The following is a 230686-nucleotide window of genomic DNA, read 5'->3' as shown; positions in this document are numbered from 1 at the left end:
GTCAATGAGAACGATGCCCTGGCCAGCAACGAGATCCGTTTCGGCGACAACGACCATCTTTCGGCCCTGATCGCCAACATTGTCAGCGCCGATGCCCTGGTCCTGCTCACTGATGTGGATGCCCTCTACACCGAACCTCCGTCCCAGCCAGGGGCCCGCAGAATCGGCTTCGTGCCGGACGTGGCGGCCATTATGGACCAGGTGGATGCCCAGGGGTCTGTTTCCGGGCTGGGAACCGGGGGCATGTCCACCAAGCTGGAGGCGGCGCGGATTGCTGCGGCCTCCGGCATGCCCGTGGTCTTGACCCGCGCCGATCTTGCAGGTCCTGCCCTGGCCGGCGACCGGGTGGGCACCCTCTTCGCCCCCATCCGTCCGCGGGGCTCCTCGCACCGGCTCTGGATCAAGTTTGCATCCCGTCCCAGGGGCGGTTATCTGGTGGATCAGGGGGCCGTCAAAGCTCTGCGCGGTGGTCGGGCCAGCCTGCTGGCAGCTGGTGCCAGATCGGTCCAGGGCGAGTTCTCGGCCGGGGATCCGGTCTGGATTCATGATGAGTCCGGTCACCAGGTGGCCAAGGGTCTGTCCGGCTACGATTCCGAGGAGGCTCAGGACATGCTGGGCCTAACCACCAAGGAGCTCCGCCGCCGACTGGGCGCTCACTATGCCCACCCGCTGGTGCATCGGGACTCTCTGGTCCTGGTCTGAGCGCAGCCCTGGGGGTGGCGGGCGGTAGCATGACAACATGACTATGGCGCAATGGCAGACCCTGAGCAGACGCATAGACGCGGTGGCCCCCAGTGCCACTCTGGCCGTGGATTCGAAAGCCAAGGCCATGAAGGCCCAGGGCATGAATGTGATCAGCTTCGGTGCCGGCGAACCCAACTTTCCCACGCCTGACCACATCGTGCAGGCAGCGGCCCGAGCCTGCCTGGATCCGAGCAACCATCGCTATACGCCCACGGCGGGCCTGCCCCAACTTAAACAGGCCATCGCCGACAAGACCCTGCGCGACTCGGGTTACCAGATCGACCCGGATCAGGTGGTGGTTACCAACGGTGGCAAGCAGGCCGTCTATGAGACTTTCCAGATCCTGTTGAATCCTGGCGATGAGGTCATCATCCCCGCACCCTACTGGACCAGTTATCCACAGATGGTTCTGCTGGCCGGCGGCCGGCCGGTCCCGGTGCTCAGCGGAGCCGACCAGGGCTATATCCCCAGCCTGGAGCAGCTGGAGGCGGCCCGGACCGAGCGCACGCGCGCCATCATTCTCAACGTGCCCGCCAACCCAACCGGGACGGTCTGGGACGACGACCTGGTGGCAGCCGTGGGCCGTTGGGCTGTGGAGCACCAGATCTGGGTGATCAGCGACGAGATCTACGAGCATTTGACCTACCAGGGAGCGCACACCCCTTATCCGGGCGCTCTGGTGCCCCAGGTGCGCGATCAGCTGATTGTGGTCAACGGTGTGGCCAAGACCTATGCCATGACCGGCTGGCGGGTGGGCTGGCTGATTGCCCCCCTGCCGGTGGCCAAGGCGGCCGCCAAGCTTCAGGGACATATGACCTCCAACGTGGCCAACGTCTCCCAGCAGGCGGCCCTGGCGGCCCTGACCGGCGGTTTGGAGGACGTGGAGGCCATGCGGTCGGCCTTCGCCCTGCGTCGGCGGGCCATCGTGGATGCTTTGAACGCCATGCAGGGTGTGACCTGCCCTGAACCCCTGGGTGCCTTCTACGCCTTTGCCGATGTGACTGGCCTGCTGAATCAGCCAGTGGGTCCACAAGGTACGGTCTGTGCCACCTCGGGTGAGCTGGCCGAGGTCATCCTGGAGCAGATCCAGGTGGCGGCCGTGCCAGGCGAGGCCTTCGGCGCGCCCGGCTGCCTACGCTTCTCCTATGCGCTGGCCGATGACGACCTGGCCGAGGGCATGCGGCGCCTTGGGGACTGGATCAGCGCCTGATCCGGCTCCTGAGCGAAATGCTATGGTGGCAACACGGTTGGACGCAATCCATCCTTTAGGCTAGACTTGCCATTTGGCGGTTTTTCCTCCCTGTCGAGTAGGCTGGTGGGAAGTTCCGATAGGGAAGTGGCGCAATTGGTAGCGCAACGGTCTCCAAAACCGTAGGTTGTGGGTTCGAGTCCCGCCTTCCCTGCCAAGGCTTGCAGCAGATGATGCAGAACAAACGAAGGATGGATGACCATGGCACAGAAGGATGGGGCTGAGGAAGCCAAGCTGAACTTCTTCATGCGTATCGGGCTCTTCATCAAGCAGGTCATCGATGAGATTCGCAAGGTCGTGACCCCCACGGGCAAGGAACTGGTGGGCTGGTCCGTGGCCGTCTTCATCTTTGTGCTGTTGCTGATGATTTTCGTGACTGCGATGGACTTCGGACTGGGCAAACTAGCCCTCCTGATATTCGGCTGAGCCGTGACAAGGTAGAAGGTGGAGTGATCCATGAGTGATGATCTGACCAGAGAGGGACTGGACCCCGATCAGGCAACTGAGTCGGTCCCGTCGGCATCCGTCGACGCCCCCGCGCAGGAGGATGCCCAGGTCCAGGATCAGCAGCTCGGAACCTCTTCGGAGCAGGTTGAGCAGGCCAAGGACACCCAGGTAGATTCTTCCGATTCCGACGACCAGACCGACCAGGAGGATCCGGGTCAGCGTGCCGTGGACGAGTTCTCCAAGAAGCTGCGCACTCTTGAGGGCAAGTGGTACGTTCTGCACACTTACTCCGGCTACGAGAAGCGCGTCAAGGCCAACGTGGAGTCCCGCGTGGCTTCCTTCGGCTTGGAGGACAAGGTCTTCCAGGTGGAGATTCCCATGGAGGAGGTCGAAAAGCACACCGACAAGGGCAAGAAGGTCGTCACCCGCGTGCGTGTGCCCGGCTATGTGCTGATTCGCATGTGGCCAGATGAGAACGCCCGCCGCATCATCCGCGACACCGAGGGCGTCACCGGGTTCGTCGGTCCCAGCAAGGAGCCGGCTCCGCTGACCCGCAAGGAGGTCGTCCAGATGATGGCCCCCATGATTGCTTCCGAGGCCCTGAAGGCCGCTGGAGACAAACCCGAGGCTGCCAAGAAGCGCACCGTGGAGGTCTCCTACGCCGTCGGCGATCAGGTCACCGTAACTGAAGGACCCTTCGCCACCATGGCCGCCGTGGTCTCTGATGTCGAGCCCACCACGCAGAAGTTGACCGTTCTGGTCTCCATCTTTGGCAGGGACACCCCTGTGGAGCTGGGCTTCGACCAGGTTGAAAAGATCGTCTGAGCGCTGTTGGCCGGTCCTCGGTCGATGAGATAATCGTCAAGCTTGTGCTCCCTTGTGGAGCGCATTTGGAAAGAACAGGTTGCGGGAGGGGACCTATGGTCTCCGACATCACCGCTTCGTAGAAAGAAGAACCAGCATATGGCTGCAAAGAAGAAAGTCACCGCGCTGATCAAGGTGCAGATAGAGGCCGGCAAGGCCAACCCCGCGCCCCCGCTGGGCCCCGCACTGGGTTCTCATGGCGTGAACATCATGGACTTCTGCAAGCAGTACAACGATGCCACCAAGGACAAGATGGGCCAGGTCATTCCCTGCATCATCACTGTCTACGAGGATCGTTCCTTCACATTCATCACCAAGACCCCGCCGGCAGCCGACTTGCTGCGCAAGGCGGCCGGCGTCTCCAAAGGTGCCGGCAACCCGCTGACCACCAAGGTGGGATCCGTCACCAAGGCCCAGGTCCGCGAGATCGCCCAGACCAAGATGGAGGATCTGTCGGCCCGTGACGTCGAGGCCGGGATGAAGATCATCGAAGGCACCGCCCGTTCCATGGGCATCACCGTCACCGACTGAAATTTTTGTTGTGAGCGGTAGGGCATACGCTTGCCCGCACCGCGACTGCTGATAGGAGAAGCAGATGACCAAGCGTTCCAAGAAGTATCGCGAGGCGGCCGAGAAGGTCGATCGCACCAACCTGTACACCCCCGAGGAGGGCATCGCCCTGCTCAAGAGCATGCCCAAGCGCGGGTTTGACGAGACCGTGGAGGCCGTCTACCGCCTGAACGTCGATCCCCGCAAGGCCGACCAGCTGGTCCGCGGCACCGTCAGCCTGCCCAACGGTACCGGCAAGACCGTGCGCGTCCTGGTCTTTGCCCGTGGCCCTCAGGCGACTGCAGCTGCCGAGGCCGGAGCCGACGAGGTGGGCGACGACGAGCTGGTGACCAAGGTCGCCGGCGGCTACCTGGACTTCGATGCCGTGGTGGCCACCCCCGATATGATGGGCAAGGTTGGCCGTCTGGGCCGCGTGCTGGGTCCCCGTGGCCTCATGCCCAACCCCAAGACCGGCACCGTGACCATGGATGTGGCCAAGGCGGTCACCGAGATCAAGGCTGGACGTATCGAGTTCCGTGTGGACAAGAACGGCAACCTGAGCTTCCCCGTGGGCAAGGTCTCCTTCGAACAGCAGGCTCTGGAGGAGAACTTCCACGCGGTTGACGAGGAGATCAAGCGTCTGAAGCCGGCCACGGTCAAGGGCCGCTACATCACCAAGGCCACCGTCACCACCACCATGGGCCCGGGCGTTCCTCTGGATATCGCGGTGCTCTGAATTTCTTCTTTATAATTAGTTGAGGGCGAGAAGCGCGATTGCTTCTCGCCTTTTCTATAATGGCGATAAAGTGAATTGACAGTAGGGGGAGTAGATAATCTCGTGGGCGCGGATTCAAAAATAAGCAGCACTGGAGTGCCTCTTCCGAGTGATTATCAATATAGTGAAAGCTCAAAGAAAGCAAGCTTTACTGTCGAGGAACGCAAGGAACAAATACTTGACGCTGCAACACACATCATAGGAAAGAATGGCTTCTGGGGCTTTACAGTGCGTCAAGTAGCCGAAGCCTGCAATCTGACTGAGCCTGCCATTCTTTATCACTTCAAAAACAAGGAAAAACTACTGGTAGCCGTACTATCGCGCAGGGACGATATTGACCTGCACAATATGGCATCGGAGTTACACATTGGGTTGGATCGGCTATGGGCCGATCCTACAGAATTCGGACTATGGGATCTCTGCTTGGCTGCTGTGCAGAAGAACTCGAAGCAGCCTGAGATAGTACGTCTGTACACCATCATGCAGGGGGAGTCGCTCAACTCGGAGCATCCAGCCTATGCCTACTTCCAGAATCGAGAACGATGGGCTACCAGTCTTTTTGCTAGGGCAGCAAAGCATGATGGGTACGATGACCCAGCTCGCATAGCCCAACTCGTTCTTTCTGAAATGGATGGGATGCAGATACGCTGGTTGAGGGATTTGGGACATTTCGATCTGGTGGAATCCTGGAAAGCGTTTAGAGAACGCTTCGCATGAGAACAAACTGATCATTGCTACAAGAAGTTAGAAGCCGCGAAGGCTTCGAAGCTGATATCACTTATATAATTAGTTGATTTGACAAACAACACTGACAATCATATATTGATAGCACTTATTGTTAACTACATAGTTAATGATAGGCAATCACAAAATTACGATTTCGAAGACGAGGTCATGATGCAGACGAAAGACGAAACTGCAAGGAAAACACCGTTCGAATTAGCGGTAGAGCGTATCAAGGATGGTGCTGATTCGGAACATGAGGCAAAGAAGCTTTATGCTCAGCTGACTGAGGAAGAGAGTCTTGATCTGCTGGATGGGGATACCCCATTCTGGCCAGGGATGCTCAGTTTTATCAAGGATGGGTATAACTACCGCCCTTACGTACACGGGCAAAATGACCGATTAGGCATTCCAGGCATCCGATTCATTGATGGTCCGCGCGGCTGTGTCCGTGGGGAGGGCACAGCCTTTCCAGTATCTATGGCACGTGGTGCCACTTGGGATGTGGCTCTTGAGGAACGGGTGGGGGTAGCGATCGGCGAGGAAGTTCGTGAAGAAGGCGGCAACTTTTACGGTGGAGTCTGTATCAACCTCCCAAGGCATCCGGCATGGGGTAGGGCGCAAGAGACCTATTCCGATCAACCAATCATTCTCGGCAGAATGGGGGCCGCTCTGGCCAAGGGCGTACAGCATAATGCTATGGCCTGCATGAAGCATTTTGCATGCAATTCAATGGAGAATGCGCGCTTCAGCGTTGATGTCAGTGTTGACGAAGCGACTTTCAACGAAGTGTATCTACCTCATTTCAAATATGTTGCCCAACATGGCATCTATGCGGTCATGAGCTCCTACAATTCCATAAATGGAGAATGGGGAGGCCAAAACCGCTACAACCTAATCCAAGTTCTTCGGGACGAGTGGAACTTTAAAGGACTGACTGTTTCGGATTTCATTTGGGGATTACGCGATCCGATTGCGTCAATCACCCATGGTCTTGATATAGAAGAACCTTTCTCCCAGCAGCGACATGAAAAAGTGCAACAGGCCTTGAGAGAGGGGAGGCTCTCTTGGGGCGATATCCGGCGTTCAGGGGTACGCATATTGGAAAATCAGCTCAGATTCTATGCTCAGCGCTGGAGTGATGAGCCTAAGAATACCCTTGCCTCCGATCCACACACACAGCTGGCTCGCGAGGTTGAAGACAGAGCTGTCGTTCTCTTGAAAAATGATCAGGTAGAAGGTGAAACGGTTCTGCCGCTCCTTCCGCAAAAGACGAGGAAGATCGCCGTCTTTGGCAGACTCGCAGATATCGCCAACACTGGAGACCATGGTTCTTCCGATGTGCATGCACCCTATGTGGTGACAGTCCTGCAGGGGCTGCAGGACGCCTATGGCAAGGAGAAAATTGATTACCTTTCTGGCGGTTCTGATGAGGATGTTGCTGCCTGTGCAGCAGGTGCAGATGCTGCAGTGGTTGTGGTGGGATACACTGCTGCCGATGAGGGGGAATTCGTGGATGGTTCTATAGCCGACCGCGATGATTTGTTGGCATTATATCCTGAGCCTCATGATGAGAATGAAGAAAAAATTCGTGATGAGGTTCTTAAAGCTATGGGTAGCGGAGCCAGTGTCGTTGGCACTGGAACCACTGGTGGTGATAGACGTGATCTGCATCTTCATAAGGATGATGTAAATCTTATAGCTCAGGTTTCAAGGTATAACCCGAGGACCGTTGTGGTCGTTGTCAGCGCTGGTGCTGTACTCATGGAGGACTGGGTGGATCAGATTCCTTGTCTGCTGCTTGGGTGGTATTCCGGTATGGAAGGCGGGCACGGAATTGCAGACATCATCACTGGTAAAGCGAATCCTTCAGGACACCTTCCCTATCCGATTCCGGCGTCTGAAGATGACTTGCCTGATTTGAATATTGATGCCACAGAGATTACCTATGACCGTTACTATGGGCAGCGTCTCATTCAGCATAAAGGGTCGAAAGCATTGTTCCCCTTGGGATATGGGCTCTCGTACACAACATGGCAGGTAGCAAGAATCACGAGCCGTTCGGCTGACACGGTTGCAGGGACGGGATGCGTCGAAGTTGAAGTGGAAAATACCGGCGACCGGGATGGCTGGTGTGTTGTCCAGATTTACGGTAGTCAGACCGAGGGTGACCGTGCAGATGAGCGTGAACTTTTGGGCTTCTCGACTGTGCAAGTACCTGCTCATGCGGGCAAGACGATCTTGGTTGATACTGACTATACTGCGTTGGGTCGTTGGAATGCGCATACACGCAAAGTTGATGCCCCTCATGGATTGATTCGCTTGGAAGCCTCTTTATACTGGGGCGATCCAGATAGCGCTAATGCTGAGGTAACTCTATGAGCACAGTTACTAAAAAAGCCTGGAGCGGTACTGTCACTGATGAGGAGCAGCCAAAACCTCCCTACCGTGTAGGAGTGGCTCTTGCCTTGGTTTCTTTCCTATGGATTGGACCCTATCTTGGTGTGCAGGCTGTGCTGCTGCCATCGAAAGTAGCAGTGATAGCTCCATCTTCCAAGGAAAGCGTCATTGCCATTCTTTCGACGAGTGCAATGATTGTGGCGGCTCTGGCCAATATTGTCTTCGGTGCTCTTTCAGACTTGACTCGGAGTCGATGGGGCAGGCGAACGCCTTGGATAGTTTTTGGCTCCATTGCTTGTGCTGTGATGCTGATAGTTGTCAATATGGCTAATACGGTTGTTTTACTTGTGCTTGCCTGGTGCATCTATCAGCTGTTCTTGAATGCCATCGTTGCACCTTCAATTGCCATTCTGTCTGATATGACAGCACCAAGGAATAGAGGCGTAATTACATCCATATATGCCCTTGGATACTCGATCGGGCTGTATGGCGGGCAGATCATTGGTGCACAGTTCCTTAATAAAGTAACTGCCGGCTTTATTGTTATGGCTTTGCTGACATTGATTGCCGGACCGGTTGGAGCCCTTGGGATGCGTGAGCAGTCTAGTCTAGATATGCCTAAATCCAGGTTCGACATGCATATGGTTATTGACCATTTTTCCTTTCCTGTGCACCATGCCAGGGATTACTACTTGGCCTTGTGCGGCAAATTCCTGATCGTCTCAGCGAATTTCGCCATATCAGGTTATCAGCTTTACATTCTGACTGATTATATGAAGCAGGATTCGAGCCAAACATCTCGGCTTGTGTCGATGATCTCTCTGTGTTTGATGGTGACTGCAATCGTCATGTCAGCCGTAGCCGGGCCTATCGCGGATCGGATTCAGCGACGTAAGTTGCCTGTTGTCATCGCTTCTCTTTTCATAGCCGTTGGCGCTTTTATCCCCTTCCTTGATAACCATCCATGGACGATGATTGCTTACGGTGTCATAGGTGGCATCGGAATGGGAACCTACAATGCAGTTGATCAAGCGCTCAACATTGAAGTGCTTCCCAATCCAGATTCTGCTGCGAAGGACTTAGGTATTCTGAATTTGGCTAATACAGGTGGTCAGGTTCTCGGACCAGTTCTCTCAGCGACATTAATTTCTGCTTTCGGATATCAGGCGATATTCCCTGCATCAACAGTATGTGCGCTAGGAGGTGCGGTTCTGGTGGGTCTGATTAAGTCGGTCAAGTAATATCAGGCCGTTATATAGCGAAGTCTGCAAAGTCAGCCAGGATTGATAATTTTGGTTTTCTTTGCAGGCTTTTCCTGTTTGGTATTCAAATTTATTGAGCTGCTATGCGTTGTTTGCTAATCACTAGGTATGTTTGATGTTTTGTCTGAAAGGTTACGAGTATTAGCGCAGCAATCATGTATTCAAAAGAGCAAAAGAAGCGCAGGAATGCTTGCTGCGCAGTAGATAAGTGACTTTCTTTTCGCTAGCAGAGTTCCGTGACGCGTGTTCAGCTCGATGTCTGCGTTAGCAAGATTTGGTCAGGGGCAATGATTGGACAGGTCATCTTTCCGGATGGATGTCCTGTGAAAGGAGCGAGTGCACATCGTCAAATCCACTGTTAACACTATGGGACAGAGCGTTCTCTCAGGCATCGCAATGCTCTGATTCTGTTAGCCTTACACTTCCAGGACGGTAGACTTTCGGCCCCTCGCCCTTTTGCATGTTTTCGCCCGAATTTGTCATCAGTCGGCGCCGGGGTGCGACCTGCGGATTCTGCCGATGATCAGGGCCGCCTGAAGGACGAAGGATTCTCGCGGGTCCATAGCATCCCAGCCAGTCACCTCCACACAGCGCCTCAGCCGGTAGCGCACGGTGTTGGGATGGATGCCTAGCTTCTTGGCGGTGACTTCCAGCGAGTTGCCCGAGCGCAGAAAGGTGAGCAGCGTGGTCGGCAGAGGCCCGTCCGGGTCCTGTCCGGCCAGGCTCACATAGACCTCTTGATAGAGCTGGTCGGCAGCGTCCGTGTCCCCGTTCAGAGCTCGTTCGGGCAGCAGGTCGTCGGCGTGCAGTGGTCTGGGTAGGGCGGCAGTGATGGGGTCAGCCACTGCTGGAGCCGCCGCATGCGTGCTCAGGGCAGCTCGGATGGAGTCTTCCGCACCGGAGATTCCATGGCGGAGAGGTCCCAGGCAGACAGCTGATTCGTCGGTGAAGAACCGCAGGATGGATGCGCAGAAGTCGGCTGGGGTGCCTGACCGGTCGGGATTGATCAGGACCACCATGAGCCCCTCGCTCTCGCCCACCAGAGCCCTGCCACTTTGACGGACTACCGTGGTGTGTATGGGCTGGCGGGCGTTCTCCATGCCCTGCCCGTCATCGTTGCCCCGGGCCTCGCCAACGACAGCGAAGCAGTCGAATTCGGTCGGCCAGCCTAAACGGGCCAGATCATCCACCGTCCGTGTGTCTGCCGTTTTCTCGATCAGATGCCGAATGATCCTCGACTCCGTTACTGCCTTGCGGCCGCTCCGCGTCTCTGCCAGGTCGGCGTAGAGCTCGGCTGCTGCGGTGGCGGCTTGGCGGGTGTAGACCAGTGTGGCTCGTTCCCCTTCGGCTCCCATGGTCCGGCCAGCCTCCTCAAGCATGTCCAGAATGACCTGGGTCAGCTCCATGGCTCTGTGCGGACCCAGGCTCCGGGAGAGCTCGGCTGGTACGGGTGAGGGGACTTCGCTGTCTTCTGTGCCCTGGGAATCAAGTCGGGACAGCAGGTCGTCCAGAGCCGTTTGAATGGCCCCCTCCAAGGTTCTGCGCCCATCAGCGGGCACGGACCTGGCCCAGGGCAACGCCTCCTGCAGATGATCCAGCGTCTTCAGGAGAATCTGCTCCATGGCGGCATCGGAGGCAGTAGGTGCCCGGTGAGCTTGCCGCGCCTCGGCAGGTTCATCGTCCTTCGGTCTGGACCGCTTCGACTTGCCGATCATGTCGGCTGGTCCATCAGGTTTTCGGCGCGGGCACGGCGGCTCTGCCGGACCATGTCCAGGATCAGGAAGGGCACTGCCATGTCCACCGGCAGCATGTGCCGTTCGAAGTTGTTGGCTGGGGCTGTGATCATGACCCCCATGATCAGCAGGAGGGGGAACCAGCACAGGGCCTCGCGCCAGTGGCCGGCTGCCAGGCGGGCGACGATCAGCAGCAGGGCGGCCACCACCCAGAAGTTGGCCCGTGCCACCAGGCCCAGCAGGGGGGTGTCTGCCCAGGTTCTGACGAATCCGGTCACCCCATTGCGCCAGTCATGGCACCAGGCCGCCAGCCAGGAGCCCGAGTTCTGCACGTAGCCGTTGTTGAGGTAGTAGGACATGGCCACGTAGGCAGGGTCGCCGGGGTCGAAGTACCCGTAGGATTCGGCCATGAATGCATCCAGGTAGATCATCGGGTTGCGTCGTCCCACCTGGAGCCAGGCCCGATTCAACCGGGACAGCTGCTCGGGCGTGACGGTTCTCCATCGATAGACGATCAGTTTGGGCTGGTTGCCCGAGGACTTGACCCGGTCTGCCTCCCAGGGGGTGTACTGGATGGCGGCATTGTCCAGGTCCATGATGGGCTCAAGGTCGGCCCTCGCCTGGGCCGGAATCCCCTGAGGGTTGCGCTGGGCCACCCGGGCGATTTGCTGCAGCTGGATGCTGCGGCTCTCCACGGGGTCACCCTTGATGACCGTCCCTGTGGCCGACAGGGCCCCGGTCACCCCTGTGAACAGGACCAGGGGCAGCAGGAGACCTATCAGGATGGTGGCCCACTGGCGACGGTGGATGATCAGGGCCAGGACCAGCTGGGCCAGGACGATGTAAAGGCCATACTTGGCGCTGATCAGCATGGTCAGGGTGCTCAAGGCGAGGGCAGGCCGCAGTCGGGCCGCCTGGTTGGCATACAGTGGCGAGTTCTTGTCCGCTGACTCCAGCTGGTGCCAGATGCCGAACCACCAGACGAAGGCGAAAGCGAAGAGTGGGGATTTGGTCAGGCTGAAGGTGCTGAAGACTACAAAGGGGGAGAAGAGGAAGAAGAGCATGACCAGGGTGCGGGCCAGGGCCCCGACATGTTCAGTTTCGCTGCCACGCAGGAAGCGGTCGGCAGTGACGGCGCAGCAGAAGGCCGCGAAGATCACCTGCAGCCCCGCTAGGAGCACAATGCCTGCGTCATAGGATCCGGTCAGATGGTTGGAGGCCATGATGGTCATCCCGTAAAGCAGGGTCAGCACTATGTTGTGCTGATCGGTCAGGAAGGCCGGGTGACCCGGCCACAGGTAATGACCGATGGGGTAGACGTCCATCTGGGTGAAGGCATTGCCGCCGTAGGGGGGCTGATCGCCCTGCAGCTGAGCCAGGAAGTTGGCGCATTCCTGGGCCTGTGCATACAGGTCGGCCCCGTAGGCGGCCAGCAGGGTAAGAAAGGCCCAGGCCCAGCCCGCCAGAAGCAGACGCATGATGGGTCGCCAGCTGCTGGTTTGTCTGGTGATGAAGGCCGCGTAGGCACGCATCCGTGGGCGCTGTGCCAGGGCCGTCAGCCGCTGCGGCATCCTGAGAGGTCTGCAACCCAGCAGAATCCGGCGGCAGACCAAAACCAGTGCCAGGCAGATGGACAGGGTTCCCAGCATGATCAGCACCTGGGGCAGACCCACCTGTGTCAGCGAACCCTGCTGCCGGTAGATGGGGCCCAGTCCAGTGCAGAAGGCAATCCAGAGGCAGGCCAGCAAGGCCAGGACCAGGCCGACGGTCCGGGATGCACGAGACCCAGGTCTCCCGGTCTGCAAGGCAGATATCTGCACAGGTTGTTCGCCCGCCTCTCCCGCTTGCACTCGTCCGCTGTCTGCGCTCAAAAGAACCCCTTTCGCGGGTCATGCCTGGTGTACGGTTTCCCTATTTTATCCAGTGCCCATCCGAGGATGCGCTCTGAGCTATCCAAGGGTCTCCTGTGAAAAGATACAAAAACCGGCCGCCACTTTTGTGGGTGGTTTGCTACCGGGGCTGACCCCTTGTGCCGTATAGTGGAACGCGTGCCTCATCAGAATATCAAGTGGCAGCCATCGGCATCGCTGGACAGTGGCGTACTCTCCTCGATCGTGGTGCTTGACACCGTCGATTCGACCAATACGCTCGTGGCTCATGCTCTGGAAGCCTCGACGTATTCGGATGCGCGCGACCGGGTCGAGCGGCTGTTTGGGGGCGGTGAATCGACAACGAGCACGGAGACCGTGAAGGGACTGGCCTCTGGCACAAGGGGAAAAGCCGAAGATACGCCTCGAAAAAACGCCCGTCAGGGTGTTTCTACGACTACACGGTACGAGGGAAGAGTCGCAAGTAAAGGTATTCGGCGATGGCCGGGCGCCGGGGGGAGCACCATGCCGCTGAGCGTAGCGGTTGCCGATGCGCAGTCCCGGTGCCGCGGTCGTCTTGCCCGAACCTGGGTCAATCAGGCCCGATGCTCCCTGCTGGCCACCTGGGCCCTGCCGCTGCCCACTGGACTGCTGGCTGGACCCTTTGGTGGATGGATGCCCATGGTGGCGGGGCTGGCTGCTCTGGAAGGCCTGCAGGACGTGCTTGGGTACCACGGTTGCCCGCTGGCTGACGGTGGCGACCCTGACAGGGTCCTGACTCTCAAATGGCCCAATGATCTGTTTTGCCGCGGGGCCAAGCTGGGGGGCATTCTCTGCGAGCTGGTCCGGGTGGATCAGGACTGGTCGGCCTTGGTTGTCGGCATCGGCATCAACCTGTTCCTGCCCCGGGAGGCGCTGCCTATTGCGGTGTCCACATCCCTGCAGCTCCATTACTGGGACCTGCCCGACTACCAGTCTCTTCGCAACGACCTGGTCGACGCCATCAGCTGGCACCTGAGTGGGGAGATGGCCCCCCTTGGCCTTGACGGGTCGTTGGACAGGTCCTTGAACGGGCCCCAGGGGCTGCGCTCGCGGATTGCCGCGCTCAGCTGGACGCTCGGCAAGCGGGTCAGGGTCGTCCCCGTGGCCGGTGAGCCCGTGGAGGGCCGTGCTCTGGAGATCAATCCAGATGCCTCCCTGCGGGTGCAGTTGTCGGATGGCGATCAGGTTGACGTGTCTACGGCAGACGTTGGCGTCCTGCCTGAAGTGGCCGCTGTGGGGGCCTAAAGTCCCACCCTGTTCATGCTTTCCGTCAGTCCAATCACCCTTGAGCAACCAGTGAGGAGAGGGGAATGAAAAAACTGCTGATCGCCAACCGCGGCGAGATAGCCCTGCGGGTTGTGCGCACAGCCCAGGAGATGGGGATCGCTACCGTGGCGGTCTATGCCGACCAGGATCGTGATGCCCCCTATGCCCAGATGGCGGACGAGGCCTACCTCTTGCCCGGGGACACCAACATGGAGACCTACCTGAACGAGGATCTGATCGTCTCCATCGCCCGCCGGGCCGGCGCTGATGCCCTTCACCCGGGATACGGCTTCCTGTCCGAGTTTTCCTCCTTCGCCCGCAAGGTGCTTGATGCGGGCATCACCTGGGTGGGGCCGGATCCAGAGGTCCTGGACGAGCTGGGCGACAAGATCACCGCCTGCAAGGTGGCCGAGCGGGCCAGGGTGCCTGTGGTGCCGGGCCTGAGCGAGCCCGTCACCGATATGCGCCCCCTGCTGGACTTCGCCGACGAGCACGGCTATCCGGTCATGATGAAGAAGGCTGACGGCGGCGGCGGCCGGGGGATCACCCTGATCAATGACAGCGACGAGCTGCGCACCTTCTACATGAACCATGATGCTCTTCAGGGCGGCGACCTGGGCGACTACTTCATCGAGAAGTTCGTGGACCGCGCCCGACATGTGGAGACCCAGTCCGGCAGGGACAGCCACGGCCAGTTCACCGTCTATTCCACCAGGGACTGTTCGGTTCAGCGCCGCAACCAGAAGCTGGTGGAGGAGGCCCCGGCTCCCTTCCTGTCCGACGATGTGATCGCCCAGCTGGAGGGGTTCTCCCGCCGCCTATTCGACACAGTGGGCTACGTGGGCCTGGGCACCTGCGAGTTTCTGGTCACCCCCAGGGATGACGTCTACTTCATGGAGGTCAACCCCCGGCTGCAGGTGGAGCATACGGTCAGCGAGCAGGTCTGCGGACTTGACCTGGTCCGCGAGCAGCTCCGGATCGCCGACGGCGGCTCCCTGAACGTGGCGCCCCCGCCTCGCGGCCACAGCTTCGAGCTGCGCATCACCAGCGAGGATCCTGCCACCAACCTGACCCCCAGCTCAGGGACCATCGAGTCGATTCAGTGGCCTTCCGGCCCCGGTATCCGCGTGGACTCGGGCGTCGAGGTGGGCGACACGGTCTCGCCCAGGGACGACTCCATGATGGGCAAGCTGATCGTGACCGCCCAGGACCGCCCGGCCGCTGTGGCCAGGGTTCGCCGGGCCCTGCGCGAGATGAGCATCAGTGGGGTCCCTACTCCGGCTGGCCTCTTCCAGAAGATCTTCACCAACCCCGAGTTCACTGCCGAGGACGGGCACTCCTTCGACGTGTCTACCAAATGGCTGGAACGGGTCTACCTGAATGTGGAGCCTGCCTCCAACGGCAGTGGCCAGCCCGCCTCGGTCTCCGGTGCCTCCGCCCAGGAACAGGACCGGGACAGCGATCCCATGGAGACCTACAACGTGGAGATCGACGACAAGCGGGTCAGGTTGGCTCTGCCCCAGTCACTGCTGGGCGGCATGGGCGGCGTCGGCGGCCATGGCGGCATTTCCCGGCCCCGGCAGCCCTTGCGTGGACGCGGGTTGCGGGATCAGGAGCCTGGCACCCCCCGGCAGGATGCGGCCCGGTCCGGCATCATCGTAGCCACCATGCAAGCGGTGGTCACCCGCATCAACGTGGCCCCCGACCAGGAGGTGGACAAGGGCGACCTGCTGGTGGTTCTGGAGTCCATGAAGATGGAGAACTACGTCTATGCCCCGGCCAAGGGGCGTGTGAAGACCATCGATGTGTCCGTGGCACAAGGGGTGGATCCGGGCCAGACCCTGGTCACCCTGGATCTGGGCGGGGAGGAGCAGGCATGAGCGTCAGCGAATCCACCTTGGGCTCCCAGCCGGTGCGCCAGGGCATCCACCGGGCTGCTGCCCTGGCCAAACAGGCCGAGGAGCACGCCCGCGACCGTCAGCATGCCAAGGGCAAGCAGACCGCCCGGGAGCGTCTGGATCTGCTCTTCGACAAGGACACCTTCGAGGAGGTGGGACGCTTCGCCGGCGGCGACATCGCCGGGGACCGGGCGGGCTCTGCGGTCATCACCGGCTTCGGTCTGGTCTACGGGCGCAAGGTCGGCGTCTACGCCCAGGACTTCTCCGTTAGGGGCGGCACCCTGGGCCGGGCCGAGGGCGAGAAGATCTGCCGGCTCATGGACATGGCCCTGCGGATCAAGGTCCCCATCGTGGCCATGATCGACTCGGGCGGCGCCCGTATCCAGGAGGGTGTGGCTGCCCTGACCCAGTACGGACGCATCTTCCGCAAGACCTGCCAGGCCAGCGGCTTTGTCCCGCAGATTTCCCTGATCCTGGGGCCCTGCGCAGGCGGTGCCGTCTACTGTCCGGCCCTGACAGACCTGATCATCATGACCAAGGAGAACTCCGACATGTTCGTCACTGGTCCTGATGTCGTCAAGGCGGCCACCGGCGAGACCATCAGCATGGACCAGCTGGGCGGCGGCTACGTGCACAACACCCGTTCCGGTGTGGCCCACTACCTGGGTGAGGACGAGGCCGACGCCATCGACTACGCCAGGACCGTGCTGGCCTACCTGCCTGCCAACAGCGGACAGGAGCCTCCCCGGTACGCCTTCATCTCCGGCCATGCCGAGCGCCAGGCCGCCAAACGCCTGGTCACGGTCATCCCCGAGAACGACCGGCAGCCCTACGACGTGCTGGACGTCATCCACGCCATCGTCGACTACGGCGAGCTGGTTCAGGTCCAGGAACTCTACGCACGGTCCATCGTGGTGGGCTTCGCCTGCCTGGAGGGCCGGCCGGTGGGGATCGTGGCCAACCAGCCCATGGTGGACGCGGGCAGCCTGGATGTGGAATCCTCCGAGAAACTGGCCCGCTTCGTTCGTCTTTGCGATGCCTTCAACCTGCCGGTCATCACCCTGGTGGACACCCCTGGCTATAAGCCTGGCTCGGACCAGGAGCACGCCGGCATCATCCGCCGGGGGGCTAAGGTCATATACGCCTATGCCAACGCCCAGGTGCCCATGGTCACCATTGTGCTGCGCAAGGCCTTCGGCGGCTCCTACATCGTCATGGGCTCCAAGGCCATCGGCGCGGACCTCAACTATGCCTGGCCCTCTTCGCAGATAGCCGTGCTGGGAGCCCAGGGTGCGGTCAACATCATCCACCGGCGCGACCTGCAGGAGGCCAAGGAGGCCGGCCGGGACGTGGATGAGCTGCGAAACAAACTGGCCCAGGAGTACGAAACCAGCACCGTCAACGCCAATCTCTCCCTGGAGATGGGCGAGCTGGACGCCATGATCGACCCCGAGCAGACCAGACCGGTCCTGGTCCAGGCCATGGACCTCCTGGCGGACAAGCAACGCGTCAGGGTCAACGACAAGCACCATGGCAACCAGCCTCTATGAATTTCCCCTCGTCATTATCAGCAATCCCCAACTCTCTATGAATAGGACATCATGACCAGTACATTCTTCATCAACCGTCTCGCTGAGCAGCCGCACGCGCTCATGTTCGCCGGCCAGTCCAACCCCTGGACCGTGGCCCTGGCCGATCTGCAGGGCGATCCTGACATCGACAAGGCCCTGAGGGAGCGGATGGCGGCGGCCACCGACCTGCTCAGGGCGGTCAAGCCCGACCTGCTGGCCACCAATGGCCGTCAGCTGGACCTGTTCGGCTACAGGCCTGACCCGGTCAGGCTGGGGCCGGCTGCAGACGCGGCGGTCAGCGTGCCCGGCATCGCCCTGGTGCAGCTGGGCGCCCTCATGGATATGGACCAGCTGGGCTACGACGCGGCCCAGGCCCGTCCGGTGGCCCTGCTGGGGCACTCTCAGGGCATCATCGGCGTTCACATGGTTCAGGAGATTCAGGCTGCAGGGTCCCTGAAGGCCGCCCAAGGCGCTATCGATCAGATTCTGGCCACCGCAATGCTGATCGGTGCGGCCGGCACACGCCAGGCTCGTCGTCTGGGCATCCATCGCCAGGGTGAGGCCACCCCTATGCTTTCGGTGCGCGGTGCCACCCGCCATCAGGTGGAGGTTCTGGTTGACCGGGTTCCTGGCGCTCGCGGCCCCATCAGTGTGGCCGTGACCAACTCGGATCGCAACCTGGTCCTGTCCGGCTATCCGGAGGATCTGGCCGCCTTTGCCATCGAAGCGAGCAAGGAGAGCGAGCACCAGCGCCAACTGCGCGAGGACAAGGTCCGTGGCGGAACCGCCTTCTCACCGGTTCTCGAGTACCTGGATGTGACCCTGCCCTTCCACTCGCCGCTCATGAAAGAGGCCGTGGATTTGAGCGTGGACTGGGCCTCCCGCTGCGGTCTGGACACCGGGCGTGCCAGGGTTCTGGCTCAGGAGGTCCTGCTCAACCATGCCGACTGGGCCGGCCGGATCGCCGAGGTCATGGACCAGCAGGATGCCGCCTCCCTCTGGCTGGTGGATCTGGGCCCGGGCGAGACCCTGGGCAAGCTGGTGGACAACCTGGTCCAGGGCACCGGCGTGGGCGTGGTCGAGGCCTCCAATCAGGCCCGGCGTGCGCAGCTGTCCACCATGGAAGAGGATCCGGGCAGGACCCAGGACTGGTCCAAGCTGGCTCCCCGTCTGCTTGAGACACCGGCCGGTCCCCGGGTGGAGACGGCCTTCAGCAGGTTGACCGGCAAGCCCCCGGTCATGCTGGCCGGCATGACCCCGACCACCGTGGAGCCCGAGATCGTGGCTGCGGCCGCCAACGCCGGCTACTGGGCCGAGCTGGCGGGTGGTGGCCAGGTGACCGCCGAAGTCTTCGACCGCCATGTGTCCCAGCTGGAGGACCAGCTGCAGGAGGGCCGCACGGTCGAGTTCAACGCCATGTTCATGGACCGCTACCTGTGGAACCTCCAGTTCGGCAGCCAGCACATCGTGCCCAAGAAGCGCGCCTCCGGCACCCCCATCGACGGTGTGGTCATTTCTGCCGGCATCCCCGAGCTGGACGAGGCCGTGACCCTGATCCGTCAGCTCAACGAGGAAGGCTTCCCCTACGTGGCCTTCAAGCCCGGTACGGTGGACCAGATCCGTCAGGTCGTGGCCATCGCCCGCAAGGTCGCACCCACCCACATTTTGATGGAGGTCGAGGGCGGGGCCGCAGGAGGCCACCACTCCTGGGAGTCCCTGGACGACCTGCTCTCGACCACCTATGCCGAGGTTCGTGCCTGCCCCAACATCGTGCTCGTGGCTGGCGGCGGCATCGGCACCCCTGAGCGGGCGGCCGACTACATCAGTGGTCAGTGGTCCCGTGCCTACCACCTGCCGGACATGCCCGTGGACGGTGTCATGATCGGCACGGCTGCCATGACTGCAAAGGAGGCCCACACCAATCCCGAGATCAAGCGGGCTCTGGTGGCCACCCCCGGCATCGACACCTCCACCCCCGATCCGGACCCCTTCGCCCCCATGGGCGAGAAGTGGGTGCCCAGCGGCAAGTCCGTGGGAGGCGTGGGCTCCGGCCTGAGCCATCTGCACGCCGACATCTACGAGATGGAGAACTCCTCCGCCGAGTGCGGCCGTCTGCTGGTCCGGGTCATGAAGCATCCGGAGGAGCTGGAGACCCGCCGCGGGGAGATCATCGAGGCCCTGAACAAGACTGCCAAGCCCTACTTCGGCGATCTGGAGACCATGACCTACCAGGACTGGGCCCAGCGCTTCGCTGACCTGGCCTACCCCTGGGCCGATGACACCTACATCGACCGCTTCCTGCACCTGCTACGGCGCATTGAGGCCCGTGTCTGCGAGCGTCAGAGCGGCGAGTTCGACTCCATTTTCGCCTCCAGGCAGGATGTGGCCGAGCCCGAGCAGGCGCTTCGACGGCTGCACGAGGCCTATCCCCAGGCAGCCGAGCTCAAGGTGGTGCCTACCGACGTGGCCTGGTTCCCCGTCCTGGTGCGCGAGTACCCCAAGCCCATGCCCTTCGTGCCGGTCATGGACAACGATCTGCTGCGCTGGTGGGGTCAGGATCAGCTCTGGCAGTCCGAGGATCCCCGCTACGGTGCCGACTCGGTCAGGGCCATCCCCGGACCCATCTCCGTGGCGGGCATCACCACGGTGGACGAGCCGGTGGCCTCCATTCTGGGACGGTTCGAACAGGCGGCCATAGACCGGGTGCGAGACCTGAGCAACGGGTCTGTCAAGGCATACAGCCAGCTGGCAGGCGCCGCTGACGCGCAGGAGTTCATCCGCCGCAGCCCCAACATCTCCTGGGTGGGCCACTTGATGGCCAATCCGGCATACGGGACGGCCATGGACGACCCAAACTACGCCATCACCGCCACCGGCCAGGACGACCAGGGCGAGCACTACGACCTGGACATCCATCTGGACACCTACTGGGACGACGACCCCGACGGCGGCCTGGACCGGCATGCGGTGCGCGACATCGTCGTGCCGCTGACCCTCAAGAGCGACCAGGTCGGCCTCTTCCCGGTGGTCGACCGCAGCCGACTGCCCAAGGACGTCTACGCCCTGCTGGCCGATACAGCCGGCATCGGCAACACCTCCGTCACCGGCGACAAGCTGGAGGCCATGCCTGTCATAGAGAAGGACGATCACGACCCTGAGCATCCCTTCGGCCTGGCCCACAGCGGCTACACCCTGGCAGCCAACCTGGGCTTCGACCATGAGGCGGCCACCGGAGGCGCCCTACCCGATTCGCTGATTCCCTCCGGCTTCGCCCCGGACGCCCTGGTGGGTCCGGCCTGGCCGGCCATCTACGCAGCCCTGGGATCCGTCTATGTGAATGGCTTCCCCATCATCGAGGGACTGCTCAATGCGGTCCATCTGGACCACCTGATCGAGCTGGAGGTCAGCGAGAAGCGCCTGCTGGAACACACCGGCCAGCGGATTGAGCTGACCAGCTGGGCCGAGCCCTATCAGGAATCTTCCTCCGGGCGGGTGGTGACCATCCATGTGGTTCACGCCGCCCAGGACGGGACCGTGCTGGCCCGCGAGGTCGAGCGTTTCGCCATCCGTGGCCGCGCCTACAGCGACCAGCTGCCCCAGGAGGCTCCCGAGTACGGCGGCATCCGCGCCGACACGGTGGACACACCCCGCAGGCTGCTGCGCCGCGTCACCGTCACCGCCCCCAAGGACATGACCGCCTTTGCACGCACCTCTGGGGACTTCAATCCCATCCACACCTCCAAGCGGGGTGCTGCAGTCTCCGGACTGTCTGCGCCGCTGGTGCACGGCATGTGGCTGTCGGCCACCGCCCAGTACGCGGCCCAGGCCACTGACGAGCAGGGCGTCCACTACGAGATCGCCGGATGGACCTACAACATGTACGGCATGGTCCAGCTGGGCGATAAGGTGGAGATCAGCCTAGAGCGTGTGGGCAAGGTCCGCCATGGCGGCCTGGTCCTGGAGGTCACCTGCAGGATCGACGGCCAGTTGGTCTCCCGCGGCACGGCGATTGCGCGCGCCCCACGGACCGCCTACGTCTACCCAGGCCAGGGAATCCAGCAGCAGGGCATGGTTCTGGACGAGCGGGCCAAGTCGCCCGCCGCCCGCGAGACTTGGGAACGGGCCGATGCCCTGACCCGCAGCAAGCTGGGGTTCTCTATCCTGGCCGTGGTGCGTGATAATCCGCACACCCTGACGGCCAAGGGGGTCACCTACCACCATCCGGAGGGTCTGCTCAACCTGACCCAGTTCACCCAGGTGGCCTTGGCCACCGTGGCCTTCGCCCAGACCGCCCGCCTGCGCGAGTCCGGCATGGACATCTGGCCCGCCTACTTCGCCGGCCACTCCCTGGGCGAGTACAACGCCCTGAGCTCCTTCGCCGGGGTCATGTCCCTGGAGACGGTTCTGGAGCTGGTCTTCCACCGCGGGTCCACCATGCATTCCCTGATCGAACGGGACGAGCAGGGGCGCAGCAACTACCGGATGGGCGCCCTGCGTCCCAACCAGTTCGGCGTGGGCGACTCCGGTGTCAAGCAGTATGTGGAGTCCGTATCCAAGGAGTGCGGCGAATTCCTGGAGATCGTCAACTACAACCTGGCCGGCCAGCAGTACGCCATAGCCGGGACCATCGCAGGCCTGGAGTATCTGCGTGCCGACGCCAACCGTCGGGCCAAGGAAGCGGGCGGCAAGCCGGCCTTCATGTACGTGCCCGGCATCGACGTGCCCTTCCACTCCACCCTGCTGCGCAAGGGGGTGCCCGAGTTCCGCGACACCCTGGACGCCCTGCTGCCCGAGCATATCGACTACTCCCGCCTGGAGGGTCGCTACATACCCAACCTGGTTGCACGGCCCTTCCAGATGACCAAGGAGTTCGCGGCCTCCATCCTGGAGGTGGTTCCCTCCGAGCGCATCAAGCAGGCTCTGGACGATCCCCAGGTCTGGGACCAGTATGCGGCCGACGACCAGAAGCTGGGCCGTCTGCTGCTGACCGAGCTGCTCTCCTGGCAGTTCGCCTCCCCGGTGCGTTGGATCGAGACCCAGGCGATCATGTTCGATGCCCCCGAGCAGGGCGGCCTGGGCGTGGAGCAGCTGATCGAGGTAGGGCTGGGCCATTCGCCCACCCTGGCCAATCTGGGCACCAAGACCCTGAAGCTGCCCGACTTCCGCGAGCGTCACGTAAGCGTCTACAACCTGGGCAGGGACGAGAGCCGGGTCTATCTGACCGACACCGATCCCATGGCCCCGGTGAAGGAGGAGCCCGCAGCCCCGGTCCAGGAATCCAGCACTGATTCTGCTCAGACTGCTGCTTCCGCACCTGAGGCTCCTGCTCCGGTCCCTGCCTCAGCCCCTGCAACAGCCGAGGATTCGGCTCCTGCTCCGGCCCCGACCGCCGGTGGCCCATCAGGTGCCGATGTGGCCGACCTGCCTTTCAAGGCCTCGGATGCCATCGCCGTTCTGCTGGCCTACTCCACCAAGATCCGCCCCGAACAGATTGGACAGACCGACACCACCGACACCCTGACCAACGGCGTCTCCTCCAGGCGCAACCAGCTGCTGATGGACATCAGCTCGGAGCTGGGTGTGGCCAGCGTGGACGGTGCCGCCGAGGCCAGCATGACCGACCTGAGCGCCCTGGTGAACAAGGTGGCCCCCAACTATCGGCCCTTCGGCCCGGTGCTCTCCGACATTGTGCGTGAGCGCATCCGCGACCTCTTCGGCCCCTCCGGCCTCAAGCTGCAACAGGTTGAACAGCGGGTCTCCGACGTCTGGCAGCTGGGTGTGGGCTGGGTTTCGGCCACCGTGGCCAGCCTGGTCCTGGACACCCGTGAGGGTACCTCCTCGCGTGGCGGCGACCTGGCGCTCCTGCCCACCGAAGCCGTCTCCACAGTGCCTGCGGCCAATGCGCTGATCGACCAGGCTGTTCAGCAGGTGGCCAAGCGTCACGGCGTCACGGTCTCCATGCCTTCTGCAGGCGGTGCTGCTGGCGGTGCCGTGGTCGACTCCGCCGCCCTGGATGCCTTCGCAGCCCAGGTGACCGGCTCTGAGGGTGTGCTGGCATCCACCGCCCGCTTCCTCTTGGACAAGCTGGGGCTTAAGCCTCCGACCGTCCAGCCTGGCGAGAATGAAGATGCAGCCGTTGTGGCTGCCGTCAATGCCGAGCTGGGCAGCGACTGGCCCGAGCAGGTGGCGCCACGGTTCGAGGCCTCACGCGCCGTCCTCTTCGACGACCGCTGGGCCAGCGCCCGAGAGGATCTGGCTCACATCTACCACGAGCATGATGATGACCGTAGCCGCCTGAGCTTCCTAGGAGCCGGACGCGAGGTGCACGATCAGGCCGTCTGGTATGCCAAGCAGGCGGGCAAACGCGGCGAGCAGGATCTGGCCCGGGTCTTCAGCGGCATCGCCGACCAGGCTATGACCCCTGCCGACTCAGACCAGACCGCAGCACGATTCGCCAAGGACGTGGCGGTGGTCACCGGCGTGGCCCCCAAGTCCATCGCGGGATCTCTGACTGCCGGCCTGCTGGAAGGCGGTGCGACGGTCATCGCCGTCTGCCACTCCCTGAAGCCGCAGACCGTCATCTGGGCCCGTGACCTCTACCGTCGCCATGCCGTGGGCGGCGCCCGTCTCTGGATCGTGCCCGCCAACCTGTCCAGCTACCGGGATGTGGATGCCCTGGTCGACTGGGTGGGCAATGAGCAGCGCAAGACCACGGGGGCCACGACCACCGTGCTCAAGCCCGCCTACGAGCCCACACTGCTGCTGCCCTTCGCAGCACCCGCCATGCACGGGACCATGGCCGACTCGGGCCGGCTCTTCGAGTCCCAGGCCCGACTCATGCTCTGGAGCCTGGAACGCCAGATCGCCGGGTTCGCCGGCATCGGGGCGGATACCGATGTCGACCATCGTCTGCATGTGGTCCTGCCTGGCTCGCCCAACCGCGGCATGTTCGGCGGCGACGGAGCCTACGGGGAGGTCAAGGCCGCCTTGGATGCCATCGTCAACCGGTCCCGCCCCGAGCAGGACTGGTCCGGCCGGGTCACCTTCGCCCATCCGCTGATCGGCTGGGTCCGGGGCACCGGACTCATGAGCGGCAACGATCCGCTGGTCAAGGTGGTGGAGCGCCATGGCATCCGCACCTACTCCACCGAGCAGATGGCTGATTCACTGCTGAAGCTGTGCACTGTTCAGGCTCGTCAGCAGGCTCTTCAAGCCCCGCTTAAGGCCGACCTGACCGGCGGTCTGGGCTCCAGCCCGCTGGACCTCAAGGCCCTGAAGGCCGAGGCTGCCCAGGACGGCGATTCGTCGACACCGGCACCAGCTGGAAAGTCCGGGGATGTGCCCGCAAATGCCGATAAGGATTCGGGCCGGGTCATCAAGGCCCTGCCCACACCCCGGGTGCCTGCCCAGGCCCCGGTGGATATGCAGGATTGGCAGGGCGTGACGGCCAGACCCGAGGATCAGATCGTCATCGTCTCCATCGGTGAGATGGGTCCCTGGGGCTCCGGTCGCACCCGCTTCGAGGCCGAGATGGGCATCCACTCGGATGGTCAGGTCGACCTGAGCGCCGCTGCCGTCCTCGAACTGGCCTGGAACATGGGTCTGGTCGAGTGGCAGGACAGCCCCAAGCCGGGCTGGTACGACACCGACGGCGAGCTGGTCCCCGAGCAGGACATCGCCGAGCGCTACCACGACCAGGTGGTGGCCCGCTCCGGCATCCGTCCCTTCGACGACGGCATGGGCTCCGACTACCGTCAGGGCACCAACGAGGAGGAGGTGGATGTCTTCCTGGATCACGACGTGGCCTTCTCGGTGCCCACCAAAGACATGGCCGAAGAGTACGTGGCCCAGGATTCGGACCACACCAGCATCGCCCGCGACGAGCAGTCCGGCGAGTGGACCGTCACCCGTCTGCCCGGCTCCCGCATCCGCGTGCCGCGTCGGGCCACCATGTCCAGGACCGTGGGCGGCCAGTTCCCCAAGGGCTTTGACCCGGTCAAGTGGGGCATTCCCGCCTCCATGGTCGGGGACGTGGATCAGATTGCCCTCTGGAACATCGTGACTACGGTGGACGCCTACCTGTCGGCAGGATTCACCCCGGTGGAGATTCTCCAGGCTGTCCATCCCTCCAAGGTGGCCTCCACCCAGGGGACCGGCTTCGGCGGCATGGCCTCCATGCGCAAGCTCTACCTGGACCGCTTCCTAGGCAAGGAGATCCCCACGGACATCCTCCAGGAGGCTCTGCCCAACGTGGTGGCTGCGCACGTCATGCAGTCCTACATCGGCGGATACGGCAACATGGTCCAACCGGTCTCGGCCTGCGCCACGGCTGCGGTCTCCCTTGAGGAGGGCGCCGACAAGATCGCCCTGGGCAAGGCGGACTTCGTGGTCACGGGCGCCATTGACGACATCGGCGTGGAGTCGGTCATCGGCTTCGGCAACATGAACGCCACCGCCGATTCCGCCGAGATGTACGCCAAGGGCATTCAGCCCAGGTTCTTCTCCCGGGCCAACGACCGTCGTCGCGGCGGCTTCCTGGAGTCCCAGGGCGGCGGGACCATACTGCTGACCCGCGGCGACATCGCCCTGCGCATGGGTCTGCCTGTGGCTGGCGTGGTCGGGTACATCCACTCCTTCGCGGACGGCGCCCACACCTCCATCCCTGCACCCGGGCTGGGGGCTCTGGCCGCCGGCATGGGTGGCAAGGACTCGGACCTGGTGCGCTCGCTGGCCAGGCTGGGTGTGGGTCCCGACGACATCGCCGTGGTCTCCAAGCATGACACCTCCACCAACGCCAACGACCCCAACGAGTCCGAGCTGCATAACACCCTGGCCCACGCCATCGGGCGGACGGACGGCAACCCGCTCTATGTCATCTCCCAGAAGAGCCTGACCGGCCATGCCAAGGGCGGCGCCTGCATCTTCCAGATCAACGGGCTCACCCAGCTCTTCCGGTCCGGGGTCATCCCGGCCAACGCCTCCCTGGATTGCGTGGATCCGGTCCTGAGGCGTGACGACCATCTGGTCTGGCTGGAGCAGCCTCTGAAGGTGGGCAGGGTCAAGGCCGGGCTAGTCACCTCCCTGGGCTTCGGCCATGTCTCCGGAATCGGGGTCATCGTCAGCCCTGGAGCCTTCGAAGCAGCCGTGCTCAAGACTTCCGGCCAGGAGGCCCTGGATGAGTGGCGCCGCTGGGCCAACGACCGTCTGGCCGCTGGCCAGCGTCGTCTGGAGGAGGGCCGCATGGGTCGGGCCCCACTCTACGAGCCCATCGACAACCGCCGCTTCCATGAGGACGGCCACGGGTATGTGGGCCATGAGATCGAGAAGGCCATGCTGCTGGATCCCCAGGCCCGCCTGGGTGCCGACGGCTACTACGACAGGGGCTGAGTGCAGTGTGAGTTGGTCGGTTTCCTATTCTCTGCAGTGGGAGATGGGAAATCAGTGAGAGCTCGATCACTGCACTGATCGGGGAGGTGGGCCAAACGGCTTACCTCCCTTTTTGCCATGGTGCTTTGTGCCTTATCCTCCTTTTGTTACGGGGTGGATGCTCATCAGCTGCCCGTATTCGGGCGATCGCTTCCTCTATGGGAGCGTAGATGAAATGTCCTGGGTAGGTCAGGCTTGGCTATGATCATCCCTTGTCTTGCTTGATGTCGTAAGTGTAGAAAGTCCCTCATGGGCACACGGGTTGCATCCGGCAAAGGAGCATTAAAAAGCGCGCACATCGGGTTGCTTCAATGCTGCTTGAGGGGCAGGCGGCCCTTGCAGCCTGACCGTGGTTGGATCCAGTTCATGAAAAGGTATAAAAAAGTAGATGGGTGGCCCAGGTTTTACTTGGGATTATTGCTGGGCCACCCGAATGGCCGGACTTGTCTTTGGGGAGTCGTCCGGCCGCTTACTCGTACGAAGTGTTAGTGGCCGCTGTCATGGAGTTCCTGCGGCTGCGGTTTGCTGCCATAATACTCATGGCAAGAAGCCCGATCACCATAGCCACGCCGATATTTTTCACCTTAGCTGTGGGCAGGACTCCTGCAGGCAGAAAGGGTGCTGGTTGTTAATGTCGTCGGATTGGGCGATCAAATCGAGCGGTTAGCAGATAGTAGCCTTTACAAGAACCGGCGTGTGCGGAGGGGGGGGATAATCAGCGTAGGTTTTCAGGCCGCCGAGGGGGTACTGCCCGGTAGTGTCTGCATAGGTTTGTTGTTGAGTTAAACCATGCGATGACCAATTTGCTGCATGTTCCGGCTGGCCCATGTGCTATGCTCTTTACCGAGCCAACGGCTTTGCGGGCGTAGCTCAATGGTAGAGCCTCAGTCTTCCAAACTGATTACGCGGGTTCGATTCCCGTCGCCCGCTCCATGATAACTGTCAATATTATCCCGTTTTGCTTTGGTATTCCAATTTTTTAAAGTGGTCAGAATTGGGCCCGACTGAGTGAGATTTTCTCCAGTATTCGACACCTTACGGACTAGATGGGTGCACGATAGGGTACACATCGGTGCCTGGATGACCACAGCGACAATGCATGCCAGATGTCGAGGTGCATCGCAGTCGTACAGGATTGGAAAGGCTGCTGACATTTCAGCCGCGAGCTACACTCTGCCCTGTGGCTTGACACCGGTCATGCCGGAGAAGTGGAATGTGATTGTACGGCGCGGCGACAAGCTCTTCGGGGTAGCTGACTGGCTCGACATCCCGCAAAGCTAGTTTCGTAGTTGCCGGTCCGGCAACTTGAGACTGATCTAGGCTAATGAGACTCTCACCTATTAAGGAGGAGACGTATTAAATGCCCGGTATTATCCTGATGATAATGATAAGTCCTGTTGGCTGACCGACTGCTTCTACCAGATCCTCAAATGGGTGCGTCCAGGTTTCCTGCCATTGCTGGGAACCTTCATCTACAACGTTGAACCCACCTGGTGCCTGCTTCACGCGAACTTGATAACCCTATGCGCTGGGAGTGCTCACCGCTGGTTGCATCGGCATCGGCCGGGTTAAGACTATCTGTGGCAGTTAACTTGGATTGTTTTATGCAATACACGATTTGTGTGTTATACTTTAATTACTCATCTACATGATTCTTCTGGTAGAAGGAGTCTTCGGGGTCGTGGCAATTTATTGTTTGCGGTCCTTGGGGGCTGCAAACAATAAATCGTTTGCAGCCTCATTTTTTATAATATTTTTTTACTAAAAACAGGATTGTTGTATTCCTGTTCCAGTTGTGCCCAACGAGAGGTATAGGTTACGCAATACGCTGTAATCAATAAGTAATAATCTTTTCGTTTTTCAAGGACAACCAGATATTTTTGGTCTGATAGGTAAAACTTGATACGGATGTGGCTGTTCCGCTTCGTTTCCCAAACCCATGGTTTACTGCACGAGCGGTAATTGCATGTAATGCAACTGGAATAGTTATCTATAATGGCTTTGGGCCATTTAATCCTTTCCGCTCTTCGTGGATCAGGCAATCTTCCGCCTTTGTCTTTTAAATCTTTGGTGATTAAATGCACAAAGGTATAGGGGTAGATGCCTTGACGCGGCATCCTTTTAATTTTGACTTTTTGTTTGAGATAGTAAGGAGGGCTCAGAACAAAATCACTCCGAAAAACCCTGTACAATCTACAAACATAATCTTTCCAAAGTTCACCTAGCGTCTGTTTCCAAGCGACAATCTGAGGCAGCCAGTGGGGTTTCATACCGCCCTCCAAATAAAGACGTTGAATTTCTTCTCTTCTGCGCTTGTGGTCTTAGTTAGGGGATTTCTGGATCGTTTGATGATGTAATCTATAAGTTCTCTCTTAGCTGGTGACATAGAAGATTTGTCCAAGTCGCGGTTCTGCCTGCATACCGCTCCAATAAGTATGTCTGTTAGCTGCATGAGTTGTGACTCGTCAGAACGTATGGGCTGAATTTTTTTGATATGATCTCTCGTGAAATCATGCATATTATTAGCGCATACTGACCCAAGTTGCTTTACTCGATAATCGGAGTGGGTATCCTTTATGTCTAGGTAGATATTGTACTTGTTGTTGGGCGTTAAAAGGACTTTTAACATTTCGAAGTACATCTTGTAGTACCACTCATTGTGTGTTTGGTTCCACTTTGCATGATTCAGAAGCGATTTATCAGGTACGACTAGAACTCTGAACTGGATATAACGTGATTCGAAGAAGTAGTCTATAAGATCCTTGTATAAAGGAAGCAGTTTATGGCGAGCTTTGACCCACTTGATTTCATTGTGAGCCCTGACTCCGTACTTTCCTTTAATTTCTATGATATCCCTACACGCTTGGATACGCTTGGATTTTGGAATCGACACGGCGCCGATTGCCATGGCATTTGAAACATCGTGCTCAAGGTGGCAGCTTTCATCACCATAGATGTTATACTCGTGTTGCATACCTGAATCAGACCTTTCACGTATATCTGCGCATATATCTTACTACGTTTGAAGCGATGCCTCTTCTTTCTTGCAACATAATTTTGCCATCTCGTCCTGTTCCCCTCAAATAGTGTGGACTTCAATTTATTTTATTTTTTATTGCAGTTTGCGTAGTTGGTGATGATGCAGATGCCATTTTAGTAGTCGTAGGAATGCTCTGTATCAGGATGTTCCTGCCTAACCGTGCCGCATTGGCGGTCGTTGGCGCGTATAGCAGCAACGTCTGTTTGCTCTGCTTCGGGCCACAGGGGAAGAGCACTAGGTGTTTTGAGCTCAGCGTTGCAAAGGAGGATGCCATCAGTTGCGCTCATGGACGACTCGTTTGAGAGAACCTGGTTGATCCATCAGTCAGTCGGGCATGAAAATCGTAAACAAGAAGGGGTTTGTTAGAATCCTGCTCTTCTTCCCGGCTCACCGTCGTAGTTCCTCTACGGTTTCCTGATCTCTTTTCTTGTTGTCTTCACAATGAATACTTCTCCCTCTATATATAGGCGCGACGCATAGGCTGTTGCGCTGCTTGTACATCATACTTACTAGTTGTGTTGTCGTTCAACATTTAAGTGGTCACTTACCGCCGGCTTGATCCCTATCTGCAACATTTCGGTTTGTGGGCAGGCTTCCGTTCTGTATTGGTAAGGAGAAACGGCTATAAGCAAATAACCAGTAGACAGTAGGGACAGCCTTGACTCCAGGGAATCTGGACGGTTGCAGTTTTGTGTTATGGGCTAGTCATTTTCTTTCTTGCAGAATCGTGCATTAAAGACTTGAACGAAATACGTTATTGTGATAAATGACAAGATGGTATTTGCTAGCGAGTTGTTTTCCAACAATACGCTGTGTTAAATGCTTTTCACTTGATAAAAGGCGACCTGAATAAACATTATGCCGATTGTGTTATATGACCAGGTCTGTAGAAACCAGCGTACATTGTTAAGATTAAGTAAATCAAACCCGGCATAAACTGCTGTAATCGATTCGAATAACACCATCGCTGTAAAAATAACATTATATGTAAAATTTTGAATATATAAGCTAAATAATTGCACAGAATATAGGCAATATAAAAATGATAAAACCATGCTAATACGATTTTTAGTGGGTTTGCTCCATAGGGATTACCCGAGCCTTTTGTTGGCTTCACATACGGGAAGGGAATACTGCACAACAAGAAAGTGTAAGCAAAGAGATCTACAGTAGCGATTGCGGATACTGTTGCATTGGGTTGCTCTTTAAAGTCGAATAGGTTCGCTGACTTAGAAGTCAGACGCAAGAAGTAAAGCCTATTGATGCGGCAGCGGAATATGCAAGCCTGTGAACTGCCCCTTTCTCATTGGGTGCTCCCTTTAATAATCCATCCTTACCTTTTTAAAAACTTATTATGGCTTTATATTCCATTGTCAATCCCTTTCCTTTGCTGTCACAACTCTAAGATTTATTTAAGGTATTGGCCGAGTGCGCTGGTGGCTTTGCCTTGGTCTGCGTGGTGGTGCATGTCGTATTAGTTGAGAAAAGTGTTATTTTAGAACGTTTAGGGTCCACTATTATGAGTTATTATTCACTTTGCAATAAGTATGGTGCTGTATGTAGTCAATCTTCCAAACTGATTACACGCGTTCGATTCTCTTCGTCCGCTCCACTTGGTCGTAGGATTTGATCAGTCGAAGCTGGCATTAGCGTGTACGCCGGAAGAAGTATGGAAAATATGCTGCGTCAGCGTGTCAGATTTTAGGTTAGCCTGTATCGCAGTTCCCTTAATAAGGTGCGTGTTCTGGATTGAATGCACTAACGAGTATGAAATTATGGCTGCTTCACAAGGAGATGCGTTGAAGAAGTATAAATCTGGTGATGGACTGGCTATAGAGATTGCCAGACTTGACTGGTGGTGTATTGGCCAAGTTCTACACCTTCGGCCTCCTTACTGTCCTAATGCCGGGCGTGCTTGTCGTTCTTCTTCCCCGCCATACAGCATCGGCTCGAAACCCTCTTTGGTATGGCGAGCATCCCAGTATAAGTGGCTTTTGACCACAGCATAAGATCCGGATAAGGAGAAACGGCATCTCGAAAGGCATAGGTCAATGTCTCATTTGATTTGGTTTTTGTGTACGGCTGCCCTCGCCCGCTGACCTCCAAGCAGGTTGTAGAGATCCAGTGCCCTGGGCATGCCCGGTTATGCAACAGGATATCGATATCAAATAGATAGCCGCTGACTAAGCCTCTCCTAGAGTCGTTGCTAACATGTTAAAATCAGAGAAGATCTGAGTGTGCTACCCAAGGATGAGTCCCATGACGGAACAATCATTAACCGTAGAACCTTCATGATGTTCTTGAGCGCAATGCTGCTGGGTTTCATAGTCTCCACAGCTGAAGTATCTGTGCAGCCTGCACTGGGAGACACTGTAGCGGACCAGCCAGTCCCAATGGATGCTCTGACATTTCTTCTCCACGATCGTCACCTCAAGGCATTGACGCGGTAGGATACTGGACGGCGGAAAGGATGCGCTCTACTCGTCCCGCGGAAGAACTGGTATCTGAGCCAAGACAAAGTGATTAGATTCGACCAGGCGAGCAATCTAGCAAGATGAGAGTTGGAGAAAGCTTCTCACATCCTGTCCGCCCCAAGCCATTACCAGGTTATCAGACCTGGAATGCAGTTGTTCCTGAGATGACTGGGACGGTGTTCTTCAATTGCGAGGAAGAAGGCGTTGGTACAAGTTCCTCCTTACGTAATGGATGGAAGGGCACCGTCTATACTCCATGAGATATGGCAGTCCCTCACTCTATCTATTCTCATTTATGCCTTCCATTCTTGCCAACTTCCTTGACCCTTGTAGTTTCCTTCCTAGGTCTATTTGTGCAAAATCGCAGTGATCATTAATTAGGGCCATAGATTGGTCTCCGAGTTCCGATCGGATGATTTGCTGCAGGGGCCGATGAGGGGCATACTCGGGCCTATGGAAGATCCCGTGTTTGGACAGGTGCTGGGGTTGGGACATGATTTGGTCGACCTGAAGGAGTTCGGCCGGCAGCTGGCTATGCCAGGCACGCGTATGACAAGCTTGTTCTCGGCACGGGAGCGGCGGCAGGCTGAGCAGCAGGCCCTGCTCAAGCATGACGACCCATCGACCCACTTGGCAGTGCGCTGGGCTGGCAAGGAGTCGGTGCTCAAGGCCTGGTCTCAGGCGCTGGGACCTGAGCCCTCGCCCTATGGTCTGGATGATTTTCCCTGGAGCGGGGTGGAGATTCTTGACGACGGTAGGGGGCGGCCGGGCATCCACCTAGAGTCCTCAGTAGAAGCCAGGCTCCATGACTCCCTGCCTTCGACCGGTAGCCAGGTCGACTGGGTTCAGTTGTGCTGGCATATTGCTCTAAGCCATGATGGGCCGGTTGCCTCGGCGGTTGTGCTTCTGTGCAGGTGTGCCTGAAGCTGGGCTAAGGCAAAGGGGCTTTTGATGAATTCCCAGCTAGCTCGTTAGTCTATCTAAAGCAGCAGTCCAAGGCAGTAGTTTTGGCAGATGGATGATGCTTTGATCTCGTTAAAGTTGTTTCGGATGTTCAAGGTTTCACACCTGGTCGGCGGCGTGTAGGGCATGCACGGCTCCAAGGATTGACCACGGCTACCGTGTAGACTACATACAGCCTCTCCTTAAGGCGTGTTCCCCGCATTGGTGGGGATGATCCCTTGTGTCATTAGGATTTTATGTGTTCCCTGAATAATCAGGGCAAATAGATTAACTTGTGATATTAAGATATAATAAAAATCGGTAATTTTTGTTTCTCTGTGTTATGTTGGTAATGCGATTACAACGGAGTTGCTCAATTGGCGAGATTGCTGGGCTGAAAAAGAGGGAACAATGAGCGGAGCGATACCAACAGACTTGGGTCTGAACGCTAAAGCCATGTCCTTGTGGGGTAAAACGAATCTGCGTGACGAGAATGATTGGCAGGGAGATTTCACGCATCTGAGTGATTCCGCTGCAGTGGCTGGGTATTTATGGCGCGACTGGGTGCCTAGGGGTACTCGAGAGATCATCATCCGCGATGTTGGCGACCCGGAGCTGGCTCGCAAAGTCTGCATGTTTATCACCGGTGTCCATGATATCGGCAAGGCAACCCCGGTTTTCCAAAGCAAGCCGCTGACACATGCACCAGGGATGCAGAACCTTTCCTTGCAATGGAAGCCCAAGCAGGCTGGTCTGCGGTTCCCTGATGTTCCAATTACGGATACGAATTACCCTACGCATCCTATAGCGGGCCAACGGATTCTGGAGTCTTACCTGACTCAGGTACAACATTGGAGCAAGCCAGTGGCCGAATCCTATGCTTGTATTGTTGGAGGGCATCATGGTCAGCCTCCTACCCGTCAGGCCCTGAGCAAGTCCGATATGGATGTGCGCATGGGTACCGCTCGGGGTTATGAGGACTGGACTAAAGCCCAGCGCGAATTAATTGAATTCGTGGCCCAACAGTGTGAACTCAATGACGATGACTTCGCTCGATTGAGTGGGAAGCGGCTGAACATATACGCCGAATCGGTGTTGGAGGGGCTGGTCATTATGGCCGACTGGATTGCCAGCAACAGCGACGACGATCTTTTTCCCTTGGTGCCGCTCAACCCCCCGATTTATGACGAGCAGACCTGGAACCGAATGAATTCAGTACGTACACGAGCAGGTCTTAGGGCTCGACAGGAGCGCGGATGGCGTAACCTCGGCCTGTCTCCGAAGTGGCAGCCGATTCATGAGCGGCTCAGCATAGGGGAGCGCTTCGCCTCCAGGTTCGATCTGCCGACGTGCGCGAAGCCCCGGCCAGTCCAGGAGCAGGCTGTACGTCTAGCAGAAACGACCCCGGACCCGGGCATTATGGTCATCGAAGCGCCCATGGGCGAAGGCAAGACCGAAGCAGCCCTGGCGTGTGCGGAAATCCTGGCGGAACGAAAAGGCAGGGGAGGAGTCTGCGTGGCCCTGCCAACAATGGCTACCACCGATGCCATGTTCTCGCGTTGCAAGAGCTGGATCGATAGATTACCTCAGCCGGAAGGACGCTCTGAGAAATCCACCTCACTCAGACATGGCAAAGCTGCCCTCAACAGGGAATTCATGTCAATGGTGGCTTCAGATAAGGGTTCGGCCACCTCATCAGTCTTCGATGAAGATGTCCCGCAGGGTTCTGGTATCCAAAAGGCTGCTTATCCCGAGGCAGTGGTGAATGACTGGCTGCGAGGTAGGAAGAAGGGGGTGTTGGCTAACTTCCTGATTTGCACTATCGATCAGGTGCTCATGGCCGCATTGCAGATGAAACACGTCAGTCTGCGACAGCTGGCACTAGCCAACAAAGTTGTCATCATCGATGAATGTCATGCTTACGACACCTACATGCGTGAATATCTCAAGCGGACCTTGGAATGGCTGGGAGGATTCCACAACCCAGTTATCCTCCTGTCGGCAACCCTGCCTGCATCGCTGCGACATGAGCTGGTGGACGCTTATATTAAAGGATATGCCTCGGTGCTTGGCGGAGCAGGCAGTCAGACGAAGCAGTCCTCTGAGGTTGCACCGCGTCGTTTTGCAAGCATGGAGGCATTTACTGATCGTTACTCCAAGCCACATATTGATAGCACTTCTGCGTCTTCACAGCCAGGTGACAAGCAGCTCTCTAATGAGGAGAAGAATTCTGACGATCTGCATGCCTATCCCCTGATTACTTACACGTCTGGAACGACCTGCCGGACTAGTTCGGTGCAGCCTTCAGGCCGTGCGGTGGACATCGATTGTCGTGTCATCGATGACGATCTGGGGTATCTTGCAGACTTACTGAAAGAGCGGCTGGCTGCAGGTGGGTGTGCCGCTGTGATCTGCGACACTGTAGACCGTGCCCAGAAAACTGCTGCGGCTTTGTCCGATGAATTCGGCCCGGATCAGGTCAGACTGACGCACTCACGCTTCATTGACCGGGATCGTATGGACAACGAACGAGAACTTCGAGCGTGTCTTGGTTCGGATGCAACCGCAGCCAATGGAGGACGTCCTCACCGGCTGATTGTCGTGGGCACGCAGGTTCTGGAGCAGTCCCTGGATATCGACTTCGACCTTATGGTCACCGATATAGCTCCGGTCGATTTGTTGTTGCAGCGCATGGGTCGTCTGCATCGACATCGCCGTGGCCAAGGTGAGAGCGACCGTCCGGCTGGTCTGCGAAAAGCCTTCTGCTATTTGCGGGGCATAGCCTCCTGGAACGCAGATGGTCCGGTATTTCCTGACTATGTAGACAGTGTCTATCCGCCGGCGTCCTTGCTTGAAGCCCTTGCTGTGCTTTGTCTGCAAGGAGACGGTGCCCACCGCTTGCTGCGGCTTCCTGATGACATCGCTCCGCTGGTCCGCACGGCTTATGATTCTGATGCAGTTGCACAGCTGATACCCAAAGCCTGGCAAGAACGGTATCGGCTGGATGCGCACAAGCGTGCCGAAAAGGATGCGGAAGAGATCGATAAGGCCCAAGTCTATTTGATGAAAGATTCGGCGCATCTTCTGCGCCAGTCTCACACCTTGGTGGACCTATTCACAAGCACTGTGGACGCCAGATCGGAAGCCAAAGCCAGACAGGCCGTCAGAGATACTCATGATTCGGTGGAGGTGGTGCTGTTGCGCCGGTGTGGTGATGAGTATGCGCTTCTGCCATGGATCGGAGGCGATACAGTACCTTGCGGGGCTCCTGTGCCCACAAAAACCGAACCTGAGAACCATCTGGCGCAAGTGGTGTTGCGTTGTGCGGTAAATCTGCCTGATCGCATCTGTCATGATATTGATGCTCTGATCAATGAACTCGAGATTCGAGCTGGTGATTGCGTTGATGCATGGCATCAATCTTCTTGGCTGGATGGCTGTTTGCCGCTGGTTTTGGATGAGGAGCAATCCGATTCGGATCGCCGCAGATTCGTCACCACTCTGCACGGCTTCCTTATCGGATACACCCGAGAGGATGGGCTGACTTGTGTGAAAGCCGACAAAGGCGGGGAGAGCTGAATGCGCAATGCTTCGCTAGTTGCAGGCATTTTCCACTTATGAATAACCAAACAAGTAGAAAGGACAATGATAATGAATGATATTGGAGCGACCGGCAGAGGTCGGCCGTCGTTCAATCTCTTAGACCAGCCTTGGATCAGGGTTACCTATCTGGAAGGACGTGTCGACCTGGTCTCCCTGCGCGACCTTTTGGTTGAGGCCCATCGAATCCGTGAAATTTCCAGTGACATGCCTCAACAGACCCTGCCCATACTGAGAATGACCGAAGCTGTGCTCTACAAGGCATACGCTCAGCGGTATCTACCCATGATCGGGGTTGATAATCCGACGGCCTTGCTGCAGCTGTGGTGGACGCTTTGGCAGACTGGGCAGTTCGACCCTCAAGTAATTGACGATTACCTTGAGCGCTATCACGATCGGTTCGATTTGTTCAACCCGGAGCATCCTTTTTACCAGACGCCGGGATTGACCTACTCGTCCGAGGATAAAGAGTATGACAGCATTGGCGAACTTCAGGCTGACGTGCCTAAGCCCAAGAAGTTTCTCTTTTCCATGCGCGCCAAGAACGACCTGGACTCGCTTACATTGCCTGAGGCCGCCCGATGGCTGGTCTTTCTCCAGGCCTATGACCCTGCAGGCATCAAATCGCCGGTGGACGGAGAGACCCATATTCTGCGCAACAGGGTTTATCCGCCCAAGTCCAAGGTGGGAACCGGCTGGCTGGGCGCCTTGGGCAATGTTTATTTGGAACAGGACAACTTGTTCGCCACTCTGATGCTCAACTGGTGCTTGATCAATCCCCGAGGCCGTGGGGATGATGATATCTGGTTCGGCAAGCCTGGTGATTTGGCGCCCTGGGAACGTAAGCCGGCCGGGCCTGACATGAATCCTGACTATCAACCCACAGGCATTGTGGACATGCTCACTCTGCAATCACGCAGGGTGAGGCTGGTGCCCGATGATTCAGGTTCCCATGTAGTCGGCATCATCGTCTGCTATGGCGATGTCATCAGCGCTGACAACATGGACGCTTATGAGCCTATGACGGCCTGGCGTTACGGCAGCGAGAACCTGCGGAAGAAACTGGGACTGCCAACGGCTCCTCGCATGCCAGTCACATTCACTTCCGACAAGGCCATTTGGCGGCAGCTGCAACCTTTGATCAGCGCGGGAAGCAACGGAGCAGGTCAGACTGATGACACCCGTCCCGGCGTTATTCGATGGGTTGAGACTCTGTTGAACTGGGATCGGGATGATGCCGGGTCAGGAAAAGTAATGCAGATGGCTCGCATCCATACCCAGAGCATGATCTATGGTCCGCAGAACAGCTTCTTCTCGGATGCCATTGATGATTCGCTGGATGCAAACCTTCAACTGCTTCATTTGGATACTGCTGCCGTGGATGTGGTGGTTCAGGTTGTTGAGCGTACTGAGGATTCCGTCAAGGCATTGGACTCCATGGTTGCCCAGTTGAATCAATCCGCAGGCGACAAAGCGCAGAAGGACCGCTTCTATGCCGCAGTGGCCCGCGTCAAGGAACGTGCATATGCTTCTCTGGATCAGCTGTTCAGACAGCGGATTGCGGAGTTCGGTCCTTCAGAAGACATCGAAGGCTACCGGAATGACTGGTTCCAGGCCATTCATCGGAATCTGATCGACATAGCTGGTGAGTACCGCGATCAGTCTCCGGCGCCGTCTTTCCTGCCCAAGGCCAATGGTGCCCGATCCTCTGAGCAGATCTTTGATAGATTCCTGAGCCAATTGAATAAATATCTAGGTCCTTTTCCCTCGCGTGAGGGCGAGACCGCAAATGAAAAGGAGGTTCAATGATGACTACAGCCACTATGACGAACGATCATGTCTTATCAGTCGACGACCGCAAACAGGCCGTCGGGCAGTATGCCAACTATCGGATCGGGAAATTGCAGTACGCCTACACGGTTCAGGCCAGCAGCGTGGCCAGGGCTCATCTGGCTCTGCTGCGCCGTGGCATTGACGATGGCAGGGTGCGGTGGATGAATGTCGGGTTTGATCTATATGAGGATTGGCCACAGGATACCCTGGGAAACCCTGCCCTCGACAACGACCGCAATATCGTCACTGAAACACGGGCTATCGCCACGACCTTGCAGATGTATGCGCTTCATCAGCAGTCGAAATCTCAGGGTATGGCCTGGATGCCTGATCATAAGCAGCAGGCGCGATCCGAGCGCTTCCGCTACAGTTTCGGCCACGCATGCCGCATGATTGACGCTGACCAGGACGGTTCCAAGGCCACCCCGGTTCTTCGAAGGCTACAAATAATGGAGGATGCTCCTGATTTCGACGGTATCCGGCATCAGCTGTATTCGCTGATAAGGATGATGAGGAATCAGGATGTGAAGCTGGACTATCAGGTTTTCGCCCAGGATCTTTATCTGCTGCAGCTGCCTGGTCGGAGGGCCACTGTCTTTCACCGTTGGGCTCGGCAGTATTACGCCGTGCACAAGGCCGCGGAAGCGAAAGAGGGCGAAAAGGCTAATAGAACAGCTGAGGTCTAGCAGAACGGTCAATGATGACAGGTCGTCTCGAACAATTCGTCATCGAGCAGATACACATACACAAGATCACCAATTTTCAAAATAAATATTAAGGAGAATATGCCATGTTTATGGATATTTACGCAGTACAGAACGTCCCTCCGAGCAACATCAATCGTGACGAGACGGGCAATCCCAAGACCGCTCAGTATGGCGGTGTCTTGCGCTCGCGTGTCTCCAGCCAGGCCTGGAAGCGTGCCATGCGTGAGACCTTCAAATCGTTGCTGGACAAGAAGCAGCTGGGGGTGCGGACGAAGAACGCAGTCGAGCTGATCGTGAAGGCCATGGTCGATCAACGGCCCGAATCAGCAGATCAGGCTGAAAGCTACGCCTCCTTGGTTTTGCAGGCTACTGGCGTCAAGGTTGTCGCTTCCACTCGTGCTGGGGCGGCCAGTGGCAAACCAGTCACTCAGTACCTGATCTTCATCGGCAACACCGAGATCGGGAAGCTGGCCAATATTGCTCTGGAATGGATGGATCAGGGAAAGGATCTGGCCAAGGCACCGGATTCGGCTATGAAGAAGGAAGTGTCGGGGGTCTTCCACGGTGAGCAGGCGATTGACATCGCCCTGTTCGGCCGTATGCTGGCTGATGCCCCTGACCTGAATACGGATGCCAGCGCTCAGGTGGCTCACGCTATCTCCGTGGATGCTATTAAGCCTGAGTACGACTATTTCACCGCCGCCGATGACTTCACGGAAGCAGACAATGCCGGTGCAGCCATGATCGACTCCGTAGGTTTCAACTCATCCACGCTCTATCGCTACGCGACCGTAAACTTGGATGCCTTGCAGGAGCAGATTGGCAATGCAGAGGCCACTGCGAGAGTGGCTTCGGTCTTCGTAGAGGCTTTCATCCGATCCATGCCGACCGGCAAGCAGAATTCCTACGCCAACAGGACTCTGCCCGAGACCTGCATTGTAGCCTTCCGTGACAGCCAGCCTATTAATGCCGTGGAAGCCTTTGAACGTCCGGTTGCGGCTGAGCATGATCAGCCTATCTCACAAGTCGCTGGACGCAGGCTGGTTGCGGAGCTGCGCAGGATTCAGGATGCCTATGATGAGCAGCCTGTGCGCGCTTGGGCGATCAGCACGGATTTGTCGACGCAGGACTTGGCTCCGGTGGCTGAGTCTGTCGGTCTCAAGGATCTGACTAGCCAGGTGGATGCTGAGACTATGCATGTGCTGGGTCAGCAGGAGTAGTCATGAGCATACTGCTGTTGCGATTGTCGGGTCCTTTGCAGTCCTGGGGAAGCTCCTCGCGTTTTACGATTCGCACTACGCAACGGGAGCCCACCAAGAGCGCGGTGATTGGTCTGCTTGCTTCGGCACAAGGGCGCCAACGCGGTGACGACATTGAGGACCTGCTGCATCTAAGCTTCGGAGTCCGCATCGACCAACCGGGCATCTTGGTCAATGACATGCAAACAGAGCATGGTGCCAATGTCAAAGCCATGCCATTGACCAATCGGTACTATTTATCCGATGCGAAATTCCTGGTGGCTTTAGGTGCTGATTCTGCGCTTCTGGAAGGTCTGGACCAGGCTCTGCGTCATCCTCGGTGGCCATTATATTTGGGTCGTCGAGCTTGCCCACCGGATTACCCGGTCTCGCTTGGATTGGTTCAGGAGGACCGTGTGGATCAGGCTCTGCGCACCCATCCCTGGATTGCTGCTTTCTGGTACAAGAGACGCCATCAGGGCTGCCGACTGGAGGTCGTCTGTGATGCGGACTGTGTCAAGGACGAAGACAACGGGGTTGTCTCTTCACAGGCAGATGCTCCGCTGAGTTTCGGTGCAGCTCGCAGATATGCGGTCAGAACTGTTAGCCGATACAGAATACCCAATCCGGATGGTCCCGGCCCTGACGAGCGGCGGACTAAAGCAGTTCCGGATCATGATCCAATGTCGTTTTTCTAGGAGGCAGGCATGTATATATCCAGAATGCCGTTGAACACTGCGCGGTATGCAGCCAAGCAACTGATCGCCTCGCCTTACCGGCTTCATGCCGCCGTTGAGAAGTCTTTCCCTCCGAGTGCTGTACGCAGTGGCGATGAGGGGCGCATTCTGTGGCGATTGGATTTCTCGCGTGATGGGGATTCGACCTGGCTGTATGTGGTGAGTCCCGAGCGTCCTGACTTCACCCATATTGTTGAGCAGGCTGGTTGGCCGACCCGCGCAGAGTGGGAAGTGAAGGACTACGAGCCCCTGATCAGCCATATAGCCAAGGGGCAGGAGTGGGCCTTCAGACTTCGGGCCAATCCTGCCAGACAGGTTCATATGGACAAGGGGCGACGGTCCGATCATGCAGTAGTCGGCAAGGTGATGGGGCATGTCACTGCGGATTATCAGCTGTCTTGGCTGGAGAAGCGCAGTGAACGCAACGGATTCGCCCTCTTGGGCAGCTCGGATGAGAGTCATGGGCCGTCCTGCCTTGTTTCCGAGCGCCGCAAAGAGCAGTTCGCTCACGGGAACAGCAAGGTCACCTTGGTCACAGCCCAATTCGATGGACAGCTCCGTGTAATTGATGCTCAAGCTTTTCAACGTTGCCTGCGGCAGGGCATCGGCAGGGCCAAGAGCTTCGGCTGCGGACTGCTGACGGTGGCTCCGATCCGATGACTAGGGACCAGTCCATGGGGTCTGCCGGGAGAACCGAGATTCCCGGCAGTCCCCCTCCTGAATTGGGTGATCTCGTGCGGGCCGAGGATAGGCTCTCGTTCGCTTATTTTGAGCACTGTGTTATCACTCGCGAGGACAATGCCATCGCGGTCACCAGGGATACCGGGACTATACGGCTGCCTGCCGCCAATCTGGGTGTGCTCATGCTGGGTCCTGGCACCACCGTCAGTCATCAGGCCATGGTGGTTATTGGTGACAACGGTGCCAGCGTGGTATGGGTGGGGGAGCGCGGTGTGAGGATGTACGCGTTCGGTCGTCCTCTGACGCATTCGGCAGCCCTTCTGCAAAGGCAGGCGGCGCTGGTCTCCAACACCCGCAAGCGGTTGGCTGTGGCGAGGGCTATGTACCAGATGCGCTTCCTCAACGAAGATGTCAGCTCTTGTACTATGCAGCAGCTGCGTGGGCGTGAAGGCGCTCGAATCCGACAGGTCTACCGTCACTGGTCGGAACTGACTGGTGTCCCGTGGGACAAGCGAACCTATGATCATGAGGATTTCGATGTCGGCAACGAGATCAACAAGGCCCTGTCGGCTGCTCATACCTGCTTGTACGGAATCGCTCACTCGGTGATTGTGGCCCTTGGGTGCTCGCCAGGCCTAGGGTTCGTTCATGTGGGCCATGAGCGCTCTTTTGTCTATGATGTGGCTGATCTGTACAAGGCCGAAATCTCGATTCCTGTAGCCTTCAAGACTGCTGCAAAACAGCCCGACGACATCGGATCGGCCACCCGTCATGCCATGCGTGATGCTGTCTATGACCTCTCGCTTATGCGACGGATGGCTCGTGACATTCCACGACTGCTTGGAGCGCCTGTCTCTTCGTCTTCTGATGAAGATGGCGAGACCTTGGAGCTTTGGGATGAGAAGGTTGGTGCGGTTCCAGCTGGGAGATCCTATGCAGATGAAGAGGAGGGGATGAACTGATGGTGGTCGTCGTTTTGACGGCATGCCCTGTGGGCCTGCGTGGGGATTTGACTCGATGGCTCCTAGAAATAGCATCTGGGGTTTTCGTGGGCCACGTCACCGCTAGGGTCCGGGATCGACTTTGGGAACGCATCACAGGGCAGATCCGAACAGGCAAGGCCATTATGGTCTATTCCGCCCGCAATGAGCAGCATTTGAGCTTCAAGGTGCATCGCTCGGATTGGAACCCAGTTGACTGTGAAGGATTGGCTCTTATGGAAAAGCCTGCTGATGGCGGCGACGGCAAATCTGCAGGTGGCGGAAACCGATACCGTCGGACCGGTTGGAGCAATGCCAGCAAGTACAGACGGGCGGCAAGGTTCCGGCGCTCGCGTTCCAGCTGAATACAACCGGACCCGCACTTTTCAGATGAGCTTTGCCGTTGAGGGCCAAGCACTGGTTGCTGGTAAGTGCATGGCCAAGGAGCACAGTGTTGATGGTCTGAATTGCGGTGGCCGAAAGGGGAAATAGAGGGGGTTCGAAATGCAAACTGATTAAAAATCAGAGATCTTGTCTATCATATTGTTGGGATAGCAAGGATCTTTAAGTGTGCTCCCCGCATCCGCGGGGATGATCCCGATGGAATCATGTGCCTGATCAGGGATGCCAAGTGCTCCCCGCATCCGCGGGGATGATCCTGTCCGCATAGGCTTTGATCCGGTCGGCAGTATGTGCTCCCCGCATCCGCGGGGATGATCCTCATAACATACAAACCATGAATGTCAAATACAGGTGCTCCCCGCATCCGCGGGGATGATCCACTCAAAGGGACCGTGGACTATGGCAAGCCGCGGTGCTCCCCGCATCCGCGGGGATGATCCTCAGTGCCTATGCAGTTCCACAACTGGCTGGTGGTGCTCCCCGCATCCGCGGGGATGATCCTCTCCGACTCCAGCTCACGCATGGGTATGTACTGTGCTCCCCGCATCCGCGGGGATGATCCTACTTTCAGCGTTTCCCCAAATCTGATATCTGGGTGCTCCCCGCATCCGCGGGGATGATCCTAGCCATAGCCATCGTTACAATAACTGTGGCTAGTGCTCCCCGCATCCGCGGGGATGATCCTTTGAAAGGGCCTTGTTTGCGGTCGTGGTCGCGGTGCTCCCCGCATCCGCGGGGATGATCCTGGTATCCGCTGGCAATCATCTTCTCAATGAAAGTGCTCCCCGCATCCGCGGGGATGATCCCGCATATCCGTTCACTTACAGGGCGATAATCTCGTGCTCCCCGCATCCGCGGGGATGATCCCTTTAGGAAAGAGATAGAAAGTGGCTTGCGAACGTGCTCCCCGCATCCGCGGGGATGATCCTGTTACCAACATTTCGGCGAACAATGCGGGCTAGTGCTCCCCGCATCCGCGGGGATGATCCCCCCGGGTCTTTGGGATTGTCGGGGTCTGCAAGGTGCTCCCCGCATCCGCGGGGATGATCCATGGATCAGCAGGAGATCCAAGCCCTGATAGACGTGCTCCCCGCATCCGCGGGGATGATCCGTCCATCATGACCTTGTTGAAGTCTTCAAGTCTGTGCTCCCCGCATCCGCGGGGATGATCCAAATGCCATATCATCTTGACCGTCTCACTTTTCGTGCTCCCCGCATCCGCGGGGATGATCCCCAATAACCAAATCAGGGGAGATAGCCATGTCTGTGCTCCCCGCATCCGCGGGGATGATCCGCGCGACAGCTGTAGCGGCATTGTATCGGCATTGTGCTCCCCGCATCCGCGGGGATGATCCCTACAAGGGGTTGCACAAGCCACCGGCAACCGAGTGCTCCCCGCATCCGCGGGGATGATCCTCCCGGGTAACAAATTCGCGCTTACACGTCAGGGTGCTCCCCGCATCCGCGGGGATGATCCTACCACAGCGACAGTGTATGGCTGCTTAAATGAGTGCTCCCCGCATCCGCGGGGATGATCCGCATGACAAAATGCTTTACACGGCCAGCCCCTCGTGCTCCCCGCATCCGCGGGGATGATCCTGGGCATTCAATGCCTTGTCTTTGGTCATGAAGTGCTCCCCGCATCCGCGGGGATGATCCCCCGTTCCAACAGAGCAACACAAACTTAGACCTGTGCTCCCCGCATCCGCGGGGATGATCCTGCCCGCTGCCTTGCTTGTCGAGATTAACAACAGTGCTCCCCGCATCCGCGGGGATGATCCCGGCGAGGACGAAACCGGCCAGGATAATGACAGGTGCTCCCCGCATCCGCGGGGATGATCCTCCCCGGGTAATGCTCCCCCACACGTCACCAAGGTGCTCCCCGCATCCGCGGGGATGATCCCGTTTTCCCATATGTTAACGCGATTTCACAGCGGTGCTCCCCGCATCCGCGGGGATGATCCCCCTGCCTGAACACGTACCTGCTGACCGACAAGGTGCTCCCCGCATCCGCGGGGATGATCCTATCGTTTTGTTTTGGGTCTCATCATAGGTGCGGTGCTCTCCGCATCCGCGGGGATGATCCTAGAGGACGTTAAAGAGTGGGTATAAATAGCCGGTGCTCCCCGCATCCGCGGGGATGATCCCCATGCCTAATCTCACACAGCAAGCCATCTCAAGTGCTCCCCGCATCCGCGGGGATGATCCTCGGTGTCTGTCAATCATGAGTTGGTACTCCCCGTGCTCCCCGCATCCGCGGGGATGATCCTTTGGACGCGATATCCCCGACTTTTCCGAGAGCGTGCTCCCCGCATCCGCGGGGATGATCCCCATACCCGAGCCCATCCAAGGCTGAGAGCAAGGTGCTCCCCGCATCCGCGGGGATGATCCTACGGCATGCGGATGGTCTGCCAGCAGGACAAGGTGCTCCCCGCATCCGCGGGGATGATCCTCGACATGTCCACCATGAAAGGCAAGGTGGCCGGTGCTCCCCGCATCCGCGGGGATGATCCCCGGTGGCCCTGGATGTCTACTGCCCGGACGGCTGTGCTCCCCGCATCCGCGGGGATGATCCCACTGTCGGGTCGCCTTGGGAGATATCAAATTCGTGCTCCCCGCATCCGCGGGGATGATCCCTCCAGCAACCCGGGTAGCCGGTCGGTGCCGAGGTGCTCCCCGCATCCGCGGGGATGATCCCCTCGTTGGTGTTGGTCGAGAGTTTGAAGTTTGTGTGCTCCCCGCATCCGCGGGGATGATCCCACCATCATCAAGCTGGACGACGCCGACTTCAAGTGCTCCCCGCATCCGCGGGGATGATCCCTACACAACTCGTAGCACGGTAAATGCTCCTATGTGCTCCCCGCATCCGCGGGGATGATCCTTACTTTTGGCCCCTCAACAGTGATACCGACTTGTGCTCCCCGCATCCGCGGGGATGATCCCGCGCAACAGGCTGAGAGAATTTTTATAGAAAAGTGCTCCCCGCATCCGCGGGGATGATCCCTGCTGACTTATCGCCAGCAATCTGGCATTGGTGTGCTCCCCGCATCCGCGGGGATGATCCCCATCGCTAGTGATGATATTTTTCCAAGTAACAGTGCTCCCCGCATCCGCGGGGATGATCCTTGCAGTCATAGGACACCCCATTGTGCCACTCTGTGCTCCCCGCATCCGCGGGGATGATCCCTTTGCGGCTTGGAACAAGGGTTTTCAAGGGAAGTGCTCCCCGCATCCGCGGGGATGATCCACGTCCACATGCCATATCTCCCGCATATGCTTGGTGCTCCCCGCATCCGCGGGGATGATCCCTTTCAGCGCGTCAAATGTCGCTGGCGTGAGATGTGCTCCCCGCATCCGCGGGGATGATCCTTACTTACTGTATGACTATGAGCATGACCAAGCGTGCTCCCCGCATCCGCGGGGATGATCCCTCATATCTCTGGGCACCTAATGATGACCAATCGTGCTCCCCGCATCCGCGGGGATGATCCGGAACGTAGTCAGTGGACTTCTGTCGATAAGTTGTGCTCCCCGCATCCGCGGGGATGATCCTTTCCAGAAGACTCATGCCGTCGCGCATGGTGAGTGCTCCCCGCATCCGCGGGGATGATCCCGGCGCCGTGCCATCTGGTGTACTTAATATCGTGTGCTCCCCGCATCCGCGGGGATGATCCATATCGTCGAGGGGCAGCCCTTTGTAGAAAATCGTGCTCCCCGCATCCGCGGGGATGATCCCTGATTGAGATATGTAGAGCATGTAGAGTCACGGTGCTCCCCGCATCCGCGGGGATGATCCCCAAGGGTGGGCAACTATCCAGTTTCGGGATCAGTGCTCCCCGCATCCGCGGGGATGATCCTAGCCGCTAGGGCAGGACTCTATGTCCTTGCCGGTGCTCCCCGCATCCGCGGGGATGATCCTGATTGTATCGATCATCAGGTCGTCGATTTCAAGTGCTCCCCGCATCCGCGGGGATGATCCCGTTCGGAAAGTCATGAAAGAGGCAACCGGTCGGTGCTCCCCGCATCCGCGGGGATGATCCATGGCAGCCAAGGCCGTCAAACTGTATCAGACGGTGCTCCCCGCATCCGCGGGGATGATCCTTCGTAAAGTTTGTGACAATGTTTTGGAACGCGGTGCTCCCCGCATCCGCGGGGATGATCCTGGTTGCGCTGCCAGTCGCCGTACTGGGGCACGGTGCTCCCCGCATCCGCGGGGATGATCCGGCAGAGTCAAACATAAGGGGTGGAGGCCTTGGGTGCTCCCCGCATCCGCGGGGATGATCCTTGATACGATCAATCCCACTAAGATCAGCGTGGGTGCTCCCCGCATCCGCGGGGATGATCCGCCCTTGCCCATAAGATTCGTGTTCAGATCATCGTGCTCCCCGCATCCGCGGGGATGATCCGGTGCGGCGCAGGCTGTGCGGGGTGATGAATTCGTGCTCCCCGCATCCGCGGGGATGATCCCGGCAGGGTGTACGGCTGGGCGGGCGGTGTGGAGTGCTCCCCGCATCCGCGGGGATGATCCAATGTTTGATTTGCGTTTATCTCTTATGTGAGGGTGCTCCCCGCATCCGCGGGGATGATCCGATTCCGCGAATCGTCATGCGGTATGGCTCCGGGTGCTCCCCGCATCCGCGGGGATGATCCAATGCACACTATGCATATCGAACATGCGCGGTTCGTGCTCCCCGCATCCGCGGGGATGATCCCCATGTTCCCGACCTTTCAGAGCTGGCTCCACTGTGCTCCCCGCATCCGCGGGGATGATCCTCGTTCTGACGGTCGGTGGTCAGGACGTGCCTCGTGCTCCCCGCATCCGCGGGGATGATCCCTGGCGTATCTGCTCACCCTACAAGGTCATCAAGTGCTCCCCGCATCCGCGGGGATGATCTGCCGCTCAAACACAACGTAGATGGAATGCTGAGGTGCTCCCCGCATCCGCGGGGATGATCCTTCTGATGTCGAAGGATATTCGGCAGTTTTTCCGTGCTCCCCGCATCCGCGGGGATGATCCTTTATTGCCAAACCATACTGCAAAGGGTGCAGTGTGCTCCCCGCATCCGCGGGGATGATCCGATCGATGATATCGCCGTCCAATTGATCGAACCGTGCTCCCCGCATCCGCGGGGATGATCCGCGATTCGGGGGTTGATATCCGACTGCCAGATTGTGCTCCCCGCATCCGCGGGGATGATCCTTTAGATACAGCATTCCATACGTTATTCCACACGTGCTCCCCGCATCCGCGGGGATGATCCCGCCGGTTGCGTCAGCATTGGACTCTATGTTTAGTGCTCCCCGCATCCGCGGGGATGATCCTTTTCTGTTCCATATTGTGGCTCCTTGAATTGAGGCTCGTGCTCCCCGCATCCGCGGGGATGATCCTTCGGTTTCCTCAAAGTCGAATGCGAATGCGAAGTGCTCCCCGCATCCGCGGGGATGATCCTCAACTCGCCGCCTTGAGTCCTGGCGAGTATGTGTGCTCCCCGCATTCGCGGGGATGATCCCGCAACATCACCATCCAGCCCACTGATAATCCTGTGCTCCCCGCATCCGCGGGGATGATCCTCCCTGGCAGCACTGTCACGATGGCGAGTTGGCGTGCTCCCCGCATCCGCGGGGATGATCCCTAGCTCTCCATTAACTTAGTTTACAAATGTAAGTGCTCCCCGCATCCGCGGGGATGATCCACGTTCCACTTCCGATATAGACCATTTGGACAGGTGCTCCCCGCATTCGCGGGGATGATCCTGAAGTGTATGACGCGAAAGTATCGGCAGAGAAGTGCTCCCCGCATCCGCGGGGATGATCCCAGATCCAAAGATCCATCAGTTTCCTCCGGCCAGTGCTCCCCGCATCCGCGGGGATGATCCCACCAACAAACCTACGATACTTACTATCAGCTCGTGCTCCCCGCATCCGCGGGGATGATCCTTTGCGTGACAGCCATTCCTTCTTGATGGTCTTGTGCTCCCCGCATCCGCGGGGATGATCCCAGACCCCCGCGTATCAGGCACGCATTCCGGCGGTGCTCCCCGCATCCGCGGGGATGATCCTCACACATCCAATGCGTCTAGCCCAATAGCATAGTGCTCCCCGCATCCGCGGGGATGATCCCAAGGTGGCGGGCGCTGTCGGCCTGGACCTGAAGTGCTCCCCGCATCCGCGGGGATGATCCCGCCACCGGTACGAATACGAGTTCTACGGACTTGTGCTCCCCGCATCCGCGGGGATGATCCGCTTTGGATCCCCAAGGAGTGGCGTGCGAGTTTGTGCTCCCCGCATCCGCGGGGATGATCCTGGACAGCTTATCACGCCAGGCGTGATACAGACGTGCTCCCCGCATCCGCGGGGATGATCCCACTTGGTGCAAGCAAATGGTATCCAGGATCAGGTGCTCTCCGTATCCGCGGGGATGATCCCATGTCGCCAGCCACATCGGAAAATTCCACTATGTGCTCCCCGCATCCGCGGGGATGATCCCTACACCCGTATCATGCTTTTCAAGCAGACTCACGTGCTCCCCGCATCCGCAAGGATGATCCGCAAGCCGAAGCTGACCCCTATCTGGCTGCCCTGTGCTCCCCGCATCCGCGGGGGTGATCCTAAGTCTGATGCATTTTCGGCCGCAGAGATGAAATGCTCCGTGCTTTCACGGTAATGAACTATATCGCTTGCAGAATGCCCTCCATTTATCCGCAATTGCCTAGATGCCGAGTGTTTTTCGTGTCCTTTCTCGTTCCTAGGCGCGGGTGCGCCGCCCGGTATAAGCTTGTAGACGGTGTGTCCACGGGTAGCGGACTTGGAGGTGTGGTCGCCGATGGAGCAATTCGACGATGCGGATAGTGCAGAATCCGGCAGAAGTGATGCAGCCGGTTCTGCATCCGTGCCATCGCACCCGGATGATGCGATAGCTGTGAACAAGGTTTCGGCCCACCCTGAAGCGACTATTCCGGATTCGGAATACTCGCTGGCTGAGATCGAGCAGCGACGTGCCCGCCCGGTCCGTTGGGTCGTCTTCGCGCTGGCGGTCCTCTTGGCCATCGTCATTCCCTATGGATACGGGCGCTCGCTGGCCATCAACCACACCCAGGGCGTACTCCACTATGTCTCGGTCCTGGACCCGCGTGGCATAGCCTTGATCGCCTGGACGGTGACCGTGCTGACCTTTATGGGTATCGGCATGTCCATCATCGAGTCGTCCTCCTGGTTCTGGCGGGTGGTCTTCGTGCTGGGCCTTGCTGCCGAACAGCTGATTGCCGGCCTCTGCCTGCTCAAGATGAACTTCTGGTACAGCACTTTCGTGGTTTACCAGCATCAGGCCATCCTTGCCAACGCGGCCAACCTGGGCATCATTGCCGCCGGCCTAGGCGTGGCGGTCTTTGCGATCGTCTTCGTGGCCATCTTGGTCTGTGTGCGCAAGGATTCCCCCTGGAACACGCTGACCCACAGTTGGTCCGCTCTCTCCTTATTCTTCATCATCGAGCTGGCGGCTATCGCCATTGTCCTCTTCGGAGGTCTGATTACCGCGGCATGAGCTGATTGCCGCGTCTGCCAAGGAGAGATCTTTTTCTGCAACTTTCGGCGGTGCTGTGCAAACACACAGCCATACGAGCAGGCAGTCACATCCAATAAGATTCGTGTTTCCTGCCATCCCGGGCATTGGTGCCATGTTTGTTACTTGTCGCTGGGCGGGATGAGCGGAGGTGGGGACATTTTGGTGAAAAGCGTGCAAGGTAGGTGAAGCGGATCTTAGGATTTTGTGGAAAAGATTCTCTGAGGCCGCTCCTTTGACTATTACCCCTACTCTCCCGGTCTTGATGCTGGGAGGGTCCTGCACTATCCTCTAAACTTCACACGAGGTTTTGTCTGGATGGGCACTGGTCATGATTTCCTCGTATGGCTTTCGGTCAATGACATCAAGGCCAGAAGCAGCCGCTCCTTCGGTTCAATTGTTTATTATGTGACTGGCTGCTTGTGGCTATTCCGGTATCCAGAAAACGTGGAATCAGCCCAATATTATGGTTTGTTGCTTGATTGAAGTCTCATTGATTGTCAACTCATTCGGGTGGTTCTGACGGATCAGATTCAGATGCCAAATGCACCCATGCGGCTGTTCTGAGAGCTGGCGACGAAATAACCGAACATGAGTGAGCGGGGTGAGAGCAATCCTGTCCAGAATCCGACGGGTTGCAGGCAAAAGACCGTGGTCGCCGGCATAAACGGCGTGAAGCAACCTGCCAGTTGCAACCCTGTACGTACCGAAACAGTCCCAGGAACGCCTGCCCCTGGCGAAAGAAAACGAACCAAAATTACACCCGTCGGTGCGGACGATCGGGAAGGAAAAGGTTCTGAACGTAGTGAGGTAAGTACTGGGAGAAGGATTCAGATTTCTCTATGGTCGGGACGATTTCCCTCGTGATAGCCCCGCTGTTCGTGCGAGTTTCGACCCGAAAGGTAGACCGATCTGTTCCATGAGAATTGATTAAAGGGTGCGGGTTAGCCTAACTCTTACCTTTTTAACCGTAGTATGAGGGCTTTCGCAGGTGTGGCGCAGGACAAGCAATTGTGAACGGCGGCGAAATCATCTATGAGTCAGTAAAGCTGCCAGGTGTTATAGAGCTACGCAGCTGAATATGCGCATGCTGCATTTTCGCATGCAAGCTGGTAGGCGCAAGTGGCTTCCCCGCCAATGAGCAACGGTCGGGGCAGCCACTTGATGAATGCAAGATCAGCGTTCAAACCTTATCAAAGGGAGTATTGACGTTGGTACTCGCCACCCTTAAGCCATTCCTGCCGGGTGTCAGGCAGGTCCAGACAAGCTGTAGTCCCATAAGGCACGTGCAGGGAAAGATGCATGCAATGCGAGTCTGAATCAATATCCCAGGCAATTGATATCAATCCGTAAGGTGTCAGATGCTTGGCGGAAGCGTGTGTGATCCCCCCACCCGGTCGCGGAGCGACTTTGATCGTTTTCCAACCGGGGCTCATAGGGGATATGCCCGCAATCGTTGAATAAGCCCAATTATTCACAGATCCCAGAGCATAGTGATTGAACGAGGTCATGCCCCCTGGGTTTAAGCTGCCATCGGGTTCCATGGAATCCCAGCGTTCCCAGGTTGTGGTTGCGCCCATCGACACCTGATAGAGCCAACTTGGGCATTTGGTCGACAAAAAAAGACCGTAAGCTTCATCCAAGTGTCCTGATTTGGCCAGGGCAGGGAGAATGTAAGCGGTGCCGGCGAATCCTGTACCAATCTTCCAATCAGACGAGCGGACCAATTCAGCCAGCCTGTTGCCAAAGCCCTCCATCAAAGTCTTGTCGGGAACCAGGTCGAACATGATGGACAAGGTATAGGCACACTGGGTGTCGGAGGTCATTCTTCCATTTGCTGCAACGAACCGTTTCCCATACCCTGCTCTTGAGACCTCGGCGAAATGGCTGAACCGTTTCCGATCATCGTCATTGCCAAGAACGACGGCCATTTGCGCAAGAAGATCGCAGCTGTGGATATAGAAGGCAGTAGCGACCAATTCCTTTGCGGTCATGGCTTGGTCGGGAGATTCCGGCGGGGCTGTGGGATCGAGCCAATCACCCAACTGCCCAAGAGCATATTCGGGTCGCCTGTCCCAAACGCCATCTGGCGACAAGTAGCCATGCACCTCGTTCACCCAGGTGACCGCGGCAGGATATTGCTCTTGCAGGGCATCCTTATCAGCAGTGGCCATATATAAGGCCCAAGGCACCAGTACTGCTGCGTCCCCCCAGATGGCAATGGCCTGCGGATCCGACCAGATCCCCATGGGGACATAGGGTATATAAAATGGAACTGTTCCATTCTTCTTCTGCTCGAATGCCAGGTCGCGCAGCCAGTTGCGAAGGAAACCAGCCGCGTTGTACAGGTAAAGGGCCGTTGGCGAAAAAACAGCGATATCGGCCGTCCAACCCACACGCTCATCCCGCTGGGGGCAATCCGTCGGAATCGACATGAAATTGGATCTCAGAGCCCAGACTGTGTTCTCACTGAGTTTATTGACCATTTCGTTGGACGTGTCAAACCATCCAATTCTTTCCATGGCTGTGTGGTAGACAGTGCACTTGATATCCTCATGTGTCAGTGTGTCCTGCCATCCCCTCACCAGTGCATAACGGAATCCGTGCATGTCGAATTCCGGTTCCCACCAGCCGTCTTTTCCGTTGGATATGTACGTATCCAACTGGTGGCCTCTTTTGAGGATGGTAGTAACGAGATTGCCTTCCTTGTCCAGTACCTCGGCATGTTGTACGGATATCTCTTGGCCTGCCTTCAACCCGTGCATGTGCAGCTTCAGACGTTGGGACGCATTCTGACCCGTATCAATCAACCAGGTTCCCGGTTCCACGCCAGCCGTCACATGTATGGTCCTGTCTTCTTGGATCTTATCCGGCTGGATTGAGCGCATGACGGGGAATTCGATTTTATGCTCGTCGAAAGGTATTTCCGCCACGGGTTGCCAAGAACTGTCGTCAAAGCCTGGCCTGTCCCAGCCAGGCATCTCTTTCCGCGCATCATAGGTTTCACCCTCGTAGATGTTTGATCTTACAATGGGTCCCAGTGTTGTCTTCCATTGTTCATCTGAAGAGTTCGAATATAGGGATTGACGCTCGCCATTGGCGTAGGTGACTTCCAATTGCGCAAAAGCGCCAATCTTGTCGCCCCATACATTAGCTTCACCGCCATCGAATCCGACTCTGCCCCTATACCAGCCATCCGCAAGTAGGAGCCCCAGTGCGTTGGCGCCTTCGTGAATCAGATCCAATACATCATAGGTCCAGCACTCCAAGCGATTGTCATAGCTTGTCCACCCTGGGTTCAGTTGGTCGACACCCACACGGTGACCGTTGATTCTGGCTGATACCAGTCCCAAGGCGGTCAGGTACAATCTGGCGAGAACAGGCTTCTCCCTGATTGTAAATTCTGTTCGCACCAGTGGCTGCGGGCGATGATCTGTTCCCGCTTCGGGCCAGGAAGGTCCAACGAAATCAGCTACGCGCTGATGTGGCATTAAGAGGCCGACGTCGAAGAATAAGGGACGCGACCATTCGCTGGTCTCTTTGTCGGTCTTCACTCGGACAAAGACATTGACCAGTTCTCGTGAATCCAAAGGCTCGAACTGCCAGGGCAGGAGAATGTTCTGGGAAGAATCCACGCTTATTGTGCTTTCGTTGGCGCCGTGACGCGGTTTGCGGCGTTCGACGCGGATTTCGGCTTTTGCGTTTTCCGGAACAGGACTGTTATATTCCCAGGATAAGCGGGGTGTTGGCGTACCAATTCCCAATACATCACCAGAGAACTGCTCAACACGCACGCGTACAGGTGCCTGAATCATATCGATGCCTTTCTTACGTAAATATGTCAATGACGTTGATGGTCAAGCTTCCACTAAGAGTTGTCTTGGTTCAGAACCGGATCCGGTATTCGATAGGCCTGAATGAATTTCAATGTGACCAGGGCCGTAATCAGGCTCAAAACAAGGAACAGCACTAGAAGCCATAGGAGCAGGGTCGGGGAAAAGGCCATGATGGTCGGAGTGACAAAGCCGAACAGGGCTGTGAAAAAGCGGACGATGGCGTAAGTGAAGCCGGTTGCAGTTGCTCGAGCATTCGATGGGAAAAACTGCTGACTCCAAATTTTATAAACTGATTCTCCATGCAGACAGTTTGTGGCGCTGAACACGAAGTAGCAAATGGTGAATACGAGCCATTGGCCGCCGACGAATGCCGAAACCACAAAAGCCGCGATCCCGCAGGTGACCCCGAAGAACAGGACAGTATACCGATACTTGGTATCAGCGAGTTTCATGAAAACACAATATGTGGCTATCAGCGTGAGTATATTGGCGATCAACCCGCACGCTGTTGCAAAGGCCTGCGACTTTCCGCCAATTTCGACCATATAGTATGTCTGGAATGATCCCCAGGTGTTCGCTGGCAGGTTCCACATGAGGTAATAGAACGTGAGCAAAAGCATGGGAATCAAGTACCTTGATTTATGCACTAACTCCGAAAGCGGGTAGGCGCCCGAAGCTGATTGGTCAGGTTGCTTGGCTTGAATCGCAGAGTTTTCATGATAGAGATCGTTCTCAACGCGTTTGAACGATTTGCTGGCCACTCTGACGAGCCAGGTAACAAGGGCAACTAGAGCGATGAAGCCAAAAAGGACAATGATACCGTCCGACCCCATGCCTGAAACACCTAGCCCTATGGCTTGCGAAACTATGATGCCACCTATCCAGAATAATTCCGTACTGGAAACAATCCTTCCTTGCACGTCCTTTGGAACACGCTCAGAAATGACAGCAAGAGATGTTGGCAGATCGGCGCCTGAAGCCAGCCCGCATATGATCAGTGCGCAAATGAGGACTGTTTGATTGGGGGCAAAAGCTGCCATCAGGGCACCGACAACCACAAAGAGGATATCCAGGTTGAACACCGAAACCCTGCCGAATATGTCAGACAGGCGTCCGCCGAAGAACGAGCCAACAGCCACGGCGAGTGTCAGCATTGTACTCACTGCACCGGTCCACCAGGTCGACAGGCCTATACTTTGCGTCCACAATGGCAAGGCGATGCCGGTGCTGACCAGGATTGCTGCATCAAGGTAGGAGGCCATTCCCGCATTGGCGCTCAATAGCCAATAACGGCGGTCGAGGCGAGAAGAGTTCTTCGCCATGTTCAGGCCTCGCCATGCTCATGGGTGGCGGCCATGTATTCCTCATCGGTGCCATATCGATGCTGGAAGGAAATCATGAGGCAGCCAGCTATGAATTCAATAACGATTACAAGAAGGAAGCACCACATGGTAGTGCGGATCGTGCCGGGAAGCACCAGCAGCGGAGTGACGAAGGCAAAAAGGGCACAGACCAGTCTGGAAGTTCCATTGATAAAGCCTTGGATGCTGGACCGGATTTCGATCGGGAAGGACTCCTGCGTCCAAACCTTGTACAAGGCTTCACCAGCAAGAGGTGTACCGATGTTCTGGATTGCGGTTGCTCCGACTATGACCCATAGGTTGGTGCCGCCCAAGGCCATGCAGAGCATGGCGATGAATGAAAAGATCATGCCGACGACAAAGGCTTTGTTCCGGTATTTACCTCCTGCAATAGAAGCAAAAATCATGCTGACGATCACGGTCATCACATTGAGGGCTACGCCTAGGCCTGTGGCAAGCGACTGAGAGGCGTTTGCCTTTACAAACATGAAGGTTTGAAACTGACCCCAGGTATTGGCTAGCAGGTTCCATCCCAAATAAAACACCATGATGGCGGCCAGATATCGCAGAAGGACCTGTCGGCGTGGACCGAAGAGCACCTTGATAACCGAGACCTTCTGAGCGGCTGCAGATTCTGTGCCAGCCTGCTCGGCATCGCGCTTTTCGGCGGCTTCGTGGAAGCTGCGGAAAGAGGGGGACAGAAGTCTCCAGAGCCAGGCGACCAAGGCTAAGACGGCCAATACGGCAAAGACCACTCGACCGCCCATGTCTCCTTGCATGCGGGATAGGCCAAAGGCGAAAAGGGAAGCGATAAGAATGCCCAGCTGCCAGAATATCTGTGTGGTGGAAACGAGCCGGGCCGCTATGGAATCGGTAGGGGCATCATGCGAAACCACTGTCATGGAAACTGGCAGATCGGCGCCTGAAGCCACTCCCACAACGGCAACGCCGAGCGTTAGAGCGACGAAATTCGGAGCTAGGGCACATGCGACTGCGCCGATGGCATAGACAAGATTAATCCAGTTGAAAACCCTTACGCGGCCAATCGTGTCGGCTAATCGTCCTCCAAAGAAAGAACCGAAGGCGATGGCAAAGGTTAGAATGCCCGACACTATGCCAACCTGTCCATTGTTCAGTCCCATTCCTGTCTGCCAAACAGTAATAGTCGACGAAAGCCCTACTATGACGCCGGAACCCAAGAGGGAGCCTATGCCTGCCGCCATGGCAAGTGGCATATAGACGCCCAATCCTTTTGTGGGCTCATTGCTTGAAGCACACATCGTTGTTCCTTTCAGTCCATCTCTCGACAGCGAGGATGCTGCTACTGCTGCATACCCTCGTCAACGGCCGATCTGCAGCCGTTGACGGTTCCATGGAGTGAACCTCCATACGGAGGAAGCTTACTGCTTTTGATTTTGAATTTCAAATTAGAAAACTGTATATTCTGAAATTCAATTTGCAGTTTATGATGTACGTGGTATGACAGGGCCTGTAGTTCTGGCAGCGAGATATGTGCCACATTCTCGTCGGCCTTCTAGGTCAGTTGCCAGTAGTATTCGTTGCAATATCGCCGCTCAGTGTCCGGACGGTTTAATAGAGTGACGATAATGAGCGATAACAACCACGACGAAAACAGGCCGGTTGCTCGAAAGGCCAAAGGCGACGCAGGGGAGAAGCACCGTATCGGCATAAGCGATGTTGCCAAGCTGTCGGGGGTGTCTATCGGTACGGTCTCCAATTATTTGAATTATCCTGATAGGGTATCGGATAAATTGAAATTCAAAATTCAAGAGGCTATTGAGTCCCTTGGATATGTCCGCATGCCCAGACAGCACTCCAACTTTGGCACTGTGCCCTACCCCATCATCGGTTTTGTGATTACTGATGTGGAGAATTCCGTCTTTATCTCTGCTCTCGAGGGGGTACAAGAGGTATGCGATGAAGAAGACATGCAGGTCATAGCTGTAAATGCCATGTCTGACAAGGAACGGCAAACGAGCTTGGTCAGGATGCTCTGTCAAATGAAGCTTCAGGGGATATTGCTCAGTTCGGTATTCGATTCACAGGATGACATAGCGTTCGCCAGGGCTGCGGGCATTCCCGTTGTCATGATCGATCATCTCAACCCTGCGATTGCCGATAACAGTTGCTCCATACTCAAGAACGATGAAGCAGCTTGCCAGCTGGCGGTCCATGAACTCATCGGCACAGGATGCAAAAGACTGGTTTTCGCCTACCATGCGGCTGATGTCTTCCAACCTATTCATAACCGGCTGCTCGGTTTCGAAGACGTTGCTTCCAAAGATGGAGAGATCAGCTTTCAAAGCGTAGATTCTGCAGGGAATTCCTTTGAGGATGGCCTCGAATTGGGCAACTCGATTGCTGCGATGCCGCCGGAACAGCGTCCTGACGGTATGATCGCCGCCACAGACACGCTTGCTGCCGGCTTGCTCAGTGCTCTTCAGCATAATGATCTGCGAATCCCCCAGGATGTCTCCGTCATCGGTCTCGAAGGAGACACGATGGACAGCATTTCACCTATGCCGATGACCGTCGTTGAATCTCCTGGAGTTGAAATGGGGAGGCAGGCCATGCAACAGTTGGTGGACGAGATCACGAATCCAAAGGGCCATATCCACACAACCCAGTTGCTTATGCCTAGGCTGGTCCGTCGTTCTTCCACACGTAAACCCGCCATATAAGATTCGTATCCGGCAATGATCACCGTATTTTCAGCGACATCGGCACATGAGGTCATGTCGTTTGTTTTCAGGCCGCTTTGCAGGAAGCATGACTATCTTCAACTTGGCAGTGTATGAAAACCTGAGGCGTGAATCACCCTCAGCCATTCGATAAGCACGGCCTTGGTCTTACGCCATCTTGATGGTGAGACCCGAGGTTATGGATAACTCTATATGGCCAGTGTGTGCATGGTTCAATCTGTGGCATGGCATTGTAATGGCGAGCTGGGTGTTCTGCGCATGCGGCCTATTCGCCTGGTATCACAGCTTGGCAAACATAATGGCAAGCGTGCTGATGCCTGCCCGGACGATATGGATAGTCGAATGGATATCAGATAATGCGGAACCCCACAAGACTCGGTTCCGTCCTTGGCCTATCCCTCAATTCCCGCCCTCGGTCCCATCGCTGTGTATAATGGATTTTTGGCGTGTTTCGCCCGCGGATCGAGAGCGCTTCAGCATAGGGCTGGTGCACCGCGTAACGGAAGAATGCAAGAGGAGGAGCCGTGGCTCTTACGAGTGAGCAGAAGCAGGCAATCGTCAAGGAATACGCGACCCACGAGGGCGACACCGGTTCCCCCGAGGTCCAGGTAGCTCTTCTGAGCAAGCGAATCTCCGACCTGACAGAGCACCTCAAGCAGCATCAGCACGACCATCATTCACGTCGCGGTCTGCTGCTCATGGTCGGTCATCGTCGCCGGTTGCTGGATTACCTCAAGAAGGTGGACATCAATCGCTACCGTTCCCTGGTGGAGCGTCTTGGACTGCGCCACTGATTATGCATGCTTTCGCCCGGGCCTAGCGCTCGGGCGCTTTTGCATGACTGAACCAGGTACCGTCGATCCCGGGATGGGGTTGCAGAAGATGGTGCCGAATTGAAATGCAAGGCTGGTCCGCAAGGAATGAAAATCGCCGGACATGGGGTTCGGCAGGACCAGACCGAAGTACAAGGATCTCCGGCGGTTAAGTGACGCCGAGCATCCTGACATCAGGTAGTAAACAAGCAGTAAATAAAAGGAGGAACCCTATGGAGGGTCCCGAAATCACGGCTGTAGAAGCCACGATCGATAACGGATCATATGGCAAGCGCACGTTGCGCTTCGAGACGGGTCGTCTCGCCCAGCAGGCGGATGGGGCAGTAGCCGCCTATCTTGATGACGATTCCATGGTGCTGTCCACCACCACCGCCGGGTCCAGCCCCAAGGAGAACTACGACTTCTTCCCGCTGACCGTCGATGTGGAAGAGAAGATGTATGCCGCGGGCAAGATTCCCGGCTCCTTCTTCCGTCGCGAGGGTCGGCCCTCAAACGAGGCCATCCTGGCCTGCCGGCTGATTGATCGCCCCCTGCGCCCTCTCTTCCCGCACACCCTGCGCAACGAGGTCCAGGTCGTGGAGACCATCCTGGCCGTCAACCCCGAGGATGCCTACGATGTGCTGGCCCTGAACGCGGCCTCCGCATCCACCTTGATCTCCGGTCTGCCCTTCGAGGGTCCGGTCTCGGGTCTGCGCCTGGCCCTGATCGATGGCCAGTGGGTGGCCTTCCCGCGCTGGAGCGAGCGCGAGCGCGCCGTTTTCGAGCTGGTCGTGGCCGGTCGTGTGGTCGAGGGCGGGGACGTCGCCATCGCCATGATCGAGGCCGGTGCCGGCAAGAACGCCTGGAGCCTGATTTATGACGAGGGCCAGATCAAGCCCGACGAAGAGGTTGTCGCCCAGGGTCTTGAGGCTGCCAAGCCCTTCATCAAGGTTCTGTGCGAGGCCCAGAGTGAGCTCAAGGCCAAGGCCGCCAAGCCCACCAAGGACTTCCAGCTCTTCCCCGAGTACACTGACGAGCTTTATGCTCGCATCGATCAGGTGGCTCATGCCGACCTGGACCAGGCCCTGTCCATCGCGGAGAAGCTGCCCCGCCAGGACCGAATCCACGAGATCAAGGAGAAGGTCCGCGAGGCTCTGGCCGACGAGTTCACCGACATGGACGAGGCCGAGAAGGACAAGGAGCTGGGCAACGCCTTCAAGGAGCTCCAGCGCCAGATTGTCCGCCGCCGCATCCTGACCCAGGACTACCGCATTGATGGCCGTGGCCTGCGCGACATCCGCACCCTGTCCGCTGAGGTGGACGTGGTGCCCCGTGTGCACGGTTCCGCCCTCTTCCAGCGCGGCGAGACCCAGGTGCTGGGCGTTACGACCCTGAACATGCTGAAGATGGAGCAGACCATCGACGCCCTGTCCGGCCCCACCACCAAGCGTTACATGCACAACTACGAGATGCCGCCCTATTCGACCGGCGAGACTGGCCGCGTGGGTTCGCCCAAGCGCCGCGAGGTGGGCCATGGCAACCTGGCCGAGCGCGCTCTGATCCCGGTTCTGCCCAGCCGCGAGGAGTTCCCCTACGCTATCCGTCAGGTCTCCGAGGCCATCGGCTCCAACGGGTCCACCTCCATGGGCTCCGTCTGCGCCTCCACCCTGTCCCTGCTGGCTGCCGGCGTGCCCCTGAAGGCCCCTGTAGCGGGCATCGCCATGGGCTTGGTCACGGGCGAGGTCGACGGTCGGCCCACCTACAAGACCCTGACTGACATTCTGGGTGCCGAGGATGCCTTCGGCGATATGGACTTCAAGGTGGCCGGCACCTCCGAGTTCATCACCTCCCTGCAGCTGGACACCAAGCTGGACGGCATTCCCGCCGACATCCTGGCCGCCGCCTTGCAGCAGGCCAAGGAAGCCCGGGCCACCATCCTGGATGTCATCAACGAGTGCATCGACGGACCCGCCGAGATGAGCCCCTATGCGCCGCGCATCATCACCACCCAGGTTCCTGTTGACAAGATCGGCGAGGTCATCGGCCCCAAGGGCAAGATGATCAACCAGATCCAGGAGGACACCGGCGCCGATGTCTCCATCGAGGATGACGGCACGGTCTACATCGCCTCCGAGGGCGGCGAGGCTGCAGCCAAGGCCAAGGAGGTCATCGACCAGATCGCCAACCCGCACGTGCCCGAGGCGGGGGAGACCTTCAACGGCAAGGTGGTCAAGATCACCAGCTTCGGGGCTTTCGTCAACCTGACACCGGGCACCGACGGACTTCTGCACATCTCGCAGATTCGCAACCTGGCCAACGGCGAGCGCATCGACTCCGTGGAGGACGTCCTCAAGGAGGGCGACACCGTCGAGGTCATCGTCCAGGGTGTGGATGACCGCGGCAAGATCTCTCTGGCCATCCCCGGCTTCGAGGATCAGGAGTCCGCAGGAGTCCGTGATCGCGGAGGCCGCACAGACCGTCGTGACCGTGGCGGTGATCGTCGCGATCGCAGTGGTCGTGGCGACCGTGATCATCGTGATCGCCGTAGCCGTTCCTCCGAGCGCGAGGATCGGTATGAGGCACCGCGCCGCTCTCGCTCAGATCATGATGATCGCTACTACGACGACGAGGACCAGGAGGATCGTCCCCGGCACCGTCGTCAGAGCCGCGACCGTGACTATGAGGATGACGGAGACTGGTTCGAGGACGAGGACCGTGGCTCCCGTCGGGATCGTCGTCGGGTCTCCCGCGACGATGACGAGGATCGTGGTGGCCGTGGCCGTGGCGAGCGTCGCGGCCGCAGTGATCGCGGCGGGCGTCATGAGCGTCGCTCTTCCGGGCGTGGGGGCTATCGTGGCCGCAGGGAGAACCCGCGCTATGCCGCCGACGAGCACTATGACGAGTACCGGGCCGACCGGGAGGAGCGCTCAGAGCGTCCCCGTCGCCGCGTGCGCAGGGACTTCGATCCCTTCGACAGTGAGGACTGATTCCCGCTGATGACAGGACCCCGTTCTAATGGGCGGGGTCCTGTTTTGTCTGCAGACCTTTCCGTGAGAGAATTGGAACATGTCCGTATCACTGATCGTGCTTATCGTCATTGTCCTGCTGGTCGTGTTGCTGGTCATCTGGGGCATCGGGGCTTACAACGGTTTGGTCAATCTGCGCAACCGAGTAGCCAATGGCTGGGCCCAGATTGACGTCCAGCTCAAGCAGCGTGCCGACCTGGTGCCCAATCTGGTCCAGACGGTCAAGGGCTACGCTTCACACGAGTCCTCCGTCCTGGAGGAGGTGACCAAGGCCCGCGCCGACGTGGCTCAGGCCCAGACGGCTGGCGGAGACCAGATGCAGGCCCGTGCCGATGCCGAACAGAGACTGGGCCAATCCCTGGTCACTCTGATGGCTCGGGCGGAGGCCTACCCTGAGCTCAAGGCCAACCAGAACTTCCTGGACTTGCAGCGTCAGCTCAAGGACCTGGAGGACAAGATCGCCTACGCCAGGCAGTTCTACAATGATGTGGTCCAGAAGTTCAACACCCGCATCGAGACGGTCCCCTCAAACATCATCGCATCCCTCTTCCACTTCCGTCAGGCCCAGTACTTCCAGGCCGACGAGGGCAGCCGCCAGGCGCCCGTTGTGGACTTCGGACAGTGAACGCCCCAGCGGCCTCCTCTGGGAAACCGGTCTCAGGCCATCCCTCCTGGAGCACTTCCCGCTTTTTCCGAGCCTTGGCACTGGCTTTGGTGGCAGCCTTGGTGACGTGCATAGTCGCTGCTCTGCTTATTTTCAACAAGAATTGGCCGGACTTGGTATACGATTCAGTGGATTATGATGTCCAGGTCCTGGATAATGGCGATTTACGCATTAGTCAGGACCTGACTGTAACCATGAACTCCCGTGAGGATGACAACGGCGATAAACGTCCCTGGAGGGAGCTCTACCAGCGTTATCAGATCAAGCCTGACCGGCTGACGGGCATCAGTGACATAAGCGTGCGCGACCTGACCAATGGCTCTACATATAGGCAAGCCGATCCGCCGACGGATCCTGATAACCTCGATCAGGTTCCCGATTGGGATAAGACCATGGCTGGCACTTGGTATATGGGCACAGTCTCGGACTCAGGATTGGAATCCTACAAGCCGAGCGACTTGAGCCAAGGATCCGCCTGCGGCGCCCAGGGGGACCGGTGTCAGGTGGAGCTGGGTTGGAACATTCCGCAGATTGCCGAGGATTCAGGTCGGCGCTTCCGCATCGACATGACCTTCCACGGGGTAACTACTGCCCATCCCGATGTGGCCGAATTCCAGTGGGAGCCCGTGGGCGACACCAACCAGATTTCCGTCGAGCATATGAGCGCCGATGTCAGGCTTCCCAAGCAGATAGGAACAGAGAAGGGCAAGGATGCCAAGGCCTGGCTTCATTTCGCTGGCAGGGGTTCCTACCAGGTGAGCGATGACAGCCGTATCCACTTTTCAGCTGACCAGATCGGGCCAGGTCAGCATCTGGATTTAGTGGTTCTCTTCGATGTGAAGAGGGTTTCCTCGGTGGTCAGGACCGACTCTCAACCGGCGCGTGACCGCATCGTCGAGCAGGAGCGCCAGCAGTATGAGCACTGGCACGCCGAGCAGACCAGATGGGCGCGGATCGGACTTTTGGCTGGTGTCTTGACCGTCTTAGCTGCTATCGCGCTGATTGTAGTGATGCTCTGGCAGGCCTTCCGCACCTATGGAGATTCCCAGTACCGAGGCGATATTATCTACTACCGTCAGCCTCCTGATCTGTCACCGGCCGTGGCCGCTGTTATCAACGATTTGATGCTGACCCGAGAATCCCCTATTGGCAGGCAATTGTCAGCCACCATTCTCTCCCTGGCCTCCAAGCGGGCCATCGCTCTGATTCCGGTCGAGTATGAGGACCGGGCGAATTCCGGCGGAGGTTCCGTGACCAAGGTGATGCGCTCGCTGCTCCACAAGGGCAAACGGCAGACCATGGAGGTGGTCATTAATCCGGTCTGCAGTCAGGATCGAGCCTCCCTGGCCCTGTCCTCAAGCGAGGAAGCCTGCCTGACCATGCTGGAAGGTGCTTCCGCTCTGATGGGCTCCAAGGATGAACGTTTCGACCTGTACGAGATGATTGCTCTCTTCTCCAGCACCGAAGCTAATCATGGCAAGGTCTATCTGGAGGCTTTCGACAAGGCCGTCAAGTATGAGACCAACAATGCTGACCTGCGTGCCTATCGTCATGGTATAGAGGTCTTGCCCTTCCTGGCCGTGCTCTTGGCCGCTTTCATCCTGCTGGCTGGATTCCTGCCGGGCACCGTGCTGGTACGTGCGCCCTTGGCCGTGCTTCTGGTGGCTGTTGCAGCATTCTCCATTCGTTATGGTAGTTCGCAAGTGCTCAGCAGGAATGGACAGCTCATGGCTGGTCAGGTGTCAGGGCTTCGGCGCTATCTGCTGGACTTCAGCGATTTTAGCCACCGGGGCGTGGAGGATCTGGTGCTCTGGGACCGCTACCTGGTTTACGCTGCGGCCTTCGGTATAAGTGATCGGGTTGTCGCTCAGCTGGCACAGGCCAGCCCTGAACTGACCGACTTCGACTGGCTGAATAATAATGCGCGCGGGAGCCTGCTCTACTGTACCTTCCTGCCTTACAGCCAGAATGTTCCGGTGGCTTCCTCCGTGAGTGGCCCTGAAGCATTGGCTGCAAATTCAATGCTTGGCCAAGGCGGGGTGGTTGATCTGGGTACTCAGTTGACCCAGGGACTCGAACAGATCGGCGGCCTGATCGGCCAGGCCAGCGGCAACAGTTCCGGCAGTGGTATTGGTGGGTTTGGCTCCGGTGGTGGTTCCTTCGGTGGCTCCGGTGGTGGCTCCGGTGGTGGTTCCTTCGGCGGTCGTTGATACTGGGCCACAAGCTAAGCTCGATAGAAAGCCGGCGGTATTGAAGCTGGCATCAATCTACAAGATGGGAGTACATGTATGACATCGTCGATGCGGGCCTTGGGGCCCTTTACTACGACAGCGGTCGGACTGGGTTGCATGGGATTGTCCATTGAGTGCAAGCCGGACCAGGCAACGGCCATCGACGTTATCCATCAGGCCCTGGATGCCGGTTGTCGGCATTTGGATACCGCCTGGTCCTACTACGAATCCGGAGGTCCCGAGCAGACCAACGAGCGACTGGTCCGCCAGGCTTTGGACTCCTGGCAGGGACCGCGTCAGGATGTGCTGGTGGCCACCAAGGTTGGGCACTACCGCAACTTCACCGATGGTCGGCCAACCTGGGCTGTGGACGGTCGGCCGGAGAGCCTGATCCGGCACGCCAAGGAGTCCGCTCAGGCCCTGGGCGTGGACACCATCGATCTGCTCTACATGCACCGGCCTGATCCGCAGGTGCCCTACCAGGAGTCCTTGGAGGCCATGGCCGAGCTAGTCAAACAGGGCGTGGCCCGGACCCTAGGCGTCTCCAACGTAGACATTGAGCGGATGGACCTGGCTCGTCAGATTCTGGGCGATGACCTCGTGGCCGTGCAGAACCAGTTCTCGCCCACCTTCACCAGCTCCCGCCAGGAGTTGGACCATGCGGCCGAGCTGGGTCTGGCCTTCGTCTGCTGGAGCCCCTTGGGAGGCTTCCGAGCGCCCAAGGACGAAACCCGTTATGACACCTTCCGTCAGGTGGCCCAGGAGCGCGGTGTCTCCCACCAGCGTGTGGTCCTGGCCTGGGAGCTGTCCCAGAACCGCAACGTCTTCGTGGTTCCCGGGGCCCACAGGGCGGCCACCATTCTGGATTCCCTGCAGGCGGCCGACATGGAGCTGAGCGAAGAGGAGATGGACCGCCTGAACCGGGCGGCGACTGCATGAGCCCCGAGCATCAACTAAACGAGCAGGATACACGGAGTGTACAGGGCGAAGCCTGGAATCGGGGACGGACCCTGCTGGACAGCAGCCCCCTGTCGTCGCTGGACGATCAGGGTCGGCCAATCCCGGTCACCATTCCCATAGTGCTGGCGCTAGGGATCAAGGTGGTCTACACCACCAGACTGGGCGGGGTCTCCTCGGGCGATTATGCCCAGCTGAATCTGGGCGGCAAGGGAGGCGATGACCCGCAGGCGGTTGCCGCCAACCGTCAGGCTCTGGGTCGCCAGCTGAACCGTTCCATGGTCCTAGTGGACCAGGTTCACTCAGCCCAGGTCTGGGATGCCGACCAAGGTCAGCCTCAGGGGCGTTGCGAGGCCGATGCTCAGGTGACCACCCGTCGCGACTTGGCCTTGGGCATCTTCGCCGCTGATTGCCTTCCCGTGCTTCTGGCCGACCCTCAGGCAGGCGTGATGGGGGCGGCCCACTGCGGCCGTCGGGGTCTGGTGGCTGGAGTCATTCCGTCAACAGTCCAGGCCATGGCCGACAAGGGTGCTGACCCGTCCAGGATCGTGGCAACCCTTGGGCCTCGCATCTGTGCGGACTGCTATCAGGTGGGTTCGGACCTGGCCGATGACTTCGAGAAGCGTTTCCCTGGCGCATCCGGACCATGCCGGTTCGGTGGAATCGCCATCGACATCGCCACTGCTGCCAGGATGGAACTGAAGACGGCAGGAGTGACCAATATCGTAGACTCCGCCCCCCGGGTTGGCGCTGCGACCAGCTATCTGCGTCAGGACCCGGACCTGGAAGAGCTGTGCAGCCAGGACGGCGAGGGTCCCTCCCTATCGAAGCGTCTTGAGGATCTGCACCGACCGCTGTGCACAATGGAGAACCCACTCTGGTATTCCCACCGTCGGGCCTCGCTGGCCAACAAGGCTGGGGAGGGGCGCATGCTGGCCCTTATTCTGGCCGACGACTGAAGCCGTGAGATTGATTGATCCTGTTTCTGGCAGCCGGAGCAGACCTCGGGTGCAGATGTTCGGTGCAGATAGCGCCGGGTCTGCACCCTTCAGCGTCCTCTCGTGAGTACCGTTGAGTCTATGAGTGAGAGCAGAGCATCAGCAGCCCCGTCCGAGGCCAGTCAGGATAGTGCAGAGCCGGAGGAGCAGATTCAGCCAGTTGTAGCGGTGATTCTGGCGGCCGGGCTGGGCGTTCGGTTTGACGAGAGCAATCCCAAGCAGCTGGTGCAGGTGGGCGGCAAACCCATCATCACCTGGTCAATTGACGCCTTCCAGTCCAATGCCCGGGTCACGGACATCCTGGTCGTGGTCAATGATCGGGTGCGGGAGGCTGTCGAGGCCATCGTGGGCGCTGACACCTACGACAAGGTCCGCACGGTTATCCAGGGCGGCATCGAGCGCATGGACAGTACCGAGGCAGCCCTGCAGACCCTGGCTGATGCGGAGATTCCCCAGGATGCCAAGTTGCTCATCCACGATGCGGTTCGCCCCTTCGTCAGCCAGGAGTCCATCGATGGCTGCATCAATGCCTTGGATACATTCAACGCCGCAACCGTGGCCGTGGCCTCAAGTGACACCATGCTGATTGCCGGCGACCTGGGTGAGCGCAAGGTGGTGCGTCAGGTGCCCGACCGCGACAACATGTTCCGGGCTCAGACCCCGCAGGCCTTCCGTTTCGGCACCCTCCGCAAGGCTTACGACCTGGCCGCTGCGGACCCCGACTTCCATCCCACTGATGACACCAGGGTAGTGGTGGACCGCCTGCCTGAGGAGTCGGTGGCCATTGTGGCCGGCAGCGTGACCAACATGAAGATCACCCTGCCATCGGACGTGCCCATGGCTGAATGGATAGCGCGTTCCCTGGCCGGGTGAAGTCCTGTGTACCATGGTGCACATGGAGCAGATCAGGGTCATCGTCGCCGGATACGATCATTACAAGGGTGTTGACATCAACCCCTCCAGCAGGGTTTCCCAGGCGCTGGCTGAGCATGGCATGGAGGGCATGCGCCCTGTTGGCCCCACTGAGGAGGATCCTTTGGAGGGCGTGGATCTGACTATTTCCTCGGTCACCATGCCTGTCAGCTTCGCCAAGGCCTGGCCTATACTGCATAAGGCCATAGAGCGGGTGCACCCCGATATCATCATCGCCACAGGGCTCAAGCGTCGGGCTCGTGGCATCGCCATGGAGCGTTGCGCCGTCAACCTCAAGGAGGACGATGCTGACGACCATGACAACTTAGGGGAGCGGGAGTCTCAGGATCCCGTCCGCCAGACCAGTCGCCAGCCCATTGACCCCCAAGGTCCGGCCGCCTACTGGACCCGACTGCCACTGCGGGCCATCCTGCACGACTTTGGCACCTGCAGTATTCCGGCCACACTCAGCTCGGACGCGGGTACCTATGTCTGCAACGCGCTTTTCTACAACCTGCTGGCATGGGCTGCAGGACACAAGGATGTCCTGGCCGGGTTCGTCAGTCTTCCCTTGGTCAACGAAAGCGACGGACAGGAGTGCGGTCTGCCTCTGGATCAGCAGATACAGGCTGTGCGCGAGGTGGTAAATGAGACCATTCGCTACTATCGGAGACCCTCCTCCAGCCCTATTCTTATTGCCTGAGCCCCGTATGTAAGGTCAATGTGTCGGCAGCTTGTCAGACGGCAAATTTCGGCCTGTCATGGGGTAGAGTCGAGGTAAATCCACCGGACCGAAGACATCTTTGTCACGGGCCGGCATGTCCTGGTGGCGAAGAGGAGTGTTTCCATGGCCGAAGATCAGTTTCCCGTTGTCCTTCGAGGCTATGACAAGGAGCGGGTCGACCAAGCCCTGGCGGCCTCGCGGAGCAATCTGGCCCGGTTGCGTCAGCAGATCAAGGCCGATGACGATCGCATTCTGAAGCTGGAGGCGGAACTCCAGGAGGCCAAGTCACGCAAGGTCGAACAGCCGCGCAACTCTTTCGCCTCCCTCGGAGCAAATGCCCAGCAGCTGCTGGCTTCGGCCGAGCAGACCAGCACCGAGCTGCTCAACCGCGCCAAGCAGGATGCGGCATCCACTAAGACCTCCGCCCAGGAGAAGGCGACGACCCTGGTCAACGAGGCCCAGCTTGAAGCTAAGCACATCGTGGACGAGGCCAACGCCAAGGCCAAGTCCATTGTCGAGGCCGCCAACGATGAAGCGAGGACTGTCACCACCACCGCCAAGCAGCAGAGCGAACAGAGCAAGTCCGCGGCCGACAAAGTGGTGGCCGAACGTCGCCAGGCCCTGGATCTGGAGCTGCAGAACTCCCGCGAAGAGCATGAGAAGCGGCTGGCCACCAACAAGGCCACCCAGGACAAGGAGCTGTCCGAGCAGAAGGCCAAGGCCGCCAAGGAGATCGCCGACAAGCGACGCAAGAGCGACGAGGAGATCGCCAAGCTCAAGAAGGATGCCAACGATCAGATTCAGAAGGCCCTGGCCGAGGCCAACAAGAAGCTTGCCGATGTGCGCGAGCAGGTCTCCAAGAGCCTGAATGACGCTCGCAGGCAGGCTTCGGAGATCACTGACAAGGCCAAGTCGGAAGCCCAGCAGATCGTGGACGATTCCAAGGTCACCAGCGCCGAGACCATGGCCAAGGTCAATGCCGAGGCCGAGCAGGTGCGCTCCGACATCGCCGCCCAGCAGGAGGAGGCCACCAAGAAGGTGGGCGAGCTGCTCAAGAGCCTGGAGGAGCGCCGGGTCAAGACTGAGAAGGAAACCCAGGAGCTGATTGAACAGGCCAAGGCCACCCGCAAGGATGCCGATTCGTTCGCCTCTTTCAAGCGTGAGGAGTCTGAGCGCAAGGCCAGCCAGTTGCTGGAGGAGGCCAAACAGCGCGCCCAGGCCGAGGTCGAGGCTCAACGCAAGGCCGCACAGGCTGAGCTGGACGGGCTGAAGGACCACATCACCAAGTTGCAGCATCGGGAAGCAACGATCACCTCTCGGGTCGATGAGTTGCGGAACATCTTCTCCAAGTCCTTCGGCAACTTCGACGGCTTCCACGACGAGACTGTGGTTAATGACCAGGACGAGGGGCAGGCGCCGAGCGTGCCCGTTGTCAACGCAGTGCCTGCCGCTGATCCGTTGCCGGCCCCAGCGCCGAAGGCTGAAAGCGAGGATGAGGGCGTAGGCCAGCCCCTTGCCGACTCCCAGGAAGAAGCCACCCAGACATCGGTCGATCCTGTCACAGTGAGCCAGCCAGCCGATGACTCGGCAACTGATGACTTGGCAGCTGATTCCACCAGCAATTCCGGGGATGAGGCCAACGCAGCTGTTACTATTCGGTCCTCAGCCAATATGCCGACTCAGGTCCTGCCCTCCCCGGCGCCGAGCGTCCTGCCCGATGCATCCGACCAGACCGGTGATACGCCGGCCCAGGCCAAGGGTGAACAGGTTGAGAAGGCGGTCACTGACCAGGAGACCACGGTCATTCCGCCCGTCAACGATGGCATGACCCCGACCGATCGGGACTGATCAACGAACTTCACTGTTCGTAAGGGCCGGATTGCAGGCATGATCTGCAACCCGGCTTTTTTCTTGCCTTGAAGTTGCCTGATCTCATGCCGAAACCGGCATGGGCGTCAATCTCGATCCGGACCCTTGCTCTGGCCTAGAGTCAGTGGTGAAGGGCGCAGGCCATGGGGTCACAGGGTTGGGAGAGCATCATGCAGCAACCAAATCACTCATTATCAGAGTCGCCCGCCACAGATTCGACCGAGGCGGATGCGGGCAGACAGGGCGGATCGAGCGCATCTCCAGGGCCCTCACGTTCGTGGAGCGCCCAGGTGCGCCGGGGGGTGGATCTGCAATCTCTCTACGCCCTGGTGTATCTGGTGGTGGCCAACCTATTCGCAGGGGTTCTGAATCTGCCCTCGGTGACTGCGGCCCTGGGCATTGCCCGTCAGCCGGGACTAGGTGATCTGCTGGGCGATCTGGTCATGCTGATCTTCCTCTTCGGCACCCGTGGCCAGGACCTGCTTGGCCGCGGTTCCAACCCGGTGCGCTACAAGGCTCATACCAATCCCGGTCCGGCCGTGCTTATCGGGGCCATCCTGCTAATTATGCTGGCCAGCAGCATCGAGACGGGCTTCACCTGGGTGGTCAACCAGGGATCCCAGGCCTTGGGGCTGGTCTACCATTCCACCACTTCCCAGATCGCTGCGGGCCAGCACGGGTTCCTGTCGCCCTTGGATACGGCTATCCTGGTCCCTGTTGTCGAGGAGTTTTTGCTGCGCGGCGTGGTCATGGGCAGGCTCAGACCCTACGGGCGAACCTTTGCCATCGTCACCTCCTCCTTTATCTTCGCTTGCCTGCACGGGGACATCACCCAGAGTCTGTTCACCTTCCTGTTGGGCCTGGTTCTGGGTTTCATCGCCATGGAATACTCCATCCTCTGGTCCATGGCTCTGCATATTTTCAACAACCTGGTCCTGGCTGACGCCATGATGTGGCTGACCCAGACGGTGCCTGCCCGCACCGGCATGATGCTCAACCAGGGTATGACCCTTCTGGGCCTGGTTGGGGGACTAATTGTCCTCTGGTTGATTCGGGGACAGCTGGCAGACTATCTGCGCGCCAATCGCTCACGCCCCGGAACCTATAAGGGCTGGATCTCCCTTGGGTTGGTCGTCCTGGTGGTCCTGGCCTTGGTCAATGCAGCCCAGCGCTTTTCTCTGGCTTGACAGTGCAGTTGTCCACATCCTCCACCAGGCGAACCCTTGATGACTGATTCCCGCTATGCTGGATGCAGGGATGCAGATACATCCGCATGAAAGGAAGCAAGGACAGACCGTATGACATCAGCACTGACACCACTGGATCAGACCCGTTTGGAGGGCCTGCGCACCGCCTTCGATGAGCGCGAGGCCAACCACGTCGCCATGAACGCCGTCACTCAGGTAGGCATTGACGAAGTGGCCCACAACTATAATCGCTCCCGCCTGCTCCAACACCGATTTTCGGTCAGCATCGACAATGGTACGGTCACCTCGCAGGCGCATTCCGGCCGTTGCTGGCTCTTCAGCTCGCTAAATGTGGCCCGATTCGTGGCCCGCAAAGCTCTGAACATTGATGGCGAAAGCACCGCCAACCCTATGGGCGACTTCGAGCTGTCCCAGAACTACGCCATGTATTATGACAAGCTTGAGCGCGTCAACTACTTCCTGCGCGACGTAGCGGCTCTGGTGCGTGCCCACGAACCCATCGACTCCCAGCTCATGCGTTTCTTGATGGGCGATGTGATGGGAGATGGCGGTCAGTGGATCATGGCCATGAACATCTATAAGAAGTACGGCGCAGTGCCCAAGCAGTTCTATCCCGAGACTGCCTCCTCCCAGAACACCAGCCAGATGAACGATCAGCTGCGTCGCCTGCTCCACCAGGCCACGGCTCACATGGTGGCCAATCCAGACGGGATTGACGAGATCATCGATAGAACCCTGGAGGCTGGCCACCGTATCCTGACCATTCATTTGGGTACCCCGCCCACCAGCTTCGACTGGGAGTGGACCGACAAGGACGGCGTCTTCCACCGGGATGGCCGGATTACCCCGCAGGAGTTCTGGAAGCGCTACGTGAATGCAGGACTTGAGGACTATGTCTGCCTGGTCGACGATCCGCGCCCAGAGCACCCCAAGGGCCGCAAGATCGGCATCGAGCACCTAGGCAACGTGGCTGGCGGCGATTCCACCGAGTATCTGAACGTTCCTGTAGAGGTCATGAAGGACTGCGCCCGTCGTCTGATGAGCGAGCAGGGCCTGCCAGTCTGGTTCGGTGCCGACTGCCACCCCATGATGGACCGCAAGGCCGGTCAGTGGGCCACAGACCTGTTCGAGTATGGTCGGGTCTACGGAGTGGACTTCGACATGGACAAGGAGCAGCGGGTACGCTTCGGCGACTCGGCCCAGAACCACGCCATGGCATTCGTGGGCGTGGACGTGGCCGATGACGGCCGGACCACCAACCGCTGGCGGGTGGAGAACTCCTGGGGCGCTGACATTGCCAACAAGGGTTACTTCACCATGAGCGACGACTGGTTCAGCGAGTATGTCTACGAGGTGGCTGTGCCCAAGTCCATGCTATCTGACGAGTATCGTCAGGCTTTTGATCAGGAGGCCATCATGCTGCCCGCCTGGGATCCCATGGGTGCCTTGGCCTGAGCAGCAGCACTAAATTCATCCACTTTTATCCATCAAATTGTTCGTTCCCGTGGTCTATATGGATCGCGGGAACGGACTGTCCACATTGGCCCGGATGCGGGCGGTCATGAGGAATTCGGGCAGGATCGTCGCAGTACGACAGAGAGGAGAGCGACCGTGGCATTCGTCAAGGAATCGGATATCATCCCGGAAGAGGAGCGGCAGTATTTTGCCGATACGGCCGTCTTTCCCGAAACAGTGGATGTCAACATTCGTCAGTTGGATCCAATCCCGGCCCCCAGGGTCTTTCTGCGCTCGCGGCCCCTGGATTCGAAGCGTATGGAGCTGGTCCGGGATTCCCGCCAGGTCATCCGGGACGTTCTGCATGGTCGGGACGACCGGCTGCTGGTCATCACCGGTCCCTGCTCCATCCACGACCCGGAAGCTGCTCTGGAGTACGCCCGTCGTCTGTCGGCAGTCAATGAGCGGTTGAAGAATCGGCTGCTGATTGTCATGCGGGTCTACTTCGAGAAGCCTCGGACTACGGTCGGCTGGAAGGGGCTGATCAACGACCCCGACCTGGATGGAACATTCAACATCCGCAAGGGGATTCGCCTGGCCCGCCAGGTGCTCTGGCAGGTTCTGGGTCAGGGGATTCCGGCGGCCACAGAGTGGCTGGACCCCATTACCCCGCAGTATCTTTCCGACGCGGTCAGCTGGGGGGCCGTCGGTGCTCGGAACACGGAGAGCCAGGTTCACAGGGAGCTGGCCAGCGGCATGTCCATGCCCATGGGCTTCAAGAACTCGACCGAGGGCAGTGTAGAGGCTGCGGTCGATTCCTGTCTGGCTGCGGCATCCGAACATCACTTCCTGTCCATCAATCTGGACGGCCATGTCATCGCTGCCGAGACCAGAGGCAACCCCGACTGCCACATAATTCTTCGTGGTTCCAGTCATGGCCCCAATTACGATGCGGAATCCGTCCAGTCCGCCCTGGAGGTCATGCATCAAGCACCGCTGGGCCCTGGTGCCTGCCGCGGTCTGATTGTGGACGCAGCTCATGGCAACTGCGGGAAGGACCCAGTACGTGAGGCCCAGGTGGTCGAGGAGCTGGCAGACCGTCTCGCCAAGGGCGAGCAGGGTCTGTCGGGCATCATGATGGAGAGTTTTCTTGAGGGCGGTCACCAGAAACCGGCTCCGCTAAATCAGCTGGTCTTCGGCCGGTCCGTCACCGATGCCTGCATCTCCTGGGACAGGACCGAGGAACTGTTGCAGATCTTGGCCGATGCCGTGCAAGCCCGTCGGGAAAGGATGAAGGCATGAGTGGGATGAAGGATGAGCCACAGGAGCCTCTGCCCCGACCCAGCAAGGCCTACGAGGTTGAACTGGTGCACAAGGCGCTGGCGGCCGGCGTCAACCCATTGCAGTCGGGGAACCTACCCAGGTGGGAGGACGAGGTAGGCATAGGTCGGATCGTCAACAGGCGAGTCTTTGAGCTTGACCGCCTGCCTTCGCCCGCGCAGATGCTGACCCGATACCCCTTGGATGGACCGGCCAAGGACCTGGTCATCCGCTCCCGGCAGGAGATTGTGGACTGTCTGCATGGTCGGGACGACCGGTTGCTGGTCATTGTGGGTCCTTGTTCCATCCACGATCCTGATGCCGCGTTGGACTATGCCCGTCGTCTGTCGGCCGTCAATGAGCGGTTGAAGGATCGGCTGCTGATCGTCATGCGGGTCTACTTCGAGAAGCCCCGGACCACGGTCGGCTGGAAGGGGCTGATCAACGACCCCGACCTGGATGGCAGCCACAACATTCAGAAGGGCCTGGTCCTGGCACGGCGCATCCTGCTGGGTGTGCTGGACACCGGGCTTCCGGCGGCCACGGAATTTCTTGAGCCCACATCGCCCCAGTACATTTCTGACGCGGTCAGCTGGGGGGCCATCGGTGCTCGGAACACGGAGAGCCAGGTCCATCGGCAGCTGGCCAGCGGCATGTCCATGCCCATTGGCTTCAAGAACGCCACGGACGGCAGCGTGGATGTGGCCATTGACTCCTGTTATGCGGCCTCTCAGCGCCACACCTTCTTTGGAATAGACCACGAGGGTCAGGCCGCAGCCGTAGCGACCATGGGCAACCCCGACTGCCATCTGGTTCTTCGCGGCTCCAAGTCCGGCCCCAACTACGATCAGGACTCGGTGCGGGCGGCCCTTGCCGTGCTGCGCCAGCGCATGCCCAAGGATAGCGCGGCTGCCCACGGGCTGCTCATCGATGCCTCCCATGGCAATTCTGGCAAGGATGAGCGGCGCCAGATCCAGGTTGTCCATGAGTTGGCCCAGCGGATAGGCGACGGCGAGGAGGGCTTTACCGGGCTGATGATGGAGAGTTTCATACGTGGAGGCAATCAGAAGCCGGCTCCGCTGGACCAACTGGTCTACGGGTGCTCGATCACTGACCGCTGCATCTCTTGGCCTGATACTCAAGATCTGCTGGAGGAGTTGGCGGGGGCAGTGGATCGTCGTCGCAGCACGGCTCGTTGACATACAGCCTGCAGTAGGCTGGTCGGGCCGCGGTCGCGGGTGAAATCATGGATAAGGAGTCAGGCATGAGCGAAACGGACGGTTCCCTGGAGGGCGAAGATCGACGGCCGGTTGCCGTCATAGGAGCCATGGACGAGGAGGTGGCCCTGATTGGCCGAGGCCTGGAGCAGGTCGATCAGGATCCCCATGCCGGTGATGCCGGTCTGAAGGTTATATGCGGCACCCTTGATGGGTCGCACGGCCCTGTTCGGTTGGCTGCCACCGTGGGTGGCATGGGCACTGTCAATATTGCCGCCACCACGCAATATCTGATCGATGCCCTCCATCCCAAGGTTGTCATCTTCTCCGGCATTGCCGGCAACCTGAACAAGGACCTGCACATCAATGACGTGGTCCTTGGAGGTACCCTGCGCTATCTGGATACCGACATGCGATTGGTGGCCCAATCGGCCCCCGGCACGGAGGAGTTCCACTCGGACCCTCACCTGTTGGATCTGGCTGATCGGGCCTTGGATGCCATGGGGATCAAGCACATCGTCGGCACCATTGCAACCGGCAACTACTTTGTGGACAGCCCGGAGAAGATCGCACAGGTCAAGGAGCAGACTGGGGCCGATGCGGTCGAGATGGAGGGTGCGGCCGTCTGTCACGTGGCGGCCCGCAACAAGGTTCCGGCTCTGGTCATCCGCGCTCTGAGCGACAACGCCGACACCGACTACGAGGTTTTCCGGGAGTTCGACATCTCCGAATATGCCGACACAGCTGCCAAATTGGTGCTGGGCATCGTACGCGAGCTCTGAGTGCAGATCAACAGGAGCGCTTGGCCGAGTGGCATGGTGGTGCCTATAGGCCCGCGTTCTGGTGGGCTGTACCCGTTAAGGTCCGGGTGCCGTGAATCTGCGCCCGTTATGCGGCCCGCAAAAATGGTAGAAGCCGAGCTTGTCGTGTATATGGACTTGACGGCTGCGGCCGACCTGTGTACTATTGCCGTTTGCATACCAAAGACCGTTGGTCGGGACCCTTGGGTCTCCTAAGTTCGGTTGATCGAGCCAGCACAGGTTGAGTTTCAAATTGGTCTTCGTGACCTGGTTTTTGCTCTGCCTGTCGGCAGGGCTTTCTTTTTGCCTGTCATGCTCAGTCGTCCGGCTCCCTCCAGAGGTCTGTCTAGGAAGGAACGCCATGAAAAGGCCCGAAAAGGAAGAGGCTGTCGCCAGGCTGACGGACAAGTTCCGTGACGCCGATGCTATCATCCTCACCGAGTACCGCGGGCTCAGTGTTCCGCAGGTCGCCGATCTGCGAAACAAGCTAGGCCGCGATACTTCCTACAACGTGGCGAAGAACACGCTAGCCCGGATTGCGGCCAAAGAGGCTGGAATCGAGGGTCTCGATGAGATGCTTGCCGGCCCCTGCGCCATCACCTTCGTCAAGGGTGATTACGTCAATGCCGCCAAGACGCTGCGCGATTTCGCCAAGGACAACCCGGCACTGATCGTCAAGGGCGGCTTTATTGATGGAGCTGTTGCTGACGCGGATGCCGTGAAGAAGATCGCGGATCTGGAATCCCGCGATGTTCTGCTCTCCCGGATGGCCGGCGCGCTCAAGGGCACCATGTCCAAGGCCGCCAACCTGTTCGTCGCTGTGCCTACCAAGGCCGTGCGCACGTTCGACGCCCTGCGCGAGAAGCAGGAAAAGGCCGCCTGAGTCCACGGCCATCGGCCCGGATTCATACGGCAAATACAAGAAAAGATGTTCGGTGATCGGCTTACCAGTCAATGCCGGTCGCCACAAATGAAAGGAAGCCATTATGGCCAAGCTCTCTGCTGACGAGCTCATCGACGCGTTCAAGGAAATGACTCTGGTCGAGCTGTCCGACTTTGTCAAGAAGTTCGAGGACGAGTTCGATGTTGAGGCCTCCGCCCCTGTGGCCGTAGCTGCTGCCGCCCCCGGTGCCGCTGCTCCGGCTGAGGAGGAGAAGACTGAGTTTGACGTCGTCCTCTCCGCCATCGGTGACAAGAAGATCCAGGTCATCAAGGCCGTCAAGGCTATCACCAACCTGGGCCTGGCCGATGCCAAGGCTCTGGTTGACGGTGCTCCCAAGGCCGTCCTGGAAGGTGCCAAGAAGGAAGACGCAGACAAGGCTAAGGCCCAGCTGGAAGAAGCTGGCGCCACCGTCGAGCTCAAGTAGTCATTGGCTCTTTCTGAGCTCTTGCATGCTGGAAAGCCCTGTGCTGTCATCGACAGCGCGGGGCTTTCCTCATATCCGGCCTGACCATAGGGGTGAGGTGTGGGGTGCGCCGCTTTGCTCGGGGACGATCCGCACCGATGTCCATGGGACGGTCCTTCCTGCGGTTGCGGATTTACCTACCCGGGCGCCCAAGTTCACGGACTGATCGACGGATCAGGATTGATCTGAAACAATTTGTTCATTGTCGTAATCAAGTTCGGTCAGGTTGCTCTGTCCACACTGACAGAGAGCTGTAGACCGCTGTCGGGTCAGCCTTTATATGTGCACCCGATGTACGAAAAAATCCACTCCGGGCCAAACGATTATGAGATGTTTGCTATCTATACGAAGGTGGCGCAATGTGTCTGAAATGCTTCATGGCCTGCAATGAGCTCCGGGGCGTATTCGCAATCAGGTCTGCAGATGCTCCTGATTCAGTCGGCTCCCAAGCACTGCTCAATGTCTGCGAGCCTTTCATGTGTCCTTTATCAGTTAATTCGGCACGCAATCAATCCTATCTCTGGGTTTCATGACAGAATAGGCGGTAGTACCGAGTGAAGGCGGCTGCAGATTTGGGAGGTCGAAAACGTGAGTGACGATCGGCGACCGGGGCAGGTGTGGATCATTAAGTTCAATGGTGTGGAAGAGACCCGGCTCAAGCCTGGCGAGACCGTCGAGATCGGTCGCAAGCCTCTGCGTCCGCTGGCCGATGACGGTCGGCGTCGTTTGGAGGTGCCCGATCAGACCAAATCCATGTCCAAGCGTCATGCCATTTTCGCCGTCGATCAGGGCGGTCTGGCCACCCTGCGCGACATGGGCTCCACCAATGGGTCCTATCTGATTCAGTCCGACGGATCGCTGGTCAGGCTGCCTGTGGATGCCGCTTACCCACTGTCCAGCAGCTCAGCTCGTTTCCAGTTCGGTGATGTTCCTGTCGATTTCGTGCGCATCAGCAATCCCGAAGAAGACCAGACCGATCCTTCGCTCCGGGTACCTGACCTCTTCTCGTACTCCACACAGCCCCGCGGCGCAGTGGAGCCTGATGCAGCTGAGATGTCCGTTGACGACATTCTGGATATGCGCGCCGGCGAGCCCACCGGCATCTTCAAGGCCGACGGGGTCCGTAACCGGGTCACTGCCCTTCATGATATGGCCCTGGGTGCCGCCAAGACAGCCGATTCTTCGCAAGAGACCGGCGGAATTTCACAAGATCGTCCCAAGTCTGCCTCAGTTGACCGCGACTCGGAGGATAGCGCGTCGCCGACTTTCTCCGGAAGATCAGCTTCTATGAATCCGCGTGACTCGCAAGCGCGGTATTATGACAATCCTGATTCAGCAGAGCATGGACAGACTGACAAGGGATCGGCCGATGCTGGATCGGCAGATGGCCAGGTATCGGACCGTCGCCGGGCCTATGCCGACCAGCCGGATGACAAAGAATTCGAAGACCGCGAGGGTGCCCGGCGTGAAGGGGACTTCCAGGCTCAGGACTCTCGTGGCGAAGGCCGCCGACCCCTGCCATGGCAGGAGAACGAATCCGATCGGGGTCTGCCGTTGGTCGGCACTCAGGAGGAGGACAGGCAGCCGGTCGACCGCGACCTTTTCGCTGATGCTCGTCGCTCGCGTTCCGCTGACTCCGCTCCCAATCAGGAACGCTATGACCAAGATGCTCGTGATGATCGTGGTCAACACGATGATAGCGCGTCTTTCGGCTACAAAGGCCATGCGGACGATCAGTCCGGACAAGGCCGGGGGGGCGAATCAGGCTCGGCCCAGGGGTTCACCCCGCTGGGAGCTGTAGAGCTGGCTCGCCTGTCCAAGGAGGAACCGGATCAGGCCCGGCGTCCTGAGTCAGCGGATAAGCCGGATGATGACCATCGATACCAGCCGGCCTTTGAGCCAGGATCCGTCTTCGAGCGGGTTTCCAAGGGTGACTATGACCGTGGCCGGGATGCCATCGAGGTGGACGGGATGAGTTCTGAAGATGCCAAGCGAACCGGGGACTTTGCTCTGCAGTTCGCCATGGCTAAGCATCGGCAACTGCTGCCTTTCCTGGCGATGAACCCGGCCCTTTATGATGATCTTTACGCCTGGTTGGAGGCTCAGGGCGACCGGGACATCGATGCGGCCCTGCAAAACAATGACGGGTATCACGAGTATCTGAACGCCGTGCGGAAGTGAGTAGACGGATGAGCGAGACGGTAATGAGCACCGGGGGATCGGAACAGGGCAAACGGGCTGAGGATGCGCAGGCATCAGCGGCCGGATCCTCCTCCGACCCTGCGGCAGAAGAGGTCAAAGCCCCGCTGACTCCTCTGGAGCGAATTCGAGGATGGCGCCAGGACTACCAGAACCAGGTGGGATTGACTCCTCTGGAGAATGTATCGCAGCTGGCCGCGCAGATGGACCTGACACATGCGCATCCTTCAGGCATTGCACAGCTTTTCGCCAGCGGTCAGGTTCATCTGGATGCGCTCTTCCGAGACCGCGGCATGCTGCGCGCGGCCCACCGGCGCATGGAGCGGGTCCTGGACGATCAGGCCGCCAAAGAGCGTGCCAGCGGTTTTGCCCAGCTCTCCATGGTGGTGGGAGTGGCTGCCTGGCAGGGGCGCGACATGCCTGTTCTGCTCTACCCCGTGCGTATTGATGAGGGCAAACAGGGAACCTCCAGAGCCTCCATCAGATTCACAGGCAAGGTGGATCTTAATCCTGCCTTGATCTCGGCCATGCGCGAGCGAGGCATCACCCTGGATCCTGACCGCCTGTTTTCCGCCTCCCATTATCAGGGCGGCACACCAGAAACTTCATCGCTGTTCAAGGATATGACGGCCCTGATCACGCCGCATATCAGCGACTTCACCATCGAACGGAAAATTGTCCTAGGGTGTTTCATCGAGCCATCGGCCCAGCTGCTTGGTGAAAGCCTCCGGATTCTGGACCGGATGACCGCCGGGTCCACTGGCAACGATCTGCTCGATGCTTTGGCAGGTGATCAGGAAGCCTCCGAGCGGCTCAAAGGCGGATCTGTGCCTGACTACAGCCCCTTCGATGCGGATCCTCACAGCGAATTCGAGTCCGGAGATGTGGACAACCGGGTCCGTTATGCAGCCCAGCTGGTGGCGACTGGTCATAGCGTGATTGTGGATGAACAGACCGGCCGCCACAGCGCCGACGACGCTTTGGCCATTGCCTCGCGTTGCGTCACCGCAGGCAGAACAGTGCTCTATGTACCTTGTGTGGTGGAGGAGAAGCGGCGCTTTCAACATCGTCTGGATGCTGCCGGGATGGCGGACATGGCTCTTGACCTGACCGACGATCAGCTGGGCCGGGTCCTGGACCAGCGGCTGATTGATGCGGTGGGATTCAAACCCGGCAAGGCCAGTGAACACTTCGATCAGGTGGCTGACGAGCTTGTGGGTGTCCGTTCCCGGCTGACCCGTTATCTGGGCGATCTGCATGGGGTGGATTCCAGCTGGGGGGTTTCGGCCTACCAGACTATTCAGAATCTGGCCAACATTGCCAACATGCCTACGCATCCTGCCACCCGTGTCCGTTTGGGTGCGGCCACTGCCCACAATCTGCAGCCCGAGTTGAATGCCTGGGCCGATAAGCTGGAGAGGGCTGCCGAGCTGGGCGAATTCGTCATCGGTCCACAAGATACTCCTTGGTTCGGCGCTACCTTGGTCAACGAGAACGAGGCCGTGGACGCTTACTCCCGTGTGGTTCGTCTTCTGCAACGACTTCTGCCGGACACCCGTGAGCAGGTCAAATCTACTGTAGAGACCTGCGGATTCCCTGTGCCGGCCACCGTCAAGGATTGGGGGCGGCAGGTGGTGGTCCTCAAGAACCTTCGTAGGGTCCTGGATGTCTTCCAGCCCTCCATCTTCGAGCGCGACATTCCTGCCATGATTGAGGCCACCAAGGCCAAGGCTGATCGCAAAGCTAGTGGCACCAATCTGGGATTCTGGGAACGTCGACGCCTGGTCAAGGAAGCCAAGAGCCTGCTCAGGCCCGGTGCCCAGGTCGAGGATCTGCATGAATCACTGGTGGTGGTCTCCAAGCAGGCCGAGCAGTGGCGGACCTTCGTCCCCCACGGCGGCTGGCCGGTCCTGCCACCCAAGCTGGACGTCATCATCGACACTCAGGAATCCCTGATCCGTGACATGACGGCTCTGGACACCGTCTTGGACTCGACTCCGGCTGGTGGCGATCTGGAGACCATGGACTTCAACAAGGTGGAGGAGCGGCTCAAGGCCCTCTTTGACGACCATACAGCCCTGGATACCTTGCCTGAACGCTGTGCTTTGGAGGGTGAATTTAACAAGGCGGGTCTGGAGGGCCTGGTCCAGGACCTGCGCAACCGCCAGGTTGAAGGTAAGGCGGTACGGGCCGAGTTGCAGTTGGCGTGGTGGACCACAGTCTTCGACGACATCATGCGTTCCTCGCAGATCATCTCCAACCAGGACGGTTCCGCCCTATCCAACGCAGCCGACCGCTTCAGCCAGGTAGATGCCGAGCATGTGGCCAGCGTAGGACCCATGGTTGCCCAGGAGAGTGAAAAGCGCCTATCAGAGCTGCTTTTCTCGCGCACACAGGAGGCCAATCAGCTGCACACCATGCTGGCCGGCAACCCCGGTGCCTCTCTTGCCGTCTTTCAACAGGCCCACCCCAGCATACTGTCGGCGGCCAAGCCCATCATCATCGCGACTCCGGCCACGCTGGCGACCAGGACCAATCCGACACAGCTTGCTGATACGGTCATCATCGATGCCGGGGCTCATATGCCTTCCATTCAGGTCCTGACCGTGCTGGCGCGTGCCCGGCAGGTGGCGGTCATCGCCCACCGCCCCACCATCACCTCGGATGGCCTCTTGCAGCTGGTCGATCATCTGGTTCCAGTCACCGTCAAATCACGGCCCTCACGTCGTTCCATTCGGCTGGATGCTTTCCTGAAAGATCACGGCTATGGGGATCTGTCGGTACCTGTGCCAGATTGCCGGGAGCCTGGCAGGGTGACCCTGACCCGGGTGGAGGGCGCTGGCGTCCCGGTCATGGCCACCGGGCTGGTCGAGTCCAGTCAACAGGAGGTTGCTACCGTTGTTGACATGCTCAAGCGCAAGGCCGGATCCTTCTCCCTAGTGCCGAACAGTTATCTGCTGACTGTGGTCACCCTGTCGGCAACCCACCGCTCCAGGCTCGGCGCTGAACTCAAGTCGGCAGCTGCCAAGGATAGGGTTTTCGCCAAATTCCTGCGGCACGTACGCATTGTCGGCATTGACGAGGTCTGCGGTGCCCGGGCCACGGACGTGATCCTCACTCTGGGCTTTGCCAAGACCACCCACGGCCGTCTTCTGCAGCAGTTTGGCGACCTGGAAGGCGAAGGAGGCAAGGGCATGTTGCTGGATACTCTGGTCCTGCCGGATCGGAATCTGGACATCGTTGCGGCGTTTTCCGCTGATGATCTTGAGAACGACCGCATTCACCAGCCCGGGCCGCGTCTGCTCAAGGATCTGTTGACTTGGGTTGAGCATCCCGATGCTGAACCTGCTAGGCCCGAGCAAGCCGAGCAGTCCACCAATGTGCTCTTCCGGGATCTGGCCCAACGGCTGCGGACCCGGGGGCTGGATGTAGCCCTGGATTATGGGTACGAACAGGCGCCCCGAATCCCGTTGGTGGTTGGGCTCAAGAACAAGCCCTATGCTCTGGCCGTGTTGACCGACGATGCCGAGTTTATGCACACCCAGTCCACCCGGGAACGTCACCGGTTCACCACCGAGGACTTGCAGTATCTTGGCTGGTCGGTCATGACGGTCTGGAGCGTTTCGGCCTTTGTCAACCCCGATAAAGAAGCCGATAGGATCGTCGCTCGCCTTGCTGATATCTACCAGCAGGCGCGTTGATGGCAGATGATCAGCTAGACCGGGGAAATCAGACTGGTGAGCCTGCAGTTTCACGCCGACGTCGGCATCGCCGGGTGGTTCGCCCAGGCACGGAACGGTTCGATGTTGACGGCATCGAGGAGGATCCTCAGGACCAGGTCTGTACGCAGGATCGTCTTGACGGGGATGACCGGCGGATCCTGGGTGAGCTGCCGCCGCATTGGGGACTCTTCCCCAACGAGCGTGGCGACTGACTGCTGGTTCTAGTTCTGTCCTGTGGGCATACCGGTTCCGGAATCTTGGCCGTCTGCGCCTGTTGACTGGTGGATGTCGGCGGCGATCTGGCGCAACAGCTGCAGGCTCTGGTCCTGGGGGCTGGGTGCGTTGGGCTGGTCCTTGATGCCCGAGGCCGCCCTGCTCAGTTGCCGCAGCTTGTTGATGGGCATAATGATGCAGAAGTAGACAGCGATGGCGATCAAGAGGAAGTTGAGCAGGGCCGTCAGAATGGCACCGAAAGAGATGGTAGCGTTCCGGTAGCTGATGGTAAGGAGTCCCGACAGGTCTGGTTTGCCGAAGATCATGGCGATCAGGGGGCTGATCAGATTGTTGACGATGGAGTTGACCACGCTGGTCACCGCTGAACCCATGACCACGCCCACGGCCATATCCACCATGGATCCGCGCGAGATGAACTGTTTGAATTCGCCCAGCACGCCCTTGTTGCTGATCTGCGAGATCTTGTGCACTGCTTCGGCGGTATCCTTGGCCGCCACCTGATTGATCGAGGCCATCCTGTATCCTTCCGTAGCTGATGTGAGGCATGGAGCGCCCATGCCTACTTCCTCCTCCATTATCGCGGGCCCAGGATGGTTTCGGTTTTCCGACATGATTGGAGGGTGTCGGTACAGAAGCTCTGTCGGGGCGGATGGCAATAACTGGGGTGGATGGATCCAGCGATAATAAGAGTAGAGCCTGACTGGCGGCCAAGGCGAAGACAGCCTGGGATCCTTGCTGGACTTGGTTGCCCTCTCGCTCTTCTGGGTCGGATCGATTTTTGGCGATGGTCTGCGCCGGTTGTAGCGCCAGTGCCTGCTCGGCTATTATGCAGTGTCCGCCGCCTGACGCCTGCTCGGGAGTCGGCGTCTGTACGTCGTTGACTTGCTGACCATGGGGAAGCCGTAGCATCCCATCAGAACCTGGTCGGTCTTGTGTAGAGGATGGTGGCAGAGAACTGTGTTGAGCAGAATGCGAACTGGCGGCGGCGGGGCAGTTCCCCGAGGCCAGCAAATTCACCTGATCGCCAGCCTGAAGGTCGCCAGGATCATCTGCAAGACGGACGGTTACCGGAGTGGTCCCGGGTGGCTGTGCCGGTCGGCTGCTGATCATGGCCGTAGTCAGCGGTTGCCCTGTGTGGAGGCTGATCATCAGCCGCCGCCCACGTACTTGCCCAAATGAGGAGATCAGGCCGGGCAGCCGCTCTCTGCCATGCAGGATCCGCGTTTCAACCATGTCAGGATCGATGGCTGAACCGCGTGGAATAGGCTGCGCGGCGACCAGTATAGATAGGCGGCCCTGCGCCTGAACCAGGATCTGTAGAGTGCAGAAGACTGCCAGCCCCAATGCCAGGGCGGCTCCCACACGCCGCAGCTTAAAAAGCCGCCGTCGGCGGGTCAGGGAACCGGCGACAGCTGAGGGCTTGTCCTTATTGGTGAAGATTGAAAAATCGACCATGCCTCAAGCCTGCCAGAAACTTGGCCGGCGTATTGGTCCGCATGGTCGATGTGGTCGAATGTGCCTCTGGTTCTACTTGCTGCTTGTGGAGCTTGAAGAGGAGGACGAGGCTCCGTCGGTCCGGTAGAAGCCATGGCCCTTGAACTCGATAGGCACTGCGGAGAAGACCTTGCGGACCTGCTGCTGCCCGCACTTGGGGCAGATGGTGATGGGTTCGTCGTTGAAAGACTGCTCCTTGGTAAAGTCGTATCCGCAGTTCTTGCAACGATAATGATAGGTGGGCACCGTTCTTTCCCTCCGCTGATGGTCGGTTCGCGCGACGATTGGTCCAACACCCAATATCCTAGTGGTGGCTTCGACCAGAAGAATCGGCACCTGGCCTCTCGTCAGTCTTGTTCATCACCATTATGGTCCGCTCCGGGCCTTCGTGATAGACCTGCGGCTGTGGGCGTGAAACCTTTGGGCGTCAGGACGGCATCCACAGGAAGATCATGGTCCAGATGGGGCAGAGGAGCTTCAACGAATTCGCCGGGCCAGCAGATGCCCACCACTGTGGTCTGTTCAGCGCGCAAGGCCAAAGCCCGGTCATACCAGCCGCCGCCCCGACCCAGACGAATGCCGGTATGGTCGATGGCCAGTGCCGGCACCAGGATCAGATCAGCCTGATGCAAAGCCTGCGCTGGCAGTGCCGGCATATCGGGTTCGTCCGGCCGCCAGCCGGGAATCCGCTTCATGCCATCCAGATCATGCTCTGATTGCAGGCATCCCCAGCCTACTTGGGTGCCCGTGCCCAGCATGGGAATGAGCACCTGGTATCCCCGGCCCAGCAGAAGGTCAAGACTGGGGTCCATGGCTATCTCCCCCCGAATGGAGGCAAAGGCGGCCACGGTCAGGCTCTGGTCGCTTCGGGAGCGTTCGACTCTGGGGAGCACATGGTCGGCCAGCAGATAGGCCAGCTTGCGGCCCGCATCCAGGCATTGGGCTTGATCGATGTGCCTTCGGTCTTCAAGCAACCGGCCACGCCGATCCTGCTTGTCCATGTCGATGCGTGCCTGCTCGTTCATGTTCTCAGTTCTACCAGTAGGGGCTCTCCCGGATGGACACCTGTCTGTCTCAGCTGCTGTTCGGTGAGAACATGGAATCATGTCGGTTCTGCATACCTTCCGTCAGGTCTGGCAGGGTTCCCGGGCCCGCTCGGGCCATGCCCTGAATCTGCCTGATCGTCTGACCCCGCCCCCAGGCCATGGGGACTTCCTGCTTAGACCCATCCGCGAGAGTGATCAGTCAGCATGGAACGCGGTTCGATGGAGGAATCGTGATTGGCTGGCCCCATGGGAATCGGGGGATCCCCGCCACGGACCTGGCATGACCTATGCCCAGTGGATGCAGGAACTGGAGCGTGCCCGGCAGGAGGGCACTTCGGCGGTATTCCTGATGGAGTTTCATCAGAGCATCGTAGGGCAGATCTCCCTAGGCGCTATCCGCTATGGGTCCATGTGCACGGCAGTAGCGGGCTACTGGGTTGACCAGGATTGGATCGGTCACGGATTCGCGCCCCTGGCCTTGGCCATGGTGGCGAATTGGATCTTCAAGGATAGGAACGGGCCTCATCTGCACCGTTTGGAGGTGGCGATTCTGCCTGAAAACCAGCGGTCCCTGCGTGTAGTACAAAAGCTGGGCATGGAGCCGGAGGGGCTGCGTCGCAGCTACATGTATGTAAACGGACAGTGGCGGGACCACCTGACCTTTGCCTGGATCAGCGACCAATTCGATCCAGATCTGCTGGCCCGTTTATGAACCCCTGGGGCAGACATGGTCGACACGCTGGGTTTGACTTGCCGCTTGGGGCATACCGTCAACTAACGTAGTACCTATGGTTTATGAATCACTCAGCAGCATCATGGTTTTGGTGATTGCAGTGATTCTGGTGCTGGGTTGGCTGCCGTTTCGCACCGTCAAGGGCATGAAGCGGGCCTCGGAGCATCGCCAGGACAGGCTTTCCACCTCCCTGCACATGGTGGGTCGGGAAGACGGCATGAGGTTCTGCGACAGGCAGTCGAGGACGGTGAAAGGGTTGGTCATGCAGCAAGGGCAGCAGGATGGCAACCGGCTGAGTCAGGCCCAGCGCATCAAGCAGATCAGACAGTTGCGCCGCGCGGCCATACGCCGTCGTCGCATCCTGGTCGTTACCCTGTTGGTCATCACTATGCTGGTGGCTGGGCTCTCTTACCCTGTAGGTTACAGCCCATGGTTCACTTTGATTCCTCTGGCCTTGGTGATAGTGGTGTTGGCAGCCGGCGCACATGCTTCGGCCCAGGCTAGGACTTGGGAGCGCAATTTGGCCCAGCGACGTGCTAGGCAGCGTCGTCAGCAGGCGGCCAGCCTGACTAAGAGCAAGACCTCCGGCAGGCCTGTGCAGGCCAAGAATGAGGGCCGCACGGAAACTGCCACAGATGTGCTTGACCAGGGTGAGATTCGTCAAACGCTGGCTCAGGCCAAGGCTGATCAGCAGGCAGCACTCAAGGCCAGGCAGCACAATTCCACCAAGCCAGCAAAGCCGTCAGCCGGCACCAGCAAGGCTAAGGGTTCGGCCGGGTCCGTAAAGCCGAACGAGAAGACTGCTGCTCAGACCGGACATACCTCGAACAGGCAGCCCGTCACCAAGAAGACCTCTGAACAGACCCCAGCCAAACAAGCGGCTTCTCAACCGGCGGCTTCCAAACCAGCAGCTGCCAAATCTTCAAAGGCCCAAAAGGCTGCCTCCAAATCTGCTACGCCCAAGTCGCCAATGGACAAATCCGCTGCCTCGAAGTCTGCAGTCCGGCCGACTTCTTCACACTCGATGCCTGCCCAATCCGCCGCTGCCCATTCAGGCAAGTCCGGATCGGTTTCTGCGTCTATCGGCAAAGAGCACCAGGCCTCGTCGGATCAGGCCTCCAAATCCGCGGCATCGTCGTCCTCGGCAAAGGCCCAGGAGGATGCCACCAACGAACTCGAACGCATCAATCCCTCTCCGGCCTTGGATGCTTTCGACATGGCGGCAGGCCAAGATCTGATTTCCTTCTCCCTGGGATCGGCCCGCGGCGAGGAAGCGGACAAGGACGGCAAGAACAACGAAGATGAGGGTCCCCACAGCCTGGAGATCAAGTCAACCCGACAGGTCTCCGTGGCCCGTCCCCCCGAAAAGAAGCAGCCCGATCAAAAGAAGGCTCAGAAGAAGGCCGATGGGCGGCCCGACGACTTCCATGAGAGGGAGATGCAGGCCCAGGTCGAAGCGCCTGACCGTAGCGAGAACTCCCTGTCCATCGGCGTGGAGGCCATATTGGCCCGGCGTCGTCCGTCAGCCAAGTCCTGAGGGGCCAATCGACAATCCATCTTTCACCACCAGCGTTAGCACTCAAGTTGGCAGAGTGCTAATTTCGCGCTACTATGACTTGTAGCGCAAAGGAATGCGTGGTGAGTGTTCGTCAGCCTCTCATCGACGTTCCGGCGTGGGTTCATTGGCTGTTCTCACAAGATGTAGGAGGTCCACAGTGTCGATTTCACTCACACCGTTGGAAGACAAGATCGTCATCAAGCAGGCTGAGGCGGAGACCAAGACCGCTTCCGGGCTGGTCATTCCTGATACCGCCAAGGAGAAGCCCCAGCAGGGCGAGGTGCTGGCGGCAGGCCCTGGCCGTCGTGACGACAAGGGCGAGCGCATCCCCATGGATGTCAAGGTTGGCGACAAGGTTCTGTACTCCAAGTACGGCGGCACCGAGGTCAACTACGGCGGCGAGGACTATCTGATCGTGTCCGCGCGCGACGTTCTGGCCATCCTCAAGTAAAGAGGCGGTGGATTGGTGGCCCCTGGTCCTGCGGAAGGACCGGGGGCCATTTGCGTCTCGTCAGGACCGTGCAGCGGACCAGATGCCGCAGGGACATGTGCTGGCAGCTAGCATGGTGCCCATGTACTATCGTCATCGCGCCAGCATTGATTCCCTTCCCGGATACCGGCAGGGCAGCCCGGCACCAGCCGTTCCCGGGTTGACCAGTTACAAGATCTCAAGCAATGAGAACCCCTATCCGCCCTTGCCCGGTGTGCTTCAGACCGTCTTCGAGCAAGCCCTGGGCCATTTGAACCGCTATCCGGACATGCATGGCACCCGTCTGGTAGAGCGGCTGGCCAAGCTGCACGGGGTCGATCCAGCATGCATTCAGCTGGGATGCGGATCCACTGAGGTCATCACCCAGCTGGTTGACCTGGTGGCTGGTCACGGCGATCAGGTGGTCTATCCTTGGCGCAGCTTCGAGGCCTATCCCATCATCATCACCATGGCCGGCGCCACCGGGGTGCCTGTGCCCCTGGATAAGCAGGGGCGTCATGACATCGAGGCCATGATCGCCGCGGTCAATGACCACACCAGACTGGTCATTATCAACAATCCCAACAACCCGACTGCGACCAACGTCGATCGCGATCAGGCCGAACGGCTCCTGCAAGCCCTGCCCGCAGACCTTCCGGTGCTCTTTGATGAGGCGTATATACAGTTCAACGACGACCCTGATCGAGCCGATGGGTTGACACTTATGCGCGAGCATCCCAATGTGATAGTGGCCCGGACCTTCTCCAAGGCCTATGGACTGGCTGGTCTGCGGATCGGATACGCCGTGGCAGCGGAGCCGATCATTGCCGGCATGAACAAGGTGGCCCTGCCCTTCGGTGTCACCGATGTGGCCCAAACAGCGGCAATGGCCAGCCTGGACGCACAGGATCGCCTGGCCGAACGGGTCCAGGCACTCAAGCAGGAACGGGCCAGGATCCTGGCTGGTTTGCAGGAGCAGGGGTGGAAGATTCCTGAGCCTCGGGCCAACTACTACTGGCTGCCTCTGGGCCAGGCCGCCGCACAGGCTGATCAGCTCTTCCGCGACGCAGGCTTGTCGGTCAGGACCTTCCCCGGCGAGGGCATCCGCATCACTGTGGGGGAGCGGGAAGCCAACGACCGGGTCCTGGAAGTTTGCGCTGATCTGCGTCGGCAGGGTTTACCGCAGGATCCGATTGCTGACTGAAGGCCGCATACTGCCGCGAGCGTAAATGCAAATAATTGCCGTCTCCGTCCTTGTCTGGAATGTCACAGCAAAGGCTGTTTTGCTCCTGTGAGCTTGTGTCGTCTTGGATAAACCTATATATTGTGGTTGGCTGGCCAAGCTTATCCAATATATAGTGTTTATCAAGGAGCAACAGTCACTATGTCCTCAGCAGATGTGGATCGGCGCGATCCTCCCGATGGTGCCTCCAAGCTGGTGTACTTCTCCAGCGTCTCCAACAACACCCACCGCTTTGTGCAGCGGCTGGGCGTGGAGGGGCCCATCCGCATCCCCCTGTATGAGCGGCGCCAGCCCATGCCCATTATGGATGCGCCTTACCTTCTGCTGGTGCCCACCTATGGCGGCGGGTCAGCCAAGGGGGCCGTGCCCAAGCAGGTCATCCACTTCCTGAACAATCCGGTCAACCGCGGACTGATCCGCGGAGTCGTCACCTCGGGCAACCGGAACTTTGGCAGCGCCTATTGCGCAGCCGGCCCGTTGATAGCCCGCCGGTGCGGCGTCCCTGAGCTCTATCGCTTCGAGCTGCTGGGCACTTCGGAGGATGTTCAAGCGGTCAGGGCCATCCTGGCCGGAATGGGAGTGCAGCTCCAGCAGCAGTCGACTGATTCACGAAAGGCGGTTTTGTCATGAGCCAGCAGGAAAGCACCAAAGAGAGCGCCAAGTCAGAGGCCGGCGTCTATGCCGACGACGAGATGATGCGCCAATCCATCACCCCGCCCCAGTACCGGGTCACCCCTGAGGCCAGGATTCGCCCGGTCAACTGGAACAAGATCACCGACGAGAAGGATCTGGAAGTTTGGAACCGCCTGGTCTCCAACTTCTGGCTGCCCGAGAAGGTGCCCCTGTCCAACGACATACCCTCCTGGAACACCCTGACCGATCACGAGCGCCAGACCACGGTCCGCGTCTTCACCGGACTGACCATGCTGGACACCACCCAAGCCACCATCGGCGAGCTGGTACAGATCGATCACGCCCGCACCGAGCAGGAGCAGGCCATCTATACCAATATCGCCTTCATGCAGTCGGTCCACGCCCGCTCCTACTCCTCGGTCTTCTCCACCCTCTGCTCCAGCGAGGAGATCGACAAGGCCTACCGCTGGGCCGTGGCCAACGACGTCCTCCAGGAGCGCGTCCACACGGTCCTGCACGAGTATGTCAGCGAGGATCCCCTGAAGCGCAAGGTGGCCTCCACCATGCTCTCCTCGCTCATGCTCTATGCGGGCTTCTATCTGCCCCTTTATTTCTCCAGCCATGCCAAGCTGATGAATACGGCCGACATGATCCGTCTGATCCTGCGTGACAAGGCCATCCATGGCTATTACTCGGGCTACAAGTATCAGCGTGGTCTGGAGGAGAGGACCCAGGCCGACCAGGCCATGCTGGAGAAGTTCACCAATGATTTGCTGGACAAGCTCTACGATCTGGAGATGGTCTACTCCGGGCAGATCTATGAGGGCTTCCCCTTTGTCGAGGACGTCTTCGCCTTCGTTCGCTACAATGCCAACAAGGCGCTGATGAACCTGGGCTACCCGGCCCGGTTCGCAGCCGACCAGACCGATGTCAGCTCGGAGATCCTGGCGGCTCTGTCGCCCTCGGCCAACGAGAACCATGATTTCTTCTCAGGCTCGGGCTCCTCCTACGTCATGGGGCACTCCGAGTCCACGGACGACGACGACTGGGACTTCTAGGCCAGTTGGAACCGGTGTGATATTGGGCACAGAAAACCCTATATATGCTCACCGTTTTCTATATCGATAGCACATATAGTAGTTCAGGCTCGCGCTGGGCGGGTTCTGATCGGTCCGTCTTCAGGGCGGGCATCACCGTCAAGACAGGCTCTGGATGGCCTGATCAGGAGGAAGCATGGAGCAACAGCAGACCGCCGGAGCTGATTCGGAGCTCAGCGCTCCCGAGTTCGCCGCCCAGGGTCAGCGTCTGGGGGCCGTGGTCTACTTCTCGTCGGCCTCGCGCAACACCGCCCGGTTCATCGCCAACTGCCATTTGGATGACGAGGGGATCGATGTCTTCCGCATCCCTCTGAGGCCCAAGGACCCGCCGCTCAACATTCGTCAGCCCTACATCCTGATCGTCCCCACCTATGGGGGCGGATCAGCCAAGAAGGCGGTCATGCCGCAGATAAAGCGCTTCCTGAACGACCCGGCCAACCGGGCCGGCATCCGCGGGGTCATCGCCTCGGGCAACACCAACTTCGGGGAGGCCTTCTGCATGGCGGGGGACATCATCTCCCGCAAGTGCAATGTGCCTTTCCTCTATTATTTCGAGCTCATGGGCACCAAGGAGGACCAGGAGAAGGTCCGCAGCGGGGTTGTGGATTTCTTCCGCAACCACCCCGAGTCCTGAGCCTATTTCATTACACGCACTATCACTGCAATACTCATGAAAGGACACCCGATGGGAGCAAACGAGGACACGTCCCTGGCCCTGGATAGGACCGCATCCGAGGATGAGGAGACCTTCGATCCGGCTCACGACTACCATGCCCTGAACGCCATGCTGAACCTGTACGACAAGGACGGAAGGATTCAGTTCGACAAGGACCGCGAGGCCGAGCGCCAGTACATGGACCGGCACGTACGGCCCAACACCATGACTTTCCCCTCCACGGGCGAGAGGATTGCCTACCTCCTGGATCACGAGTACTACGATCGGAAGGTCTTCGAGAGCTACACCCCTGAGTTCCTGGACAGGATCTACAAGCATGCGGCCGAGAGCGGCTTTGAGTTCGAGACCTTCCTGGGCGCCTTCAAGTTCTATACCTCCTATGCGTTGAAAACCTTCGATGGCAAGCGCTACCTGGAGGACTTCCCCCAGCGCTGTGTGGCCGTGGCCCTGGAGCTGGCCGACGGGGATGAGCAGGCAGCTATGAAGTACACGGATGAGATCATCTCCGGCCGCTTCCAGCCCGCCACCCCGACCTTCCTGAACCTGGGCAAGGCCCAGCGCGGCGAGCCGGTCTCCTGCTTCCTGGTGCGCATCGAGGACAACATGGAGTCCATCTCCCGCGGCGTCAACGCCGCCCTGCAGCTGTCCAAGAGGGGCGGCGGCGTGGCCCTGCTGCTCAGCAACCTGCGCGAGATGGGCGCACCCATCAAGCACATCGAGAACCAGTCCAGCGGCGTGGTCCCGGTCATGAAGCTCCTGGAGGATTCCTTCTCCTACGCCAACCAGCTGGGTGCCCGCCAGGGTGCCGGCGCCGTCTACCTGTCGGCCCACCATCCTGACATCATGCGTTTCCTGGACACCAAGCGGGAGAACGCGGACGAGAAGATCCGCATCAAATCCCTGGCCCTGGGCGTGGTCATTCCCGACATCACCTTCGAGCTGGCCAAGCGCAAGGAGCCCATGGCTCTCTTCTCGCCCTACGACGTGGAGCGGGTCTATGGCAAGCCCTTCGCCGACATCTCCATCACCGAGCACTATGAGGAGATGGTCAAGGACAAGCGGATCCACAAGAAGTACATCGACGCCCGCGACTTCTTCATGACCCTGGCCGAGATCCAGTTCGAGTCCGGCTACCCTTACATCCTCTTCGAGGACACGGTCAACAAGGCCAACCCCATCGACGGCCGGATCACCATGTCCAACCTCTGCTCGGAGATCCTGCAGGTCCAGGAGCCCAGCACCTATTCCGAGAACCTGAACTATGAGCATATCGGTCGGGACATCTCATGCAACCTGGGATCCCTCAACATCGCCAAGGCCATGGACGGCGGCCTGGCCGACACGGTCGAAACCTCGGTCCGTGCCCTGACCTCCGTCTCTGACCACACCAACATCGAGGCCGTCCCCTCCATCAAGCGGGGCAACGACGAGGGCCATGCCATCGGCCTGGGTCAGATGAACCTCCATGGATTCCTGGCCCGCGAGGGCATTCACTACGGATCCGAGGAGGGGCTGGACTTCACCGACATGTACTTCATGACCGTGGCCTACCACGCCTACAGGGCCTCCCATGCCCTGGCCGTGGAGCGGGGGAAGGCCTTCGCCTCCTTCGCCAAGTCCGACTATGCCAAGCCGGCCGGCCAGGGGAACTACTTCGACAAGTACACTGAGGGCAGCCGTTCCCTGGAGCCCAGGACCCAGCGGATCAAGGACCTCTTCGACCAGTACAAGGTCCACATTCCCACGGTTGAGGACTGGAAGGAACTCCAGGCGGCCATCCTCAAGGACGGCATCTACAACCAGAACCTCCAGGCCGTCCCCCCGACCGGGTCCATCTCCTACATCAACCACTCCACCAGCTCCATCCACCCGATCGCCTCCAAGATCGAGATCCGCAAGGAGGGCAAGATCGGGCGCGTCTACTACCCGGCTCCCTACATGACCAACGAGAACCTGGACTACTTCGAGGACGCCTACGAGATCGGCTGGAAGAAGATCGTGGACACCTATGCCGAGGCCACTCAGCATGTGGATCAGGGACTCTCTTTGACCCTCTTCTTCCCCGACACAGCCACCACCCGCGATCTGAACAAGGCTCAGATCTACGCTTGGCGTAAGGGGATCAAGACCCTCTACTACATCAGGATCCGCCAGCAGGCGCTGGAAGGCACCGAGGTCGAAGGCTGCGTCAGCTGCATGCTTTAAGGCACGTGTCCTAAGGCATATGTAATCCAAGGTCGGTGCCGTCTTTGAGGGCGGCGCCGACCCTTTGGCATCCACGTCCACAGGTCGGGTCCGTCCATGCGGTAGACTGACGGTCCTGTCATGATCCGCTTTGCACTGTCGAAAACCTATCCAACAAGGAGCAATCAACCATGGTCCCACCCATTTCCATTCCCCGGCAGCCGCTGAAGCTGATCGACCGGGTCTCCGCCATCAACTGGAACCGTCTGGAGGACGAGAAGGACCTGGAGGTCTGGGACCGTCTGACCGGCAACTTCTGGCTGCCCGAGAAGGTTCCCGTCAGCAATGATCTGCCCTCCTGGCAGGCCATGAGCGAGGAGGAGCACACCCTGACCATGCGGGTCTTCACCGGTCTGACCCTTCTGGACACCATCCAGGGGACCGTGGGCGCCGTCAGCCTGATCCCGGATGCGCTGACCCCCCATGAGGAGGCGGTCTACACCAACATCGCCTTTATGGAGTCGGTCCATGCCAAGTCCTACTCCTCCATCTTCTCCACCCTGGCCTCCACGCCACAGATTGACGCCGCCTTCGAGTGGAGCGAGCACAACGAGTTCCTCCAGCGCAAGGCCCAGATCGTCCTGGACTACTACGAGGGCGACAATCCCCTGAAACGCAAGGTGGCCTCCACCCTGCTGGAGTCCTTCCTCTTCTACTCGGGCTTCTACCTGCCCATGTACTTCTCCAGCCATGCCAAGCTGACCAACACGGCTGATCTGATTCGCCTGATCATCCGTGATGAGGCCGTGCACGGCTACTACATCGGCTACAAGTACCAGAAGGGGCTGGCCAAGGTCTCCGACTCCGAGCGTCAGGCCATGAGCGACTACACCTACGAGCTCCTGGGCGACCTGTACGACAACGAGGTGGAATACACCGAGAGCCTGTACTCCGGGGTGGGCCTGGTGGAGGACGTCACCAAGTTCCTGCGCTACAACGGCAACAAGGCGCTGATGAACCTGGGCTATCCGGCACTCTTCCCCTCGGACAGCACCGACGTGAATCCGGCCATCATCGCCTCGCTGAGCCCCAACGCCGACGAGAACCACGACTTCTTCTCCGGCTCGGGTTCCTCCTATGTCATGGGCAAGGCCGTGGAGACGGACGACGACGACTGGGATTTCTGACCTGTCTGTCCCGCTCTGACACGGAAGACACGATGTCGGAGCGGGACTTGCGGAAAACGAAAAAACATGTCATTATAGGCAAGTTGCCGTACGGAGCTCCGGTTCTAGTGCGACATGGCGGATTTCCCAAGCGGTCAAAGGGAGCTGACTGTAAATCAGCCGCGTAATGCTTCAGAGGTTCGAATCCTCTATCCGCCACGCCTCGGTAGCTCAGTGGCAGAGCACTTCCTTGGTAAGGAAGAGGTCGTGAGTCCGATTCTCACCCGAGGCTCTCTGGCGGGGTAGCTCAGCTGGCTAGAGCGTACGACTCATAATCGTAAGGTCAAGAGTTCGAGTCTCTTCCTCGCTACTGTGGCCGACATACGTCGGTCGTGCAACGACTATAGAGGTGAACCATGGCAAAAGCCGCAGATATCCGTCCTGGCATTACGCTGGCGTGCACCGTGTGCAAGGAGCGTAATTACATTACGACCAAGAACCGTCGTAACACTCCTGACCGTCTGGAGCTCAAGAAGTTCTGCCCCCGTTGCGGCAAGCATACCCTGCACCGGGAGACTCGCTGAGTTCTTCCCATCTTTTGGCTTCATCAGGACCCGACCATTTGGTCGGGTTCTTCTTTATGCAACTCTGCATATATGTCTGCTCCGTATTATCTGGGGATATGTTGGGAGCAGAATGAGTTTTGCGATGTAGAGGACGCCGCTTTTAGAGCGTGTTCGGGTAGGCGGCTGCAAAGGCCTGATCCAGGTCGGCGACCAGGTCATTCGGGTTCTCCAGACCTACGGAGATCCGAATCAGGTCGTCGCCCACACCAGCACTGAGACGGTAGGGGCCCGGAACCTCCCTGTGGGTGATCCTGGCCGGGTCCACAATCAGGGTGCGACAGTCGCCGATGTTGGGCATGTAGCTCATGAGATGCACCGAGTCCACGATGCGCTTCACCTGCTCATAGCCCCCTTTGACCTTGAAGGAGAGGATCGTGCCGACGCCCTTGGGCAGCAGGGTTGATGCCAGGCGGTTCTGCTGGTCCGCATCGCCTTGGTGCCGACCTTCGGGAATGCCCGAGTAGTTGACCTGTTCCACCTGGGGAATGGTCAGCAGGTGGCGGGCCAGGATTGCTGCCGTCTTTACCTCGGCGGCGACCCGCTGGGCCAGGGTCTCAAGGCCGGTCAGTTGCAGGTAGGCGGTGAAAGGACTCATGACCGCCCCGAAGGTGTGCAGGTATTTGGTATGAACCCTGTGGAGGAAAGCCATCTTGCCGAAGGCATCAAGAAAGCTGAACATGGACCCGTGCCGCTCGTCGCTGATGATCAGTTCGGGCTGGCTCATTTGCGGGAATCGGCCGTTGCCCCAGTCGAACCGTCCTGCATCCACGATGACCCCGCCCAGGGCGTTGCCGTGGCCGCTGATTCCCTTGGTGGTCGAATGGACGACGATGTCGGCACCGAAGTCGATCGGGTTGAGCAGGTACGGCGTGGGCACTGTATTGTCGATGATCAGAGCCAGCCCATGCCGATGGGCCAGGTCGGCCAGGCCGGGAATGTTGGCTATGGCTGTGGACGGATTGGCCACGGACTCAGCGAAGATGGCCCTGGTGTTGTCCTGGATCAGGGATTCCACCTCGTCAAGGTCGTTGATGTCGTCCACAAAATCCGTTTCGATGCCGAAGTTGGGAAAGAAGGTCTTCATGGCATCCACCGAGGTCCCATAAAGATCGACCGGGGAAATTAGTCTCCCGCCGCCTTCGGCTGCGCACATGAGGGCTGACGACACGGCTGCCATCCCTGAGGCCATGGCCACAGCCCCCTTGCCCCCCTCCAGGCTGGCCAGGCGATCCTCCAGGACCTTGACTGTGGGGTTGGCCAGGCGTGAGTAAGAGAACCCTTGAATTTCGCCGGCGGCCAGTGCGTCTCCCCGGTCGGCAGTGATCATGTCAAAGGCGGCCGACTGGTAGATAGGGACGCTGGCCGCGCCTCCGCCCAGGCTTTGACAGTCATAGCCGTCATGGACGGCTTTTGTTGCGAATCCTTTGCTCATGCGGGTGTCTTCCTATGCTTGTGTCCGGTTGTGAATCTTTCGCTAGCCCACCATCGAATCGTTTTTTATGGTCCCGGGCAAGGCTCCGCTCATAGGTGTTCCTTATCGCCCGCTATCGGGAGGTTGCCTTGCCCAGGTATGCCTGGCGGACACGTTCATCATTCAAGAGCTTTCGGGCAGGCCCCTCCAGACGGATCAGGCCGTTCTGCAGCACGTACCCGTAGTCGGCGATGGACAGGGCCAGCTCGGCCTGCTGTTCGACCAGAAGAATGGAGATGCCCAGCTGGTCGCGAAGGGAGACGATCTGTTCCAGTACCTGGTCGACCAGTTTGGGCGAGAGGCCCATGGTTGGTTCGTCCATGCATATCAGCCGAGGATGGCTCATCAGGGCCCTGCCGAAGGCCAGCATCTGCTGCTCGCCTCCTGAGAGGGTGCCGGCTTGCTGCCTGCGGCGTTCAGCCAGGCGTGGGAACCGCTCATATATAGCATCCAGATCCTGTTCAATCTGATTGCGTTCCCTTTGGGTGAAGGCGCCCATGCGCAGGTTCTCCTCCACGCTCATGGCCGCAAAGACCCTTCTCGCCTCAGGGACCGAGGCGATTCCGGAACGGACCCGGTCCTTGGTGGGGGTGTGGGTGATTTCCCGTCCATCCAAATGGATGGTCCCCTTCTTTGGAGCGAGCAGGCCCAGAATGGTCTTCATGGTTGTGGACTTGCCCGAAGCATTGCCGCCCAGAAGGGAGATGATGCCGCCTTGGGGAATGCGCAGACTGACATGATCCAGGGCCTTGACCGGGCCATAGCTCACATCGATGGCATCCAGGGAGAGCAATGTTCGATCCTCTTCGGTGGTTGGCTCCCCCTCACTGTCATTATGCGCCTTGGTTTTGGCTTTTAGCCCGGTTCCTGCACTACCGTGATCCTGCCCATCGACCTGTTCTGCAGCGGTGACCGGGGCCAGGGCGTTCTGCCGGGCCAGGACATTCGCCTGCCCGTTCATGGGGGTCTCGTTGCGGGGTCTGCGGTCGCCTAGATATGCGGTGATGACGCGAGGATCGGCACTGACCTGCCTGGGAGGTCCGGAGGCGATGATCTTTCCGCCGTCCATGGCGATGACCTGGTCGCAAAGCGCTTCGATCAGATCGATCTTATGCTCGACCAGGAGCATGGTCTGCCCGTGGGCCTTGAGCTCCAGAAGCTGTTGCAGCACCTCGGCCGTCTCCGACTGGTTCATTCCTGCCGTGGGCTCGTCCAAAACCAGAATGTCGGGGGAGCTGACGTGTGCTCTGGCTATCTCTGTGCGTCGCCGGTTGGCGTAGGAGAGTGTGTAGGCGGCCTGGGTTCGGTGTTCTTCCAGGCGCTCGCTGAATCTGTCGATCTCGGACTGGACGGCCTTGCGCTCCACGACCGCCTCCCTGCGGCAGGCGGGACCGGGCACCAGCGTCAGCCAGGTCTGCGTCAGCAGGGGAATCCATCGCAGGATGGGCCACTTCTCCAGACGGCGAAAGGGCCTGCGGGCCTCCAGGCGCCTATGGAATCCTACGGCCACGTTCTCTTCAACGCTCATGGTCGGAAAGACCCTGCCGTTCTGGAAGGTGCGGGACACCCCCTGCTCGGCTATGTCCGTGGCGGGCAGGCCGGTCACGGTGCGTCCCCTCAGACTGATCTGGCCCGAGTCGGGCTTGAGAAAGCCGCAGACCAGGTTGATGGTTGTGGACTTTCCTGATCCGTTGGGGCCGATAATGCCTATCACCTGGCCGGGTGCCAGGTCCATGTTCACGTCGGCCACTGCCTGCAGTCCCTGGAAGCTCTTGCTCAGATTTCGTACGCTGAGTAGGGGCTGATCGGGACTGTCGCGTACAGGTTCGGTATTGTGTCGGCTGCCCGTCATCATGCCCTCCTTTTGATTGAGAACAGACCCTGTGGTCTGCAGATGATAAAGATGATCAGGACGAGTCCGTAGGCCATGATTCTCACCTCGGGCAGGATACGCAGCAGTTCAGGGGCCCCTACCAGGATCAGGGAGCCGATCACAGCTCCGGTCGGGGACTTCATGCCACCCAGGACGATGATGGTCAGAATCAGGGTCGACATGGTCGGGTTGAAGAGGGTCGGGTCGATATAGGTGTACTGGTGCGCCAGCAGGGCCCCAGAGATACCTGCAGAACCGCATGCCAGGGCGTAGGCCAGCGCTTTGTAGGCCCCGGTCCTGATCCCCAGGGACCAGGCCGCTTGCCCGTCTTCGCCGATGGCCTCGAAGACGTGGCCCAGATGTGAGGACCTGATCCGGGAGGTCACTGCAAGAACCAGAAGAAGGATGACCAGATCCAGCAAATACTGCATCTGCTGGGTGTCGAGCGGCTTGCCCAGGAAGGTCGGCAGGGGAATGCCCTGCAAACCTAGGGAACCTCTGGTCAGAGGCTCACAGATGCGGATGATGGCGACCATGACTGCTCCCACCCCTATGGTGGCGATAGCCACATAGTGGCCACTGAGCTTCCATACAGGGAATGTCAGCAGGGATGCAGCAAGCGCGGCAATGATGGCCGCTGCTAGGAGGGAGAGGGTGAAGGGCCAGTGCATGCGCATGGTCAGCAGGGCCGAGGCATAAGCTCCCACGGCCACAGGTCCTGCCAGTCCTAGGATGGTCTGACCGGCCGAGCCCGAGATCAGCGTCAGACCCACTGCAGCAATGGCATAAATAGTCACCTGGGTCCCGATGCCGGCCATGTGGTCGGAGAAAATGAAGGGAGTGGCCAGAGCGGCTGCTGCAAGGCCGAGGTTGGCCCAAAGCGGCAGTCGGATGGGTCTGGCGGCTTCCGGGAGGGTTCCGGTCATGGGCTCCTTGCCCATGTCCGCCTTGCGCCCCAGGAATCCTGAGGGCTTGAGGATCAGAACCAGCAGAAGGGTGCCGAAGGTGATCAGGTCGTGCACGCCATCGCCGAAGAGTCCTACTCCGATGGCTTCAGCCAAACCCAGCACCAGGCCCCCGATGATGGCTCCGGGGATGGAGCCCAGTCCGCCGATGGCAGCGGCCACGAATGCTGTCATGCCGATGGTGCTGCCGTCCATGGGGTTGATGTTCGTCTTGAACAGGCCGATGAAAATTCCTGCGATGCCCGCCAGAATCGACCCGATGACGAAAGCTATGGTGCGAATGGAGGTGACCGGCACTCCCATTTGCAATGCAGCCTGGGAATCCTGGGATGTGGCCCTGATGGCCTGGCCGGTCCTGCCGTATGTCAAGAAGGCCCAGAGTGCAACCATGCTGGTCAGGGCGACAAGACCCATGACCAGGTCGGAGGTGCCGAAGCTGATGCCCAGCGCATGCAGGTTGTGGGTAGGCAGCAGCTGGGGAAAGGGCCTGGTCTGGGAGCCGAAGATCAGCTGCATCCCGTTATCCAGAACCTGCCCTACGCCCACAGTTCCCAAGAGAGCAGCGATTGGTTGTCTACCTTCCAGCGGAGTGATGACCAGGAGGTTGGTGACCAGGCCGACAAGGCCTGTGACCAGAACGACGGCCAGAATGGTGGGGATGAGTCCCCAACCCAGGGAGGAGCCCACCCACCAGGCCGTCATCATGCCAACCGCCACCAGTGACCCTTGTGCGAAGTTGGCCACATTGGTCACTCCGAAGACCAGGGACATGCCCACGGCGGCCAGGGCGTATACGCCGCCGTGGATGAATCCGGAAAAGAGCGTCTCGACCATGATCGTTGCTTACTTCTCGATCTGTTTGAATTTGCCCTGATCCACCTGAAGGAGGATGGGCTGGATCACATCCGCCCGCCGGTTTTTGGCATTGAACTTGAAGGTGCCGCCCTGGCCTTGATAGAGCGGGAAGTCTTTGACCTTGGTCAAGGCCTCCTGAATGCCCTGCCTGGTGGGGCTGGTCTTTTCACCCGCGTGGGCCAGGTCCATGATGGCCTGGTAGGCCGTGACTTCGAAGTTGCCGGGGACGATGTGGTACCGGTCCTCGAAGCTCTTGACGAAGGCCTTGGCCTTGGGATCCTTGGTGCCGGTTGCCGAGAAAGTCCCGGTGATGATGGTTCCTTGGGAGTTTGCCCCCGTCAAGGAGAGGAACTCCTTGGTCTCCTGGCCGCCGAAGAAGGGTCCCTTGTAGTCCAGCTTGTCGCGGAGGGTATTGAGAACCAATGCCCCGTCTGGTCCGTAGCCGATGTCCACCACAGCATCAGGGCCAGCGTTCTTGGCCGGAATCAGTATTGGCGTCAGATCAGTGGAATCAGGCAGGTAGGAGGACTGGTAAATGATCTGCACCCCTTGTTTGTCAGCGGCGTCTTTGAAGTGTTGGAATGATTCCTTCCCCCAGTCGTTTTCCAGATAGACGACGGAGACCTTCTTCGCTCGTTTGGATATCGCCTCGGCGTTGACTTCCTGGTAGGTCTTATCTGATATCTGGGGCGTCCAGACATGATCGCCGGATTTGGTGAACACCGGGGAGGAGTTATTGAAGCCGTAATGGACCAGTCCGGCCTGCTGGAAGATGGGCGATGCAGCAGATGATGCTGGCGAAGAGTAGTCGCCCACAACGGCGATGACCGACTTGTCGGCAGCGATCTTGGGGGCGACAGCGGCATCCTGCTTGGCATCTGATTGAGTGTCGTAGTAATCGATGTCCAGGCGTTTGCCCTGTATTCCGCCCTTCTTGTTGATCTGGTCCTTGGCCAGGTCGAAGCCCTGCTGGAACATCTTTCCGTACTCGGCGTAGAGACCGGTCTTAGGGTAAATGGCAGCAATGGTCACATGGTCAGACGATCCTGCGGAGGAGCCCTTGTCGCCCCCCAATCCGCAGGCCGACAGCGCCCCGGCCATGGCCATGGTGATCATGAGGGCAACCATTGCCCTGATGGTGCTGTGATGCTGATGGTGCTGCTTTGAGGTGATGGCCATGATGTCTCCCTTGGGGTTTGGCGGTGGATGTCGGTGGGATTGTTTGTGGTTTCAGAGTTCCTAGGAGGCCCGGGTTCCGCTCAGAACGCGCAGGGCCTCCTCGTCGGCAGGCGTCGGGATGGTGCATGAAGGTGCCAGGAGGAAGGGACGGCCTTGGCGGGCCTGGATGGTCTGGTCCAGTTCCTCGCGGATCTGGTTCACGTCGCCGCCTGGGTTGAAGAGTTCGAAGTCGGCTCCGCCTACGGGTACGGCAGGAAAGTCGGTGCTGATTTCAGGATTGCCAGGGCGGAACTGATCCCAGTGGAGAAAATTAGGATTCAGGTCGGTGAATTCTTCAGGGTGTGCATCCTCCCGGCAGGTATGCACCAGGACCAGGGCTTCCGGATTGGCCTGTCTGACTGCCCGGATCACGATCCGGTCATAGGGCTTGGCCCATTCCTCCAGTTGCGTCTGGTTGAAGTAGCCATGGCTGGCCAGGCCCGTTTCGGCGAAGAAGATGCCGTCCAGGCCTGCCCCGCCTTGCTCCTTGGGGCTGACCAGCAGGGTTGCGTAGTCGGCAAGGGTCCGGGCGATGTTGTCCAGCGCTGACTTGGCCGCCTCGGGCTGGTCGAAGATCAGAGTCTGTCTGTTCACATCCCTGTCGTCCTCTTGCACAGAGCCCTGCCCATCGGGATAGAGGGGAAGATCAGCCAGCAGAAGGAGGACCGAGAGCGGGGAGAAGACCGTGTCGATGACTGCTCGGTCCTCCAGGCCGTCTCGGATGGCCCTGGCGGCCTGGATCTGTTCTTGGAGGACCTTATTGGTTTCGGGGTCGCGGTAGTCGATGCGGGCGATGTCCCCTGCCTCCTGGATGGCTGTACGGACGGTGTGCGGGACCAGCCAATCATAGTGGTCCTTGTCGTAGACTGCGTCCCAGACCTCGGCATAATATATGGCCCGCGGATTGATCTTGACCCAGTCCCAATCCCACTTGCGGACGAAGTCCAAGGTGGCTGCGGCAAAATTCTCGGCACCGTATTCGTGTCCGATGTGGTGCTGCCAGGCGGAGGTCAGCCAGGCTCGGTTCCCCTGGCCATGGGCTATCTGGTGGAACTGGGTTCTTCTGTCTTCTGTCATTGCATTCTCATTTCCTGGTGCGTGTCCTATGGACGCCCGATCAGGTGTCCACGTGTTCCCGGTACCCTTCGTCCGGAAACCGGGCTTTGGAGATTCCTCTTTCCAAAGCTCTTGTCACATAAAACCCTCCAGGTAGCAGGCCGGTCAACGACCTGGCATATAGGTAATATCTATTGCCGCTAATCGTCCCCTGGCCTTGCACGGGTCTTGCAAAAGCTATAGGAAAACCTGATAAGGATGGGTCAGACCGGACTTTACAGCTGTATGGATGCGGTCTTGCTTCACTCTCTGATTATGGCTGATCGCTTATTGCCAAGGATGGTAGGCAGCCACGGCATTGCTCCTGCCCGGAAGAGGCCCTCATAAGGGGACGATGATACAGTGAATTGCATGTCTGACGTATCCTCCAGAGACACTATTCCGACCTTTGCTGATATCACCACAGTGGGTGTAGGCGGGAGCATGGCCGCTTTCGTCCAGCCCCGGAACCGCGTGGGCATGATCGAGGCTGTGGAGGGCGCGGATTCCAAGGGGCTGCCCCTATGCCTGATCGGCGGAGGATCCAATCTGCTTGCCTCTGACCAGGATTTTCCTGGCGTGGTTGTACGTGACACCCGTCAGGACATCAGCGTTCCTGACGAGGTGGCTCCGCCTGAGGGCGGCGTCCCCGTTGTCCATATCAACGCCACGGCTGGGACCAACTGGGATGATCTGGTCTCCTACTGCGTGCGCATGCACCTGATCGGGGTAGAGGGTCTATCCGGCATCCCCGGGACTGTCGGGGCCTCGGTGGTCCAGAACATCGGCGCCTACGGCCAGGAGGTCGGGCGCCTAGTCGACTCGGTAGAGGTCTGGGACCGCCAGGACAAAATAACTGCCTATCTGCGGGCCTCGGATCTGGATTTCGGATACAGGACCTCCCTGCTCAAGCAGACCATGTACCAGGCGCCGGCTGTGCCCGATGCACGGTTCTTTCCGACGCCGCGCTACGTGGTTCTTTCGGTCACCCTGGTCCTGCGACACGGGTCGGCAGCTCAGGTGGGTTCCGCCCAGCTGGCTAAGGTCCTGGGCGTGGAGCCCGGAGCAACGCTTCCTCTGGAACGGATCCGCCAGGCGGTTCTGACTGTCAGAGCAGGCAAGGGGATGCTGGAAGATCCCTACCGGTACCTGACTGATTGGATGGGATCATGCCGCCGTACTTCCGACCTTGAAGAGGCTCTGGAGGCAGTCCAGGATGACCTTCACGGCCCCAGGGGCGAACGGGTGCTGCTTGACCGCCATGGTTGCGGAAGTTTCTTCACCAATCCGATCATCAGTCGCCAGGCCGCGGATGCCCTGCCGGCGGATGCCCCGCGCTATCCTGTCGAAGACTCGGCGTTGGTCAAGACCTCAGCAGCCTGGCTGATCGATCATTCAGGTTTCCACAAGGGCTTCGCTTTGGAGCAGGGGTCGGCTGCCGCACTGTCTGACGTGCACACGCTGGCCTTGACCAATCGCGGAGGTGCCGGCTCAGACGACATAGTGGCCCTGGCCCGTGCTATCCAGAAAGGCGTTGATTCCGCCTTTGGCATCCATCTGATTCCCGAGCCCGTTACTCCGGGTATTGACCTGGCCTGGTAGCCTTTACATTCACGTAATGAGCGTATACCGGTTTTCTACGGCATCATATCCTATGATTACTCGCCGGAGCGGGACTCGTGAGTCTGGAGCAAGATGGAATTATTCAGGAAGAAATCGGTTGAACAGACCCTGGCGGAGACCGGGGAGGAGGGCAGGTCGCTCAAGCGGACGCTGACCACCTGGGACCTGGCCATCATGGCAGTCGCAGTGGCCGTGGGTGCCGGCATCTTCTCGGTGGGGGCCCAGGCGGCGGCCTTTCATGCAGGGCCGGCCGTCATCATCTCCTTCGTCATCGCAGGCATTGTCTGCGCGGCAGCCGTTATGTGTTACGCGGAGTTCGCATCCATGATCCCGGTTTCAGGCTCGGCCTACACCTTCACCTACAACACCATGGGCGAACTGGTGGCTTGGATCATCGGCTGGGACCTGATTCTGGAGATGCTCATGGCCGCCTCGGTCATCTCCAAGTACTGGGGCGTCTACCTGAACGACTTCATCCATCTGATGGGGGGCACCTCGTTCAGCTCCAGCTTCCATGTGGGAGGCATGGATGTTGACCTGGCCCCACTGGTGGTCGTCACCCTCTTCACGGTTCTTCTGGTCCTGGGCACCAAACTTTCTGCCCGGTTCGACGGGGCCTTGACCGTCCTCAAGATCGGCATCGTGGTCTTCGTTATCGTGGTGGGCTTCTTCTACGTCAAGATGGACAACTACCGGCCCTTCATCCCGCCTTCCGAACCAGCTTCGGCCGTTCCGGGGGCCAGCGTGCCAGGAATCATGGGCCAGCCTCTCTGGCAGTGGGTTTCCGGCATGCAGCCCACCATCTACGGTGTCCCCGGCATCCTCTCAGGCGCCGCCTTGGTCTTCTTCGCTTTCGTGGGCTTCGACATCGTCGCCACCACCTCCGAGGAGGCCAAGGAGCCCCACAAGACCATTCCCCGCGGAATTGGTCTGGGCATGCTGATCGTCATCACCCTGTACATCCTGGTAGCCATCGTCACCACCGGCATGGTCTCTTACAAGGATCTGGCCAAGGCCAAGAACCCCTCCCTGGCAACCGGTTTTGAGATGGTAGGTGCTCCCTGGGCTGCCAAGATTATTTCCTTCGGCATCGTGGTGGGGCTGACCACTGTGGTTATGGTGCTCCTGCTGGGGCTGACGCGAATCGTCTTTGCCATGAGCCGCGACGGGCTTCTTCCCCGTGCCCTGTCCCGCACTGGCCGGCATGGCACGCCTGCCCGCATTCAGATCCTGGGCGGCATCGTGGTGGCCGTGGTAGCCTCCTGCTTCCCCATAGATGTCTTGTCCGACATGGTCAATATCGGCACGCTCTCGGCCTTCCTGTTGGTGGCCATCTCCCTGCCCATCATGCGCAAGCGCAGGCCCGACCTGCCTCGGTCATTCAAGATGCCTGGCAACCCCTGGGTCCCCATTCTGATCGCTCTGGCCTGCCTCTGGCTTATGCTCAACCTGACCGTGCTGACCTGGATCCGGTTCGTGGTCTGGTTGGCTGCGGGTCTGGCCATCTACTTCGGCTACTCCTACCGGCACTCCCTGCTCGGCCGTCATCAGCTTAGCGGGAAGATATCCAAGGCCACCCAGGCCGGTCTGGACTGACCTGGAGCGTCGGCGCTGGAGTGTAGAGTAAATACTCGCATACTCAGGAGGTAACCCATGACCTACGTCATCGCTCAGCCCTGCGTGGACGTCAAGGACAAGGCCTGCGTGGACGAATGCCCGGTGGACTGCATCTACGAGGGCGTCCGTTCGCTCTACATCAACCCCAACGAGTGCGTGGACTGCGGCGCCTGCGAGCCGGTCTGCCCGGTGGAGGCCATCTTCTACGAGGACGACCTGCCCGAGGAGTGGACTTGGTATAAGGACGCGGCGACTGATTTCTTCGCCCAGGTGGGGGATGCCGGCGGCGCTGCTGCGGTCGGCCCCTACGATCACGATCCGGAGGGTGTAGCAGCTCTGCCACCCAACAAGTAGTCGATTAAGGCTGACGAGCCGCGGATGGGAGCCACCCCACCGCGGCTTGTTTATAAGAGAAAGGCAGGCGATGGGTTTTCACTCTTTCGAATCCCCCTATGACTGGTCAAGGATTGACACTTACCGGCGGCGTGCTGAGCAATGCCCCGGCGGTCTGATTGACCTCTCGGTGGGTTCGCCGGTGGATCCTGTACCCGGATCGGTCAGGGATGCCCTGGCGGCGGCTGCAGATGATGGCCAGGCGCGAGGATATCCAAAAACTGCCGGTGATGATTCCCTGAGGCAGGCCGTGGCCGACTGGTTCCGTCGTCGTCGCGGCGTCGATCTGGATGCCTTGGGCGCGGACCTGGTGCCTACGGTCGGGTCCAAGGAGGCGGTGGCACTCATGGCCTCCCTCCTGCATCTGGGCCCGGGGGATCGGGTGGTACAGCCGACGGTATCCTATCCCACCTATGCCATCGGAACCCAGCTGGCCGGGGCTCAGGTGACAACCGTGGATGATCCGGCTGATACAGATTCATGGGTGGATCTGTCTGGCGTGCGAGCAGTTTGGATCAATTCGCCAGGCAACCCCAGTGGGCAGGTCATAGACCGAGCCGGGTTGTCCAAGATTGTAAGGGCGGCTCGCTCGATTGGTGCCACGGTCCTGAGCGACGAGTGCTATGCCATGCTGGATTGGTCAGGAACTACCCAAGTCGGGCAGAATGCGCCGATCCCGGCCTCACCCTGCATCCTGGAACCTGAAGTCTGTGGCGGCGATGCCAGCGGCATACTCTGTCTGTATTCGATGAGCAAGCAGTCCAACATGGCCGGGTACAGGGCGGCCCTCGTGGCCGGCGATGCTCGTTTGGTGAAGGCCATGACCGCCTACCGCAAGCAGGTGGGACTGATTGTGCCAGGTCCGGTACAGCGGGCCATGCGAGCCGCTCTGGAGGACGGAGAAGCTGTTATGGCCCAACGCGAGATTTACTCTCGTCGTCTTCGGGCCTTGGCTCAAGCTCTGACGGCTTACGGATACGATGCCGTCATGCCACAGGGTGGACTTTATATCTGGGCGCAAGCCCGTTCGGGCGATTGCTGGGCAGATATGGCCGACCTGGCCCGTATGGGGATTCTGGCCAGTCCTGGGGAGTTCTACGGGGATAGTCGCCGTTTGCGATTCTCATCCACCATATCTGATGATCAATTGGAGCTGGCCCTGGATTGTTTGCATACAGGCGCTTAGAGACCCATGCTGACTGAACCCTTGCCGTAGCGGTTCCTGATGGAGTCCATGGTGGCCTCTGCCTGATCCAGGCGCTGGGACTCGCTGCCGGTGTGACGTTTGCTCTCGCGCATGATGTCGTCCAAGGATGGCTGGATGGGGGTATCTTCCACACGGCTCAGACCGGATGCGCTGACACCGGCTAGGCGGATCAGCCTGGGCAGGGAGGTGTCCATGGGAACACCCTCAGGCAGCCCCAGCATGGCCTTAAGCAGTCCGACCGCCTGCGGATAGATGCGATTGGCTGAGTTGACCGGTGTCTCCAAGGTATGGGCCTTGGTCATATAACGCAGGTCATCAAAGCGCAGTTTGACAGTGATGGTCCGGGCGATCAGGTCATGCGCTCGCAGTCCGGTGGCCACCTCGTCGCTGCAGGCGCGCAGGAGGTCGCAGACCTGCTTCATGCTGGTGGTGTCGTGCAGGAAGGTGCGTTCCGCGCCCAGGGATTTCTCAGGTGCTCGTGGCTTGACCGGATCGTCGTCCAGGCCGTGGGAGGCCTGTGCCAGCATCCGTGCTGTGACGGTCGAACCTGTGGCCCGAGCCAGATCCCGCTCACTCATGGTGGCCAAGTCGGCTACATCCTTGATGGCCCAGGCGTTGAGCCGCTTTTCCAGGGCCGGTCCGATGCCGGGGATGCCGCGCAGGGGCATCAGCTGGACGAACTCGGCCTGCCGGGCCTTGGGGATCAGCAGCATGCCGTCAGGCTTGGCATTGGTGGAGGCCATCTTGGCTACCAGCTTGTTGGTGGCGATGCCCACCGAGCAGGTCACGTGGAATTGGCGGGCCACGCTGGCTCGAATCCACCGGGCTATGGCTGTGGGCATGCCCCAGCGCATGAGCGCCCCGGACACATCCATGTAGCACTCGTCTACGGAGACCTGCTCGATCTGATCGGTGATTTGTGAGAAAACCGTATCAAATATCCGTCGTGAAATGCCCCGGTAATAGGTCATATCGACCGGGAGGAAGACCCCTTGAGGGCATAGTCGCTTGGCACGTGCCAGAGGCATGGCCGAGTTGATGCCGAAGGCTCTGGCCTCATAGCTGGCCGCGGAGACCACCGAACGCTGTCCGGTGCCGATAATGACCGGCCTTCCCTGCAATTGCGGGTGTCGAGCGACTTCACAAGAGGCGTAGAAAGCATCCATGTCAATATGCAGCACCGTGCAGCCGGTCTCGTCATGTCCCCAGTCCTTCTTGGCGGCTGCAAGCCTTGGTGCGGTACTCATGGCTCCATGATAGAAGGGGGCCCCGGAGGAACATACGATAAATTATTCTCGAATGTAAATTCTTAGAAAAGATTCACTTTTCTGGTTTTTATCCATGAAAAATGGACGAACCTGTCCCTATTCCATCCGATTCTGCTGCTCCGGCGAGTCAGGTCAGTCAATCATGGTATTCTATTGTTTTGTTCTCGAAAATTGAGGGACTAAGGTCCCGGATCGGGAGCCAGCATGGAGACGTGCCTGAGTGGCCGAAAGGGGCACCCTGCTAAGGTGTTGACTGCGCAAGCGGTCCAGGAGTTCGAATCTCCTCGTCTCCGCCTGATGGCCGGTGATTGTTGATTTTGCACGATCGCCGGTCTTATTTATTGCCATTGGTATCTGTTTCCCTGTCTCTTGCAGGGCTGCAGTCTGGGAGGATTCAAGTCTGTGAGGTGGCGGACCGATGGTGCATGGCATAAGTCTGTCTGGCAGTGCAGATCACCGCTGGGCAATGGCTGCATGCCACCTCCCTCCGATCATGTGGTGGATGGAGCTTGGCTTCCAGACAGGGGAATCAGCATGTGGCCTTCGCCCAGTGCACTGGGCTGGACACTGCCCTGCAGAAGATCGTCCAGCCGACCATTGAAGGCTGGCACTGCCGCGGGCTTCAGGTCGTAGGTCAGTCGCACCCGGTCAGTGAAGTCCTCGCTTTCCATGTGTCCCCCAGAGGTGCGGATCAGACGGCGAAGGGAGTCGTACTCCGGGTAGTCCACGGTGATCGTGAAGCGCTCCGTCGGGAGCACGCGTGCCGATCTTGCTGCCTTGAGTGCCAGGGAGGCTGCTGAGGAATAGGCTCGGATCAACCCCCCTGATCCCAAAAGGATTCCCCCGAAGTATCGGGTCACGGTCAGGACGCAATCGGTCAGTCCATGTCGACGCATGACCTCAAGTATGGGCTTGCCGGCCGTTCCTGAGGGTTCTCCGTCATCGCTCATGCGCTCGCTGGTGCGGCCCTCGGGTCCCCAGATCGCGCAGTGGCAGACGTGCCGGGCTTTGGGGTGCTGTAAGCGGACCTTTTGGACGAAGGCCATGGCCGCATCTTGGTCCTCCACATGGCAGGCCTGGCCGATGAACTCGGACTTCCGCTCGGTCAGAGAGCTTGTGGCCGGTTTCTGCGGCGTATCCAATATGGTGAGCAAATCGGCTTGCCTCCTATGCCTACCGTCTCCTCGGTTCCTGCGCTATCTCCATGTTAGAGGGGATTCCGGGCCGAGTCTGATATCAAGGAGGCGACCTAAGCTGGCCGCATGACCAATCCTCAGGACCAACCGGAAACCGAACCTCCACCAGCCGGCAAGCCCCACGAGGCCCTGACCGTCTTCTATGAAAGGTTCAGGCACTCCACGGATACGGCTGAGCTGCACGAATTCGCCCGCAGCCCACTGCCCGACAGGTCAGATCAGGCTGCTTTCTCCCGCTTCACGGCATTGCTGGAGGCGGTGGCTGGCAATGAACACACGCCGGTGGAGGACAGGGTCTACCTGGCGCAGACCATGCCCTTTCCCAACATTCTGGTCAAGCTCTCCCAGGATTCCAGCTCCGAGGTCCGCCGGGCGGTGGCCGCCAACAAGGACGACAAGAACTGGCTGGCAGGTCTGCTCACCAAGGATGACGACGCCGGAGTCAGGGCTGCCGCGCTGACCAACCCTATGACCTCTTGGAAGATGCGTCTGGAAGGCGCCCAGGATGAACGAACCGATGCCGAGACACTAGACTTCCTGGGAGCTTTGGGCACCCGCGCGGAGCAGGATGCCCCCCATGTGCTGGCCGCCATGGTGCGCCGGGCCGTGGCCCTGAATCCCAACACGGGACAGGCGACCCTTGAGGCCCTGAGCAAGGACCCGGACGGTCAGGTGGCACGGGCGGCTGCCTCCCGTTGAAACAGGAGCGGACGCGAATTTTGACGAACGGCATACAGGCGTTACAATAATGGATTGTTGTGTTTCCCTAAGGGGTCCTCAAAGCGCTTTTCCCACTCGCCGTCTAGGACTTTAAGGGAGCCCACGGAATACATGGCTTTCGGCCGGCATGGCAGCATGCGGCGCGGAGAGCCTGAAACACAATGCAAGGAAAAGGTTGAATCGTGAAGACTTTCACCCCGAAACCAGCCGATCTGACACATGACTGGTATATCGTCGACGCCTCCGGTGTGGTGCTGGGGCGTCTGGCAGCTCAGGTGGCCGATCTGCTGCGCGGCAAGAACAAGCCCACCTATGCGCCCTACGCCGACTCCGGCAACAACGTCATCGTCATCAACGCATCCAAGATGGTGCTGACGGGCAACAAGAACGACAAGGTGCTCTATACCCACTCCGGTCGTCCCGGCGGCCTGCGTCGCGACTCTTACGGGCAGCTGATGGAGCACAACCCCGAGCGCATCATCATGACGGCGGTCAAAGGCATGCTGCCCAAGAATAAGCTGGCCAAGGTCCAGCTGACCAGGCTGCGGGTCTTCGCAGGCGAGGAGCATCCTCACACTTCACAGCAGCCCATTGAGTACAAGATCCATCAGGTTGCCCAGCAGGCCAAGTAGGACCAGAGGAGATAATCACCATGGCTGAAAACAACAACAGCTCCGCGGTTCTTGAGGCCGAGGAGACCAGTGCTTCCTACACTTCCGAGACCAACGCCGGTGCAGGCACCGGCACCTCCGCCATCGAGCCGGGCTACGGCACTGGCCGTCGCAAGGAGGCAGTCGCCCGCGTTCGTCTGATCCCGGGCTCCGGCAAGTGGAGCATCAACGGGCACACCCTGGAGGAGTACTTCCCCAGCAAGCTGCACCAGCGCGAGGTCAACTCGCCTATTGTGCTTCTCAAGCTCGAGAACAAGTTCGACGTGGTTGTACGCGTCGAAGGCGGCGGCGTGACCGGCCAGGCCGGCGCAGTCCGGCTGGGCGTCGCACGCGCCTTGAACGCCATCGATAGGGACGCCAACCGTCCTGCCCTGAAGAAGGCCGGATTCCTGACCCGTGACGCCCGCGTGGTGGAGCGCAAGAAGGCTGGTCTGCACAAGGCCCGTCGCGCCCCGCAGTTCTCCAAGCGCTGACGTTCGCAGTTTCTTTTATCCCCGAGGTTCTCATGGACCTTGGGGATTTTTTCATGCCTGGATTCATGCCTGGCTGGTCCAGTCTGAAGCGAACGGTAAAGCGCACGTTCAGGTGCGGAAAATGACCAGAAAAACCACGAATTCCCACACGACACGCTTCAAGCGAACGTTCACTCATCCTGGGGCTCAATGGTGCCCCCTCGGGTCTATATTGTGACTTTCGTCACGTTATGACGGAAGCCTTTCATGGATCTGCACGGTCTGGAGACTGTCTGCTGGTCCTGATCGGAATCCGTGGAACATGAGGAGGGCCAATATCTTGGCTGAAACGCAGAAGCAGAAGCATGAGCATCAAGTGAAGGAGCCGCCAGTCGGCAGGGAAGGCAGCCCGGCCGACAGCAGTGAGCAGGCCCGCTTGGAGGTGGATGCATTGGTTGTCCGCGCACAGGCGGCTCTACGCGCCTTTGAGAAGCTCGACCAGGAACAGGTGGACCGGATCGTGGCCAAGGCATCCATTGCGGCCCTGAACAAGCACCTGCATTTGGCGCAGATGGCCGTGGACGAGACTGGACGCGGCCTGGTGGAGGACAAGGCCACCAAGAACATCTTCGCCTGCGAGCATGTGACCAACTATCTGGCCAGGCAGCGCACCGTGGGCATCATCAGGGAAGACGACGTGGACGGCATCATCGAGGTGGCCGAGCCGGTGGGAGTCGTGGCCGGGGTGACCCCGGTGACCAACCCTACCTCGACTGCCATCTTCAAGTCGCTGCTGGCCTTGAAAACCCGCTGTCCCATCGTTTTCGGTTTCCACCCCTACGCCCAGCGCTGCTCGGTGGAAGCGGCCCGGATCGTTCGAGATGCCGCCATCGATGCAGGCGCTCCGCAGGATTGCATTCAGTGGATCGAGCACCCCTCAGTCGAGGCCACCGGCGCCTTGATGCAGCATCCCGGTGTGGCTACCATTCTGGCCACCGGAGGCACCGGTATGGTCAAGGCCGCCTACTCCTCGGGCAAGCCGGCATTGGGTGTAGGAGCCGGCAATGCCCCGGCATACGTGGACCGCAGGGTCAACGTGCCCCGGGCCGTCAACGACCTGATCCTGTCCAAGCATTTCGACTACGGCATGATCTGCGCTACAGAGCAGGCCATCATCGCTCATCAGGATGTGTATGACCGGGTGATCGAGGAGATGAAGCGGCGCAAGGCTTACTTCGTCAGCCCTGAGGAGAAGGTCAAGCTGGAGGAGTACATGTTCGGCGTGCGTGCTCATGCCGGTGCCGATGCGCCCGCTCCCAGGCTCAACTCTGAGGTTCCGGGCAAGTCCCCCCAGTTCATCGCTCGTCAGGCCGGCTTCGAGATACCCGAGGATGCGACTATTCTGGCTGCCCAATGCGACCAAGTCGGGCCCATGGAACCGCTGACCCTGGAGAAGCTGGCTCCGGTTCAGGCTGTGCTCAAGGCGAGCAACAAGGAAGAGGGCTTCACTTTCTGCGAGCAGATGCTGCGCTACGGTGCCGGGCACACGGCCGCGATCCACACCGATGACGAAAGGCTGGTGCGCGAGTATGGCCAGCGCATGCACGCCTGCCGGATTGTATGGAATCAGCCGAGCTCCCTGGGCGGCATCGGCGACATCTACAATGCCATTGCCCCCTCCCTGACCCTGGGCTGCGGCTCCTACGGGGGCAATTCGGTCTCGGGCAACGTTCAGGCGGTCAATCTGATCAACGTCAAGCGGATCGCGCGGAGGAACAACAACATGCAGTGGTTCAAGGTGCCGGCCAAAACCTACTTCGAGCCCAACTCCGTTCGCTACCTGCGTGACATGTTCGGCATCCGCCGGGCCGTCATCGTATGCGATAAGGTTATGGAGCAGCTGGGGATCGTCGACAAGATCATCGATCAGCTGCGCGCCCGGTCCGAGCCGGTCACCTTCCGCATCATTGACTACGTAGAGCCGGAGCCTAGCGTCGAGACGGTGGAGCGCGGCGCGGCCATGATGCGCGATGAGTTCGGCCCCGACACCATCATCGCCGTGGGCGGCGGCAGCCCCATGGACGCAGCCAAGATCATGTGGCTGCTCTATGAGCACCCGGAGATCTCCTTTGCCGATGTTCGGGAGAAGTTCTTCGACATCCGCAAGCGGGCCTTCAAGATTCCGCCCCTGGGCACCAAGGCCAGGCTGGTCTGCATTCCCACCTCCTCGGGCACGGGTTCGGAGGTCACCCCATTCGCGGTCATCACCGACCATGAGACCGGATACAAGTACCCCATCACCGACTACGCCCTGACCCCCAGCGTGGCCATCGTGGATCCGGTTCTGGCCCGCACCCAGCCCAGGCAGCTGGCCTGCGACTCGGGCTTCGATGCTCTGACCCACTGCATGGAGGCCTTCGTCTCGGTCTATGCCAATGACTACACCGACGCCATGGCCCTGCACGCCGCCAAGCTGATCTGGGACAACCTGGAGCCTGCCGTGGGCACTGCCGGCGGCGAGGCCAAGACACGCGCACAGGAGAAGATGCACAATGCGGCGACCATGGCAGGCATGGCCTTCGGTTCGGCCTTCCTAGGCATGTGCCACGGTATGGCGCACACTATCGGAGCCCTCTGCCATGTGGCCCATGGACGCGCGAACTCCATCCTCCTGCCCTACGTGATCCGCTACAACGGACGGGTCCCGGACGAGCCGACCAGCTGGCCCAAGTACAGCCAGTACGTGGCCCCGGAGCGCTACAGGCAGATGGCCCATGTGCTAGGCATCGAATCATCTACCTCCGAGGAGGGTGTGGAGCTCTTGGCCTGTGCCGTTGAATCCTACAGGGACGAGCGCTTGGGCATGGATGCGTCCTTCCAGGCAGCCGGAGTGGACGAGGACCTCTACTGGCAGTCCCTGGATCAGATCGGCATGCGCGCCTATGAGGACCAGTGCACGCCCGCCAACCCCCGCATTCCGTTGATTGAGGACATGAAGGACATCGCCGTGGCCGCATACTATGGGGTCAATCAGGAGGAGGGCCACCGGATGAGGGTCGCCCGTCAAGGTGATGGAGCGGCTCAGGAGGCTTCCCAGCGGGTCTGACAGGGTCGTAATTGAGCCGTGGGTTCCCTTGGAAGAAGCGCGACACACCCGGATTCTTCTAGGGGAACCCTCGTGCTTTAATAAGAAAGTTGCCTGTTTTGGGCTCGCATTTTGTCAATCACAATAGCGGGTGCAGCGAGGAGTCCCATCCCCACGGGATTCTCCACGGCTGCGCATGGATCCGGCTGAGGCCTGTCGGGAGGAATGTCTCCTTGCGGCCGTCGTTCCGTGCCCTCGAAACAGACTGGGTAATCAGTTCATAGATCGCTAGAAAGGGCGGACGGCAATGGCGGGACAGAAAATCCGCATCAGGCTAAAGTCCTATGACCATGAGGTCATCGACCAATCGGCGAAGAAGATCGTCGAGACGGTGACGAACGCGGGCGCAACTGTGGTTGGCCCCGTTCCGCTGCCGACTGAGAAGAACGTGTATGTCGTCATCCGTTCTCCTCATAAGTACAAGGACTCCCGCGAGCACTTCGAGATGCGCACCCACAAGCGCCTGATCGACATCGTGGATCCCACGCCCAAGGCTGTGGATTCGCTGATGCACATCGATCTGCCGGCGGACGTCAACATTGAGATCAAGCTGTAGGGGAGGAGGAAACCGCATGGCTGAAGAGCAGAGGAACCGCAAGGCTCTCCTGGGCCGCAAGCTGGGCATGTCCCAGGTCTGGGACGAGAACGGCTTCTTCGTCCCGGTGACCCTGGTGGACGTGTCCACCAACGTGGTGACCGCGGTCAAGAACCAGGAGAAGGACGGCTACCAGGCCATCCAGATCGGCTACGGGCAGATCGACCCCACCAAGGTGACCAAGCCGCTGGCTGGTCACTTCGCCAAGGCCGGAGTGACTCCGCGCCGCCACCTGGTCGAGGTACGCACCGCCGATGCCGACAGCTACCAGCCCGGCCAGGAGCTGGGCCTGGACCTGCTGCCCGAGGGCAGCGAGGTCGACGTGACCGGCACCACCAAGGGCAAGGGCTTTGCCGGCACCATCAAGCGCTGGGGCTTCAAGTCCTACCGCCGCACCCACGGCTCGCACAAGAACGAGCGCCGTCCCGGCTCAGTGGGTGCCTGCGCTACACCCAGCCGCATCCTCAAGGGCAAGCGGATGGCCGGCCGCATGGGTCACGACACCTCGACCGTCCAGAATCTGACCATCGTCTCCGCAGATGCCGAGAAGGGCGTCATCGCCATCAAGGGTGCCCTGCCAGGGCCCCGCGGCGCCATCGTCCTGGTTCGTTCGGCAGTGAAGGGAGCCTGAAACCATGGCTAAGTTGACTCTGAACATCACCGACGCCCAGGGTAAGAACACAGGGACCGTGGATGCACCCGAGCAGATCTTCGGCATTGCCGAGGAGGATGTGCGCTCACATGTGCCGCTGATCCACCAGGTGGTCGTCGCCCAGCTGGCTGCGGCCCGCCAGGGCACGCATTCGGTCAAGACCCGGTCCACCGTCTCCGGCGGCGGCCGTAAGCCTTGGAAGCAGAAGGGCACCGGACGTGCTCGTCAGGGCTCCATCCGCGCTCCCCAGTGGACCGGTGGCGCCATTGTCCACGGCCCGCAGCCGCGCGATTACTCCCAGCGCACCCCCAAGAAGATGAAGGCCGCAGCCCTGCGCTACGTCCTGTCCGACCGGGTCAACGCCGGACGCGTGCACGTGGTCGACTTCGGCATTGGCGAGACCCCGTCCACCAAGGCAGCCAAGGCAGCCCTGCTGCCCCTTGTCGACAACAGATTCACCACCGTCGTGCTGTCCCGTGAGAACATCAACGAGTGGCTCTCCGTGAGGAACCTGCCCACCGTCCATGTCCTCTTCGCCGATCAGCTCAACACCTACGATGTGGTCACGGCCGAGGATGTCGTCTTCAGCAAGGATGGCTTCGATGCCTTCCTGGCTGCCAAGAGCGGCGTCAAGTCCGAGACCGTCAAGGAGGCCTGATTTTCATGGCAGCTATTCACAAGCCAGCACACGACATCATTCTGCGCCCGGTCGTCTCCGAGAAGAGCTACGCCAACTCGGACCGCGGCCAGTACACATTCGTGGTGGACCCTGATGCCAACAAGGTCGCCATCAAGCAGGCCATCGAGCAGATCTTCAATGTGAAGGTCACATCGGTCAACACCCTCAATAGGCAGGGCAAGCGGACCCGGACCCGTACGGGCTGGGGTCGTCGCGCCGCCGAAAAGCGCGCCATCGTCAAGGTGGCCGAGGGCCAGTCGATCGATGTCTTCGGTACCAACAACTGAAGGCTAGCCGAGAAAAGTTAAGGAAGAACTAGATTATGGCTATCCGTACATACAAGCCGACGACCGCGGGCCGTCGCAACGCCTCGGTTTCGGACTTCGCCGAAATCACGCGCTCCAAGCCCGAGAAGTCGCTGGTTCGCAAGCTGAGCAAGACCGGCGGACGCAACTCCTATGGTCGCGTCACCAGCCGCCACCGCGGCGGCGGACACAAGCGCCAGTACCGCCTCATCGACTTCCGTCGCTGGGACAAGGACGGCGTGCCCGCCAAGGTGGCTGAGATCGAATACGATCCCAACCGCTCGGCCCGCATCGCCCTTCTGCACTTTGCAGACGGCGAGAAGCGCTACATCATCGCCCCGCAGGGCATCAAGCAGGGTGACGTCATCGAGACCGGTCCCCAGGCCGACATCAAGCCCGGCAACAACCTGCCTCTGCGCAACATCCCCACCGGCACCATCGTCCACGCCATTGAGCTGCGGCCTCTGGGCGGCGCCAAGATCGCCCGCTCGGCCGGTGCCGCCGTTCAGTTGGTGGCCAAGGACGGGGCATACGCCCAGCTGCGTATGCCCTCCGGTGAAATCCGGAATGTCGATTCCCGTTGCCGCGCAACGGTGGGCGAGGTCGGCAACAATGACCACGCCAACGTCCAGCTCGGCAAGGCGGGACGTGCACGCTGGATGGGACGCAGGCCCATCACCCGTGGTGAATCCATGAACCCGGTCGACCACCCGCATGGCGGACGCACCCGTGGCGGTAAGCCGCCAGTGTCTCCCTGGGGCAAGGGCGAGGTCCGCACCCGCAGGCCCAAGAAGGCCTCCAACAAGATGATCGTGCGTCGTCGTCCAAATGGTAAGAACCGCAAGTAAGGGAGTGTCGGAAAGATGACTCGTAGCATCAAGAAGGGCCCATTCGTCGACGCCCACTTGCAGAAGAAAGTCGACGAGCAGAACGAAAAGGGCACCAAGAACGTCATCAAGACCTGGTCCCGTCGTTCCATGATCACCCCGGACTTCATCGGGCACACTTTCGCTGTGCACGATGGCCGCAAGCATGTCCCGGTCTTCGTCACCGAGGCCATGGTCGGCCACAAGCTCGGCGAATTCGCCCCCACACGGACCTTTAGGGGTCACGTGAAGGACGACAAGAAAGCACGCCGCTGAGGCGAGGGAGAGTAGAGACACATGGAAGCTAAGGCAATTGCACGTCACGTTCGCGTGACGCCTCGCAAGGCTCGCCGCGTCGTCGACCTCATCCGAGGCAAGCAGGCGACCGAGGCCGTGACCATTCTGAAGTTCGCCCCCCAGGACGCGGCCGTTCCGGTCCGCAAGTGCCTGGAGAGCGCCATCGCCAACGCGCGTGTCAAGGCGGACAAGGCCAACCAGCCCTTCCGCGAGAACGAGCTGATGGTCCGGGAGACCTACGTGGATGAGGGAACCACCCTGAAGCGGTTCCGTGCCCGCGCCCAGGGTCGTGCGGCCCGCATCAACAAGCGGACCAGCCACATCACCGTCGTGGTGGCCGACAAGGAAGGAGCCCGATAATGGGGCAGAAGATCAACCCGTTTGGGTACCGACTCGGCATCACCGAGGAGCACCGCAGCAAGTGGTACTCCGACTCCAACAAGGCGGGGGAGCGTTACAGCGACTTCGTCCTTGAGGACGACAAGATCCGCAAGGAGATGAACAAGGATCTGGAGCGCGCAGGCGTCTCCAAGATCGTCATCGAGCGGACCCGTGACCGTGTGCGCGTCGACATCCACACCGCCCGGCCGGGCATCGTCATTGGTCGTCGCGGAGCCGAGGCCGAGCGCGTGCGCGCCAAGCTGGAGAAGATTACCGGCAAGCAGGTCCAGCTGAACATCTTCGAGGTCAAGAACGCCTCCATCGATGCCCAGCTGGTGGCTCAGGGCATCGCCGAGCAGCTGACCAACCGCGTCACCTTCCGCCGGGCCATGCGCAAGGCTCAGCAGGATGCCATGCGGGCCGGTGCCAAGGGCATCAGGATCAAGCTGTCCGGTCGTCTGGGTGGAGCTGAGATGAGCCGCTCGGAGTTCTACCGTGAGGGCCGTGTGCCCCTGCAGACTCTGCGCGCCCTTATCGACTACGGCTTCTTCGAGGCCAGGACCACCTACGGCCGCATCGGCGTCAAGGTCTGGATCTACAAGGGCGACATGACCGAGCGACAGTTCGAGGAGCAGCAGGCTCAGCAGAACAACCGGCCCGGTCGGCGCGGCGATCGTCGTCCCCGTCGTGGCGTCCGTCCCTCCGAGGGACGCACCCGCCGCGAACAGGATGCAGCCAAGCAGAACAGCGGTGTGGCCGCGCCGCCGGCGGCGGCTCAGGAGCAGACCGCTTCGGCCCCCGTCGCAACCGAAGCAAAGGAGTGAGCCGTGCTTATCCCAAAGAGGACTAAATACCGCAAGCAGCATCGTCCGGGTCGTTCGGGCATGTCCAAGGGCGGCAACGAGATCGCTTTCGGCGATTACGGCATCCAGGCCCTGGCTCCGGCCTACCTGACCAACCGGCAGATCGAGGCGGCCCGTATCGCCATGACCCGGTACATCAAGCGTGGCGGCCGCGTCTGGATCACGGTCTTCCCGGATCGCCCCCTGACCAAGCATGCCCTGGGATCCCGAATGGGTTCCGGCAAGGGTGCACCCGAGTTTTGGGTGGCCAACGTCCGTCCCGGCCGGGTGCTCTTCGAGATCGGCGGCGTGAGCGAGGATGTGGCCCGCGAGGCCCTTCGCCGCGCTACTGACAAGCTTCCCATGAAGTGCCGGATTATTGCACGTGAAGGCGGTGACATCTGATGTCAGTCGGAACAGCCGAGTATTCCATCAAGAATCTGAATGAAAAGACCAATGCGGAGATCGAGGATTTCCTGAAGAAGTCCAAGGAAGAGCTGTTCAACCTGCGCTTCCAGTCGGCCACCGGTCAGCTGGAGAACACCTCCCGCCTCAAGGCCGTCAAGCACGACATCGCCAGGATGTACACCGTCCTGCGTGAGCGCGAGCTGGGCATCAGCCAGGAGCCCGCCGAAGCAAAGGCCGAGAGCAAAGCTGAGGAGAAGTAAGCATGGCTGACAAGCAGGAGCGCAACTTCCGCAAGGTTCGCAGCGGCTACGTCGTGTCCGACAAGATGGACAAGACCATCACCGTTGAGCTGGAGCAGCGTTCGACCCACCCCCTGTACGGCAAGGTCGTCCGCAGCAACCGCAAGGTCAAGGCCCATGATGAGAAGAACGAGGCCCATGTGGGCGACTTCGTGAGTATCATGGAGACCCGTCCTCTGAGCAAGACCAAGCGCTGGCGTCTCGACTCCATCGTCGAACGCGCCAAGTAACAAGTTCGGCCAGGCTCCGCATTTCATCCCGCCCTTGCGCGGGGTGTTTGCGGAGAACCAGCGCGGCTAAGGAGAATCAATGATTCAGCAGGAATCGCGGCTTCAGGTCGCCGACAACACGGGTGCCAAGGAGATCCTGGCCATCCGCGTGCTCGGCGGGTCGAAGCGACGCTATGCCGGCATTGGCGATGTGATCGTCGCCACCGTCAAGGATGCCATTCCCGGCGGGTCGGTCAAGAAGGGCGAGGTCGTCAAGGCGGTTGTCGTCCGCACAGTAAAGGAGCACCGTCGCCATGACGGCTCCTACATCAAGTTCGACGAGAACGCGGCGGTCATCCTCGGCACCGGTCGTGAGCCCCGCGGCACTCGTATTTTCGGACCGGTCGGCCGTGAGCTGCGCGACAAGCGCTTCATGAAGATCGTGTCCCTGGCACCGGAGGTGATCTGAAGTGGTAGCCAAAATCAAGACAGGCGACCAGGTCAAGGTCATCCGCGGCAAGGATCGCGGCAAGGAGGGCAAGGTTCTGCGGATTCTGCCCAATGACCGCCTGATCGTCGAGGGTATTCAGATCGTCAAGAAGCATGTGCGGGCCACCCAGCAGGGTCAGGAGTCGGGCATTGTCCCGACCGAGGCGCCCATCCATCGCTCCAACGTGATGGTCATCGACCCGGAGACCAAGAAGCCGACTCGCATCGGCGTGAACATCAAGGAGGAGGCGCGTGACGGCAAGGTCAAGGTCGTGCGCACCCGCTTCGCCAAGAAGTCAGGCAAGGAGCTGTCATGAGCGATACCACCGTTGAAGCACCGGCAGTCCCTCGTTTGCTGCAGCAGTACCGCGAGAGCATCGTGCCCGAGCTGGAGAAGGAGTTCAAGTTCTCCAACCCCATGCAGGTGCCCAGGATCGAGAAGGTCGTGGTCTCCATGGGCGTAGGGGCCGCGGCACGCGACTCCAAGCTGATCGAGGGTGCGGTCAAGGACCTGACGGCCATCACTGGCCAGAAGCCCAAGATCACCAAGGCCAAGAAGTCCGTGGCGCAGTTCCACCTGCGTGAGGGACAGGCCATAGGCGCCTTCGCCACCCTGCGCGGCGTGCGTATGTGGGAGTTCCTGGATCGTCTGTTGACCCTGGCTCTGCCCCGCATCCGCGACTTCCGCGGCATCAGCGACCGTCAGTTCGACGGCCAGGGCAACTACAACTTCGGTCTCACGGAGCAGTCCATGTTCCACGAGATCGATCCTGATCAGATCGATCACCAGCGTGGTATGGATATCACCGTGGTGACCTCCACCAAGAACGATCAGGAGGCCCGGGCGCTGCTCAAGCAGCTGGGCTTCCCCTTCAAGGAGAACTGATATGGCAAAAACCGCTCTGAGAAACAAGGCGGCACGCAAGCCGAAGTTCAAGGTGCGTGGCTACACGCGCTGCCAGGTCTGCGGTCGTCCTCATTCCGTCTATCGCAAGTTCGGCCTGTGCCGCATCTGCCTTCGCGAGAAGGCTCACCGCGGCGAGCTGCCGGGTGTGACGAAGTCCAGTTGGTAAAGATCGACGCTGAAGGTCCGCGGTCGAGGCAGATTGCTGCCCGGCGGCGGAAACCACGGCGAGGAAGGGCATAAGCCCACATGACAATGACAGATCCCATCGCAGACATGCTGACACGTCTGCGTAATGCGAGTGCGGCCAAGCATGAAACAGTCGACATGCCGTACTCCAAATTCAAGGCGAATATCGCGCAGATTCTCAAGCGCGAAGGTTTCATCGCCGATTACCGCGCCAAGGAAGCGCGCGTAGGCCAGGATCTGGAGATCACGCTCAAGTACGGTCCCGATGGACGCCAGTCCATTCAGGGAATCAAGCGCGTCTCCAAGCCCGGTCTGCGCCGCTACGCCAAGTCGGATTCCCTGCCCATGCCCCTGGGCGGGCTGGGAATCGCCATCATCTCGACCAGCTCGGGACTGATGACCCAGAAGGAATGCCTCGACAGAGGCATCGGCGGCGAAATCGTCGCCTACGTATGGTGAGAAAGGAGAGCTGAACATGGCATCGCATATTGGTAAGCTCCCCATCGCCGTTCCGGCAGGTGTGGAGGTGGCCTTCAAGGGCCAGGAATTCACCGCCAAGGGTCCCAAGGGCTCCGACGGGTACACGCTGCCCGAGGGCATCACCGGCAAAGTCGAGGGCAATGAGATCATCATGACCCCCGCCGACGAGGACCGCACCACCAAGGCCAAGCATGGACTGAGCCGCTCCATCGTGGCTTCCATGGTCGAAGGCGTCTCCAAGGGCTACAGCAAGCACCTGCAGATCGTCGGCACCGGCTACCGCGTGGTCGCCAAGGGCAAGTCCCTGGAGTTCTCGCTGGGCTACTCGCACACCATCACTGTCGACCCCCCGGAGGGCATCACCTTCGAGACGCCGAACGCCAATGAAGTGGTCGTCACCGGCATCGACAAGCAGGCCGTCGGCCAGGCTGCGGCCAACATCCGCGCCCTGCGTGCTCCCGAGCCCTACAAGGGCAAGGGCATCAAGTACGCCGACGAGCACATCCTGCGCAAGGCTGGAAAGGCTGGTAAGTGATATGACGGTCTCGATACTAGGCAAAGGCAAGAAGATCGCCCGTCTGCGCCGCCATGCCCGCCTGCGCAAGCACGTCTCCGGCACGGCAGAGCGTCCCCGTCTGGTGGTCACTCGGACCAACCGCAACATGATCGCCCAGATCGTCGACGACACCAGGGGCGTCACCCTGGTCAGCGAGTCGACCATGGCTTCGGATTACGGCTCTTTCAAGGGCACCAAGACCGAGGCCGCCCGCAAGGTGGGCGAGCAGATCGCGGCCAAGGCCAAGAAGGCTGGCATCACCACCGTGGTCTTCGACCGTGGTGGCAACAAGTACCACGGAAGGGTCGCAGCGGTTGCGGAAGGCGCCCGTGAGGGAGGTTTGGCACTGTGAGCGACAACGAAACGACAAAGGAAACAACCCAGGTGACTGAAGATTCCACAAACGCTCAGTCCAGCCAGGGTGGCAGAAGGGACCGGAACGACCGGAACGATGATCGCCGCGGCGGTCGTCGTGGTGGTTCCCGTGACGGTCGCAGGGATGGCCGTCGTGGCCGGCGTGACCGCGACGAGCGCGACGACATGCTCGACAGGGTCGTGACCATCAACCGTGTGTCCAAGGTTCACAAGGGCGGCCGAACCTTCAGCTTCGCGGCCCTGGTGGTCGTGGGCGACGGCAAAGGCACCGTGGGTGTTGGCTACGGTAAGTCCCGCGAGGTTCCTGCAGCCATCTCAAAGGGTCAGCTGGACGCCAAGAAGCACATGTTCACGGTTCCCCGCATCCGTGGCACCGTCACCCACCCGGTGATTGGCCACGATGCGGCTGGTACTGTTCTCCTGCGTCCTGCAGCACCAGGAACCGGCGTTATCGCCGGTGGTCCTGTCCGCGCCGTCCTGGAGTGCGCCGGTATCACCGACATTCTGAGCAAGTCCATGGGTTCGGCCACGGCCGTCAACATGGTGCGGGCCACTGTAGCTGCCCTGAAGCAGCTGGAGGAGCCTGAGGAGATCGCGGCACGCCGCGGTCTGCCCCTGGAGGAGGTCGCCCCTGACTCCCTCCTGCGCGCACGTGCCGCCGGCATCGCCGACGAGCGCAAGGAGCGCGAAGAGGCCAAGGCCAAGGCTGACGAGCAGTCGAAGGCAGGTGAGTGATGACCAAGCAGATCAAGATCACCCTGGTCAAGGGCGTGGCTCATGCCACCGATCGCCAGAAGGAGAACGTCAGGTCTCTGGGCCTTCACAAGATCGGCCAGACAGTCCTGCGTGAGGACACCCCCGTCTACCGGGGGATGGCCGACAAGGTCCGCCACCTGGTGAACGTAGAGGAGGCAGACTGATTATGGCCAGCGAGAAGCAAGAGCCCACCATCCTGCAGATGCATGACCTGCGTCCTGCTCCGGGTGCCAAGCGCGACCGCATCCGTGTGGGTCGTGGCGAGGGGTCCAAGGGCAAGACCTCCGGTCGTGGCACCAAGGGCACCAAGGCACGCTACCAGGTCCGTCCGGGATTCGAAGGCGGCCAGCTGCCCCTATACATGCGCCTGCCAAAACTGCGCGGGTTCAGGAGCCCCTTCAAGAAGGAGTACCAGGTGGTCAACCTGGGTGCTCTGGAAGGGCTCTTCCCCAACGGCGGCGAGGTCACTGTCGAGGATCTGGTCAACAAGGGAGCGGTCCGCAAGGGCCACCCCGTCAAGGTCTTGGGTGATGGCGATGTCAAGGCTGCTTTCACCCTCAAGGGCGTAAAGGCCTCGGCCTCGGCCAAAAGCAAGATAGAAGCCGCAGGCGGGTCCGTCTCTGAGGGCTGACACTCATAGGGGACAGACCGCAAGGCAGATGATTCCGGCCCTCCCCGCTCCAAGCGGGCGAGGGCCGGAATTCGTTTCCGGCCAGGTTGCCGTCGGGATTTGACGGAGCCATCGGTTAAGCTGGTCGGAGCAATAAGGTGCGATGCACCGGGACCAACGCGTGGGCGCGTAGGGAGGGAACTTAGGTGAGGACGTTAATCCAGGCCTTCAAGACCAAGGAGTTGAGGAAGAAAATCCTCTTTGTTCTTGGCATCATCATCATCTATCGCATCGGGTCGTTCATACCTACCCCAGGTGTGGATTATCCTGCCGTGCAGAAGTGCATCACCACAGCCGGCAATGAGGACTTCATCGGCCTGGTCAACCTGTTCTCGGGCGGGGCTCTGTTACAGCTGTCCATCTTCGCACTAGGCATCATGCCCTACATCACCGCATCCATCGTGGTGCAGTTGCTGCGTGTGGTCATTCCACGCTTTGAAGCTCTGCACAAGGAAGGTCAGTCCGGCGAGGCCAAGCTGACTGAGTACACCAGGTACCTGACCATCGGCCTGGCGGTGCTGCAGTCCACGACTATTCTGGTCACTGCCCGCAACGGCGCGCTCTTCAACGGGGCATGCCAGCAGCAGGTCATCCCTGACAGTTCGGTCTGGAACCTGGTAGTCATGGTCCTGATCATGACCGGCGGCACAGGCCTGATCATGTGGATGGCCGAGCTGATTACTGACAAGGGCATTGGCAACGGCATGTCCGTCCTGATCTTCATCTCCATCTGCTCTGGCTTCCTGCCTCAGCTCTGGAACATCGGCTGGGGTACCAACGGCAAGAACGGCGACTGGGTCAAGTTCGGCATCGTTGTGACTGTCTTGGTGGTCATTCTGATACTGGTGGACTATGTTGAGCTGGCTCAGCGCCGCATACCCGTCCAGTACACCCGCCGGATGATCGGCCGCAAGATGTACGGCGGATCCTCAACCTATCTGCCACTCAAGATCAATATGTCGGGCGTGATTCCCCCCATCTTCGCCTCATCCATTCTGGCTATTCCCACCCTCATCGCCCAGTTTGGCAAGCCCGAACAGAGCTGGGTCAAGTGGATCGATGCCAACATGGCCAACACCACCTCGGTGTGGTACATCGTGCTCTACTCGGTCATGATCGTCTTCTTCTGCTTCTTCTACACCTCCATCACCTTCAACCCCGATGAGACGGCCGACAACATGAAGGAGTACGGCGGTTTCATCCCCGGCATCAGGGCCGGACGCGCCACAAGCCGGTACCTGTCATACGTGATGAATCGGCTGAATACAGTCGGCGCCATCTATCTGCTGTTCGTGGCGCTGATACCCACGGTGCTGATCATGTTGCTGAAGATCAACTCCAAGTTGCCCTTCGGCGGCACAACCATCCTAATTATCGCCGGCGTCGGTTTGGACACCCTGCGTCAGGCCAGGGCTCAGACCGAGCAGTTCCAGTACACAGGCTTCCTACTGGAGGGCGAACACAAGGAGGGCTGACCCTAACCAAACACCAGCAGGTGGTGTCAGACTCAAGCAAATGAAGGTCCGACCTTGGCCCTTGGTGGCATAGGGCCGGACCCTGCTATATCGGGAAGGGCGTTTGCATGGGTTCAGTGAGTCGAACCTGTGTTGGGTCAGGTAGCCGCTAGCATACATAATTGTGGATTCTCCGGGGCTAAGACAGCTAGAACCGTCTGGGACCGGAGAGCCAAGAACATAGAAATCGAGCATCGAGCGAAGGATCGGGAATGGCACAGCGACTGTTGATCATGGGACCTCAAGGTGTTGGCAAGGGCACGCAAGCGGCCTTGCTCAGCAAGCATTACGGGATTCCGGCCATCTCCACCGGCGACATTTTCCGATACAACCTGAAGAACGGAACTGAGCTGGGCAAGCAGGCCAAGGCCTACACCGACAAGGGTGAGCTGGTTCCAGACGAGCTGACCAATAAGATCGTCAAGGACCGTCTTGGCATGGACGACGCCGCCCAGGGCTGGATTCTGGACGGCTACCCCCGTTCAGCTTCCCAGGTCGAGGCACTGGACAAGATGCTCAAAGAGCTTGACACTCCGCTGACGGCTGTGGTGGCCTTGGACGCTGACCATGACGTGCTCATGCAACGCATCGCCAAGCGGGCCAAGGAAGAGGGGCGAGCAGACGATACCCCCGAGGCCATCGCCAAGCGTCTGGATATCTATGCCAAGGAGACCGCACCCCTGCTGAACACCTATAAGTCCCGTGGCCTTCTGGTCGCAGTGGACGGTCAGGGAGCGGTCGAGCAGATATCCAGGGAGATTATCGCGCAGCTGGACAAGCGCTAATTCAAAGCCTGTCAGGCGAAAGGGTTGTCGCCAGCTGAATCAACCGTAAGAAGGCCTTGTTCAGAACATACTGGCACAGCTCGCTGCTAAGACTAACCCAAGCATAGAAGCTGCATGACCCCAGGGGGCTTGACAGCTTCTTTTTGTGGAGGGCGGAAATCCCCGCGCGTCCGCCCAACTCTGGCGGAGAGGATGGTAGCCTAGGTGCATTCAGACCCTCTTCCGGGGGGTATTGCATGTCGGTGATTGGCCGTAAAAGATAGAGAAATCAATAGAAACAGAAGAGGTCCACTTGAAGGGGTCTACGGCATCCGTGGTCAGATCGGATAAACAGGAACCAGCGCGTCCGAAGCACACCATCCGAACCATTCTGCGCTCACTGCGCGAATACCGAAAGGCCAGTTTTCTAGCTCCAGCCTTTGTCTTTCTGGAGAGCGTCCTTGAAATTGTGATTCCGACCATCATGGCCTCCCTGATCGACCAAGGAGTCTCGGGGAGGTCAATGCCGGCCATCTTCAAATTCGGGTTGATATTGCTGGCCTGCTCGGCCGTCTCACTGTTCTCCGGGTTCATGTCCGGGCGGTATGCGGCCATCGCCTCTTCCGGCCTGGCCAAGAATGTCCGCAGCGATCTCTTCGCCAAGGTGCAGTCCTTCAGCTTCACCAACATCGACCGCTTCTCCACCGGTTCCATCATCACAAGATTGACCACTGATGTGACCAATTTGCAGAACGCCTATCAGATGGTCATCAGGGTCGGGGTCAGGGCGCCGATCATGGTCATCGTCGCCTGGCTCTTTTCTTATAAGATCTCCAGGCCCATATCCCTGGTCTTCCTGATCGCCATCCCCATCCTGGGCTTCGGGCTGATCGGTCTGTCCCTGCTGGTGCACCCCATCTTCGAGCGGGTCTTCCACACCTACGACCACCTCAACAACGTGGTGGACGAGAACCTTCAGGGCATCAGAGTGGTCAAGTCCTACAACCGGGAGGACTACGAGGAGCGCAAATTCAACGGCATTTCTTTGGCCATCTACCGGGCTTTCTGCAAGGCCGAGAGAATCATGAGCCTGAACCCGGCGCTGTTGAACTTCTGTATCTACGCCTCTCTGCTGGTCATATCCTGGATGGGCGCCTCCCAGATCGTGGCATCCGGAAACAATGCAGCCCTGGGGCTGACCACGGGCGATCTGACTGCCTTGGTCACCTATGCCATCCAGATCATGATGGCCATGAACATGGTCTCCATGATCGTGGTCATGGTCGTCATCTCCCAGGCCTCGGCGGAGCGCATTTGCCAGGTGCTGGACGAGGTCAGCACCGTGCACGATCCCGCCAAGCCGGTTATGAAAGTTGCCGATGGTTCCATCAGCATCCAGGATGTGACCTTCCGCTACTCGGATCGGTCCGAACGTCCCGTTCTGAGCCATATCAATCTGGACGTTCCCTCGGGCTCGACCCTGGGCATCGTGGGCGGGACCGGCTCCTCCAAGTCCAGTCTGGTCCAGCTCATACCCCGTCTCTACGACGTGACCGAGGGGTCCCTCCAGGTGGGCGGGGTGGATGTGCGCCAGTATGACCTGACCGTCCTGCGCGACCAGGTGGCCATGGTGCTTCAGAAGAATGTCCTATTCACCGGGACCATCGCCGAGAACCTGCGCTGGGGCAATCCTGATGCTTCGGACGAAGAGCTGGTGCGCGCCTGCACTTTGGCCCAGGCTGACGGTTTTGTGCGGGAGTTTCCCGATGGCTATCAGACCTACCTGGACGAGGGCGGCACCAACCTCTCTGGCGGCCAGCGACAGCGTCTGTGCATAGCACGGGCCCTTCTGAAGAAACCTGACATCCTGATTCTGGATGATTCAACCAGCGCCGTGGACACCAAGACCGACCAGCTGATCCGCCGGGCCTTCAGCCAGGAGATTCCCGACACCACCAAGATCATCATCTCCCAGCGTCTGGCCTCTGTGGAGGACGCCGACATAATTGTGGTCCTGGAGGAGGGCAAAATCCTCGACAAGGGCACCCACCAGGAGCTCCTGCGAACATGTCAGGAGTATCGATCCATCTACGAATCACAGACCAGGAACCAGAGCGAGGAGGACAAGGACCATGAGTGACGGATCATTCAAGGACCGCAAGCCTCGCTTGGACAAGGCCGCGCCGGGGACGACCCGTCGTATCCTGAGCTACTTATTGGCCTATCGCTGGCAGCTGGCGGTGATTGTGGTCTGCATCATCATCAGCGCCGGGGCCCAAGCCGCATCGGCCTTCTTCCTTCAGCCACTGATCGACCACTACATCCTGCCGCTGGTCGGGGCCGCCAACCCTGACTGGGGACCGCTGATGCGGACTCTGATCCTGATGGGCTGCCTCTATGCAGTGGGGACCTTCTGCTCCTGGTTCTGGAACTGGCTGATTGTCAAGGTGGAACAGGGCACATTGAAGACCATTCGCGACCAGATGTTCGCCCACCAGCAGGAGCTGCCCATCGGCTTCTTCGACACCCATGAGCACGGCGACACCATGAGCCGCTACACCAACGACACGGATACCCTCCGCCAGGCCATCTCCCAGTCCTTCCCGCAGATGGTCTCCTCGGTGCTGTCCGCCCTGGCAGCCCTGATCTCCATGCTCTGGCTCTCGATTCCATTCACCGTCCTGACCCTGGTCTTCGCAGCGGTTCTGATTGTGGTGGTCCGGGTTCTGGTCACCCGAAGCGGCCGTTACTTCGTTCATCAGCAGCGCTATCTGGGCCAGGTGAACGCCTTCGTTGAAGAGGCCGTCAACGGGCAGAAGGTCATCAAGGTCTTCAACCACGAGGATGCCACCGCCAAGGTCTTCGAGGCACGGAATGAGGATCTCTTCCAGGCCTCGGCCCAGGCCAACACCTACGGCAACGTCACCATGCCGGTCGTGGGCAACATGGGCTACCTGCTCTATGTCATCCTGGCCATCGTCGGCGGGCTGGCCGGCATTGCGGGCATGGGCAACGTAGGACTGACCGGGGCAGGGCCGCTGACCCTGGGAACCATCGTCTCCCTCCTGACCCTCTCCCGCTCTTTCATCAACCCCATCGGCCAAGTCTCCATGCAGTTCAACATGGTCATGATGGCCCTGGCGGGCGCTTCCCGAATCTTCGACCTGATGGACCAGCCTGTTGAATCAGACCAGGGTACGGTCAGATTGGTCAGCGTCGAACTGGCCTCGGACGGCCAGACCATGACCCCCGTCGACCACGAAACAGGGCACTGGGCTTGGAAGCGTGAGGCCGATGACGATGGCAGGCGCTCGCTGGAGGCCGCCATGAAGCTTCCCGGCGATGCCCGAGATGTGGCCCTGAAGGCCAAGGATCAGGCAATCACCTCTCCTGATGGGCGATACACCCTCCTCCAAGGGGATGTGCGATTCACCGACGTCAGTTTCGGCTATGACCCGAGCAAGCCTGTCCTGCACGACATCACCTGGTTCGCCAAGCCCGGGCAGAAGGTGGCGCTGGTCGGTGCCACTGGTGCCGGCAAGACCACGATCACCAACCTGATCAACCGCTTCTACGACATCCAGCAGGGGCAGATCCTCTATGACGGGATCGATGTGAGGAACATCCGCAAGCCTGACCTCCGCCGCTCCCTGGGTATCGTCCTTCAGGACGTCAACCTCTTCACCGGCACCGTCCTGGACAACATCCGCTATGGGCGCCTGGACGCCACGGACCAGGAGTGCATCGAAGCTGCCAGGATGACCAACGCCGACAGCTTCATCCGCATGCTTCCCCAGGGTTACCAGACCGTTCTTGAAGGTGATGGAAGCGGATTGTCCCAGGGTCAGCGCCAGCTGATTTCCATTGCCAGGGCGGCGGTGGCGGATCCTCCGGCCATGATTCTGGACGAAGCCACTTCCTCAATCGACACCCGAACCGAGGAGGTGGTCCAGCAGGGCATGGACGCACTGATGCGCGGCAGGACGGTCTTCGTCATCGCCCATAGGCTCTCCACGGTTCGCAACTCCGATGTGATCATGGTCCTGGACCACGGGCGAATCATCGAGCGCGGCAATCACGATGAGCTGATAGCCAAACATGGCGAGTACTACCAGCTCTACACCGGAGCCCTGGAACTGGAGTAGGGTTTTCCGGGATTGCCGAAGGTCAAAGGAAGGCGCCGAAAGGTATGACCCGGCGCTAAGCGAATGCCAGCCTAGGGGGTCGGTCCTTGATGGGCCGACCCCCTTTCATGTGTATGCCTCCGTCCATTCTTAGCTGTCGCCCCGAGCTGAACAAGTGCCTGTCAGTCATAGGACTCAGTAGCAATTTTTTAATATTTTCAAACAATTTATGCAGTTCTGAGGGCCGATTCCGACTATAGACTGAGAGCAAATATATACAGTTTTGCTGAGCAGACAAGGGGCTGATGACCATGGGCGTCACAGTGAAAGTCACAGAGCTGACGATTCCAACCTACGGAATCGGAAAACCGGACAAGAATCCGCAATTTATTGAAAATCGAGTCTACCAGGGTTCTTCGGGTCGGGTCTATCCCTACCCGGTCATCGAGACCATCTCGGATGAATGCAAGGATCAGGACTACAAGGCGGTCATTCTGGAGAACGAATACCTGGAGGTGACCGTCCTGCCTGAGCTGGGCGGACGCATCCAGTATGCCCGGGACAAGACCAACGACTATGACTTCGTCTACCGCAACCGGGTCATCAAACCTGCCCTAGTGGGCCTGACCGGCCCTTGGATTTCCGGCGGCATCGAGTTCAACTGGCCGCAGCACCACCGGCCCAGCACCTTCCTTCCAGTGGACTGCACGCTCAAGGACCTACCGGACGGTGGCAAGGCGGTGGTCTGCCATGATACCGACCGCATATACGGCACCCAGGTCACCACCACCATCGCCTTGCATCCCGGGGTCAGCGTCATCGAAATCTCGGCCCGGCTCTACAACGGCACGCCTTTGCCACAGTCCTTCCTCTGGTGGGCCAACCCGGCCGTGGCGGTCAACGAGCACACCAGGACCGTCATGCCACCAGATGTCACTGCGGTCATGGACCACGGCAAGCGCGACGTCTCCCGTTATCCCATCGCCACGGGAACCTACTACAAGCACGACTATTCCCAGGGAGTGGATATCAGCCGCTACAAGAACGTGCCGGTGCCCACTTCCTATATGGCTGCCCATTCGGACTATGACTTCGTCGGCGGCTACGATTTCTCCCGGCAAGCGGGCATTCTGCATGTGGCTGACCATCACATCTCCCCGGGCAAGAAGCAGTGGACCTGGGGCTGCGGGGACTTCGGCCACGCTTGGGATCGCAATCTGACCGATGCCGACGGCCCCTACGTGGAGCTGATGACCGGGGTCTTCACCGACAACCAACCGGACTTCACCTGGCTCAAGCCCTACGAGGGCAAGACCTTCACCCAGTACTTCATGCCCTACAAGCAGGTAGGGCTGGTCAAGAACGCCAGCGTGGATGCGGCCCTGAACCTGGAGGTCGGCCCCGAGCAGACCTTCGGAGCTGCCGGAGAGCATGAGGGAATCGAGGCCCAGGGGCTGAAGGCCGGGCAGGGGCGAGTCACCGTCTACGCCACACGGGTTCAAAAGGATGCGCGCGTCCAGGTCGCTGCAGATGACGGATCCATCCTCTACCAGTGGCAGGGCACCCTCGGCCCCGACAATCAGGTCAGGGCCGAATTCGAGACAGGCGATCGTCCGACCACTGCACTGACAGCCCGAGTGGAGGACGCTCAAGGACGGCTCCTGGTCAGCTATCGTCCACAGCCGCCCGCCGGCGGAAAGATTCCCGAGCCGGCACAGGCCGCCGATCGGCCGGAGCGTATCGCCACCAACGAGGAACTGCTGCTGACCGGTCTGCACCTGGAACAGTACCGCCACGCCACCTACCGGCCTGATCCCTACTACCTGGAGGGGCTCAAGCGCGACCCGGGCGATGCCCGCATCAACAACGCCTACGGCCGACTCCTGCTTCGACGCGGCGACTTCGCTGGAGCCGAGCGGCACTTCCGCACGGCCATCAGGCGATTGACCTGGCGTAACAGCCAGCCCTATGATTCCGAGGCCCATTACAATTTGGGCCTCGCCTTGAGCTATCAGGGACGAATGGACCAGGCCTACGACGCCTTCTACAAGGCCACCTGGGATGATGCCCAAAAGGAACGGGCCTTCTTCTGCCTGGCCTGCATCACGGCATGTCGCGGCCAGCTGGAGCAGGCTCTGGACTTCGTCCAGCGTGCCCTGACCCGCAACACCGACAACATAAGGGCTCGTGGGCTCAAGGCCTATCTGCTGCGTCGGCTGGGCAGGCAGGATCAGGCGGACCAAGTGGTCCGCAAGAATCTTGCCCTGGATCGGTTCGACTTCGTATCCGGCTACGAGCGGGTCTTGGCAGGCGGTGATCCGGATGAGCTGTCCAGCCTGATGCGCGGGGATTACCTCAACCTGCTGCGGACGGCACGAGACTATGCGGCATTCGGCGCCTATGAGGAGGCGCTGCAGCTGCTGGGCCAGGCCGATCGGCAGCAGCCCATGGTCCGGTATTATCAAGGCTGGTATCTGCACTTGCTGGGTCGGAAGGACCAGGCCCTTCAGGCCTTCCAAGCCGCTGAGGCCGCGCCTTCGGACTACTGCTTCCCCAATTCCCTGGATGATATCGCCCCCCTGCGCACGGCCATGACCCTGGTCGACGGTCCCAAGGCAGCCTATTATCTGGGCTGCCTCTACTACGACAAGTCTCTGACTGACCGGGCCATCAAGCTCTGGGAGCACTCCCGGCAACTGGACCCCGACTTCGCCACCGTCCACCGCAACCTGGCCATCGCCTATGGTAACAAGAGACACGATTGGCAGGCCGCCGATCAGGAAATCGAAACCGCCTGCCGGTTGGATCCCGAAGATGCCCGGGTCTTTCTGGAGCGGGATCAGCTCCACAGGCTGATGGGCTGGAGCTTTGCCCGGCGACTGAAAGAATTCGAGCAGCATCCGGAGGTTGTGGCCCGCAGGGACGATCTGTACATCGAATACCTGAGTCTGCTCAATCAGACTGGCGGCTACGAACGGGCCTATCGGCTGATGAGCGGCCGGCACTTCCATCCCTGGGAGGGCGGCGAAGGCAAGATCACCGCCCAATACAGAATCTCCCTGAAACTGATGGCCAAGGACGCCATGGCGGCCAAGGACTGGGATCGCGCTGCTGATCTGCTGGAGCGAGCCATGACGTATCCGGAGAACTTGGGCGAAGGCAAACTGGAAGGCCAGAAGGACAACGATCTTCACTACTACCTGGGGCTGGTCAGACGAGCCGCAGGTGGCGAGGAAGCTGCGGATCAGGAGTTCCGTCTGGCCTGCCTGGGCTCCGGGCAGGTGGGGGAGTCGCTCTACTACAACGACCAGCCTGCTGAGATGGTCCTCTTTCAGGGACTGGCCCACCAGGCTCTTGGTGAGCAGGGTCCGGCCAACGCCTGCTACTACCGGCTGCTGGACTTTGGCGAGCAGCATTTGGACGACCATGTGGAGAAGGACTACTTCGCGGTCTCTCTGCCTGACTTCCTGACCTTTGATGCGGACTATACCCGTATGAACCGGGTCCACTGTCTCTACCTGATGGCCCTGGCACGCATCGGCATAGGGCAGATCGACCAGGCTCGGGAGTGCCTGAAACAGGTGCTGGAACTGGATGCCGGCCATATTAAGGCCGGGCTGTTTACTGATGAATTGGACCACAGGGCAATTCTTACCGGGAGAATGGCATGATCAAGGTTGCATTGGCTGGAGCCTGGCAGGTTCAGTCCCCATCTGAGCTGCAGGGAACCGTCCTGTTGCCAGGCACGTTGGACACTAACGGACTCGGCCATGGTGATCAGGAGCTGTCTGCTGACTATGGCAGCGGCAAGACTGGCCCCATCGGCTCTCGGCTGACCAGGCGGCACACCTTCGAGGGGACGGTCAGGCTGTCCCGACAGATTCGATGGTCCCCACAGCCGGGGCAGAGGGTCTTCTTCGAGGTGGAGCGCGCTCGCCGCCTGGAGGTCAGGGTCGGCGAACGCCTGGCTGAGCCCTATCGTCCTCAGACCTTGAACACGCCGCATGTCTTCGAGCTGACTGGACTGCTAACGGGCGATGACCTGCTGCAAGTGGATTCCGATAACGCCTACCAGGGTATGCCTCATGACGCCATCGTGGATTCCTCGACCGCCACTGACCATACCCAGACCAACTGGAACGGGCTTCTGGGAAACATTAGCCTGCGTGTGGAGGAGGACACCTTTGTAGATAGCGTTCGTGCCTATCCCCATGGCGATGCGCTGACGGTAGAAGCTGATGTGGATTCGGGACAAGGATTCCATGGTCGCTTGCGGGTCTCTTCCGATGCGCTGGCCCAGCCTCTGGAGGTCGCTGTAGACCTGGAATCTGGGCGGCGAACACTGACCTGGCCCGATCTGCCGCTTGATGTCCATGCGGATCGTTGGGATGAATACCAGGGCTGTCTGCATGGCATGGCAATCGAGCTCCTGCCGCCGGACGGATCCAGGGTGCTCTCGCGGGTAAGTACGGACTTCGGCATCCGCGACTTCGCAGCTGATGAGCAGGGGAGACTGGCTCTGAACGGCAGGGCCTTCTTCCTGCGGGGCGAGGCCAATTGCGCTGAATTTCCGCAGACCGGCTTCCCGCCCATGGACGTGGGCTCCTGGATCCATATTCTGGAGGCCTACCGGTCATACGGAGTAAATGTGGTCCGCTTCCATTCACACTGCCCGCCCGAAGCAGCCTTCATCGCGGCGGACCGGATGGGGATGATGATGCAGCCCGAGCTCTCCCACTGGGACCACCAACACGCCTTCCAGGAGGATGAAAGTTACCGCTACTATCGCACCGAACTGGAGCAGACGCTGCTCTTCCTGGCCAACCACCCCTCCTTTGTCATGCTCACCCTGGGCAATGAGCTGTCTGCGGATGTGACCGGCCACCAGCGCATGGCTCAGCTGGTCGAGGATGCCCGGAGCATTGACGACACCCGGCTCTATGCCAATTCCTCCAACCCCCACTATGGTCAGCTGGGCAGTGACAACTGCAATGAGGTCTACACCTCAGAGTCCTACAAGGGCCATGACCTGCGCTGCTGCTTCGCCGACATGCGTGGGTCCACCAATGCGGTGCATCCAGGCACTGCCCACAATTTCGAGGATTCCATGCAGGCAGTACGCAAAGAGTGCAAGGTGCCGGTCTACGGCTTCGAGGTCGGCCAGTATGAGGTGCTGCCGGACTTCCGGGAGATCGAGGAGTTCACCGGGGTCACCCGTCCCGACAACTATGCAATGATTCGTGACAGGGTCCGTGAATCTGGCCTGGACCGGCACACCTGGCTGGATTGGGTGGCTGCTACAGGCGAACTGTCGCGGATCTGCTACCGGGAGGAGGTGGAGTCCGTCCTGCGAACGCCCTCCATGTCTGGGCTTTCGCTGCTGGGTCTTCAGGACTTCCCCGGACAGGGCACGGCTCTGGTGGGCATGATGGACGCCCATCTGCACCCCAAGCGCTTTCCCTTCGCCCGCCCTGAACGCTTCCGGTCCTTCTTCACCGACCAGTTGCCGCTGGCGGTCATGGACCGCTACGCCTATACCAGCCGGGAGAAGCTCTCAGGGGCGGTCAAGGTGGCCAACTACGGCCGACGTACGCTGCAGGGTGATCTGCGGCTGCGGTTGCAGGGCCGGGGGGTTGATCAGGAGCGTGTCTTCCGTCAGGTCACATGTCCGGTGGGCAAGCTGACCGAACTGGGGGCCTTCGAACTGCCTCTGGACGGAGTTGGAGGCAACCAACGCTGCCGTCTGAGTCTGGAGCTCGACGGTGTGACCAACGTCTATCCGGTCTGGGTCTACCAGGACAGCCAGCCTGACCGGCAGGACGGTCTGTACGAGGCCAGGAGGTTCGACCGGCAGGCGCGTCGGGTTCTGGATCAGGGGGGCACAGTCTATCTGAGTCCTGACTCCACGGCCCAGTCCCTGCCCAGATCCGTTCAGGCCCATTTCTCCACGGACTTCTGGTCAGTGGGGACATTCAAGGACCAGAGCGGCACCATGGGGCAGTTCATTCAGGCCGACCACCCTATTTTTGCCGATTTTCCGACCGGCTGGCATACTGACTGGCAGTGGTGGCCCATGGCCACCCAGCGGGCCATCATCCTGCCTGATCGCTACCAATCCATCATCACTGAGATGGACAGCTATGCTTACCTGCGACCCATGACACAGCTGCTGGAATGCCGCTGCGGTAAGGGCCGGCTTCTGCTCTCCTCCATGGGCCTGCAGAATCTGACTGAATATCCGGAGGCTCGGGCCCTTCAGACCAGCATCTATCGGTATCTGAGCTCCAAGGACTTCAACCCGCGTCAGAGGATTGATCCCGAGGTCATCGACCAGCTGGTCGCCTAAGTCCTGCTGTCCGCTAAAGCACAATAAGAGGGGTCCGACCTGCAATTTCAGCGGGTCGAACCCCTTATTGCGCTATCTAGAGCCTATCTCAGAGGATGCCCTGGGCCACCATGGCATCGGCCACCTTGGTGAAGCCGGCCACATTGGCGCCCAGCATCAGGTCGCCCTCATGACCATATTCCTTGGAAGCCTGGTAGGACTTTTGGAAGATTCCAGTCATAATGTCCTTGAGCCGCTGATCCACCTCGTCGAAGGTCCACTGCAGGCGCAGCGAGTTCTGGCTCATCTCCAGACCGGAGACTGCCACGCCGCCGGCATTGGCGGCCTTGGCAGGCCCGTAGAGCACCTTGTTATCCTGATAGACCTGGATGGCTTCCGGGGTGGATGGCATGTTGGCGCCCTCGCAGACCACGGTGCATCCGTTGGCCATCAGGGTCTTTGCGGATTCCCCGTCGATTTCGTTCTGCGTGGCGCAGGGCAGGGCGATGTCGCAGGGCACAGTCCAAACGCCCTTGCAGCCCTCGTGGTACTCAGCGGAGTCCACGCGGTCCGCATACTCGCGAATTCGGCCGCGGTGACCCAGCTTGATGTCCTTGACGACGTCGAGGTCAATCCCGTTGAGATCGTAGACGTATCCGTTGGAGTCGGATGCCGTCACCACCTTGGCGCCCAACTGCTGGGCCTTTTCGGTGGCGAAGATGGCCACGTTGCCCGAACCGGAGATGACGACGGTCTTGCCCTGGAAGGAATCCTTGCGCAGCGTCTGCAGGGCTTCCTGGGTGTAGTAGCACAGGCCGTATCCCGTAGCCTCGGTCCTGGCCAGGGAGCCGCCGAAGGTCAGGTCCTTGCCGGTCAGCACGCCCGAGTACTCGTCGCGCATTCTCTTGTACTGACCGAACAGGTAGCCGATCTCGCGGGATCCCACGTTGATGTCGCCGGCGGGCACGTCGGTGAACTGCCCGATGTGGCGCTGTAACTCAGTCATGAAAGCCTGGCAGAAGCGCATGACCTCGGCATCCGAGCGGCCCTTGGGGTCGAAGTCGGATCCGCCCTTGGCACCGCCCATGGGCAGTCCGGTCAGCGAATTCTTCAGGATCTGCTCGAAGCCCAGGAACTTGATGACCGACTCGGTCACGGTCGGGTGGAAGCGCAGGCCGCCCTTGTAGGGGCCGATTGCCGAATTGAATTGGATCCGGTAACCGCGGTTGACCTGAACATGGCCCTGATCGTCGGTCCAGGCCACACGGAACTTGACTGCACGCTCAGGCTCGACCAGGCGCTCCAGCACGCCGTTGGCCTCATACTCGGGATGCCGCTCCACCACGGGCTCCAGGCTGGAGAAGACTTCACGCACAGCCTGCAGGAATTCCGGCTGGTCGCCGTCGCGCTTCTCAACCTGCTGGTAGACGCGCTTGATGTATTCGTTGGTGAGCATCTGAGCTCCTTTGACTAGGAATGGCCGGTCCGTCCGGTCCACATACGATTGGGTCCGCCCTCAAGAGCCTACGGGGGCTGGCGGAATCTTATCCCATGGTAAATGCCTCAAAGTTACGTCACAAGAATTTTGGCCCGTAATGTCTGACATGTGGTCGTTCAAGGCCCGAAGAATGAGAGAACAAGGATGAGCAATCAAGGCTGCTAGCGAAAGTTGAGTCTCTATGACTCAACTTTTTATTCCTTGAGTGAACATCGGGCATGGAACCCCCAGCCCGCGGTTTGGACAAAGTGAAGGGCAGGGAGCCCGGGAGGACAGGTCAGGATGTCCGCCTGGGGTTCCGGTCTGCGAAAACTATTGACTTACAGAATCAGGAGATGCGATTATGGCTATGTTTCCCGCATTGATGAACAATTCGATCTTCGGCGACTTCTTCGATGATCCCTTCTTCAACAACTGGCGTGACGGGCGTCGGCAGGGTCAGGGCGCCAAGAACGCGCTGAACAGCCCCTTGATGAACACGGATGTGCGTGAGAAGGACGGGCAGTACCAGCTCTCCATCGACATGCCTGGCTTCGACAAGAAGGACATCGGCCTGCGTCTTGAGGACGGCTACCTGATTGTATCCGCGCAGAAGAACAGCGACCAGGGCGACAAGGACGATCAGGGCCGTTGGATTCGGCGCGAGCGTTACACAGGGTCCTGCTCCCGCAGCTTCTATGTGGGCGACAAGGTACGCCAGGAGGACATCCATGCTCACTACGCCAATGGCACCCTCGAGGTGACCCTGCCCAAGACCAGCATCGAGCCGGCTGACAACACGCAGAACATCGCCATTGAGGACTGAGGGATTCGGGCCCTTATCGGACCGTCTGAACGACTGCTATACTGATTGAACGACAGCCGTTAAGACGGCCCTTTTGTCGTGTCAACACGCTATTGCCCAATTTTGGGTCCATCAATGCTATACTTGCCATTTGGCGTGTCTTTCGGCGCGCTGTGTAACCGGCCGAGGATCGGATAGAAGGCTTATGGCAAAAGATGGTGTGATCGAGGTGGAAGGGCGTGTGGTCGAGGCCCTCCCGAATGCGATGTTCCGCGTCGAGCTCGAGAACAAGCACCTGGTGCTGGCCACCATTTCCGGCAAGATGCGCAAGAACTACATCCGCATTCTGCCCCAGGATCGGGTGGTGCTCGAAATGAGTCCCTACGATCTGAATCGCGGACGGATTACGTACCGGTACAAGTAACAAGGTACACAAGCAAAGGAAAACCATGAAGGTCAGCCCTAGTGTGAAGAGAATCTGCGAGAACTGCCGCGTGATTCGTCGTCACGGCCGCGTCATGGTGATCTGCAAAAACCCACGCCACAAGCAGCGCCAGGGCTGAGCGGATTCCCAGCGGCAACGAACACCAAAGGCGCTGAGTCACAGCCGATAGGCTGAACCCCGGGTGCGCAGGCCCGGGCCGGGAGACCGGAAGACTCGGTGCACGACCTGCGTAGAGCAAAAAAGGAATCGCAATGGCACGTCTTGCCGGAGTCGACATCCCCAACGAGAAGCGCATAGAGATAGCCCTCACCTACATCTTTGGTGTGGGGCGTACTCGCGCCAAGGAAACACTTGCCGCGACCGGAGTGAATCCGGACACCCGCGTCAAGGATCTCACGGACGAGCAGCTCATTACGCTGCGTGATTACCTCGAGGGAAACTACAAGATCGAGGGTGATCTGCGCCGTGAGATCGACGCTGATATTCGCCGTAAGATCCAAATCAATTGCTATCAGGGCCAGCGCCACCGCCGGGGCCTGCCCGTGCGCGGCCAGCGGACCAAGACCAACGCCCGCACCCGCAAGGGACCCAAGCGCACCGTCGCCGGAAAGAAGAAGGCGACCAAGTAAGGCCGAATGCGAAGCGGGGATGAGGGTCCCCGATGATTCGCACCAGCAATCAGTTATTCGTTATTCGTGACAAGGAAACGAGGATCAATGGCAGCAGCAAAGCAGGCCGCGCGCAAACCTCGTCGTCGGGATCGCAAGTCGGTTCCGGTCGGGCAGGCGCATATCAAGTCAACATTTAACAACACCATCATCTCCATCACCGATCCTTCCGGTGCTGTAGTGGCCTGGGCTTCGGGCGGCGATGTAGGTTTCAAGGGCTCCCGCAAGTCCACTCCTTACGCAGCGGGCATGGCTGCTGAATCCGCAGCCCGCAAGGCCATGGAGCATGGGGTCAAGAAGGTGGATGTCTTCGTCAAGGGCCCGGGTTCGGGCCGTGAGACCGCCATCCGCTCCCTGCAGTCCGCAGGCCTGGAGGTCGGTTCCATCTCGGATGTGACCCCACAGGCACACAATGGCGTTCGTCCTCCCAAGCGCCGTCGCGTCTGAGCACTAGAAAACCCATGAATCCACCCGCGAAGACCGGTGAGTGCACCACCGGTCGGAGCTGAAAGGATAGCAACAGTGCTTATTGCACAGCGTCCGACTCTTACTGAAGAAGTCGTCAATGCCCAGCGCTCCCGTTTCACCATCGAGCCCTTGGAGCCGGGATTCGGGTACACCCTGGGCAATTCCCTGCGTCGTACCCTGCTGAGTTCCATACCCGGTGCGGCTGTGACCTCGGTCCGCATCTCGGGTGCCCTGCACGAGTTCACCACGCTGCCTGGTGTGGAGGAGGACGTCACTGAGATCCTGCTCAACATCAAAGGCATCGTGCTGACCAGTGAATACGACGAGCCTGTGGTCATGTATTTGCGCAAGAGCGGCAAGGGCGAGGCCACTGCCGGGGACATCACTCCGCCGGCAGGCGTCACCGTCGCCAATCCTGATCTGCATATCGCGACCCTGGCCGAGGATGGCGAGCTGGAGATCGAGTTTACGGTGGAGCGTGGGCGTGGATACGTCCAAGCCCAACTCAACAAGCAGGACAACGATGAGATCGGCCGCATCCCGGTTGATTCCATCTACTCTCCTGTGCTTAAGGTCAGCTACAAGGTCGAAGCCACCCGTGTCGAGCAGCGAACGGATTTCGACAAGCTGATCCTGGATGTGGAGACCAAGCCGGCTATTTCTCCGCGTGACGCAGTAGCGTCCGCTGGGTCGACCCTGGTTGAGCTCTTCGGCCTCTGCCGTGAACTCAACACCCAGGCCGAGGGCGTCGAGGTCGGGCCCGAGCCTGTGGTGGAAGAAGCCGATCCGCAGATGTCCGTGCCGATTGAGGACCTGAACCTGACGCAGCGTTCCTACAACTGTCTCAAGCGTGAAGGAATCCATACCATCGGCGAGCTGGTCTCGCATACCGAGCAGGATCTGCTGGACATCCGCAACTTCGGCATGAAGTCCATCGACGAGGTCAAGGAGAAGCTTGAGGGTATGGGGCTGTCGCTGAAGGCCTCCCCACTGGGCTTCGACACTAATAATCTCGAGGGAGGCACCTTCTTCTCGCCTGACGACGAGTGAGGGATTGCAGCCTTCGTATGAGCGGGCGAGGGGAAGGGTTCCGTCGCCTGCTGACAGAAATTCCGGGAAGTCGGATGTTCGGGCGTATGCCCACCTGTCCTCCCGGGCCGTAAGGAGATAATCCAATGCCAAAACCTAGCAAGGGCCCACGTCTCGCCTCTAGCCCGGCGCACGAGCGGTTGATGCTGGCCAACATGGCCACCAGCCTCTTCGCCAACGGCCGTATCACGACCACTCTGCCCAAGGCCAAGCGCCTGCGTCCGCTGGCTGAGCGGCTGATCACCTTCGCCAAGCGCGGGGATCTGCCTGCCCGCCGCCGCGTCATGCGTGTCATCCGCGACAAGTCTGTGGTCCACATCTTGTTCACGCAGATTGCGGAGCAAATGCAGCAGCGTGAGGGTGGTTACACACGTATTACCAAGATAGCGCCCCGCCGTGGAGACAACTCCCCGCAGGCCGTGATCGAGCTGGTCACCGAGCCCCTGTCTGCCAAGAAGGCCGTGGTCAAGGAGGCTGAGTCCGCAGCCAAGGTGGCCGCCAAGGACGACAACGCCGAGGTGGCTGCCGCCACTGATGCTGCCGTCGCCGAAGGCGCTGCCAAGGATGCTGTCGACCAGGCCGTCGAGGCCAATGAGTCCGATCAGGATGTGGCCCAGGCCGACCAGGCTGCAGAGGATCTGGAGCAGACCGTTGACAAGGCGGATCAGTCTGAAGCCCAGGCCGAGGAAGATGCCGACGTGGCTGAGGATGCCGAGAAGGCCGCTGAGTAATCGGTCTTTGTCTGGTGACGGGGTCGGGGAGCATGGCTCTCCGGCCCCGTTTGTCATTGGTGCCAGGGAGGTCTTGATGGAGGATCAGGAAGGGAAGATGTCCCTTGTCAGGCTGCGCATGGATCTGGCTTACGACGGCGGCGGCTTCCACGGTTGGGCCCGGCAGCCTGGGCTTCGCACGGTCCAAGGCTGCATCGAGCATGCCCTGTCTCTGATAACTGGAGCCCGCAAATCAGATGGCGAGGTTTCCCATAGTCAAGTCGTCTGGGAACCAGGGCTGGTCGTGGCTGGCAGGACCGACACTGGGGTCCACGCATCTCATCAGGTGGCGCACCTGGACATTCCTGAAGTTGTGCTCGAGGCCTGCAGGGGACATATGGGGGTTGATGGTGTTTTGGCCCTGGAACGCCGTCTCCGCCACCTGTTGCCCACTGACATCGTGCTGCTAGGGCTCCGAGTTGCTCCTATGGGTTTCGATGCCCGCTTCTCTGCCTTGGAACGCACTTACTTGTATCGGGTCAGCCAGGGGGGTCGGTCGGGGGATCCACGCATGCGGGGTTATGTGCTGGACCTGGAGGGGAGCCTGGATCTGGAAGCTATGAACGAGGCTGCAGTGGAGTGCATCGGTTTGCATGACTTCGGATCCTTCGCCAGGCCGAACCCTGGGGGCACGACCATCCGCAAGGTCAAGGCAGCACACTGGGACCTGGTTCCGACCGTGAATCTGTTCGGTGTTGCCCCGGAGCAGAGTGCCGTCGGATACCTTCCGCCTTTCATGGAGTCCGGGCTGACCGTCTTCCGGATCGTAGCCGATGCATTTGCCCATAACATGGTCCGCTCGTTGGTCGCGGCCTGCATTCAGGTGGGCCTGGGGCGCCGGTCCGTGCAATGGTTTGCCGACAAGATTGCCCACCCCCTGCGTGAAGGTTCCACTGGTCCCATAGCTGCTCGGGGCCTGACCCTGGAGCAAGTAGCCTACCCGCCTGATGACCAGCTTGCTGAACGGGCGCAGGCCATCCGTGCCCGCCGTACGCTATGACGCACTGGGCTGTTTTGTAGCGACCGTTGACTGCGCCACGCTGTTTGCCAGGTAGGGACTCTGTGGCATAATAGAAAAGTTGTTGTTCGGCAGTGTCGGGCAACGACCATGGTTGAGTGTCCGAGCGGTCTAAGGAGCACGCCTCGAAAGCGTGTGAGGGCAACTCCCTCCGCGAGTTCGAATCTCGCCTCAACCGCCCCATTGGCCCTGACCCGACGGTCAGGGCCTTTTGTATGTAAATACTGTTGCCGCATTCCCAAGTTGTGGCCTATAGGAACTAAACGCGTTGTTTTAGGTTCTGTGTGTGGGTTTGGTTGTGTGTTGGTCAGAGTGTGGTGTTGGGGTATCTGACTGGTGTGTGGAACTCGTTCCAGTTGATGGCGGTGCCGTAGTGTTCGGGCTCGTCCTGTTCCTGTCTGGTTTCCCGTTTGGGTGCTGGTTGTGGCTGGTGGTGTTCGTCCCTGATCAGGCTGGCGGGGTCGGGGTTGTCGGTTTTCATGTAGCAGTGCCATTCGCAGGCGCGTCTCATGTGGCTCTCGGGTAGGCCGTGGTGTTGCAGGAGGGTGCGTTTGATGGGTGAGTTGACTCCTCCTTCCAGCCGGTTGGTGGTGCGTTCCACTGGCCCGCCGGCGGTGAGTTCGGGTTCCAGGAAGGCGAAGAGCTGCCTGTCTTGGAAGAGGTGTTCGAGCCTGCGGTAGCAGCGGCGGAGTTCCTGGTGGGTCCACCACCAGGATTGGTGGCTGGCTTTGGGGTTGGCTGGGTCGTCCTTGGCCATGGTGCGTTCGTCGATGAGGGTTTTCCATCTTTCGTGCCAGGCGTTCAAGGCCTCACCCCCAACGCACCGCTTCCTCGATGGTATGGACCCGGGTGAGCTGGTCGGAGAGTCGCTTGAGTTCCTTGCCGGCCTGAAGTCGTGGTTTGAGTGTCAGGTCGGTTTTGGTGTTGCGTTGCACGTGCACCAGGCAGCGTTGGATGCGCGTGCCCGGCCAGCAGGCATGGCAGGCTTTCTGCACGCCGCGAAGGCCGTCGGTGATGAGCACGTCGGGCCCGGGGATGCGGGAGAACAGGGCCGTGTAGGCCGCCGTGTTCTCCTGATGGCACCACTGCCAGTCGATGACCTGGCCCGTCTGCCCGTCGATCGCTATCAGGAGGCACCAGCCGTGTGCCATATACGTGCCGTCGGCCATGAGCGTGTGATGGACCACCCCGTCCGGTGTGATTGCCGGCTTGATGTTCCAGCACCAGCCGACCCGTTTACGCCAGGCCCTGGCGCCCATGGCCCCCATCTGTTCCCGGGTCCTGCCCGTCAGCGGCCGGTCCAGGAACTCCCTCAACTGCGCGGCGCGGGCCCGGTCCTGCCTGCGCGCGGTGGACGCGATCGAGCAGGACGGACACATCCAGCGCTGCGTGCCTGATCTGTTGCGCCCATGCTTGCGCATCCGCCCATGGCATATGGGGCAATGCCTGGCCCTCTTCGATCTGGTTCTCATTCCCCAATCGAACAGGAACGGGCACCCCTGCAAGACCCCTATTAACAACCCGACCTATTAACAACCACCCAACACGCTTACAGCCACAAGGCCAAACCCCCAACATAAACAACGCGTTTAGTTCCTATAGCCCTATAATGGTGTAACGGTGGTGCTACTGTCACCGTTGATGTAATAACTCAAGAATGATAGTTAGGCCTATCTATCAGTGCAGTATTCCAGTTTTAGCTGGGTTGTCAGAGGTGCCATGGCTGACACCGCTGACTTCGTTATTGGTTATCAAGGATGAATTGACTCAACAAACGGAAAGGGGCTTATGATGAAAGCTCTGAACACTATCAAAAGTAGGTTGCTCGCCAGCGTTGCTGTTCCACTTGCGCTGTCTATGGGAGTCGCCATGGTTCCCAGTCAGGCGATGGCTGCAGAGCCTGTGGATACCGCTTCGACATCTATCGTGAGTCAAGTCACCGATTCGCTGACTCCGAGGGATGTGCTGGAGATAGCGGATACCGCATGGGAAAACGGTGATTATGAAGGTGCTGGCATCCTGACCGAGTATGCATTCTCGATGCATGATGGCACTGCCGGTAATGGCTTCCAATCGAGGAATTGGGCTACGACGATCGCCAAGAAAGCTGTCATTAAGCTTCTGCGCTGGGGAGGTTCCAAGCTTCCTGCCAAGATTGCTCCGTGGGCCGGTCGGATTGCAGACTTCCTGGAAGCCACCGGCGTCTGGACTCATGCCGCTATCGTCTCAGGTTTGATGCAGCTGGGCATCCCTTACGATATTGCTGAATACACGGCGACATGGGTTGATTTGGTAAATAGGAATATCGCCCCATGACAGCGTTTATTTCAGTACTCGTTGTCGTGGGGCTTTATAATCGCATGAGGTCTGGCGATACTCTGATCTCAGTACCATGAAGGTTAATATTATGCGTGATGGTGTGGTAGTAGCTGAACAGCTAAGTAAGAATTTCGTCTCGGGTGACGGGACTCCCACTGTGGTGTTCAATGATCTTTCTTTTGTTGCTGCTGGTGGTGCCATGACCGCAATTACAGGGCCCTCTGGATGTGGTAAGAGCACCTTGCTATATTGCCTTTCTGGTCTTGAACAGCCATCTCAAGGAAATGTGTGGGTGCTGGGTGAGGAACTAACTAAGAAGAACCAGCGTAACTTGGCTTTGTTTCGCAGATCGCATATCGGGTTTGTGTTTCAGTCCTACAATCTTGTCCCGTCCATGACCGTTCGTGACAATATCCTGCTCCCCTTGACTCTCAGCCATCGCAAGGTCGATCAAGGAAGCATCGATGCCCTCATGGATAAGTTCCACTTGAGCGGGCACGACAATGACGCAGCTAGTTCGCTCTCAGGTGGTGAGCAGCAGCGGGTATCCTTGATTCGCACCTTGGTCGCGGATCCCGATGTTGTGTTCGCCGATGAGCCGACAGGTGCTCTTGACCAGAAGTCCGGACAGTTGGTTTTCTCGCAGTTGCGGGACTTCTCCCATCGACCCGGTAAATGCGTGGTCGTGGTCACACACGATCTCCGCCTGGCCCGGCAATGCGACGTCGTATACACCATGAGTGATGGCGGATTTGTCGCATCAGGGAATGTGGAAGAGCAAGCGTAGTTATTGCCCTGATTCTGTATGGCGATGCGGCGTGAAAGGTGTAAGTCATGAAGTGGGCGTTGAATGATCTGAAAGCCAATAGAGGAATCTGGGCCGGTGTGTTTCTTGTGCTTGTGGTCACGCAGACGATTCTGTGCGCCATGAGTGTATGCAAGGGAATCAATGATCTCAAACATGATTCCCCGGGGGAAGTGGGTGTGGTATCTCACCATCTCAGCACTAACGTGGACTCGGTCTACCAGATAGCAATGGTCCTGGGTTGCCTGGTCATTATGGTGACGATTCAGGCTTCCATAAGGCAGCGGCGGAAGGGACTTGCATTGTTGTCCCTGCTTGGTGCCACACCTAGGCAGGTGCTGACCCTCACCATGGTGCAGGTGTTCGTGCTGACTCTGATCTCCTCCATCGTTGGTATGGCGCTGGCGCCAATTCTTGCCCCACGGATTCTAAAGTTCCAGTTGGAGGCCGTGCTGTTACCGCCGCTTATCACTTTTACTTGGCAGGGTTTCTTAGACTTTGCTTTGAGGGGGCTTGCAGTCGGTTTCATTGTGGCTTTGTTGGGTGCTCTCTTTACTCTGCGTGCTTTGAGGAAAGTGCTTCCGGTTGAGCTGCTGAGAGGTTCAGGAACTGAGGAAGTCCACGTCACGAGAGCTGGGCGCGGTCTGAGGAGATTCCTTATTATCGGTGGTTTCATCGCCCTGCTGGCACCGGCTGTCGCTGCCGTCATCCTGGTGTTGAACGACCCCAAAACTCTGAGTAAGACCCAATTGGGCATCATCATGCAACCCATGTCATTAGGCCCGATCATCGCGATACTGCTGTTTCTGGTCGCTCTGGCCTATTCTGGAGGACCCATCATCCAATGGGCCACCAAAACATGGACGAATCTGGTTCCTGTGCAATCCGATGTCTGGAAGATCGCACGGGCACAAGCCATTGTGAGAAGTCGCGGGAAGGCATTCGGCTCCACCATCATCTCACTGACTGCTTGCCTGTTCCTGCTCGGTGGATTGTTAATCACAGGTCAAACCAGTACTGCTGCCATAAGTGGCTTTCCCCAGTTGAAAGACATGGGATCAGCCACACCGATAGAGCTTATGTCCAGCCTGTGGTCGGCCTTGCTCATTGCTGTAATCGGTGCGGTCGCCAGTTTCGCCATCTCTGCCAAGGAACGCAACCTTGATCTGGCCCTTATCTCCATCGCGGGCGCTGTGCCCGGACAGCTACTTGCCATATCGGCCTTGGATGGTTTCATCCTCGTGACCACCGGTATCCTTATCTCTGCGGGGGCCACCTTGCTCGTCGGAGTTTTCACCGCTGTGACATTCCTCCCTCTTTCCAAGAATCTCTTTGTAGTGGTCTTCCCCTGGAAGTTCTTCATTATCCTTGCTGTGCCCATTATCGCCGCGGGAACACTTTCCACATTTTTCTCTGCACGTTCTAGTTTGAAGCGATCGGCAATTGAAACCGTCCAAACAGCCATAGGCGAATAGCGGAAATCATGTCAACTATGCAAACTCAGCAACGTCAAAAAACCACAATTTTTAATGTATTCAGACTATTGAAACCGCACACAGCTATCACTGTTGTTGTGATGTCTGTGGGTATAGTGTCTTCAGGTCTGGCGTTACTACAACCTCTGTGTGTCAATTATCTTCTACACGCCATAGAACAGAGTCAGAAGTTGGTGAGACCAATTGCAGTCTTGGCGCTTTTGTTTGTAGCAGGCATCGTCCTGGATGGTTTGGGATCCAATATGGCAAACCGCCTTGCGGCGAAAATAGTTTTCGATAAACGTAGCAATCTCATTACCTGTATCCTCGGCCTGCCGGTACAAGAGTATGATAAGAGGGAGTCGGGTGACTATGTCTCAACTGTCATCTCAGATACTAATGAGTTACGCTCAGCCCTGTCATCAGACTTCTTTAAAGTGGCCGCGAATCTGTTAACAGCTTGCGGATCAGCTGTCGCTATGCTGTTCATTGATACCAGACTCTTTGCCGTGGCACTTATAACTTCGTGCACATCCATTCTGTTGATGATTGCTGCTTCTTCTCGTCTGCAGGCCTATACCGAACTGGTACAAGCTAAGACAGCAAGACTGTCTAATGCCATACTGCGATCATTAGCTGGAATTCGCACAATTAAGGCCTTTATGGCAACAGTGCCTGAAACGAAAAGAGTAGTCGGTACCGCAGAAGAAGTGTATCGGGCAACAGTAAAAGTGGCCAACAAGGAAACAATCATTCGGTCCATTGTGAACTGCGCCATACAGCTGACCTTACTAATCGTTTTTTCCTTTGGCGGCGCGGAAATAGCGAAAGGGGATCTTGATATTTCTAATTTCATCTCCTTTTCAATGTATTTGACTATGGTTGTTTCTTCGCTAAGCTCCTTTTCCTCATCTATAACCACGGCTTTCAAAGCTTTAGGACCACTCAGGAGAATAGAAGACATTGAATCTTTGCGCGATAAAAGCGAAACCGTAAGTTCGAGCAATATGCTTTCCCCAGATGGGCATTCCTCGTTTGATACAGCCAACATTACGCTGGAGTTCAAAGATGTATGCTTTTCTTACAATACAGCGGACAAAGATGATGAACGAAATACCACTCTGCAGAACATTAGTTTTAGCGCAGTCCCACACCAAAGAACCGTCATCGTGGGCTCGTCGGGTTCAGGTAAAACTACGCTGCTTTCCCTATTGGAGGCTTTTTATAGGCCGGATTCGGGGCATATCCTATACAACAATGTTGACTCAACTGATTTAAATGCCAACGATATCAGGAAAGTAGTTAGCTATATTGAACAAGATGCTCCTATATTCTCCGGTAGTATTCGAGATAATCTAACGATGGGAACCATCGAAGCAAGCGATGAGACATGTTGGAATGCGCTCAAGCTCGTCAATCTTGATACAAAAGTTAGGAATCTCGAACAAGAGTTAAATCCCTTGTAGAGGCATGTGCTTCACCCACGTATGCTTTCAGCGGACTGTACAACGGACGAGCTGGCATTATGTCTGCTTTAGCGGTAGGGAAAACTTGGATTTCAGATTATGCTGAAATTCAAACCATGCATTTAAAAAATCTTCTGGATTACAGTCTGGCCTACCATGAACAACCAGTTTTTGTCGGCGATAGCATGTTGAGGCTATCTGCCGACTATTCAACAGGTTCTGCAGGAGTTCTTTCCGCACTTACCTCTATGACTGGATCTGGGTGGGAATTCCTACCGATTGTCAATCCAGATCAATTCTGTGGGCAACAGCTCATGGCCAAGCAAATTAGCGAATGGAAGGAGGTGTGAAATGAACGTTCTGAATCTGCAAGACGAAGATACCAATGAGAACCCTATGCATAAGAGTAATCATAGTTACTTCTTGTGCACCAGTTACAGCGATACGAGCAACGTGTTGTGTTGTTCCTCTGATTCATGGAGAGAGGGGTGAGCGATGAGTGACCGTGGACGATCAGACCATGTAACGGTTTCGGATGCGATTACCGGTGTTGGTTTTTTCGGAACTGTGTTGTTGGGTTTTGTCTTTCCTTTTGCGGTCGGCATTGGTGTCACTTATCGCTTGCTCCCTTTCGGTGGCGTTCGTTCCTGGGTGCATGGGTGGCGTGGGGTTTTGGGTACCATCGTTATCTTTCTGTTGTGGTTCTTTGGTACCTACATAACTGATGCGTTGGTGGATGTGTTGTTTAGCATGAGCAGTCACAAGGTCTTGAAGAAGCTTGTTAGCGAAGTTGTGAGTTTTGTGTTTCTCATGGGGTTGATGGCCTTGGCCTTCAGCAGGTGGGAAGCCATGGCGCTCTCATCTTTGATAACTGAGGTTCTCACCATTCTCATCTCCCTACTCGTCATTCATGCCGTTGATGCTGCAGACAAGCATGATTAATCTAAACAACGATCATTCCTAGGGAATGAAGCGGATTCGAGTGCCCCTTTTATGGGGCGGGAGAAACGCATCGGACGCGGAGAGGTCTCCTCCTTGGTTTGGGAGGAGACCTCTTCGGTTTGGTTGTGTGTGGTGTTAGTCGTCGGTGGGGTTGATGTTCTTACTGAGGGCCAGGGCGATGAGCGCTGCGAGGTTGTTGGTTCGGTCGAGGGTGAGGGCTTGGACCATGTATGAGCTGGCTTGGTCGGGGTCGCGGGCGGCCCAGGCCAGGTAGGCTCTGGAGGCGCTGAGGTGTGGGGTGGGGCCGACGGCGGCGGTGAGCTGGTCGAAGAGGTTGTAGGCTCTGTCGGCGCGTTCCTGGTTGACGGGGGTCCGGCCTTCGAAGCAGGTGGTGAGGCTGGTGAAGATGAGTTTGACGGCGGCGGGGTCGTGGGGTTGTTCGGTGATGGTGGTCAGGTCGTCTCGGGTGGTGTCGGGGTTGATGGCGGCGACCAGGAGCGCGTCGCGGTGCGGCAGTGAGGTTTCTATCAGCGCGGCCATGCGGGTGAGCCGGTCGTGTCCTATGGCTTCGGGCTGGTGGGTGCCGTCGAGTATGCGCATGATGCTGTCGAGGGCCTGTCGGCCTGCGGTGAGCATGAGTTGGGGGTCCTGGCTCAGTTGCTTGACGTCGTCCTGGAGGCTGGTTGTGGTGTTCATGGGTGTTCCTTTCCTTGGTGCCGGGACTGTTTGTGCCGACGCCTGGAATGGCGGCCCGGGTATAGCGGAGAGTCAAGCCCCCGCGTGGATCCGAACACTCCCCCGGAGGCCGAGGGGGCATGCTGTTCGGCCCCCTCGGCCGGAGCGGGGTGTGGGCGGAGACGCTCGGGGCTTGAGTCGCAGCGGCCCGGGCCAGAATGGAAGGGGGCGGCACAAACACCACATTCCCAACCCCTTCAGCAGCACGCCGCAGGCGTGCGACAGCGGCGGCCAGACATCAAGGCGCAGCCGCCGATGACCACAACCCCGGCCGAGCCGAGCATGGAAAAAGGGACCCCGTTGAGGGGTCCCTTGATGATGTTGCCCTGATGGGTCAGGCCATCTGGCTTCGGAGTCCTGGGTAGTGGTGTGCCAGGTATTCGGCGGTGGCTTGGCGGATCAGTGCCGATAGGTTGGTGCCTTCTGTTTTGACGGCGGCTTCGGCCCATTGGTCCAGGGCCGGGGTGGTGCGTACCTGCCAGGTTTTGCTGGTGGGTTGTTTGAGTTCGTCGCGGGGGCGGCCGGCGAAGATGGAGAGCAGGTCGTCGTCGGTCAGGGGGCCGGCGTCGTAGCCCCGGTATACCCGGGTGCCTTCGATGGGTGTGAATTGGCCGGCGTCGGCCATGCGGTCGAGTGCTTCGGCGTGTGCTGCCCTGTCGGCGGGTGTCTGTGTGTTGGTCATGGTCTGGCTCCTTGTTGGTTGTGTCTATTGGTATCTGAGATGTTGCCACCGGCTGGTCAGCGGCATGGCGTGGAAGGCGTGGAGCTGGCCGTCCTGCCATTTGCTGACGATGACTTCGAGCAGGTTGTCGGGTAGGGCCCCGGGGTGTGGCTGGCCGACGAAGACCACCGTCATCTCGTCGCCGTAGCCCTCGATTTGTTCGTGGCCTATGGAGTGGAGGACCGCGTGCCTGATTTCGTCGTCGGCGCAGCCGTGCTTGCGGGCTGATTGCTCTATCTCGATCTCCATGACCATGAGTGTAGTACAAATTGCACATACAAACCAGTCGTGCGTTCCTCGCGTTGCGGTCTGGCTGTCCGAACGCGGGGCGTTCGACGATGCCGATTCCACCCCGTGGGGTGGCGCGAGGCATCGCTGCGCCGCCGCCGGCAGCCGGCCCCGCTTGGTGGCGGGGCCGGCTGCGGGGTTCATTCACTCTTTGGTGTCCTCCTCCTGGTCGCCGTCGTCTGTTTCATCTTCGTTCCCTTCGTTGTCTTCCTCTTCAGGTCGGGGCACCAGGTCGCCGTCGAGACCGGATTGCTCTTCGTCGCTGATGGCGTAGCCTGCGGTTTGGAGGGCACGGTAGAGGGGTTTGAGCAGGCCGTCTATGTCGTCTTGGCTGCGCCAGGTCTCGTGGTTGATCTGTGTCTCCATGATGGCGTGGCACAGGGCGAAGGCCGTCTGGGTGCGGCGACTCTCGTCAAGGTCGGCCTTTTGCGCCAGCTCGGCTTCCTGGTCCTGGACGATGGCGCGCCATGTGTCCCGCACCTGGTCCCGGCTGACCCACCAGGTGCGTTGGCTCGCTTGGGCGATGACCAGCATGGACAGGGCCTGGGACTGGTTTTTGGCGGGGCGTTTGAGGGACATGAGCCGTTGCGTGTAGGCCAGCCGCAGGTCGTGGCTTGCCGTGTCCAGTTGCTTGGCCGGTGCGATTTCGGCTTCTTGTTCGGCTTGCCACCTGGCCAGGTCATCCTCTCTTTGCCGGCGTTCGTCCTCCTGGTCCTGTTGGGTGTATGGCTCCAGCAGGGTGATTTTGACGCGCCACTGTCCGCCACGGTCGAGCAGTCCGACGGCCGTGGGTTTGTCGCCTTCCCATTCCTCCAGCCATGTGTCGAGGGCCTGCTTGGGGTCGGGGTCGGTATCCGGGGAGAATCGGGCGATGGTGCGCCAACCTTCCGGGTCAGACCAGGATTGTGATGGTGTCAGCGGCACGATGGGCAGCCCGGCCTGCTTGATGGCTTCCTGGGCCTGTTCGATCCACTTGTCCAGCGACCGTTTGGCCTGGACCTGGTGCAGTGTCATGTTCCAGTTGTTGGTGCCTGCGGCTTTGATGAGCTGGTCTTGCAGGCCTTCGTCGTCGCGGAAGTCGGCTATCGTCTCCAATTCCTCGAAGCTCAGCTGGGATGGCAGCGCGAGTATTTTCTCGTCGTCGATGGACGATATTTTGAGCCGTCGCTGCACGGTGCTGCGGCTGCGGCCAGTGGCTTTGGCCATCTGGTCCACGTCTTCGCCAAGGTCCAGGAGGTGGGCGTATCCGCGTGCCTCGTCCAGGGCGGTGAGCTGGTCACGGTGTATGTTCTCTACCAGCATCACCTCCGCCTGGGTCTGCTCGTCCATGTCGGTGATGATACAGGGCACGGTTGCAAGGCCGGCCTGCTCGGCGGCCGCCAGCCGCCGGTGTCCGATGACCAGGGTGTGCCGCCCCTCCTGGTTCGCCGGTGTGACGACCAGGGCCTGCTGTATGCCTTGGGACGCGATGCTCATGGCCAGCTCCGACACGTCTCCTATCTCGCTTCGGGGGTTGGCGTCGTTGGGCCTGATGGCGTCGATGGGCAGCATGGTCACTGTGGTTGTGGTGTTCATGGGTGTTCCTTTCCTTGGTGCCGGGACTGTTTGTGCCGACGCCTGGAATGGCGGCCCGGGTATAGCGGAGAGTCAAGCCCCCGCGTGGATCCGAACACTCCCCCGGAGGCCGAGGGGGCATGCTGTTCGGCCCCCTCGGCCGGAGCGGGGTGTGGGCGGAGACGCTCGGGGCTTGAGTCGCAGCGGCCCGGGCCAGAATGGAAGGGGGCGGCACAAACACCACATTCCCAACCCCTTCAGCAGCACGCCGCAGGCGTGCGACAGCGGCGGCCAGACATCAAGGCGCAGCCGCCGATGACCACAACCCCGGCCGAGCCGACCAGTTTTATGTTTGCCGATTGAAGGGTGATCTGCAGTAGCTCATGATAGAAGAAAGACCATCCGATAAGAAATGTGTTTATATTGTGAAGCTTTATCTTGATGAAGCTTTCTAACTGATATCCCGAGTATATTAAAGCTTGTTAGAAGCCGCCACTGCCTCTATCATATTTATATGATATGCACACTAGGGCGGCACTTTTTTATCTAAAGGGGTGTAACTGAGATGGACACCGCTCGTATTCCTTACCCTTCGCATCCTTATCAGAGCTCAGCCAATCTAGCCTCTATGCTGATACAGAACGGTCTCTCCGGCATCAGGGGCTATAGGAACTAAACGCGTTGTTTTAGGTTCTGTGTGTGGGTTTGGTTGTGTGTTGGTCAGAGTGTGGTGTTGGGGTATCTGACTGGTGTGTGGAACTCGTTCCAGTTGATGGCGGTGCCGTAGTGTTCGGGCTCGTCCTGTTCCTGTCTGGTTTCCCGTTTGGGTGCTGGTTGTGGCTGGTGGTGTTCGTCCCTGATCAGGCTGGCGGGGTCGGGGTTGTCGGTTTTCATGTAGCAGTGCCATTCGCAGGCGCGTCTCATGTGGCTCTCGGGTAGGCCGTGGTGTTGCAGGAGGGTGCGTTTGATGGGTGAGTTGACTCCTCCTTCCAGCCGGTTGGTGGTGCGTTCCACTGGCCCGCCGGCGGTGAGTTCGGGTTCCAGGAAGGCGAAGAGCTGCCTGTCTTGGAAGAGGTGTTCGAGCCTGCGGTAGCAGCGGCGGAGTTCCTGGTGGGTCCACCACCAGGATTGGTGGCTGGCTTTGGGGTTGGCTGGGTCGTCCTTGGCCATGGTGCGTTCGTCGATGAGGGTTTTCCATCTTTCGTGCCAGGCGTTCAAGGCCTCACCCCCAACGCACCGCTTCCTCGATGGTATGGACCCGGGTGAGCTGGTCGGAGAGTCGCTTGAGTTCCTTGCCGGCCTGAAGTCGTGGTTTGAGTGTCAGGTCGGTTTTGGTGTTGCGTTGCACGTGCACCAGGCAGCGTTGGATGCGCGTGCCCGGCCAGCAGGCATGGCAGGCTTTCTGCACGCCGCGAAGGCCGTCGGTGATGAGCACGTCGGGCCCGGGGATGCGGGATAACAGGGCCGTGTAGGCCGCCGTGTTCTCCTGATGGCACCACTGCCAGTCGATGACCTGGCCCGTCTGCCCGTCGATCGCTATCAGGAGGCACCAGCCGTGTGCCATATACGTGCCGTCGGCCATGAGCGTGTGATGGACCACCCCGTCCGGTGTGATTGCCGGCTTGATGTTCCAGCACCAGCCGACCCGTTTACGCCAGGCCCTGGCGCCCATGGCCCCCATCTGTTCCCGGGTCCTGCCCGTCAGCGGCCGGTCCAGGAACTCCCTCAACTGCGCGGCGCGGGCCCGGTCCTGCCTGCGCGCGGTGGACGCGATCGAGCAGGACGGACACATCCAGCGCTGCGTGCCTGATCTGTTGCGCCCATGCTTGCGCATCCGCCCATGGCATATGGGGCAATGCCTGGCCCTCTTCGATCTGGTTCTCATTCCCCAATCGAACAGGAACGGGCACCCCTGCAAGACCCCTATTAACAACCCGACCTATTAACAACCACCCAACACGCTTACAGCCACAAGGCCAAACCCCCAACATAAACAACGCGTTTAGTTCCTATAGCCCCAAGTGTAGTGGTTAACCTGTGGAGTTGGGTTTCGTTATTGTTGCTGATATGCAGTCCATGGAAGATTGGTTTTGCATGATAACTGAGCATGGCAACCGGTGGATTGGCTGATTTGCAGCTGGAATTGGTCTTCCTTGTGCCCGCTTTGGTTATCCGGGCTGACACGGCCCTGATTCTTGATCTTAGGCAAATAAAAGACCGTCCAATGCAGAAGGCGATGCGATGGTCAACACCGGGTCGCCTCCTACATTGCACGGGTTCATACCCCCCGCGTTCCTATGGAATACTCCTATGGAACACGTTCTATAATATCACTGTCTGAACCGATGTCGCCACCGCAAAGTTTCGTGGAATCTGTAGATAAGAACCAATTGATTTGTTTGCTTGATGATCTTTGATCACGATTGTTCAGGTTTTGGTCATGCATGGACGGGGATTGCTTGCATATACGAATGCGGAAACTTATGAGTGAGCGATTGGCGGAACCTGCAGGTCGATGGTCCGCCTTTGCCGTCAATGCTTTGGTGTCTGCAACAGGGCTGACGATGTGGCAGGGTAGCCGAGGTTCATGGCCATGGACAAGTGGGCTACAACCATGTCGATCAGGGCAGATGTGGCCTCTTGGTGGCTTTTCGCGTTCTGGCTGACATCAGTTCGTATGGTTCCTGAGGAGCCGTTCAGTTTTCTCCCCACGGCCAGAAGGGACCGGGCCGTATCCATTTCAATCAGGGCTGGAGTAGGAGTCTGTATTCCGTTGGCAGGATCGGTGGACTCGTCGGGGTGCGCCAGCAGATCAGTGGTGGGATAGACCCCCTGTCGGGGATCGTGCTTGGAATGACCAACCAGAATCTGGGCGGCTGCAGTGTGCGCATCGGCTAGGGTCAGCATCCATGTGGCATCGGTCTTGCGGGCCGCGAGGACCGAGAGTTCGAATCCGGAACGGTCTTCGCCTGTGATGGCCTGATCGGCCAATTCGACGGGCAGCGCCTTGGCCAGCGGATCCAACCGCTGTGCAGCCTGGACCAGTCTGAGTGTAGCCGTTTGACGATTGGTCTGCCCGCCCTGGGAGGCCGTCAAAGCCTGGGCTGCGTGCACTGTGGCTTCATCCAGCCTGGCAGGGCATTCGCGGGCCGCTTGGGTCCAGGCCTGGGATCGGTTGTCTGCCTGATTCTTTTGAAGCTGTTCCGACTTCCGGGCTCGCGTCCATGCTTGTTCGCAGGCAGTGGGATGGAGATTATCGGGATCGTGCTGACTGATGTGCACCGCTGAGGGTGCGCATCCTGATAGGAAGACAGCCAGCAGAAGTACTGCGATGCCGGTCCTCATCCGTCGTGCTAGAATCGACGGCCGATGACTCGCCCACCCGTGGTATTCAAGAACCGGCAGTGTCTGCATGAAAGGCTAGAATAGTAGGCATTGCAGACTAAAAGAAGCGCAGTCTGAATAACTTCATAGGAGGTCTTGACATGGAACTGGACCTGGCTGAAATTCATCAGCTGGCACACGAACAAGGGATTGATGCCGAGACCTTGGATCAAGCACTGAGCGAGGCCCTTCTTCTGGCCTACCAGAAGTCGCCTCACGCAGCAAAACACGCACGGGTGGAGCTTGACGAACGTGCGGGGACTTTCACCATTTGGGCACAGGACGAGATCGCTCGAGAACCCACGCCTGAAGAGCCCGAACCGGGATACGATCTGGGTGAGGAATACGACGACACGCCAAAGGACTTCGATCGGCTGGCGGCCTCCACGGCCCGCCAGGTCATTCGCCAGCTCTTCCGTCAGGCTGATGATGAGCGAGTCTTCGGAGCTTTTTCGGGTCAGAAGGGCCACCTGATCACCGGAATCGTGCAGCAGGATGCCAGTGATCCCGGCAATGTGCATGTGGCCGTAGATAATGTCGAGGCCATTCTGCCCCGCCGCGAGCAGGTGCCTGGAGAGCATTACCGGCATGGCCAGCGGATCCGCGTCTACGTGGTCAATGTCTCCCGTGGGCTCAAGGGGCCGGAAATCATCGTGTCACGTTCCCATCCAGAGCTGGTTCGCCGTCTCTTTGAGCGGGAGGTGCCCGAGTTGGTTTCCGGTGCAGTCTCCATCATGGCCATTGCCCGTGAGGCCGGGGCCAGAACCAAGATTGCGGTCCGGGCCAACAGCAAGGGGGTCAATCCCAAGGGTGCGCTGATCGGTCCTGGCGGCGCCCGCGTTCGTGCCGTCATGGAGAATCTGGGTCCTGAGAAGATCGACATTGTGGATTGGTCCAAGGATCCTGCTGAATTCGTGGCTGCGGCCCTGTCTCCAGCTGTGGTCCGCCAAGTGCAGATAGTCAGTGAGTCCAACCGCACGGCCATTGCCTTCATCAAGGATGCCCAGCTTTCTCTGGCCATTGGCAAAGAGGGGCAGAACGCCCGTCTGGCTGCCAAGCTGACAGGCTGGAAGATCGGGATTGAATCCGAGGAGACCCACCAGCAAAAATTGCGTGAGTTGCAGGCGCAATCGGCTTCGGCTACTGGTGAAGACGCCTGAGAGCAAACATCCGACGAGACGAGTATGCTGGACCCGGTATCCCGAGTCCGGTGGTTCATGCCGTCGGCCCCGGCACAGAGACGAGGTAACACGATCATGGTCGCACGATGAGACAGGATATGTTCGCCGTCATGAAAGAGTGATCGCGCCGGTCATATGCGCGGTCCGGTAAGGAGAAAGTAAGTGCCCAAAGCACGCGTGTATGAGCTGGCCAAGGAATTTGGCGTAGACAGCAAGACTGTTCTGGCGAAATTGAAGGACATGGGCGAGTTCGTCAAGTCCGCATCATCCACTGTCGAGGCCCCTGTGGTTCGTCGACTCAAGAATGCTTTCCCTCAGAAGGGACAGGGCGACGCCGGCCAGGCTGCTGCACGAAATGCCCGCCCCGGCAGTCCTAATCATGGAAGCGGCCAGGGTCAGCATGGCCGCTCGCAGTCCAGCGGCACCCAGCAGCAATCCACACCTGGGCCCAAGCCCGGACAGAACCGCCGGCCCTCGGCTGGTACCGACGCGCCACGGGGTCAGCAGCGTCCCAGTGGCCATTTCCCCAAGCCCGGTGCCCCCCACGGCAACCGCAACGAACATGAGCAGCGCAACCAGTCCCGTGGGCCTAAGCCCTCAGCCATGGGCAGACCCGGCCCCCAGGGCTCGCACAACAACGGTCGTTCCGGTGGCTCCGGGGCTTCGCCAGCGGGTCATGGCGCACGCCCGGGAGCATCCACGCCCCGTCCAGGCAACAATCCTTTCAGTCGCAAGCAGGGGATGAAGGCCCCTATGCCTTCAGACATTCCCAGGCCGCACCCTATGGCCAGGCCTACTGTCAACGACTCGCGCAGAGGCCGGGGCGGATTCCGCAACGGTCGTGGCGGTCGCACCGGACAGGGCACCCGTCCAGGGCAGTGGGGCCATAGCCGCCCCGGTCAGCAGACGCATCAAGGCGGCGGCAGCCGTTTTGGCGGCGCTTCGTCGGCACCTTCAGGTGGATTCCGTAGCGGGTCGGGCCGCGGCGGTCGCGGCCGCGGCGGTGCTGCTGGAGCTTTCGGCCGCCAGGGAGGCAAGTCCTCCAAGGCTCGTAAGAACCGGATGGCGAAGAGGCATGAATTCCAGGAGATGAAAGCACCCGTCATCGGCGGTGTGCGCATTCCTGCAGGAAACGGTCGTACCGTTCAGCTTCGTCAGGGTGCTACCCTGGCTGATCTGGCCGACAAGATCAACGTCAACCCTGCTGCCCTGGTCACGGTGCTCTTCCACCTGGGCGAGATGGCCACAGCCACTCAGTCCCTGGATGAGGCCACTTTCCAGATCTTGGGCGACGAGATTGGATGGAAGATCCGCATCGTTTCTGCCGAGGAGGAGGACAAGGAGCTCCTTCAGCAGTTCGACATCAACCTGGACGAAGAACGTGAGGACCAGGATGACAAGAACCTGCAGCCCAGGCCTCCAGTGGTCACGGTCATGGGCCATGTCGACCACGGCAAGACCCGGCTGCTGGACACCATCCGGAAGACCAACACGACCACCCAGGAAGCTGGCGGTATCACCCAGCGCATCGGGGCCTACCAGGCCACGGTCACCCTGGACGGTGAGGATCGCAAGATTACCTTCCTGGATACCCCTGGTCACGAGGCCTTTACGGCCATGCGTGCCCGCGGTGCCGAACTGACCGATGTGGCCATCCTGGTAGTGGCCGCGGATGACGGCGTCATGCCGCAGACCGTGGAGGCCATCAATCACGCGCAGGCAGCTCATGTGCCCATTGTGGTGGCTGTCAACAAGATCGATGTCGAGGGAGCCAACCCCCAGAAGGTGCGTGGCCAGCTGACCGAGTTCGGCCTGGTATCCGAAGAGTACGGCGGCGACACCATGTTTGTCGACATCTCCGCCAAGCTGGGCACCAATGTGGACAAGCTCCTGGAAGCCGTCCTGCTGACTGCCGATGCCGACCTTGACCTTCGGGCCAACCCCGACATGGACGCTCGCGGCGCCACAGTCGAGGCCCGGCTGGACAAGGGCCGTGGAGCTGTGGCCACTGTGCTGGTTCAGCAGGGGACCCTGCATGTGGGCGATGCCATTGTGGCTGGATCGGCCTATGGCCGTGTGCGTGCCATGCTGGACGAGAACGGTCGGCAGATGGATGCTGCCGGCCCCTCCACACCCGTGCAGGTGCTGGGGCTTACCTCGGTGCCTACCGCCGGCGACCTCTTCCTGGTCGCGCCCGACGATCGCACCGCCCGTCAGATCGCCGAGAAGCGCGAGGCTTCGGCCCGCGCAGCTCAGCTAGCCAAGCGCCGTAAGGTGGTCTCCTTGGAGAGCCTGAAGGAGCAGTTCGCCAAGTCCGAGGTGGACATGCTCAACATCGTCATCAAGGGCGACTCTTCCGGCTCGGTCGAGGCCCTGGAAGATTCTCTGATGAAGATCGAGGTCTCCGACGAGGTCGGGATTCAGGTCATCCACCGGGGCGTGGGCGCCATTACTCAGAACGATGTCAACCTGGCCACGGTCGACAAGGCCGTCATCATCGGCTTCAACGTTCGACCCAACCGGCAGGTCCAGGATCTGGCAGACCGCGAGGGCGTGGAGATTAAGTACTACTCGGTCATCTACAACGCCATCGAGGACATCGAGGCCGCGCTCAAAGGCATGCTCAAGCCGGAGTACGAGGAGGTCACCACCTCCCACTCCGAGATCCGCGAGATCTTCCGCTCCTCCAAGTTCGGCAACATCGCGGGCGTCATGGTCCAGGATGGCACCGTCAAGCGGGGCACCAAGGCTCGAATCGCCCGCAACGGGGTGGTCACTGTCAACGACCTGGAGATCTCCTCCCTGCGCCGGTTCAAGGACGATGTCAACGAGGTGTCCGAAGGCTACGAGGCTGGCATCAACCTGGGCTCCTTCAACGACATCGAGGTGGGCGACATCATCGAGACCTACGAGATGCAGGAAGTGGAACGCAAGTAGAGCCTGTCGACCCTCCGACCACATGTCGGAGGGTCCGTGGCGATCCGCCCCGGTCTAGGTACTCCCTGGCCGGGGCGGATGTCCATGAATGCGAAGATTGGTCATGGACGGTTCGAGAAAGGAATCATGATGGCTGGAAATCCCCGCGCTGTACGCATAGCGGCCCTGATACAACGGGTCGTAGCCTCTGCGCTGGAGTCCCAGATGCACGACAAGCGCCTGGCAGGGGTCACCGTCACTGAGGTTCGGGTCACCAACGACCTGCAGATAGCCAAAATCTATTGGACCCAGCTGGGTCGGTCGGGCCATGAGGCCGGGGAGCGCAAGCGCGCCCAGCAAGCCCTGCGGCAGGCCTCTGGCAGGTTGCGCACCCTGGTTGGTGCCCGGGCCGGTCTGCGGCTGACGCCTACGCTGCGCTTCATCTACGATGAGGTGCCTGCCGAGGCGACCGAGATTGAGGATGTGCTGACCATTGCTCATCAGCGGGACGAGGCCATGGCCAAAGCCCGGGTCAATGCCAGCTATGCCGGCGACCCCGATCCATACAGGCATGACGACGAGGAAGAGACCGATGGGTCGGACTCCGTCCCGGATGAACCTGCGGCAGAGGATGCGGATGAAACCGACCGGTGAAGGCAACGATGGAGCAAAGGCTTCCGAGTCGTCGGATGGTATGGAGTCAGGCACTGGTGAACCGACCTCGGGCATCATCCTTGTTGACAAGCCGAGCGGTGTGACCAGCCATGACGTGGTGGCTGCCGTTCGTTCTGGCCTCAGCATGCGTCGCGTAGGCCATGCCGGGACCCTGGATCCCATGGCCACTGGCCTGCTGGTCGTAGGGTTCGGCCAAGCCACGCGCTTGCTGACGGTTATCGTCGGCCACGACAAAACCTATAAAGCCACTATTCGTCTGGGACTGGGCACTACCACGGACGATGCGGATGGGGATTTGCTACCGGTGCGTCCTGGAGCTGCGCAGAGGGTGGACGAGCTTACAGCCCAGGGTCTGCAGGATCTGATTGATGGCTGTTTCACCGGCTGGATCGAGCAGGTGCCCGATGCCTTCTCCGCCATCAAGGTCAACGGCAGACGGGCCTATGACCTGGCTCGCGCGGGCCAGAAGGTCAAGCTGGAGCCTCGATGCATTCGGATTGCATCCTTCCGTCTGCTTGACTTTCGTCGCGTGGATTTGCCTGATCTGGGAGTCAAGGTGGTCGATGCGGACGTGGAGGTGACCTGCTCCAGCGGCACCTACATCCGCGCCCTGGCTCGCGATCTGGGCGAACGCCTGGATCTGGGCGGTCACTTGACGGCCCTACGAAGGATTCGAGTGGGTCCATTCGACCTGGAGGATTCCGACCTGGCATCCAGGGTTCTGGGCGGTCATGTGGTCCCTCACACCTACCGGAACCGCCAAGGTCAGACGGTTGTTCGCAGTCGCATGGTCCTGGACCGCAACCGGCAGGCGATGTTGGATGGCTCGCTTGACCTGGTGCAGGCGGCACGCATGAGCATGCCCGTTCTGAACCTGGATGCCGACCAGGCCGTCAGAGTCTCCAACGGCGGATTCTTGGATCTGCCTGTCACTGGGCCCACAGCTGCCCTGGCAGGGCCTCAGGGCAGGCAGCGGCTAGCTGCTATCCTGGTGCCCAGTCCACGAGGCGGGGCCAAGCCGGATGTGGTCTTCCGCCCTGAGGCTTGAGTGCGCAGGTTCGTGTTTAGCACGAGGGTCTTGCCAGGGTGCGATGGTGGGAATACAGTGCTTGAGGAATTTTCGGTGCCCGGGTTCGGGGCCGCCATAATTAAGTGATGGGAAGCGGATGAAGGTCAGCCATGTCAGCCCGGACGAGTCGGGCATTGTCAAGTGGCCGGGAACCTTGGGGGCCCGGTCGAGCGTGGTCACCATCGGTGTCTTCGATGGCATGCACCGGGGCCATCAGGCCATCCTGCGCCGAGTGGTCGAGCTCGCTGCCAAGAATCGGGATCGGCCCATGGCCCTGGTCTTCGACCCAAGTCCCAAACTGGTTCATAGCTACGCTGACGGCCATGACATGACCGAACCGCCCTTGGACCTGATTCGTCATGACCCTGATCAGATCATGCCTCTGGAGGAGCGCCTGAGGCTGATGGCCCAGATGGGGCTAGATCAGGTTGTGGTGGTGCGATACACGCTGGCTTTTGCAGCCAAGTCCTATCGATTCTTTCTCAAGCAGCTTACCGAACAGCTGGCCATGCGAACGCTGGTCTTGGGCCGCGATGCGCATATGGGCGCAGGGCGGGTAGGCGATATCAAGGCGATTGGCGATCTGGCGGACACTGGATTGTTCGACTTGGAAGTAGTGGACGACCAGGGCCCTGGAGACTGCATCCTACCTGGCTCTGACGGCCTGGAGCGACATCAGGTAAGAGCCTGGAGCAGTTCTCACCTTCGGCAGTTGATCCTGGATGGCGATGTGGATGCGGCACTGGATATTCTGGGCCGACCGCACATGGTTCAAGGAACGGTGGTCCATGGGGAGCAACGGGGCCGTCGCTTGGGATTTCCGACTGCTAATCTTGCTCCCGATAGCCAGGGGATGATGCCCGCAGATGGAGTCTATGCAGGCTGGCTGGTTGACCTGGGTCTGCCTACGGATCCTATGGCGAAGTCGGAGGGACGGGAGGGGCGGCTGGCTCAGGGCTCGCCTTGGCGGATGCCTGCCGCCATCTCCATCGGCACCAAGGAGACCTTCCTGGCTCCTGGCCGGCAGATGCCAAGAATCCTGGAGGCCAATGCCGTCCGGCCGGATTGGGTGGACCTGTACGGTCACCGGGTCAGGGTGGAATTCCTCAGCCGTCTGCGCGGTCAGAAACGGTATGCGGGCGAAGAGCCCCTCAAACGACAGTTGGCCCTGGATGCCGATCGCACCCTGGAGCTGACCAAGACTGCAGGAAGAGTGTTTTCCGTCAACTGAAGATTGTATGGACTTTGGAACTCACAGTCCTCGGAAGTGGCTGAAAAACTCCCTGGTTCGCGGATTCTCAGACTCGTCCATGACCTCTTGCGGTGTTCCATTCTCGGCGATGACGCCGTCCAGCAGCAGGACAACCCGGTTGGCCGCATGATGGGCGAAGCTCATCTCGTGGGTGGCCATGAGAATAGTGGTGCCTCCGGCGGTCAGCTCCGAGACCATGGCCAGGACCTCGCCTACCAACATGGGGTCCAGAGCTGAGGTGATCTCATCCAGTAGGAGCAGTTCCGGGTCGGTCATCAGGGCTCGGACGATGGCCACCCGCTGCTGCTGGCCGCCGGAGAGTTGGTCGGGGTAGGCTCCGGCTTTCTTCTTCATGCCGATTCGATCCAGCAGATCCAGGGCCCGCTCCCTGGCCTGATCCTTGGGCATGCCGTGAACCTTGATGGCTCCCAGAGTCACGTTTTTCAGGACGTTCATGTGGGGAAAGAGATTGAACTGCTGGAAAACCACGCCGATTCTGGCCCGGCAGGCATCCTGGTTGATCCTGGGATCGGTGATGTCGGTGCCGCCCAGCCATATCCGTCCGTCGTTGACGGTCTCCAGCAGGTTGATGCACTTCATCAGGGTGGACTTGCCCGACCCGGAGGGACCTAGCAGGGCCACGGTTTCATGAGGCATGATGGTCATGGAAATGCCGCGCAGGACCTTGTTGCCCCCAGGGTAGGTCTTTCGCACATCCTCCAGACGGAGCACTGGCTGGTCCTGTTTGGCGCCTGCCTGTTCGCTCATACCATGCCTCCGCTCTGTTCGCGCCTGCGCAGCCGGTTGGAATACCAGTCGTTGAGAAGAATGAAGGGGACTGAGGTGGCGATGAAGAGCACTGAAGCCACCACGTAGGGTGTGAAGTTGTAGGAGGTGGCCACGATGATCTGGGCCGCCCTGACCGCGTCGACGGCTCCCAGAACCGAGATCAGCCCCACGTCCTTCTGCATGGAGATGAAGTCGTTCATCAGTGCCGGAGCCACCTTGCGCAGAGCCTGGGGAATGACGACCAGACGCATGGTCTGCCCCGAGGTCAGGCCCAGTGAGCGTGCTGACGCCCTTTGGGAGGGGCCGACGTCCTGGAAGCCGGCCCTCAGTACCTCGGCGATGTAGGCCGAATAGGAAAGGATGACCGCCACTGTGCCCAGCAGGGCTGCCGGAATCCGGTTGAAGATGGCCAGTCCGGGAATGCCGAAGCCAATCAGGTAGAGGACCACAATCATGGGGATGCCCCTCATGATTGTGGTGTAGACCTGGGCCAGCACCCGCAGGGGAAAGAGCAGCGGGTTTCGGCTGGTGCGGATCATGGCCAGAAGGGTGCCCAGCAGGGACACACCGATGACCGCGAAGAAAAGGACCTCCAGATTGAGCCAGAGCCCCTGGAGGACCTTAGGGAAGGCTTTCGCGAAGTAGGCGCCGGAGAAAAACGACTGCTTGACTCGGGGCCAGCCGGGTGAGGCGTGCAACCCAAGGGCGATCAGCAGGGCCAGTACAAGCGTGCTGGCGATGCTGATCGCCACGGAGCGCAGATTCTGTCGACGGCCGTAGCGTTCCCGTTCCCGTTGAATATCGCTGACCGCGTCCTGTGCCGAGGTGGCCATGAACGACAAGGTTTCCTTTCTTCTCTCAGCCCAGGGTGGGCAGGGAGGTGTAGACGTGCAGCCACTGCTTCTGCAGCTTGTCCAGTGTCCCATCCTTCTTCAGGGTGGTGACAGCCTTGGAAGCGGCCGAGGTCAGCTTGGAGCCCTTGGGCAGAACTATGCCCATGCCCTCAGGGTCCTGCGAGCCCTTGATCTGCCCGAGGATCTTGGCGTTCTTGACCTGCCCGGAATCGACCATGGTCACGGCTGAGGGGGTGTCCACGACCAGTGCGTCGATCTGATTGGCATCCAAAGCTTGAGACGAGGCAACGTCGTCGTTGAAGGTGTCGATGTCAGGTTTGACAAGCTTGTGGGCCATCTCGTAGGAGGTGGAGCCGACCATTGCTCCTATCTTGGCGTCTTTGATCTGGGTAAGGGATGTGGCAGAAGCATATGGAGAGTTGTTTCTGACCACCAGCGACTGGGTTGAGTTGTAGTAGCTTGGAGTAAAGTCCACAGCCTGCCGGCGTTCCGGGGTGATGGAGAACTGCTGGATGTTCAGGTCGTAGTCCTTGCTTCCTGGGGCGATGGCAGCATCAAAGGTGGTCCTGGTCCAGGTGACGTGCGCCTTGTCGAAGCCCATTTTCTCTGCTACTGCATAGGCTACGGCTGCCTCGTAGCCTTTGCCGGATTCGGGCTTGTTGTCCTGCACGTAAGGGGCATAGGCCGGGTCTCCGGTGGCAATGGTCAATGTGCCGGGCTTGATGGTCTGCTGGGTGACGTCCTGCTTGGCTGCTGACTGCCCGCTGTTGCTCGATGAGGAGCCGCAGGCCGCGCCGGCCATGAGCGTGACTGTCGTGAGTGCGGCCGCCGTCAGCCTGCGTATGGTTTTCCTGGTGAAGATGGTCATGCTGATCTGCTCCTCGCGATGATGATGGGTGTCGATCTTCCGGCGACTCCATCCTAGCCCGGCAGGTTAACGAGTCGGCAGGTGAATGCCATAAGGTGTGAAAGGGGGACCACCGGCCACTTTTCAGACCAATCCCAGAGCCTCCAGAGCCTCGGCCAGATAAGTGACTTCGACCACTTCCAATCCCTGAATGGGCTTTCGACCTCCTGAGTGACGATCAGGCGGGACCAGTGCTCGCGTAAATCCCAGGCGAGCGGCCTCTTGCAGTCGGTGGTTGAGCTGCGGCACAGGCCTGACCTGTCCGGTCAGGGATATCTCGCCCATGGCACAGGTGGTGCGCAGGATGGGCCGGGACTTGGCTGCACTGGCCAGGGCGGCCACGATGGCCAGATCGCATCCGGGTTCCTTGGCCAGCCCGCCGGCGATGGTGGACACATACAGGTCCCGTGTCAGCAGGTTGACTCGGCCATGGCGGTAGAGCACCGCGGCCAGCATGGCCAGGCGGTTGGCATCGATTCCGTTGGTGTTGCGACGGGGAGTGGGCAGAACCGAGGAGGTGACCAGAGCTTGGATTTCGATGGGTAGGCTGCGGTGGCCGTCCAAGGTAAAGGTCACGCAGGTGCCCTCCACCTCCTGCCCGGCCGTGGACAGGAAGAGCCCCGTAGGATCACTGACCTCCTCGATGCCCTGCTCGCCCATGTCGAAGCAGCCCACTTCGTCGGTGGGGCCAAACCTATTCTTGACGGCTCTCAGCAGGCGTAAAGCGGTCTGGGAATCGCCCTCGAACTGGCAGACGACGTCGACCAGATGCTCCAGGGTCCGTGGCCCGGCTATGGATCCGTCTTTGGTCACGTGGCCTACCAAGAGGATTGGGATATCGTGCGACTTGGCCATGTCGATCAGGCTGATGGCTACCTCGCGCACCTGAGTTGAGCCCCCGGAGATGCCGTCGACCTGACTGGAGACGATGGTCTGGGCGGAGTCTACAATGGCCAGAGCCGGCTTCTCGCGCTCGATCAGCCCCAGTACCGTGGCCAGGTCGGTCGTCGAAGCCAGCAGCAGTGAATCCTTGAGCGCTCCCACGCGACTGGCCCGCATTCGCACCTGGGCCTGGGACTCCTCGCCGGATATGTAGAGCACCTTGCCTCCCTGGTCGCCCCGGTCGGCCACGCGGCCAGCGGTCTCCAGCAGGAGGGTGGACTTGCCGATGCCCGGCTCGCCGGCCAAGAGAATGACCGACCCGGGTACGATACCCCCGCCCAGAACTCGGTCGAATTCCTCGAATCCCGTGGGAATCCGCTTTACCTGGTCCGTGCCTACACGGGTGATGGGCCGGGCCAGGCCGGTCTTTGGGGGCGCAGGTGCCGTATGACTGCCGCCAGAGGAGGACAGACCACCGCCTGCACCTACGACACGGGCTTCATGAAACTCTTCGATGGTTCCCCACTGGCCGCATTCCGGGCAGCGTCCGAACCACTTGCCGCCGGTCCAGCCGCACTCAGTGCACACGTATTGCGTCGTCGTCTTGGCCATACCTGCACGCTATCGGGATTCAGGGACGAGGAGCTGGGCTTTTACGTCATCTTCGCAGTGCCGACACCCTGTGCATGAGAGAATGGAGGTATGGCTGAGAATCCTTCTGCACCCGTGTCCTCTTCCTCTGATTCCTCCGCGCATGCCAAGCAGCGCCGTCGACGGATCGGTCTGGTCATCGCCCTGGCGGCGGTGGTGGTCCTGGTGCTCCTATCGGCTTTCGTCTGGCCTCACTGGGCGGTGCGCAGCCAAGAGCCCGTCACCGAGGCCTCGGCTTCCGCCTCCTCACAGCCCTCGCAAGCCAGCAGCCCCAAGGCCAAGGCGGTTCCCCTGCCTGATTCGGCTTCCGAGCTGCTCAAGGCAATGCCTGATACGGTGGGCGAGTTCGCCCGCGTCAAAGCGGATTCCGACAGCGAGTGGAGCACCCGTACGCCTATTGAGGAGTACAACCTGGTCTACTCATCCGGCAAGTCGGGCGGGGATGTGACCCTCCACCTGGCTCAGTGGTCCAGGAGCGAGGATGCCAAGGCGCTCTATGACAGCCAGTCCACGGGCATGTCCGGCAAGGAGCTGGCCTCGGGCAATGTTCGCAGCGGCGGCACGGTCACCGGATCCTACTTGGAGAAGGCGGATGGCGACGACGAGCACAAGGCCCTGGTCATCTGGCAGAATGATACGGTGGTTTTCCGCGCCCAGGGCCAGCGGACTGCGCTGGAGGCTTTTTACAAGGCCTTTCCTCTTTAGTCGTCCCGCAAACGGTGTACGATAAGCAAGTTGGACACTTCCAGGTAACTAAGGATCGGAGGCTCGGATGGGTTCTGTCATCAAGAAGCGCCGCAAGCGGATGAGCAAGAAGAAGCACCGCAAACTGCTGCGCAAGACTCGTCACCAGCGCAAATAGCTTTATGACTTATGGCCCAGCAGGGTCAACGAAGCCCCCCGCATCGAATGGACGCGGGGGGCTTCGCGTATATCATCGCCGGTCAGCGTGGCTAGCCGGATGCCTCCAACCAGTAGGGGGGGGGGATGATTGCTGACGCTCACTTGTTGGCGTTGGTCATGACCCGGGGCCCGTTGGGGTCGCCCACGATGACTGTGTCAACCATGTTGAGGAAGAGGCCGTGTTCCACGACACCCACGGTGGTGATCAGGTCCTGGGCCAGATCCTGCGGGTGCTCGATCCGATCCAGATGCAAATCGATGATGTGGTTGTGTTCGTCCGTCAGAACCGGCTGCCCCTGGCCGTCCAGCCGCAGTACTGGGTTATAGCCGCGCTCCTTGAAACGATCCAGGACGTGGCGCTCGCCGAAGGGGATGACCTCCACTGGCAGCGGGAAGCGGCCGATGGTGTCGACCACCTTTGACTCGTCCACAATCCAGACGATCCTTCGAGAGTTGACGGCTACGATCTTCTCCCAGAGCAGGGCTGCGCCGCCGCCCTTGATGCCGTTGAAGTCCTTGTCGACCTCGTCGGCCCCGTCGATGGTGACATCGATGTGATCCACCTGGTCGATGTCGACGATGCGGATTCCGTAGCCTTCAGCCTGTTCCTTGGTTCGCCGGGAGGTGGTCACGCCGGTGAACTCCAAACCCTCTTCCTTCACGCGCCGTCCCAGTTCATCCACGAAGAACCGGACCGTGGATCCGGTGCCCAGTCCGGCGGTCATGCCGTTCTCGACCAGCTTGGCCGCCTCGATGCCGGCGGCCTTCTTCAGTCTGTCCTGCTCGGTCTTGTCCATACACGCTCCTTCATGCCCGCATGCACTCAACGGCTGATGTCTGCGGGTCTTGTTGATTCAGGTTCACTTCAGTGTAGACGATGGCCCCTGACGGTCCATGAGCCGTTCAATCCTCCACTTCGATGGCGTGCAGGCGGAAAGGCGACCCCTGAATGGTCATATAGCCGTCAGGATCAATGTCTGCATCTATATCGATGCTCCCGACGATATGCAGATCTTGTCCCGTGAACATGCTGCTGCCGGATGGGGGCGGCGTGATGCGGATGCGGCCGCTGGCTCTCAGTCCCCGGGCCCCGGAGTTCTCAGTATCTGAGGTGTCCTTGAAAGCTGGTGCGAGTTCGTCTTCCTGACCATCGGCTATGTCGGGGTCGGGTGTGCTATTGCCTGTGTCAGCTGTTGCTGCCACAGATTTGGCCTGCTCGGCATCCACAGCTGCGGATGCGACGGCGGTTTCAGCCAGGTCTTTCTGCTCTTTCTGGTCCAGGCGAACCTTCTTGCGGCCAAGTTTGTCCAGAACTTGGTCTCCTCCGTCCAGTTCAGCCTTGACTGCGGGTGGCACCTGCGTGCCCTTGGCATAGGGAGAGGCCAGCAGCGAACGCCAACCCTCGATAGGCAGACAGCCTTCCCGTTCGTCCTTGCCTGCAGCTGTGGCGTAGCCGCGTGCCAAAGTATCCACTTTTTCGTTAAAGGTGTCGCCGGCGTGGCCCTTGACCCAAACAAACTTGACCGATCCTGGCCGTGCTTGAATCTCTCTGTCGATGGCTTCGATCAGGGGGCGGTTCTTGACCAGCTTGCCCTGGGAGTTCTTCCAGCCCTTCTTCTTCCATCCGGGCACCCAGGTGGTGGAGCAGTTGATGGCGTATTGGGAGTCGGTTTCGATGACTAGCGGGCGCTCGCCTGGGTGGGCGCGCAACGCCTGCAGCACGGCACATAGCTCGCCAATCTGATTGGTGCCGTTGCTGGCGCCGCCTGCATCTGCGTCGCCGCCCTCGTGATCGGCCCAGGCCCAGCCCATAGGGCCATTGGGGTTGCTCAGTGCGCTGCCGTCGGTTGAGACGACCAGATTGTTGCCATTGGACATGGCTCCCAGCCTAGACAGAGAGATAGAGAACCCCCGCGCCAGCGATGACTGACGGGGGGGAGGGAAGGCAGGAGGTCTTGTCTGCAATCAGCCTAGGGCCTTGGCGACCACCTGGTCGGCATCGTCCAGAACCTGTTCCAGGGCTTCGGGGGAAACGAAGGACTCGGCGTAGACCTTGTAGATGTTCTCGGTGCCAGAGGGGCGGGCGGCGAACCAGTTGTTCTGGGTAGTCACCTTGATGCCCCCGATTTTGGCCCCGTTGCCCGGAGCCTCGGTCAGCTTGGCAGTGATGGGTTCGCCGGCCAGTGTGGAGGCCGTCACATCGTCGCCGTTCAGCTGGGCGAACTTCTGCTTCTGCTCCAATGTGGTCGGGGTGTCCACCCGCTTGTACCAGCTTTGGCCGAAACGCTCCACCTGCTCCTGGTGGAGCTGGGCCGGATTCTTGCCGGTCTTGGCTGTGATTTCAGCAGCCAGGAGGTCGGGGATCAGCCCGTCCTTGTCGGTTGTCCAGACATGGCCGTCCCTGCGCAGGAAGCTCATTCCGGAGCTCTCCTCGCCACCGAAGGCCACCTCGCCCTTGAAGAGGGGATCGACGAACCACTTGAATCCCACGGGCACCTCGATCAGCCTGGCGCCGATGGAGGCAGCCACGCGGTCGATCAGGGAGGAGGAGACCAGGGTCTTGCCGATGCCGGCGCCTTCGGGCCATCCGGGTCGGTTGCCCGAGAAGAGGTATTCCACGCAGACGGCGATGTAGTGGTTGGGATTCATGACACCGGTCCCTGGGCAGACGATGCCATGCCGGTCGGCGTCCGGATCGGTACCCCCCACCAGGTCGTAGGAGTCCCAGGCTCCGGCGTTGAGGCGATCCACCAGCCCCTTCATGGCATAGGGGGAGCTGGGATCCATGCGGATCTTCCCGTCGTGGTCGATGGTCATGAACCGCCAGGTCGGGTCCACCTCCGGGTTGACGACGCCGATGTTCAGGCCGTACTTTTCATTGATCAGCGGCCAGTAATTGATCGAGGCCCCGCCCAGCGGGTCGATACCCAGACGGACCCCCGAGGATCTGATCAGGTCGAAGTCGATGACATTGCCCAGGTCGGTCACGTAATGCTCCCGGTAGTCGAAGCGCTCCACCAGGTCGGATTTGATGGCATCCTCAAAGGGAATCCGCTTGACCTGCCTGTAGTCGCCCAGGAGCTCGTTGGCCCGTTGGGCGATGGCGTTGGTGGTTTCGGCCGGAGCCGGACCGCCTGTGGGCGGGTCATACTTGAATCCGCCATCGGTGGGCGGGTTGTGGGAGGGAGTGACCACGATGCCGTCGGCCAGATCCTCGCCGGAGAAGCGCTGGGTGCCGTCAGCCGCCCGGTTGTGTGTCAGGATGGCCTGGGAGACGGTGGGGGTGGGAGTGTAATCATCATTGGCATCGATGCGCACCCGTACCCCGTTTGCGGTCAGGACCTCGATGGCCGTCTTCCAGGCGGGAAGAGAAAGGGCGTGGGTGTCACGGCCCAGGTAGAGCGGTCCAGTGATCCCGTCCTTGGTGCGCTGTTCGGCTATGGCCTGGCTGATAGCCACGATGTGGGCCTCGTTGAAGGAGGTGGTCAGGGCGGAGCCGCGATGCCCGGAGGTGCCGAAGGACACCCGTTGGGAGGGAATTGAAGGGTCGGGGATGAGATCGTAGTACCTGCCGATCAGATCGTCGACGTTGATCAGATCTTCTGGGCTGGCAGGCTTGCCCGCATTCTGTGCTGTCATGGCTCCCATCATGCCACCCCGGCATGAAAAGACGGACAGAGGGGCAGCAGGCTCCTTCGGTCTCAGTCGGACTGCGGCACCCGCACGTCCAGGGCCTGACGCTCCACACTGAGTGCGATGTGGCAGGTCTCGCCCAGAATGTCTCCGTCCACCTGAGCCAGGGCCGGCTTCTCCAGGCGGATTTCCGCCTTGGTCCCCTGCAGCTGGACGATGGTGGAGTTGGTTGACAGGGGGCTCTGGCTGGTCTTGCGGGTGATGGTCTGATGCATCACGTCCCCGAAGAGGTTGGCCCAGCCGATCAAGCCGGCGGAGGTGTCGATGATCTCGAAGTCCAGGATGCCGTCATCGTAGGAGGCATCGGGCATCAGGGAGAATCCTGGAATCTCCCCGCAGTTGCCGGCCATGAAGGTGCGGAAGGTCACCGATGTGTTGGTCTGCGTGACCTGGTCGGGCCGGGTGATGGAGATGTCGGCCGTGTACTTGGGTGCGAACAGATGCTTGGCGCCACTGATGAAGTAGGCCAGCCAGCTGACCGTCTTCTTCAGATTAGGGTCGGTGTCGTCAATCATCAGAGCATCGAAGCCGATGCCAGCGATGATCAGGAAAGCGTGACCACGACCTTGCTCCTTACTGTCTGCGTCAAGGAGGGTCATGCGGCCCACATCCACCTGGGTGGACCCGTGCGAGGTGGCCACGGCCAGGGCGGCGTCCAGATCGCCTACTGGAATGCCCATGTTCCGTGCGAACAGGTTTCCGGTCCCGATTGGGATGATGCCCATGACATGATCGCTGGAAGCCATGGCGCTGGCTACGGTGCGTACAGTCCCGTCCCCGCCCACGGCAACGACTACGTTGGCCCCACGCTCCAGTGCCATGCGGGCGCAGGACCTGCCGTCTCGATCCAATTGGGTTTCGATGAAGCTGAATTCGCGGATGCCTTTGTCTCGGCAGTATTGCTGGATGCGCTCGCGGGCGGCGGCGGCCTGGGGTTTGGAGGGGTTGATGACGAAAGCGTAGCTGAGCTGGTCGTCGTCCCGAGCCAAGATCTGCATGGCGAACCTATGCCGCCTTTGGGCACGGACAATTAGCACCACCGCCGTGACGACGATGGCCGCCACAGCCAGGATGCCGAAGATGACGACCGCTGGAATTGGCATGACTCTATTTTGCGCACCGTGCCGACCCGATATCTCTGGGTGTGTCCGACGTGAACGAACCCTCTACAGCAATCACGCTGACAGTATGAGCTGATTGAGTAGTGAGAACCGTAAAGTTAAGATGGCACTCGGTCCATGTGGTCCCTTCGGTCTGGAGTTGCAACGGCTTCGTGCGCTGGAAGTCTGGGAAAGCCCGGGGGTATGGGAAGAGGAGGCAGGCATGGATAAGTACAAGAGCGTGTTCGACATCATAGGTCCCATCATGATTGGACCCTCCAGCTCGCACACAGCCGGGGCCGTGGCCATTGGTCGGGTTGGCCACATCCTTGCCGGGGGTGTTCCGAGTCGTGCTGATGTTCATTATTATGATTCTTTCGCTCGCACGCACAGCGGCCACGGTACCGACTACGCCATCATCAGCGGCCTGCTGGGTTTTGCGCCGGATGACCCCCGGGTGCCTGATGCCGTTGGCATCGCACGCAGGCAGGGCATGGATCTGACCTTCCACGAGGAGGACGAACCAAGCCCCATCGACCACCCGAATACCGCTGTCCTGGACTTGCGGGGGCCAGCCGGTCGGGTGATATACGCGGCTTGTTCCATCGGGGGCGGGACCATTGAAGTACGGCGTATCAACTTGGACGGCTGCCAGATCACTCCTCCAGGGCTTCTGCCCATCCTGCTGGTGGAAGTGGATGAATCCGAAAAGGGCGCAGGTCGGCGATTGGAGCGCATACGCGATCTGCTTCGAGAAGAGGGTGTGACCAAGCAGACCAGGTATGAGCCCGAGGGTCCGGCCGGCATGGCGGTGTACGAGTTCGATTTGGACAATCCGCTGTCCACGCAGCAACAGAAGCAGATCGCGGGTCACTCGTCCCGGATGATGTATATCGACTAGGAGGCATGGCGCATGTTCACTTCGATTGCTGAAATCGTGAGTATGGCCGAAGAGCGTGGATCGTCGATATCTGAAGTGGCCATCGACGAGGAGGTGCGACGTTCGCACCAGACCCGTGAGCAGATCTGGGCAAGAATGGCCAGGAATCTGCAGGTCATGCAGGCTGCTGTTGCCAGGGGGTCCCAGGGCGATGGCGTGTTTTCCAAGACTGGGCTTAGTGGTGGCCAGGCGGCTCTGCTGGAGCATTATCGGAAGACGCGAACCAGCCTGAGCGGTGACGCCATGCTGCAGGCCGTTGAGGCCGCCATGGCTACCAATGAGGTCAACGCGGCCATGGGCATCATTTGTGCGACTCCTACCGCCGGCTCTTCGGGCACTCTGCCCGGCGTGCTCACAGTGCTCAAGAATCGAATGGGGCTGGATGACGATGGGTTGATTCGCTGCCTGTTCACGGCAGGGGCTTTCGGTCTGGTTACCGCCAACAAGGCGATGATCTCCGGAGCTACAGGCGGCTGTCAGGCCGAGGTGGGCAGTGCATCCGGTATGGCTGCCGCTGCAGCGGTTGAGGGTGCTGGAGGCGATCCTGATGCCTGCGCCCAGGCCTTCGCCATAGCCATGAGCAATCTGCTGGGCCTTGTCTGCGATCCCGTGGCCGGCTTGGTGGAGGTGCCTTGTGTAAACCGCAACGCCATCGGCACTGCCAACGCTTTGATTGCTGCTGATATTGCCTTATCGGGTGGTGTCAGCAGAATCCCGCCCGATGAGGTCATCGCAGCCATGAAGTCCATCGGTGAGAGCATGCCATCCTCACTGAGGGAGACTGGCATTGGCGGGCTTGCGGGCACTCCCACCGGCAAACGGTTCCGCAGGACTGTATTTGGCAAGTGATGCGGGGCAGCTGTATATAAAAGTCGGATGGTTCCCGTCCGCCTTCCTGCCTCGGCTGCTCTCCCTGGCTGGTCGGCGGCGGTCGGGCCGGTTGCGACAGAGGCCATAAGGCTTGGGAAGAGTTGTGCGGGGCCGGTTTTCGTGTCCCCCGAAAGTCATAGAATTCAGATATGTTAGATATCAGGTTCATTCAGGAACATCCGGATGTTGTCCGTGAATCACAGCGCAAACGTGGCGAATCGGTCGAACTCGTCGACGAAGTGCTGAAGGCGGACAGCGAGCGCAGGGCGGCGCTCCAGGATTACGAAAGCCGCAGGGCCGAGCAGAAGTCGCTCGGCAAGCGCATGGGTTCGGCCTCTCCTGATGAGAAAGCCGACCTTCTGGCCCAGACCAAGAGTCTGTCGGACAAGGTGAACGCCTGCAAGGCGGCCTCTGACGAGGCCAACGCCAGGTACACCGATCTGATGTGGAAGTTCAGCAACGTAGTGGAGCCTGAGGCGCCCGAGGGCGGCGAGGATGATTACGTGGTGGTCAAGAAGGTCGGCACTCCGCGCGACTTCGCCAAGGAAGGTTTCGAGCCCAAGAACCACCTGGACCTGGGCGTTGGCGTGGCTGGTATCGACATGCGCAGGGGCGTCAAGGTTTCCGGATCCAGATTCTACTTCCTGCGCGGGGATGTGGCCCGGCTGGAGATTGCCATGCTGACCATGGCTGTGGACCAGGCCATGGAGCATGGATTCATTCCTACGATCACCCCCACTTTGGTCCGGCCCGAGGTCATGGCCGGCACCGGCTTCCTGAACGCCCATGCCGACGAGATCTATCGTCTGCGTGAGCCTGACGACCAGTATCTGGTGGGCACCTCCGAGGTCTCCCTGGCTGGTATGCACGAGGACGAGATTCTGGATTTGAGCAAGGGTCCGCTGCGTTACTGCGGTTGGTCCAGCTGCTACCGGCGAGAGGCTGGTTCTGCCGGCAAAGACACCATGGGCATCATCCGCGTCCACCAGTTTGACAAGGTGGAGATGTTCGTCTACTGCAAGCAGGAGGACTCCCGCGACCAGCACCAGCAGCTGTTGGCTATGGAGCAGGAGATGCTGGCCAAGGTGGACGTGCCCTACCGGATCATCGACACAGCCGCAGGAGACCTGGGATCCTCGGCTGCGCGCAAGTTCGATTGCGAGGCCTGGGTGCCCACCCAGGGTCGCTACCGCGAGTTGACGTCAACTTCCAACTGCACCGAGTACCAGGCCCGCCGCCTCAACGAGCGCGAGCGGCTGGAGGACGGCTCCACGCGTCCTGTCAGCACCCTGAACGGGACCTTGGCCACTACCCGTTGGCTGGTCGCCATCCTGGAGAACCACCAGAATGCCGATGGCTCCATTGTCATCCCCGAGGCCATGCGCTCTTACGTAGGTGGAAAAGAAGTCATCGAGCCGAAGACCTGGGAGGCCTAAGCCGCCTCTGTCGTGAGCGACCGACATTCCGCTGCTGGTTAGACCAACCCTGATGTCGTATGATGAGTGACGTGCCTGATTGGCACGTCTTTTGGACAGGTGTCTGAGCGGCCGAAAGAGACGGTCTTGAAAACCGTTGTGGCGCAAGCCACCGCGGGTTCGAATCCCGCCCTGTCCGCCTGGTTGACGCCCCGGAGCTATCTCCGGGGCATTCTTGTATTCGCTGAATCCAATGTTCCCAGTACTGAGGTCAGCGGTTGAGACAGCGGTTTGGGCTGGAATTTGGTGTCTACAATGATGGATGGTAGCCATGCTTAATCACGAGAGCCGACCCTTGGGCGCCGACTCTGCAAGGGAAAGGTCGGGTTGTGGATCAATTCATCGCCATTGTCTCTCTGATCGGGGATTGGCTGCTTTTCACATTCCCGCTCTTCCAGGGGCTGATGGAGCTGCAGGAATATCAGGAGCTTCTGGACGACTTTGATCAGCTCAGCAAGAATTGGGATGAGGTCTCGCCCTGGTGGTGGCTGGTGCCCATCGTCAAGATTCAACTGGAGCGCAAACGCGGGCACGAAATTCTCCGTCAGGCTACCAGGACCAGATCAGAACGTCGACGGGCGCTAAGCTTCCTCGATCAGGCAACGGCCTGGTACTTCGTGTCGGTCGCAGGCTGGCTGAAGATGGTTTCCTCCTCTTATGAGTTACTTGAAACATACGAAGCCAAAGAGAACATATGGCTGCTGGTCCTTCTGATCGTTCTGCTGACCTCCGGCGGCCTTTTCAACGCCTACTATCGCATAGACAGGAAGCGGATAGGCCAGAAGGAGAAGGAGCTGAAGCCCGACTCTGAGGTGGACAACGACTGACGAGGTGTCCATGGGACCAGGCAATGGCAGCACCGATCCTGCAGCCAGAGCAGGGCTTGACGCCTCGGCCGGTATGGATAAGGGGTCATTAGGCTCGGGGGACAGGATGGTTCCCCAGCCGGTGCGAGAGCTTCTGGATGGTTTGAGAACAAATTGGCGAGTCGCTCAACACCCGCCCTTGGATACCATTGACCAGGGCATGGAGCTGGGCATTGCTGACCTGCTGGGGCTTTCTATAGAAAACCTCTCCAAGTTCCTGCTGCTGGAGGATGCTGGAGGTCTGCTGATACTCTTGGTGGCCAAGGGCATAGAGCGGCCTGATCTGCGCCAGGTGCGGGCAGTGGTCGGATGCCGAAGGCTGCACATGGCCTCGGCTGCCACCCTGCGCCAGTGTCTGGATACGGTGCCGGGTCGGGTCTCGCTGCTGGATCTTGTGGGTCATCGCGGCCAGGTGGACACCGTCGTCCTGGACGGTAATCTGACGGCAACAGACGAACAGGCAGCACTGCCTTTGGGCTCTGACGATGTGTCCGTCTGCTTGCCCGGCTCCTGCCTGCCGGATCTTGTTCGGAAGCTGGTATCCCGGGTGTTCATACTGTCTGAGAGCTGAAGTCGTCGACTCAGCCATTGCTCCTGGTCTCTGCCTTGGGGGATGCTGGAAACCGTTGTGCGCAAAGGAGGGAAGGAGCAGGCCTGTGAGGCTGAATCTGTCTTGGAGAAAGCCGTCGGCAGATGAGATGGATCAGACCCATCGTTCCGACCCTGTGCAGGCGACCAGGCCGGGTCGAGCCAGCCGGTGGCTGGTGGCTCTCAGAGCTGCCTGCTGCGGGTTGCTGGTGGGATTGCTGGTGGTGCTCTACCGGCAGGGCATCGGTTATGGCACAAGGTTCGCTCGATGGGCCTACGCGCAGATGCGTGACCAGCCCCTGATGATTCTTCCTTGGCTGCTGGCCGCCCTGCTGGTAGGACTGGCCCTGGCCTGGATGGTCCGCCGGGTTCCTATGGCCTCGGGCTCCGGCATTCCGCAGGTGGAGGGAGTGGTCATCCACGGCATGCGCATGCCTGCTCTGCCCGTGCTTGGCGTACGATTCCTGGGCGGCCTGGCCTGCGGCATGTTTGGCCTGTCTCTGGGGCGCGAGGGACCCTCGGTGCAGATCGGCGCGGCCGGTTCCCAACTGGTTTCCCGTGGGTTGCGCCGAGACCGTGTGGAGGAGACCTGCCTAGTGACCTCCGGTGCGGCGGCCGGTCTGTCTGCAGCATTCAATGCGCCGCTTTCGGGGATGGTCTTCGCCCTGGAGGAGATCCACAGGTCTTTTTCTCCCATGATTCTTCTTTCGGCGGCCATGGCCTGCCTGAGTGCTGATTTCATCGCCAAGAACCGCTTCGGCCTGCGTCCGGTCCTGGACTTCACTGCTATGCCGCAGCTGACCATCGGCCAGTATCTGCTGATGATCCCCCTTGGGCTGGTGGCAGGTCTGGTGGGAGCTGCCATGAACCGCCTGCTGCTGGGTGCTCAGAGTCTTTACAGCCACCTGCCCTCGAAGCTGGGACCGGTGATCTCCCTATTCCTGGCCTTGCCGGTCGGATTGCTGCTGCCTGCCGTCCTGGGTGGCGGCGAGGACCTGATCGGCAAGGCGGAAGGCGTTCGCGAGCTGGCCTGGTCGGTGGCCATGAACCTGTTGATTCTGCTTCTGGTCAAGATGCTCTTCACGGCCAGTTCCTTCGGCAGCGGCGCCCCCGGAGGCATCTTCATGCCCATCCTGGCGGTCGGCACGCTGACTGGGTCCCTGTGCGGTATGGGTGCAGCCGCACTCGGAATGCCCGTCCGGATCATTCCGGTATGCGCGGTCTGCGCCATGGCAGGCACCCTGACGGCCTCGGTCAAGGCTCCCATAACATCCATCCTGCTGACGGTGGAGATGTCTGGATCCCTGGTTCATATGCTTCCCGTGGCTCTATGCGCCTTCACCGCCCTGATGGTGTCCGATTTGCTGCGAGTCGAGCCCATTTACGAGGCTCTGCTGGAGCGTTATCGACGCGGACATGCTCCCGATGCCCAGGTTCCTGACAGGGTCACTGTGGAGTTTCCCATAGAACATGGCAGTCCAGCGGCTGGTCGTTTGCTGGGACAGGTCCCCTGGCCGCATGGATGCGCCGTTATCGGTCTTCGCCGGGGCGAGCATAGGCTAATTCCCGCTGGTGATCTTCGGCTGCTCGCTGGGGATGGTGTCATCTTGCTCTGTCCGGGTGATCGTCTGGACCAGGCCCGTCAGGTCATGGAAGGTCTCTGTCGATGACTGGCGTTCTCTAAAGAATAGTCAGGCACTGCCCGCGAACCGCCACGGCCTGGGAGTTGCTGATGGCCACCATGGGCTCATCGTCGCCGTAGCGGTCCAGAATTTTTCTGGTCACCTCGGCGAAGGGCTCGGAATCAAGATGGGGCAGGAGGCGGAAGTCCACCAGGCCCAGCCCTGCGGTGGAGTCTAGATCCGGGGCGGCTGAGCGCGGATCCATGGCATCCAGGAAGCCGATGTCGGGACCGGTCACCACAGCACCGGCCGATTCGCCGATATAAGGTTTGCCCTGACCCACCTGCTGCCTGATCAGATCAGCAGCACCTGAGCGACGCAGCTCCTGCAGCAGGAAGAAGGTGTTGCCGCCGGACAGATAGATCAAGTCGTCCTTCTCCAGACTGTGACGCATGGTTTCCGGATCGGCGGTCGAGACTTCCAAGTCGTCGATTCGGCAGCCCATGTCGGTGAAAGCCTGGCGAGCTTCCTGGACATAACTATCTGAACGTTGTGGAAGGTTGGCCGTGGGGATGAAGGCTACTGTGCGATTCTCGGGCGAGCCTTCGAGGAAAGCGGGCAGTCTGTCAGCGGTAGCGGAGAATGAGGATGTGAGCAGCAGCCGACGCATAACGGCTCCTTTCGTGCCCGGCGGGACTTCCGTCTTGGGCAGGTCGCAAAACGTAAGATCCGACCATTGCTGGCTTCAATATATCCATTCGGTGGCCTTTACCTAGTGATTGACCACGTGCCTTCTGGATTCTGCCGCAGGTTCTGTAGGTCCAGATGTTTATTCTGGGGGCATGGCAAGGCAGCATCGGGAGTTCCAGCAGGGATTAAGCCAAGGCGTATCGGGCGACCTGCCAGGTGAGGATATATTCAACGATGACCGCCCCGACCCAGCGGCCCCAGGTGGCAGCATCCTCTTCGCTCTGCCTGGGACCCTGGTGGACTGGGACCCGCGCCGAGCCTTGGTCGGGCATTATCCTGACGGGGTGGTCGATATGGTTCTGGACCCGGAGGACCCTTGGGGCTTCGCTTGTGTCAGGAGGCAGATCAATCTGGGCGTGGACCCACAGCAGGCATTGGCCGATTATGAAACCACTCACGGACCTGCGGTCGCTTGGGTGGTTCGCGTCTGTCTGGAAAACTACACCTTGGCAGTAAAGGGCCTGCTTCCTGGAGCATCGGATCTGCTGGGGGATCTGCGGCGAGCCGGCCTGACCCTTTGGGGCCTGGCGACGACGACCAGTCAGCTGACCGAAGCGGTGTCAGACGTTCTCTCGCCCCTCTCTGCTCTGAAAGGTGTTCTGATTTCATCCGAGGAGCATCTGGATCTTTCCGATCCGCTCTTCTATCGTCTGGCTCTGCGTCGTTTCGCCATCAGCCCCGGGCATACGATTTTCGTCGATGTGGATCCTGAGCATGTGGCTATGGCAGACAGACTGGGTATGGAGGGGATTGTTGCCCGTGACATCAGCAGTCTGCGTCAGCTCCTTTGCCAGCGGGGCATTGACTGCTGAGCGGACGTTCAGACGATGCGGCGGTCTACGGCCCAGCGGGTCAGTTCGGTTCGGTTGGAAAGCTGAAGCTTGCGCAGGACGTTGGAGACGTGGGTCTCAACCGTCTTGATGGAGATGAAAAGCTCGGAGGCCACTTCGCGGTAGGTGTAGCCCCGGGCGATCAGGCGCATGACCTCCTGCTCGCGCGCGGAGAGTCGATCCAGTTCGTCGTCTTCCCCCCGACCGGCATCTGCGGCCTCGTCCTCCTGGAAGGCGGAAAGCACGAATCCTGCCAGCTTGGGGGAGAAGACTGCATACCCCTCGTGAACCTGCCGGATTGAGGAGACCAGGTCCTTGGCGGAGATGGTCTTGGTCACGTAGCCACGGGCTCCGGCGCGGATGACCGAACCCACGTCCCTGGGCGAGTCGGATACGGAAAGAGCCAGAAAGACCGACCGGGGGGAGAGTGGATGTGAACGGCTCAGAATTTCGGCGCCTCCGCCGCCCTGGCCGCCAGGCACGTGAACATCCAGAAGAACCACATCGGGACGGGTCTGCTCGACCATGAGGATGGAAGACTCCACGTCTGCCGCCTGGCCCACGACGTGGAAATGTGGCTGCAGGGTGGTGATGACGCCGGTACGGAACATCTCATGGTCGTCGACGACGGCTACGCGGATGCTTGCGGGCCCATCCTCGGCTTGATGGGGCTCTGCTGCAGTCGTGGTCATGGGCGTGGTTCAGCCCGCCTTTCCCGACGCGGGTCCTCAAGCGTGGAAAGGATCGGACCGGCATGCGTCTGTGAATGAATGGTTCACCACGTATCCTATCATTGCTGTGCCTCAGTCCCTTTTTCAGCCTGATCAACCTCGCCCTCCTGATGCTGGCTGGCCTCGGACAGCGGCATGTGCATCCTGACCTCGGTGCCCCAGCCCGGGCGGGAGACGATTTCGACCCTGCCGCCGCGCCGACGAATCCGACCGATGATGGACTCTCGGATTCCCAGACGGTCAGCTGGAATCGCATCCATATCAAAGCCCGAGCCGTGGTCACGCACGTAGACTTCAACCTGATTCCTGCGGGCCTCGCAATATACGGATATGGGTTCGCCACCGTGGGTGACCGCATTGACCAGGGCCTGCTGGGCCGCGTTGAGCAGGGCATCAGTCTGCGCGCAGGGCATGGCATCGCCCACGGTGACCACCTCGATCGGCTTGCCTGAATCATCCTCCACCTGTGCGGCTATCTGGCTCAGCCCAGTGCTGACGGACCGGTCTGAGGGAGTACGTTCCTGATAGAGCCAGTTGCGCAGATCGCGCTCCTGGGATCGGGCCAGGGTGAAGACGGTATGCGGGTCATCGGCATGCAGCTGAATCAGAGCCAGGGTCTGCAGGACGCCATCGTGCAGATGGGCTGCCATATCGGCCCGTTCCTCCTCGCGTTCCTTCATGGCGCGTTCATCGCCCAGCTGGCTAATGATTGAGCCTACCCAGGGCACAACCACTGCTGTCACGCCCACAAGCAGCAGTCCGGCCAGGACTATCAGGGTCAGGGCCCAATGCAATTCCTGTGTGGAGAGCAGGAAGATTATCGCAGCAGACAGGATCAGGGCCAGGCTGCCGATCAGGGCCGGCAGGTGGTAGCCGGTTCCTTGGTTTTCCGGCCTCAGCCAGGCCAGAACCAGCCCGGCGCAAAAAAGCAGGCAGGGGACGACAAAGGCGGGGCGCATACCGCTGTTGAGCAGAAAAACCGTGGTCAGCAGGAGGATGATGCCTAGGCCTGCCAGCAGTCTGGTTATCCGCCCGGGGGTGATGTTGTGGTCCTCCTTCTGACCCGATTGTCCAGTAAGAATGCTGGGTGCCAGCGGAGCCGATCGCGGGTCATTCGGTTGGACCGCCTGGGTGGGATCGCCCTGGGGCAGTATCAACCAAAGGAAGCAGTAGACCACGCAGGTGATCATTTTGGGCGCCAGGAGCACCATGACCAGGCGTATCCAGAAGACGGGAATACCCAGGTGCAAACTGATGCCCTTGCAGACTCCGCACAGGATCCTGCCCTTGTGCGGCCTCATCAGGGGCATGCGCGCAGGGTGCAGAGGAGGTGGTTCCTTCAGCATTCGCTGTTCCTGCATGGGTGCGTTCATGCTTCCATTATCGGTTTCGGATGGTGCCGATAAGGCGATAAACGGAAGAAATCAGGGTAGAATCAGGGTGTTCCCCCATAAGATTTGCGCTCGCTGGGTGTTGTAATGAAGACATGAGTAGCGACATGAACGGCAATGGCCCTGATAACGGCTGGCGGTGGAAGTCCGACAAGTTCTTCCGCGCCTGCAGGGAGTCCTATCTGATCCGCGACCAGGGATGGATCGGCGGCGTCTGCGTAGCCTTGGCCCGTCGGCTGGGCTGGAGCGTAACCCTGGTCAGAGCGCTGATGATTTTGGCGGTCTTTCTCTTCGGCACTGGTGCCGCCTTCTATGGTTTTGCCTGGTTCGTCTTGCCGGATCGGCGTGGGGTCATTATTGCCCAGGAGCTGATTCACGGAATTTGGCATGCTTCCATGGTGGGTATCATCATTTACTGGCTGCTGGCCATCCTGATTCCTGGAGTCGGAATCGTTTCCCTGGCTTTGGGTGCGTTGATTTTGTATCTCCTTATCCGGTGGAGTCGTAATAAGGCCCTGGAGTATCAGAGAGGGTACTGGGCTGGGCCGGATGCCGGCAGGCCGGTTTCGGGCGATCCTTGGGTGATGGGACCGCAGTATTCGGAACGGCCGAGTGGTGCAGGTTCGCAGTGGTATTCGAATCAGCCTGAGTATCCGAGCTTTTCAGGGTATGAGGGATACCAGGATTACACAGGGACGCGAAGCAATGCACAGACAGCAAGTGATGCGAGTTCGGAAGAACGTAAGGATCAGCCAGAGCATTCCGATTCGTATGGAACTTCGGAGCAACAAGGGGGGGTAGCCTCTCCTGGACCCATCTCTGAGACAGAGGATTCGGCAAACGCCGGCAGCGATTCGAATAATACGCAAGATGGGGGCAATCCCAGCGCTGGTGCAGCTCCCGGAGGTTGGACAGGGGCAGAAGGCCCTGCAGAACCTGCTGGGAACAAGAATCAGTCGTATGGATTCAGTGCCTGGCCGGGCTATGGCACAGCCGGGTCATTCTCGACAGGGCCGGGAATAGCCCGTAAGGGTCCGTCGGTTCCGCCCCGGCTGAGGCGTCGTCCTGCCGGACCTATGCTGGTCAGTCTTCTGTCGGGACTGATCCTGGTCTCCGGAGCAGGGGTCTGGTGGATGGCCACGAACCCCTATCGCGGGTTGAATGCGACCTTGGCCTACGCTCTGATCTGGGCTGGAGGCGTCACGCTGACACTTGGCGTGGTCATACTGATCCTGGGCTTGATGGGCCGCAGGTCAGGAGGATTGACCCCCATTGCCTTGATGGCCTGCCTGGTTGTCCTGATTCTGGCTACCGGTTCGGCCATACCAGGTATTGAGCAAACCCAGAACCGCAGGATCTTGGCCGACTACGCCACAGTTCAAGTTAACGGCAACAACCATGGGCGCTCGTTGGGGGCGAGCAGTGCAGACATGAGGCGTTATCGCCGCGGCACCGCGCTGGTCGGAGACCCGCAGGATCAGGGAAGTGCCGTCATTGACCTGACTGGTTATGAGCGGGAACACGGCACCCATCGTGTTCAGATTATGGATGATGCGGTGAGTACAGTCTCAGGCTGCCCGACGGGCACCGTGCGCCTGGCTGTGGCCTATGCTGACGTTCGCTTGCTCATCCCTAAGGGGTGCAGTTTGTCCTATAGGGAACACACCGACCTCTACAGGGTCTTGGGATCAGGCGCGGCTGACTGGATAACCGAGACGGAACAGGGAAACCGGATGTGGTGGGGCAATACGTCGTCATCAGCTGAACGACGCAATTGGGAGGAAGCCCTGCGAGCGTCCAAGGAGGATCAGTGGCATATGCCCGACGATCCCGAATTGATCGTCGAAGCCAATCTCATGGACGGTGCACGGGTCACCGTGCAAGCCCAGGGGAGTGCTACCCAGCCGAAGCGGGCGCAGCTCTACAGCGGCTCGATCAATGAATATTGGGATTATAGCTACAATCCATGGCAGTTTGGGGAGGATCAGGAAGATGACTGATATGCAGCAACCAGAAGGAGGCCAGCCCCAGCCGCTGGATCGTCAGGAGCGCACCACCAAGGTCATGCCGGTTGAATCGCAGGCACCTCCGATATATCAGGTTCGGATGCAGCCGCCGGAGCCGGTCCGTCCTAGCGGCCCCAGCCTGCCGACCATCATTTTTGGCGCCCTGGTTGGACTTTTGGCTCTGACCATGTTGGCTTTAGGATTGGTCTTTCTGCGTTACGGTACGGATCTGACCATAGTCATACCCTGGCAGCGGATTATTCCATTGATTTTTGCCGGCCTGGGTGTGCTGCTGATTAGCGCGTCTGTATTAGCCTGGCTGGCATCAGCAAGGCGCACCCGATCTGTCTCAAAAGACCAGGATATTCCAGAAGATCAGGCTGCCAAGGATGGCCAGAGACCCCAGCAGGGTCAGGGTCAGGGTCAGCCAGTGGCCAGCCCCGGCAACAGCTGGCTTGCCGTCAGATCGGCTGAAGACAGAGGTCAGGGTGCTCGCCAAGAGCAGGATGAGTACCAGACACAGGATGGACAACAAGGACCAGCATGATGCCATCATCGATGACAGATGCATAAGGCCAAGCGCTCGACGGACCACAGTAAAGGCATAGGCCAGCAGGGCAGCCATAAGTCCTGAGGCTAGCAGGCCTAGCGACCAGAGCCGTCCGGTCAGGCCTTTGCTGAAACCTGACTGTCGGTGGTCTTTGCCTCGAGCCCGCAGATGTGAGCTCAAGGCTCCAATCAAAACAGATAGAAGGGCGACAGCCAGCAGAATGGGACCACTGGCCATCAGAGTCAACAGGGCTGTCAGCGAAGGTATCAACCCTGTATTCGTGTGCTTGGGCACTTGATTGAGCTGATGGGGCTGGCTGCCGGCAATCATAGGCGTTGACCATTGATCGGCTTTGGTGCCCATTGCCACGGCGTTGATCCAGTCTTCCAGATTATGGGTATATCTGGGTTCAAGGGGCAACCCGGCCTTGGCCAGCCGGCTGCCGGTGCGGATCTGATGGTTGGTAGGGTAGTAGCGCAGGGTCACGTTGTCGTTGCCGATCGCATGTGTTCTGCGGATGATCTCGCGCGCACCCTGCTCTACCGGCATGGAGACATCCATGGTGCCGAAGTTGATCATGACAGGCATCCGCAGCTGATCCAGATAGGGCAGGGAGGGAAAGTCGGCGTACTCCAAGCCCAGCAGGGACAAGTCCATGCCCATGAGACGCGGTATAACGTTGCGAATCCCCTTAGGCGCGCCAATCAAGTCCAAATAGCTGGTGGCCGCCATGGCCATCTGCCGTCGTCCCGGGTAGACGGGAGGCGAAGTCAGGATGGAGAAGGCGATGCTGGGATCCTTGGCGGTCATGATGGACGATATCCAAGTGCCCTCGGACTCGGCGTACAGGCCCACCTTGGTTGGATCCACGCCCGGCCAGGATCGCAGACGGTCAAGGGAACGCCCGTAGTCGGCGGCCATGGCCTGGTAGTCGCGGTGGAAGGTGGTGTAGGTGTCCAAACGCTTGTCGGGCACCAGTGTGGTGATGCCGGCTGAGGCCATGGCTGAAGCCAGGTCGCCAAATACTTCGGAGGATTTGCCTGTTCCGGCGCCATGGATGAACAGGCAGGCTGGTCCTGTGCCTTTGCGGTCGCTTGGCTCTCTGACGATGGCCTGGATGCGAACTCCGCCAGCCAAAGTGATGCTGATTTTCTGCTCCTTGACTGGGTGGGTGCCCTCGGGGGTCGTGGGGCCCAAACTCGAAGCGACGGCAGTGGAGCGGGTCGAGACCTGCAGATGGTCGCTGTAGGGTTCTACCCGCCAGTCCGGCGTCATGGCTTGGCCCAAAAGGAGCATGACCAGCAGGATGACCACAAAGGAGGCGGCGGTAAAGCCCGCCCGTTTCAGCTTTTGCACCCGTCAACTCTACCCGACCGCTCGACTGGTTGGTCAGATGGGCTTCATGATTGTGATTCAGGTGGTCGGTTCTGGGCCTGTTCGGCTTCGTCGAGGGTTTCAAAGCCGTTCATCTGCACTGTGGCCAGGATGGTTTCCTCGGTCAGGTTGCCGCCCCGGGCCTCGATCCGGTCCACCATGGATTGGTAGAGATCCAGCGTCCGGGCCGAATAGGTGCCCAGTTCGCCACGCAGGTAGGTTTCGAAGGAGGTGGCCTCCGGAGTGTCTTCACTGGTGCGCAGGACGCGCATCTCCTGACCTAGACTGGGGTAGCGCTCGCGGAAGTCCTTGGCCCAGGCCACCTGCCGGTCGATGATGTGCTCCTGCTGCTCCTGGCGATCCAGGCCCAGCCTGGGCAGGTAGGGGGCAATGCTGCTGTGGTACTGGTCCGGGGCGGTGGATTCCATCATCCGCCCATACTTTTCGGTCAGCAGGTTGCGTCCCTGTGCGTCAGCCTGATCCAGATCGTCTGCATAACTGGCCAGCAGGGGATGAGGCCAGGTCACAAACTGGCTCAGGCGCATCTGATGGAACATGGGCCAGTTGCCCTGACAGTTGGCCGGGCCACCCTCGTTGTTGACCTGCTGGAACTGTTCCCATTCGTGGCGGACGATCCCCTCACGCAAGGACTCATCATCCTGACATTGCTTGTCGTTTGCCATCCTTGGCTCCTTTCAGATGCTGTGCAGAACCGGATCGTCGCTGGAAATGTGGGCCTCGACATAGGGGCGCTGCCATTCCAGGAAGGTTTCCGGGCTGTTGGTCAAGCCCTCCGCTTGCAACTCTTCTACGATTCTTGCGCAGATAGACTCTACAAGCTTGGTAATGCGTTCGGCGGACGGCCGAGCTCCCTTGCCGCCTTCGCCAAAGCCTTGCCCCCCGTAGCAGGCAGCCGAAGCCAGGCGCAGGATGTCCTCCAGCTGCTCGGTCAGGTCAGCCAGCCTGGTAGCCATTCGTCCGCTCAGTCGCCGTAAGGCCGCGAATGTCCATTTGTAATAGGGCAGATAACCGACTGTCAGTGGATTGTTGATCAGGAAAATCAGTGAGGCACTGGCTTTGACGAATTCATTGATTGACAGCATGGCTGCAGCCCCGTCGCCCCGCTGCAGACTTCGCGGCAGGTTGTACTGGCCCGCCTGGGCGATCATGCCCAGCCGACGGGAGATCAGGCAGAAGCGCACATCATCGGGCATGGCCTTGAACCCCTGCCGGGTGGCCAGCATCCGTCCCAGAGGATCCGCGAAAATCTTGCCATTAGTGGCTGCCGCCAGCGTGGCCTCGTCAAGGAGCAGCCACTCGTGGGGGTGATCTTCGGGGGGCGCCTGCCGGTAGCCGGTCAGAGATTCGAAGAAGGCGCCGATCTCGAAGACGCCCACGCGGCGGTTGGCTCCCTTTGCCCTGACGCTGTCGGTCCGCGAACCGAATCCCATGAACTCAGTAGGTAATGCCTCATAGTCCTTCTGCAGCTGGTCGCCGATGGTTTGGTAATCCTCGCTGGTCAACCACAGGCAGAAGCCGGGGCCGAAATCGTGATCCCGGGAGATGGCATCGTCAAAGCCGTAGCAGTCCGATCCATGGCCCATCAGGCCCACGGCGATCCGGTTGCGATACTGGGGATAACGGTCCTCCAGCATGGGGCGGCCCACCTGTTCCCAATAAGCCCTGGCCAGGTCCAGCCCTTGAATATCCGGGCGGGAGTCATGTTGATCGTTGTCATCGTTCTGATTCCTGATCGGGGTCTGGTTTGAGCTGGTCTTCGGCTGGTTGGATGATACTTCGTCAGTCTGGTCTGGTTGGTCCTCGTCCCCGTTTTTCTCAGCAGCGGCCTGAGCCTGGTCCAGATTGGCCTTGGTGATCTGGTAGTAGTCGCTGCCTTTGCCGTACCGGTCCTCAATGATGGCTAGGGCCTTGCGGTAGGTGTCTGCCGACTGCCTGAAGCGGCCGGTCATATAGCAGACCTGGGCAAAGCCTGCAAGGGCCGAGGCATAGTGTGCACTGTTCTCCAGATGGCCGGTTCGATAGATGTCCAAGGCTGTGCGAGCCTGGTCCCAAGCTTCTTGCAGAGCCTGCGGATTGTCGTTGCGCTGCATGAGCAGGAGGGCCAGATTGGTGTGGGTAGAGGCCAGGTCCAGATCCCGGGAAGGATCGGTGCTGGAATTTTCCAGTATGTCCATGGCCTGGCGCAGCTCCTGCTCGGCCTGGTCGGGTCGGTCGGTTTCGCTGTAGAGCATGGACAGGTTATTGTGCAGGGCCGCCAGCCGCCGGTCCTTGGGCCCGAGGGTCTTGGCTGCGGAGGCAAGCGCCTGTCGATAGAGGTCTTCAGCCTGGTCGTACTTCTTGGCTGCCCGTAGACCTGTGGCCGCATTGATCAGGGTGGTCGTCCAGGCATCGGACCCCTCGATGCGTATTCGGGAGGCAAGCTCGATGGCCCGCTGGATCATCCACATGTTCTCTTGATGGCGACCCTGGGACCGGTAAAATCCTATGGTCTCGTTCAGTACAGTCAGCAGTCCGGCATCATCGCCTGCATTCTCCGCATCCACCAGCGCCTGCTGCAAGTATGGTTCGGCCTGATCGCGGGCCTTGCCGGCGTTGAAGATGGCATCCAGTCCGTCCAGGAAAGCTTGGGTGTCGAAGCTGCCGTCCGGTTGCATGTAGGACTGTTGAGGCTCTTTCTGCTTGCTGCCTGTGATCGGTATCTGGTCCTGGCTCATTTGGCTCCCTTGCTGTCAGGGTATCTGAAGGTACGGGTTCCTCGTGGAGCCCTAACGTCCTAGTCGCTACTATCACCAGTCTAGACTGATGGCTTTTGATGGATTTCAGTCGGGGATGTCACCTAGGTCACATCTAGTGTTATTGCCTTGAGAAGGACTACTTCTGAAGAACGTATTTACTTTATGTGCAACACGAGTTCGGATCGTTTCCAAACGCTATCGAAACCAGAATAATAAACGCAAAAACTAGCGCAGCCATCGATTATGTAATCGATGAAAACGGTCGGTTCAAATATAAACGCTGGACAATGCGGATAAGGATCGTCAACTATGTTTAGGAAACAAGCGCGGAGCTCTTGTTAACATATGCATTGGCATCTAACAGCTGCGAGAAACAGAAATTCCGGCCCATAGAGACCGGAATAATTGTCGGGGTAGGGGGATTTGAACCCCCGGCCTCTTCGTCCCGAACGAAGCGCGCTACCAAGCTGCGCTATACCCCGTGACAACGTTCTATATAGTACACGTACCGGCGGCCAAACGCCATCGACTGCGCGGCGCGGAGCCCCAACTGCTTGCCGCTCGGCGGTACAAGGGCCAAGTACCGGCTCATGCGTAAAATAGCGATTTATGAATGACTCATCGGAAGAAACCCCTCGTCTGACGACGGTCGAGCGCGCTCAGGCACTGCTCGAGCAGGATATGGCCATCACGGAGAAGATTGATCAGGGCGCCCAGTTGGATGACGCCATCGATCCCGGCAACCTGACGGACGGCGCTGAAGGCCATCCCGAACAGGTGCGCATGCGTGTGGCCAAGAGGGCGCTCATGCTCAAGGAGGGCATCGAACCCTACCCGGTCCATCTGGATGTGACCGACCGCATCGAGGATGTGCGCCGCAAGTATCAGGACCGCCTTGAGCCGGGTCAGGAGACCGAGGATGTAGTTGGCATCGCCGGCCGAGTCCTTTTCCTGCGCAACGGCGGCGGTCTTTGCTTCGTCCAGCTGGCGGCGGGCGACGGCACCCGCATCCAGGGCATGATCTCCAAGCGTGAGATAGGTGCTGATTCTCTGAAGCGATTCAAGCAGCTGGTCGACTTGGGCGACCACCTCTACCTGCGCGGCCGCGTGGTTGCCTCCAAGACCGGAGAGCTCTCCGTCTTCGCCACTGAGTGGAACATCGCGGCCAAGGCCCTGCAGCCACTGCCAGCCCTGCATAAGGAACTGAGTGAGGAGCAGCGCACCCGCAAGCCCTACCTGGCCATGATCGCCGATGAGGATGTGCGGGCCATGGTCCGCCGCCGTTCCAAGGCCGTCTCCTCGCTGAGGCGCACCTTCGAGGACCACGACTTCATGGAGGTCGAGACGCCCATGCTTCAGACCGTGCATGGCGGCGCTGCGGCCCGGCCGTTCACGACGCATATGAACGCCTTCGACATCGACCTTTACCTGCGCATCGCCCCTGAGCTCTTCCTCAAGCGCTGCCTGGTGGGCGGCATTGAGCGGGTCTTCGAGATCAATCGCGACTTCCGCAATGAGGGCGTGGATGCTACCCATGCCCCGGAATTCACCATGTTGGAGGCTTACCAGGCCTATGGCACCTACGACACCATCGGGGAGCTGACCAAGGAGCTGATTCAGAAGGCGGCACTGGCCACTGCGGGTTCGTTGAAGGTGACTTTGCAGGATGGCAGCCAGTACGATTTCGGCGGCGATTGGCGTCAGATCAGCATGTATGAGTCCCTTTCCCAGTCCCTGGGTGAGGAGGTCACCCCCCAGACCAGCGTTGACCATCTGCGGACTATCGCTGACAGGCTGGGTCTGGAGGAGGAGCCGGCCGAAAACCACGGCAAGCTGGTCGAACACCTCTGGGAGCACTTCTGGCAGGACAAGCTGTATGAGCCGACCTTTGTTCGTGATTTCCCGGTCGAGACCTCGCCCCTGGTCAAGGCCCACCGCACCAAGCCGGGCGTTGTTGAGAAGTGGGACCTCTACGTTCGCGGGTTCGAGCTGGCCACGGGCTACTCCGAGCTCAATGATCCGGTGGTCCAGCGGCAGCGGTTCGTCGAGCAGGCCAAGATGGCAAGCCGCGGCGATGTCGAGGCCATGGACATTGACGAGGACTTCCTGGAGGCCTTGGGTGTAGGCATGCCTCCGGCTGGTGGCATGGGCATGGGCATCGATCGTCTGTTGATCGCCCTTACCGGTGCATCCATCCGCGAGACCATCACCTTCCCTCTGGTCAAGCCGCTGGTCTGAGATGATAAGAGGGGAGGGACGGTCATGAATATCAGGCTGTGGATGGATGGCATGCGTCCCCGGACGCTGCCTGCCTCGGTGGCACCTGTCTGCGTGGGCGCTTCGGCTGCACTCTTGGAGCGGTCACGGCTCTTGGAACAGTGCACCAGTTCCTGCTCGCCCACGCCTGTCGACCCTGCACTGAAGGCGGCCACGCCGGGACGGCTGGCACTGATCGTGGTCTTGCTGGTCCTGCTTGCCCTGTCTATGCAGATCGCAGCCAACTTCGCCAATGACTATGCCGATGGTGTTCGCGGCACTGACTCTGGTCGTGGTGGCGAGGAGGCCACCTCTGGCAGACCGAGGCGTCTGGTGGCTGCCGGCGTACCGCCTAGGAAGGTGCTGTACGCCACCATGATTTCGGCGGCCTTCACCTGCCTGATGGGCCTGGCCGTCATGGCACTGACCGGTCACTGGTGGATGATCCTGGTCGGAGTCTGCTGCCTGATCGCTGGCTGGTGTTACGTGGGCGGCCCGCACCCATATGGCTACCACGGGCTGGGCGAAGTCAGCGTCTTCATCTTCTTCGGTCTGGTGGCCACCCTGGGTACCGAGTACTTTCTTATTAATAGGGTCGATGTCGCCGGCATCCTGGGCGCCTGCGTCTGTGGGCTCAATGCCGTGGGCCTGCTCATGCTCAACAATTACCGGGACCTGGACGACGACCGCCTTGCCGGCAAGCACACATATGCGGTTCTGGTGGGGGCGCGTGCAGCGGCAATTTCCATTTACCTGGTCTACATCCTGAGCCTGGTTCTGAGCCTGATCCAGTTCGTCCCGGCTGTCATGCGACGTGGCCTGCCCGGCTTCCCTCTTGTGCTGATCCTCCTGCCGGTGGCCGTTGTCTTTCTGCTGATCTGTCGAGCCTTTGCCCGTGGCCAGGTACCCAAGGCTTTTGGCATGGCAGGTAAAGGCACCCTGGTCTCGGCCCTGTGTTGGTCGGCGGGCCTGCTCCTGCAGCTATGAAAATCTTGATACTCTCATAAGAGAGCAGTCCGACCTTCAAGCGATTTGGTGGATAATCAGGCAATTATGTTCATCACACTTCGGGAATACAAGGACGCGTTGCGACCCTCGGCATTGCTCTGCTCACCCACGCCGGTTCTGATTGGCACGGCGGTGGCTCTCAGGCAGCTGTTCAACCAAGGGCTGGGGCCAGATGTCCGTTTCTGGCTAATCGCTCTTTTCTGCTGTCTGACGGCTGTGTTCATTCACAGCACCTGTAATCTTGCCAATGACTACTTTGACGGAATCAGGGGTACCGACGAGGGCCGGAGCAGCCTCTCCAGCGCCGGTGCCGACGGTTCGGTGCCTGATCTGCCCAGAAGAGGCGTGGCCGGTGGCGTGGAGCCTCGCAAGGTCCTGCTTTCCGCCTATCTCAATATATTTATGGCCTGCCTGTCCGGTCTGATCCTCTGCTGGGTTACTGGCCACTGGTGGATGATCCTAATCGGCATCTTCTGTCTGCTGGGAGCCTGGTTTTACACGGGAGGCAAACATCCTTATGGCTATAGAGCCATGGGTGAGCTGAGCATCATGATCTTCTTCGGCCTGGTGGGCGTGCTGGCCACCCAGTACCTGGAGACTGGCGGTATCGACCGTCACGGGTTTATCGGTGCCTTGGTCGGCGGTCTTATCTGCATTCCAGTTCTGGAGATCAACAACTATCGAGACATTGATGCAGACCCGCTGGCCGGCAAGTACACGCTGTCTTCATTCATCGGAGCCAAAGGCACACTGATTCTGATGGGGTCCTGCTATGCCCTGGCTGTGACCCTGGGTGCGGTCGAGTCATGGTCCCTGTCTGACGGCTCGTTTGCGGACGTCTGGCCGCGCCTGCTCTGCCTGTTGCCTGTCGTGGCGCTGGCCATTGCCACCACTGTGGCCAGCTGTCGGAATCGCTTCAGCAGGGCATTCGCGCTCTCGGGCTATACGGATCTGCTGACAGGGTTCTGCTGGCTGGGTGTCTGCCTGCTTTAAGAGACTGTTCTATAGGGGGAGCTGTAGGTCCGCGAAACAGTCCCTCTCAGGTCTTAGAATTTTCAGTATGACCTACAAACTAGTATTGCTCAGGCACGGCCAGAGCGCATGGAACAACACCAATCAGTTCACCGGCTGGGTGGACGTCCCGCTGACTGAGCAGGGCGAGCAGGAGGCCCGAAAGGGCGGCAAGCTGCTCAAGGATAAGGGTGTTCTGCCGGACATCGTCTTCACCTCGCTACTGCGCCGCGCCATCAACACCGCCAACATCGCCTTGGATGAGGCTGACCGCCTTTGGATCCCCGTCAAGCGCGACTGGAGGCTGAACGAGCGTCACTACGGAGCATTGCAGGGCAAGAACAAGACCGAGATCCGTGAGAAGTACGGTGACGAGAAGTTCATGCTCTGGCGCCGCTCCTATGCCACCCCGCCGCCCGAGATCGACCCTGACGACGAATACTCGCAGTCCCATGATCCTCGGTATGCCGGAGCCCCAGTGCCTCGCGCCGAGGCACTGGCCAACGTGGTCAAGCGCGTCACCCCTTACTGGGAGAGCGACATTGTCCCGGAGCTCAAGACCGGCAAGACCGTCCTGATTGCCGCTCACGGCAACTCGCTGAGGGCCATCGTCAAGATGCTCGACAACCTGACTGAGGATGAGATTGCCAAGGTCAACATTCCCACGGCCATTCCTCTGGTCTACGAGCTTGATGAGAACTTCAAGCCCATCAAGCCTCGTGGCGAGTATCTGGATCCGGAGGCAGCCGCCGCCGGTGCCGCTGCTGTGGCGGCCCAGGGCCAGAAGTGAAATTCTATAGATAATTTATCCGATGATGTGAATCGGACTTTGGACGCAGAGTGTCCAAAGTCATTAGAGGTGGTGCCCTCTACTTTTGTGGTGGGCGCCACCTTTCATATTCCTGATGCCTTTTGAGCCGGGGGAGAGAACAAAAACGATGTTCTCACGCCTGATAATCTTGCTGCCTATCTGGTCCGGATGGTCAAGGCAACACTTTGTCCGGGCTCGACCTCTTCCTCTACGCCGACTGCGGATCCATCGTGAAGATGGATGACGCTGGCTTGGTATCGTCTACTTTGACCATTGAGTGTCACGTCTTCCAACATTGTGTCCGGCTGCATGGAGATTTGCAAATAGGCATGCAGGGTCTCATCGGTCCTGTTGGTGAAGTGAAGTGTGTCGTCTACTTGCTCGAAGTCCACCTGACCACCACAGAAGGCCAGTCCTTTCCAGCTGAAATGACGCCAGGGCGTATAAGGAGCGATTCTGATGCTTCGTGCCTCATGATCGCGTTCGACTCCCATGATGTCATGCAGGAAGAAACTGACAAACTCACCCGCGCACCAGCCGCACTTGCCCAGACCTCGTTTGACCTTGGTGGGTTCCTGCTCAGCATGCTCGAATGGCCACCACCAGAAGGATCCATCCAGATCAGTGGTTCTGCGGAGCTCAAGCAGGGCATCTTTGAGTTCTTCTCGCGTATTTGCTCTGCAGAGCCCATGGATATGGCCAGGATAGGTAATTCCGTTGCTGTCGTCAAAATCCCAGAAGTCAATCCCTCCCGTAATCGGCGCATAATACGGGTCTCTGGTGCTGTGGGCCCATCTGGCGTGATTGCGGATGAGTTCGTCGTCACGGCTGGTGAATCCGTAAACGGAGGCCAGTGTCAGGTCGCTTTCCTCTCCGTCATGGACGCCGATGATGCTCCCATCCCTGTTGGTTCCTTCCACATACATGGGCTTGCCATCAATGCTGCGGACGCATTTCTGACCAAGCGACTGGTGAAGTTGTTCAGCGATCTGTTTCAGCTGTCTCGTCTGATCGGCATCCAGAAGATCCGAAAAGTCCTCGGCCATGACCGTGGCTGCCTTCCAGGCTAGTATGTTGGACCCGGTATGGTAGTCGCCGCGTGATGGCCCGTCCGAAATGTAAAGAGTCTCATAAAGCTGCCCTTGCTCAGGTCGTTCAGCGATAAGATCGGCGGCCAGCCTACGGACATATTGGGCGAATATTTTTTGGTTCACAGCGAATGCTGTGCGGCCATGCCGGTGGACCAACATAGAAGCCAGAACTACGGCGAGACAGGAATTGCCTAAGGAGTGTTCGAATCCGCTTGCTTCTGGATGCATTCGGGCCTCGCGTTCCCAAGCCTGGTCAGGAATGCCATACTGCGCAAGAAATTCGATCATGGGATTGGCCAGGTCAGGATTGCTGTCGACCAGCCCCATGGCGCAGTAGCCGAAGTCTCTGGTCCATACGTCGGGGAGTGGATTGGCGTTGGATCCCCAGAATGAGCCAGCTGCCTTGCCGTCTGCTTGCAGGAGAAGACTTTGTCGGGCTAGTTCAGCCGACCGGGTGATGAGCTCACCGTACCATGGGTCTTCCGGAGTCTGGACCTTGCCCAAGCTGCCCTTACGGGCTTTCAAGGTCGCTTTCAGAGCTGTCTGGCATCCTTGAATGGTGTTAAATATCTGAAGGCCATCCTCTTGCTCTGAAAAATCGAAGACACTGGCCACGCTCCGACTTTCTCCTGGACCAAGCCTGAGCATAGTCTTGGATGCGCCGCTTGTGATAGGACTGTCTGATTCGCTCAGAAGATTGAATTTCAAGGGCAGAGCAATCGTCCCATCCTTGCCCTGTGTTGACGACAAAATCGATACATTTACGTCTAAAGGCGTGGTCCCCCGATTGGCGAGCTGGCAAAGCTGAATAAGGCACAAAGGTCTGCTGGCGCCTTCTTGGGGCACAAAGACGATGGTCTGGCTGTGCAGATCGCCTATCGAGGCATCGAAGACAGGTATGAGATCGTCGATGAAACTGAGTGCAGGTGATGGACATTGACGGTTCATGCAATTAATCTGCATTCCAATGTGTCCTTGGCAGAAAGCCAGCTTCTTGTACACGTAGACACCAGGAATGGTCTTGCCTCGCACGTCCTCGCGTCCTATTGCTACAACTGCGCGTCGTACCTGTCCAGTTCTGTCTAGGGCGGCCAAAAGGCGATTGTTGGATATATCGACGCTGAAAGGATAATCAGTGTATCTGCCCAGATCGTATTCCATGACCATGTCGTCAGGCCATTCGAGGCCTGCTGCGGCAAAGAAGCTCGCACGATTGCCGGCGGCACCCTTCGCATTGAATCCCATCAAGGTTTTCTCCGTTTTATTTTCTTGTTGATCCGAGGTTGGCGACGGCATCAACTGCTCCTTTCAGCAAGTTTGTGGGACGCGGGTATCGCTTCACAGCATGCTCGATGGCCCATCCATGGTCATGGAGTCCACATTGTTAGATCCATGCTTCTAAGCACATGATAACGTATACATCAGGAAAGGCCAAAGACCTTATGAACCAGCTGCCGCATCATGTGTTTCGGATGGATTGGAATTGTGAGCACTGGTCCTATGAAAACTCAACTTTTGATATGGCGGCTGAGTGTCAGTTTTCTGGAGGGGCGGTTGTATTGCGCACGGCCAGGAAGGATGGCTGAATTTGCATGTTCATGTCAGGGTTTTCGCCCTCTAGCAATTTGAGAAGCGTCTGAGCGGATGACTTTCCCATCTCGTAGGGATCCTGATGAATAGTGGTCAACCCGATTTCATGAGCGTAAGTCGAATCGTCGAAACCTGCAACCGATACGTCTCGGGGGATTGTGTATCCCGAACGCTGCATGCAGAAAAGCAGAGGAAGGGCGTATTCATCATTCATGCAGATTATGGCTGTTGGGTGCTGGTCCAACCTGACCAACTGGGATAAGGCGAAGTCCGCTCGGGTATCGTCCTTGGGAGCGTATACTACTGTGGAGTTCACCCGATCTCCTAGTTTGGAGCATATAGAGCGAAATGCCTGCAGACGCGCCTGACCGTTCCATTTGAAATGTTCAGTCTCTGGGTCCAGACAGACATAGGCGATTTTGCGATGCCCAAGGTTGACCAGATGGTTGATGACCAATTCCATGCAACTGGTTTCATCTATGCCTATGGTTGCCGAAAATTCAGGAATTGGCTCAGTGTTGATCCCGATAAGCGGGATGCCTGTCGTGGCTAATTTGTCGGCCTCTGTGCAGGGTATTTGGAAAGATACCACAAGCACGGCATCAGCATTCCGTTGAATGGACATATCCGAAAAGAATGCATGGCGTTCCTGCTCATCTGAAACGGCGTATAGAGCGATGTCATACCCTGCGTCATGGAGGACGGAATTGAGGCCAGCCAGAACATGCGAGTCATACCAGGAGTCCAATTCTCCGCCAGTCAGGAAGGCGATTCGTGCCGACTTGCCCGATTTCAATGCTGAAGCAGATCGTGAAATGGTGTAGTCCAGGTCTTGTGCGACTTTAAGGACTTTTTCCCTTGTCCGCGGGAGAACCTTGTCGGGGAGGGTAAAAGTACGGGACACCGTTGCTATTGAAACCCCGGCACGATCTGCAACGTCTTGAATGGATGCACCCACAATGCCCTCCTGTTTTCCTTGGGGCTTTTGCCTGCAAAATCTTATCACGGTTGCTCAAATAATGGATACGTATACATCATATATTTATTCTTTACAAGAGACACTTGTTTTTTGAACTGGGTCTATAAGCGCGGGTTAAAGCTAATATACAGAAAATTGACTGAATGACTGGCTATTAAAGAACTTGCAGGGCGATAACTTGCGTGCTAACGTTTACATCAGCTGGCCGAGATGCCAATGAGGGTTGCTGTATATTCCATTTCGACTGGCCTAACCACAGGTCGAGCCGTCGTATTGCTTGCAGCGCGACGGTTCGAACGGGGCAGAGGAGAAACGTCAATGAAGATGACGAAGAACACAGTTATGCGCGTGCTTGCGGCGGCTCTTACTGCCGTGGCTCTTGCGCCTCTGTCGGGATGCGGTGGATCTGGAGGCGCCAATGTGACGACGCTCAGTTTCTTCCAAACCAAACCAGAGGCGGTGGAAGACTACACTAAGATTATTGCGGACTTTGAGCGACTGCATCCGAACATCAAAGTGGTGCAGAATCAGGTCTCTTCAGCCGACACAGCCTTGAGGGCTCTTCTGGTCAAGGATCGCACGCCTGATGTCATAGCGCTGAATCCCAACGGAAGCATGGGCAAGATGGCCAAGGCAGGGGTATTTTATGACTTCAGCAACACGCCTATAAGCCATAGGATCCGCCCGGTCATGCAATCCGTGATCAATGGGTTGGGACGAGATGGCAAGCAGATAAATATTGTGCCTTATGCCGGCAACGTATGCGGCATCACTTATAACATTGATTTGTTCAAGGAGCATGGCATCAAGGTGCCCAAGACCTGGAAGGATCTTGAGCAGGCAGTTGCCACTCTGGAAGCTGACGGCGTTGCCCCTTTCATTGGCACATTGGGCGACCCCAATCGTGTTTCAACGCCTTTCGATGGTCTGGCTCCTTACTACGACAGCAACGGGTTCTGGGACAAAATGCGTGCTGAAGGTAAAAAGGTAGGGCCGGATTCGCCCGTTTCTTTCCAGAAAAACTTTAAACCACTGATGGAACGGCTCTATTGGATTTATCAGCACTCGACCAAAGACGTGAGAACCATGACCTATGAGGACGGAACTTCCGCTTTCGCACGGGGTGAGGGAGCCATGCTCTTGGCGGGGAACTGGTCTATGGCGCCGGTCCTGCAGATCAACCCCAAAATGCATATAGGCTTCTTCCCATATCCGACGGACAAGGCCGACAAGGCCATTCTCGTCTCTGGTGGAGATGTGGCGATCACCATGGGTGCGCATCCCAAGCACAAGAAGGAATCCATGGCCTTTATCAACTATCTGTACTCGGACGAGGTTCAACGTCGCTTTGTAAAGTCGCAGCAGCTCATTCCTTCACTCTCGTCAATTCCTGTTGACGAGAATCCGGCCATGAAGCCGGCCAAATACTGGATAGATTCTGGCAGGATCCAGGGATATGCGGATCACCAGATACCCTCCAGCATCAGCTACAACCCGATATTGAACAAAGCAATGCTGGACGGCGACCTGGATTCGGCCCTCACCACACTCGACAAAGAGTGGGGCAAGGTTGCAGCCAGGACCATCGAGTGATCGGAGGCAAACGCATGACTACGACACAGACGACAGTGGCTGCGGGTACTCACAAGCATCGTCGATTCGCTGAAGCCACTTATTACTGGATGGTATGGCCTTTTATCATCCTTTTTGCTATCTTCCACACCATTCCTATGCTGGCAGGTATCTTCTTCAGCTTCACCAACTATGCCGGTTACGGAAAATGGCACATGGTGGGCTTGTCGAACTACGTCAATCTCTTTGGGGATGACAGGGTTCTCCACTCATACTTGTTCACCATCTTCTTTTCACTGGTAGCTACAATCCTGACCAATGTCATTTCATTGGCGATTGCCCTGGCTTTGAATGCCAGGATCAAGGCCAGGAATCTGTTCAGGGGCATCTTCTTCATTCCTTATGTGCTGTCCATGCTGATCATCGGGTATGTCTTCCAATTCTTCTTTTCCAAGTCAGTGCCGAAGATCTTCTCAGCGGTTCCTCTGCTCAGGGACAATATCCTGACCAATGAGCACTGGGCCTGGGTGCCTATCGTTATCGTGACGGTATGGCAGGCTTGCGCTTTTGCGATCATCATTTATCTTGCTGGCCTACAGACTATTCCTGCCGATATCTATGAGGCGGCTTCGCTCGACGGAGCCACAGGGTTCAAGGCGTTCAAATCCATCACTTTGCCTTTGATCATGGGCTACGTGACCATAAACGTGGTGCTCAATATCAAGAACTTCATGCAGGCCTTCGATCAGATAGTGGCCTTGACCGATGGTGGGCCAGGAATGGCTACTGAATCGGTGACTCTGCAGATTTATCAAGGTGGATTTACAGGCGGCGAATTCGCCTACCAGTCTGCCGATGCAGCCATTCTCTTCCTTATCATTACGGCTCTTTCAGTTATACAGCTTCGTTACCTTAATCCGAAGGAGGATTAAGCGCTATGACCTCCAGTCAAGTTATGAATGCCATTCCGACAAAGCCTTCAGGCATGAATCCACATACGCAACAAGGTCATGGAAGGCGTCTTCATAGGGTCAATTGGTGGTTGACAGCCCTGGTGGCAGTATGCTCATTAACTGTTCTTGTACCGCTGTATTTTGCAGTGGCGGTCGCGCTTAAGAGCCCTGAACAGCTGGCTAAAGGGACAGGCTTTGAATGGCCTAATCCAGTGCATTGGGGCAATTTTGCAGAGGCCTGGGCCCGGACCAATTTTCCCAGAGCGCTTATGAACACGGCCATGATTACGGTGTGCTCAGTTGTGCTGACTCTGTTGACCAGTTCGGTCTTGGCCTACGCACTAGCCCGGAACATGCACAGGCCCTTCTTTAAGATTGCTTATTACTACTTCTTGGCAGCCATGTTCATTCCGTTCCCTATCGTGATGCTCCCGGTCGTCAAGGAAACGGGATTGCTTGGTCTTGATAATCAGGCAGGACTGATTGTGCTGTATACGTTATACGGGTTCTCGATGAACATCTTTCTGTACACGACTTACCTGCATTCCATCCCCATGGAGCTGGAAGAGGCCGCCCGGGTTGATGGGGCATCGACCTGGAGGGTGTTCTGGCAGATTATTTTCCCGCTTTTGATGCCGATGAATGCAACCGTGGGAATACTTACCTGCGTATGGGCATGGAACGACTTCATCATGCCTCTGGTGGTGCTTACTGACCCCGGTGCCAGGACTCTACCTTTGGCCCAATACGTATTCCAGGGACAATACAACACCAACTACACCGTGGCCTTTGCTTCCTATCTGATGGCTATGGCTCCCTTGTTGATCGTCTATATATTTTCTCAGCGGTGGGTCATCTCCGGAGTAGTGCGCGGCTCTGTAAAGTAGGCGAATCTGGGTTCAATATCGTTGCGTAGAAGAGGAACGGCCCGCCACCCGACCAGCTGTCAGGTGACGGGCCTCCTCTTTGTTGTCCGGTCAGTCCAGATCGAGGTCGAGATCCTTGGGATCCTTGGAAGGGTCGAAGCCTGAGACGATGTAGACCACGCGCCGGGCTGCCGAGACGCCATGGTCTCCCAGACGCTCCATAAATCGTGCCACCAGGACCAGGTCGATTAACTGCTGCCTGGTTCCCTTCCAGTCGTCTGAGAGGGCATAGCCGAATGTCTGTTGGTGGAGCCTGTCCATCTGGTCATCGCTGACAATGATCTGCTCGGCTATGGTCGTGTCCCTGTCGGAGAGCATCTCGACCAGACGGTCTGCCATGACATCCAGAAAGTCCTGCATCTGTTTGAACAGGGGAATGACCTCGGCAGGCAGGGTCGGTTCGGGGTAAGAGCGCCTTGCAGTCTCAGCAATGTGCCTGGCCAGGTCCCCCATACGTTCAAAGGTTGCTGACAGGCTCAGCGTGGAGACCACCACCCGTAGATCAGTGGCCACAGGGCTCTGCTTGGCCAGGAGCCTGATGCATTGATCGATGATGCTGGCTTGGAGGTTGTCTATATCGGCATCCCCGTCGATGACTTCCTGGGCCGTCTCTACGTCGCAGTCCATCAGGGATCGTCCGGCTTTTTTGATGGCATCGCGAACCTTGGCAGCCATCCGATCGAGATCGTCGGCCACCAGCCCCAGCTCCTCGTTGAAAATCACGCGCATTGTTCTTCCCTTTCGGCCTCGGTCAACGATATGACTACAGTCTATGTGACCAGGGTGGCAAGAAAAAGCCATCTCCGAACAATGTCGGGCCATTGGAGCGGCAATCAATGTCGGATATGCGAGAATAAAGCCGGAACGGCCGACGAGACTTGGTTGATGTCGCAGTGTCCGGGGTCGGCGCCGGACTGGAGGGAAGTCCTTATGAGACGGTTCATGAACCGCCTACGCAGCCTTATGGGCAACCGGAGCAAGGATGGTGAACAGGCCGATGGCGAGGCTTTGGAGGGCTCGACCCAGGCCTTGCTGGCACTCATCCCCGCCGCCACGGTTGTGGTTGATGGCGATGGCGAGGTTGTTCGCTCCAGCCCGGATGCCTACAGGCTGGGAATCGTCAGCAACGACGAGATCTCCAATCCGAAGATCATCGAGGCCATCGCGCAGGTACGGCGTTCGGGCGGTCGACGCAGCTTTAATCTGATCACGCGAACGCCTACCGAATTCGCTTTGGATGTCGCAGCTGAGAGCACTGAATCCGATAATTGGGATATTGACGAGGCCGAGGATCCTGGGGACGAGACCCATGTTCAGGCCCAGGCGGTTTCCAGAAGGAACTGGCTCAAGGTCACGCTAGGGCGCATCGACCAGTCCTTGGTGGTGGTGCTTATCGATGATGTGAGCGATTCGGTCAGGTTTGTTCGGACCAGGGACGCTTTCATGACCAATGTATCCGAGCAGATGCTCAAGCCGGTCCAGGCCCTGGAGGAGCTGGCGGCACAGCTCAAAACCACCTCCCATCTGGAAGGGGATGACCCAGAGCTTCTTCGCAGTCACCTGCGTAGCGTTTCCAAGGATGCCTCTTCGGTCCAGCGCTACAGCGCCTATCTGGGGCACGTGCTCAAGGATCTTCTTTTGCTGATCCGGGCTCAGGAGCGGATCAAGCCCAGCAGGGAGAACGTGCTTGACGTGGCTGAGCAGATAAGGGCAGTGGTGCAGGATGAGCAGAATGGAGCGGATCAGGCCCATGTGACCCTGCGATGGCGATGCGACCAGCCGCTGACGATTCATGGCGACGGGCAACAGATCAGAGTGGCTCTGGCCAAGCTGATGGAGAACGCTATCTCCTATTCGCCTTCAGGCTCTACCGTCTCCCTGGTGGCACAGGCCTCCAAGGATGGGCACTACGCAAAAATCAGAGTGGTCGATCACGGCCGAGGCATATCCAAGGCCGACCAGGGCAGGATCTTTGAGCGCTTCTACCGCGCCGACAATCAGAACGAGGAAACTGCAGTGGGCATCGGCCTAGGGCTGGCAATCGTTAAGCATGTGGCCCTGACCCACCATGGCTCGGTCACTGTGTGGAGTGCGCCGGGAGAGGGGAGCACCTTTACGCTGATGCTTCCTCTGGCTCAGGATCCGGTTGCTGGGCAAGGCGGCGATAATCCCAGCGATTGAAATGCTCCCAGATCAACAGCAGAATGCCTACGCCAACCCCGGATAGGCAGACAATCAGAGGCTTGGTGACCGTCATTCCGGTCAGGGCCAGAATGCCCACCACGGCCAAGGCCAGAATCCAGGCACCAGTGCCGAGCAGGAAGATGCGTCGCAGGTCCACCTGCACGGGCCGAGGCGAAGGCCTGCGGGCATCCGGTTCGAAAATGGGAGCCAGCTTCATACCTTTACTGTACCGTTCGCAATGACATGCGGCGACCCCCTCGCCTTGCCCAAGCCGCGGCCCTTGTCTTATCATGACGGGGATTGGTGGGTTCGTATGCACCGGCCCATGGAGGGATTTCCCGTGGAAAGGGGAGTGCGTGTATCCGATCCAAGCTGTGGAGAAGCACTACGCCTGGGGCTCATATGACCGACTGCAGCGCATGTTCCATCTGGATGAGTCAGACGGATGCCCGGGGGATACATTGGCGGAGATGTGGTTCAGCGGACACACCGAATCCCCCTCGCCCCTGACCTTGCCCGACGGCTCGCTGCTGCCTCTGACCGTGGCCATCCGCCGCAATCCCATGGCCCTGCTGGGGGAGCGCGACTCCCGCCTCTTCGGCCCCACCCTGCCCTACTTGTTCAAGATCATCTCGGCCCGCATCCCTCTGTCTCTGCAGGTGCATCCCCTGGATTTCGAAGCCCGTGCCGGCTTCAATCGTGAAAATGCCCTGGGAGTGCCTGACGACGATCCCAGCCGCTCCTTTCACGACAGTCTGGCCAAGAACGAGATGGTGGTGGCCTTGGAGCCCTTCCAGGCCTGTGTAGGCTTCGCGACCATCTCCACGCAGCTGACTCTCCTACGCGCCGTGGACCACCCTCTGGCCGAGCTGATGACCGAGGCGTTGACCGCCCGCACCTTCCACCTGGGGGTTCCCCCGGCCCGCTTTGCCGCGGCTGATGCCATGATGCCGGTCTCCTCTCTGATCTGGCCGGACTCCCGCCGACGTATTTTCCGGGCCTTCCACGCCGCTGTTACTGCTGAACCAGAGGCGGCCCGAGGTCTGGAGGAAGCCTTGGAGGCTGCTGCTGGGCGGCTGCGATCCAAGCGGGCGGGATCTGTGCTGGACCATGCCCTGTGTGCCGCTCGAGCCTTTCCGGATGACCCCGCTGTGCTCTGCTTGCTTATGCTCAACCCTGTGGACCTGGAGGAGGGCGATTCGGTCTATATCCCGGCCGGGACCCCTCACGCATACATCCACGGCACCGCGGCAGAGATCATGACCAACTCCGACAATGTGCTCAGGGCCGGCATGACACCTAAGCATCGGGACATTCCCAACCTCCTGCACAGTCTGGACTGCCAGCCTTCGGTCCCCATTGACCCATCAAGCTCCATGATCGCCACCCTGATCATGCACAATATGGTGACCTACCGGCCCAAGATCAATGAATACATGCTTGTCTACGGGCACGTCGAGGAGGGTGGAGCCACTTGGCCCCTACTCAATAGGCTTCAGCAGCGCTACGGGGATCTGATAGAGCGTCTGGGGCCGCGCCACCTGATGATTCCCCGCCGTGGACCACGCATCATCGTCTGTACTGATGGCCGGATCCGTTGCACGGCCGCTGAACAGTCCTGTGTACTGGACCAGGGGCGGGCACTCTTTATTCCCTCCGAGGATGGCCGTGTCGACATCACCATGCCCCAAGATTCCAACGATGCCGGCGGATCTTTCCTCCTGGCCTCCACTCCGGTCTGACCTCGTATGAGTGCGGTTCGCTTAGGGTGGACAATGCAGGGGTCAAAACTGTGGGACACGCCGTGGCGGACGGCACGCATGCGGGTTTGCTCATGTCCGCCATATGTCCGTATAATCCTAGCGTATTCCGTGGTTGTCGAAGATGAGCGACCACCGAAGCCATGCTTGAGTACACCAGTATGGACGATTCAGGTCATTTGGCCCGGGTCTTCGTTTGCGTTATGGTGTTCCCTTGTGATGGTTCGTGGTACGGCACGAAAGTCGCGTCGGAACATAAACGGGAGTGATTCTAGATGAAGCATGCTGCGCACAGGGCTTCGGCCAGGCGGGGCGCAGGTGTCGGCAGTCGGTCGACCGGCCGATCGTCGGGCATAACCCAGGCAGCAGGCATTGAGGGTCTTGATGGTGCCTTGACAGCCAAGCTCAACGAGGTAGCCCCTCGGACCCGTCGTTCCATCCGTCTAGCGGCCAAGGCCGCAGCTCGTCGCTCTCATATCATGACCGGTTCTGCTCTGACCGTCCTGGTTGGTGCTGCCGCTTCCTCCATGGCTGTCAGCCAGGCTCGGGGCGACTGGTCCCTGCCCTTGGCCGACAGTGTCGCCATCAATTTGGTCACTCCCTCATCTCCCGCTGGCGTCTCTGGAGCAAATGGTGATGCAAGGGTCTCTCGTTCTGATTACCGTCAGCCCTTGGCAACAGCTTCACAGCGCAACGAGGGCAGCTGGGAGCTGGGCGAATCAGAACCCGATGCCGGGCAAATGTCTAAATCCCTGGCCAGCAATCCGGTCGTGGCTGTGCTGATGGATGCCAACCGATCAGTACTGCCGGCAGGATTCAATCCCAACCATGTCACTGGAGATGCGGGCAATGCCTACGAGTTCAGCCAGTGCACCTGGTGGGCCTATGTCCGTCGTCACCAGCTGGGCCTGCCGGTGGGTTCACACATGGGCAATGCCAAGGATTGGTCCGGTTCTGCTCGCTCCCTGGGCTATTGGGTGGACAACACGCCACGCAATGTCGGCGATATCGTTGTCTTCCAGGCCGGCCAGGAAGGTTCGGATCCCACTTATGGCCATGTGGCCATCGTCGAGAAAATCAATCCCGACGGTTCCATCGTCACCTCCGAGTGTGGTGCCATCATGAACGGAAAGACTTACTCTCGCACCTTGTCCAATGTGCACGCTTTGAACTACATCCACTACTGATCCTTGACTGCGCGGATCGTGTCCTCTTGTACTTGGTTCTTGTTCCCAATACGTGATAGAATTGTGCCCGATGAAAAAAACACGCAAGTATGTGAGCATAATGGCAGCTGCCACAATCAGTGGCATGCTTTCCATCGGTATACCCGCCGTGGCCCAGGCCAGTGACGGCAGTGAAGCCGCAGTCACTTCGTCGCGTTCATTCACTCCTGGCAGCAAAGTTCGTGCCGACCTGCTGACTGAGTCGACGGCTACCACCGTCGAAAAGGACAGCAGCTGGGGTGGAATCGAGTCTTTGAACGTTCCTGCCACTAAGTCTCAAGCCGAGAAAGATGCTGAAACTAGAGCCCAGCAGGCTCAGGAACAAGCTCAGACTGCAGCCAGTCGGCGTCAGTCCGCACAGCAGGTCAGTCGTTCGTCTGCTCGTGCCAGCACCCCCAACACAGTTACCGATGTGCCGGTTTCCGGAACGGGTGCAGATGTGGTCAACTACGCCCTTCAGTTCCAGGGGATTCCTTATGTGTTTGGAGGGACCGATCCTGCCACGGGCTTCGACTGCTCTGGGTTCACCCAGTATGTGTTCGCCCACTTCGGCATCGGTCTGCCCCGCATAGCCGCTGCCCAGGGTTCGGCTGGCGTGCCGGTTACGGATCCAGCCCCTGGCGACCTGATGGTGGCCCTAGATGGCAGTCATGTGGGAATCTACGTTGGCGGCGGACGCATGATCCACGCCCCGTCCCCCGGCCAGAGCGTCAAGGTTCAGGCTGTCTACCAGACCTTCAACTATCGCCGTCTGGTCTGAGGCAGAGTTTATGCAGGCTTAACGCCCCTACGGGGGCGTTTTGCATATTCAGAGTTGAAGTTCCTCGCGTGTTGGCCCTTGCCAACTTATTGATCAGGTCTGCATGCGATATTCTGACAGAAAGAGCGGTGTCGGTTTGTCATCGCCAAGTTTAAAGGAGGTCGTCGGATGAGCAACGACAAGGCTGTTCTGGTAGGCGTCGATGGCTCGGACGCCAGCTACAAGGCGGCGTGGTGGGCCGCCAACTACGCTAAGCATGCAGGGTTGACCCTGCAAATCGTCTGCGCCTATTCACTTCCCTCGTATGCGGCCGTTTCCTTCGATGCGACCTATACCACCATGGGAGACGACGTAGCGGCTCACAACGATGCCCAGGAGATTCTCTCCAAGGCCAAGGCAATCGCCGATGAGCAGGGTGTAGGTGCAGCCACGCTGATTGTGACAGGGGATCCTTCGTCGGTCTTCGTGGAGCTGAGTCGCAATTACCGGCTGATAGTAATCGGCAACCGTGGCAAGGGCGGCCTGGCTGAGCGTCTGCTGGGGACCACCAGCTCCAGCCTGCCTGCATATGCCTACTGCCCTATCGTGGTCGTTCCCTACACCGACGACGACGGCAATCTGATGCATTTGAGCAACGACATCAAGCGGGTTGCCGTGGGCTCCGACGAGTCCAAGTGGGGTCTTAAGGCACTGCAGATCGCCGCGGCCTTCGCCGACAGCTGGAATGCTGAACTTGATGTTATGTCAGCAGTGCCGAACATCTCCGGACTGACTGGCACAGGTTCGGCTGAGGAGCGCAGCGTCATGGACTCTTATCTGGATGACCTCAATACCAGAATCGCTCCGCTTATGAAGACTTACCCGGATCTGCGCATCAACAAGACCGTAGTGCCAGGGTCTGCCGTAGAAGCCTTGACTCAGGCCAGCAAGACCCATGACGTGGTAGTAGTCGGCTCGCGTGGCCGTGGTGGCTTCACCGGGCTCCTGCTGGGATCTACCAGCCAGGGTCTCCTGCAGCATGCGGTCAGCCCCGTTTACGTGGTGCCGCGCAAGTACGTGGAGGCCGAGGAGTCCGGTCTCAAAGCCGCAGCCGACGCGGCTGAAAGCAAGGATGTGGCCGATATCACCGGAGTGGAGCAGATCTCTGTGGATTTGGCCAAGCCCGAGCAGCTGGCTGATCTGGAGTCGACCATCGATCCCGAGCATAAGGAGTAAGGCGGTCGATTCAACGGCAACATCGACGAAGAGCGGGGATTTCCGAAGTTCAATGAACCTGGGGATCCCCGCTCCTTTATCGCCGTCAGATCAGTGGCGAACTTTGACGGAGACCCTGACCGGGGTCTCCCGCTGATAGGTATGCGCTACGGTGCAGGACTTGGCAATATGGCGGCGGATCCGTTCCTCCAGCTTGTCCGCATCCTCCTGGGCCAGCCTGGCCGAGGTGGCATCGACATCCACCTGTTCGTCGAAGCTCAGGTAGGCGTCGTCGTCGGAGTCATAGGTGCCGTCCACTACGATTTTCGCCCCCTTGCCCTTGCCCAGGGCGCTCTCCACGGCGAATTGGCTGGAGAGGGCTCCGCAGGCGGCCAGAGCGATCTTCATCAGATCGCCCGGGTTGAACTGATCCTCGCCCTTGCCGAAGCTGATGTGGGCCCCATTGTCGCCATAGGCGTTCCAGGTGCCATCCTTGTCGCGTTCAACCCAAAGTCTCTTGCCCATCTGTTCCTCCTTGTCCACACCCAGCCGGGTGCGTCATCCGGATCCGACCCTGTGGCCGGACCTGTTCCTCCAATCTAACCCGGACTGTGCGATTCGTCACCGGGGCGCGCTCAGCTGACCGAGGACTTGATAGTATGGCCGCATGGCCTTGACTCCCGAAGAACTGCAGCGTATTCGTACACGTATCCCTGATCGTCCCGACTCGGACATTCCCACTCCCTACGAGGACTTGGTGCGCACCATCCTGCGCGGGGGCACTTTGAAGTCTGACAGGACGGGCACCGGAACCATATCTTTGTTCGGGCAGCAGATGCGCTTCGACCTGTCGCATTCCTTCCCCCTGATCACCACCAAGAAGGTCTTCTTCCGTGGCATTGCTTACGAGCTGCTTTGGTTCCTGAAGGGGTCGCAGAATGTGCGCTGGCTACAGGAGAATCGCGTGCATATTTGGGACGAATGGGCCGACCCGGAAACCGGGGATCTGGGCCCGGTCTATGGGGTCCAGTGGCGCAGCTGGCCCGCACCGACGCCAGAGGACCCCCATCACACCATCGACCAGATCGCCAAGGTGCTGGATCTGATACGAACCCATCCGGACTCCCGTCGAATGATCGTCACTGCTTGGAATCCAGCCCAGGTTGACAGCATGGCTCTGCCACCCTGCCATGCGCTCTTCCAGTTCTATGTGGCCGATGGCAGGCTGAGCTGCCAGCTCTACCAGCGCTCTTGTGACATGTTCCTGGGGGTGCCTTTCAACATCGCCTCCTATGCCCTGCTAACCCTGATGATGGCCCAGCAGGCTGATCTTGAGCCGGGGGAGTTCGTCTGGACCGGCGGCGACTGCCATATCTACGACAATCATGTGGAGCAGGTTCTGGAGCAGCTGTCGCGCAAACCCTATCCTTATCCGACCATGCGCATACGCAAGGCCGATTCCATCTTCTCCTATCAGTACGAAGACTTCGAGGTGGTGGACTATCAATGCCACCCCGCCATCAAGGCCCCAGTGGCTGTCTGATGGTGCGCTGAGCCGAATACGGGCACCGTCGAATCCGAAGATTAGAATGTTCTGGTATATCTACTCACTATGAGGAGTGAACGCAACAGATGGAGCATGACAATAGTCGAAGCGGCTATCACGAACCCGAGCCCGGTCAGGCCGGGCTTCTAGGCGATGAGGATTGGCGGCATCAGGAAGAAGAGATAGGCCGCCGCTCATCGGTCAATATGATTTGGGCGCAGGCGCAGGCCACTGACGGTCGGCGTGGCGCCATCGGTTACCACAATGCGCTGCCTTGGCATCTGAGCGAGGATATGCGGCACTTCAAGGAACTGACCGTATCCCATCCTGTCATCATGGGGCGGCGGACCTGGGTCTCCATGGGGGAGCGGCCCCTGCCCAAGAGGGACAACATCATTCTGTCCAGTGACCCAGGGTTCCATGCACCTGGCGCCACCGTGGTATCTGCGGCCGACGATGCTCTGGAGCTGGCCAGGCAGGAAGCCATTCCCGACGATGGGATGGATCGCAGTGAAATCTGGATCATCGGCGGCGCAGGGGTTTTCAGCACTTTCTTTCCGCTGGCCGATGCGGCCTACGTGACTGACCTGGATCTGCAAACTCCAGCCGACGTCTTCGTTCCTGATATGGAGGAGCTAGTCAGCAAGCGGTTCTGGCAGGTGCGCGATGAGAGCCGTTGGATGACCCCTGCCAAACCAGACCAGGCGGATGCCATACGGCGCTTCCGGTACATAACCTATGGGAAGGTGCGTTGATGGCCCAGAATTCTGAAGGAAAGGCTTCACGGGGCCCTTACAACGTCATGACCGTCTGCACTGGAAATATCTGCCGGTCACCCATGGCTGAGATCATCCTGCGTAAATTCTTCCAAGATCGCGGACTGGATGAGGACCAGGTCAGGGTGGAATCCAGCGGGGTCAGCGACGAGGAGTTTGGCAACCCGATAGATCGGCGTGCTCAGAAGGTTCTGCGCGAGCGGGGCTACGAGGTGCCGGCTGACCACTTCGCCCACCGGATTACCCGGGAGGAGGCCGAAGACGCCGACCTGCTCCTGCCCATGACGGCCGACCATATGCGCGCCCTGTTGCGTTTGCTGCCTTCAGGCAAGCGATCCGCCGTTCATCTGTACCGCAGCTTCGACCCGGATCTGCCCAAGCCGGTGCCGGGCCGGGAGAGCCAAATCGATCTGGTGGACCCCTGGTACGGTGGTCCCCGTGAGTTCGAGGTGGCCATCGATCAGATTGAGCACACCGCGCCCTACATCGTCGACTGGGTGGCCCGTCAGCTGTCCTGAACGATAGATGAATGTAAATATCAATTAAGCCCCTGGATTCCTTATGAATCTCAGGGGCTTAATGGCTGGTGGCTCCGAGCGGGATCGAACCGTTGACCTAGCGATTTTCAGTCGCTCGCTCTACCAACTGAGCTACAGAGCCATGAACAGTCGAAAAGACCTGGACAAACCGGGCCAGACCATTCCCAGCGACTCCGGCCGGACTTGAACCGGTGACCTCCGCCGTGACAGGGCGGCGCTCTAACCAACTGAGCTACGGAGCCGAGGCTGCTCGAACAGCCAAGAGGAAAGTTTACATGAGCGCCGGAGGAATGCAAGCCCCGGCGCGTCGCTACCTAGTCCTGCTGTTGCCAGCCATCGGTGTCGATGTGGTGGGCAGGGTTGGCCTGCCAGGCCTTCCAAGCTGATTCAACGATCTCCTCGACGCCGTACTTGGCGTGCCAGCCCATTTCGGTGTTGATTCGCGTGGGGTCGCCGATCAGATGCGGCGGATCGCCGGCGCGGCGGGGCTTGATGGCCTCAGTGAAGGGTAGGCCCGTCACCTTCTTGACCTCGTCCACGATCTGGCGAACGGATGTGCCCTGGCCAGTGCCCACATTGAAGGCATCATAGCGGCGCTGGTCGCGGTCCAGGTAGTCCAGGGCGGCGATGTGGGCGTCGGCCAAGTCGGAGACGTGGATGTAGTCGCGCACGCAGGTGCCGTCGGGAGTGGGGTAGTCATCGCCGAAGATGGCGGGTGCCTTGCCCTGCCGCAGCCTGTCGAAGAGCATGGGAATCAGGTTGAGCACAGCCGGGTCCTCCAGGCTGACTGGTCCGCAGCCGGCAACGTTGAAGTAGCGCAGGGCGCAGAAGCGGATGCCGTAAGGCTGTTCGCAGGCCCGGGCCATCCACTCGCCGACCAGCTTGGTCTGGCCATAGGGGTTGATGGGGACCATGGGCTGCACGTCCTCGGGGACCACGTCGACCGGGGGCTCGCCGTAGGTTGCGGCCGAGCTGGAGAAGACCAGCTTCTTGGCGTCGGTCTTTGCCATGGCGGACAGGACGTTGATCATGCCGTTCAGGTTCTGCTGGTAGTACCAGATGGGCTTCTCCACCGATTCGCCCACTTGCTTGCGGGCGGCGAAGTGGATGATCGAGTCGACCTTGTTCTCCTGGATGATCTCGGCCAGACGCTGATCGGCGCCCGGGGCGGACACATCGGCGCCGTAAAGGCGGGCATTGCCTATCCGGCTGGGCTTGCCATAGCTGAGGTCATCGACTACGACGACCTCCTTACCGGCCTCCTGCAGTGCGTGGACCACATGGGCGCCAATGTATCCGCAGCCACCTGTAACTAAAACTGACATCTGCATGCCTTTCCTGTCGAAACCGGACGAAAGAGCTTGTTCGATTTTGCAATCTTTTGTTGTTTTTTGTTCTAGATTGAGTATATCACGGGCACATGTGACTGTTGTGCCCGCTCGTATCCGCTTTCTAGGATATATATGAGCTGTGATGAGTGCAGAAAGACAGAGCAAGGCCCCCATGAGGTCCATCGTCTCCTATGTGAGGCGATCCGAGAAGCTGAACGACCGGCTGGCGAGGGCTTGGGCTCAGTATTCCTCCAGATACCTGCTCGATTTGGGCCAGGCTGAGGGTTCGTTGACGGTAGCCGAGGATCTGTGTTGCGATATAGCAATGGTCAGGTCGGTCTGGGGGCGGGATACGCCACTGATCGTCGAGATCGGATCCGGCCAGGGGGAGAACGTCGTGGCCAGCGCCCGGGAGCACCCTGATCTGAACTACCTAGCCCTGGAGGTCTATCAGCCGGGGTTGGCCCATACCATGCTGATGGCCGGTAAATCCGACCTTGATAATCTGCGGCTGGCCCAGGTCAACGCACCTGACTTTTTGGCCCGGATGGATCCTGGACTGATCAAGGAAGTCTGGACCTTCTTCCCCGACCCCTGGCCAAAGATGAAGCACCACAAGCGTCGTCTGGTCCAGCCGGCCCTGGCTGAAGATCTGGCGAGGTGTTTGGTGCCAGGCGGCATCTGGCGAATCGCAACCGACATCGAGGATTACGCCCTGCATGTGCATGAAGTGATGGACGGCAACCCGAAATTCAGAAATCTGGGCACTCTGCCAGTCAGTCTGCCCACTCAGCATGTCGGCAAGGGGACGGCTGATAAGGCCAAATCCCTGCCTCATACCATGTTCATGGAGTCGGAGCGGTTCGAAGGCAGAATCGTAACCAACTTTGAGCGCAAGGGGATTCAGGCTGGCCGGGTCATTCACGACCTGACTTATCAGGTTTCGGCAGACTGACCATAGAGTGCGCATAAACGTGAAGACTGAGGGAGGCCCCGATGGTCAAGAAAATAGTGGTGGGGATGCTGGCTCATGTCGATGCCGGCAAGACCACGCTCTCGGAGGCCATGCTCTACCGGGTCGGGGAAATTCGCCGTCTGGGCAGGGTGGACCATGGCGATGCCTTTCTGGACACCAACGATCTGGAGCGTCAGCGTGGCATCACCATTTTCTCCAAGCCAGCCCGGCTGACCTACCGTGATGTCGATCTGACCCTCATCGATACACCCGGCCATGTGGATTTCTCAGCCGAGATGGAGCGGGTCCTGTCAGTCTTGGATTATGCCCTTCTGGTCGTCGACGCGACCGCTGGATTGGAAGGGTATGTCGATACGCTCTGGCGGCTTCTGACACGCTACGAGGTACCCACTTTCATTTTCGTCAATAAGTTGGATTCCCCTGGTGCTGATGCCGCCCGCATCCTTGAAAGCTGCAAGCAACGCTGGTCTCCGGGCTGCTTCGATTTGAGCCGTGGACTCGAGCATGGCGATATGGAGGATGTGGCCCTGCTTGACGAGGATGTCATGGATGAATACCTCAAGACTGATGGTATATCGGATGAGAGTCTGGCAAGGTTGGTTGCCGATCGTCGTCTCTTTCCATGTTTCCTTGGGTCTGCCCTGCGCCTGGACGGGGTCGATGTCCTCCTGGAGGGGCTGGAGCGGTACGCCCTTTCGCCTGTGTATGGCAAACAGTTCGGCGCAAGGGTGTTTAAGGTATCGCATGATGACAAGGGTGCCAGGTTGACCTGGCTCAAGGTGACCGGTGGCGAGCTACCGGTCAAATCTTCTTTGGCCACCGAACTCCGTCATGGAGATGAAGACAGCAAAGAATCGGGTTCTGTTGAGGAGGCGTACAAAACAGCTGGAGCTATGGGAAAGAACGAGCACGTTGAGACGAGGGAGACGGTTGATCAGCTTCGTGTCTATTCGGGAGATTCCTATAGGTTGACGGACTGCGCCCAGGCCGGAAGCATCGTGGCAGCAACCGGCCTTGATCTCACACGTCCGGGGCAGGGGCTTGGGTGTGAGCGGGAGGATCTGACTCCTCTGCTGGAGCCGGTGCTGTCCTATGCAGTGGAAGCCGAAGGGGTGGACCCGCATCACTTGTTGAGCGCCTTGCGCATCTTGGAGGATGAGGATCCCCTCCTGCATGTTGTCTGGCAGGAACGGCTCCAGGAGATCCACCTACGTATCATGGGCCAGGTTCAGTTGGAGGTGATTCAGGTTCAGTTGGAGCGGCGGTTCGGCATGCAGGTCTCCTTCAGCCAGGGCGGGATTCTCTATAGGGAGACCATTGCTGCCCCCGTCGAAGGAGTCGGACATTTCGAGCCCCTCCGCCACTACGCCGAAGTCCACCTGCTCCTGGAACCTACGGAGCCGGGCAGCGGTCTCAGTTTTGCGTCGACATGCAGTCTGGATCGCCTGGAAGGGAACTGGCAGCGGCTCATCATGACCCACCTGGCGGAGAAGGAGCATCTGGGCGTTCTGACGGGGTCGCCCATCACCGATATGCGCATCACCTTGCTGGACGGCCGCGGGCATATCAAGCACACCGAAGGCGGGGACTTCCGCCAGGCCACCTACCGGGCCGTCCGGCAGGGGCTGATGAAGGCTCGGAATATTCTGCTGGAGCCCTGGTACCATTTCAGACTCACAATTCCTCAGGCAAACCTCGGCAGAGCCATGTCGGACATCTACCGGATGAAGGGCAACTTTGCGCAGCCGCAGGCAGACGGGGATACTTTCGATCTGGAAGGGGATGCACCGGTATCGCAGATGCGTGATTATGCCATCGAGGTCAGCGCCTACACTCACGGCAGCGGACATCTGACCTGTTTCTTCAACGGGTATCGTCCCTGCCAGGACCAGGATGTTCTTGTGGATTCCATCGGTTATGACCCCGAGTCCGACTTGGAGAACACCCCTGATTCGGTTTTCTGCGCCCACGGAGCAGGATACCCGGTCAAATGGAACAAGGTGGAGGACTTCATGCACCTGCCCGGCGGCAAGTACATCTGAAACACAGCCTTGAGGATTGCGTTTGACTTTTCACTGGAATCAAGCGGTTTGCAAAAAGGGATCATTTCGGGCATTTGGATGCTGCCGCTTGGAGATTCCCATAAAATGTTGAACATGATCGATCATCTGACGCTGAAGGTCCGTGACATCCAGGCTTCCATCGATTTCTATAGCCAAGCCCTGGCACCATTGGGGTACGTGGCCAAGGCCCACCATGAGCCCACCATTGGGTTCGGTGCAGAGGATGATGGGGCCCACTCGGACTTTTATTTGACGCCGAGTGAGGACGGGATTGGCTCGCCGGTGACCCACATAGCCTTCAGGGCCGCTGATACAGCAACGGTGGATGCCTTCTACAGGGAGGCACTCGCTGCCGGTGGCCGTGACAATGGTGCTCCAGGGTTGCGCGATTATCATCCCAAGTACTATTCGGCGTTCGTCTTTGATCCGGACGGGAACAATGTCGAAGCAGTGGTGGACTGGTCAGGGGCCCAGGGGTAACTGCGTCAGTCCACATACGAGATCATGTCAGCCTCTGAGCGGCTGGGAAAGCCTAGGATGACCGGTATGACCTATACAGCCGCATTTGATGTGGGGACCACGCAGGTCAAGGCCGTTCTTGTGGATGACCAGGGCTCTGCCAGAGGGTGCGCGTCCAGCGGTCTTCTGCCGATTGACACGGGTGATGGGCGTATCGAGCAGAATCCTGAGGATTGGCTACAGGCCTTCATCGAGGTGTCCCGTGATCTTTTGGCCAGGGCCGGGCGGAATATCGAGCACTTCAAGAGCGACCAGGTCACCGGCATCATCATGAGTGGGCAGATGCAGGACCTGATCGCCCTGGATGCGCAGGGGCAGCCCGTCGGACCGGCGATCCTGTACGCGGATGGCAGGGCCGAAGAGGAGTCTGCTGAGCTGGTTGAAGCCTATGGGGCTGAGTCCTTCCGCGCCCGAGTGGGGAACCCGTGCGATGGGTCCCTGCCCGTAGCCAAGCTGATGTGGATGTCCAGGCATCAGCCCGACCGGTATGCGCAGGTTCGCCATGTGCTCATCGATGCCAAGGATTATCTGATTTGGTGGCTGACCGGTGTCTACTGCGGCGATGTGACGGCCTGTTCGACGGCAGGCGCCATGGATCTGTGCTCGCGTGAGTGGAGAAGGGACATCCTGGAAGCAGCAGGCGTGGATACTGCGACCTTCCCGGAACTCTATTGGCCATGGGAGAGCGTCGGCGCCAGCACGCCGGGCGCATCCGCTGCCGCGGGGTTTGCTCCGGGAACCACAGTCTATGCAGGCATGGGTGATGCTGGGGCATCCACCTTGGCTGGCGGGGTATTCCATCCTGGTCAGTTCAATATCAACCTGGGCACATCCGGGTGGATTGCCACAGTGACAGACCGAGCTGTAACTGACCGCCCTGGAATGGTCAATCTGGCCTATCTGGGCACAGACAGCATCATCAACACGGTGCCATTCCTCAATGCCGGCAACGTGCATGCTTGGGCCACCGGAGTCTTCGCGGGGGGCAGTCGGACCGAGGGCGACGGCAATCCCTATCGACGAATGGGACACTTGTTGGAATCCAGCCCTGCAGGAGCGCGTGGTGTGATTTGCCTGCCCTACCTGGTGGGGGAGCGCTTCCCGATGATGAACCCTGCGATTCGTGGAGCCTATGTCGGCATTTCTTCCGAGACCGAGACATGCGACCTTGCCCGAGCCGCATTGGAAGGCGTGTCCTACTCGATTCGGCAGGGGCTCGACCTGCTGGGCACGCCTATCGAGCGTGTCACCCTGATCGGCGGCGGCACCCGTGAGCCCCAATGGTGCCAGATGCTGGCGGATATCCTTGACGCGCCCGTTCAGGTGCTTGATGATGCCCATCTCATGCCTGCAGTGGCCTTGGCCGAGCTGGTCTCTGTTGGCAAACAGACCGGCTCGTCTTCCCGGCCCGATCTGCAGGCCTTGGAAAAGTTGGTGGAAGCGAACCTTGTTGGACGGGTCTATTCACCCGACGACGCAAACCGTCATGTGTACGATGCTGGTTACAACCGGTTCCGGCGGTTATATCCGGCTTTGGATTCCCTCCGGTAAGTGCCCATCAAATGCAGTCGTTGCTAATGGCTGGCGAGGACTATTCAGGCTGGCCTACGGATGGCAACAGGTTTGATTGCTCTCGCATGCTCGCAGACTGCACCAAGCAAAGCTGTAGAAATTTAAACAAGGAAGTCGTCATTTTGCTAGGGAATTTCCCTCGAAGGCGAGTTATACGTGTGTACTAAAGTGTGCACTATCTTAGTTTGATAGAGCTCTAAACGGCCCGATTCTGGTTTTGCACTGAATCTTGTCCGAGTCTGCTGCGGCTGTATTCCGCCATTTTTAACCCTTTGCCTTGTACCCCCGGAGAGAGTCGAACTCTCGCTGTCAGATTGAAAGTCTGGTGTCCTAACCGTTAGACGACGGGGGCGAACGTGCCCATGATACCCGCCCCCTATGGACCAGGCAAGCCTGGTGTGCCGTCCGCTGGTCAGTGGTCCTCCTGATCCAGCTCCTGGTCGCGCCGGTGGAAGAGCTCCATCTGTTCGCGGATCCAGACACGTTCCGCAGGGTTGATATCGGCGGATTCCAGGTACTTCTGGTAGACGGGGTAGAAGGCTCTGAGTATGGGGTAGATGGCATAAAGGGTGTGCTCGGGCTTCTGCTCCCTGGTGTGTTGCGGATGGGCATCGAAGGTGTTCTTGAAACGCTGCATATAGTGGCGAAAGGACGTGAAGGATGTGTCCATGCGGCGGGCGCTGATGCCCACGTTCATGTCCTTGCAGTATACCGTCTTGAACCCCTGGTCAATCAGATGCAAGGAAATATCGACATCCTCATGCATGATGTCCTCTTTATCCCTGCAGACCTGATTGCGTATGGCCCGCCAGGCCGTGGCGCGCAGGGCCATGTTGGAGCCATAGAGCAGGTATTGCCCGTCGTCGGCCCGATAGATGGCCCGACGGATGGTGTTGTCGCCCTTGAGTCCGATCTTCTTCCCCGGCATGTCGTAGTAAGCCACAGGACCGGTGGCGCCCATGGCTTTTGGATCACGGGTGAAGATGCCGGAGACCACCTCGACCCAGTTGGGTCGCAGCATGCAGTCGGCGTCGATCCGGCCCAGCACGTCGCCTGTGGCCCGGTCAAGTCCGTAATTGCGGGTGGGGATCAGCCCTTGTTCGCTGTCCTGGTGGAGGAGCTTGACATGCTGGTCAGGATGCTGGTCGATGAATTGCTGGACGATGGAGGCCGTTGCGTCCGTAGAGTGGTTGTCGACTACCAGCACCTCCTTGGGTGCCTGGCTCTGCCTGGTGGCGTTCAGTAGGCAGTCTTCAATGCGTTCTTCCTCATTCCAGGCGGGTATGACTATGGAAACGGTCAACATACCCCTCAGGATACGTGTGCCTGGATACACCGTCGGCTCAACCTGCGTCCCATAGCCCGCCATGTCAGCCATCTTGGGATAATGGAACATATGGCCAACGAGCAAAAGCAGCGCTTCGATTTCGCGACGGTCTTCCCGCCCAAGGGGGATCCGCGCCGACCTCCGGAATGGTTCGGCCGCGCCCTCCTCTACGTGGTCATAGCTGTCTTCCTGGCCTGGTTCGCCTACTCCTCCTGGTGGAAGATCGAATTCCTGGTGCTGGACGTGGTGATCGCCATCTTCGTCTCTTTGGCTATGGAGCCCCTGGTGCTCAGGCTGGTCAAGCATGGCTGGCGGCGGGGAGCGGCCTCGGCGGTCACTCTGATAGGCCTGATTATTATTGTGATCGTCCTCCTGGGCATGTTCGGCAATCTGCTGGTCCAGCAGGTCATCGGCATGGCCAACGGGCTGCCGGCCCTCTATGAGCAGGTGGCGGAATTCATCGCCAGCCGCACCCCTTGGCACCTGCCGGCCATGCAGGATCTGGGCGGGGAGATCGTCAAGAATATCCAGACATCCTGGGTGACGGACTTCGCGGGGCAGGCCTTGACCACCACCGTGGGGCTGGCAGGGTCCTTCATCAATATCATGACCGTCCTGCTGGTCATCTACTACATCTCTGCAGCCGGCCCCAAGCTGCGCCGCAGCCTCTGTCAGTGGCTGGCCCCCAGGAGCCAGCGTCGCTTTCTCTTCGTCTGGACCATCGCTCAGGACCAGATCTCCAGTTTCCTGTTCAGCAGGACCATCCTGGCGCTCATCTCTGCGGCCTGCATGTCGGTCTTTCTGGTCATCCTCAAGGTGCCCTACTGGCTGCCGTTGGCCCTCTTCTGCGGGCTGGTATCCCAGTTCGTGCCTACCATCGGTACCTACATAGGCGGGGCCGTTCCCATAGTGGTGGCCTGGGGGAGCCGGGGACTGCTGGTGGCTGTGATTGTGCTGGTCTACATCATCATTTACCAACAGATCGAAAACATGATCCTGGCCCCCAAGATCTCCCAGCGGACCATGGACCTTAACCCGGCTATCGCCTTCCTGTCTGTATTGGCATTGGGTGCGGTCTTCGGCGCCTTGGGCGCCTTCCTGGCCCTGCCTCTGGCGGCCAGCTTCCAGGCCATCTTCTCGGCATCGGTCAAGCATTACGAGCTGATTGACTCCCCGCTCATGCAGGATCCCAAGCCGGTCGGCAAGTCCAAGGTGGTCGAAGGTGTCGAGGCATTCAACGAGCACGTGGTCCAGCCGGTGGCCAGCCACGTGGGCAGCCGGTCCGCCAAGGGAACCAGCGCCAGGGTTCGAGTGGACGATCCCGTCATGACCATTGCCAGCCAGCTTTACCCAGCATCCTCGCCGACGGCCAAAGATCTGGATGAGTCGGCTACGGTGCCTATACCCAAATCCGCCTCGGCCCCGGTAAAGCACAGGCCGCTCAAGGGTACCGAGATCGGGGACGAGGCCTCCGAGGGGGAGGACAACCCCCGCAAGGAGTGGCGCTGATGGCCCTGCTCAAGGTATTGGACGTACTGATGATGCTGCTGGGTGGGGTGGGCATCGTCTACCAGGCCATCTGCATCGTCATCTCCTTCGTCTCCAAGCCGGCGGTCTTTCCTGATGCCCCCTTTGACAAGCGGTTCGCCGTGCTTATTTCCGCCCGCAACGAAGAACACGTGGTCGGTCATTTGATCAACTCCATCAAGGAGCAGACCTATCCATTCTCCATGGTCGATATATGGCTGGTGGCCGACAATTGCACAGACAACACCGCAGGACTAGCCAGATCTCTCGGCTGCCATGTGGTCGAGCGGCAGGACCCGGACCGGGTGGGCAAGGGCTACGCTCTGACCTTCCTGCTGGAGCAGATACTCGATCGAGGTCTTGACTCCTGCTATGATGCCTACTTCGTCTTCGACGCGGACAACATCCTGGACCGCCACTATATCGAGGAAATGAACAAGGCTTTCCAGTCTGGCTTCCGGATACTGACCAGCTACCGGAACTCGGTCAACTTTTCGGACAACTGGGTCTCCTCGGGCTCGGCCCTATGGTTCATCCGCGAATCCCGGTTCCTCAACACCTCAAGGATGGTCATCGGCTCCAGCTGCCACGTGGGCGGCACCGGATTCATGTTCTCCAAGGAAGTTATGGAGCGCAATAACGGCTGGAAGTTCCACCTGCTGACCGAGGACTTGGAGTTCACCATGGACTCGGTTCTCCACGGCGAGCGCATCGGCTATTGCGGCACCGCCATACTCTATGACGAGCAGCCGGTCACCTTCAAGCAGAGCTGGAGACAGCGGCTGCGCTGGAGCAAGGGCTTTCTTCAGGTCTTTCGCTACTACGGGCCTGCTCTGATTTCCCGGGCCTTTCGCGAACGCGATTTCTCGGCCGTTGACCTGACCATCCTGATCTGCCCCCTGACAGTCTTAGGTCTGGTCCGCTGCTTCTTCGGCCTGCTCTTCCCGGCTCTGGGTTTCGTGACCTGGACCAGCCAGGTGACCACCCTAATCGATGGCATTGCAGCTGGAATTCTGGGCATCCTGGCCATGATGGGCCTGGCTGCCCTGACCGTGCTGGCCGAGCGGGACAAAATCGGCGCATCCAACAAGGAGCTTTTTGCCTACTGCCTGAGCTTCCCCATCTTCATGCTCAGCTACGTGCCCATTTCCTTCCAGGCCATTTTCGCTAATCCAGGATGGAAACCCATCGAGCACTCGGGGCATTAAGGCCGGTCATTCCTCGAATGCTAGACTTAAGGCCATGTCCGATGAAGCGCAAGCAACCAGCATGACCGCCCAGACGGCAGTGGTTCCTCCGCCAGATCCGCAGGCGGCGGTTTCTATCCGTGCCTTGGTCAAGTGCTACCAGGGCCGGCCTGCTGTCAACGCCCTCTCTGTGGACATTCCCAGGGGATCCTTCTACGGGATAGTCGGCCCCAATGGTGCAGGGAAGACCACCACGCTGAATATGATGACCGGACTTCTGGTGCCCGACTCCGGCAATGTCATGATTCTGGGCAGGGACGTGTGGTCGGATGTGGATACGGCCAAGCGGGTCATCGGCGTCATGCCCCAGGCTGATCAGATCTTCGACAGGCTGACGGGTCTGCAACTGCTGGTCTACTCGGGCATGCTTCGACGGATGCCGCGTAATGAGGCCCTGGGCCGGGCCAAGGACCTGCTGGAGGCCTTCGACCTGACTGATGCCGGCGGCAAGCGGGTCTGTGATTATTCATCGGGCATGACCAAGAAGATCTGCCTGGCTACGGCCATGATTCATTCCCCCAGGCTTCTGGTGCTGGACGAGCCCTTCGAATCGGTCGACCCGGTCTCCAGCGCCAATCTCAAGGACATTCTGGCCGAGTATGTCGATACCGGAGGGACGGTGGTCATTTCCTCCCATGTTATGGCCCTGGTGGAGCGGATGTGCACCCATGTAGCCATCATCGACCATGGTCTGGTTCGGGCTGATGGCACGGTGGCCCAGGTCGCTGCCGGCGAGGATCTGGAGGATCGCTTCCTGGAGCTTGTCGGCGGCCGTCATCAGGCTAAGCGAATCGCCTGGCTGAACGGCTCCGGGTTCGAGGAAGACCAGGAGACGCAATGAGCACGGCATCCACGATCATCGCCATGCGTTGGTCCATGACCTGGGGCACAATCAAGCACTCCTCCTGGCAGGTGGTCGGGGCCATCATCAGCCTGCTCATGGCCATAGCCATCTGCCTGGCCTCGTGGCAGGCTGCGCTGACGCTGGGGGACTGGCTGCCCAGTGCCGGTCCGGGCGACCGGCAGCGTATGGGATCCATATTGGTCCTGTTCCTGGCCGGACTGACTCTGGGAGTGATCCTGATTCAACTGGCCTTTCTGGGCCAGGGGTCGAACCTGAGCCCTTCGCGATTCGTCCTGTACGGGATTCCTGACAGCCAGCTGCAGGTAGGCCTCTACCTGGCCGGATTGACCGGGCCTGCGGGATTGACCGGCCTTGTCTGTTTCCTGGCCCTGACAGCCATCTATGTCCGCATGGGTGTCGGAGCCGCAATCGTGGCTTTGATTGCAGCCCTGCTGGCTGTCATGGTGATGCTGGCCTTGTCCCGGGCTGTTTTGGAGCTGGTCGGTACCCTGGTGGTCTCCCGGCGCACCCGATCCGGGATCTACCTGCTGGTCACCATGGTGATCATGCTTTTGTGCATGCTGCCCTCTCTGCTGGACAGCGGGATTACGGATGGCATGGCAGTCGACACTGACTCCCTCAAGTCCGCGGCCGACATACTGGCCTGGACGCCGCTGGGCGCCGCCGTCCGTCTGCCGGAGGATTTCCTTTCGGGATCATGGTGGGCTCTGGTCGGACGTCTTTGTATGGAGCTGGTCACCCTGGCTCTCTGTTCCATGATCGGCATGCTGTGTCTGCGCCATAGCCGTTTGCATGCCGGGGCGAGGACTGAACGGTCGACTGCCCCCAAAGGGCTTGGGATACTGGGTCGGTCCCGGGACGTTGTGGACGCCATGGCTGCGCGATTGCTGATCTATCTTCGTCAGGACCCCCGCAGACTTGTCAGCTATCCGCTTCTGCTGGTTGTGGTGATTCTGTACGCGGTAATCTTCCGCCAGATGCCCATGATGTTATGGCTGGGACCGGTTTTGGGTGTCCTGATGCTCGAGATTCCCGAGGGCAACGCCCTGGCCTACGATGGGCTCGCCCTGCGCATGGAGATAGCGGCGGGGGTGAAGGGTCGTGAGGACCGGCTGTCCCGTGTCCGCAGCCATCTGAGCGTGGCTATGCCCTGCATACTCCTGCTTGGGCTGGTGACTTTGGTACTCTCCGGGGCGATGAAGGGCGGTCGAGATCTGGTCATCTCCCTGGATATGTTGGCCGCGACCATAGGATTGCTCCTGTCCGGGCTGGGAGCTGCCCAGGTCTTCTCGGCCCTGCTGATTTACCCGGTACCCTCCATGGATCAGCCCTTCACCTCACCACAGGGACGTGCCGTTGCCCAAGGCTTCCTGCCCATGCTGCAGTTGCTGGCCAGCCTGGTGATCATGCTGCCCACCTTCCTGGTGGCATTGCTGGCCATGACCACGGGCGGGATTCTTCCGTTCTGGCTGCCTATGCCGGTCGCACTGGCCAACGGCCTGATTGTGCTTGCCATAGGCGTCGCTTTGGGGTCCCGGATCTTCGATCGTCGACAGTCGGCCATTCTGCTGACACTGGATCGCTATGCCTCTCTGCAGTCCTGAGACGGTGACAGGACCAGTACTAGGCTGGTTGGATGATGCCGACCGAGCCGAACTCGGTTGGCGAAGGCAAGTCCGGGAGTGAGCAATTGGGTGACAGACATCAGCTGCGCATGACACGCCGTCGTCAAACCAAGCGACGCTGGCGGGTGGCCCTGGCAGCGCTTGTGGCTATCATGTTGGTCCTCGGCTATGCATGTATGGACTTGGCCGACCTGGCTCCCGGACCGCTGACCTTGGCCAAGACCGGTCATTCTTCGGTTCCCCCTGCGGTCATGATGGGCGAGCCGCCCACCCTGGTTGCAGACAAGCCCGGGTCCGCAGTGGATGCCGGCCAGGTCCAGCAGCTGGTCAACGCCTTCGCCGGCACGCCGGGCCTGGGCAATGCATACTCGCTGGTCGTGCGGCAGGCTGATGGACGGGTGCTGGCTCAGAAGAACGCCGACCAGGCGCGCCAGCCGGCCTCCACCATGAAGACCTTGACAGCAGCCGCAGCCGCCTCCGTTCTGGACATGTCCTCCCAGCTGGATACCGAGGCTGTTCTGAATTCCTCTGCCTCCTCACAGGCGACGCTGACCCTGCGCGGTCACGGCGATATGCTGCTGGGGGTAGGTAAGGACGATCCCCTGCACGTCAATGGCCGGGCCGGCCTGGGGACTCTGGCCGGGAAGACGGCTCAGGCTCTACACCAGCAGGGAATCAGCCGAGTGACCCTGGCCTACCAGGACACGCTTTTCGGCAACGATCGGGCGCCGAAGGGAATCGAAGCAAACAATGCTGATGGGATCTACTTCCAGGAGCCTGTCGCTATGGCCGTGGATGAGGCCAGGCAGGGACGGACTGAGCCTGTCGCCTATCCGGACGCAGGCGGGGTCTACCTGCCTAGGGTTCAAAATCCGGCAGGAGCCGCTGCGGCAGTCTTTGCCAGCCGCCTGACGGAGTCCGGGATCCAGGTGGACAATGCCCAGGCACCAAACCAGAGCGACCATGCCCAGGGCAAGGTTCTGGCCAGTATCAGCTCGGCACGGCTCAGCGAGATCATGTCGCTGATGCTACGCAACTCCGACAACAGTCTGGCCGAGCTTTTCGGCCGTCTGACCGCTTTGGCCCTGGACATGCCCAACAGCCCGGCCGGGGCTGTGAAAGCCGTGACCAGTACGCTGAACAAGCTGGGCGTAGACACCACAGGCCTCAACATGGCCGACTGCTCGGGGCTGACCCCTGGCTCAAGCCTAAAGGTGGGCACCTTGGCGGACGTCCAGCAGCTGGCCCTGTCCGAGAAGGGGCTGACCCCCCTGGTCAAGGGTCTGTCTGTGGTGGGGCTGACCGGCACGGCAGCCAGGCGGAAAATAGACAATCAGGCCGACGGG

At 59.3% G+C, this 230686-nt stretch carries 182 protein-coding genes, 12 tRNA genes, 6 pseudogenes and 1 CRISPR repeat array (2 of these 201 only partly in view); of the genes and pseudogenes, 150 read left to right on the top strand and 50 right to left on the bottom strand.

The window, feature by feature from the left end; translation table 11 throughout:
* The 10 genes from proB to ACUIAI_RS06710 all read left to right on the top strand — a co-directional run.
* Positions 1 to 702 carry the 3' portion of a glutamate 5-kinase gene (proB, locus tag ACUIAI_RS06755; protein ID WP_445341936.1) on the top strand. Its footprint begins 441 nt before the window's first position, so the window shows 702 of its 1143 coding nt (coding positions 442–1143); its start codon lies off the left edge, out of view; the stop codon is at positions 700 to 702.
* A 43-nt stretch (positions 703 to 745) separates the two neighbouring features.
* On the top strand, positions 746 to 1954 hold the full coding sequence (locus tag ACUIAI_RS06750) for a pyridoxal phosphate-dependent aminotransferase (protein ID WP_445342835.1): 1209 nt from the start codon (positions 746 to 748) through the stop codon (positions 1952 to 1954).
* A gap of 120 nt (positions 1955 to 2074) precedes the next feature.
* Positions 2075 to 2150, top strand: a tRNA-Trp gene (locus ACUIAI_RS06745).
* A gap of 44 nt (positions 2151 to 2194) precedes the next feature.
* Entirely contained in the window at positions 2195 to 2419 is a 225-nt protein-coding gene (gene secE, locus ACUIAI_RS06740; RefSeq protein ID WP_445341935.1) for a preprotein translocase subunit SecE, read from the top strand.
* A 30-nt stretch (positions 2420 to 2449) separates the two neighbouring features.
* Entirely contained in the window at positions 2450 to 3265 is an 816-nt protein-coding gene (nusG, locus tag ACUIAI_RS06735; protein ID WP_445341934.1) for a transcription termination/antitermination protein NusG, read from the top strand.
* A gap of 138 nt (positions 3266 to 3403) precedes the next feature.
* Positions 3404 to 3835 (top strand): 50S ribosomal protein L11, encoded by a 432-nt coding sequence (rplK, locus tag ACUIAI_RS06730; protein ID WP_015022451.1) that lies wholly within the window; start codon positions 3404 to 3406, stop codon positions 3833 to 3835.
* 64 nt (positions 3836 to 3899) lie between these two features.
* Positions 3900 to 4589 carry a 50S ribosomal protein L1 gene (gene rplA / locus ACUIAI_RS06725; protein WP_015022450.1) on the top strand — a complete coding sequence of 230 codons (690 nt, stop codon included), beginning with the start codon at positions 3900 to 3902 and terminating at the stop codon, positions 4587 to 4589.
* A gap of 102 nt (positions 4590 to 4691) precedes the next feature.
* Positions 4692 to 5345: a TetR/AcrR family transcriptional regulator gene (locus ACUIAI_RS06720; protein ID WP_445341933.1), complete on the top strand. Its 654-nt coding sequence runs from the start codon at positions 4692 to 4694 to the stop codon at positions 5343 to 5345.
* A 78-nt stretch (positions 5346 to 5423) separates the two neighbouring features.
* Positions 5424 to 7733 carry a glycoside hydrolase family 3 protein gene (locus ACUIAI_RS06715; RefSeq protein ID WP_445341932.1) on the top strand — a complete coding sequence of 770 codons (2310 nt, stop codon included), beginning with the start codon at positions 5424 to 5426 and terminating at the stop codon, positions 7731 to 7733.
* Positions 7730 to 8992: an MFS transporter gene (locus ACUIAI_RS06710; protein WP_445341931.1), complete on the top strand. Its 1263-nt coding sequence runs from the start codon at positions 7730 to 7732 to the stop codon at positions 8990 to 8992. The genes ACUIAI_RS06715 and ACUIAI_RS06710 overlap by 4 nt, the downstream gene beginning before the upstream one ends.
* Before the next feature lie 503 nt (positions 8993 to 9495).
* Here ACUIAI_RS06710 and ACUIAI_RS06705 read toward each other — a convergent pair.
* Entirely contained in the window at positions 9496 to 10728 is a 1233-nt protein-coding gene (locus ACUIAI_RS06705) for a PucR family transcriptional regulator (protein ID WP_445341930.1), read from the bottom strand.
* Positions 10725 to 12617, bottom strand: a complete 1893-nt coding sequence (locus tag ACUIAI_RS06700) for a DUF6020 family protein (RefSeq protein WP_445341929.1) — start codon at positions 12615 to 12617, stop codon at positions 10725 to 10727. The genes ACUIAI_RS06705 and ACUIAI_RS06700 overlap by 4 nt, the downstream gene beginning before the upstream one ends.
* 177 nt (positions 12618 to 12794) lie before the next feature.
* Between ACUIAI_RS06700 and ACUIAI_RS06695 the strand changes: the two genes are divergently transcribed.
* From ACUIAI_RS06695 to ACUIAI_RS06670, 6 genes and pseudogenes are all read left to right on the top strand, one after another.
* Positions 12795 to 13901 carry a biotin--[acetyl-CoA-carboxylase] ligase gene (locus tag ACUIAI_RS06695; RefSeq protein ID WP_445341928.1) on the top strand — a complete coding sequence of 369 codons (1107 nt, stop codon included), beginning with the start codon at positions 12795 to 12797 and terminating at the stop codon, positions 13899 to 13901.
* Between the two features lie 65 nt (positions 13902 to 13966).
* On the top strand, positions 13967 to 15802 hold the full coding sequence (locus tag ACUIAI_RS06690; RefSeq protein ID WP_445341927.1) for an acetyl/propionyl/methylcrotonyl-CoA carboxylase subunit alpha: 1836 nt from the start codon (positions 13967 to 13969) through the stop codon (positions 15800 to 15802).
* A complete protein-coding gene (locus ACUIAI_RS06685; protein ID WP_445341926.1) occupies positions 15799 to 17370 on the top strand; it encodes an acyl-CoA carboxylase subunit beta in 1572 nt (523 codons plus the stop codon). The genes ACUIAI_RS06690 and ACUIAI_RS06685 overlap by 4 nt, the downstream gene beginning before the upstream one ends.
* A gap of 51 nt (positions 17371 to 17421) precedes the next feature.
* A pseudogene (locus ACUIAI_RS06680) lies at positions 17422 to 23659 on the top strand (fatty acid synthase subunit beta domain-containing protein); the annotation flags it as partial.
* A gap of 692 nt (positions 23660 to 24351) precedes the next feature.
* Positions 24352 to 26778: pseudogene (locus tag ACUIAI_RS06675) on the top strand (beta-ketoacyl synthase N-terminal-like domain-containing protein); the annotation flags it as partial.
* Positions 26779 to 27676: 898 nt separating this feature from the next.
* Positions 27677 to 27750 (top strand) — tRNA-Gly (locus tag ACUIAI_RS06670).
* A 1333-nt stretch (positions 27751 to 29083) separates the two neighbouring features.
* On the opposite strand, the gene ACUIAI_RS06665 is transcribed toward ACUIAI_RS06670, so the two are convergent.
* Positions 29084 to 29791, bottom strand: coding sequence for a DUF3800 domain-containing protein (locus tag ACUIAI_RS06665; protein WP_445341925.1), 708 nt, complete (start codon positions 29789 to 29791; stop codon positions 29084 to 29086).
* A 2993-nt stretch (positions 29792 to 32784) separates the two neighbouring features.
* Between ACUIAI_RS06665 and ACUIAI_RS06660 the strand changes: the two genes are divergently transcribed.
* The 10 genes from ACUIAI_RS06660 (at position 32785) to ACUIAI_RS06615 (ending at position 50991) form a co-directional block, all read left to right on the top strand.
* Positions 32785 to 33255: a holo-ACP synthase gene (locus tag ACUIAI_RS06660; protein ID WP_445341924.1), complete on the top strand. Its 471-nt coding sequence runs from the start codon at positions 32785 to 32787 to the stop codon at positions 33253 to 33255.
* 429 nt (positions 33256 to 33684) lie between these two features.
* The gene (cas3, locus tag ACUIAI_RS06655) at positions 33685 to 36852 is read left to right on the top strand and encodes a CRISPR-associated helicase Cas3' (protein ID WP_445341923.1); all 3168 of its coding nucleotides are present in this window, start codon (positions 33685 to 33687) and stop codon (positions 36850 to 36852) included.
* Between the two features lie 72 nt (positions 36853 to 36924).
* The gene (gene casA / locus ACUIAI_RS06650) at positions 36925 to 38682 is read left to right on the top strand and encodes a type I-E CRISPR-associated protein Cse1/CasA (RefSeq protein WP_445341922.1); all 1758 of its coding nucleotides are present in this window, start codon (positions 36925 to 36927) and stop codon (positions 38680 to 38682) included.
* The gene (casB, locus tag ACUIAI_RS06645; protein WP_445341921.1) at positions 38679 to 39392 is read left to right on the top strand and encodes a type I-E CRISPR-associated protein Cse2/CasB; all 714 of its coding nucleotides are present in this window, start codon (positions 38679 to 38681) and stop codon (positions 39390 to 39392) included. Before casA ends, casB begins: the two co-directional genes overlap by 4 nt.
* Positions 39393 to 39496: 104 nt before the next feature.
* A complete protein-coding gene (cas7e, locus tag ACUIAI_RS06640) occupies positions 39497 to 40633 on the top strand; it encodes a type I-E CRISPR-associated protein Cas7/Cse4/CasC (protein WP_445341920.1) in 1137 nt (378 codons plus the stop codon).
* 2 nt (positions 40634 to 40635) lie between these two features.
* Entirely contained in the window at positions 40636 to 41349 is a 714-nt protein-coding gene (gene cas5e / locus ACUIAI_RS06635; protein WP_445341919.1) for a type I-E CRISPR-associated protein Cas5/CasD, read from the top strand.
* 9 nt (positions 41350 to 41358) lie between these two features.
* Positions 41359 to 42048, top strand: a complete 690-nt coding sequence (gene cas6e, locus ACUIAI_RS06630; RefSeq protein ID WP_445341918.1) for a type I-E CRISPR-associated protein Cas6/Cse3/CasE — start codon at positions 41359 to 41361, stop codon at positions 42046 to 42048.
* A 14-nt stretch (positions 42049 to 42062) separates the two neighbouring features.
* Positions 42063 to 43031, top strand: a complete 969-nt coding sequence (cas1e, locus tag ACUIAI_RS06625; protein WP_445341917.1) for a type I-E CRISPR-associated endonuclease Cas1e — start codon at positions 42063 to 42065, stop codon at positions 43029 to 43031.
* A complete protein-coding gene (cas2e, locus tag ACUIAI_RS06620; protein ID WP_445341916.1) occupies positions 43031 to 43414 on the top strand; it encodes a type I-E CRISPR-associated endoribonuclease Cas2e in 384 nt (127 codons plus the stop codon). The genes cas1e and cas2e overlap by 1 nt, the downstream gene beginning before the upstream one ends.
* A gap of 205 nt (positions 43415 to 43619) precedes the next feature.
* Positions 43620 to 50060: a CRISPR direct-repeat array (repeat unit 28 nt; unit sequence GTGCTCCCCGCATCCGCGGGGATGATCC).
* Between the two features lie 214 nt (positions 50061 to 50274).
* Positions 50275 to 50991, top strand: coding sequence for a hypothetical protein (locus ACUIAI_RS06615; protein ID WP_445341915.1), 717 nt, complete (start codon positions 50275 to 50277; stop codon positions 50989 to 50991).
* A 1211-nt stretch (positions 50992 to 52202) separates the two neighbouring features.
* On the opposite strand, the gene ACUIAI_RS06610 is transcribed toward ACUIAI_RS06615, so the two are convergent.
* Genes ACUIAI_RS06610 through ACUIAI_RS06600 form a run of 3 tightly spaced genes read right to left on the bottom strand, consistent with a single transcriptional unit; the run spans position 52203 to position 57429 of the window.
* Positions 52203 to 54824, bottom strand: a complete 2622-nt coding sequence (locus ACUIAI_RS06610) for a family 78 glycoside hydrolase catalytic domain (RefSeq protein ID WP_445341914.1) — start codon at positions 54822 to 54824, stop codon at positions 52203 to 52205.
* Between the two features lie 53 nt (positions 54825 to 54877).
* Positions 54878 to 56167 carry an MFS transporter gene (locus tag ACUIAI_RS06605; protein ID WP_445341913.1) on the bottom strand — a complete coding sequence of 430 codons (1290 nt, stop codon included), beginning with the start codon at positions 56165 to 56167 and terminating at the stop codon, positions 54878 to 54880.
* Between the two features lie 2 nt (positions 56168 to 56169).
* Positions 56170 to 57429, bottom strand: coding sequence for an MFS transporter (locus ACUIAI_RS06600; protein WP_445341912.1), 1260 nt, complete (start codon positions 57427 to 57429; stop codon positions 56170 to 56172).
* Between the two features lie 384 nt (positions 57430 to 57813).
* Between ACUIAI_RS06600 and ACUIAI_RS06595 the strand changes: the two genes are divergently transcribed.
* The 20 genes from ACUIAI_RS06595 (at position 57814) to ACUIAI_RS06500 (ending at position 84661) form a co-directional block, all read left to right on the top strand.
* Complete coding sequence (locus ACUIAI_RS06595; protein WP_445341911.1) at positions 57814 to 58908, top strand: LacI family DNA-binding transcriptional regulator; 1095 nt, start codon at positions 57814 to 57816, stop codon at positions 58906 to 58908.
* 545 nt (positions 58909 to 59453) lie between these two features.
* Positions 59454 to 59723 carry a 30S ribosomal protein S15 gene (rpsO, locus tag ACUIAI_RS06590; protein ID WP_024626835.1) on the top strand — a complete coding sequence of 90 codons (270 nt, stop codon included), beginning with the start codon at positions 59454 to 59456 and terminating at the stop codon, positions 59721 to 59723.
* A gap of 251 nt (positions 59724 to 59974) precedes the next feature.
* A complete protein-coding gene (locus ACUIAI_RS06585) occupies positions 59975 to 62728 on the top strand; it encodes a polyribonucleotide nucleotidyltransferase (RefSeq protein ID WP_445341910.1) in 2754 nt (917 codons plus the stop codon).
* A gap of 79 nt (positions 62729 to 62807) precedes the next feature.
* The gene (locus ACUIAI_RS06580) at positions 62808 to 63392 is read left to right on the top strand and encodes a LemA family protein (protein WP_046323346.1); all 585 of its coding nucleotides are present in this window, start codon (positions 62808 to 62810) and stop codon (positions 63390 to 63392) included.
* Positions 63389 to 65641, top strand: coding sequence for a DUF2207 family protein (locus tag ACUIAI_RS06575; RefSeq protein ID WP_445341909.1), 2253 nt, complete (start codon positions 63389 to 63391; stop codon positions 65639 to 65641). Before ACUIAI_RS06580 ends, ACUIAI_RS06575 begins: the two co-directional genes overlap by 4 nt.
* Before the next feature lie 78 nt (positions 65642 to 65719).
* Entirely contained in the window at positions 65720 to 66601 is an 882-nt protein-coding gene (locus ACUIAI_RS06570; RefSeq protein ID WP_445341908.1) for an aldo/keto reductase, read from the top strand.
* Positions 66598 to 67578, top strand: coding sequence for a polyphenol oxidase family protein (locus ACUIAI_RS06565; protein WP_445341907.1), 981 nt, complete (start codon positions 66598 to 66600; stop codon positions 67576 to 67578). Before ACUIAI_RS06570 ends, ACUIAI_RS06565 begins: the two co-directional genes overlap by 4 nt.
* A gap of 120 nt (positions 67579 to 67698) precedes the next feature.
* On the top strand, positions 67699 to 68490 hold the full coding sequence (locus ACUIAI_RS06560; RefSeq protein WP_445341906.1) for an IspD/TarI family cytidylyltransferase: 792 nt from the start codon (positions 67699 to 67701) through the stop codon (positions 68488 to 68490).
* A gap of 22 nt (positions 68491 to 68512) precedes the next feature.
* Positions 68513 to 69232 carry a pyroglutamyl-peptidase I gene (locus ACUIAI_RS06555; RefSeq protein ID WP_254478280.1) on the top strand — a complete coding sequence of 240 codons (720 nt, stop codon included), beginning with the start codon at positions 68513 to 68515 and terminating at the stop codon, positions 69230 to 69232.
* A 144-nt stretch (positions 69233 to 69376) separates the two neighbouring features.
* A complete protein-coding gene (locus ACUIAI_RS06550) occupies positions 69377 to 71101 on the top strand; it encodes a cell division protein (RefSeq protein WP_445341905.1) in 1725 nt (574 codons plus the stop codon).
* A 191-nt stretch (positions 71102 to 71292) separates the two neighbouring features.
* A complete protein-coding gene (locus ACUIAI_RS06545; protein ID WP_445341904.1) occupies positions 71293 to 72309 on the top strand; it encodes a lysostaphin resistance A-like protein in 1017 nt (338 codons plus the stop codon).
* Positions 72310 to 72420: 111 nt separating this feature from the next.
* On the top strand, positions 72421 to 73785 hold the full coding sequence (locus ACUIAI_RS06540) for a C1 family peptidase (RefSeq protein WP_254478283.1): 1365 nt from the start codon (positions 72421 to 72423) through the stop codon (positions 73783 to 73785).
* 180 nt (positions 73786 to 73965) lie between these two features.
* Complete coding sequence (locus ACUIAI_RS06535; protein WP_445342834.1) at positions 73966 to 75087, top strand: 3-deoxy-7-phosphoheptulonate synthase; 1122 nt, start codon at positions 73966 to 73968, stop codon at positions 75085 to 75087.
* Between the two features lie 5 nt (positions 75088 to 75092).
* Positions 75093 to 76304, top strand: a complete 1212-nt coding sequence (locus ACUIAI_RS06530; RefSeq protein WP_438820780.1) for a 3-deoxy-7-phosphoheptulonate synthase — start codon at positions 75093 to 75095, stop codon at positions 76302 to 76304.
* A 65-nt stretch (positions 76305 to 76369) separates the two neighbouring features.
* Complete coding sequence (mtnN, locus tag ACUIAI_RS06525; RefSeq protein WP_445341903.1) at positions 76370 to 77104, top strand: 5'-methylthioadenosine/S-adenosylhomocysteine nucleosidase; 735 nt, start codon at positions 76370 to 76372, stop codon at positions 77102 to 77104.
* Between the two features lie 379 nt (positions 77105 to 77483).
* Entirely contained in the window at positions 77484 to 78005 is a 522-nt protein-coding gene (rplJ, locus tag ACUIAI_RS06520; RefSeq protein WP_254478287.1) for a 50S ribosomal protein L10, read from the top strand.
* A 103-nt stretch (positions 78006 to 78108) separates the two neighbouring features.
* Positions 78109 to 78489 carry a 50S ribosomal protein L7/L12 gene (gene rplL, locus ACUIAI_RS06515; RefSeq protein WP_045924837.1) on the top strand — a complete coding sequence of 127 codons (381 nt, stop codon included), beginning with the start codon at positions 78109 to 78111 and terminating at the stop codon, positions 78487 to 78489.
* 627 nt (positions 78490 to 79116) lie between these two features.
* Positions 79117 to 80709: a variant leucine-rich repeat-containing protein gene (locus ACUIAI_RS06510; RefSeq protein ID WP_445341902.1), complete on the top strand. Its 1593-nt coding sequence runs from the start codon at positions 79117 to 79119 to the stop codon at positions 80707 to 80709.
* An 8-nt stretch (positions 80710 to 80717) separates the two neighbouring features.
* Entirely contained in the window at positions 80718 to 84428 is a 3711-nt protein-coding gene (locus ACUIAI_RS06505; RefSeq protein ID WP_445341901.1) for a helicase, read from the top strand.
* Positions 84428 to 84661, top strand: coding sequence for a hypothetical protein (locus tag ACUIAI_RS06500; RefSeq protein ID WP_254478290.1), 234 nt, complete (start codon positions 84428 to 84430; stop codon positions 84659 to 84661). Before ACUIAI_RS06505 ends, ACUIAI_RS06500 begins: the two co-directional genes overlap by 1 nt.
* Positions 84662 to 84670: 9 nt before the next feature.
* On the opposite strand, the gene ACUIAI_RS06495 is transcribed toward ACUIAI_RS06500, so the two are convergent.
* The 4 genes and pseudogenes from ACUIAI_RS06495 to ACUIAI_RS06480 all read right to left on the bottom strand — a co-directional run bounded on the left by ACUIAI_RS06495 (position 84671) and on the right by ACUIAI_RS06480 (position 87202).
* Positions 84671 to 85081, bottom strand: a complete 411-nt coding sequence (locus ACUIAI_RS06495) for an MscL family protein (protein WP_445342833.1) — start codon at positions 85079 to 85081, stop codon at positions 84671 to 84673.
* 718 nt (positions 85082 to 85799) lie between these two features.
* Positions 85800 to 86138 (bottom strand): annotated as a pseudogene (locus ACUIAI_RS06490) (SAF domain-containing protein); the annotation flags it as partial.
* Positions 86139 to 86210: 72 nt separating this feature from the next.
* Positions 86211 to 86423, bottom strand: coding sequence for an FmdB family zinc ribbon protein (locus ACUIAI_RS06485; protein WP_198187461.1), 213 nt, complete (start codon positions 86421 to 86423; stop codon positions 86211 to 86213).
* A gap of 101 nt (positions 86424 to 86524) precedes the next feature.
* Positions 86525 to 87202, bottom strand: a complete 678-nt coding sequence (locus tag ACUIAI_RS06480) for a 5-formyltetrahydrofolate cyclo-ligase (protein ID WP_254478292.1) — start codon at positions 87200 to 87202, stop codon at positions 86525 to 86527.
* A 79-nt stretch (positions 87203 to 87281) separates the two neighbouring features.
* On the opposite strand from ACUIAI_RS06480, the gene ACUIAI_RS06475 reads away from it, so the two are divergent.
* The 13 genes from ACUIAI_RS06475 (at position 87282) to rpmG (ending at position 97566) form a co-directional block, all read left to right on the top strand.
* Positions 87282 to 87935 carry a GNAT family N-acetyltransferase gene (locus tag ACUIAI_RS06475; RefSeq protein WP_445341900.1) on the top strand — a complete coding sequence of 218 codons (654 nt, stop codon included), beginning with the start codon at positions 87282 to 87284 and terminating at the stop codon, positions 87933 to 87935.
* Positions 87936 to 88011: 76 nt separating this feature from the next.
* Positions 88012 to 89493 (top strand): hypothetical protein, encoded by a 1482-nt coding sequence (locus ACUIAI_RS06470; protein ID WP_445341899.1) that lies wholly within the window; start codon positions 88012 to 88014, stop codon positions 89491 to 89493.
* A 178-nt stretch (positions 89494 to 89671) separates the two neighbouring features.
* The gene (groES, locus tag ACUIAI_RS06465) at positions 89672 to 89965 is read left to right on the top strand and encodes a co-chaperone GroES (protein ID WP_015022393.1); all 294 of its coding nucleotides are present in this window, start codon (positions 89672 to 89674) and stop codon (positions 89963 to 89965) included.
* 121 nt (positions 89966 to 90086) lie between these two features.
* The gene (locus tag ACUIAI_RS06460; protein WP_445342832.1) at positions 90087 to 91187 is read left to right on the top strand and encodes a histidinol-phosphate transaminase; all 1101 of its coding nucleotides are present in this window, start codon (positions 90087 to 90089) and stop codon (positions 91185 to 91187) included.
* A gap of 180 nt (positions 91188 to 91367) precedes the next feature.
* Positions 91368 to 91856, top strand: a complete 489-nt coding sequence (nrdI, locus tag ACUIAI_RS06455; RefSeq protein WP_445341898.1) for a class Ib ribonucleoside-diphosphate reductase assembly flavoprotein NrdI — start codon at positions 91368 to 91370, stop codon at positions 91854 to 91856.
* Positions 91857 to 91921: 65 nt separating this feature from the next.
* Positions 91922 to 92917 carry a class 1b ribonucleoside-diphosphate reductase subunit beta gene (gene nrdF / locus ACUIAI_RS06450; RefSeq protein ID WP_045925134.1) on the top strand — a complete coding sequence of 332 codons (996 nt, stop codon included), beginning with the start codon at positions 91922 to 91924 and terminating at the stop codon, positions 92915 to 92917.
* 175 nt (positions 92918 to 93092) lie between these two features.
* Complete coding sequence (nrdI, locus tag ACUIAI_RS06445; protein WP_445341897.1) at positions 93093 to 93590, top strand: class Ib ribonucleoside-diphosphate reductase assembly flavoprotein NrdI; 498 nt, start codon at positions 93093 to 93095, stop codon at positions 93588 to 93590.
* A 51-nt stretch (positions 93591 to 93641) separates the two neighbouring features.
* Positions 93642 to 95837 (top strand): class 1b ribonucleoside-diphosphate reductase subunit alpha, encoded by a 2196-nt coding sequence (nrdE, locus tag ACUIAI_RS06440; RefSeq protein ID WP_445341896.1) that lies wholly within the window; start codon positions 93642 to 93644, stop codon positions 95835 to 95837.
* Between the two features lie 170 nt (positions 95838 to 96007).
* The gene (gene nrdF / locus ACUIAI_RS06435; RefSeq protein WP_015022387.1) at positions 96008 to 97003 is read left to right on the top strand and encodes a class 1b ribonucleoside-diphosphate reductase subunit beta; all 996 of its coding nucleotides are present in this window, start codon (positions 96008 to 96010) and stop codon (positions 97001 to 97003) included.
* A 116-nt stretch (positions 97004 to 97119) separates the two neighbouring features.
* Positions 97120 to 97201, top strand: a tRNA-Tyr gene (locus ACUIAI_RS06430).
* Between the two features lies 1 nt (position 97202).
* A tRNA-Thr gene (locus ACUIAI_RS06425) sits at positions 97203 to 97274 on the top strand.
* A gap of 4 nt (positions 97275 to 97278) precedes the next feature.
* A tRNA-Met gene (locus tag ACUIAI_RS06420) sits at positions 97279 to 97352 on the top strand.
* Positions 97353 to 97398: 46 nt separating this feature from the next.
* Entirely contained in the window at positions 97399 to 97566 is a 168-nt protein-coding gene (rpmG, locus tag ACUIAI_RS06415; RefSeq protein ID WP_015022386.1) for a 50S ribosomal protein L33, read from the top strand.
* A gap of 142 nt (positions 97567 to 97708) precedes the next feature.
* Here the strand turns inward: rpmG and ACUIAI_RS06410 are convergent, their stop codons facing one another.
* The 5 genes from ACUIAI_RS06410 to ACUIAI_RS06390 all read right to left on the bottom strand — a co-directional run bounded on the left by ACUIAI_RS06410 (position 97709) and on the right by ACUIAI_RS06390 (position 105067).
* Positions 97709 to 99040, bottom strand: coding sequence for an O-acetylhomoserine aminocarboxypropyltransferase/cysteine synthase family protein (locus tag ACUIAI_RS06410; protein ID WP_445341895.1), 1332 nt, complete (start codon positions 99038 to 99040; stop codon positions 97709 to 97711).
* Positions 99041 to 99152: 112 nt separating this feature from the next.
* The gene (locus tag ACUIAI_RS06405; protein WP_445341894.1) at positions 99153 to 100934 is read right to left on the bottom strand and encodes an ATP-binding cassette domain-containing protein; all 1782 of its coding nucleotides are present in this window, start codon (positions 100932 to 100934) and stop codon (positions 99153 to 99155) included.
* The gene (locus ACUIAI_RS06400) at positions 100931 to 102751 is read right to left on the bottom strand and encodes an ABC transporter permease (protein ID WP_445341893.1); all 1821 of its coding nucleotides are present in this window, start codon (positions 102749 to 102751) and stop codon (positions 100931 to 100933) included. Before ACUIAI_RS06400 ends, ACUIAI_RS06405 begins: the two co-directional genes overlap by 4 nt.
* A gap of 9 nt (positions 102752 to 102760) precedes the next feature.
* Positions 102761 to 103951: an ABC transporter substrate-binding protein gene (locus ACUIAI_RS06395; RefSeq protein ID WP_445341892.1), complete on the bottom strand. Its 1191-nt coding sequence runs from the start codon at positions 103949 to 103951 to the stop codon at positions 102761 to 102763.
* Positions 103952 to 104011: 60 nt separating this feature from the next.
* Positions 104012 to 105067 (bottom strand): uroporphyrinogen decarboxylase family protein, encoded by a 1056-nt coding sequence (locus ACUIAI_RS06390; RefSeq protein WP_445341891.1) that lies wholly within the window; start codon positions 105065 to 105067, stop codon positions 104012 to 104014.
* A 390-nt stretch (positions 105068 to 105457) separates the two neighbouring features.
* Here ACUIAI_RS06390 and ACUIAI_RS06385 point away from each other — a divergent pair, with 390 nt between their 5' ends.
* From ACUIAI_RS06385 to dapC, 4 genes are all read left to right on the top strand, one after another.
* On the top strand, positions 105458 to 106687 hold the full coding sequence (locus ACUIAI_RS06385) for an FAD-binding protein (protein ID WP_445341890.1): 1230 nt from the start codon (positions 105458 to 105460) through the stop codon (positions 106685 to 106687).
* Positions 106688 to 106780: 93 nt separating this feature from the next.
* A complete protein-coding gene (locus ACUIAI_RS06380; RefSeq protein WP_445341889.1) occupies positions 106781 to 108304 on the top strand; it encodes an amino acid permease in 1524 nt (507 codons plus the stop codon).
* A gap of 57 nt (positions 108305 to 108361) precedes the next feature.
* Positions 108362 to 108679: a ferredoxin gene (gene fdxA, locus ACUIAI_RS06375; RefSeq protein WP_015022367.1), complete on the top strand. Its 318-nt coding sequence runs from the start codon at positions 108362 to 108364 to the stop codon at positions 108677 to 108679.
* 70 nt (positions 108680 to 108749) lie between these two features.
* Entirely contained in the window at positions 108750 to 109904 is a 1155-nt protein-coding gene (dapC, locus tag ACUIAI_RS06370; protein ID WP_445341888.1) for a succinyldiaminopimelate transaminase, read from the top strand.
* Here the strand turns inward: dapC and dinB are convergent.
* Entirely contained in the window at positions 109901 to 111172 is a 1272-nt protein-coding gene (gene dinB / locus ACUIAI_RS06365) for a DNA polymerase IV (protein ID WP_445341887.1), read from the bottom strand. The genes dapC and dinB overlap by 4 nt on opposite strands.
* A gap of 227 nt (positions 111173 to 111399) precedes the next feature.
* On the opposite strand from dinB, the gene ACUIAI_RS06360 reads away from it, so the two are divergent.
* A tRNA-Ser gene (locus ACUIAI_RS06360) sits at positions 111400 to 111486 on the top strand.
* A gap of 198 nt (positions 111487 to 111684) precedes the next feature.
* Here ACUIAI_RS06360 and ACUIAI_RS06355 read toward each other — a convergent pair.
* Positions 111685 to 112347 carry a YigZ family protein gene (locus ACUIAI_RS06355; protein WP_445341886.1) on the bottom strand — a complete coding sequence of 221 codons (663 nt, stop codon included), beginning with the start codon at positions 112345 to 112347 and terminating at the stop codon, positions 111685 to 111687.
* A 108-nt stretch (positions 112348 to 112455) separates the two neighbouring features.
* Between ACUIAI_RS06355 and ACUIAI_RS06350 the strand changes: the two genes are divergently transcribed.
* The 31 genes from ACUIAI_RS06350 to ACUIAI_RS06200 all read left to right on the top strand — a co-directional run bounded on the left by ACUIAI_RS06350 (position 112456) and on the right by ACUIAI_RS06200 (position 140077).
* On the top strand, positions 112456 to 113088 hold the full coding sequence (locus tag ACUIAI_RS06350; protein WP_445341885.1) for an AbrB family transcriptional regulator: 633 nt from the start codon (positions 112456 to 112458) through the stop codon (positions 113086 to 113088).
* Between the two features lie 203 nt (positions 113089 to 113291).
* A complete protein-coding gene (rplM, locus tag ACUIAI_RS06345) occupies positions 113292 to 113741 on the top strand; it encodes a 50S ribosomal protein L13 (RefSeq protein ID WP_046323307.1) in 450 nt (149 codons plus the stop codon).
* A gap of 20 nt (positions 113742 to 113761) precedes the next feature.
* A complete protein-coding gene (gene rpsI / locus ACUIAI_RS06340; protein WP_445341884.1) occupies positions 113762 to 114253 on the top strand; it encodes a 30S ribosomal protein S9 in 492 nt (163 codons plus the stop codon).
* Between the two features lie 355 nt (positions 114254 to 114608).
* On the top strand, positions 114609 to 117338 hold the full coding sequence (gene adhE, locus ACUIAI_RS06335) for a bifunctional acetaldehyde-CoA/alcohol dehydrogenase (RefSeq protein ID WP_445342831.1): 2730 nt from the start codon (positions 114609 to 114611) through the stop codon (positions 117336 to 117338).
* Positions 117339 to 117624: 286 nt separating this feature from the next.
* Positions 117625 to 117933 carry a 30S ribosomal protein S10 gene (gene rpsJ, locus ACUIAI_RS06330; protein WP_006295278.1) on the top strand — a complete coding sequence of 103 codons (309 nt, stop codon included), beginning with the start codon at positions 117625 to 117627 and terminating at the stop codon, positions 117931 to 117933.
* Positions 117934 to 117949: 16 nt separating this feature from the next.
* A complete protein-coding gene (gene rplC, locus ACUIAI_RS06325) occupies positions 117950 to 118603 on the top strand; it encodes a 50S ribosomal protein L3 (RefSeq protein WP_015022359.1) in 654 nt (217 codons plus the stop codon).
* 4 nt (positions 118604 to 118607) lie between these two features.
* The gene (gene rplD / locus ACUIAI_RS06320; RefSeq protein WP_045935715.1) at positions 118608 to 119282 is read left to right on the top strand and encodes a 50S ribosomal protein L4; all 675 of its coding nucleotides are present in this window, start codon (positions 118608 to 118610) and stop codon (positions 119280 to 119282) included.
* A gap of 5 nt (positions 119283 to 119287) precedes the next feature.
* On the top strand, positions 119288 to 119590 hold the full coding sequence (gene rplW / locus ACUIAI_RS06315) for a 50S ribosomal protein L23 (RefSeq protein WP_015022357.1): 303 nt from the start codon (positions 119288 to 119290) through the stop codon (positions 119588 to 119590).
* Positions 119591 to 119625: 35 nt separating this feature from the next.
* Positions 119626 to 120456, top strand: a complete 831-nt coding sequence (gene rplB, locus ACUIAI_RS06310) for a 50S ribosomal protein L2 (RefSeq protein WP_015022356.1) — start codon at positions 119626 to 119628, stop codon at positions 120454 to 120456.
* A 15-nt stretch (positions 120457 to 120471) separates the two neighbouring features.
* Positions 120472 to 120750: a 30S ribosomal protein S19 gene (rpsS, locus tag ACUIAI_RS06305; protein WP_015022355.1), complete on the top strand. Its 279-nt coding sequence runs from the start codon at positions 120472 to 120474 to the stop codon at positions 120748 to 120750.
* Between the two features lie 21 nt (positions 120751 to 120771).
* Positions 120772 to 121131, top strand: coding sequence for a 50S ribosomal protein L22 (rplV, locus tag ACUIAI_RS06300; protein WP_024626790.1), 360 nt, complete (start codon positions 120772 to 120774; stop codon positions 121129 to 121131).
* Positions 121131 to 121976: a 30S ribosomal protein S3 gene (gene rpsC / locus ACUIAI_RS06295; protein ID WP_029678066.1), complete on the top strand. Its 846-nt coding sequence runs from the start codon at positions 121131 to 121133 to the stop codon at positions 121974 to 121976. Before rplV ends, rpsC begins: the two co-directional genes overlap by 1 nt.
* Positions 121977 to 121979: 3 nt before the next feature.
* Positions 121980 to 122399 (top strand): 50S ribosomal protein L16, encoded by a 420-nt coding sequence (rplP, locus tag ACUIAI_RS06290; RefSeq protein WP_015022352.1) that lies wholly within the window; start codon positions 121980 to 121982, stop codon positions 122397 to 122399.
* A complete protein-coding gene (gene rpmC, locus ACUIAI_RS06285) occupies positions 122399 to 122662 on the top strand; it encodes a 50S ribosomal protein L29 (RefSeq protein WP_015022351.1) in 264 nt (87 codons plus the stop codon). Before rplP ends, rpmC begins: the two co-directional genes overlap by 1 nt.
* 2 nt (positions 122663 to 122664) lie before the next feature.
* Positions 122665 to 122931 carry a 30S ribosomal protein S17 gene (gene rpsQ / locus ACUIAI_RS06280; RefSeq protein WP_015022350.1) on the top strand — a complete coding sequence of 89 codons (267 nt, stop codon included), beginning with the start codon at positions 122665 to 122667 and terminating at the stop codon, positions 122929 to 122931.
* Between the two features lie 79 nt (positions 122932 to 123010).
* Entirely contained in the window at positions 123011 to 123379 is a 369-nt protein-coding gene (gene rplN, locus ACUIAI_RS06275) for a 50S ribosomal protein L14 (protein WP_015022349.1), read from the top strand.
* Between the two features lies 1 nt (position 123380).
* Complete coding sequence (gene rplX, locus ACUIAI_RS06270) at positions 123381 to 123716, top strand: 50S ribosomal protein L24 (protein WP_015022348.1); 336 nt, start codon at positions 123381 to 123383, stop codon at positions 123714 to 123716.
* Positions 123713 to 124285 (top strand): 50S ribosomal protein L5, encoded by a 573-nt coding sequence (rplE, locus tag ACUIAI_RS06265; protein ID WP_024626788.1) that lies wholly within the window; start codon positions 123713 to 123715, stop codon positions 124283 to 124285. Before rplX ends, rplE begins: the two co-directional genes overlap by 4 nt.
* 1 nt (position 124286) lies before the next feature.
* A complete protein-coding gene (locus ACUIAI_RS06260) occupies positions 124287 to 124472 on the top strand; it encodes a type Z 30S ribosomal protein S14 (RefSeq protein WP_015022346.1) in 186 nt (61 codons plus the stop codon).
* 80 nt (positions 124473 to 124552) lie between these two features.
* Positions 124553 to 124951, top strand: coding sequence for a 30S ribosomal protein S8 (gene rpsH / locus ACUIAI_RS06255; RefSeq protein ID WP_024626787.1), 399 nt, complete (start codon positions 124553 to 124555; stop codon positions 124949 to 124951).
* 16 nt (positions 124952 to 124967) lie between these two features.
* Positions 124968 to 125507, top strand: a complete 540-nt coding sequence (rplF, locus tag ACUIAI_RS06250; RefSeq protein ID WP_445341883.1) for a 50S ribosomal protein L6 — start codon at positions 124968 to 124970, stop codon at positions 125505 to 125507.
* Position 125508: 1 nt separating this feature from the next.
* Positions 125509 to 125880, top strand: a complete 372-nt coding sequence (rplR, locus tag ACUIAI_RS06245) for a 50S ribosomal protein L18 (RefSeq protein WP_015022343.1) — start codon at positions 125509 to 125511, stop codon at positions 125878 to 125880.
* Positions 125877 to 126638, top strand: coding sequence for a 30S ribosomal protein S5 (rpsE, locus tag ACUIAI_RS06240; RefSeq protein WP_024626785.1), 762 nt, complete (start codon positions 125877 to 125879; stop codon positions 126636 to 126638). Before rplR ends, rpsE begins: the two co-directional genes overlap by 4 nt.
* Positions 126638 to 126823 (top strand): 50S ribosomal protein L30, encoded by a 186-nt coding sequence (gene rpmD, locus ACUIAI_RS06235; RefSeq protein ID WP_045924814.1) that lies wholly within the window; start codon positions 126638 to 126640, stop codon positions 126821 to 126823. The genes rpsE and rpmD overlap by 1 nt, the downstream gene beginning before the upstream one ends.
* 2 nt (positions 126824 to 126825) lie before the next feature.
* Positions 126826 to 127290: a 50S ribosomal protein L15 gene (gene rplO, locus ACUIAI_RS06230; RefSeq protein ID WP_445341882.1), complete on the top strand. Its 465-nt coding sequence runs from the start codon at positions 126826 to 126828 to the stop codon at positions 127288 to 127290.
* 185 nt (positions 127291 to 127475) lie between these two features.
* The gene (secY, locus tag ACUIAI_RS06225; protein ID WP_046323301.1) at positions 127476 to 128804 is read left to right on the top strand and encodes a preprotein translocase subunit SecY; all 1329 of its coding nucleotides are present in this window, start codon (positions 127476 to 127478) and stop codon (positions 128802 to 128804) included.
* 251 nt (positions 128805 to 129055) lie between these two features.
* Entirely contained in the window at positions 129056 to 129628 is a 573-nt protein-coding gene (locus tag ACUIAI_RS06220) for an adenylate kinase (protein WP_445341881.1), read from the top strand.
* Between the two features lie 313 nt (positions 129629 to 129941).
* The gene (locus tag ACUIAI_RS06215) at positions 129942 to 131747 is read left to right on the top strand and encodes an ABC transporter ATP-binding protein (protein ID WP_445341880.1); all 1806 of its coding nucleotides are present in this window, start codon (positions 129942 to 129944) and stop codon (positions 131745 to 131747) included.
* Complete coding sequence (locus ACUIAI_RS06210; RefSeq protein WP_445341879.1) at positions 131740 to 133752, top strand: ABC transporter ATP-binding protein; 2013 nt, start codon at positions 131740 to 131742, stop codon at positions 133750 to 133752. Before ACUIAI_RS06215 ends, ACUIAI_RS06210 begins: the two co-directional genes overlap by 8 nt.
* Positions 133753 to 134036: 284 nt before the next feature.
* Positions 134037 to 137402, top strand: coding sequence for a DUF5107 domain-containing protein (locus tag ACUIAI_RS06205; RefSeq protein WP_445341878.1), 3366 nt, complete (start codon positions 134037 to 134039; stop codon positions 137400 to 137402).
* Positions 137399 to 140077 carry a glycoside hydrolase family 2 TIM barrel-domain containing protein gene (locus ACUIAI_RS06200; RefSeq protein WP_445341877.1) on the top strand — a complete coding sequence of 893 codons (2679 nt, stop codon included), beginning with the start codon at positions 137399 to 137401 and terminating at the stop codon, positions 140075 to 140077. Before ACUIAI_RS06205 ends, ACUIAI_RS06200 begins: the two co-directional genes overlap by 4 nt.
* Positions 140078 to 140165: 88 nt before the next feature.
* Here the strand turns inward: ACUIAI_RS06200 and gdhA are convergent, their stop codons facing one another.
* Positions 140166 to 141512, bottom strand: a complete 1347-nt coding sequence (gene gdhA, locus ACUIAI_RS06195) for an NADP-specific glutamate dehydrogenase (protein ID WP_445341876.1) — start codon at positions 141510 to 141512, stop codon at positions 140166 to 140168.
* Positions 141513 to 141897: 385 nt separating this feature from the next.
* Between gdhA and ACUIAI_RS06190 the strand changes: the two genes are divergently transcribed.
* From ACUIAI_RS06190 to ACUIAI_RS06150, 9 genes and pseudogenes are all read left to right on the top strand, one after another.
* The gene (locus ACUIAI_RS06190) at positions 141898 to 142359 is read left to right on the top strand and encodes an Hsp20/alpha crystallin family protein (protein WP_045935704.1); all 462 of its coding nucleotides are present in this window, start codon (positions 141898 to 141900) and stop codon (positions 142357 to 142359) included.
* A gap of 184 nt (positions 142360 to 142543) precedes the next feature.
* On the top strand, positions 142544 to 142762 hold the full coding sequence (infA, locus tag ACUIAI_RS06185; RefSeq protein ID WP_015022331.1) for a translation initiation factor IF-1: 219 nt from the start codon (positions 142544 to 142546) through the stop codon (positions 142760 to 142762).
* A gap of 25 nt (positions 142763 to 142787) precedes the next feature.
* Positions 142788 to 142901, top strand: coding sequence for a 50S ribosomal protein L36 (gene rpmJ, locus ACUIAI_RS06180; protein WP_015022330.1), 114 nt, complete (start codon positions 142788 to 142790; stop codon positions 142899 to 142901).
* 133 nt (positions 142902 to 143034) lie between these two features.
* The gene (rpsM, locus tag ACUIAI_RS06175) at positions 143035 to 143412 is read left to right on the top strand and encodes a 30S ribosomal protein S13 (RefSeq protein WP_015022329.1); all 378 of its coding nucleotides are present in this window, start codon (positions 143035 to 143037) and stop codon (positions 143410 to 143412) included.
* Positions 143413 to 143499: 87 nt separating this feature from the next.
* A complete protein-coding gene (gene rpsK / locus ACUIAI_RS06170) occupies positions 143500 to 143898 on the top strand; it encodes a 30S ribosomal protein S11 (protein ID WP_015022328.1) in 399 nt (132 codons plus the stop codon).
* A gap of 75 nt (positions 143899 to 143973) precedes the next feature.
* Positions 143974 to 144969 carry a DNA-directed RNA polymerase subunit alpha gene (locus ACUIAI_RS06165; protein ID WP_015022327.1) on the top strand — a complete coding sequence of 332 codons (996 nt, stop codon included), beginning with the start codon at positions 143974 to 143976 and terminating at the stop codon, positions 144967 to 144969.
* Between the two features lie 125 nt (positions 144970 to 145094).
* A pseudogene (gene rplQ, locus ACUIAI_RS06160) lies at positions 145095 to 145613 on the top strand (50S ribosomal protein L17); the annotation flags it as partial.
* Between the two features lie 202 nt (positions 145614 to 145815).
* The gene (locus ACUIAI_RS06155) at positions 145816 to 146778 is read left to right on the top strand and encodes a tRNA pseudouridine synthase A (protein WP_445341875.1); all 963 of its coding nucleotides are present in this window, start codon (positions 145816 to 145818) and stop codon (positions 146776 to 146778) included.
* Positions 146779 to 146888: 110 nt separating this feature from the next.
* Positions 146889 to 146974, top strand: a tRNA-Ser gene (locus tag ACUIAI_RS06150).
* A 129-nt stretch (positions 146975 to 147103) separates the two neighbouring features.
* Here ACUIAI_RS06150 and ACUIAI_RS06145 read toward each other — a convergent pair.
* Positions 147104 to 148268: pseudogene (locus ACUIAI_RS06145) on the bottom strand (IS1249 family transposase).
* Between the two features lie 316 nt (positions 148269 to 148584).
* On the opposite strand from ACUIAI_RS06145, the gene ACUIAI_RS06140 reads away from it, so the two are divergent.
* From ACUIAI_RS06140 to ACUIAI_RS06115, 6 genes are all read left to right on the top strand, one after another.
* The gene (locus ACUIAI_RS06140; protein ID WP_219997315.1) at positions 148585 to 149112 is read left to right on the top strand and encodes a hypothetical protein; all 528 of its coding nucleotides are present in this window, start codon (positions 148585 to 148587) and stop codon (positions 149110 to 149112) included.
* A gap of 76 nt (positions 149113 to 149188) precedes the next feature.
* Positions 149189 to 149902 carry an ABC transporter ATP-binding protein gene (locus ACUIAI_RS06135; protein WP_101433110.1) on the top strand — a complete coding sequence of 238 codons (714 nt, stop codon included), beginning with the start codon at positions 149189 to 149191 and terminating at the stop codon, positions 149900 to 149902.
* Between the two features lie 47 nt (positions 149903 to 149949).
* Positions 149950 to 151395, top strand: a complete 1446-nt coding sequence (locus ACUIAI_RS06130) for an FtsX-like permease family protein (RefSeq protein ID WP_045924218.1) — start codon at positions 149950 to 149952, stop codon at positions 151393 to 151395.
* Positions 151396 to 151412: 17 nt separating this feature from the next.
* Complete coding sequence (locus tag ACUIAI_RS06125) at positions 151413 to 152861, top strand: ABC transporter ATP-binding protein (RefSeq protein ID WP_445341874.1); 1449 nt, start codon at positions 151413 to 151415, stop codon at positions 152859 to 152861.
* 59 nt (positions 152862 to 152920) lie between these two features.
* Positions 152921 to 153211 carry a hypothetical protein gene (locus tag ACUIAI_RS06120; RefSeq protein WP_445341873.1) on the top strand — a complete coding sequence of 97 codons (291 nt, stop codon included), beginning with the start codon at positions 152921 to 152923 and terminating at the stop codon, positions 153209 to 153211.
* 145 nt (positions 153212 to 153356) lie between these two features.
* Complete coding sequence (locus ACUIAI_RS06115; protein WP_015022033.1) at positions 153357 to 153803, top strand: hypothetical protein; 447 nt, start codon at positions 153357 to 153359, stop codon at positions 153801 to 153803.
* 135 nt (positions 153804 to 153938) lie between these two features.
* Here ACUIAI_RS06115 and ACUIAI_RS06110 read toward each other — a convergent pair whose 3' ends face one another.
* The 6 genes and pseudogenes from ACUIAI_RS06110 to ACUIAI_RS06085 form a co-directional block, all read right to left on the bottom strand.
* Positions 153939 to 154499, bottom strand: a complete 561-nt coding sequence (locus ACUIAI_RS06110; protein WP_015022034.1) for a hypothetical protein — start codon at positions 154497 to 154499, stop codon at positions 153939 to 153941.
* A gap of 373 nt (positions 154500 to 154872) precedes the next feature.
* Entirely contained in the window at positions 154873 to 155220 is a 348-nt protein-coding gene (locus ACUIAI_RS06105) for a hypothetical protein (protein WP_015022035.1), read from the bottom strand.
* Positions 155221 to 155244: 24 nt separating this feature from the next.
* Positions 155245 to 155508 carry a hypothetical protein gene (locus tag ACUIAI_RS06100; protein ID WP_141650026.1) on the bottom strand — a complete coding sequence of 88 codons (264 nt, stop codon included), beginning with the start codon at positions 155506 to 155508 and terminating at the stop codon, positions 155245 to 155247.
* 183 nt (positions 155509 to 155691) lie between these two features.
* Positions 155692 to 157122, bottom strand: coding sequence for a ParB/RepB/Spo0J family partition protein (locus ACUIAI_RS06095; RefSeq protein ID WP_445341872.1), 1431 nt, complete (start codon positions 157120 to 157122; stop codon positions 155692 to 155694).
* A gap of 699 nt (positions 157123 to 157821) precedes the next feature.
* Positions 157822 to 158986 (bottom strand): annotated as a pseudogene (locus ACUIAI_RS06090) (IS1249 family transposase).
* Positions 158987 to 159633: 647 nt separating this feature from the next.
* Complete coding sequence (locus tag ACUIAI_RS06085; RefSeq protein WP_445341871.1) at positions 159634 to 160446, bottom strand: hypothetical protein; 813 nt, start codon at positions 160444 to 160446, stop codon at positions 159634 to 159636.
* A gap of 140 nt (positions 160447 to 160586) precedes the next feature.
* On the opposite strand from ACUIAI_RS06085, the gene nusA reads away from it, so the two are divergent.
* From nusA to ribF, 5 genes are all read left to right on the top strand, one after another.
* Complete coding sequence (nusA, locus tag ACUIAI_RS06080; protein ID WP_445341870.1) at positions 160587 to 161645, top strand: transcription termination factor NusA; 1059 nt, start codon at positions 160587 to 160589, stop codon at positions 161643 to 161645.
* Positions 161646 to 161828: 183 nt separating this feature from the next.
* A complete protein-coding gene (gene infB, locus ACUIAI_RS06075) occupies positions 161829 to 164603 on the top strand; it encodes a translation initiation factor IF-2 (RefSeq protein WP_445341869.1) in 2775 nt (924 codons plus the stop codon).
* Positions 164604 to 164732: 129 nt separating this feature from the next.
* Positions 164733 to 165236: a 30S ribosome-binding factor RbfA gene (gene rbfA, locus ACUIAI_RS06070; protein WP_445342830.1), complete on the top strand. Its 504-nt coding sequence runs from the start codon at positions 164733 to 164735 to the stop codon at positions 165234 to 165236.
* Between the two features lie 40 nt (positions 165237 to 165276).
* On the top strand, positions 165277 to 166305 hold the full coding sequence (truB, locus tag ACUIAI_RS06065) for a tRNA pseudouridine(55) synthase TruB (protein WP_445342829.1): 1029 nt from the start codon (positions 165277 to 165279) through the stop codon (positions 166303 to 166305).
* A gap of 118 nt (positions 166306 to 166423) precedes the next feature.
* Positions 166424 to 167557, top strand: a complete 1134-nt coding sequence (gene ribF / locus ACUIAI_RS06060; protein WP_445341868.1) for a bifunctional riboflavin kinase/FMN adenylyltransferase — start codon at positions 166424 to 166426, stop codon at positions 167555 to 167557.
* A 21-nt stretch (positions 167558 to 167578) separates the two neighbouring features.
* Here the strand turns inward: ribF and ACUIAI_RS06055 are convergent, their stop codons facing one another.
* The 4 genes from ACUIAI_RS06055 to radA form a co-directional block, all read right to left on the bottom strand.
* A complete protein-coding gene (locus ACUIAI_RS06055) occupies positions 167579 to 168346 on the bottom strand; it encodes an amino acid ABC transporter ATP-binding protein (RefSeq protein WP_445341867.1) in 768 nt (255 codons plus the stop codon).
* Positions 168343 to 169200, bottom strand: coding sequence for an amino acid ABC transporter permease (locus tag ACUIAI_RS06050; RefSeq protein ID WP_445341866.1), 858 nt, complete (start codon positions 169198 to 169200; stop codon positions 168343 to 168345). Before ACUIAI_RS06050 ends, ACUIAI_RS06055 begins: the two co-directional genes overlap by 4 nt.
* A 25-nt stretch (positions 169201 to 169225) precedes the next feature.
* Positions 169226 to 170089 (bottom strand): ABC transporter substrate-binding protein, encoded by an 864-nt coding sequence (locus ACUIAI_RS06045; protein WP_445341865.1) that lies wholly within the window; start codon positions 170087 to 170089, stop codon positions 169226 to 169228.
* 123 nt (positions 170090 to 170212) lie between these two features.
* A complete protein-coding gene (radA, locus tag ACUIAI_RS06040) occupies positions 170213 to 171622 on the bottom strand; it encodes a DNA repair protein RadA (protein ID WP_445341864.1) in 1410 nt (469 codons plus the stop codon).
* A gap of 90 nt (positions 171623 to 171712) precedes the next feature.
* Here radA and ACUIAI_RS06035 point away from each other — a divergent pair, with 90 nt between their 5' ends.
* The gene (locus ACUIAI_RS06035) at positions 171713 to 172366 is read left to right on the top strand and encodes a hypothetical protein (RefSeq protein WP_198208630.1); all 654 of its coding nucleotides are present in this window, start codon (positions 171713 to 171715) and stop codon (positions 172364 to 172366) included.
* 67 nt (positions 172367 to 172433) lie between these two features.
* Positions 172434 to 172523: a 30S ribosomal protein bS22 gene (locus ACUIAI_RS06030; protein ID WP_004268639.1), complete on the top strand. Its 90-nt coding sequence runs from the start codon at positions 172434 to 172436 to the stop codon at positions 172521 to 172523.
* Between the two features lie 139 nt (positions 172524 to 172662).
* On the opposite strand, the gene rpiA is transcribed toward ACUIAI_RS06030, so the two are convergent.
* From rpiA to ACUIAI_RS06010, 4 genes are all read right to left on the bottom strand, one after another.
* Entirely contained in the window at positions 172663 to 173361 is a 699-nt protein-coding gene (rpiA, locus tag ACUIAI_RS06025) for a ribose-5-phosphate isomerase RpiA (protein WP_029678040.1), read from the bottom strand.
* A 106-nt stretch (positions 173362 to 173467) separates the two neighbouring features.
* The gene (locus ACUIAI_RS06020; protein WP_445341863.1) at positions 173468 to 174442 is read right to left on the bottom strand and encodes a ribonuclease H family protein; all 975 of its coding nucleotides are present in this window, start codon (positions 174440 to 174442) and stop codon (positions 173468 to 173470) included.
* An 87-nt stretch (positions 174443 to 174529) separates the two neighbouring features.
* Positions 174530 to 176203 (bottom strand): phosphoglucomutase (alpha-D-glucose-1,6-bisphosphate-dependent), encoded by a 1674-nt coding sequence (gene pgm, locus ACUIAI_RS06015; RefSeq protein WP_445341862.1) that lies wholly within the window; start codon positions 176201 to 176203, stop codon positions 174530 to 174532.
* 62 nt (positions 176204 to 176265) lie between these two features.
* The gene (locus ACUIAI_RS06010) at positions 176266 to 177360 is read right to left on the bottom strand and encodes a diacylglycerol/lipid kinase family protein (RefSeq protein ID WP_445341861.1); all 1095 of its coding nucleotides are present in this window, start codon (positions 177358 to 177360) and stop codon (positions 176266 to 176268) included.
* Positions 177361 to 177580: 220 nt separating this feature from the next.
* Between ACUIAI_RS06010 and ACUIAI_RS06005 the strand changes: the two genes are divergently transcribed.
* From ACUIAI_RS06005 to ACUIAI_RS05975, 7 genes are all read left to right on the top strand, one after another.
* Complete coding sequence (locus ACUIAI_RS06005) at positions 177581 to 178258, top strand: serine dehydratase beta chain (RefSeq protein ID WP_198191407.1); 678 nt, start codon at positions 177581 to 177583, stop codon at positions 178256 to 178258.
* 12 nt (positions 178259 to 178270) lie between these two features.
* Positions 178271 to 179146 (top strand): L-serine ammonia-lyase, iron-sulfur-dependent, subunit alpha, encoded by an 876-nt coding sequence (gene sdaAA, locus ACUIAI_RS06000; RefSeq protein WP_445341860.1) that lies wholly within the window; start codon positions 178271 to 178273, stop codon positions 179144 to 179146.
* A 170-nt stretch (positions 179147 to 179316) separates the two neighbouring features.
* Positions 179317 to 180603 carry a serine--tRNA ligase gene (gene serS, locus ACUIAI_RS05995; protein WP_198191409.1) on the top strand — a complete coding sequence of 429 codons (1287 nt, stop codon included), beginning with the start codon at positions 179317 to 179319 and terminating at the stop codon, positions 180601 to 180603.
* A gap of 93 nt (positions 180604 to 180696) precedes the next feature.
* Positions 180697 to 180781 (top strand) — tRNA-Ser (locus ACUIAI_RS05990).
* Positions 180782 to 180971: 190 nt separating this feature from the next.
* Positions 180972 to 181469: a hypothetical protein gene (locus tag ACUIAI_RS05985; RefSeq protein WP_121913581.1), complete on the top strand. Its 498-nt coding sequence runs from the start codon at positions 180972 to 180974 to the stop codon at positions 181467 to 181469.
* Positions 181470 to 181479: 10 nt separating this feature from the next.
* Positions 181480 to 182079, top strand: a complete 600-nt coding sequence (locus ACUIAI_RS05980; RefSeq protein ID WP_445341859.1) for a YbaK/EbsC family protein — start codon at positions 181480 to 181482, stop codon at positions 182077 to 182079.
* 127 nt (positions 182080 to 182206) lie between these two features.
* Positions 182207 to 183766: a ClC family H(+)/Cl(-) exchange transporter gene (locus ACUIAI_RS05975; RefSeq protein WP_445342828.1), complete on the top strand. Its 1560-nt coding sequence runs from the start codon at positions 182207 to 182209 to the stop codon at positions 183764 to 183766.
* Between the two features lie 10 nt (positions 183767 to 183776).
* Here ACUIAI_RS05975 and ACUIAI_RS05970 read toward each other — a convergent pair whose 3' ends face one another.
* Positions 183777 to 184388 (bottom strand): Type 1 glutamine amidotransferase-like domain-containing protein, encoded by a 612-nt coding sequence (locus ACUIAI_RS05970; RefSeq protein WP_445341858.1) that lies wholly within the window; start codon positions 184386 to 184388, stop codon positions 183777 to 183779.
* 172 nt (positions 184389 to 184560) lie between these two features.
* Here ACUIAI_RS05970 and ACUIAI_RS05965 point away from each other — a divergent pair, with 172 nt between their 5' ends.
* Positions 184561 to 185280, top strand: a complete 720-nt coding sequence (locus ACUIAI_RS05965) for a hypothetical protein (protein ID WP_445341857.1) — start codon at positions 184561 to 184563, stop codon at positions 185278 to 185280.
* 8 nt (positions 185281 to 185288) lie between these two features.
* Here ACUIAI_RS05965 and ACUIAI_RS05960 read toward each other — a convergent pair whose 3' ends face one another.
* Together ACUIAI_RS05960 and ACUIAI_RS05955 are read right to left on the bottom strand one after the other, a co-directional pair.
* Positions 185289 to 185990 carry a LuxR C-terminal-related transcriptional regulator gene (locus ACUIAI_RS05960; protein WP_445341856.1) on the bottom strand — a complete coding sequence of 234 codons (702 nt, stop codon included), beginning with the start codon at positions 185988 to 185990 and terminating at the stop codon, positions 185289 to 185291.
* A gap of 98 nt (positions 185991 to 186088) precedes the next feature.
* Positions 186089 to 187375 carry an ATP-binding protein gene (locus ACUIAI_RS05955; protein ID WP_052733421.1) on the bottom strand — a complete coding sequence of 429 codons (1287 nt, stop codon included), beginning with the start codon at positions 187373 to 187375 and terminating at the stop codon, positions 186089 to 186091.
* A gap of 140 nt (positions 187376 to 187515) precedes the next feature.
* Here ACUIAI_RS05955 and ACUIAI_RS05950 point away from each other — a divergent pair, with 140 nt between their 5' ends.
* Positions 187516 to 189420, top strand: a complete 1905-nt coding sequence (locus tag ACUIAI_RS05950) for a PspC domain-containing protein (RefSeq protein ID WP_445341855.1) — start codon at positions 187516 to 187518, stop codon at positions 189418 to 189420.
* 355 nt (positions 189421 to 189775) lie between these two features.
* On the opposite strand, the gene ACUIAI_RS05945 is transcribed toward ACUIAI_RS05950, so the two are convergent.
* The 4 genes from ACUIAI_RS05945 to ACUIAI_RS05930 all read right to left on the bottom strand — a co-directional run bounded on the left by ACUIAI_RS05945 (position 189776) and on the right by ACUIAI_RS05930 (position 194588).
* Entirely contained in the window at positions 189776 to 191332 is a 1557-nt protein-coding gene (locus ACUIAI_RS05945; protein WP_445341854.1) for an alpha/beta hydrolase family protein, read from the bottom strand.
* A 44-nt stretch (positions 191333 to 191376) separates the two neighbouring features.
* Entirely contained in the window at positions 191377 to 192033 is a 657-nt protein-coding gene (locus tag ACUIAI_RS05940; protein ID WP_445341853.1) for a DUF4125 family protein, read from the bottom strand.
* A 12-nt stretch (positions 192034 to 192045) separates the two neighbouring features.
* Positions 192046 to 194025, bottom strand: coding sequence for a DUF4037 domain-containing protein (locus ACUIAI_RS05935; RefSeq protein WP_445342827.1), 1980 nt, complete (start codon positions 194023 to 194025; stop codon positions 192046 to 192048).
* Positions 194026 to 194514: 489 nt separating this feature from the next.
* Positions 194515 to 194588: transfer RNA gene (locus ACUIAI_RS05930), tRNA-Pro, on the bottom strand.
* 127 nt (positions 194589 to 194715) lie between these two features.
* Here ACUIAI_RS05930 and lysS point away from each other — a divergent pair.
* From lysS to ACUIAI_RS05910, 4 genes are all read left to right on the top strand, one after another.
* On the top strand, positions 194716 to 196344 hold the full coding sequence (lysS, locus tag ACUIAI_RS05925; RefSeq protein ID WP_445341852.1) for a lysine--tRNA ligase: 1629 nt from the start codon (positions 194716 to 194718) through the stop codon (positions 196342 to 196344).
* A gap of 24 nt (positions 196345 to 196368) precedes the next feature.
* Positions 196369 to 197349 carry a 1,4-dihydroxy-2-naphthoate octaprenyltransferase gene (gene menA, locus ACUIAI_RS05920; protein WP_445341851.1) on the top strand — a complete coding sequence of 327 codons (981 nt, stop codon included), beginning with the start codon at positions 196369 to 196371 and terminating at the stop codon, positions 197347 to 197349.
* Between the two features lie 66 nt (positions 197350 to 197415).
* On the top strand, positions 197416 to 198363 hold the full coding sequence (menA, locus tag ACUIAI_RS05915; protein WP_445341850.1) for a 1,4-dihydroxy-2-naphthoate octaprenyltransferase: 948 nt from the start codon (positions 197416 to 197418) through the stop codon (positions 198361 to 198363).
* Positions 198364 to 198430: 67 nt separating this feature from the next.
* The gene (locus ACUIAI_RS05910) at positions 198431 to 199171 is read left to right on the top strand and encodes a phosphoglyceromutase (protein WP_024626731.1); all 741 of its coding nucleotides are present in this window, start codon (positions 198431 to 198433) and stop codon (positions 199169 to 199171) included.
* A 176-nt stretch (positions 199172 to 199347) separates the two neighbouring features.
* Here the strand turns inward: ACUIAI_RS05910 and ACUIAI_RS05905 are convergent, their stop codons facing one another.
* Entirely contained in the window at positions 199348 to 201528 is a 2181-nt protein-coding gene (locus ACUIAI_RS05905) for a hypothetical protein (protein ID WP_445341849.1), read from the bottom strand.
* A gap of 289 nt (positions 201529 to 201817) precedes the next feature.
* A complete protein-coding gene (locus ACUIAI_RS05900; protein ID WP_445341848.1) occupies positions 201818 to 202831 on the bottom strand; it encodes a LacI family DNA-binding transcriptional regulator in 1014 nt (337 codons plus the stop codon).
* A gap of 339 nt (positions 202832 to 203170) precedes the next feature.
* On the opposite strand from ACUIAI_RS05900, the gene ACUIAI_RS05895 reads away from it, so the two are divergent.
* Genes ACUIAI_RS05895 through ACUIAI_RS05885 form a run of 3 tightly spaced genes read left to right on the top strand, consistent with a single transcriptional unit; the run spans position 203171 to position 206264 of the window.
* Complete coding sequence (locus tag ACUIAI_RS05895; protein ID WP_445341847.1) at positions 203171 to 204445, top strand: ABC transporter substrate-binding protein; 1275 nt, start codon at positions 203171 to 203173, stop codon at positions 204443 to 204445.
* Between the two features lie 14 nt (positions 204446 to 204459).
* On the top strand, positions 204460 to 205356 hold the full coding sequence (locus ACUIAI_RS05890) for a carbohydrate ABC transporter permease (protein ID WP_110413661.1): 897 nt from the start codon (positions 204460 to 204462) through the stop codon (positions 205354 to 205356).
* A 53-nt stretch (positions 205357 to 205409) separates the two neighbouring features.
* Positions 205410 to 206264 (top strand): carbohydrate ABC transporter permease, encoded by an 855-nt coding sequence (locus tag ACUIAI_RS05885; protein WP_211120958.1) that lies wholly within the window; start codon positions 205410 to 205412, stop codon positions 206262 to 206264.
* 90 nt (positions 206265 to 206354) lie between these two features.
* Here ACUIAI_RS05885 and phoU read toward each other — a convergent pair whose 3' ends face one another.
* Positions 206355 to 207032, bottom strand: a complete 678-nt coding sequence (phoU, locus tag ACUIAI_RS05880; protein ID WP_110413333.1) for a phosphate signaling complex protein PhoU — start codon at positions 207030 to 207032, stop codon at positions 206355 to 206357.
* A gap of 201 nt (positions 207033 to 207233) precedes the next feature.
* Here phoU and ACUIAI_RS05875 point away from each other — a divergent pair, with 201 nt between their 5' ends.
* On the top strand, positions 207234 to 208484 hold the full coding sequence (locus ACUIAI_RS05875; protein WP_445341846.1) for a sensor histidine kinase: 1251 nt from the start codon (positions 207234 to 207236) through the stop codon (positions 208482 to 208484).
* Here the strand turns inward: ACUIAI_RS05875 and ACUIAI_RS05870 are convergent.
* The gene (locus tag ACUIAI_RS05870) at positions 208417 to 208704 is read right to left on the bottom strand and encodes a DUF2530 domain-containing protein (protein WP_445341845.1); all 288 of its coding nucleotides are present in this window, start codon (positions 208702 to 208704) and stop codon (positions 208417 to 208419) included. The genes ACUIAI_RS05875 and ACUIAI_RS05870 overlap by 68 nt on opposite strands.
* 139 nt (positions 208705 to 208843) lie before the next feature.
* On the opposite strand from ACUIAI_RS05870, the gene manA reads away from it, so the two are divergent.
* The 4 genes from manA (at position 208844) to ACUIAI_RS05850 (ending at position 213448) form a co-directional block, all read left to right on the top strand.
* Positions 208844 to 210229 (top strand): mannose-6-phosphate isomerase, class I, encoded by a 1386-nt coding sequence (gene manA, locus ACUIAI_RS05865; protein ID WP_445341844.1) that lies wholly within the window; start codon positions 208844 to 208846, stop codon positions 210227 to 210229.
* Between the two features lie 293 nt (positions 210230 to 210522).
* Entirely contained in the window at positions 210523 to 211434 is a 912-nt protein-coding gene (locus ACUIAI_RS05860; RefSeq protein ID WP_445341843.1) for a CHAP domain-containing protein, read from the top strand.
* A 70-nt stretch (positions 211435 to 211504) separates the two neighbouring features.
* Positions 211505 to 212233 (top strand): C40 family peptidase, encoded by a 729-nt coding sequence (locus ACUIAI_RS05855; protein WP_445341842.1) that lies wholly within the window; start codon positions 211505 to 211507, stop codon positions 212231 to 212233.
* Between the two features lie 168 nt (positions 212234 to 212401).
* On the top strand, positions 212402 to 213448 hold the full coding sequence (locus ACUIAI_RS05850) for a universal stress protein (protein WP_110413328.1): 1047 nt from the start codon (positions 212402 to 212404) through the stop codon (positions 213446 to 213448).
* 90 nt (positions 213449 to 213538) lie between these two features.
* Here ACUIAI_RS05850 and ACUIAI_RS05845 read toward each other — a convergent pair whose 3' ends face one another.
* Positions 213539 to 213952 (bottom strand): OsmC family protein, encoded by a 414-nt coding sequence (locus ACUIAI_RS05845; protein WP_110413327.1) that lies wholly within the window; start codon positions 213950 to 213952, stop codon positions 213539 to 213541.
* A 142-nt stretch (positions 213953 to 214094) separates the two neighbouring features.
* Here ACUIAI_RS05845 and ACUIAI_RS05840 point away from each other — a divergent pair, with 142 nt between their 5' ends.
* From ACUIAI_RS05840 to ACUIAI_RS05830, 3 genes are all read left to right on the top strand, one after another.
* Positions 214095 to 214970: a thymidylate synthase gene (locus tag ACUIAI_RS05840; protein ID WP_254478344.1), complete on the top strand. Its 876-nt coding sequence runs from the start codon at positions 214095 to 214097 to the stop codon at positions 214968 to 214970.
* Between the two features lie 89 nt (positions 214971 to 215059).
* Positions 215060 to 215728 carry a dihydrofolate reductase gene (locus tag ACUIAI_RS05835; RefSeq protein ID WP_254478345.1) on the top strand — a complete coding sequence of 223 codons (669 nt, stop codon included), beginning with the start codon at positions 215060 to 215062 and terminating at the stop codon, positions 215726 to 215728.
* A complete protein-coding gene (locus ACUIAI_RS05830; RefSeq protein WP_445341841.1) occupies positions 215728 to 216267 on the top strand; it encodes a low molecular weight protein-tyrosine-phosphatase in 540 nt (179 codons plus the stop codon). The genes ACUIAI_RS05835 and ACUIAI_RS05830 overlap by 1 nt, the downstream gene beginning before the upstream one ends.
* A 66-nt stretch (positions 216268 to 216333) precedes the next feature.
* On the opposite strand, the gene ACUIAI_RS05825 is transcribed toward ACUIAI_RS05830, so the two are convergent.
* From ACUIAI_RS05825 to galE, 3 genes are all read right to left on the bottom strand, one after another.
* Positions 216334 to 216409: transfer RNA gene (locus ACUIAI_RS05825), tRNA-Phe, on the bottom strand.
* 47 nt (positions 216410 to 216456) lie between these two features.
* Positions 216457 to 216530: transfer RNA gene (locus ACUIAI_RS05820), tRNA-Asp, on the bottom strand.
* A gap of 72 nt (positions 216531 to 216602) precedes the next feature.
* The gene (galE, locus tag ACUIAI_RS05815) at positions 216603 to 217613 is read right to left on the bottom strand and encodes a UDP-glucose 4-epimerase GalE (RefSeq protein ID WP_445341840.1); all 1011 of its coding nucleotides are present in this window, start codon (positions 217611 to 217613) and stop codon (positions 216603 to 216605) included.
* A 148-nt stretch (positions 217614 to 217761) separates the two neighbouring features.
* Between galE and trmB the strand changes: the two genes are divergently transcribed.
* From trmB to ACUIAI_RS05795, 4 genes are all read left to right on the top strand, one after another.
* A complete protein-coding gene (gene trmB / locus ACUIAI_RS05810; protein ID WP_445341839.1) occupies positions 217762 to 218574 on the top strand; it encodes a tRNA (guanosine(46)-N7)-methyltransferase TrmB in 813 nt (270 codons plus the stop codon).
* Between the two features lie 41 nt (positions 218575 to 218615).
* The gene (locus tag ACUIAI_RS05805) at positions 218616 to 220637 is read left to right on the top strand and encodes a GTP-binding protein (protein ID WP_445341838.1); all 2022 of its coding nucleotides are present in this window, start codon (positions 218616 to 218618) and stop codon (positions 220635 to 220637) included.
* Positions 220638 to 220751: 114 nt separating this feature from the next.
* On the top strand, positions 220752 to 221138 hold the full coding sequence (locus ACUIAI_RS05800) for a VOC family protein (protein ID WP_254478349.1): 387 nt from the start codon (positions 220752 to 220754) through the stop codon (positions 221136 to 221138).
* Positions 221139 to 221195: 57 nt separating this feature from the next.
* The gene (locus ACUIAI_RS05795) at positions 221196 to 222728 is read left to right on the top strand and encodes a xylulokinase (protein ID WP_445342826.1); all 1533 of its coding nucleotides are present in this window, start codon (positions 221196 to 221198) and stop codon (positions 222726 to 222728) included.
* A 301-nt stretch (positions 222729 to 223029) separates the two neighbouring features.
* On the opposite strand, the gene ACUIAI_RS05790 is transcribed toward ACUIAI_RS05795, so the two are convergent.
* A tRNA-Glu gene (locus ACUIAI_RS05790) sits at positions 223030 to 223101 on the bottom strand.
* A gap of 60 nt (positions 223102 to 223161) precedes the next feature.
* A complete protein-coding gene (locus ACUIAI_RS05785; RefSeq protein ID WP_045935657.1) occupies positions 223162 to 224055 on the bottom strand; it encodes a glycosyltransferase in 894 nt (297 codons plus the stop codon).
* Positions 224056 to 224145: 90 nt separating this feature from the next.
* On the opposite strand from ACUIAI_RS05785, the gene ACUIAI_RS05780 reads away from it, so the two are divergent.
* The 5 genes in view from ACUIAI_RS05780 to dacB are tightly spaced (at most 34 nt apart) and all read left to right on the top strand, a layout consistent with a single transcriptional unit that may run on beyond the window.
* Positions 224146 to 225585 (top strand): AI-2E family transporter, encoded by a 1440-nt coding sequence (locus tag ACUIAI_RS05780; RefSeq protein ID WP_445341837.1) that lies wholly within the window; start codon positions 224146 to 224148, stop codon positions 225583 to 225585.
* Positions 225585 to 226811, top strand: coding sequence for a glycosyltransferase family 2 protein (locus ACUIAI_RS05775; RefSeq protein ID WP_110413274.1), 1227 nt, complete (start codon positions 225585 to 225587; stop codon positions 226809 to 226811). Before ACUIAI_RS05780 ends, ACUIAI_RS05775 begins: the two co-directional genes overlap by 1 nt.
* Before the next feature lie 34 nt (positions 226812 to 226845).
* Positions 226846 to 227691 carry an ABC transporter ATP-binding protein gene (locus tag ACUIAI_RS05770; protein WP_445341836.1) on the top strand — a complete coding sequence of 282 codons (846 nt, stop codon included), beginning with the start codon at positions 226846 to 226848 and terminating at the stop codon, positions 227689 to 227691.
* The gene (locus ACUIAI_RS05765) at positions 227688 to 229319 is read left to right on the top strand and encodes a hypothetical protein (RefSeq protein ID WP_445341835.1); all 1632 of its coding nucleotides are present in this window, start codon (positions 227688 to 227690) and stop codon (positions 229317 to 229319) included. Before ACUIAI_RS05770 ends, ACUIAI_RS05765 begins: the two co-directional genes overlap by 4 nt.
* Before the next feature lie 32 nt (positions 229320 to 229351).
* Positions 229352 to 230686: the 5' portion of a D-alanyl-D-alanine carboxypeptidase/D-alanyl-D-alanine endopeptidase gene (gene dacB, locus ACUIAI_RS05760; RefSeq protein ID WP_445341834.1), read on the top strand. It continues 171 nt past the right edge of the window; the window shows 1335 of its 1506 coding nt (coding positions 1–1335); the start codon lies at positions 229352 to 229354; its stop codon lies off the right edge, out of view.

Source organism: Bifidobacterium sp. ESL0827 (genome assembly GCF_052606685.1).
The sequence above is the reverse complement of the archived record's forward strand: the minus strand, read 5'-3'. Positions and strand labels throughout refer to the sequence as shown.

What these genes read in the sequence shown, in the direction of transcription:
- ACUIAI_RS05875 (WP_445341846.1), top strand. Translation starts at nt 207,234, where the DNA reads ATGAGACGGTTCATGAACCGCCTACGCAGCCTTATGGGCAACCGGAGC.
- ACUIAI_RS05870 (WP_445341845.1), bottom strand. Translation starts at nt 208,704, where the DNA reads ATGAAGCTGGCTCCCATTTTCGAACCGGATGCCCGCAGGCCTTCGCCT.
- ACUIAI_RS05975 (WP_445342828.1), top strand. Translation starts at nt 182,207, where the DNA reads ATGGATCAGACCCATCGTTCCGACCCTGTGCAGGCGACCAGGCCGGGT.
- ACUIAI_RS06660 (WP_445341924.1), top strand. Translation starts at nt 32,785, where the DNA reads ATGGAAGATCCCGTGTTTGGACAGGTGCTGGGGTTGGGACATGATTTG.
- ACUIAI_RS06125 (WP_445341874.1), top strand. Translation starts at nt 151,413, where the DNA reads ATGCAAACTCAGCAACGTCAAAAAACCACAATTTTTAATGTATTCAGA.
- ACUIAI_RS05890 (WP_110413661.1), top strand. Translation starts at nt 204,460, where the DNA reads ATGACTACGACACAGACGACAGTGGCTGCGGGTACTCACAAGCATCGT.
- ACUIAI_RS06190 (WP_045935704.1), top strand. Translation starts at nt 141,898, where the DNA reads ATGGCTATGTTTCCCGCATTGATGAACAATTCGATCTTCGGCGACTTC.
- ACUIAI_RS05780 (WP_445341837.1), top strand. Translation starts at nt 224,146, where the DNA reads ATGGCCAACGAGCAAAAGCAGCGCTTCGATTTCGCGACGGTCTTCCCG.
- gdhA (WP_445341876.1), bottom strand. Translation starts at nt 141,512, where the DNA reads ATGCTCACCAACGAATACATCAAGCGCGTCTACCAGCAGGTTGAGAAG.
- ACUIAI_RS05955 (WP_052733421.1), bottom strand. Translation starts at nt 187,375, where the DNA reads ATGCTGAAGGAACCACCTCCTCTGCACCCTGCGCGCATGCCCCTGATG.
- ACUIAI_RS06395 (WP_445341892.1), bottom strand. Translation starts at nt 103,951, where the DNA reads ATGGCCATCACCTCAAAGCAGCACCATCAGCATCACAGCACCATCAGG.
- ACUIAI_RS06690 (WP_445341927.1), top strand. Translation starts at nt 13,967, where the DNA reads ATGAAAAAACTGCTGATCGCCAACCGCGGCGAGATAGCCCTGCGGGTT.
- cas1e (WP_445341917.1), top strand. Translation starts at nt 42,063, where the DNA reads ATGGGGTCTGCCGGGAGAACCGAGATTCCCGGCAGTCCCCCTCCTGAA.
- ACUIAI_RS06260 (WP_015022346.1), top strand. Translation starts at nt 124,287, where the DNA reads ATGGCAAAAACCGCTCTGAGAAACAAGGCGGCACGCAAGCCGAAGTTC.
- ACUIAI_RS05980 (WP_445341859.1), top strand. Translation starts at nt 181,480, where the DNA reads ATGGGACCAGGCAATGGCAGCACCGATCCTGCAGCCAGAGCAGGGCTT.
- ACUIAI_RS06460 (WP_445342832.1), top strand. Translation starts at nt 90,087, where the DNA reads ATGTACTATCGTCATCGCGCCAGCATTGATTCCCTTCCCGGATACCGG.
- ACUIAI_RS06130 (WP_045924218.1), top strand. Translation starts at nt 149,950, where the DNA reads ATGAAGTGGGCGTTGAATGATCTGAAAGCCAATAGAGGAATCTGGGCC.
- rplO (WP_445341882.1), top strand. Translation starts at nt 126,826, where the DNA reads ATGGCCAGCGAGAAGCAAGAGCCCACCATCCTGCAGATGCATGACCTG.
- ACUIAI_RS06035 (WP_198208630.1), top strand. Translation starts at nt 171,713, where the DNA reads ATGGCTGAGAATCCTTCTGCACCCGTGTCCTCTTCCTCTGATTCCTCC.
- ACUIAI_RS06115 (WP_015022033.1), top strand. Translation starts at nt 153,357, where the DNA reads ATGAGTGACCGTGGACGATCAGACCATGTAACGGTTTCGGATGCGATT.
- ACUIAI_RS06010 (WP_445341861.1), bottom strand. Translation starts at nt 177,360, where the DNA reads ATGCCAATTCCAGCGGTCGTCATCTTCGGCATCCTGGCTGTGGCGGCC.
- ACUIAI_RS06030 (WP_004268639.1), top strand. Translation starts at nt 172,434, where the DNA reads ATGGGTTCTGTCATCAAGAAGCGCCGCAAGCGGATGAGCAAGAAGAAG.
- rpsS (WP_015022355.1), top strand. Translation starts at nt 120,472, where the DNA reads ATGACTCGTAGCATCAAGAAGGGCCCATTCGTCGACGCCCACTTGCAG.
- ACUIAI_RS06540 (WP_254478283.1), top strand. Translation starts at nt 72,421, where the DNA reads ATGACATCAGCACTGACACCACTGGATCAGACCCGTTTGGAGGGCCTG.
- rplJ (WP_254478287.1), top strand. Translation starts at nt 77,484, where the DNA reads ATGAAAAGGCCCGAAAAGGAAGAGGCTGTCGCCAGGCTGACGGACAAG.
- dinB (WP_445341887.1), bottom strand. Translation starts at nt 111,172, where the DNA reads ATGAGTACCGCACCAAGGCTTGCAGCCGCCAAGAAGGACTGGGGACAT.
- ACUIAI_RS06105 (WP_015022035.1), bottom strand. Translation starts at nt 155,220, where the DNA reads ATGACCAACACACAGACACCCGCCGACAGGGCAGCACACGCCGAAGCA.
- rbfA (WP_445342830.1), top strand. Translation starts at nt 164,733, where the DNA reads ATGGCTGGAAATCCCCGCGCTGTACGCATAGCGGCCCTGATACAACGG.
- infA (WP_015022331.1), top strand. Translation starts at nt 142,544, where the DNA reads ATGGCAAAAGATGGTGTGATCGAGGTGGAAGGGCGTGTGGTCGAGGCC.
- ACUIAI_RS05935 (WP_445342827.1), bottom strand. Translation starts at nt 194,025, where the DNA reads ATGCAACCGGACGGCAGCTTCGACACCCAAGCTTTCCTGGACGGACTG.
- rplR (WP_015022343.1), top strand. Translation starts at nt 125,509, where the DNA reads ATGACGGTCTCGATACTAGGCAAAGGCAAGAAGATCGCCCGTCTGCGC.
- nrdF (WP_015022387.1), top strand. Translation starts at nt 96,008, where the DNA reads ATGGTCCCACCCATTTCCATTCCCCGGCAGCCGCTGAAGCTGATCGAC.
- ACUIAI_RS05965 (WP_445341857.1), top strand. Translation starts at nt 184,561, where the DNA reads ATGGCAAGGCAGCATCGGGAGTTCCAGCAGGGATTAAGCCAAGGCGTA.
- rplA (WP_015022450.1), top strand. Translation starts at nt 3,900, where the DNA reads ATGACCAAGCGTTCCAAGAAGTATCGCGAGGCGGCCGAGAAGGTCGAT.
- ACUIAI_RS06705 (WP_445341930.1), bottom strand. Translation starts at nt 10,728, where the DNA reads ATGATCGGCAAGTCGAAGCGGTCCAGACCGAAGGACGATGAACCTGCC.
- ACUIAI_RS06560 (WP_445341906.1), top strand. Translation starts at nt 67,699, where the DNA reads ATGAGTGAGAGCAGAGCATCAGCAGCCCCGTCCGAGGCCAGTCAGGAT.
- fdxA (WP_015022367.1), top strand. Translation starts at nt 108,362, where the DNA reads ATGACCTACGTCATCGCTCAGCCCTGCGTGGACGTCAAGGACAAGGCC.
- ACUIAI_RS06565 (WP_445341907.1), top strand. Translation starts at nt 66,598, where the DNA reads ATGAGCCCCGAGCATCAACTAAACGAGCAGGATACACGGAGTGTACAG.
- ACUIAI_RS06155 (WP_445341875.1), top strand. Translation starts at nt 145,816, where the DNA reads ATGGAGGATCAGGAAGGGAAGATGTCCCTTGTCAGGCTGCGCATGGAT.
- ACUIAI_RS06665 (WP_445341925.1), bottom strand. Translation starts at nt 29,791, where the DNA reads ATGCAACACGAGTATAACATCTATGGTGATGAAAGCTGCCACCTTGAG.
- cas5e (WP_445341919.1), top strand. Translation starts at nt 40,636, where the DNA reads ATGAGCATACTGCTGTTGCGATTGTCGGGTCCTTTGCAGTCCTGGGGA.
- nrdF (WP_045925134.1), top strand. Translation starts at nt 91,922, where the DNA reads ATGCGCCAATCCATCACCCCGCCCCAGTACCGGGTCACCCCTGAGGCC.
- rpsI (WP_445341884.1), top strand. Translation starts at nt 113,762, where the DNA reads ATGGCTGAAAACAACAACAGCTCCGCGGTTCTTGAGGCCGAGGAGACC.
- rpiA (WP_029678040.1), bottom strand. Translation starts at nt 173,361, where the DNA reads ATGGACAAGACCGAGCAGGACAGACTGAAGAAGGCCGCCGGCATCGAG.
- ACUIAI_RS05905 (WP_445341849.1), bottom strand. Translation starts at nt 201,528, where the DNA reads ATGGGATTCAATGCGAAGGGTGCCGCCGGCAATCGTGCGAGCTTCTTT.
- ACUIAI_RS06205 (WP_445341878.1), top strand. Translation starts at nt 134,037, where the DNA reads ATGACCATGGGCGTCACAGTGAAAGTCACAGAGCTGACGATTCCAACC.
- lysS (WP_445341852.1), top strand. Translation starts at nt 194,716, where the DNA reads ATGAATGACTCATCGGAAGAAACCCCTCGTCTGACGACGGTCGAGCGC.
- rplN (WP_015022349.1), top strand. Translation starts at nt 123,011, where the DNA reads ATGATTCAGCAGGAATCGCGGCTTCAGGTCGCCGACAACACGGGTGCC.
- ACUIAI_RS05765 (WP_445341835.1), top strand. Translation starts at nt 227,688, where the DNA reads ATGAGCACGGCATCCACGATCATCGCCATGCGTTGGTCCATGACCTGG.
- ACUIAI_RS06580 (WP_046323346.1), top strand. Translation starts at nt 62,808, where the DNA reads ATGTCCGTATCACTGATCGTGCTTATCGTCATTGTCCTGCTGGTCGTG.
- trmB (WP_445341839.1), top strand. Translation starts at nt 217,762, where the DNA reads ATGAGTGCAGAAAGACAGAGCAAGGCCCCCATGAGGTCCATCGTCTCC.
- rpsM (WP_015022329.1), top strand. Translation starts at nt 143,035, where the DNA reads ATGGCACGTCTTGCCGGAGTCGACATCCCCAACGAGAAGCGCATAGAG.
- radA (WP_445341864.1), bottom strand. Translation starts at nt 171,622, where the DNA reads ATGGCCAAGACGACGACGCAATACGTGTGCACTGAGTGCGGCTGGACC.
- ACUIAI_RS06200 (WP_445341877.1), top strand. Translation starts at nt 137,399, where the DNA reads ATGATCAAGGTTGCATTGGCTGGAGCCTGGCAGGTTCAGTCCCCATCT.
- ACUIAI_RS05950 (WP_445341855.1), top strand. Translation starts at nt 187,516, where the DNA reads ATGAGTAGCGACATGAACGGCAATGGCCCTGATAACGGCTGGCGGTGG.
- rplK (WP_015022451.1), top strand. Translation starts at nt 3,404, where the DNA reads ATGGCTGCAAAGAAGAAAGTCACCGCGCTGATCAAGGTGCAGATAGAG.
- ACUIAI_RS05850 (WP_110413328.1), top strand. Translation starts at nt 212,402, where the DNA reads ATGAGCAACGACAAGGCTGTTCTGGTAGGCGTCGATGGCTCGGACGCC.
- ACUIAI_RS06480 (WP_254478292.1), bottom strand. Translation starts at nt 87,202, where the DNA reads ATGAACGAGCAGGCACGCATCGACATGGACAAGCAGGATCGGCGTGGC.
- ACUIAI_RS05805 (WP_445341838.1), top strand. Translation starts at nt 218,616, where the DNA reads ATGGTCAAGAAAATAGTGGTGGGGATGCTGGCTCATGTCGATGCCGGC.
- ACUIAI_RS06055 (WP_445341867.1), bottom strand. Translation starts at nt 168,346, where the DNA reads ATGAGCGAACAGGCAGGCGCCAAACAGGACCAGCCAGTGCTCCGTCTG.
- ACUIAI_RS06710 (WP_445341931.1), top strand. Translation starts at nt 7,730, where the DNA reads ATGAGCACAGTTACTAAAAAAGCCTGGAGCGGTACTGTCACTGATGAG.
- ACUIAI_RS05775 (WP_110413274.1), top strand. Translation starts at nt 225,585, where the DNA reads ATGGCCCTGCTCAAGGTATTGGACGTACTGATGATGCTGCTGGGTGGG.
- rpmG (WP_015022386.1), top strand. Translation starts at nt 97,399, where the DNA reads ATGGCAAAAGCCGCAGATATCCGTCCTGGCATTACGCTGGCGTGCACC.
- galE (WP_445341840.1), bottom strand. Translation starts at nt 217,613, where the DNA reads ATGTCAGTTTTAGTTACAGGTGGCTGCGGATACATTGGCGCCCATGTG.
- ACUIAI_RS06390 (WP_445341891.1), bottom strand. Translation starts at nt 105,067, where the DNA reads ATGACAGAAGACAGAAGAACCCAGTTCCACCAGATAGCCCATGGCCAG.
- ACUIAI_RS06545 (WP_445341904.1), top strand. Translation starts at nt 71,293, where the DNA reads ATGCAGCAACCAAATCACTCATTATCAGAGTCGCCCGCCACAGATTCG.
- sdaAA (WP_445341860.1), top strand. Translation starts at nt 178,271, where the DNA reads ATGTTCACTTCGATTGCTGAAATCGTGAGTATGGCCGAAGAGCGTGGA.
- ACUIAI_RS06135 (WP_101433110.1), top strand. Translation starts at nt 149,189, where the DNA reads ATGAAGGTTAATATTATGCGTGATGGTGTGGTAGTAGCTGAACAGCTA.
- ACUIAI_RS06110 (WP_015022034.1), bottom strand. Translation starts at nt 154,499, where the DNA reads ATGAACACCACAACCAGCCTCCAGGACGACGTCAAGCAACTGAGCCAG.
- ACUIAI_RS06585 (WP_445341910.1), top strand. Translation starts at nt 59,975, where the DNA reads ATGGAGGGTCCCGAAATCACGGCTGTAGAAGCCACGATCGATAACGGA.
- truB (WP_445342829.1), top strand. Translation starts at nt 165,277, where the DNA reads ATGGAGTCAGGCACTGGTGAACCGACCTCGGGCATCATCCTTGTTGAC.
- rplB (WP_015022356.1), top strand. Translation starts at nt 119,626, where the DNA reads ATGGCTATCCGTACATACAAGCCGACGACCGCGGGCCGTCGCAACGCC.
- rpsQ (WP_015022350.1), top strand. Translation starts at nt 122,665, where the DNA reads ATGGCTGACAAGCAGGAGCGCAACTTCCGCAAGGTTCGCAGCGGCTAC.
- rpmJ (WP_015022330.1), top strand. Translation starts at nt 142,788, where the DNA reads ATGAAGGTCAGCCCTAGTGTGAAGAGAATCTGCGAGAACTGCCGCGTG.
- secE (WP_445341935.1), top strand. Translation starts at nt 2,195, where the DNA reads ATGGCACAGAAGGATGGGGCTGAGGAAGCCAAGCTGAACTTCTTCATG.
- ACUIAI_RS06020 (WP_445341863.1), bottom strand. Translation starts at nt 174,442, where the DNA reads ATGTCCAATGGCAACAATCTGGTCGTCTCAACCGACGGCAGCGCACTG.
- menA (WP_445341850.1), top strand. Translation starts at nt 197,416, where the DNA reads ATGTTCATCACACTTCGGGAATACAAGGACGCGTTGCGACCCTCGGCA.
- ACUIAI_RS05840 (WP_254478344.1), top strand. Translation starts at nt 214,095, where the DNA reads ATGGCCTTGACTCCCGAAGAACTGCAGCGTATTCGTACACGTATCCCT.
- rplD (WP_045935715.1), top strand. Translation starts at nt 118,608, where the DNA reads ATGGCTAAGTTGACTCTGAACATCACCGACGCCCAGGGTAAGAACACA.
- ACUIAI_RS06530 (WP_438820780.1), top strand. Translation starts at nt 75,093, where the DNA reads ATGAAGGATGAGCCACAGGAGCCTCTGCCCCGACCCAGCAAGGCCTAC.
- cas7e (WP_445341920.1), top strand. Translation starts at nt 39,497, where the DNA reads ATGTTTATGGATATTTACGCAGTACAGAACGTCCCTCCGAGCAACATC.
- ACUIAI_RS06750 (WP_445342835.1), top strand. Translation starts at nt 746, where the DNA reads ATGGCGCAATGGCAGACCCTGAGCAGACGCATAGACGCGGTGGCCCCC.
- ACUIAI_RS06220 (WP_445341881.1), top strand. Translation starts at nt 129,056, where the DNA reads ATGGCACAGCGACTGTTGATCATGGGACCTCAAGGTGTTGGCAAGGGC.
- ACUIAI_RS06555 (WP_254478280.1), top strand. Translation starts at nt 68,513, where the DNA reads ATGGAGCAGATCAGGGTCATCGTCGCCGGATACGATCATTACAAGGGT.
- ACUIAI_RS06380 (WP_445341889.1), top strand. Translation starts at nt 106,781, where the DNA reads ATGGAATTATTCAGGAAGAAATCGGTTGAACAGACCCTGGCGGAGACC.
- menA (WP_445341851.1), top strand. Translation starts at nt 196,369, where the DNA reads ATGAATATCAGGCTGTGGATGGATGGCATGCGTCCCCGGACGCTGCCT.
- ACUIAI_RS05910 (WP_024626731.1), top strand. Translation starts at nt 198,431, where the DNA reads ATGACCTACAAACTAGTATTGCTCAGGCACGGCCAGAGCGCATGGAAC.
- ACUIAI_RS06475 (WP_445341900.1), top strand. Translation starts at nt 87,282, where the DNA reads ATGTCGGTTCTGCATACCTTCCGTCAGGTCTGGCAGGGTTCCCGGGCC.
- rplE (WP_024626788.1), top strand. Translation starts at nt 123,713, where the DNA reads ATGAGCGATACCACCGTTGAAGCACCGGCAGTCCCTCGTTTGCTGCAG.
- rpsJ (WP_006295278.1), top strand. Translation starts at nt 117,625, where the DNA reads ATGGCGGGACAGAAAATCCGCATCAGGCTAAAGTCCTATGACCATGAG.
- ACUIAI_RS05860 (WP_445341843.1), top strand. Translation starts at nt 210,523, where the DNA reads ATGAAGCATGCTGCGCACAGGGCTTCGGCCAGGCGGGGCGCAGGTGTC.
- nusG (WP_445341934.1), top strand. Translation starts at nt 2,450, where the DNA reads ATGAGTGATGATCTGACCAGAGAGGGACTGGACCCCGATCAGGCAACT.
- ACUIAI_RS05960 (WP_445341856.1), bottom strand. Translation starts at nt 185,990, where the DNA reads ATGACCACGACTGCAGCAGAGCCCCATCAAGCCGAGGATGGGCCCGCA.
- rpsK (WP_015022328.1), top strand. Translation starts at nt 143,500, where the DNA reads ATGGCAGCAGCAAAGCAGGCCGCGCGCAAACCTCGTCGTCGGGATCGC.
- ACUIAI_RS06605 (WP_445341913.1), bottom strand. Translation starts at nt 56,167, where the DNA reads ATGGCGAAGAACTCTTCTCGCCTCGACCGCCGTTATTGGCTATTGAGC.
- ACUIAI_RS06500 (WP_254478290.1), top strand. Translation starts at nt 84,428, where the DNA reads ATGGCAGATGATCAGCTAGACCGGGGAAATCAGACTGGTGAGCCTGCA.
- ACUIAI_RS06570 (WP_445341908.1), top strand. Translation starts at nt 65,720, where the DNA reads ATGACATCGTCGATGCGGGCCTTGGGGCCCTTTACTACGACAGCGGTC.
- ACUIAI_RS06400 (WP_445341893.1), bottom strand. Translation starts at nt 102,751, where the DNA reads ATGGTCGAGACGCTCTTTTCCGGATTCATCCACGGCGGCGTATACGCC.
- ACUIAI_RS06350 (WP_445341885.1), top strand. Translation starts at nt 112,456, where the DNA reads ATGACCAATCCTCAGGACCAACCGGAAACCGAACCTCCACCAGCCGGC.
- ACUIAI_RS05970 (WP_445341858.1), bottom strand. Translation starts at nt 184,388, where the DNA reads ATGCGTCGGCTGCTGCTCACATCCTCATTCTCCGCTACCGCTGACAGA.
- ACUIAI_RS06470 (WP_445341899.1), top strand. Translation starts at nt 88,012, where the DNA reads ATGGTTTATGAATCACTCAGCAGCATCATGGTTTTGGTGATTGCAGTG.
- cas2e (WP_445341916.1), top strand. Translation starts at nt 43,031, where the DNA reads ATGGTGGTCGTCGTTTTGACGGCATGCCCTGTGGGCCTGCGTGGGGAT.
- ACUIAI_RS05835 (WP_254478345.1), top strand. Translation starts at nt 215,060, where the DNA reads ATGGAGCATGACAATAGTCGAAGCGGCTATCACGAACCCGAGCCCGGT.
- ACUIAI_RS06685 (WP_445341926.1), top strand. Translation starts at nt 15,799, where the DNA reads ATGAGCGTCAGCGAATCCACCTTGGGCTCCCAGCCGGTGCGCCAGGGC.
- rplC (WP_015022359.1), top strand. Translation starts at nt 117,950, where the DNA reads ATGGCTGAAGAGCAGAGGAACCGCAAGGCTCTCCTGGGCCGCAAGCTG.
- pgm (WP_445341862.1), bottom strand. Translation starts at nt 176,203, where the DNA reads ATGACAGCACAGAATGCGGGCAAGCCTGCCAGCCCAGAAGATCTGATC.
- rpmD (WP_045924814.1), top strand. Translation starts at nt 126,638, where the DNA reads ATGACCAAGCAGATCAAGATCACCCTGGTCAAGGGCGTGGCTCATGCC.
- ACUIAI_RS06095 (WP_445341872.1), bottom strand. Translation starts at nt 157,122, where the DNA reads ATGAACACCACAACCACAGTGACCATGCTGCCCATCGACGCCATCAGG.
- ACUIAI_RS05940 (WP_445341853.1), bottom strand. Translation starts at nt 192,033, where the DNA reads ATGGCAAACGACAAGCAATGTCAGGATGATGAGTCCTTGCGTGAGGGG.
- ACUIAI_RS05855 (WP_445341842.1), top strand. Translation starts at nt 211,505, where the DNA reads ATGAAAAAAACACGCAAGTATGTGAGCATAATGGCAGCTGCCACAATC.
- ACUIAI_RS06550 (WP_445341905.1), top strand. Translation starts at nt 69,377, where the DNA reads ATGGCCGAAGATCAGTTTCCCGTTGTCCTTCGAGGCTATGACAAGGAG.
- casB (WP_445341921.1), top strand. Translation starts at nt 38,679, where the DNA reads ATGATGACTACAGCCACTATGACGAACGATCATGTCTTATCAGTCGAC.
- casA (WP_445341922.1), top strand. Translation starts at nt 36,925, where the DNA reads ATGAATGATATTGGAGCGACCGGCAGAGGTCGGCCGTCGTTCAATCTC.
- ACUIAI_RS06085 (WP_445341871.1), bottom strand. Translation starts at nt 160,446, where the DNA reads ATGAGGACCGGCATCGCAGTACTTCTGCTGGCTGTCTTCCTATCAGGA.
- ACUIAI_RS05800 (WP_254478349.1), top strand. Translation starts at nt 220,752, where the DNA reads ATGATCGATCATCTGACGCTGAAGGTCCGTGACATCCAGGCTTCCATC.
- ACUIAI_RS05785 (WP_045935657.1), bottom strand. Translation starts at nt 224,055, where the DNA reads ATGTTGACCGTTTCCATAGTCATACCCGCCTGGAATGAGGAAGAACGC.
- ACUIAI_RS06595 (WP_445341911.1), top strand. Translation starts at nt 57,814, where the DNA reads ATGAGCGATAACAACCACGACGAAAACAGGCCGGTTGCTCGAAAGGCC.
- ACUIAI_RS06140 (WP_219997315.1), top strand. Translation starts at nt 148,585, where the DNA reads ATGATGAAAGCTCTGAACACTATCAAAAGTAGGTTGCTCGCCAGCGTT.
- ACUIAI_RS05770 (WP_445341836.1), top strand. Translation starts at nt 226,846, where the DNA reads ATGTCCGATGAAGCGCAAGCAACCAGCATGACCGCCCAGACGGCAGTG.
- ACUIAI_RS06385 (WP_445341890.1), top strand. Translation starts at nt 105,458, where the DNA reads ATGTCTGACGTATCCTCCAGAGACACTATTCCGACCTTTGCTGATATC.
- nrdE (WP_445341896.1), top strand. Translation starts at nt 93,642, where the DNA reads ATGGGAGCAAACGAGGACACGTCCCTGGCCCTGGATAGGACCGCATCC.
- ACUIAI_RS06045 (WP_445341865.1), bottom strand. Translation starts at nt 170,089, where the DNA reads ATGACCATCTTCACCAGGAAAACCATACGCAGGCTGACGGCGGCCGCA.
- rplF (WP_445341883.1), top strand. Translation starts at nt 124,968, where the DNA reads ATGGCATCGCATATTGGTAAGCTCCCCATCGCCGTTCCGGCAGGTGTG.
- ACUIAI_RS05895 (WP_445341847.1), top strand. Translation starts at nt 203,171, where the DNA reads ATGAAGATGACGAAGAACACAGTTATGCGCGTGCTTGCGGCGGCTCTT.
- ACUIAI_RS06405 (WP_445341894.1), bottom strand. Translation starts at nt 100,934, where the DNA reads ATGATGACGGGCAGCCGACACAATACCGAACCTGTACGCGACAGTCCC.
- rplV (WP_024626790.1), top strand. Translation starts at nt 120,772, where the DNA reads ATGGAAGCTAAGGCAATTGCACGTCACGTTCGCGTGACGCCTCGCAAG.
- nrdI (WP_445341898.1), top strand. Translation starts at nt 91,368, where the DNA reads ATGTCCTCAGCAGATGTGGATCGGCGCGATCCTCCCGATGGTGCCTCC.
- rpsC (WP_029678066.1), top strand. Translation starts at nt 121,131, where the DNA reads ATGGGGCAGAAGATCAACCCGTTTGGGTACCGACTCGGCATCACCGAG.
- ACUIAI_RS06005 (WP_198191407.1), top strand. Translation starts at nt 177,581, where the DNA reads ATGGATAAGTACAAGAGCGTGTTCGACATCATAGGTCCCATCATGATT.
- ACUIAI_RS06615 (WP_445341915.1), top strand. Translation starts at nt 50,275, where the DNA reads ATGGAGCAATTCGACGATGCGGATAGTGCAGAATCCGGCAGAAGTGAT.
- rplL (WP_045924837.1), top strand. Translation starts at nt 78,109, where the DNA reads ATGGCCAAGCTCTCTGCTGACGAGCTCATCGACGCGTTCAAGGAAATG.
- ACUIAI_RS05885 (WP_211120958.1), top strand. Translation starts at nt 205,410, where the DNA reads ATGAATCCACATACGCAACAAGGTCATGGAAGGCGTCTTCATAGGGTC.
- phoU (WP_110413333.1), bottom strand. Translation starts at nt 207,032, where the DNA reads ATGCGCGTGATTTTCAACGAGGAGCTGGGGCTGGTGGCCGACGATCTC.
- rpsH (WP_024626787.1), top strand. Translation starts at nt 124,553, where the DNA reads ATGACAATGACAGATCCCATCGCAGACATGCTGACACGTCTGCGTAAT.
- ACUIAI_RS05795 (WP_445342826.1), top strand. Translation starts at nt 221,196, where the DNA reads ATGACCGGTATGACCTATACAGCCGCATTTGATGTGGGGACCACGCAG.
- ACUIAI_RS06410 (WP_445341895.1), bottom strand. Translation starts at nt 99,040, where the DNA reads ATGAGCAAAGGATTCGCAACAAAAGCCGTCCATGACGGCTATGACTGT.
- dapC (WP_445341888.1), top strand. Translation starts at nt 108,750, where the DNA reads ATGGGTTTTCACTCTTTCGAATCCCCCTATGACTGGTCAAGGATTGAC.
- ACUIAI_RS06505 (WP_445341901.1), top strand. Translation starts at nt 80,718, where the DNA reads ATGAGCGAGACGGTAATGAGCACCGGGGGATCGGAACAGGGCAAACGG.
- rplW (WP_015022357.1), top strand. Translation starts at nt 119,288, where the DNA reads ATGGCAGCTATTCACAAGCCAGCACACGACATCATTCTGCGCCCGGTC.
- ACUIAI_RS05845 (WP_110413327.1), bottom strand. Translation starts at nt 213,952, where the DNA reads ATGGGCAAGAGACTTTGGGTTGAACGCGACAAGGATGGCACCTGGAAC.
- cas6e (WP_445341918.1), top strand. Translation starts at nt 41,359, where the DNA reads ATGTATATATCCAGAATGCCGTTGAACACTGCGCGGTATGCAGCCAAG.
- cas3 (WP_445341923.1), top strand. Translation starts at nt 33,685, where the DNA reads ATGAGCGGAGCGATACCAACAGACTTGGGTCTGAACGCTAAAGCCATG.
- rpmC (WP_015022351.1), top strand. Translation starts at nt 122,399, where the DNA reads ATGTCAGTCGGAACAGCCGAGTATTCCATCAAGAATCTGAATGAAAAG.
- mtnN (WP_445341903.1), top strand. Translation starts at nt 76,370, where the DNA reads ATGAGCGAAACGGACGGTTCCCTGGAGGGCGAAGATCGACGGCCGGTT.
- ACUIAI_RS06600 (WP_445341912.1), bottom strand. Translation starts at nt 57,429, where the DNA reads ATGGCGGCAGGCATAGGCTCCCTCTTGGGTTCCGGCGTCATAGTAGGG.
- nrdI (WP_445341897.1), top strand. Translation starts at nt 93,093, where the DNA reads ATGGAGCAACAGCAGACCGCCGGAGCTGATTCGGAGCTCAGCGCTCCC.
- ACUIAI_RS06495 (WP_445342833.1), bottom strand. Translation starts at nt 85,081, where the DNA reads ATGGTGGATATGGCCGTGGGCGTGGTCATGGGTTCAGCGGTGACCAGC.
- serS (WP_198191409.1), top strand. Translation starts at nt 179,317, where the DNA reads ATGTTAGATATCAGGTTCATTCAGGAACATCCGGATGTTGTCCGTGAA.
- nusA (WP_445341870.1), top strand. Translation starts at nt 160,587, where the DNA reads ATGGAACTGGACCTGGCTGAAATTCATCAGCTGGCACACGAACAAGGG.
- ACUIAI_RS06050 (WP_445341866.1), bottom strand. Translation starts at nt 169,200, where the DNA reads ATGGCCACCTCGGCACAGGACGCGGTCAGCGATATTCAACGGGAACGG.
- ACUIAI_RS05830 (WP_445341841.1), top strand. Translation starts at nt 215,728, where the DNA reads ATGGCCCAGAATTCTGAAGGAAAGGCTTCACGGGGCCCTTACAACGTC.
- ACUIAI_RS06610 (WP_445341914.1), bottom strand. Translation starts at nt 54,824, where the DNA reads ATGATTCAGGCACCTGTACGCGTGCGTGTTGAGCAGTTCTCTGGTGAT.
- ACUIAI_RS06120 (WP_445341873.1), top strand. Translation starts at nt 152,921, where the DNA reads ATGTCTGCTTTAGCGGTAGGGAAAACTTGGATTTCAGATTATGCTGAA.
- ACUIAI_RS06100 (WP_141650026.1), bottom strand. Translation starts at nt 155,508, where the DNA reads ATGGAGATCGAGATAGAGCAATCAGCCCGCAAGCACGGCTGCGCCGAC.
- ACUIAI_RS06210 (WP_445341879.1), top strand. Translation starts at nt 131,740, where the DNA reads ATGAGTGACGGATCATTCAAGGACCGCAAGCCTCGCTTGGACAAGGCC.
- ribF (WP_445341868.1), top strand. Translation starts at nt 166,424, where the DNA reads ATGAAGGTCAGCCATGTCAGCCCGGACGAGTCGGGCATTGTCAAGTGG.